General features: G+C 50.0%; 146 protein-coding genes and 7 tRNA genes (1 of these 153 cut by a window edge). 50 read left to right on the forward strand and 103 right to left on the reverse strand.

The window, feature by feature from the left end:
* Together ACYVIC_RS03480 and ggt are read right to left on the reverse strand one after the other, a co-directional pair.
* Positions 1 to 638 carry the 5' portion of a lysostaphin resistance A-like protein gene (locus ACYVIC_RS03480; RefSeq protein ID WP_460857314.1) on the reverse strand. Its footprint begins 241 nt before the window's first position, so only the first 638 of its 879 coding nucleotides appear in the window; its start codon is at positions 636 to 638; the stop codon falls past the left edge of the window.
* A 55-nt stretch (positions 639 to 693) separates the two neighbouring features.
* Positions 694 to 2,433 carry a gamma-glutamyltransferase gene (gene ggt / locus ACYVIC_RS03485; protein ID WP_460857316.1) on the reverse strand — a complete coding sequence of 580 codons (1,740 nt, stop codon included), beginning with the start codon at positions 2,431 to 2,433 and terminating at the stop codon, positions 694 to 696.
* 142 nt (positions 2,434 to 2,575) lie between these two features.
* On the opposite strand from ggt, the gene ACYVIC_RS03490 reads away from it, so the two are divergent.
* The 3 genes from ACYVIC_RS03490 to ACYVIC_RS03500 all read left to right on the forward strand — a co-directional run bounded on the left by ACYVIC_RS03490 (position 2,576) and on the right by ACYVIC_RS03500 (position 4,238).
* Entirely contained in the window at positions 2,576 to 3,409 is an 834-nt protein-coding gene (locus ACYVIC_RS03490; protein ID WP_460857318.1) for an AraC family transcriptional regulator, read from the forward strand.
* 355 nt (positions 3,410 to 3,764) lie between these two features.
* Positions 3,765 to 3,935 (forward strand): hypothetical protein, encoded by a 171-nt coding sequence (locus ACYVIC_RS03495; RefSeq protein ID WP_460857320.1) that lies wholly within the window; start codon positions 3,765 to 3,767, stop codon positions 3,933 to 3,935.
* A gap of 90 nt (positions 3,936 to 4,025) precedes the next feature.
* Entirely contained in the window at positions 4,026 to 4,238 is a 213-nt protein-coding gene (locus tag ACYVIC_RS03500) for a hypothetical protein (RefSeq protein WP_460857322.1), read from the forward strand.
* 27 nt (positions 4,239 to 4,265) lie between these two features.
* Here ACYVIC_RS03500 and ACYVIC_RS03505 read toward each other — a convergent pair whose 3' ends face one another.
* Entirely contained in the window at positions 4,266 to 4,835 is a 570-nt protein-coding gene (locus ACYVIC_RS03505) for a dienelactone hydrolase family protein (RefSeq protein ID WP_460857324.1), read from the reverse strand.
* A 105-nt stretch (positions 4,836 to 4,940) separates the two neighbouring features.
* Positions 4,941 to 5,471 (reverse strand): hypothetical protein, encoded by a 531-nt coding sequence (locus ACYVIC_RS03510; RefSeq protein ID WP_460857326.1) that lies wholly within the window; start codon positions 5,469 to 5,471, stop codon positions 4,941 to 4,943.
* A 201-nt stretch (positions 5,472 to 5,672) separates the two neighbouring features.
* Between ACYVIC_RS03510 and ACYVIC_RS03515 the strand changes: the two genes are divergently transcribed.
* The 3 genes from ACYVIC_RS03515 (at position 5,673) to acuI (ending at position 7,657) form a co-directional block, all read left to right on the forward strand.
* Positions 5,673 to 5,813 carry a hypothetical protein gene (locus ACYVIC_RS03515; RefSeq protein ID WP_460857327.1) on the forward strand — a complete coding sequence of 47 codons (141 nt, stop codon included), beginning with the start codon at positions 5,673 to 5,675 and terminating at the stop codon, positions 5,811 to 5,813.
* 181 nt (positions 5,814 to 5,994) lie between these two features.
* Positions 5,995 to 6,627, forward strand: a complete 633-nt coding sequence (acuR, locus tag ACYVIC_RS03520) for an acrylate utilization transcriptional regulator AcuR (protein ID WP_460857329.1) — start codon at positions 5,995 to 5,997, stop codon at positions 6,625 to 6,627.
* A gap of 43 nt (positions 6,628 to 6,670) precedes the next feature.
* Positions 6,671 to 7,657 carry an acrylyl-CoA reductase (NADPH) gene (acuI, locus tag ACYVIC_RS03525; protein ID WP_460857330.1) on the forward strand — a complete coding sequence of 329 codons (987 nt, stop codon included), beginning with the start codon at positions 6,671 to 6,673 and terminating at the stop codon, positions 7,655 to 7,657.
* A gap of 152 nt (positions 7,658 to 7,809) precedes the next feature.
* On the opposite strand, the gene ACYVIC_RS03530 is transcribed toward acuI, so the two are convergent.
* A complete protein-coding gene (locus tag ACYVIC_RS03530; protein ID WP_460857331.1) occupies positions 7,810 to 8,586 on the reverse strand; it encodes a hypothetical protein in 777 nt (258 codons plus the stop codon).
* A 318-nt stretch (positions 8,587 to 8,904) separates the two neighbouring features.
* Between ACYVIC_RS03530 and ACYVIC_RS03535 the strand changes: the two genes are divergently transcribed.
* The 3 genes from ACYVIC_RS03535 (at position 8,905) to ACYVIC_RS03545 (ending at position 10,791) form a co-directional block, all read left to right on the forward strand.
* On the forward strand, positions 8,905 to 9,090 hold the full coding sequence (locus tag ACYVIC_RS03535) for a hypothetical protein (RefSeq protein ID WP_460857333.1): 186 nt from the start codon (positions 8,905 to 8,907) through the stop codon (positions 9,088 to 9,090).
* Between the two features lie 340 nt (positions 9,091 to 9,430).
* Positions 9,431 to 10,036 carry a type 1 glutamine amidotransferase domain-containing protein gene (locus ACYVIC_RS03540; RefSeq protein WP_460857566.1) on the forward strand — a complete coding sequence of 202 codons (606 nt, stop codon included), beginning with the start codon at positions 9,431 to 9,433 and terminating at the stop codon, positions 10,034 to 10,036.
* A gap of 104 nt (positions 10,037 to 10,140) precedes the next feature.
* On the forward strand, positions 10,141 to 10,791 hold the full coding sequence (locus tag ACYVIC_RS03545; protein WP_460857334.1) for a cupin domain-containing protein: 651 nt from the start codon (positions 10,141 to 10,143) through the stop codon (positions 10,789 to 10,791).
* A 139-nt stretch (positions 10,792 to 10,930) separates the two neighbouring features.
* Here the strand turns inward: ACYVIC_RS03545 and ACYVIC_RS03550 are convergent, their stop codons facing one another.
* Positions 10,931 to 11,485, reverse strand: coding sequence for a TetR/AcrR family transcriptional regulator (locus tag ACYVIC_RS03550; RefSeq protein ID WP_460857335.1), 555 nt, complete (start codon positions 11,483 to 11,485; stop codon positions 10,931 to 10,933).
* 177 nt (positions 11,486 to 11,662) lie between these two features.
* Here ACYVIC_RS03550 and ACYVIC_RS03555 point away from each other — a divergent pair, with 177 nt between their 5' ends.
* The 4 genes from ACYVIC_RS03555 to ACYVIC_RS03570 all read left to right on the forward strand — a co-directional run bounded on the left by ACYVIC_RS03555 (position 11,663) and on the right by ACYVIC_RS03570 (position 16,099).
* Entirely contained in the window at positions 11,663 to 12,073 is a 411-nt protein-coding gene (locus ACYVIC_RS03555; RefSeq protein WP_460857337.1) for a TDT family transporter, read from the forward strand.
* Between the two features lie 299 nt (positions 12,074 to 12,372).
* The gene (locus ACYVIC_RS03560) at positions 12,373 to 13,095 is read left to right on the forward strand and encodes a substrate-binding periplasmic protein (RefSeq protein WP_460857339.1); all 723 of its coding nucleotides are present in this window, start codon (positions 12,373 to 12,375) and stop codon (positions 13,093 to 13,095) included.
* A 139-nt stretch (positions 13,096 to 13,234) separates the two neighbouring features.
* On the forward strand, positions 13,235 to 15,334 hold the full coding sequence (locus ACYVIC_RS03565; RefSeq protein WP_460857341.1) for a TonB-dependent receptor family protein: 2,100 nt from the start codon (positions 13,235 to 13,237) through the stop codon (positions 15,332 to 15,334).
* 204 nt (positions 15,335 to 15,538) lie between these two features.
* Positions 15,539 to 16,099, forward strand: coding sequence for a lipocalin family protein (locus tag ACYVIC_RS03570; RefSeq protein ID WP_460857343.1), 561 nt, complete (start codon positions 15,539 to 15,541; stop codon positions 16,097 to 16,099).
* Between the two features lie 50 nt (positions 16,100 to 16,149).
* Here ACYVIC_RS03570 and ACYVIC_RS03575 read toward each other — a convergent pair whose 3' ends face one another.
* The 4 genes from ACYVIC_RS03575 to ACYVIC_RS03590 form a co-directional block, all read right to left on the reverse strand.
* Positions 16,150 to 18,510 carry a PKD domain-containing protein gene (locus ACYVIC_RS03575; RefSeq protein ID WP_460857345.1) on the reverse strand — a complete coding sequence of 787 codons (2,361 nt, stop codon included), beginning with the start codon at positions 18,508 to 18,510 and terminating at the stop codon, positions 16,150 to 16,152.
* A gap of 134 nt (positions 18,511 to 18,644) precedes the next feature.
* Positions 18,645 to 20,981, reverse strand: coding sequence for a TonB-dependent siderophore receptor (locus ACYVIC_RS03580; protein WP_460857347.1), 2,337 nt, complete (start codon positions 20,979 to 20,981; stop codon positions 18,645 to 18,647).
* A 62-nt stretch (positions 20,982 to 21,043) separates the two neighbouring features.
* Positions 21,044 to 22,015: a FecR family protein gene (locus ACYVIC_RS03585; RefSeq protein ID WP_460857348.1), complete on the reverse strand. Its 972-nt coding sequence runs from the start codon at positions 22,013 to 22,015 to the stop codon at positions 21,044 to 21,046.
* Entirely contained in the window at positions 22,008 to 22,514 is a 507-nt protein-coding gene (locus ACYVIC_RS03590) for a sigma-70 family RNA polymerase sigma factor (RefSeq protein WP_460857568.1), read from the reverse strand. The genes ACYVIC_RS03585 and ACYVIC_RS03590 overlap by 8 nt, the downstream gene beginning before the upstream one ends.
* Positions 22,515 to 23,054: 540 nt before the next feature.
* On the opposite strand from ACYVIC_RS03590, the gene putA reads away from it, so the two are divergent.
* A complete protein-coding gene (putA, locus tag ACYVIC_RS03595) occupies positions 23,055 to 26,858 on the forward strand; it encodes a bifunctional proline dehydrogenase/L-glutamate gamma-semialdehyde dehydrogenase PutA (RefSeq protein ID WP_460857351.1) in 3,804 nt (1,267 codons plus the stop codon).
* A 197-nt stretch (positions 26,859 to 27,055) separates the two neighbouring features.
* The gene (locus tag ACYVIC_RS03600) at positions 27,056 to 28,459 is read left to right on the forward strand and encodes a YfcC family protein (protein ID WP_460857353.1); all 1,404 of its coding nucleotides are present in this window, start codon (positions 27,056 to 27,058) and stop codon (positions 28,457 to 28,459) included.
* Positions 28,460 to 28,494: 35 nt separating this feature from the next.
* Here ACYVIC_RS03600 and ACYVIC_RS03605 read toward each other — a convergent pair whose 3' ends face one another.
* Together ACYVIC_RS03605 and ACYVIC_RS03610 are read right to left on the reverse strand one after the other, a co-directional pair.
* Positions 28,495 to 28,905 (reverse strand): type 2 periplasmic-binding domain-containing protein, encoded by a 411-nt coding sequence (locus ACYVIC_RS03605; protein WP_460857355.1) that lies wholly within the window; start codon positions 28,903 to 28,905, stop codon positions 28,495 to 28,497.
* A gap of 8 nt (positions 28,906 to 28,913) precedes the next feature.
* Complete coding sequence (locus ACYVIC_RS03610; RefSeq protein WP_460857357.1) at positions 28,914 to 30,002, reverse strand: porin; 1,089 nt, start codon at positions 30,000 to 30,002, stop codon at positions 28,914 to 28,916.
* Between the two features lie 193 nt (positions 30,003 to 30,195).
* Here ACYVIC_RS03610 and aceK point away from each other — a divergent pair, with 193 nt between their 5' ends.
* From aceK to ACYVIC_RS03625, 3 genes are all read left to right on the forward strand, one after another.
* A complete protein-coding gene (aceK, locus tag ACYVIC_RS03615) occupies positions 30,196 to 31,935 on the forward strand; it encodes a bifunctional isocitrate dehydrogenase kinase/phosphatase (protein ID WP_460857358.1) in 1,740 nt (579 codons plus the stop codon).
* Entirely contained in the window at positions 31,932 to 32,393 is a 462-nt protein-coding gene (locus ACYVIC_RS03620) for a YaiI/YqxD family protein (RefSeq protein WP_460857360.1), read from the forward strand. Before aceK ends, ACYVIC_RS03620 begins: the two co-directional genes overlap by 4 nt.
* 70 nt (positions 32,394 to 32,463) lie before the next feature.
* Positions 32,464 to 33,333, forward strand: coding sequence for a hypothetical protein (locus tag ACYVIC_RS03625; RefSeq protein WP_460857362.1), 870 nt, complete (start codon positions 32,464 to 32,466; stop codon positions 33,331 to 33,333).
* On the opposite strand, the gene ACYVIC_RS03630 is transcribed toward ACYVIC_RS03625, so the two are convergent.
* Complete coding sequence (locus ACYVIC_RS03630; RefSeq protein ID WP_460857364.1) at positions 33,302 to 34,216, reverse strand: pseudouridine synthase; 915 nt, start codon at positions 34,214 to 34,216, stop codon at positions 33,302 to 33,304. The genes ACYVIC_RS03625 and ACYVIC_RS03630 overlap by 32 nt on opposite strands.
* A 91-nt stretch (positions 34,217 to 34,307) precedes the next feature.
* Between ACYVIC_RS03630 and ACYVIC_RS03635 the strand changes: the two genes are divergently transcribed.
* Positions 34,308 to 35,006 carry a tRNA-uridine aminocarboxypropyltransferase gene (locus ACYVIC_RS03635; RefSeq protein ID WP_460857366.1) on the forward strand — a complete coding sequence of 233 codons (699 nt, stop codon included), beginning with the start codon at positions 34,308 to 34,310 and terminating at the stop codon, positions 35,004 to 35,006.
* A 17-nt stretch (positions 35,007 to 35,023) separates the two neighbouring features.
* Entirely contained in the window at positions 35,024 to 35,236 is a 213-nt protein-coding gene (locus tag ACYVIC_RS03640; protein ID WP_460857368.1) for an RNA-binding S4 domain-containing protein, read from the forward strand.
* A 7-nt stretch (positions 35,237 to 35,243) separates the two neighbouring features.
* Here the strand turns inward: ACYVIC_RS03640 and ACYVIC_RS03645 are convergent, their stop codons facing one another.
* The 8 genes from ACYVIC_RS03645 to hemA all read right to left on the reverse strand — a co-directional run bounded on the left by ACYVIC_RS03645 (position 35,244) and on the right by hemA (position 43,294).
* The gene (locus tag ACYVIC_RS03645; protein ID WP_460857370.1) at positions 35,244 to 36,002 is read right to left on the reverse strand and encodes an alpha/beta fold hydrolase; all 759 of its coding nucleotides are present in this window, start codon (positions 36,000 to 36,002) and stop codon (positions 35,244 to 35,246) included.
* The gene (locus ACYVIC_RS03650; protein WP_460857372.1) at positions 35,993 to 37,000 is read right to left on the reverse strand and encodes a M14 family zinc carboxypeptidase; all 1,008 of its coding nucleotides are present in this window, start codon (positions 36,998 to 37,000) and stop codon (positions 35,993 to 35,995) included. Before ACYVIC_RS03650 ends, ACYVIC_RS03645 begins: the two co-directional genes overlap by 10 nt.
* 128 nt (positions 37,001 to 37,128) lie before the next feature.
* Complete coding sequence (gene kdsA, locus ACYVIC_RS03655; protein ID WP_460857374.1) at positions 37,129 to 37,977, reverse strand: 3-deoxy-8-phosphooctulonate synthase; 849 nt, start codon at positions 37,975 to 37,977, stop codon at positions 37,129 to 37,131.
* A 27-nt stretch (positions 37,978 to 38,004) separates the two neighbouring features.
* Entirely contained in the window at positions 38,005 to 38,385 is a 381-nt protein-coding gene (locus ACYVIC_RS03660; protein WP_460857376.1) for a SirB2 family protein, read from the reverse strand.
* Between the two features lie 50 nt (positions 38,386 to 38,435).
* Positions 38,436 to 39,995, reverse strand: coding sequence for a DUF3369 domain-containing protein (locus ACYVIC_RS03665; protein ID WP_460857378.1), 1,560 nt, complete (start codon positions 39,993 to 39,995; stop codon positions 38,436 to 38,438).
* 95 nt (positions 39,996 to 40,090) lie between these two features.
* A complete protein-coding gene (prmC, locus tag ACYVIC_RS03670) occupies positions 40,091 to 40,933 on the reverse strand; it encodes a peptide chain release factor N(5)-glutamine methyltransferase (RefSeq protein WP_460857380.1) in 843 nt (280 codons plus the stop codon).
* Positions 40,934 to 42,025, reverse strand: coding sequence for a peptide chain release factor 1 (gene prfA / locus ACYVIC_RS03675; RefSeq protein WP_460857382.1), 1,092 nt, complete (start codon positions 42,023 to 42,025; stop codon positions 40,934 to 40,936). It abuts the gene before it with no gap.
* An 18-nt stretch (positions 42,026 to 42,043) separates the two neighbouring features.
* On the reverse strand, positions 42,044 to 43,294 hold the full coding sequence (gene hemA, locus ACYVIC_RS03680; RefSeq protein ID WP_460857383.1) for a glutamyl-tRNA reductase: 1,251 nt from the start codon (positions 43,292 to 43,294) through the stop codon (positions 42,044 to 42,046).
* A 70-nt stretch (positions 43,295 to 43,364) separates the two neighbouring features.
* On the opposite strand from hemA, the gene lolB reads away from it, so the two are divergent.
* From lolB to ACYVIC_RS03735, 11 genes are all read left to right on the forward strand, one after another.
* Complete coding sequence (gene lolB, locus ACYVIC_RS03685) at positions 43,365 to 43,991, forward strand: lipoprotein insertase outer membrane protein LolB (protein WP_460857385.1); 627 nt, start codon at positions 43,365 to 43,367, stop codon at positions 43,989 to 43,991.
* Positions 43,988 to 44,833, forward strand: a complete 846-nt coding sequence (gene ispE, locus ACYVIC_RS03690; RefSeq protein WP_460857570.1) for a 4-(cytidine 5'-diphospho)-2-C-methyl-D-erythritol kinase — start codon at positions 43,988 to 43,990, stop codon at positions 44,831 to 44,833. The genes lolB and ispE overlap by 4 nt, the downstream gene beginning before the upstream one ends.
* A 79-nt stretch (positions 44,834 to 44,912) precedes the next feature.
* Positions 44,913 to 45,848: a ribose-phosphate pyrophosphokinase gene (locus ACYVIC_RS03695; protein ID WP_460857387.1), complete on the forward strand. Its 936-nt coding sequence runs from the start codon at positions 44,913 to 44,915 to the stop codon at positions 45,846 to 45,848.
* 225 nt (positions 45,849 to 46,073) lie between these two features.
* A complete protein-coding gene (locus ACYVIC_RS03700) occupies positions 46,074 to 46,802 on the forward strand; it encodes a PEP-CTERM sorting domain-containing protein (protein WP_460857389.1) in 729 nt (242 codons plus the stop codon).
* Between the two features lie 207 nt (positions 46,803 to 47,009).
* Positions 47,010 to 47,615, forward strand: a complete 606-nt coding sequence (locus tag ACYVIC_RS03705; protein WP_460857391.1) for a 50S ribosomal protein L25/general stress protein Ctc — start codon at positions 47,010 to 47,012, stop codon at positions 47,613 to 47,615.
* Positions 47,615 to 48,217, forward strand: a complete 603-nt coding sequence (pth, locus tag ACYVIC_RS03710; RefSeq protein ID WP_460857393.1) for an aminoacyl-tRNA hydrolase — start codon at positions 47,615 to 47,617, stop codon at positions 48,215 to 48,217. The genes ACYVIC_RS03705 and pth overlap by 1 nt, the downstream gene beginning before the upstream one ends.
* 43 nt (positions 48,218 to 48,260) lie before the next feature.
* The gene (gene ychF, locus ACYVIC_RS03715; RefSeq protein ID WP_460857395.1) at positions 48,261 to 49,352 is read left to right on the forward strand and encodes a redox-regulated ATPase YchF; all 1,092 of its coding nucleotides are present in this window, start codon (positions 48,261 to 48,263) and stop codon (positions 49,350 to 49,352) included.
* A 185-nt stretch (positions 49,353 to 49,537) separates the two neighbouring features.
* Positions 49,538 to 49,614: transfer RNA gene (locus ACYVIC_RS03720), tRNA-Met, on the forward strand.
* 20 nt (positions 49,615 to 49,634) lie between these two features.
* Positions 49,635 to 49,719, forward strand: a tRNA-Leu gene (locus ACYVIC_RS03725).
* Positions 49,720 to 49,753: 34 nt separating this feature from the next.
* A tRNA-Gln gene (locus ACYVIC_RS03730) sits at positions 49,754 to 49,828 on the forward strand.
* 63 nt (positions 49,829 to 49,891) lie between these two features.
* Positions 49,892 to 49,966: transfer RNA gene (locus ACYVIC_RS03735), tRNA-Gln, on the forward strand.
* Positions 49,967 to 50,286: 320 nt separating this feature from the next.
* Here ACYVIC_RS03735 and ACYVIC_RS03740 read toward each other — a convergent pair.
* Positions 50,287 to 51,471, reverse strand: a complete 1,185-nt coding sequence (locus ACYVIC_RS03740; protein ID WP_460857397.1) for an FAD-dependent oxidoreductase — start codon at positions 51,469 to 51,471, stop codon at positions 50,287 to 50,289.
* A 150-nt stretch (positions 51,472 to 51,621) separates the two neighbouring features.
* Here ACYVIC_RS03740 and ACYVIC_RS03745 point away from each other — a divergent pair, with 150 nt between their 5' ends.
* From ACYVIC_RS03745 to ppiC, 4 genes are all read left to right on the forward strand, one after another.
* Positions 51,622 to 52,254 carry a peroxiredoxin-like family protein gene (locus ACYVIC_RS03745; RefSeq protein ID WP_460857399.1) on the forward strand — a complete coding sequence of 211 codons (633 nt, stop codon included), beginning with the start codon at positions 51,622 to 51,624 and terminating at the stop codon, positions 52,252 to 52,254.
* A gap of 185 nt (positions 52,255 to 52,439) precedes the next feature.
* A complete protein-coding gene (gene aguB / locus ACYVIC_RS03750) occupies positions 52,440 to 53,336 on the forward strand; it encodes an N-carbamoylputrescine amidase (RefSeq protein WP_460857400.1) in 897 nt (298 codons plus the stop codon).
* Positions 53,337 to 54,452, forward strand: coding sequence for an agmatine deiminase (aguA, locus tag ACYVIC_RS03755; RefSeq protein WP_460857402.1), 1,116 nt, complete (start codon positions 53,337 to 53,339; stop codon positions 54,450 to 54,452).
* Positions 54,453 to 54,464: 12 nt separating this feature from the next.
* Positions 54,465 to 54,743, forward strand: coding sequence for a peptidylprolyl isomerase PpiC (ppiC, locus tag ACYVIC_RS03760; protein ID WP_092795694.1), 279 nt, complete (start codon positions 54,465 to 54,467; stop codon positions 54,741 to 54,743).
* A 12-nt stretch (positions 54,744 to 54,755) separates the two neighbouring features.
* Here the strand turns inward: ppiC and ACYVIC_RS03765 are convergent, their stop codons facing one another.
* From ACYVIC_RS03765 to ACYVIC_RS03775, 3 genes are all read right to left on the reverse strand, one after another.
* A complete protein-coding gene (locus tag ACYVIC_RS03765) occupies positions 54,756 to 55,469 on the reverse strand; it encodes an RES family NAD+ phosphorylase (RefSeq protein ID WP_460857404.1) in 714 nt (237 codons plus the stop codon).
* Positions 55,463 to 55,861, reverse strand: a complete 399-nt coding sequence (locus tag ACYVIC_RS03770) for an antitoxin Xre-like helix-turn-helix domain-containing protein (protein WP_460857406.1) — start codon at positions 55,859 to 55,861, stop codon at positions 55,463 to 55,465. Before ACYVIC_RS03770 ends, ACYVIC_RS03765 begins: the two co-directional genes overlap by 7 nt.
* 259 nt (positions 55,862 to 56,120) lie before the next feature.
* Entirely contained in the window at positions 56,121 to 57,371 is a 1,251-nt protein-coding gene (locus ACYVIC_RS03775; RefSeq protein WP_460857407.1) for a DEAD/DEAH box helicase, read from the reverse strand.
* Between the two features lie 112 nt (positions 57,372 to 57,483).
* Between ACYVIC_RS03775 and ACYVIC_RS03780 the strand changes: the two genes are divergently transcribed.
* Both ACYVIC_RS03780 and ACYVIC_RS03785 read left to right on the forward strand, forming a co-directional pair.
* Entirely contained in the window at positions 57,484 to 57,753 is a 270-nt protein-coding gene (locus ACYVIC_RS03780) for a GIY-YIG nuclease family protein (RefSeq protein WP_460857409.1), read from the forward strand.
* Entirely contained in the window at positions 57,753 to 58,655 is a 903-nt protein-coding gene (locus ACYVIC_RS03785) for an AEC family transporter (RefSeq protein ID WP_460857410.1), read from the forward strand. The genes ACYVIC_RS03780 and ACYVIC_RS03785 overlap by 1 nt, the downstream gene beginning before the upstream one ends.
* A gap of 20 nt (positions 58,656 to 58,675) precedes the next feature.
* Here the strand turns inward: ACYVIC_RS03785 and ACYVIC_RS03790 are convergent, their stop codons facing one another.
* Both ACYVIC_RS03790 and ACYVIC_RS03795 read right to left on the reverse strand, forming a co-directional pair.
* A complete protein-coding gene (locus tag ACYVIC_RS03790; protein ID WP_460857412.1) occupies positions 58,676 to 58,867 on the reverse strand; it encodes a type II toxin-antitoxin system antitoxin in 192 nt (63 codons plus the stop codon).
* 8 nt (positions 58,868 to 58,875) lie between these two features.
* Positions 58,876 to 59,733 (reverse strand): SPFH domain-containing protein, encoded by an 858-nt coding sequence (locus ACYVIC_RS03795; protein WP_460857414.1) that lies wholly within the window; start codon positions 59,731 to 59,733, stop codon positions 58,876 to 58,878.
* A 160-nt stretch (positions 59,734 to 59,893) separates the two neighbouring features.
* Here ACYVIC_RS03795 and ACYVIC_RS03800 point away from each other — a divergent pair, with 160 nt between their 5' ends.
* The gene (locus ACYVIC_RS03800; RefSeq protein ID WP_460857416.1) at positions 59,894 to 61,183 is read left to right on the forward strand and encodes a mechanosensitive ion channel family protein; all 1,290 of its coding nucleotides are present in this window, start codon (positions 59,894 to 59,896) and stop codon (positions 61,181 to 61,183) included.
* Between the two features lie 42 nt (positions 61,184 to 61,225).
* On the opposite strand, the gene acnA is transcribed toward ACYVIC_RS03800, so the two are convergent.
* Together acnA and tyrS are read right to left on the reverse strand one after the other, a co-directional pair.
* Complete coding sequence (acnA, locus tag ACYVIC_RS03805; RefSeq protein ID WP_460857418.1) at positions 61,226 to 63,940, reverse strand: aconitate hydratase AcnA; 2,715 nt, start codon at positions 63,938 to 63,940, stop codon at positions 61,226 to 61,228.
* 130 nt (positions 63,941 to 64,070) lie between these two features.
* Positions 64,071 to 65,273 carry a tyrosine--tRNA ligase gene (gene tyrS, locus ACYVIC_RS03810; protein ID WP_460857420.1) on the reverse strand — a complete coding sequence of 401 codons (1,203 nt, stop codon included), beginning with the start codon at positions 65,271 to 65,273 and terminating at the stop codon, positions 64,071 to 64,073.
* A gap of 148 nt (positions 65,274 to 65,421) precedes the next feature.
* On the opposite strand from tyrS, the gene ACYVIC_RS03815 reads away from it, so the two are divergent.
* On the forward strand, positions 65,422 to 66,771 hold the full coding sequence (locus ACYVIC_RS03815; protein WP_460857421.1) for a peptidoglycan DD-metalloendopeptidase family protein: 1,350 nt from the start codon (positions 65,422 to 65,424) through the stop codon (positions 66,769 to 66,771).
* Between the two features lie 54 nt (positions 66,772 to 66,825).
* On the opposite strand, the gene ACYVIC_RS03820 is transcribed toward ACYVIC_RS03815, so the two are convergent.
* The 7 genes from ACYVIC_RS03820 to ACYVIC_RS03850 form a co-directional block, all read right to left on the reverse strand.
* The gene (locus ACYVIC_RS03820; protein WP_460857423.1) at positions 66,826 to 67,956 is read right to left on the reverse strand and encodes a sodium ion-translocating decarboxylase subunit beta; all 1,131 of its coding nucleotides are present in this window, start codon (positions 67,954 to 67,956) and stop codon (positions 66,826 to 66,828) included.
* 21 nt (positions 67,957 to 67,977) lie between these two features.
* Positions 67,978 to 69,762 carry a sodium-extruding oxaloacetate decarboxylase subunit alpha gene (oadA, locus tag ACYVIC_RS03825; RefSeq protein ID WP_460857425.1) on the reverse strand — a complete coding sequence of 595 codons (1,785 nt, stop codon included), beginning with the start codon at positions 69,760 to 69,762 and terminating at the stop codon, positions 67,978 to 67,980.
* 12 nt (positions 69,763 to 69,774) lie between these two features.
* A complete protein-coding gene (locus ACYVIC_RS03830; RefSeq protein WP_460857426.1) occupies positions 69,775 to 70,014 on the reverse strand; it encodes an OadG family transporter subunit in 240 nt (79 codons plus the stop codon).
* 206 nt (positions 70,015 to 70,220) lie between these two features.
* The gene (locus tag ACYVIC_RS03835) at positions 70,221 to 70,781 is read right to left on the reverse strand and encodes a PqiC family protein (protein WP_460857429.1); all 561 of its coding nucleotides are present in this window, start codon (positions 70,779 to 70,781) and stop codon (positions 70,221 to 70,223) included.
* Positions 70,778 to 72,445, reverse strand: coding sequence for an intermembrane transport protein PqiB (pqiB, locus tag ACYVIC_RS03840; RefSeq protein ID WP_460857430.1), 1,668 nt, complete (start codon positions 72,443 to 72,445; stop codon positions 70,778 to 70,780). Before pqiB ends, ACYVIC_RS03835 begins: the two co-directional genes overlap by 4 nt.
* Positions 72,438 to 73,730, reverse strand: coding sequence for a PqiA/YebS family transporter subunit (locus ACYVIC_RS03845; RefSeq protein ID WP_460857432.1), 1,293 nt, complete (start codon positions 73,728 to 73,730; stop codon positions 72,438 to 72,440). The genes pqiB and ACYVIC_RS03845 overlap by 8 nt, the downstream gene beginning before the upstream one ends.
* Before the next feature lie 155 nt (positions 73,731 to 73,885).
* The gene (locus ACYVIC_RS03850) at positions 73,886 to 75,130 is read right to left on the reverse strand and encodes a glycerophosphodiester phosphodiesterase family protein (RefSeq protein ID WP_460857433.1); all 1,245 of its coding nucleotides are present in this window, start codon (positions 75,128 to 75,130) and stop codon (positions 73,886 to 73,888) included.
* 227 nt (positions 75,131 to 75,357) lie between these two features.
* Between ACYVIC_RS03850 and ACYVIC_RS03855 the strand changes: the two genes are divergently transcribed.
* The gene (locus tag ACYVIC_RS03855; RefSeq protein ID WP_460857435.1) at positions 75,358 to 77,640 is read left to right on the forward strand and encodes a TonB-dependent receptor domain-containing protein; all 2,283 of its coding nucleotides are present in this window, start codon (positions 75,358 to 75,360) and stop codon (positions 77,638 to 77,640) included.
* 346 nt (positions 77,641 to 77,986) lie between these two features.
* Here ACYVIC_RS03855 and ACYVIC_RS03860 read toward each other — a convergent pair.
* The 8 genes from ACYVIC_RS03860 to ACYVIC_RS03895 all read right to left on the reverse strand — a co-directional run bounded on the left by ACYVIC_RS03860 (position 77,987) and on the right by ACYVIC_RS03895 (position 84,880).
* Positions 77,987 to 78,063, reverse strand: a tRNA-Arg gene (locus ACYVIC_RS03860).
* 63 nt (positions 78,064 to 78,126) lie between these two features.
* Positions 78,127 to 78,203, reverse strand: a tRNA-Arg gene (locus ACYVIC_RS03865).
* 14 nt (positions 78,204 to 78,217) lie between these two features.
* Positions 78,218 to 78,307: transfer RNA gene (locus tag ACYVIC_RS03870), tRNA-Ser, on the reverse strand.
* Between the two features lie 165 nt (positions 78,308 to 78,472).
* The gene (csrA, locus tag ACYVIC_RS03875) at positions 78,473 to 78,673 is read right to left on the reverse strand and encodes a carbon storage regulator CsrA (RefSeq protein WP_460857437.1); all 201 of its coding nucleotides are present in this window, start codon (positions 78,671 to 78,673) and stop codon (positions 78,473 to 78,475) included.
* A 297-nt stretch (positions 78,674 to 78,970) separates the two neighbouring features.
* A complete protein-coding gene (gene alaS / locus ACYVIC_RS03880) occupies positions 78,971 to 81,589 on the reverse strand; it encodes an alanine--tRNA ligase (protein ID WP_460857572.1) in 2,619 nt (872 codons plus the stop codon).
* 30 nt (positions 81,590 to 81,619) lie between these two features.
* On the reverse strand, positions 81,620 to 82,069 hold the full coding sequence (locus tag ACYVIC_RS03885; RefSeq protein WP_460857439.1) for a regulatory protein RecX: 450 nt from the start codon (positions 82,067 to 82,069) through the stop codon (positions 81,620 to 81,622).
* Complete coding sequence (locus ACYVIC_RS03890; protein ID WP_460857441.1) at positions 82,069 to 82,791, reverse strand: hypothetical protein; 723 nt, start codon at positions 82,789 to 82,791, stop codon at positions 82,069 to 82,071. Before ACYVIC_RS03890 ends, ACYVIC_RS03885 begins: the two co-directional genes overlap by 1 nt.
* A gap of 112 nt (positions 82,792 to 82,903) precedes the next feature.
* Entirely contained in the window at positions 82,904 to 84,880 is a 1,977-nt protein-coding gene (locus ACYVIC_RS03895) for a S46 family peptidase (protein ID WP_460857443.1), read from the reverse strand.
* A 187-nt stretch (positions 84,881 to 85,067) separates the two neighbouring features.
* Here ACYVIC_RS03895 and ACYVIC_RS03900 point away from each other — a divergent pair, with 187 nt between their 5' ends.
* Positions 85,068 to 85,556: a TIGR00645 family protein gene (locus ACYVIC_RS03900; RefSeq protein ID WP_460857445.1), complete on the forward strand. Its 489-nt coding sequence runs from the start codon at positions 85,068 to 85,070 to the stop codon at positions 85,554 to 85,556.
* Positions 85,557 to 85,592: 36 nt separating this feature from the next.
* On the forward strand, positions 85,593 to 89,162 hold the full coding sequence (locus ACYVIC_RS03905) for a hybrid sensor histidine kinase/response regulator (RefSeq protein ID WP_460857447.1): 3,570 nt from the start codon (positions 85,593 to 85,595) through the stop codon (positions 89,160 to 89,162).
* Here the strand turns inward: ACYVIC_RS03905 and ACYVIC_RS03910 are convergent.
* From ACYVIC_RS03910 to ACYVIC_RS03925, 4 genes are all read right to left on the reverse strand, one after another.
* Positions 89,159 to 89,887 (reverse strand): substrate-binding periplasmic protein, encoded by a 729-nt coding sequence (locus ACYVIC_RS03910; RefSeq protein ID WP_460857448.1) that lies wholly within the window; start codon positions 89,885 to 89,887, stop codon positions 89,159 to 89,161. The two genes, ACYVIC_RS03905 and ACYVIC_RS03910, sit on opposite strands and share 4 nt — an antisense overlap.
* Positions 89,888 to 90,075: 188 nt before the next feature.
* Positions 90,076 to 92,697: a methionine synthase gene (metH, locus tag ACYVIC_RS03915; protein WP_460857450.1), complete on the reverse strand. Its 2,622-nt coding sequence runs from the start codon at positions 92,695 to 92,697 to the stop codon at positions 90,076 to 90,078.
* On the reverse strand, positions 92,697 to 93,761 hold the full coding sequence (locus ACYVIC_RS03920) for a homocysteine S-methyltransferase family protein (protein ID WP_460857452.1): 1,065 nt from the start codon (positions 93,759 to 93,761) through the stop codon (positions 92,697 to 92,699). The genes metH and ACYVIC_RS03920 overlap by 1 nt, the downstream gene beginning before the upstream one ends.
* A gap of 43 nt (positions 93,762 to 93,804) precedes the next feature.
* The gene (locus tag ACYVIC_RS03925) at positions 93,805 to 94,731 is read right to left on the reverse strand and encodes a homoserine O-succinyltransferase (protein WP_460857454.1); all 927 of its coding nucleotides are present in this window, start codon (positions 94,729 to 94,731) and stop codon (positions 93,805 to 93,807) included.
* Positions 94,732 to 95,102: 371 nt separating this feature from the next.
* On the opposite strand from ACYVIC_RS03925, the gene ACYVIC_RS03930 reads away from it, so the two are divergent.
* A complete protein-coding gene (locus ACYVIC_RS03930; RefSeq protein WP_460857456.1) occupies positions 95,103 to 96,221 on the forward strand; it encodes a DUF3103 family protein in 1,119 nt (372 codons plus the stop codon).
* A gap of 258 nt (positions 96,222 to 96,479) precedes the next feature.
* Here the strand turns inward: ACYVIC_RS03930 and ACYVIC_RS03935 are convergent, their stop codons facing one another.
* The 18 genes from ACYVIC_RS03935 to ACYVIC_RS04020 all read right to left on the reverse strand — a co-directional run bounded on the left by ACYVIC_RS03935 (position 96,480) and on the right by ACYVIC_RS04020 (position 120,265).
* On the reverse strand, positions 96,480 to 96,971 hold the full coding sequence (locus ACYVIC_RS03935) for a hypothetical protein (RefSeq protein WP_460857458.1): 492 nt from the start codon (positions 96,969 to 96,971) through the stop codon (positions 96,480 to 96,482).
* Between the two features lie 9 nt (positions 96,972 to 96,980).
* A complete protein-coding gene (locus ACYVIC_RS03940) occupies positions 96,981 to 99,227 on the reverse strand; it encodes an eCIS core domain-containing protein (protein WP_460857459.1) in 2,247 nt (748 codons plus the stop codon).
* 68 nt (positions 99,228 to 99,295) lie between these two features.
* The gene (locus tag ACYVIC_RS03945) at positions 99,296 to 101,305 is read right to left on the reverse strand and encodes a hypothetical protein (protein ID WP_460857461.1); all 2,010 of its coding nucleotides are present in this window, start codon (positions 101,303 to 101,305) and stop codon (positions 99,296 to 99,298) included.
* Complete coding sequence (locus ACYVIC_RS03950) at positions 101,302 to 102,672, reverse strand: ATP-binding protein (RefSeq protein WP_460857464.1); 1,371 nt, start codon at positions 102,670 to 102,672, stop codon at positions 101,302 to 101,304. Before ACYVIC_RS03950 ends, ACYVIC_RS03945 begins: the two co-directional genes overlap by 4 nt.
* The gene (locus ACYVIC_RS03955; RefSeq protein WP_460857465.1) at positions 102,653 to 105,868 is read right to left on the reverse strand and encodes a contractile injection system tape measure protein; all 3,216 of its coding nucleotides are present in this window, start codon (positions 105,866 to 105,868) and stop codon (positions 102,653 to 102,655) included. The genes ACYVIC_RS03950 and ACYVIC_RS03955 overlap by 20 nt, the downstream gene beginning before the upstream one ends.
* Positions 105,852 to 108,254, reverse strand: coding sequence for a hypothetical protein (locus ACYVIC_RS03960; RefSeq protein ID WP_460857467.1), 2,403 nt, complete (start codon positions 108,252 to 108,254; stop codon positions 105,852 to 105,854). The genes ACYVIC_RS03955 and ACYVIC_RS03960 overlap by 17 nt, the downstream gene beginning before the upstream one ends.
* A complete protein-coding gene (locus ACYVIC_RS03965; RefSeq protein ID WP_460857469.1) occupies positions 108,247 to 109,056 on the reverse strand; it encodes a hypothetical protein in 810 nt (269 codons plus the stop codon). Before ACYVIC_RS03965 ends, ACYVIC_RS03960 begins: the two co-directional genes overlap by 8 nt.
* A complete protein-coding gene (locus ACYVIC_RS03970; RefSeq protein ID WP_460857471.1) occupies positions 109,049 to 112,828 on the reverse strand; it encodes a hypothetical protein in 3,780 nt (1,259 codons plus the stop codon). Before ACYVIC_RS03970 ends, ACYVIC_RS03965 begins: the two co-directional genes overlap by 8 nt.
* On the reverse strand, positions 112,825 to 113,250 hold the full coding sequence (locus tag ACYVIC_RS03975) for a GPW/gp25 family protein (RefSeq protein ID WP_460857473.1): 426 nt from the start codon (positions 113,248 to 113,250) through the stop codon (positions 112,825 to 112,827). The genes ACYVIC_RS03970 and ACYVIC_RS03975 overlap by 4 nt, the downstream gene beginning before the upstream one ends.
* Positions 113,251 to 113,550 (reverse strand): PAAR domain-containing protein, encoded by a 300-nt coding sequence (locus ACYVIC_RS03980; RefSeq protein WP_460857475.1) that lies wholly within the window; start codon positions 113,548 to 113,550, stop codon positions 113,251 to 113,253.
* Between the two features lie 22 nt (positions 113,551 to 113,572).
* Positions 113,573 to 115,360 carry a type VI secretion system tip protein VgrG gene (vgrG, locus tag ACYVIC_RS03985; RefSeq protein WP_460857477.1) on the reverse strand — a complete coding sequence of 596 codons (1,788 nt, stop codon included), beginning with the start codon at positions 115,358 to 115,360 and terminating at the stop codon, positions 113,573 to 113,575.
* A 2-nt stretch (positions 115,361 to 115,362) separates the two neighbouring features.
* Positions 115,363 to 116,040, reverse strand: coding sequence for a CIS tube protein (locus tag ACYVIC_RS03990; protein WP_460857478.1), 678 nt, complete (start codon positions 116,038 to 116,040; stop codon positions 115,363 to 115,365).
* Complete coding sequence (locus ACYVIC_RS03995; protein ID WP_460857480.1) at positions 116,040 to 116,213, reverse strand: DUF5908 family protein; 174 nt, start codon at positions 116,211 to 116,213, stop codon at positions 116,040 to 116,042. The genes ACYVIC_RS03990 and ACYVIC_RS03995 overlap by 1 nt, the downstream gene beginning before the upstream one ends.
* Before the next feature lie 4 nt (positions 116,214 to 116,217).
* Positions 116,218 to 116,676, reverse strand: a complete 459-nt coding sequence (locus tag ACYVIC_RS04000; protein WP_460857482.1) for a phage tail protein — start codon at positions 116,674 to 116,676, stop codon at positions 116,218 to 116,220.
* 13 nt (positions 116,677 to 116,689) lie between these two features.
* Complete coding sequence (locus tag ACYVIC_RS04005) at positions 116,690 to 117,148, reverse strand: phage tail protein (RefSeq protein WP_068229268.1); 459 nt, start codon at positions 117,146 to 117,148, stop codon at positions 116,690 to 116,692.
* 38 nt (positions 117,149 to 117,186) lie between these two features.
* Positions 117,187 to 118,746, reverse strand: coding sequence for a phage tail sheath family protein (locus ACYVIC_RS04010; protein WP_460857485.1), 1,560 nt, complete (start codon positions 118,744 to 118,746; stop codon positions 117,187 to 117,189).
* 17 nt (positions 118,747 to 118,763) lie between these two features.
* Positions 118,764 to 119,687, reverse strand: coding sequence for a hypothetical protein (locus ACYVIC_RS04015; RefSeq protein ID WP_460857487.1), 924 nt, complete (start codon positions 119,685 to 119,687; stop codon positions 118,764 to 118,766).
* Positions 119,684 to 120,265: a Pvc16 family protein gene (locus ACYVIC_RS04020; protein WP_460857489.1), complete on the reverse strand. Its 582-nt coding sequence runs from the start codon at positions 120,263 to 120,265 to the stop codon at positions 119,684 to 119,686. The genes ACYVIC_RS04015 and ACYVIC_RS04020 overlap by 4 nt, the downstream gene beginning before the upstream one ends.
* A gap of 359 nt (positions 120,266 to 120,624) precedes the next feature.
* Here ACYVIC_RS04020 and ACYVIC_RS04025 point away from each other — a divergent pair, with 359 nt between their 5' ends.
* Both ACYVIC_RS04025 and ACYVIC_RS04030 read left to right on the forward strand, forming a co-directional pair.
* The gene (locus ACYVIC_RS04025; protein ID WP_460857490.1) at positions 120,625 to 121,599 is read left to right on the forward strand and encodes an FAD:protein FMN transferase; all 975 of its coding nucleotides are present in this window, start codon (positions 120,625 to 120,627) and stop codon (positions 121,597 to 121,599) included.
* Positions 121,600 to 121,727: 128 nt separating this feature from the next.
* On the forward strand, positions 121,728 to 122,495 hold the full coding sequence (locus ACYVIC_RS04030) for a substrate-binding periplasmic protein (protein ID WP_460857492.1): 768 nt from the start codon (positions 121,728 to 121,730) through the stop codon (positions 122,493 to 122,495).
* Positions 122,496 to 122,502: 7 nt separating this feature from the next.
* On the opposite strand, the gene ACYVIC_RS04035 is transcribed toward ACYVIC_RS04030, so the two are convergent.
* The 21 genes from ACYVIC_RS04035 to ACYVIC_RS04135 all read right to left on the reverse strand — a co-directional run bounded on the left by ACYVIC_RS04035 (position 122,503) and on the right by ACYVIC_RS04135 (position 145,016).
* Positions 122,503 to 123,303, reverse strand: a complete 801-nt coding sequence (locus ACYVIC_RS04035) for a substrate-binding periplasmic protein (protein ID WP_460857493.1) — start codon at positions 123,301 to 123,303, stop codon at positions 122,503 to 122,505.
* 99 nt (positions 123,304 to 123,402) lie between these two features.
* Positions 123,403 to 124,980, reverse strand: a complete 1,578-nt coding sequence (locus ACYVIC_RS04040; RefSeq protein ID WP_460857496.1) for a hypothetical protein — start codon at positions 124,978 to 124,980, stop codon at positions 123,403 to 123,405.
* Positions 124,981 to 124,990: 10 nt separating this feature from the next.
* Positions 124,991 to 127,417, reverse strand: coding sequence for a LamG domain-containing protein (locus tag ACYVIC_RS04045; protein WP_460857497.1), 2,427 nt, complete (start codon positions 127,415 to 127,417; stop codon positions 124,991 to 124,993).
* Positions 127,418 to 127,419: 2 nt separating this feature from the next.
* On the reverse strand, positions 127,420 to 128,610 hold the full coding sequence (locus tag ACYVIC_RS04050) for a hypothetical protein (protein WP_460857498.1): 1,191 nt from the start codon (positions 128,608 to 128,610) through the stop codon (positions 127,420 to 127,422).
* A 17-nt stretch (positions 128,611 to 128,627) separates the two neighbouring features.
* Positions 128,628 to 129,578: an AgmX/PglI C-terminal domain-containing protein gene (locus tag ACYVIC_RS04055; RefSeq protein WP_460857500.1), complete on the reverse strand. Its 951-nt coding sequence runs from the start codon at positions 129,576 to 129,578 to the stop codon at positions 128,628 to 128,630.
* Complete coding sequence (locus tag ACYVIC_RS04060) at positions 129,575 to 130,105, reverse strand: ExbD/TolR family protein (protein WP_460857502.1); 531 nt, start codon at positions 130,103 to 130,105, stop codon at positions 129,575 to 129,577. The genes ACYVIC_RS04055 and ACYVIC_RS04060 overlap by 4 nt, the downstream gene beginning before the upstream one ends.
* A complete protein-coding gene (locus ACYVIC_RS04065) occupies positions 130,102 to 130,620 on the reverse strand; it encodes a biopolymer transporter ExbD (RefSeq protein ID WP_460857504.1) in 519 nt (172 codons plus the stop codon). Before ACYVIC_RS04065 ends, ACYVIC_RS04060 begins: the two co-directional genes overlap by 4 nt.
* Complete coding sequence (locus ACYVIC_RS04070; RefSeq protein WP_460857505.1) at positions 130,604 to 131,263, reverse strand: MotA/TolQ/ExbB proton channel family protein; 660 nt, start codon at positions 131,261 to 131,263, stop codon at positions 130,604 to 130,606. Before ACYVIC_RS04070 ends, ACYVIC_RS04065 begins: the two co-directional genes overlap by 17 nt.
* 13 nt (positions 131,264 to 131,276) lie before the next feature.
* Entirely contained in the window at positions 131,277 to 131,576 is a 300-nt protein-coding gene (locus ACYVIC_RS04075) for a hypothetical protein (protein WP_460857507.1), read from the reverse strand.
* Positions 131,569 to 132,246 carry a tetratricopeptide repeat protein gene (locus ACYVIC_RS04080; RefSeq protein ID WP_460857508.1) on the reverse strand — a complete coding sequence of 226 codons (678 nt, stop codon included), beginning with the start codon at positions 132,244 to 132,246 and terminating at the stop codon, positions 131,569 to 131,571. Before ACYVIC_RS04080 ends, ACYVIC_RS04075 begins: the two co-directional genes overlap by 8 nt.
* The gene (locus tag ACYVIC_RS04085) at positions 132,233 to 135,094 is read right to left on the reverse strand and encodes a tetratricopeptide repeat protein (RefSeq protein ID WP_460857510.1); all 2,862 of its coding nucleotides are present in this window, start codon (positions 135,092 to 135,094) and stop codon (positions 132,233 to 132,235) included. Before ACYVIC_RS04085 ends, ACYVIC_RS04080 begins: the two co-directional genes overlap by 14 nt.
* Positions 135,087 to 136,964, reverse strand: coding sequence for a hypothetical protein (locus ACYVIC_RS04090; RefSeq protein ID WP_460857511.1), 1,878 nt, complete (start codon positions 136,962 to 136,964; stop codon positions 135,087 to 135,089). The genes ACYVIC_RS04085 and ACYVIC_RS04090 overlap by 8 nt, the downstream gene beginning before the upstream one ends.
* The gene (locus tag ACYVIC_RS04095; RefSeq protein ID WP_460857512.1) at positions 136,961 to 137,470 is read right to left on the reverse strand and encodes an AraC family transcriptional regulator; all 510 of its coding nucleotides are present in this window, start codon (positions 137,468 to 137,470) and stop codon (positions 136,961 to 136,963) included. The genes ACYVIC_RS04090 and ACYVIC_RS04095 overlap by 4 nt, the downstream gene beginning before the upstream one ends.
* Before the next feature lie 12 nt (positions 137,471 to 137,482).
* Positions 137,483 to 138,613: a DUF3570 domain-containing protein gene (locus ACYVIC_RS04100; protein WP_460857513.1), complete on the reverse strand. Its 1,131-nt coding sequence runs from the start codon at positions 138,611 to 138,613 to the stop codon at positions 137,483 to 137,485.
* Positions 138,600 to 138,830 carry a DUF4266 domain-containing protein gene (locus ACYVIC_RS04105; RefSeq protein WP_460857515.1) on the reverse strand — a complete coding sequence of 77 codons (231 nt, stop codon included), beginning with the start codon at positions 138,828 to 138,830 and terminating at the stop codon, positions 138,600 to 138,602. The genes ACYVIC_RS04100 and ACYVIC_RS04105 overlap by 14 nt, the downstream gene beginning before the upstream one ends.
* Complete coding sequence (locus ACYVIC_RS04110) at positions 138,823 to 139,293, reverse strand: peroxiredoxin family protein (protein WP_460857517.1); 471 nt, start codon at positions 139,291 to 139,293, stop codon at positions 138,823 to 138,825. Before ACYVIC_RS04110 ends, ACYVIC_RS04105 begins: the two co-directional genes overlap by 8 nt.
* An 11-nt stretch (positions 139,294 to 139,304) precedes the next feature.
* Positions 139,305 to 139,934, reverse strand: a complete 630-nt coding sequence (locus tag ACYVIC_RS04115) for an outer membrane beta-barrel domain-containing protein (protein ID WP_460857519.1) — start codon at positions 139,932 to 139,934, stop codon at positions 139,305 to 139,307.
* On the reverse strand, positions 139,904 to 140,644 hold the full coding sequence (locus tag ACYVIC_RS04120) for an outer membrane beta-barrel protein (protein WP_460857520.1): 741 nt from the start codon (positions 140,642 to 140,644) through the stop codon (positions 139,904 to 139,906). The genes ACYVIC_RS04115 and ACYVIC_RS04120 overlap by 31 nt, the downstream gene beginning before the upstream one ends.
* Positions 140,645 to 143,251: an HzsA-related protein gene (locus tag ACYVIC_RS04125; RefSeq protein ID WP_460857522.1), complete on the reverse strand. Its 2,607-nt coding sequence runs from the start codon at positions 143,249 to 143,251 to the stop codon at positions 140,645 to 140,647.
* A 159-nt stretch (positions 143,252 to 143,410) separates the two neighbouring features.
* Positions 143,411 to 144,454, reverse strand: a complete 1,044-nt coding sequence (gene recA, locus ACYVIC_RS04130; protein ID WP_460857574.1) for a recombinase RecA — start codon at positions 144,452 to 144,454, stop codon at positions 143,411 to 143,413.
* A 61-nt stretch (positions 144,455 to 144,515) separates the two neighbouring features.
* Positions 144,516 to 145,016 carry a nicotinamide-nucleotide amidohydrolase family protein gene (locus ACYVIC_RS04135; RefSeq protein ID WP_460857524.1) on the reverse strand — a complete coding sequence of 167 codons (501 nt, stop codon included), beginning with the start codon at positions 145,014 to 145,016 and terminating at the stop codon, positions 144,516 to 144,518.
* A gap of 32 nt (positions 145,017 to 145,048) precedes the next feature.
* Between ACYVIC_RS04135 and mutS the strand changes: the two genes are divergently transcribed.
* From mutS to ACYVIC_RS04150, 3 genes are all read left to right on the forward strand, one after another.
* On the forward strand, positions 145,049 to 147,622 hold the full coding sequence (gene mutS / locus ACYVIC_RS04140) for a DNA mismatch repair protein MutS (protein ID WP_460857525.1): 2,574 nt from the start codon (positions 145,049 to 145,051) through the stop codon (positions 147,620 to 147,622).
* Positions 147,623 to 147,894: 272 nt separating this feature from the next.
* Entirely contained in the window at positions 147,895 to 149,064 is a 1,170-nt protein-coding gene (locus tag ACYVIC_RS04145) for a benzoate/H(+) symporter BenE family transporter (protein WP_460857527.1), read from the forward strand.
* Positions 149,064 to 149,705, forward strand: a complete 642-nt coding sequence (locus tag ACYVIC_RS04150) for a GntR family transcriptional regulator (protein WP_460857528.1) — start codon at positions 149,064 to 149,066, stop codon at positions 149,703 to 149,705. Before ACYVIC_RS04145 ends, ACYVIC_RS04150 begins: the two co-directional genes overlap by 1 nt.
* Positions 149,706 to 149,760: 55 nt before the next feature.
* Here ACYVIC_RS04150 and rpoS read toward each other — a convergent pair whose 3' ends face one another.
* The 11 genes from rpoS to ACYVIC_RS04205 all read right to left on the reverse strand — a co-directional run bounded on the left by rpoS (position 149,761) and on the right by ACYVIC_RS04205 (position 157,987).
* A complete protein-coding gene (gene rpoS, locus ACYVIC_RS04155) occupies positions 149,761 to 150,747 on the reverse strand; it encodes an RNA polymerase sigma factor RpoS (RefSeq protein ID WP_460857530.1) in 987 nt (328 codons plus the stop codon).
* An 80-nt stretch (positions 150,748 to 150,827) separates the two neighbouring features.
* On the reverse strand, positions 150,828 to 151,394 hold the full coding sequence (locus ACYVIC_RS04160; protein WP_460857532.1) for a peptidoglycan DD-metalloendopeptidase family protein: 567 nt from the start codon (positions 151,392 to 151,394) through the stop codon (positions 150,828 to 150,830).
* Positions 151,395 to 151,763: 369 nt separating this feature from the next.
* Positions 151,764 to 152,660: a DUF368 domain-containing protein gene (locus tag ACYVIC_RS04165; RefSeq protein ID WP_460857534.1), complete on the reverse strand. Its 897-nt coding sequence runs from the start codon at positions 152,658 to 152,660 to the stop codon at positions 151,764 to 151,766.
* Between the two features lie 23 nt (positions 152,661 to 152,683).
* Positions 152,684 to 153,322, reverse strand: a complete 639-nt coding sequence (locus ACYVIC_RS04170) for a protein-L-isoaspartate(D-aspartate) O-methyltransferase (protein WP_460857536.1) — start codon at positions 153,320 to 153,322, stop codon at positions 152,684 to 152,686.
* A 1-nt stretch (position 153,323) separates the two neighbouring features.
* Entirely contained in the window at positions 153,324 to 154,076 is a 753-nt protein-coding gene (gene surE, locus ACYVIC_RS04175; RefSeq protein WP_460857538.1) for a 5'/3'-nucleotidase SurE, read from the reverse strand.
* Positions 154,077 to 154,079: 3 nt separating this feature from the next.
* A complete protein-coding gene (gene truD, locus ACYVIC_RS04180) occupies positions 154,080 to 155,123 on the reverse strand; it encodes a tRNA pseudouridine(13) synthase TruD (RefSeq protein WP_460857540.1) in 1,044 nt (347 codons plus the stop codon).
* On the reverse strand, positions 155,120 to 155,599 hold the full coding sequence (gene ispF / locus ACYVIC_RS04185; RefSeq protein ID WP_460857542.1) for a 2-C-methyl-D-erythritol 2,4-cyclodiphosphate synthase: 480 nt from the start codon (positions 155,597 to 155,599) through the stop codon (positions 155,120 to 155,122). Before ispF ends, truD begins: the two co-directional genes overlap by 4 nt.
* Positions 155,596 to 156,291: a 2-C-methyl-D-erythritol 4-phosphate cytidylyltransferase gene (gene ispD, locus ACYVIC_RS04190; RefSeq protein ID WP_460857544.1), complete on the reverse strand. Its 696-nt coding sequence runs from the start codon at positions 156,289 to 156,291 to the stop codon at positions 155,596 to 155,598. The genes ispF and ispD overlap by 4 nt, the downstream gene beginning before the upstream one ends.
* Positions 156,284 to 156,580: a cell division protein FtsB gene (gene ftsB, locus ACYVIC_RS04195; RefSeq protein WP_460857545.1), complete on the reverse strand. Its 297-nt coding sequence runs from the start codon at positions 156,578 to 156,580 to the stop codon at positions 156,284 to 156,286. The genes ispD and ftsB overlap by 8 nt, the downstream gene beginning before the upstream one ends.
* 72 nt (positions 156,581 to 156,652) lie before the next feature.
* Positions 156,653 to 157,306: a hypothetical protein gene (locus ACYVIC_RS04200; RefSeq protein WP_460857546.1), complete on the reverse strand. Its 654-nt coding sequence runs from the start codon at positions 157,304 to 157,306 to the stop codon at positions 156,653 to 156,655.
* 63 nt (positions 157,307 to 157,369) lie between these two features.
* The gene (locus ACYVIC_RS04205; protein ID WP_460857548.1) at positions 157,370 to 157,987 is read right to left on the reverse strand and encodes a hypothetical protein; all 618 of its coding nucleotides are present in this window, start codon (positions 157,985 to 157,987) and stop codon (positions 157,370 to 157,372) included.
* A gap of 198 nt (positions 157,988 to 158,185) precedes the next feature.
* Between ACYVIC_RS04205 and ACYVIC_RS04210 the strand changes: the two genes are divergently transcribed.
* Positions 158,186 to 158,704 carry a DUF1569 domain-containing protein gene (locus tag ACYVIC_RS04210; protein ID WP_460857550.1) on the forward strand — a complete coding sequence of 173 codons (519 nt, stop codon included), beginning with the start codon at positions 158,186 to 158,188 and terminating at the stop codon, positions 158,702 to 158,704.
* Here ACYVIC_RS04210 and ACYVIC_RS04215 read toward each other — a convergent pair.
* The 4 genes from ACYVIC_RS04215 to ACYVIC_RS04230 form a co-directional block, all read right to left on the reverse strand.
* The gene (locus tag ACYVIC_RS04215; RefSeq protein WP_460857552.1) at positions 158,696 to 160,483 is read right to left on the reverse strand and encodes an EAL domain-containing protein; all 1,788 of its coding nucleotides are present in this window, start codon (positions 160,481 to 160,483) and stop codon (positions 158,696 to 158,698) included. The two genes, ACYVIC_RS04210 and ACYVIC_RS04215, sit on opposite strands and share 9 nt — an antisense overlap.
* Before the next feature lie 126 nt (positions 160,484 to 160,609).
* Positions 160,610 to 161,380, reverse strand: a complete 771-nt coding sequence (locus tag ACYVIC_RS04220) for a substrate-binding periplasmic protein (RefSeq protein ID WP_460857553.1) — start codon at positions 161,378 to 161,380, stop codon at positions 160,610 to 160,612.
* Positions 161,381 to 161,589: 209 nt separating this feature from the next.
* A complete protein-coding gene (gene eno, locus ACYVIC_RS04225; protein WP_460857555.1) occupies positions 161,590 to 162,882 on the reverse strand; it encodes a phosphopyruvate hydratase in 1,293 nt (430 codons plus the stop codon).
* Between the two features lie 57 nt (positions 162,883 to 162,939).
* Positions 162,940 to 164,577 carry a CTP synthase gene (locus ACYVIC_RS04230; RefSeq protein WP_460857556.1) on the reverse strand — a complete coding sequence of 546 codons (1,638 nt, stop codon included), beginning with the start codon at positions 164,575 to 164,577 and terminating at the stop codon, positions 162,940 to 162,942.
* A gap of 311 nt (positions 164,578 to 164,888) precedes the next feature.
* Here ACYVIC_RS04230 and ACYVIC_RS04235 point away from each other — a divergent pair, with 311 nt between their 5' ends.
* Complete coding sequence (locus ACYVIC_RS04235; RefSeq protein ID WP_460857558.1) at positions 164,889 to 165,254, forward strand: HPF/RaiA family ribosome-associated protein; 366 nt, start codon at positions 164,889 to 164,891, stop codon at positions 165,252 to 165,254.
* 70 nt (positions 165,255 to 165,324) lie between these two features.
* Here the strand turns inward: ACYVIC_RS04235 and ACYVIC_RS04240 are convergent, their stop codons facing one another.
* Positions 165,325 to 165,636, reverse strand: a complete 312-nt coding sequence (locus ACYVIC_RS04240) for a putative signal transducing protein (protein WP_460857560.1) — start codon at positions 165,634 to 165,636, stop codon at positions 165,325 to 165,327.
* Positions 165,637 to 165,942 lie beyond the last annotated feature (306 nt).

The raw sequence follows: 165,942 nt of genomic DNA on the forward strand, positions 1-165,942 counted from the left end.
GCATGATGCGCCGCGACTACCCAGACATTACGCACGTAAACATACATCACTGTCCACATTGCGCCCAGTAAGGTACCGGATATCACGGTAATAACTAACGCCTGCGCATCCATTTGGTCATTAAGATTAGCGATATGCAGCAGCGAGAAAATCAGCGATTGCAGCCATAACGCCGTTACCGTGCCCCATTGGCTTTCCAGTGCCTGAAACAGTACAGCCCGAAAAACAATTTCTTCAATTACAGCCGCCACCAGGATTACCAAGGCTATATCCAGTAACCCGCTTTGCCAGCCACGGTAAGCGGTTACTTCGTAAACCCCGCCGGCAAATAATAGCGCAGATACCAATACAATCATCGCTGCACCGGCCAATAAGCCTAGGGCTACGCCAGTAAACTTAAAGTGTAACTCGGTAACAGGCCTTTTTTCGCTGTAGCGCACATATAAACCGTAGGCCAACAGCATAACCAGCAAGATCCCCACCCGGCGCAGCAGCGCGGTAGCGGGCTCATCCAGCTGAAACAGCCATTGTAACGCCGGTAGCATTAGCCAACGGTAGGCCGCCACCGCCAGCGCTATAATAGTGATAGCCAGCAACAGCTTAACCACAACGGCTTTAATTGGATTGATAACAGGCAACCACGACTCCTTAACCCTACTGAGAAACATCGTTTAACGCATTAAGCCAGACTTTTTAGTGCGCCGCAGCGACGCCATCCCGTCTGGAGTCTGAGCCGGCAACATAGCCTTTGTCTAATTTCATGACGGCCTGGCCACCACCAAATACCAAGCCGGTGTTATTGCCATGAAAAAAGCCTTGTGCGGTGGCCATAATCGGGTTTTGCGCGGCATGCCCCAGCGCATGTAACTTATCAACGGTGCTTTGCGGGATGGCTTGCTCAAAACTGACGTTATTGTCCTCCCAGTGCCGGAACCTTGGCGCATCGATGGCTTGCTGCACATCCATATCAAACAGCACCATGTTCAGTAGCATCTGCACATGTGCTTGCGGCTGCTGCGCCCCGCCGACAATACCAAAACTTAACCAGGGTTGTTGTTTGCCCTGGGCGTCGGCTTTGGTAACAAAGCCCGGAATGATGGTATGAAACGGTCGTCTGCCCGGCGCCACGGTATTGGCCCGGTTTGGCTGCACTGACAGCCCCACGCCACGGTTTTGCAGCGCAAAGCCGGTACCCGGCACCACTATACCTGAGCCAAAAGGCCCAGCTAAGCTGTTAATAAAAGACACCATATTACCGTCTTTGTCCGCCACGCTTAAATAGGTGGTATCGCTGGTTGTCAGCGAAGGCTCAGGAGCGGTGCGTGCCATCGCCTTGTCAGCATTGATAAGCGCGCGACGCTTGGCAATCAGCTGATCTGACAATAATTGCTCTGGTGTTATGCTCATAAACTCAGGGTCACCAACAAAGTGCTCCAGATCTGCATAGGCCAGTTTTTTCGCTTCAATCAGATGATGCAGATAATCGGCCGAATTGTGCTGCATAGCAGCTAAATCATAAGGTTCTAATATTTTCAGCATTGCTAAAGCCGCAACACCCTGGCCATTGGGTGGTAATTCCCACAGGCGATACTCTTTAAACGACACCGACATTGGCTCTACCCACTGGGCACTATAGTTGGCAAAATCACTTTGTGTTAAAAACCCACCTAATTCTTGCACTCTGGCTGCAATTTTCTGCCCCAGTTCACCGCCATAAAGCAGCTGTGGGCCGTGCTGTGCAATACGCTTTAGCGTGTTGGCATAATCCGGATTGTAAAACCATTCACCGGCTTTGGGTGTGCGGGTCTGGTCAATTAAAAAGGTGGCACGTGCACCTGAATCCCAATTGATTTTGCTTTCAAATAGCCCCCATTCAGTCGCAGTGGCTTTTGATACCGGAAACCCCTGCTCTGCCAGTGCAATAGCCGGTGCCAGTGCTTGCGCTAAAGTCAGGGTGCCATGTGCTTCTAACAGCCGGGCCCAGCCTGATAGTGCGCCTGGCAAGGTAATAGATTGCGGGCCGTCATCCGGCACCCGCCTGCGGTCCTTCATTGTGTCGAATGTCATCAAGGCACCTGCATGTCCGCTGCCATTAATACCAACCAGCCGCTGTTCTTGCTCCAACCACAACATGGCGAACATGTCACCGCCAATACCGGTCATATAGGGCTCAACCACACTCAGCACCGCAGCCGCAGTAACCGCTGCATCAACCGCATTACCACCATTTTTAAGTACGGTTAAACCGGCCTGACTGGCTAAAGGCTGACTAGTCGCCACCACACCATTGGGCGCATACACCGCCTTTTCCAGAAACTGTTCGACGGGTGAGCCAAGCCCGGCCCGAAATGAAAAACCTGCCACCACGGCAGATATCGCCACCAATACGATGATCGCCAGCGTCCACAGCAAAAACCGTTTGATCCCATGCATCTTATGTTGTCTTCCTCGGGTTTTAACCACACCAAATTTTTTGTCAGCATATATAAGCCACTGAGCATAGTGCGCTATAGTAGCGCAGCCAACCGACAGGTTCTTGAACGATATTGCGGTTAAATGCAGGAGTAGCGCAAGGATGGGCAACAAGCAGAGTCTGCTAAACAGTCAGCCAAAAAGTTGGGTAAAGCGCGCCGCTGGTGAAACCGAACGCATTGAAGCTTGCTTTAGCGGCCTGGCTTATGCGCCACATAGCCATGATACTTACACCCTGGCGTTAACCACACTTGGCGTGCAAAGCTTTAATTATCGTGGCGAACTGCGTCACTCTCTACCAGGCGAGGTGGTGATATTGCACCCCGACGAGACCCACGACGGCCAGGCCGGCACCGACAGCCCTTTTGCTTACCGGGCGATCAGCATCAACCCTGTTGAGGTTCAAAATATTCTGCAAGGTGCCAGCCTGCCGTTTTTGCCCGGCGGTGTAAGCCGGGATCCGCGCTTTGTGCGTATTGCCAGCCAGCTGCTATCGGAATTCAATCGCCCACTGCAAACATTAGAGCAGCAAGACCTTATTTATGCGTTTGCCAGCAGTTTACAACAGGTTAGCGGCAACAGTGTTAAACATACTCAGGCCAACTACGCGGCGATAAAACGCGTGCGCGAATATATTGACGATATCATCACTATCGATTGCGCCATGTCTCACGACATTACCTTGGATGAACTGGCTGTTATTGCACAATACAGTAAGTGGCAAGTCGCCCGCGATTTTAGATCTCTTTATGGCACAACACCTTACCGCTACATAACGCTAAAGCGGTTACAAAAAGCCAAAGCATTAATCGAGCGCGGCCAGCCATTGGCGCAAGTCGCTTTTAGCAGTGGCTTTGCTGATCAAAGCCATCTGACCCGGCATTTTAAACTGTGTTTTGGCACCACACCCAAAGTGTGGGTAAAATTAAATCAATGACACCTCATATAATACGTAGTAGCAGGGCAAAACACATAATCAACCCGACGAGCATGTGAAATGAAAACGCAGCAGCGTCTTCATCAACCGTTTCGCTATTTCTACCATTCATTGCCACGCTTATAGACAAACTACGACCCTAATCCACTCAGTATTGCTTCTGACTTTTAAGGTAAATCCCAGGGGCAAGAAAGACGTTACATTTCCAATTAGGCACGCTGTTACCTTTGCAGCGTTTAAACTGCCTATTCCATACTACCATTTCAAATGTGGCGTTTATGACTGTTGGGTAAGCGTGCTAAACCCTGTAACTACCAGCGGTCTAAATCAATTTTTATTAATTAAGGAGCACAAAATGGCAATTATCAATTGGGCTACTACTAAATACGAAGGCCTCGGCAAAGACGGCAAAGGGCATGTGTCAACGCAATCGGGCGCCCTGAAAGACCAACCTTACGGCGTTAATACCCGGTTTGAAGACCAAGCTGTTAAAGTGCGACGTTACCTTAGACATTACCTCGTTTGAGGGTAATTAACTAAGGCATAGGCTTTAACCCACAGCGCCCGTTTTTGTAAGCATGTAACGGGCCTTATTAAGCAGAATCAGAGGCACAAAATGACATCAGAGCAAACAGAAGAGTCACACAGTTTTATGCACTATGCGGCGCTGAAAACCGCCATCGTTAATGGTGAAGAACAGTTGCTGAAAGAGTTACTGGCCAACCAAAGCATGCAACCGCTGGAAAAAGGCTACCTGCTTGATTTAGCTAAGCTAAGCAACAACGGCACTATTATAGCACTGCTGGAAGCCGCGCCTGAAACGGCCTGACTGTGGGCGGTTCGTAACAATAAACATTCATGCCACAATGGCTTGTAATACCGCCAGATACTGCTGACAACCAGCCGCATTAAAAGCTTTTGATACCGGGTTCATAAAGCCATGCGCGAACCCTGTACTTATGCTCGTGACAGCAGACTTTTGTTGTAGTTGAGTGCAGATATCCGTTACATCAAAATGCGGTTCGCTATGGCCAAATATTACCTGCGTTGGCACTTTAGGGCTAAGTATAATGTGGTTATGAATTTGTCCCGGATAAAATAAAACTGCCTGCTTTACCACGCTCGCATCTACTTTCGCTAAGGCGCGCCATAGTGCTGTAGCGCCAGCGCTAAAACCGATAGCAAGATCAATTGGCTGCACATTATTTTGCAGCGCCTGCGTGGCGATAGCGGCATATGCATCATGGCCGCACTGTGCACCATAAGCCGTATACGCCTGAGCCTCATCGGCAAGCTGCATGCGTGTCCCTTGGTAAGGGTCGAGAACCTGAACAACAGCACCAGCCTGGTTTAAATCGGCCAGCAGCCGCTCAAGGCCGGCACATAAACCAAAAATATCGCTTAGTACCAGTACATGCGTTGCCACTTTTACTCCTTAAATTAATACAGTCAGGCTATCAGATCTCGCCTGATAGACCCAACGAACGACTTATTTAAGCTTCTTTGCTGTTTTCGCTCTAGCGCCAGGTATTTAGCGGTTGCTGTAGGTTTTATTTGCCTCAAAAGCTTCCAGCTCCAGCGGCGAGTTATCATAGCCGTAGTTAACTAAATCGGCAAAGTGCTGGGTAATCACCTGCTTTAAGCTGGCACGCTCTATTTGCAGCACATGCACCAGTTCGTGTGCCAGTTTAGGCGTATTGAGCGGATAGTCTTTTCTGACATAAATCGAGTAACCAAATACCTGAGCGTTGTTAATTATGCCATCGCCAATAAAACCGGTGGCTTCACCGACGAATTTCAACACAAGGTTGTCATAAGGAAATGGCACCGCATCGACATACACCAGCCTGACCTTTTCAGGGCTTTTAATGCCGATCTCTCTGGCAAGAGCCAACTGTGCTTCGTTAAGCGGCTCGCCCACTTTTACACCAGCCGCTTCAGTTTCGCTGGCCCAGTCGATATATTGCGGCAAAATAACTGATGAAATAATGTTTTGATGAAATACGATTACTGCGCCGACAAGCGCCAGCAAAAACGCCAGGGCTATGGTTATTTTTTTCATACAACTTACCGTTCGATCTGTTAATGGCGCTTATTATGCTTACCAAACTACTCACTGTCGAAGAAATCTAATACCACAGCATATTTAGCCGTGAGACATTGAAGCGCAGCTTAGCATTGTGTCATGTGTCATGTGTCATTTGCTTTAGCACGGCTATCCGCTAAGCTGCTTTACACCCTTTAAGCTAGAGCCGGATAAACCATGCGTATGCTGCTTACGCTAACAGGCTATGTGTTGGCGGGCTATTGCCTGCTGTGCGTATTATTGTATTTGCTACAGCGGCAGTTAATTTATTACCCGGTAGCAGCGCAGTTGCCGCCAACCGAGCCGCTGTTGCTATAACAAGCCGATGCCACTGTATTGGCAAGCCATCAGAACCAGCACTGGTCGTCGATGCACTATGATATGCGCAGGTGCCCACACTGAAAATCTCTGCAGGGCAGCCCTGCTAATATTCATTGGCGCTGGTGCGCATCGACCTTTGTCTAATTTGTCTTTATAGACGATCGGTCTATTATTAGCCATGACTACATTACACACCACGACTCGCAGAGGCAGACCGCCAAAATTAGCAGCACAACAGCGGGATATCCGCGCAGAGCTTATTAGAAGCGGGCTTGAGCATTTAACCGAAATCGGTTTTACCGCCTCGGGCTTAGACAAAATTCTGAAAAACGTCGGAGTGCCTAAAGGCTCGTTTTATTTTTACTTTAACAGTAAAGAAGCCTTTGGCCATGCCGTGCTTGAAAGCTACGCCAACTACTTTGCCAACAAGCTTGATAGCTGCTTGCTGGATAATCACTTTTCACCGCTGCATCGGATACGTAATTTTATTGAAGATGCCAAGCAAGGCATTGCCAGGCATCAATTTAAACGCGGCTGTTTGTTGGGCAACTTAGGCCAGGAAGTGGATGTATTACCCGAAAGTTTTCGCCCGGTGCTGATAGCCATTTTTCAAAGCTGGCAGCAGCGTATTGCCGCTTGTCTGCGCGAAGCACAACTGGCCGGTGAGTTATCAGCCGACGCAGACTGCGATGCGTTAGCGGAGTTTTTCTGGATTGGCTGGGAGGGCGCAGTAAGCCGGTCAAGGCTTGAGCAAAGCACGCAGCCGCTGGATAGGTATGCAGAACGTTTTATACAGGGCTTAGCCGGGTAATTTTTTATTAATAAATAGACAACTGGTCTATTTAGGAGGCGATATGTTTAAAGGCGTATTAATAGAGAAAAACGAGGGCGGTTATCGTGCTGCACTGAAAGATTTAGACGATGCTGTACTGATGGACGGCGATACGCTGATTAAAGTGGCTTACAGCACGCTAAATTATAAAGATGCGCTGGCGATTAGCGGTAAATCGCCGGTAGTGCGCAAATTCCCTATGATCCCTGGCATTGATTTAGCCGGCACGGTAATAAGCTGTGCCTCGGGCAAGTTTACCCCCGGTGACGAAGTACTGCTAAACGGCTTTGGTGTCGGCGAAACGCACTGTGGCGGCCTGGCGCAACAGGCACAACTTAACAGTGACTGGTTAATTGCGCTGCCCAAGGGGTTGTCGGCTAAACAGGCGATGGCGATTGGCACCGCGGGCTACACCGCTATGCTGTGTGTGATGGCATTAGAGAAACACAGTGTAGTACCGGACTCTGGCGAAATATTGGTTACCGGTGCCAATGGCGGCGTGGGCAGTTACGCTATCGCGATACTGGCCAAGCTGGGCTACCGCGTTGTCGCCGCCACCGCCAGGGTGGCAGAAGCTGAGTATTTAAACGCCCTTGGCGCCAACGAGATTATTGACCGACATACACTTTGTGAGCCGGGGCGGCCACTGGCCAAAGAGCGTTGGGCCGGTGTAATTGATTCAGTAGGCAGCCATACTTTGGTCAATGCCTGTGCCAGCACCAAATATGGCGGCATTGTTGCCGCTTGTGGCTTAGCACAAGGTATGGATTTACCAGGTACAGTAGCGCCGTTTATCTTGCGCGGTATCACCTTAGCTGGCATAGATAGCGTAATGCGTCCACTTAACGATCGCATCGAGGCATGGGATAGATTGGCTAAGGTATTAGATAGCATCACGCTGGAACAGATAGCCACCGAGATAAGTTTATCGCAGGTGTGTGATACCGCCCAGCGTTTGCTTGAAGGCAAAGTGCGCGGCCGCATAGTGGTTAATGTTAATCCGCTTTGAGATGATTATTTAAATTAAGTGGGCGCAGTTTCAACGTTGATTTAGCAGTGTATTTTAATCGTTAACAGCCGTATACGCTGAAATGCTGTTAACGACTAAGGAGCTGCCGTGAAAGTACTATTGCCCGTGTTTAACCACCCATTTTATCTAATTTAGAACCATGACTTAAACAAAGTTTTATCTGCTTCTGCTGGCCTTGCAGCTGCGGCGCTTTCTTCATTAGTTGGTTCTAACGTTGATAAATACCAGTCGGTTAGCTTTAACATTTCTTCGTATTCTTCCAGCGCTCTGTGAATTTCAGTATTGTCTAATGATTCCGCTGTGCCAGATGCTATAACGCTCTGTAAATTTTCAAGCCTATCTGCAAGGTTTTCACTTAAAACCTTCTGGTAAACTTCTTGGTTATCAGAACCTTGGTCATCTTCATGTTCGCTGAAACTTGCGTTACTCAGTCGAATCGCTGACGCTGATTCATGCAGCGCTTGCTGAATTTCTACATTGTTTAACGTTGCCGGATTGCCAGATGAAATCACACTTTTTAAAACGTCAAACCTATCTACAAGGTTTTCATTTAAAACTCTTTGGTAAGCCACTTGCCTTAAGTAATCTTGATTAACTGACTTTGCGGTCAAACTTATGTCATCGGGAGGATTAACCGGGGCTGACAAAGACACAATGCCCTGATTACCGCCTACAGCCATAGAGAATAGAATGAGTGAATTGACTATATAATAAATCACGCGCTCGATAAGTTTCATCTGCTCTGCCAGAAAGACAACTAAACCTATCAGAAAGCTTAATGCCAGAGCGGTAATAGCTGCTTTTAGCTCAAAATGCAAATTTAGCGTATTGGCAACAAGCAATATGGCGGTAGACGCAATGCCTGGTGTCATCATAGATTTTGGATTAATAAACTCTGCTGCACTCATTATTCTCTCCTTCGAATGTTATTATTTTTAGATAGTCGGCTTATTCAGTTCATTTTCGGATTTGCGCTCTGTCGTCTACTCAACAACGCGAGTGTTAATATGCCCTGCTAGTTTCCATCTTCATCTATTGCGTTAATCCGCTCGCCTTCAACTAATACAACCAAAGCAATACTGTCATTTCAGTGCAGAATAAAACCAACCAACAGCTGATTAAAAATTGATATTGACAATATCCAGTCAAACTTTGCCTATGCTTTGCACTTTTATCTGTTACAGGCCCTACAAGCCCTAAAGCTGCTAACGATTAAAGGATCTGCCGTGAGAGTAATATTGCCCGTGTTTGCCGGGTTGTTAAGTGCTGGTTGTTCGGTTTTTGGCCAGACCAATTTTGAAACCGCGCCCTATACCCTACTTAAAGCCGACAGCAGCCAGAACATTGAAGTATTTAATCTGACAGGCTATGTGCTTGTAAGGGTGAAGTTATTCTGCCAGCCAGGCTGTTGAGGTAAATAGTAATACCAAGCAGTTGATATGAGAATTTGCAGCTGATGAGACTGTGGTGAACTCATCACTGTAGCCCCCCTAGATGAGGATGCTCTAAGAGCCAAACAAAAAAAACTACCTACCGATAGGTATTGACAACCTCAAACAAGCGCTTTATAGTCTCACCTACCTTCAGATAGGTAGATTAGTGAAGGGGAAGACCTTCACGTAACAGTAATTAACACAGAGGTAATGAGCAATGAAAGCAACAGGCAATCAACAAAAACGCGTTTTATTAGTCATGTCATCAGTTGATGAAATGGGCATCAGCGGCAAGCAAACAGGCACCTAGTTTCACGAACTGGCTGCGCCGTATTACATCCTGACTGAAGCAGGCTATGAAGTGGTGTTTGCCTCACCGGCCGGCGGCGAAGCACCGATTGATTTATTGAGCATGAAAGTGCCATTTACCACCGAGTACACAGCACGTTTCTTACAAGACCCGGTAGCGTTGTTTGCCGCCAAACATACCCGCAAACTGCGCAACATCGATTACAGCACCTATGACGCGGTGTTTTTCCCAGGCGGTTACGGCCTGCTTTGGGACTTAGCGGCAGATTCATTTGCGCTGAAGTTAATCCGTGATTTCTACGAAGCGGGCCGTCCAATTGCCATGGTGTGTCATGCACCAGCAATTTTACGTGATGTGAAGAAATCAGATGGTGAATACCTGGTGAAAGGTGTCAGCCTCACCGGTTTCAAAAACGCTGAAGATATGGAAGTAGAACTGCTGCACCACCTGCTGTTCTCACTGGAAGATGAGTTAAAAGGCCGTGGCGCGAACTACATCGCCAAAGCAAACTGGGAGCCAAACGTGGTGGTAGATGGTGCATTGATGACAGGTCAAAGCCCGGCGTCAACTGAACCCTTGGCTGTAGCATTGGCTGAGCGCTTAAAGCCTAATTAAATACGAAAGGATGACCAAGCCGGCTTGGTCATCCGTAAGCTTAGAAGTCAAAGTGCGGGTCGAATGTGACTGAATGATAATGATGTGCGGTAAAAGGAGTGTTTATGTTGAATATGCAGATGGCGGAACGGGTTGTGATCAACACAGCCAGCCAACCTTGGTTGCCAAGCCCGATGCCGGGTGTGTGGCGTAAACCGTTAGCGCGCGCAGCTGCTGAATCAGGTCATGCGACCAGCCTGGTGCGTTATGATGCTGGTGCAGGATTTCCATCCCATCTGCATACCGGGGGGGAAGAAATCTATGTGCTGGATGGTGTCTTCAGTGACGAAACGGGTAATTATCCTGCTGGCAGCTACTTAAGAAACCCACCGGGCAGTCGCCATCAGCCTTACAGCGGACAAGGCTGTACTATTTTTGTTAAGCTGCATCAGTTTGCGGCGAACGATAGTGCCACAGTACGTATCCAAAGTGAGAACGCGTTATGGTCGCTGGGTCAGGGCCGCTTGCAAGTGTTGCCCTTGCATGCGTTTGGCTCGGAACATACGGCGTTAGTGCGCTGGCCTGCCGGTGAACGCTTTGTGCCACATCGACATCTTGGTGGTGAAGAAATTCTGGTGATATCCGGCACGTTTCACGACGAACATGGCGTGTATCCAGCTGGAACTTGGTTGCGAAATCCGCATTTGAGTGTACACCACCCCTATGTTGAGGAAGAGACACTCATTCTGGTCAAAGTGGGGCATTTAGAGGCGTAACCGCTACAAGTGGCAACGCTTAAGTACCGCCGATGCAGTAACGCAGATACTACATCGGCGATGACATGAAGGTTTGAAATCTCCAGCCACGTTTGATACTTTTCAATCTGTTACTACCAGCTACTGCTGTTCTGGAAATCTAAGCGAGGAATGCTGTCAGATTTGCATTCACTTCCTCAAATACCGCATTGTCGTTTAATACTTTGGCCATCAATAACGCCCCTTCCAAGCTCGCCAGTAAACCCGCAGCGCGTTGCCCTGCTACTTGCGGCGTCAAGCCTGCTACTTCAAACACATGTAGGCGTAACCACTGTAAATTCTGTACAAAAAATTGCTCGGTCGCGGCACGGATCGGCTCAGGTAACACTTCCGATTCACTGGCCAGTTGGCCGCATAAACACATTTTTTGATCACAAAGTAACGATTGTCGGAACAAATCGATGTAAGCATCGAGTCGGGCAGCCGCATTGTCATGCTCGACGAGGACTTGCGCCAATCTTTGCACAAAACGTTCGGTATACCGCGCGGCCACCGCCACCCCTAAATCTGCTTTGGTTGGGAAATGGTAGTGAATACTGGCACTTTTGATACCGATCTCTTTGGAGATCTCGCGAAAACTAAAGGAGTTATAGCCACCGGCGCGCACTTGCAGTTCTGCAAGGTCAAGAATTTTGTCCACTGTTGAGTTGGTCATGATGTGGTCCCGTCGAAAAAATTCAGCAAAAGGCCAGCATATCATTGCTGGCTGACATGGCAACATTGTACGCCGACTATCTACCTAAAGATAGGCATTGAAAAAAGGATCGTCTCACCACATTTATTATCTACAGGTAGGTATACGTTTGTCCGCAAGGGTCGAAGGCGGTATGCAATGCAACCCCAAGAACACTACGCCAGCATTTACCTTCCTGGCGTTGCACAAAATTTGCAAGGTATTCAAATTGCGCCGGCGGTAGTCAGTGGTTTGGCATATCTGATGCTGGAGCCCGACTCTGCCAATTTACTGATAAAAATGCTGCCAGGCTATGGCTGCTATCAAATATTGATCGCTTTCAGATTACTGCCATGGACGTTCAACTCTGGTTTGCATATGGGGTACTGGGCCTTTAGTTTTGGCGTTATTGCTTGTGCACAGATCGCTGTATTGTTGGCTCTTATTGCGCCTGCAAAGCATCTCTGGCAGTTTTTATCGGTATTGATGTTTGCTCTGGCGAATGTCGTGGTAGTCATGCTGCTGGGGCTATCTTTACTCCTGACATTGCGCGGGAAATTAATCGGTTAGCACTTCAGAGGGCAAAACCTTCAACCCATTTCAAACGTTTAAATTGGGTGTAGTAGCATGGCCTGTTTGAATAGAATCGGCGACATTGCCAGCTGATAGAAGCAGGCTTCAACGGCCCGCTTACCTTGCCAATGCTCAGGCGCAATGATGCGTTAATTGAAATAGAATACCCATTGTAGAAAATCGCCACACCCAGCGGAAAAATTAAGTATGCTTTATGGATGTCAGAATGAGAGCCGCATTGGTTTATGAGAACCACACACCCGGCAACCATTTGTTGTTAGTACTTTGGCGGCTCTATGCGTAAAGCGTTGATATTAATTGCCAGCTTGCTGTGGCCTTGTGCAGCTGCTGCCGAAACCGGATCAGCCGTTTCTCTGCGCCTTTACACTGAAGAATATCCACCCTGGAACTTCACTCACGATGGGGAAGTAACCGGGCTTAACACTGAACTCATTCAGCTACTATTGAATAAACTTGGCTTTTACGGACAATTTGAAATTGTCCCCTGGGGTAGAGCTCAGCTTTTTACGCAAACTCAAGCAGATAGCTGCTTCTTTTCTGCCGTTAGAACGCTAGAACGCGAAACGCTATATCAGTGGGTTGGCCCGTTAAGCACAGAGTATGTCCAGCTATTTTCAATCAATCCGACACAGCCCAAATTTAATCAATTGTCAGACGCGGCAAAACTGCGCATCGGCGGGCAAACCGCTGACGCCTTCACCGACTATGGCGTCAGTAAGGGCTTGAAGGTCCAACGTATAGCCGAGATCCCGGTGAATTTATCAATGTTGCAGTTACAGCGCATTGACCTTTGGCTTGCCGGCTCAATCGGTGGCCCCTACATTGCAGCAGAAAAAGGCATTCTTATATACCCTGTGGCAACCAGTGCCGATGCGTTTGAATTGTGGCTAGCCTGTAGCCTGGAACTGCCAGAACAAGTAGTGCATCAACTGAATAACGCACTGCAACTTAGCAAACAGGACGGCACTTTAGACGAGATACTGCAACGCTATCGTTAATCTGCATATAGCGTTTAACTGCATTAATGAACATAAGATTAAAAACACATTAAAAGAATCTTGAGAGCTGAACTGCAGATATAAGTTAATGGTAATATGAATGAATCTCATCTTCATTAACTAATAAAGGTTGTTCTCGATGCAAAAAAATAAAGTCGCCGCTGCAGTTTCCTTGGTCTTTTTTTCAATAACAGCTCATGCTACTGGCAATAATTCAGAGCGGGTAGAAGTGTTAGAAGTTCGCGGCGAAGTACAAGCGCCAGTAACCTCCTTACCCGATGTAAAAGAAGGTTTCATTCTTGCAGGGAAAAAAACGTCCGTTGTGGATTTAACTGAACAGCCTACTTTCGTTGAGCCTAACCTACGTCAAATGTTTACAACCTTGCCGGGTTTATTTGTTTCAGAGCAAAAAATCCCTAGCATTTTTAACGTGAACTATCGTGGTCTGGGCAACCCGCATGAGTCTGAGTTTGTCGCTTTTTACCAGGACAATGTACCACTGGGTGCCAATATGTTTGGTTATCCAACGATGTATTATATGCCAGGTGCACAGCGTATTGAGCGCGTTGAATTTATTCGCGGTGGTTCAGGTTTACTGTACGGACCGCAAATTGGCCCTGTGGTCAATTTCGTTACACGTGCTCCTTCTGCACAAGCAGGAAACAGTTTTGTCACCGAGCACGCCGTTGGCAGCGACTCCATGTACAGCACCTATAATGAAGCACGTTGGTCACAAGGCAACACCGGTTTTATGGCATCCTTTGATCATCGTCGTGCTGATGGCCCGCGCCACAACGAAGACTTTGATGTGAGTTCAGGCTACTTCGGCTTGAGTTATGAAGGCTTTGAAGATATCAAAATTGGCGCCAATCTGGATTTATACAGCTCCGACTCGGGTGAGGCAGGTCGATTAACCTCTGCCGAATTTGCCGACAATCGAGATCTGGTTAAAACCCCTTTTAACCGCGTTAAAATCGACCAAACCCTGGCAAGCTTAACCTACGAGCAGCAGTTGGATGCCGCCTCTAGTCTGAATGGTAAGATTTGGTATCTTGCGATGGATCGTTTTAGCCGTCGCTCGGGCGCCTTTGTTCCCCCCTCTGCCCCACCCGCTTTAACAACGGTTGACGAACAGCAATTTCGTAACCTGGGCTATGATCTGCGCTATAGTCTGGCATGGGGTAGTAACAGCATTTTCACCGCTGGGAGTTCAGGATTCCGTGGCGACAGTCCGCGCACTCAGCACCGTAACAGCGACCTGATGTCTGATGCTCAAAATGCAGCGGACTTGCGCTTTGAGCAAGATCGCTTAACCACCTATACCGCGCTGTTTGTCGAAAATCTGTTTCGTTTTGGTAATGTCACACTTTCGCCGGCTATACGTTATGAGCGGCTGAATTATGATATGGTTGAACTGGTGAAGACCGCTAGCCTAAACCGTGATGCAATTGATTTAGATCGCACTTACAACGAGTTGCTCTTTGGTCTGGGTGCAGGTTATAAGCTCTCAGACACAGCTGAAGTCTATGCCAATATTTCAGAATCGTACCGACCACAACGGTTTGACGATTTAATCAACCCAACGTCTGAGTTGGCTGGCAGTAATGATCCTACCGTATCGAAAGCGATGAACTACGAACTGGGATATCGCAGTCAGGTAACAGAGCAATTTTCTCTTGATATCAGTGTTTTCCGTATTGATTTCAACGACAAAATTGAGCAGATCCAGGTGAATATCACCGATATAGAGCGGGTAAACAGCGGTGATTCACGTCATCAGGGGGTTGAACTTAGCCTGCAATATGCCTTTGAATTATCACCGGGTCATGACTTCACTGCTTTTGCAAACGGTTCTTGGCTAGATGCAGAAATCACCAGAAGTGTGAACAGCAGCTTGGTGGGCAATACGGTATCTTTTGCACCGGATTATCTGTTGCGTAGTGGTTTGATGTACACCGGTAATGCTTTAACGGCTTCGTTAAGTCTGACCATGGTCAGTGATCAATACTGGCAGGATTCTAATTTACCGCGTGGCAGCGGTGCAGCGATCATCGATGCCAGGATCCCGTCTTATCAAGTAGTCGATTTAAGCGGTGAGTACGCGTTGTCGACTAATTGGGCACTGTATGCCGGCATCAACAATCTGTTGAACGAAGACTATTACAGCCGTGTCAGAACGGATGGTATTGAGCCAGCTCCTGAGCGTACAGCATACTTTGGCGTAAGATTTACTCTTTAGACGCAAGTTGTTAACACATACGTTAGCTAAAGCAAGCTATTGAACAACACCCCCGGTTTAGCCGGGGGTGTTTTTTCCAAACAGGTTTCTGTACAAATCTTAATTGAACTAACACTATAAAACTGAGACCAAAACATGGGTTTATAAGATAACCACCTGATTGAAGACAAATTTTGTGATACAAACTGGAGCTCGCGGCGTACTATGCGTGTTCAATCACCCGCTAAAAAGGTTGCTATGAAAATGCTGCGCAAAATTACCCTGTTTGCCACTGCTGTCTTGCTACTTGGCTGCACCGGTACGCCAGAGGGCGTAACACCGGTAACACCATTTGAACTTAAGCGCTACCTTGGGGAGTGGCATGAAATTGCCAGGCTGGATCACCGCTTTGAACGCGGTTTAACCGAAGTAACTGCTAACTACGTCATGCGTGCAGACGGTGGCGTAAAAGTGATTAACCGTGGTTTTAATGCCGAAGAAAATGAATGGAGCGAGGCTGAAGGCAAAGCCTACTTTGTTGGCGACAGCAACACCGGTGCACTTAAAGTGTCGTTTTTTGGCCCGTTTTACGGCGGCTATAATATTGCCAAATTAAGCAATGATTACAGCATGGCGTTAGTGATTGGGCCGTCAACAGATTACGCCTGGTTGCTGGCACGCAGTAAAACCCCGGCCAAGGCAAAGTGTGATGACTATATGGTATTTGCGAACCAGATTGGTATTGCTGCTGAGCAATGGATCTGGTTGCAGTCATGTGCTGAGTGACAGCTTATGTCAGGCCGGCTATTTTACCCGCCTGACATAAGCAGAAGGTTTTACGGGTTACACAAATCAACTACTACGGTTTGCACCTGCTCCGGCGTATAAGCTAAGGCAAACTGGCTATCTGCGTTAACACTGGCCTGGTTGCTGCGCAGCAGAAAAGTTGCCGGCGCTGGCAATAAGGTTTCAAGCTCTGGCGAATCTTTGCTAAACGACAACAAGGGTGAGGCTACAAGGTCTAGCTGAGTGTGTTCCGTGCGCTGACCGACGATTGTAAACCTGATATTAGTATCAGCCAGGTTGTTGCAAAAACGTGATTCAAAACGAACCTTTAGCAGATCAGCTATCGTAGCCTGGCCCAAATCCAGTTCATTTTCGTCGGTTAAGATAAGCTCCTGTGACTGATAACCATAACGCAAGCTATAGCCTACTTTGATACCGGGCTGCCAGCTGTCTGGCTGTGGACGTTCAAAGCTGAATGTAAACTGGCCGGCGGTGTCGGTATAGGCTTCATAAACGCCGACATAGCCAGGACGAAACTTTATATGGTTAGTCGTCACCTTTATACCTGCAACAGGTTGGCCCAGCACGTTAACGTAACTGCCGCTTAGTTGCAGCTGCACTGGCAGCTCGTCGGCCACCACTAGCAATACATTTCTTTCTGCCTGTTTTACTCCGTCACTCACCTGCAGTTTAACCCGGTAGTTAGCGGCAAATTGCGGCTCAACAGTAAATAGTGTACCGCCGTTCTGGCTGGCTAGCAGAGTTGCGCTATTTTCATCGAACAACTGCCAGCTGTAACTTATCGCCTCGCCTTGCGGATCAAAACTTATCGCTGCATCAAATGTTTGCTTAATACCCACCAGACCGAAACGCCGGGTTTGGCCGGCAATTCTGGCAACCGGCGGTAAATTACTATCGGCAGACAGCAGCACCGTTGCCACCTGTGGCGCTATTGCCAGCCCGCTTACTGCAACCTGCAGCAAATAGTCACCGCTGAGGTCGGCTTTAAACATCGCGTCAGCCTGGTTGCCTGGTTGGAATTCGCCATTAGCACCTTGCGGCTGGCTTAACACTGTCCAGTTGAACTGCACATCGTCACTTTCAACGCTCAGCACGGCTTGCAGCCTGCTCCAGTGACCCACGGTAATCAGCCGTTCGGCACTGATGCTTAGCTGCGGTTGAGGTGCGGCCTGCAACTGCAACGGCAATACAAAGGGCTCTGATTGTTGCCAGGCGTCTGACACCTCTAGCTGGATCTGGTAATCACCGGCTTTGTCTGCCTGAAACATGGGGTGTTGTTCGTCGCTAAGATCAAGTGTTGCATGGCTACCCTCGGGTGCGCTGACAATGCGCCAGCTGAAGCTCAGCGTATCGCCATCCGGATCGCTCGCCTGACTGGTAAGCCGGATCGCTGTGTGTGGCGCCAGCGTTGTTGTATCCGCGCTAAATCGGGCAACAGGCTGACGGTTGGTATCTGTGACGTCTATTTCTGTACAGTCCTGATCCTGATGTTTGCCATCATGTACCAACAAACAAATAGTATAAGTCGCCAATGCTGAAGGCTCGAATAGAAACTCCGCCTGCTGATGCGGATGGGCAATATAAGCGCCACCTTGCACAGTCCATTGGTAGCTCAGCTCGTCGTCGTCGTTGTCGCTACTAATGCTAGTCAGCAACAAGCGCTCATTTAGCCACAGCTGACGGTTGTGGCTGGCATCAATTTTTGCCTGCGGAGGAACATCACCAGCCTGATATACACTGATGCCATGTTGCACAGTCAACTTAATAAACTGCCCAAGTTGCATAGTTACTTCGAGGGTATAGTCGCCTTTCTTATCAGCGATAAAGCCAGCGCGGCTTTGCGAAGAATTCTCCAACAGCGCCTCACTGTCAGCCGGTTTGGCAACCAGTTGCCACAGATAATTGGGTGTCACTTTGTCGCTTATCATATGGCTGAATATAGCCTGTAGCTGCAGATAATCGCCCAGAGCGGCGGTTTCGGGCGCTTCAATTTTCAGGCTGTGCTGCGCCGTGTCAGTTACACTAAGCGGCATTTCTACACTGTGGCTTGCGCCCTGGCTATCGGTTACTGTTAATACAATAATATAGCTGCCGACATGCTGCGGGTAATAATGCAGAACTTTGGCCGTATTGTCTGTTGGTGTAATCAGCTCACCGCCAGCGTCTTTGATCTGCCAGCGGTAACTTAGTACCGACTGTTCAGGATCAATACTACTGCTGGCATCAACACTGACACGCTCCCCCACAGCAACCTGATTCTGGCTTAAAGTGAACTGTGCAACGGGGGCCTTATTTGGTTGCACAACAACTTGTGGTGCATTGTTGCTGCCACCGCAACCGGAGAGCAAAAGCAACAGCGATGCTGCGAAATTATTAAACTTAGTTTTCAATGGAATTTCCTTATTATCTTAGGTGCGCTAGCGACGCACTGCCCAACAGGCGCTCTGTACATAAGCGCCAATACCAACAACACTGTTGCTATTAATAAGGAAACGTTTAACGATACTAAAACAGCTAAACTTTTTTAAAACTGCTGCTCAAAGCTAAAGGCAAAATGCCGCGGTGCGCCATATGCTGCCCAGCCACGGTTAATATCTACGCCATCGAAATAGGCTTTATCTAACAGGTTTTTGATACTTAGGGTAAAAACGCGGCCATTACCAGTGGCAATCCGATAGTAGCTGTTAAGGCGCCAGCTGGCAGGTTGGCTTACCGCTACCGGCTGTCGGCGGCTAAATGCTGGCAGCTCAAAGCGCTGGCGGGTTTCACCTTCCACCCCTATCCCTAATGTGCTGCCTGCTATTACCCTGTCTAACGAGCCAGACAGCATCAGGCGATACAAGGTGTCAGGGAACTGAAATTGCCGGGCAGCTATTGTATCTGGCTGCGTTGCAGTAAAATTTCGGCTATAGCTGGCGTTAAGCTGTAGCCATGTTCCTTGATACGCAAAGCCGGCCTCCCAGCCAGATTGTACCGGAAAACTCTCAGGCACAAGCTGAGCGTAGTTGCGTTGACTGCTGCGGTAAGCACTAACATTGAAGCGGCCACGTTGTTGCCAGAAATCTACTTTTATGCCGGTTTCCCAGGACGTAAACCGCACCGGACTAACGATTAGGTCAAGCATCGACAGATACCCCTGGCGAAAATCTACCGTGTTGGCATAACTGGCATACCATTGCGCTGCGCCAATGGCCTGGCTCAGGCCAAGATAGAGGTTAGTGTACTGCGTGCGCTCTGTGTCAGCGGCAAAACTGCCTTTATTGCTGTAGCGGCTGTGGTTACGGCGTACCGATGCCGACAGCAGCGTTGAGTCTGTCAACGCTATCCTGCCGGCCAGTTTTAGGCCGCTGACCCGGTAATGTGAATCGTTAACAAAGGTGTCCGCAACAGCTGTTGGCCTGGTCTGGTTGCGGTAAAGCGCGGCAAAACTGTTAGGGTTAAGCACGGTAGTGGCCTGATAATCCATCAGTTGCAGCAGCTGATAGTTTTGGTGCCAGGCGCTGCTTGCTGTGATACTGACATCAACCGGAAAGTCCGACATCAAAAAAGCGCCATTGAGTGTCAATGCAACTTTATCAGCCGAAAACTCAAAGTGGTTATCAAGCGCGCCAAATGACAGCGACAGTGTCTGCCGATCTGGGTAACCGGTGACATCAGGCACCAGCGCGGTTTGTTGTTGACTGGCACGGCTAATATGCAAACTACTTTGCCATTGGCTGGCCAGTTGTTGACGGGCGATCAGGCGCGAGAACGACATACTTTGCTGGGCGCCAGACCAAACTGGCCAGAAGTTGGTAGATAAGGGGCCGTCAAAGTGCGTTAAATCGGCATACAACAAAGGCCGGATTTTTGAACGCTGTTGCTGCCGGTCATGTTGCGCAATATGATATAGGTCTAGCTTGGTATTCGTATCCAGGTCCCAACTCAATCGGGCCAGGGCACCGTAACGTAAATTGTCAGAGTAGTCGGCCGCATCCTGTTGTTGCTGTGCTACCACTATCGCCCTGCCGCTCAGGTCCTGCCGATTTAATACAGCGCCGGTTATGTCGGCACTAATTCGGTATTTCAATTGATCGCCAAGACTGATGCCGCCCTGTCTTGCCACTGTTTTGTCTGCTTCTTTCGGCCTTAAATTTACCGATGCCGAATTACTGCCATTGTCTTGCACTATGCCATTGGTGCCGCGATTGATCTCCAGCAAATCAAAATACACAATATCTAAATCTGATACGGCAAAGTTGGCATCGGCAAACGGCTGATTGTCTATCATAAAGGGATTTAATAGCTGGCCGCGGGCTCTGAATTCACGGTTACCGGTAAAGGAATTAGCTGTGCTGTATATCCCTGCACTGGATCGCAGCACCTCGCCCAAATCGGTTTGATTAAATGGCTGATAGGCCGCGGTATTTAGTATTGAAACAGCTTGCGGTGTTTGTTTTACCGTCTGGCGGATACCCGATGACTCACTGGTAGTTTGTTGCCAGTCGGGCTCGGGCATTGACGATATTGCCGCCATAGAGGGTAAAGAAAAACTAACCACTATCTCTGTTGGGCCTTTTGCAGTTGCAGTCAATTCTGCCAGCGGTTTTAACACATAGTGTTGCGCACCAATCTGCTGATAGCGCAGCCCGCTGCCAATTAGCAGCCTGGAGAGTGCCTGTTCTGTTGTTAATTCATCTGACAACGGCTGACAACGCTTACCTGCGGTTAGGCTGGCGTCGGCTGCAACAAAAATACTTGCAGTACGCGCAAGTGCATTTAAACATTCGCCCAACCGCCCTTCGGCTATATCGTATTGCCGTAATGCCCCAAGCTGATCCGAGCCGGCATAAGCCTTTATTACCAGCAAATTCATCAGCATGATGGCACACATAACAACGTAAAAAAAATGAGATATCATTACTACCCGGCTAATTCAGCGCGTTACGCCAGAGACACTTGCACCCACCATGGGCCAAAATGGTTAATTTTTACGGGTAAGGTGTTTACCAGCATATCAAGCGCTGTGTCTGGCGCAAAAGCCGGAAATACACCGTCAATAAGTAAACTTTCTGCGTCGGTATTCACACTGATAATGCCACGGCGGTAGCGGTTAAGTTCGGCGCAAAATTGCGATAGCGTCATGGCGTTGGCAACCAGTTTGCCTTCGCGCCAATCAGGCAGCGACGTCACTGGCTTGTAGTCAATGTCACCGCTGCTTTTCAGATTGATTTGTTGTCCAGCAGTCAAGGACAAAGGTTGCTGAGCAACCGTGACAACGGCATCCCCTTGATAAAGCGACACGGTGCAGCCATCGCCATAGTTATACAGATTTAACTGACAGCCGCTACTTGCAATCATTATTTGTTGCTGCGCCACCTTGCTGGTCAGTAACAAATCAGCCTGCATGCTGCTGCCCTGAAGATGAACAAACATTTCGCCCTGCAGCAAATTAACCAGAGTTTGAGTAGCAGAAACTGTGCTATCTATTGCAGAGTTGGTATTCAGCCAAACTTGTAACTGGTCTGTTAGCCGCACAGTTTGCGACTGACCAACTGCTGCTGCATGATCTGCCGCAAGGGCGTACCACTGTGATTTGCTCCAGGGGGTTCTTGCGGCCATATAGGTGAAAAACGAGGTACCAAAAACTGCCAGGCATTTAAGTGCAGTCCGCCTGGACATTGCAGGTTGCTGTAAAAGTTTCTCTATATCAGGATTTTGCTGCTGATGTTGTTGAAACTGTTCAAAGGTTTGATGCATTTGCAACACTTTATCCCACGCGGCCCTGTGTTGTGGTTGTTGCAACCATTCTTCAAACTGTTGGCGCGTTTGCAAACTAACATGCTGCTCCTGCAATTCAACAAACCAGTAAGCTGCGCTTTTCAGGCTAACGGCGTCGGCAGCAGCTTTAGTCAAGATCGTAGGCTTCCCTGAACATGGTCATCCGCAATATGGCCTGGGCTAAATAGTTTTTTACACTGGCAACGGAAATATTGTCACGTTCAGCTACCTGATTGTAGGTTAAGCCTTCTATTTGCACGGCAATAAAAGTACGCTTTATTTTGCGTGGTAAACGGCACAACATGCCATCCACTTTTACAATAATGTCGATAATAATCTGATGCTCTGTTAAATCGGCGGAATAGGGCTCGCTAAGCTGTTGCAAACTTTCCAGATACGCCTGTTCTATTTTACGTCTACGCCAGAAATCAATGCATAACGCATGCGCGATACGGCTCAGATAATGCCGCCCACCAGCCAGACTATCGAAACTGAGATCTTTTTTCAGCAATCGTAAGAAAGCATCTTGCGCCAGATCTGCGGCATCATCGACAGAGTGTAATTTGTTGGCTAACACACTTTTCATCCAGTGATGATGAGCACAATAGAGTTTTTGAACGTCCTGTTGATTCATTGCTTGCAGTACTGTCAAATGATGCGCGGGATTTCATCATCTCGTTTTCACATTGTCAACAAACAGTTTCGTCAACGTTAGCCGGGCTAATAACTTAATTTATAGTGTTTACCTGCCAGAACAATGGCCAGGCAGCAGTTAAGTGATCCAGCATAAACTGGCCGATACTCTGGCACTGCGGCTAAAGCATTAAGCATTAAGCATTAAGCATTAAGCATTAAGCATTAAGCATTAAGCATTAAGCATTAAGCATTAAGCATTAAGCATTAAGCATTAAGCATTAAGCATTAAGCATTAAGCATTAAGCATTAAGCATAATTAGTTTGGAAAAAAGTGGCAAAGCCAGAAATAGTGACTGAGAAAAAACCTAAAAAGCAGAATTTTATGCTAAAAAAATCAAAATAAACCATTAAAACTAGGGTTTTATAAACAAAATAAACCAGCCTATTTTGTGGCATTTTCTTTAGTATGCGAAGTAGAGATTATTGCTAACCCTGCGCTTGCTTATTAAAACGCAACGCCACTGTTATAGGCTGACTTATGTTATTTAATGCTGATTTAACCACCCAGTGCCCGCTGCGGCAAAAGATCCGTAACTATTACCGTATCGACGAAAACACAGCGATTGATTACTTACTGCCGCTGGCTGAAGTGGGCGTTAAAGCGCGTAGTCGCGCCTGGGAGCGGGCCCGGCAAATTGTGCATACCATTCGTAAAGATCAGGATGGGCAGGGTGGTATTGATGCACTGTTAAATGAATTCTCCTTATCCAGCGAAGAAGGCGTGGTGCTGATGTGCCTGGCCGAAGCTTTGCTTAGGGTGCCGGATAAAAGTACCCAGGAAGCGCTTATCCGCGACAAGTTAGCCAAAGGTGACTGGAGCTCACATTTGGGCAGCAGCGACTCGCTGTTTGTTAATGCCTCGTCCTGGGGCCTGTTGGTTACCGGTAAAATGGTGAACTACAACGATAAAACCAAAGCCCAGCAATTTGGCGTACTGAAAAAAACCCTGGGCCGCTTAGGCGAGCCGGTGATCCGTAAGTCGGTTAACTTTGCCATGAAAATTATGGGCAAACAGTTTGTTATGGGCACCAACATTGACGATGCGATAGAACGTGCCTTTGATACCGAGAAAAAAGGCTATGTCTATTCCTACGATATGCTGGGCGAAGGTGCCCGCACTATGGCCGATGCCGAACGTTACTACCAAAGCTACTTAACCGCTATTCATGCTATTGGTAAAGCCGCTAACGGCAAGGGGCCAATCAAAAGCCCCGGCATTTCAGTTAAGTTATCGGCTATTCATCCGCGCTATGAATTCAGCCACCGCGAACGGGTGATGAGCGAGCTGCTGCCAAAACTTAAAGCGCTGGTATTAGTCGCAAAAAGTTACGATATCGGCTTTACCGTCGATGCCGAAGAAGCCGACCGCTTAGATATTTCGCTGGATATTATCGAAGCGATTTTATCCGACGACGAGCTCGGCGATTGGGCCGGCTTTGGCCTGGCAGTACAGGCGTATCAAAAGCGCGCTATCTTCGTTATTGAGTGGCTGACTGAACTCGCCCGCAAGGTAAACCGCAAACTGATGGTGCGGCTGGTAAAAGGTGCCTATTGGGACACCGAAATTAAAACTACTCAGCAAAAGGGTTTGGATCACTACCCGGTGTTTACCCGCAAGGCCTCGACTGACGTATCGTACAAAGCCTGCGCCATTAAACTGCTCGAAGCTCGTGATGTATTGTACCCGCAGTTTGCCACTCACAATGCTTATACCGCCGCCACCATTTTAGAGGTGGCCAAAGGCAATAACAGCGGCTTTGAGTTTCAGCGCTTACACGGTATGGGCGAGTCGTTATTTGACCAGATTGTCAGCAGTGAAAAAATTCAGTGCCGCGTCTATGCCCCGGTGGGCGAGCATGAAAACCTGCTGGCGTATTTAGTGCGGCGCCTACTGGAAAACGGCGCTAACTCGTCTTTTGTTAATGCTATTGTTGATACCAGCCAACCGGTTGAAGCCTTATTGCCTGACCCGGTAGAAACCCTGCAAAGCCTGCGCAATAAATACAATACGCAAATAAAGATGCCAGTCGATTTATACGGCAGCGAACGCGCCAACTCCAAAGGCCTGGATTTAACCGACGTGGATAGCCTGACTACGTTTAAAGCTAACCTGGATAACTGGTTTAGCACTCATTTGCTAACAGCTGAGCAAGTGCCGGATGGCGCCATCGCAGTAAAAAACCCGGCTAATCATACCGAGATCATCGGCCATGTGCGGCTGCACAGCACAGAGCAGATGCAGCAACTGCTGGAAAATGCCGACAACGCCTTTGCCAGCTGGTCGCAAACGCCGGTTGTGGATCGCGCCAACTTACTGCGCCGCATCGGTGATATTATCGAGCGCCACCATGATGAGTTAGTCGCCATTTGTATTAAAGAAGCCGGTAAAGTAGCGCAAGATGGCATTGATGAAGTGCGCGAAGCGGTCGATTTTTGCCGTTATTACGCGGCCCGCGCCGAAGAGCTGGCCAAAGATGAGCGCTTTGAACCACGCGGCGTTATTTTGTGTATCAGCCCGTGGAATTTCCCGCTGGCAATTTTTTTAGGCCAGGTGGCCGCTGCCATTGTGACTGGCAATAGCGTTATTGCCAAACCGGCCGAGCAAACCAGCCTGATTGCGCTGCGCGCCATTGAGCTAATGCACGCCGTCGGCTTACCGGAGCATGTGGTGCAGGCCGTAATTGCCCGCGGCAGCGAGGTGGGTAAAACTATAGTGCCAGACAGCCGCATTCAGGCAGTGATGTTTACCGGCTCCACCGAAACCGGCAGCCTGATTTCACGCACTCTGGCACAGCGTAACGATATTCAGGTACCGCTGATTGCCGAAACCGGCGGCCAAAACTGCATGATAGTTGACTCCACCGCCCTGCCGGAGCAAGTGGTAGATGATGTGATAAGCTCAGGCTTTCAAAGTGCCGGCCAGCGCTGCTCGGCGCTTCGGGTATTGTTTATTCAGCAGGATGTTGCCGATGGCATTATCGACATGCTGAAGGGCGCATTGGAGCAACTGCATGTGGGCGACCCGGCCTGGCTTAGCACCGACATTGGTCCGGTTATAGATGATAAAGCACTGAAAAACCTGCAACAGCATGTGGAATACTTAAAAGATAAAGCCACCTTGCATTATCAATGCGATATTCCGGATAACGCCGCACAGGGCGCTTATTTCTTTGCGCCACGCTTGTACGAAATCAGTGATTTATCACTGCTGAAACGCGAAGTATTTGGCCCCTGCGTGCATGTTATCCGCTTTAAAGCCAGCGAGCTGGATCAGGTTATCGACCAAATTAACGCTACCGGCTATGGCCTGACCATGGGCATTCATTCGCGTATTGAAGACCGCTGCAACTACCTGGCAAAAATGTCGCGCGCCGGTAATGTCTATATAAACCGCAATATGATTGGTGCCATTGTCGGTGCCCAACCGTTTGGCGGCCGCGGGTTGTCCGGTACCGGGCCTAAAGCCGGCGGGCCGAACTACTTACTGCGGCTGGTAAAAGAGAAAGCCTCGCCGGACAACGTGCAAATGACCAATTTAAGCCCAGATCAGCTGAGCCTGCACCATAACCCTGATGCCGATGCCCAGGTGCAACAGCTGATGGCTAACTCGCTTAGGGATGAAAAAATCTGGCGCGCCACGCCGCTGAATGACCGTGTATCAGCGGTGCGGCAATTGCTGGCGAAAATTGCCACGGTAGATATTATCGACGAGCTGGCAGACGATTTAGCGTTAACCCTGGCCGACGCCCGCGCTCAGCTGAACCGGCTGGAAAAACATATGCGCAAATGCACCACGCTGCCAGGCCCAACCGGCGAGTCGAATACGCTGCATATAGAGCCGCGCGGCTGCGTAGTGTGTTACGCCGATAAAAGCACCTCGTTTAACTTTTGGGCCATATCCATTATCACCGCGCTGGCGGCCGGTAATACCGTTATTACCGTAGCGTCAGAGTTGTTCTATGCAGAGGCGCTGGCATTTAAAGACAAGTTTATCTCTACCGGCGTCGCCGCAGGCGTATTTCAGGTAGCCAAGCCGGATCAGCTGCAAGCTATTTTAGCGCACCCGCATCTGGCCGGTGCTGTGGTTGCCGCACGCTCGTCAAGGCTGGGCTACTTTAGCCAGCAATTGGCACAGCGCGATGGCGCTATCTTGCCGGTTATCAGCGCGGAGTACTACGATACGTTGATCAAACGCCTGGTTACCGAGAAAACTATCAGCATAGATACCACGGCATCAGGCGGTAATACCTCGCTGATGACGATGGTGGAGGACGATGAGTAACACGCAGCCTTAATGACAATTTGGCTATACAAAAGGCACTAAACAATCAGGCCGGGCTTGCTGCAAGCACATCAGAGCAGTCACGTCCGGTTTGTGCCGCTGCTGTGCTTAATGTAGACTCGCTGACTTTTAAGCATAATAACGTTGCGTAAAGCACACCTTTGGTAGCAAAGTGATATTTATGGGAAGCGTAAAGCATGACGAAATTTAAAGTACCTCATACCCTGACCCTGCTATTTAGCATGATGGTGCTGGCGATGATAGCCACCTGGATAGTACCGCAGGGCTTTTTTGAAACCCAAACGCTGGCCAATGGCCGCAGTGCAGTTATTCCTGGTACCTTTACCCTGGTTGATGAGCGGCAGTATTTAACGCCGTGGCAATTACTAACTGCGATACCGCGCGCCTTTGCCAGTGCGCAGGACGTGATCTTTTTTGTGATGATCTTAGGTGGTGTTTTATCTATTGCCCGCGCTACCGGCACGGTAGATGCACTGATTGGCCGCCTGCTCGAACGTTACGGCAATAAACCGCAGATGCTTATTTTTATGGTGATATTTTGCTTTGCTATGGCATCAAGCTTTATAGGTACCGCCGGCGAATATATCCCCTTTGTATTAATTCTGGTGGCGCTATGTAAAGCGATGCGGCTGGACGCCATGACCGCAGTCGGTATGACAGTAGCCGGTTATGGCATCGGCTATGGTATATCAGCAGTTAACCCCTTTACCCTGGTCATAGCACAGCAAATTGCTGATATTCCTATCTTATCTGGCTGGCCGCTACGCGCAGCAATATTTTTACCTTTTGTGTTAATAGGCTTCCACCACGTTTGGAGCTACTCGAAAAAGGTACTGGCCGATCCCAACAACTCGATGGTAAAAGACTTGCCCTGCCCGCTGGGTGATAAAGAAGCTACCTCTTATCCAACGCTTACCTGGGCCCACCGGCTGATTTTAGCCAGCTTTGTGCTAACCATCGGCGTAGTGGCATACAATATCCGCGTTAATGGCTGGTACCTATATGAATTGGGTGCCGCTTTTATTGCCTGGGGCTTGTTTATTACCGTTATTGGCAAGGTATCGGCCGATGTTGCAGCGAATAAATTTATTGCCGGCGCGATGGAGCTTACCACCACAGCGATGCTGATTGGTGTGGCACGCGGTATTTCGTTAATTATGGAAGATGGCCAGATTTTGCATAGCCTGGTGCATGGTATGTCTACGCCGTTGTCTTATGTGGGTGCGGAAGCCGCCGCTGTCGGCATGTTAGTTATTCAGACCCTACTGAACTTTTTTATTCCATCAGGTAGCGGCCAGGCCTATGTCACGATGCCTTTGATGGTGCCAGTTGCTGACCTGCTTGAGATCCCGCGGCAGGTTGCCGTACTGGCTTATCAGTTCGGTGATGGTTTCTCTAATATGATTATCCCTACCAATGCCATTTTAATGGGCATTATTGGTATTGCCGGTATTCCTTATGGCCATTGGTTCCGCTTTTGTTTACCACTAATTGTAAAGCTGATGCTGGCCTCTTCAGTGGTGCTGGTGCTGGCGGTAATGTTTGGCTACGGCTTAGATTTACAGCCGGCAGTTGCCTAAAAACAGACAGGCCGGCATTGCCGGCCTGTTTTTTATCACTCTAGAGTAAATAACACCTTAACCTTGTCAGACACGGCTGTGGCACTGACATATCCGATAATATTGGGATTATTTGCCACCAGTGTCAGCACCTCACTATCTGATGCCACTTCTTTGGGTGGTGTGCCTTTACCGGTAAACACCAGCTTCGACCAAAATGCTTTTACCTGGCTGGATGAGCGGCCAAGCGCCTTTTGATCAAACTCTGAGCGTAGCGGCACTGAATCTGCCAGATTAACAGGTACCGCCGATGACCCATCGCTAAAAGCACTCATTTTGCCGGTATACAACCGCGCCAGTTCTTCCTGAGTAATGCTGGTTTGGTTAGACGGATGCACTACCACGGCAATCGCAGCGTTGACCGTTAAAGGCAGCAATAAGCTGCCAACAACTAATAATGTTTTCATACCGCCTCCTAAAACACCAAATCTACGCCAAAAGTGACAGACTTGCTGTCACCCGCCACCATTAGGCCATCAGTGCCTTTGTCTTCGACATCGTCGTACTGCAGTTTAAAAGCGGCTGAATTGTGAAAGTCATAGCGAAAGCCTATGCTAGTGGTGTTATGCACTTCTCCATCACTGTCAAAATCGGCATAAGAGATATAGGGTGTAACGGTATTAAAGCGATAGCCCAGCGATACCATGTAGGTATCAAATTTACCGCCATCCAGATCCAGCTGATTGAGCTCCGACAGCAATACCAGATTGTTGTAGTCAATATTGACGGAAATACCGGCAAACTTGCCGCGCCGCTCCAATTCACCGCCCCAATCTACCCGCTCTGTGACTCCATTTACCGTGCGATAGCGCTCGTTAATATAGGTCATGTAAGTTAAACGAATATCTAACCAGTCGCGGTTAAAGCTCACCACGCCACCGACAATATCTTTCCAGATCTCCCGTACCGGATTAGTACCAAAAAACTGCGATAACAATTTATTTTCTTTGTCATCCTCGCGGCCGGTATAGATATTGCCGCTAATATCCCAACTGCCTAACTGAGTATTAAACAACGCGTTTATTCCGGTGTAGTTAAAAATTTGCCAGGTGTAGTTATCTGCCGGTGGCCGCAGCCACAAGTAAGCAAAACCAACGTCAAAAAAGTCTGAGTAATAATACAGGGGTAAGCGTTTTTTACCGGCCTGGATTGTCCAGGTGTCATTAAGCTGGTACGAAATATAAGCCCATTCAAAACTGGCATCAAAATCATCTGCGCCACGGGCAACAATTTGTCCGGTTACAGATAAACCGTCCATTAAATCGGCCGACAACTGCAAACCGATACGGCTATCCGGTTTAAATGACCATTCTTCCTCGTAAACACCAACCTGTGGGTAGTTGGCTAAAAAAGTAGGGGGTAAACCAAACGCCTCCACCCCGCTACCACTAAGTACCTTGCCCCCTGCAACTGTCGCAAAACCGGAGATATTCACCTCGGCTGCCGCGCTCAGTGGTAGCAACAACATCATGCTATTTATGCTAAGTAACGTTGTCTTTCTCATACAAGCTCCTTGTTTTAACCCAAAAGGTGCTTAAACCTTTTGCTAAACATAGTTCAGTAAAATCTGAATTGCAGAGAAAGTCATAAAAAATACGCGAATATACCCAAATCAGGTGCAAGCAACAAAAAACCGGCTTTTGTCACTGCGTTACTGCTGTTAGCATAACAATACGCCCAAAACAGAAGCAGCTCCCATGCAGCAAGCACGACAAATCGCTGACATTATTTTAAAAGGTTTTCGCCGCCACTTTAGTTTGTTTCAGGCGATTACCACCAAAGCCAAACAACGCTTTGAGCTGGCAGACTGGCGCGCCTTTCAGCAGGATAGCTCGGCACGAATTTCTTACTATGATTTGCGGGTAAATGAAACCATTGCACTGGTACAACAGCAACTGCCAGAGCAATGTCTGAATGGACCTTTGTGGCAACAAGTAAAACAACAATACCTCGAGTTTCTGGCCTTTCATCCGCAGGCTGAACTGGCAGAAACATTCTATAATTCTGTGTTTTGCCGCTTGTTCGAACGTAAGTACTTCCACAACCAAAATATTTTTGTCGAATCAACACTGAGTAAGCAGCATTTACCGGCACCGGTTGCCTCGGTGTACGACAGCTACTTCCCAGCGCAGGATGGCCTAAAACAATGTATCCGCAATATCATTGCCAGCTTTGCATTTGTTACGCCGTTTATTGATATGGAGCGGGATATCCGGCTGATTGTAAGAAGCTTTATGCAGCACAGCAGCCATAGCCACCACCCCGTTTACCAAATTAGGTTTGATATTTTAAAGCCGGCGTTCTTTCGCAATAAAGCCGCCTATATTGTCGGCCGGGTAGTGACACCAGACGGTCAGCAACCCTTTATTATTCCGCTATTGCACAAAGAAGGTGAAGGCCTCTATATCGACACCCTGGTCACTGACACCAAGCAAATGACGATCATTTTTGGCTTTTCCCGCGCCTATTTTATGGTAGAAACGCAGGTGCCTTCAGCGCTGGTGCATTTTTTACGTGAACTGCTACCACATAAAACCCTGGCCGAACTGTATGCCAGCATTGGTTTGCACAAACAGGGTAAAACTGAATTTTATCGCGAGCTGCTAAACCATCTGGCTAATAGCAAGGATCTGTTTGTGGCCGCGCCGGGTATTCGCGGCATGGTTATGATGGTATTTACCCTGCCCTCTTTCCCTTATGTGTTTAAAGTGATCCGCGATAAATTTGCGCCCAGCAAAGAATTTGGCCGTGACACGGTAAAAGCGCGTTATCAGTTGGTTAAACAGCATGACCGCGTTGGCCGTATGGCCGATACGTTGGAATACTCAGATGTCGCCCTGCCGGTAAGCCGCTTCACTGCCGATTTACTGCAAGAATTGCAAACCTCTATTGCCGGTTCAATGCGGGTTGAAGATGGCATGGTGATTATTCGCCATTTGTATATCGAGCGGCGGATGATCCCGCTGAATTTATATCTGGAACAAGCCAACGACGACGAAAAAGCCAGTATTATGGATGATTACGGCCAGGCCATTAAGCAAATGATTGCCGCTAATATTTTCCCGGGCGATATGCTACTGAAAAACTTCGGTGTAACCCGGCATAAACGTGTGGTGTTTTACGATTACGATGAAGTGCAGTATATGCTGGATGTGAATTTCAGAAGCTTTCCGAAAACCGACAACTATGAAGACGCCATGTTTGCCGAAGGCACAGTTTGTGCGGCGCCTGGCGACGTATTTCCGGAACAAATGGCCACCTTTGTGACACCGCAAGCGCAAATTCGTCAGTTGTTGTTTAGCAAGCACGGCGAATTGCTCGATGCCGCCTACTGGCGGCAGAAACAGCAAAATATCCGTAATGGCATTATCGAAGACATTTTTCCTTATCCGGACGACATCCGTTTTTATCACCAATACGAGACTGCTGCACCATGAAAATATATGTCGACGCCGACGCCTGCCCGGTGGTAATTAAAGATATTATTTTTCGCGCCGCCGAGCGCAAACAAATCACTACCTTACTGGTTGCCAACCAACTGATACGGGTACCGCCGTCAAAGTTTATCTCGGCTATTACGGTATCCAGCGGTTTTGATGAAGCCGACAACGAAATTGTCCGCCGCTGTGAAGCCGGCGATTTGGTGATCACCGCAGATATTCCGTTGGCAGCCGATGTGCTGGCCAAAGGTGGCCATGCATTAAACCCCCGTGGCGAGCTATACAGTAACGACACCATTAAACAAAAACTGACCATGCGTGATTTTATGGACACCCTGCGCGGCAGCGGCGTGCATACCGGCGGCCCTCCACCGCTAAACCAAAGCGACCGTCAGGCCTTTGCCAATCAGCTCGATAAGCTGTTACAGCAATTTTCAAGGGGTCAGAACACTTGAAAATGGAAAATGTGCCAGTATTGGCCGGTTTAGCTACACTGTTTACATCTGTCTGCTCAAACGTGTGCTTATGCCAAAACTATTGTTGTGCTGTTTATACGTTTTTACCTTGGAAGCAGAAACACTAAAAACGCTGATCACCGTTGATCGTGATGTCTATCAGGATACGCAGCGCTTTCTTGCTGGCAGGTCAATTTATGATGTTACAGATTTTAGTACTGAATTTGCCCGGCGTGATGTGGTTGATTTTGTGCTGATCCAACAAGCTATCGCCCTGGGCGGCATAAAACTGCAACTGCGTTTTGAAACCGGTAATTATGATGCCCGCAATATCCGTTCTATCAGTTCAGGCATCTTACTCGTTGGACTGGACAGTTTTTGGCGATCTGAATTAGACATGGTCAAAGACAGCGTTTATATCAGCGAGCCTTTAATTCACCATGGCGAATATATCGTTGGCGTTTATACGTCACCAACCAACAGCAAGGCATTAGCGGTATCCAACTTAGCCCAGCTTAAAGCACTTACAGCGGTATCCAGTTCACACTGGCGGGCTGATTGGCAAACCTGGCAACATATTGCTCCGGCGCAGCTCACTGATGAAAAGTCCTGGGCGGCGCAAGCGCGCATGGTCAGTAAAGCCTGGGTTGATGTAATGCTGGCACCATTTTTACCGCAATTACCGTTTCGTATCAGCACTGAAAATTACCAACTGGTTGCTATACCCGGTATTAAAGTAGCATTGTACGATAGCCGACATGTTGCCGTAGCACGCAATCATCCCGACGGTGAGCGGGTATTTGCTGCTTTGCAGGCTGGTTTGGTTCAGCTACGTGCTGAAGGCCGAATTATTAAAGCCTACACCGAAGCCGGCTTTTTTCACCCAGAGGTTGCTAACTGGACGCTACTTAATCCGTTACAAAACCAGACCAGGCACTAAGGCCTAGTGTGCTATTAAACTGGCGCTCAGTTCCTGTTTTCGGATCTGTAAACGACAGTGTTTTTGCCAACAGCTGCATTGGTTTATTAAACTGCGGCGCTTGTTTAGCTTTAAGCTCGGGGTAATAGTTATCGTGCATAATCGGCATGCCCAGACCAAGCATATGCAAGCGCAGCTGGTGAGTTTTACCCGTATGTGGGGTTAGCTCAAATAGCCCTAAGTCGCCATTTTTACCTACCAGACTGATGCAAGAGCTGGCATTGGCTGCACCAGCAACAATAGCATTTATAAAACGCGGCGTGCTTTTTGCAATACGGTTTTCAACATGCCAATGCTGCGGTAACTCAGCTGCAGCGACATCCGCAGTTAACGTCGCCACCGCCTGATACTGTTTATTTATACTACCTGTACTAAACAGCTGATAATACGCGGCCCGGCTGTGCGGATTTAGCGAAAACAGCACCAGGCCAGCGGTGTCGCGATCTAAACGATGCACCGGTACCAGATCGGCGATGCCGGTTTCACGCTGCAAGCGCGCCAGTAAGCACTCGTTAACGTATTCACCACCGGGTGTTACCGGTAAAAAATGCGGTTTATCCGCCACTAAAATATGCTGATCCTGGTACAGGATCTGATGCGCAAACGGAATTTGCGGCTCGGCAACAACTTCACGGTAGTAACACAGCCTTTTGCTGGGTGAAAATAGCGTATGTTCGGTAATCGTCTCACCATTAAACCAGTACACTTTGCCTGTTGCTATGCGCTCTCGCCAGGTGTCTTCAGTAATAAACGGAAACTGACTGCAAAGAAACTGCAGCACAGTATTCCAGCCCTGATTGACAGCAGGCAGGGTAATTTCAGAGGCTTTGCGGGCTATAGACACTGTATATTCCGGCAGAAAAATCTGCGCGCAGTGTAGCATAAAAACCGCTACAATAGCCGCCCCTTAACGCCCGGTTGTCAGCATAAACAAGATGTCGCATACAAATTCAGTGCTGCGTTTACGCACACAAGAACTGGCTAAAGCCACCCGGGTGTTTAACGCACGCGGCAGCAAAGTAAAACGCTGTGAGCAGTGCCTGTTGCCGCGTACAGAATGTATTTGTGCAGCTAAACCCAGTGTCACCAGCACAAGTGCGTTTTGCTTTATAATGTACACCGGCGAGTGCTATAAACCCAGCAACACCGGCCGGATTATTGCCGATGTAATAACAGATAATCATGCCTTTGTCTGGGACAGAACCCAACCCGACCTTACTATGCTGGCATTGCTGAATGATACGCGCTATGCACCGATAGTGGTTTTTCCGCAGCAATATGCTGAGGCAGAGCGTTGCATAAACAGCCCGCTTGAGCTGACTGCAGTGCAAAGCGGTAAAATACCGCTGTTTATTATGCTGGACGGCACCTGGCGCGAAGCAAAAAAAATGTTTAAAAGCTTCTATCTTGCCAATTTGCCGGTGCTGGGTATTCAACCAGAGCAAAGCTCAGCTTATCAGCTGCGCGAAGCGGCACACCTGCACCAGCTATGCACGGCTGAAGTGGCAGTTGAAGTACTGAAACTGGCTAACGACACGGTTGCTGCAGCAGCTCTGGCCGAATATTTTTCGGTATTTCGCCGCGCTTATATCGTTGGCAAACCCCACCTTAATTTTACTGAATCAGCAGAGTAATCTGCCAAGGATATGACATGCGTAATGTAATACTGAGTAAACCGGCGGTAGAATTGTATAAAATCCTCAAATTTGAGGGTCTGCTAGGTAGTGGTGGTGAGGCTAAAGCGGCAATAGACGCCGGTTTAGTTAAAGTAAACGGCGAAGTAGAAACCCGAAAACGCCGGCAAATTAATAGCGGCGATATTATTGAATTTGGCAGCGAACAGCTACAAATGCAGCTGCTTTAAGGCTTAACTAGCCGGTAGTTATAAAACTGGCTAGCTGCGTACAAAGCCACTCAGGATCATCTAACGCCAAATCATGGCCAGCCCAGGAGTGCTGAATATGTGGCACCTGCCAATAGTTTGCTAACGCTGCAGAACACTGCGGGCTCACCAGTTTATCGCCCAGGCTGCTAATTAATAACGTTGGGCACCGCGGTGCTGCAGGGACGTTAAACCGACTGGCTGCCCACAGTTGACGCAGTGCATTTAATTTAGCCACCGGCCGTTGTTGTTGCCATAACTGCCAATTAGCCAGACTAGCCTGATGCTGCGCCGGAGCGGCGCTGGTTAAGCGTAAAATAACCTGCTCGCGCTGAGTTGCTGACATAAGCAGGCTACGTAAAATCAGCGGGTAATTACGCCAGTGCAGGCGCTGATAAAATGGTGATAACGGTCTGGCACTACTATTGATCAGTGTTACTGATGCCACTTCTTGCGGATAATGACTGGCCCAATCTGCTGCTAACATGCCGCCCAACGATATTGCAACCAGATGCAGCCTGCCATTAAACTCTGGCGCCTGTTGTACTTGCAAGCGTACCGATTGGCTCAGCGCTTTGATGCTGCAAGGCGATCGCTGCTGATAAAGCTGGCCGCAGCCGGCAAAGTCAAAACTTAGCACCGGGTTACTCAGCCTCGCTGCCAGTAATGGACGAAACGTGCCCCAATGCCGTTGCTCGCGGCTCAAGCCACGGATCAACAATACCGGAACCGTTGCAGCTAGTACCATAAGCGCTCAGCCTCTGCTTGTAAATTTGCTCTGTGAGCCAACGGCAACCAATTTTGATGCGACATGGTCGCATTAATTAAAAAGTTAATTAAAATCAGGTGGCTGCGTAGCACGCGTTTAATTCGATGTGGCTTAACCGGATGAAACATACCCAAGCTGGATAACAGTTGAAACGGATTTTTCCGCACCCAGTTCCACGACCCCATCTCTAATGTCAGCGGCAGCATGGTGCAATCATGATCCAGCGCCAAATCGTACAAATAGTCCCACAAATCGCCGTGACATAAATAATGTTGTGATTGCGGTTCAAAAATATAATTTTGGTGTGGGTAGGTTTGAAAAAATAGCTGGCGCAAGCGATACATCTCAGCCAAATGGACAATCGGCTGACGCCGGCTTTTGGCATAAGGAAACCACAGCCTGTCGGTGCTGCCAAAGCCTGAATGACAGTCCAACACCAGCGAAAACGGCCTTTTAAACAAGGACGTTGAAACAAAGTCTACCAAAGCCTGGCTTTCAATCTCCATTTTGTCACTGCGCCCACGGTGCCAGGGAATGGCGTGGCTAATGCGTTGCCCCCCCACCAGCCAGGCTGCACCTTCAACACAGTCTACCGGCGCATTACGCATTAAGTCGACACTGTTACCATTGGCACGCCAACCATTAGCCATGCCGGCCGGGTTTAATAGCGGAATAACATAAATACAGCAGTTTTCAAGCGTGTGCTGCAAACAACTGTCCCAGGGCAAACGCTGTATCAGCGTTTGCAGATAAGCCAGCACTACCTGGGTACCAATACGCTCCAGCCCATGTACGCCACCAAGCAATACCACTGCCGGTTTATCTGCGGCGGTATTGCCCAATGATAATGCGTACAGAGGCAGTTGCTGCATCATATGCGGCACCTTTGCCAGCACCTGGACGCGCAGTTCAACCGGCGCCTGAGCAATTAGTTGCTCCAGTTGCGCCAACTCCGGCAATAAATCGTGCTGATGCAACCAAACCCCGGCAAAAATAATTGTGACAATGCTATAACAGCATAACCTGAGGTAAGCAGATAAACATGGCAGTTTTATGAAGATTAAACGAAACGCTGCCCGTAGGCAGCGTATAAAATATCGCGTAGTTAATTGGCAGCAGTGTCCAGTGGCGCAAAACTTTTCACCAAATCATCTACAGCTTTCATCTGCTGCAGATAGGCTTCCAGTTTAGCCAATGGCAAAGCACAGGGCCCGTCGCATTTTGCCTGATTAGGGTCCGGATGTGCCTCAATAAATAAACCGGCTAAACCCAGTGCCATACCAGAGCGAGCCAGCTGTGCAGCCTGTGCCCGGCGGCCATCAGCCGAACTTTCACGACCACCTGGTTTTTGCAACGCGTGGGTAGCATCAAAAATCACCGGCCCGTATTGCTTCATCTCATCCATGCCCAACATGTCTACTACCAGATTGTTATAACCAAAGCAGCTACCACGCTCACAAAGCAACACTTGCTCGTTGCCTGCCTCTTTAAACTTGTTGATAATATGCCGCATTTCGTGTGGTGCTAAAAACTGCGGTTTTTTTACATTAATCACAGCGCCGGTTTTAGCCATCGCCACAACTAAATCTGTTTGGCGGGCTAAAAACGCCGGCAATTGGATCACATCGACTACCTCTGCCACCGGCGCCGCCTGATGCGGCTCGTGTACGTCAGTAATTAGCGGCACGTTAAAAGTACGCTTAATCTCTGCAAAAATTTTTAAACCTTCATCCAAGCCCGGGCCGCGGTATGAATGCACCGACGAGCGATTTGCCTTATCAAATGAGGCCTTAAATACAAAGGGAATACCCAGCTTGGTGGTTACTTCTGCGTAGTGCTCGGCAATACGCATTGCCAAATCGCGGGATTCCAGCACATTCATGCCGCCAAACAACACAAAGGGTAAATGGTTGGCTACCGGTATGCCGGCAACCGTAATGGTATGAGCGTTCATGTCAGTTCCTGAAAAAAACAGCTGTTATCATAATGCCGGCAAAAATACCGGTTGTTTGGTTATCGCAACCCGTATTGCCAGCCCCAGCCAGCCCAGTGAACCGAGGAAACATAACCCGCGGATAAAAGTTGTGCGACCACGAAATGCCATTACAGCCAATGCAATATAAGCCAGTACAGCGATAAATTTCTCGGTAAGCCAGGCGTGGACAAAAGGATACTGTTGGATCGCCAGCATCAACAACACCGCACTTATCAGTAATAATGTATCAATAATATGCGGTGTAATTTTAAAGAATTTGTGTTGTAACATTGCCGCAGGTTTTAAACTCATGGCGTATCGCACCAACAGAAAACTGACACTGAGCACGACCATAAGCAGGTGAAAATGCTTGTAAGCCATATACATAGGGTTAATCCTTAATGATTAAAAAAACAGCCAGCGTAAGCTGGCTGCGGTTACTCTTCGCTGTCTGGGTATTTTTGCAGTATTGCTTCTAGTTTGTCGACCCGCAGTTTAAATATTTCTACCAATTTCGGGTCAAACTGTTTACCGGCCTCTGTTTCAATATGCGCCAGTACCTGCTCCAGACTCCAGGCTGACTTATAGCAGCGCCGATGGCGCAGCGCATCATACACATCCGCCAATGCTGCAATACGGCCATAAATATGGATTTGCTCGCCTTTCTTACCCGCAGGGTAACCAGTGCCATCCCACTTTTCATGATGATCCTGTGCGATTACCGCACCCGCCTGGATAATAGCGCGTTTCGAGTTTTTCAGAATCTCATAACCGATGCTGGCATGGGTTTTCATTACTTCCCACTCCTGGCCTTGCAATTTCGCCGGTTTATTTAAGATGCCATCGGGGATACCTACTTTACCGACATCATGCAGTGGCGCAGCAAACATCAGCTGTTCGGCTTCTTCATCAGGCATGCCATAGGCTTTGGCCAGATCGTAGCAAATAAATGCCATCCGTTTTACGTGGTTGCCAGTTTCAATCGAGCGGTGCTCTACCGCTTCGCTTAAGCGGTAAACTATTTCGCGCTGGGTATCTTCGATTTCATGCTGCAATTGCACATTTTCGTAAGCTATCTGCACATTCTGTGAGAACAGCTCAATGAGCTTTTTCTCATTTTCATTAATCACGCCGGGCAAGCCTGAGATATAAAGTAAAGAGCCATGAGTAAACTTGCTGGTACAATAGGCCACCAGATAATTGTCCCGATAGACTATACCTTTTGAATGTAAGGCAGTTTCAAAAGCTTCCAGTAGCTCTGGTGCCAGCACGTCCTGCACCGGTTTACCTTCCTGACGCTCAAATTCGCCCAGGCCAGCAAACACCACCAGTTTATGCGGATCAGAGACATCACCGCTGATGTTACCGGCTACCAGCGACGAGCTGACAAGCAGAGCGTTTTCATTGCAGCCCAGAATAGACGTAAGCTGCTGCAGCACACCGTCGATAAATTGTTCCATCGAGTGTGAGGAAAATAAGTCAGCAGAAGCATTAATGATTTTTTCTAAACCTTGCCGGCTTTGTTCCAGCGACATAATATCGCGATACGAGCGCAGGCTGGACATAATAACGGTAAACAGTTTCTGCGCTGTCAGTTCAGTCTTGGACTTATAATCGTTAATATCATAATTAATAATTACCTGACGTTCAGGTGCCTGACCGGGCTGGCCGGTACGCAAAATAATACGTACATGTTCATTATGCAGTGTTTCACGTATGTAGCTGGCAACCAACAAACCGGCGTCATCGGTTTCCATCACGACATCAAGCAACATCACCGCAGTATCGGGGTGCTGCTCAATTAGCTTTTTCGCTTCTGTACCGGAATAGGCGCTGATAAACGTCAGATTTTTGCCCTGAAACGTAAAGTCACTCAGCGCCAGCTTAGTAACCGCATGCACCTCAGGCTCGTCATCAACTATCAGGATCTTCCAGCTACCGTTTAACGTTGGTTCTGAATGTTCTGGCTCTTCGGCAAATAAGAATTCATCGTTCATCCACTTATCCTTGGCGCATTTTTGTTATGCAGCATACTGCTTTAGTTATATGCGTTAAGTTAGGCTCGGTCAAAGAAAACCTGATGTAATTCAACTTAACACAGATAACAACCGCCGCTAATGCGCCAGTTGCCGCCGTAATCGCGCTGCGACTGCACCTGGGTAAAACCGGCTTCGTGCAATAACTGCCGTACAGCGTCAGCCTGATCATAGCCATGCTCAAGATACAGCCAGCCATTAGCCTGCAAATACTGTGGCGCATGCTGCACCAGGTGGCGGATATCGGCCAGCCCTTGCTCTGGTGCGGTTAGTGCTGATATTGGTTCATAACGCAGCGCCACTAAATGGCCGTCGTCAGGGTCGATATAGGGTGGGTTGGATACGATAAGATCAAAGCGCTGCCCTGCTAACGCAGCAAACCAGTTGCTCTGCAGCACAGTGCAATTACTAATGTGTAACCGCTGCCGGTTGCGCTCTGCCAGCAGCACGGCATCACTGATGTAATCGACGGCTGTAAGCTGCCACTGCGGTTTATTGTGCGCCAGCGCCAGGGCGATAGCGCCGGTGCCGGTGCCTAAATCCAGCACCCTGGCGTTTGTGGCAAGCGGCAAACTCAGCGCCTGCTCAACTAACAGTTCAGTATCGGGCCGCGGAATAAGCGTGCAGGGGCTAACTTCAAGCGTCAAATCAAAAAAATGCCAATAGCCAAATAAATAGGCCAGCGGTTGGCCCTGTAAGCGCGCGCTTAACAGCTGGCTAAGCTGTGTCTGCTCAGTAACCGTCAATTCACGCTCCGGGTAGCTGTACAAATAGCTGCTACTAACATTAAGCACATGGCACAGACACAATCTGGCTTCAATATCTGCTGTCGGGCTGACGTTAGCCAGCTGCAACTGCGCCTGCTTTTGCCATTGTGCTAATGTTACTGCTTGCTGCACTTAGCGGTTCTCGTCGGCCAGTGCGGCTAACAAGTCGGCCTGATGTTCATGTTTTAGTGGCTCTAATACTTGATCTAAATCACCTTCCATTACCTCGTTTAAGCGGTAAATAGTCAGGTTAATGCGATGATCAGTTAAACGGCCCTGCGGGAAGTTATAGGTGCGAATGCGCTCAGAACGATCGCCACTGCCCACCAATGAGCGGCGGGTAGATTCTTCCACTAAGCGGCGTTTTTCGTCTTCTGCCGCCTGAATACGTGATTGCAGCACACTCATGGCGCGGGCGCGGTTTTTATGCTGCGAGCGCTCATCCTGGCACTCCACTACTATACCGGTAGGTAAGTGAGTAATACGAATGGCAGAGTCGGTGCGGTTAACGTGCTGACCACCGGCACCTGAAGCACGATACGTATCCACTTTTAAATCGGCCGGGTTAATTTCTATCGCTTCACTTTCCGGAATTTCCGGCATTATCGCTACTGTACAGGCGGAGGTATGCACCCGCCCCTGTGATTCAGTAGCTGGTACCCGCTGTACCCTATGCCCGCCTGATTCAAACTTCAACGTACCGTAAGCGCCCTCGCCTTGCACGCTGGCGATAATCTCTTTGTAGCCGCCATGTTCACCGTCGCTGGCACTGACCACTTCGAGTTTCCAGCGGCGCTTTTCGGCAAACCGGCTATACATACGAAACACATCGCCGGCAAAAATGGCGGCTTCATCACCACCGGCACCAGCGCGGATCTCCAAAAAGCAGCTGTTGTTGTCGTTTGGATCTTTTGGCAGCAATAATATTTGCAGTTCTTGATCCAACTGCTCAATGCGTTCTTTTGCGGCTTTGTATTCTTCTTGCGCCATTTCACGCATATCCGGATCGCTGTCTTTTTGCATCTCTTCAGCCGAGGCTAAATCTTGCTGCGCTTGCTGATAATCAGCAAAGGCTTTGCTGATGTCTTCCAGTTGGCTGTACTCTTTGGACAGTTCGCGAAATTTAGTCTGATCGCTAATAACAGAGGCGTCGCTTAGCAGCGCCTGAACCTCTTCGTAGCGCTCAGCCAGGCCTTCCAGCTTACGGTATACCGATTCTTTCATGATGTTGTATTTGCCTGATTACAGATCTAACAAGGTGTTGATCATATTTTGTTTATTAAGCTCATCGTCCTGCACCAGCTGACGAATGGCTTTAGTGGGGCTGTGCATCAGCCGGTTAGTTAGTTTAACCGAAAACTCTGCCAGTACTTTTTCGGCATCCTGGCCAGCCGATAACTGATTTACCGCCTTGGCCAGCAATTCGTTGCGCACTGCATCGCAGCGCTGCCGATAATCGCGCACCCAGTCGGCATTACCCTGTAGGGTTTGCCACTGGGCAAATTCAGCAACACCGACGCTGATCATTTGCTTTGCCTGTTCAGCGGCTTGCTGCCGGTTAGTTAAGTTTTGCGTCACAATAGACTGCAAATCATCTACTGTATACAGATAGGCATCTTCAAGATCGGCCACTTGCTGCTCTATGTCGCGCGGTACAGCTAAATCGACCAGAAACATCGGCTTATGCTTGCGCTGCTTTAACGCTTGCTCCACCATGCCTTTGCCTACTATCGGCAGCGTACTGGCGGTAGAGCTTATCACAATATCAGCTTCGGCAAGTTGTTGTGGAACCTGTGACAGCGTAATCGCTGCTGCCGAAAACTGTTCAGCCAGCTGTACGGCCCGCTCATAGGTGCGGTTGGCCACGGTAAGCTGCGCCGCACCTTGCTCTTGTAAGTGCCGCGCTACCAGCTCAATAGTTTCACCGGCACCAATTAGCAATACCCGTACTTTTGTCAGGTTGCCAAATATTTGCTTCGCCAGACTCACTGCAGCAAAAGCCACCGACACCGCATTAGCACCAATCTCAGTATCAGTGCGTACCTGCTTGGCTACGGCAAAGGTTTTCTGAAATAACCGTTCAAACTGCGGGTTAATAGTACCGGCATTGCGCGCCTGATTATAGGCTTGCTTTACCTGGCCAAGAATTTGCGGCTCGCCAAGTACTAATGAATCCAGCCCGGCAGCCACTTGCATCAAATGCTCGGCGGCAGCAGTGTCCTGATGTAAATACAGATGCGGCTGCAGTTCAGTGCTGTTAAGTGCATGAAATTGCGCCAACCAGCTAATTACCTGTTCCGCCTGGCTTGGGCTACCGTTAAAATACAGTTCAGTGCGATTACAGGTAGACAGGATAACCGCATCGGTTATGCTGGTCAGCGTGGTCAGCTCGCGCAAGGCCTGCGACACTTGCTCTGGCGCAAAAGCGACTTGCTCGCGCAGGGCAACCGGTGCCGTTTTATGATTTATGCCGAGTGCGAAAATGGCTTTCACCTGTGTATTGAAAGTTATCAGGGGCGAATTGTACGAAAAAGCCCATATTAAGAAAAGCTAAGAAAGCTCTGTGAAGGACTTTAGTGTGCGTTATCCGTTTTATCAGCCCGCTCTGATGCTATTATTTTGTCTGTTGCTAAATGGCTGTAGCCTTTGGCAACGCCCCGTTACACCAGAGCAACCGCTCGTCGCCAATGAACGCGAGCAGCGCATTATGGCGCTACAACAGTTTGAATTGCAGGCCACTTTGGGTATAAAAGCACCTAATGATAGCATTAGCGGCAATTTACATTGGCGCCAGCTTAGCAGTTCAGAGTATCGGGCACAGCTGCGTAATACTGTTCTTGGTATCAGTCTGTTTGAACTTAGCCACAGCAGTGCCGGCAGCTCAATTAAGATAAGAGGCGAAACTTATACCGCTGTTGACACCAGTTCATTACTGTTGCAATTAACCGGCTGGTCAGTTCCTCTACATGACATGCCATTATGGTTACGCGGCCTGCCAGGTACTACAGGACGTGACATAGTGCGCGATGAATTTGGCCGTGTTACCGGTTTTACCTTAACCGACAGCACTGGCATTGTCTGGCAGTTGCAATATCGAAGTTTTTTCCCCGACGCTCTGTCGCTACCTAAACTTTTGCTGCTAACCAGCAGCGATACACAAATAAAACTGGTAATACGAAATTGGCAATAACAACCCTTACCCTGCCCGCGGTGGCAAAACTAAATTTATTTTTACATATTACCGGCCGCCGCGATGACGGCTATCACAACCTTGAGACGCTGTTTCAGTTGTTAGATGCTGGCGATGAGCTAAGGTTTAGCTTACGCCAGGATGGCGCCATCGAGCTTGATTGCAACAACAGCGCGCTGATAAACGAGCAGAATTTAGTGCTGCGCGCGGCCCGTCTGTTACAGCAATACAGCGGCTGTAGCTTAGGTTGTGATATTTATCTCGATAAACGCCTGCCAATGGGTGGCGGTTTAGGTGGCGGTTCTTCCGATGCAGCCACTACGCTGCTGGGTTTAAATAAACTCTGGCAACTGAACTTACCGCTGGATGTTCTGGCTGAGCTTGGATTAAAGCTTGGTGCCGATGTGCCACTGTTTGTCCGCGGTTTTACCGCCTTTGCCCAAGGCATCGGCGAAAAATTACAACCGGTTAAACTGGATGAAAAAGTGTACCTGGTGGTAACACCGAACTGCCATATCAGCACAGCAGAAGTATTCCAGCATCCTGATTTAATTCGTAATTCTATGCCAATACCGGCCGATGCGCTACTAATAACAACCTGGCGCAATGACTGTCAGCCACTGGTCGAACGCCTCTACCCAATTGTTGCAATAACCTTACAGTGGTTGGTAGAATACGCGCCGTGTCAAATGACGGGTACTGGCGCCAGTGTGTTCGCCGCATTCCCGGACCAGACCAGTGCTCAGCATGCTCTGGCAAAATTACCGGCTAACTGCCGCGGTTTTATTGCCAGAGGGGTCAACCAGTCGCCAGTGTGGGCTGCGTTGGCAGATACCGAATAAGTAACTGTAGCGGTGTATTACCGCTGCGTATTGATAATACCGGACTCACCACCGCCCTGAGGATCCTACCGTGCCTGACATGAAGGTTTTCGCTGGTAACGCCATACCAGAACTCGCAAGTAAAATCGCCAGCCGCCTGTATATTAAACTTGGAGATGCCGAAGTCGGCCGTTTCAGTGATGGGGAAGTTAGTGTCCAAATCAATGAAAATGTGCGTGGTTCTGATGTATTTATTATCCAATCTACCTGCGCGCCAACCAACGATAACCTGATGGAACTGATCGTGATGGTAGACGCGCTGCGTCGCGCCTCTGCCGGTCGTATCACTGCCGTAATGCCATACTTTGGCTATGCCCGTCAGGACCGCCGGGTACGCTCAGCCCGTGTGCCCATCACCGCTAAAGTAGTGGCTGACTTTTTATCAAGCGTCGGTGTCGATCGGGTATTAACGGTAGACTTGCACGCCGAGCAAATTCAGGGTTTCTTCGATGTACCGGTAGATAACGTGTTTGCCAGCCCGGTGTTGCTGGAAGATATGCGCAAAAAAGATCTGCAATCTCCGGTAGTGGTATCGCCTGATATCGGTGGTGTAGTGCGCGCCCGCGCTATCGCTAAATTGCTGAACGATGCCGATTTAGCCATTATCGACAAACGCCGGCCAAAAGCCAATGTCTCTCAGGTAATGCATATTATTGGTGATGTAAAAGACCGTGATTGTATTATCGTCGATGACATGATCGACACCGGCGGTACTTTATGCAAAGCCGCAGAAGCCTTAAAAGAGCAAGGCGCCAAGCGGGTGTTTGCCTATGCCACCCACCCTGTATTCTCTGGCAGCGCGCCACAGAATATAGCCAATTCAGTTATCGACGAGTTAATTATAACTGACACTATCCCGCTAACTGCAGAAATGAAAGCCGTAGCCAAAGTGCGCCAGTTAACGTTAAGCGAAATGCTGGCCGAGTGTATCCGCCGCATCAGCAACGAAGAGTCCATCTCGTCTATGTTCGACTAAGCAAAAGCTGTGTTTTGCACAATTTGCACAAAAAAGCGCCTTATGGCGCTTTTTTTTCACATCAACGTCCCCTTTTTAAATACAACATCGTCACAATTATTTACAATAACCTGACTGCCAGCGGAAAATAAAAAATAAGTCCTTGTTTATTATGAAATTTAATATTTGGCACAAAACATGCTTATGCACGCCGGATTTAAAAAACACAAAAAAGGAAGATCAGCAATGAAAGTTACTCTTTTAGCTGCGGCAACTTTGTTGTTTACAGCAAGTGCCAACGCAACCATTATCACCGTATTTGATAGTATTCCAAACGGCAGTTCAGCTTTTGACACTACCGTACTGGGGGCTGGCGGCACTGTATATAACGATGTGTGGGCAACACTGCTTAATGGTAGCTCACTGACACGCCCGGGTTATACCGTGACCCGTAACAATGGTGGCAACATCTCACAAGCTAGTTATGGCACCATGTCTGGCCGCGCAATTGATATAAGCCCCAACGGCAGCTACGGCGGCACAAATGGCACTATCGCCAGCGGTATTACCTTTACCTTTGATAATGCTATTAACTCTTTTGGCTTTGAAGTAGGCGACTGGGCCACTTGCTGCTTTTTCCCGACAACAGATTTATTCATCTCCTTTGATGACGGTGCGCCAATACAGGTTGCATCTGCCAGCCAAAACAGTGACGGCCGCTTTTTAAATCAGTTTGGAAGCAGCGTTTATGAGATCTTTGTAGCTGCGTTTGATGACACCGGCTTTTTTAACAAAGTACAGTTTTGGGGCAACGGCTCAGGTGAGTATCTGGTTGTTGGCGGCCAGGTAAAATATGGCTTGGTTAATGTGGGCAGCTTACCCCCTTCACAAGTTTCAGCTCCGGCATCTGTAGCCATGTTAATGCTTGGCTTGTTTGGCATCGGTTTAAGCCGCCGCAAAAAAACACAAGCATAAGCTGTAAGTTTTTAGCTTGATTTGCCAACAGCTCTCTTCGGAGAGCTTTTTTGTCGGTACAAAAGCTCTATGTATTCACGGCTGGCCAAGCTGAGTTTTAGTTTGCAGCTTGTGTTAGCCGGTGGTAATATGTCGCGCCCTTGAAACTGGGGGTCCAGCCTGAGACTGGTCGCAAGTCTTGGGAAACTTAAATTTTTGGAGTACATCATGTCTGATGCAATCTTTACATTAAGCGCAGAAGTCCGTACTGATGCAGGGAAAGGTGCGAGCCGCCGCCTGCGTCACGAAGACAAAGTGCCAGCTATCATCTACGGTGGCAGCAAGCCAGCACAATCTATCACTTTAGAGCACTCTAAACTGATTAAAGCACAAAGCTTCGAAGCCTTTTACTCTCACATCCTGACAATTAACGTTGGCGGTGAAGAAGTAAAAGCTATCGTTAAAGCCATGCAACGCCACCCGTTCAAACCAAAAGTGATGCACGTTGACTTCCAACGCGTAGAAGCTGGCCATGAACTGCACACTACTGTTCCTGTTCACTTCGTTAACGAAGAAGCAGCAGTTAAAAAAGGTGGTGTAGTAGTACACGCTGCTAACGAAGTCGAAATCTCTTGTCTGCCAACAGACTTACCAGAGTTTATCGAAGTTGACATGAGCAACGTTGAAGTAGGCGCTCACCTGCACTTATCTGATCTGAAAGCGCCAAAAGGTGTTACTTTCGTTCAGTTAGCGAAAGGTCACGACTTAGCCGTTGTTTCTGTTAACAAACCAGCTGGTAAAGCAGCTGACGCTGAAGAAACTGCCGCTGAGTAATGTCTGACACTACTCAATCAGCCATTCAGTTGATTGTGGGCCTGGGTAATCCGGGCCCGGAATACAGCCAAACCCGGCACAATGCCGGTGTTTGGTTTGTTCAACAGCTGGCTCATGCCTTCAATGTCAGCTTAAAAAACGAGCCGAAATTTTTCGGTTACACCGGCAAGTTTGTCTGCGCCGGCCAAGAGTTCAAGCTCCTTATTCCCTCTACTTATATGAATTTAAGCGGTAAAGCCGTGCTGGCAATGGCACAGTTTTACAAGCTGACAGCTGAGCAAATTCTGGTGGCGCATGATGAAATGGCGCTGGAACCGGGTGTGGCAAAATTTAAACTGGGCGGGGGCCATGCCGGCCATAACGGCCTGCGTGATATTATCTCCCGCCTGGGTAATAACCAGAACTTCTATCGCCTGCGCTTAGGTATTGGCCATCCGGGCCATAAAGATCAGGTAACAGGTTATGTACTGGGCAAAGCCCCGGCCAATGAACAGAACCTGATTGAACAAAGTATTGATGAAGCAACGCGCTGCTTTGACATTCTGGCCCGTGATGGCCTGGTGAAAGCGCAAAGCCGCCTGCACAGTTTTAAAGCCTGCTGACACAGCCGGTACAACTTTTTACAGCACGTAAAGGATACTAATTATGGGTTTCAAATGTGGCATCGTTGGCTTACCAAACGTAGGCAAATCCACCCTGTTTAACGCATTAACTAAAGCAGGCATTGAAGCGGCAAACTTTCCGTTCTGTACTATCGAACCCAATACCGGCGTCGTACCGGTACCGGATCTACGGTTGGATAAGCTGGCGAAAATTGTTAACCCGCAACGTGTACTGCCTACTACGATGGAGTTTGTTGATATCGCCGGTTTGGTAAAAGGCGCCTCGAAAGGCGAGGGCCTTGGCAATAAATTTTTAGCAAATATCCGCGAAACTGACGCTATCGGCCACGTTGTGCGCTGTTTTGACGATGAAAATATTATTCACGTAGCAGGCAAAATTGACCCGGCTGACGATATCGACACCATCAATATGGAGCTGGTATTGTCTGATATGGACAGCGCTGAGCGCGCCATTTTCCGTGTCAGCAAAAAAGCCAAAGGCGGCGATAAAGACGCTAAAGCCGAAATGGCGGTGCTGGAAAAAGTAAAAGCGCATTTAGAACAAGGACATACACTACGGCAGCTCGAGCTGGATAAAGAAGAAAAGGCGTTAATTGCCTATATGAACTTCTTAACCATCAAGCCAACCATGTATATCGCTAACGTAATGGACGACGGCTTTGAGAATAACCCTTACTTAGACATAGTACAGGCTATTGCTGACAAAGAAGGCGCTATAGTAGTGCCGGTATGCGCTGCTATTGAATCAGAAATTGCTGAGCTGGACGACGACGAGAAAGCCGAGTTTATGGCCGACATGGGCTTAGAAGAGCCAGGCTTAAACCGCGTGATCCGTGGCGGTTACTCACTGCTTAACCTGCACACCTACTTCACCGCTGGCGTAAAAGAAGTCCGCGCCTGGACAGTAGCCGTAGGTGCCACTGCGCCACAAGCAGCCGGCGTTATTCACACCGACTTTGAAAAAGGCTTTATCCGCGCGGAAGTGATCGCTTATAACGACTTTGTGCAATTTAATGGTGAAGCCGGTGCCAAAGAAGCGGGTAAATGGCGCTTAGAAGGTAAAGATTACATCGTAAAAGATGGCGATGTAATGCATTTTCGCTTTAACGTCTAACCACGTTTTAGCAATAAAAAAGCCGTTGTTTGCCGACAACGGCTTTTTTATTGCTTGTGAAACCAGCATTTTGCGTATTAATTCGGCAAACGAACCAACATTGAATTTTAAACGCAAAAAAACGGTTGACGCTATAGGGGCAGTTCTGGATAATACGCGCCACTTGCTTAGGTCAAGTAAATAGTGGCTACATAGCTCAGCTGGTTAGAGCACAGCACTCATAATGCTGGGGTCGCAGGTTCGATTCCCGCTGTAGCCACCACTTTTACTTTACCTGTGCATGCGGGGATGGCGGAATTGGTAGACGCACTGGATTTAGGTTCCAGCGCCGCGAGGTGTGAGAGTTCGAGTCTCTCTCTCCGCACCACTTTTAAACAAAGTGGATGCACACAAGTTTTTGCAGGGGCGTAGCCAAGCGGTAAGGCAGCGGGTTTTGATCCCGCCATGCGTTGGTTCGAATCCAGCCGCCCCTGCCATTAATTCAGTGAACGTAGTTTTAGTAAAATCCTGCCAAACGACGATCACACATAAGTTTCAGTAGGGGCGTAGCCAAGCGGTAAGGCAGCGGGTTTTGATCCCGCCATGCGTTGGTTCGAATCCAGCCGCCCCTGCCATTAAACAGAAAAACCCAGCTTAGGCTGGTTTTTTTGCTTTTCTGGAATACATCAATTCAAAAACATTTCCAGTTTTAGTTAACTTTTGCCGATTACAACATCTTTTGTGCTCACCGCAGCAACTCACAAATGCTAACGCATTTGCTCAAACACTCTGCGGCTGCGCCAAAAGAGTTCTAATCTGCTATCGAGAGAAGGTTGGAACCCTGCAGCGCACAGCCACAGAGTGTCTGAGTCCTGCCGTAGGCATAAGGACGAGTTGCTGTGGCGAGCACTGTAGGTGTTGCAACCGTATTGCTTAGCTAAGCATTTTGGCCTGCCTATTCAGAACCCACAGCATAACGAGCGACCAGCGTTTTTAGCATAGTACTGCGCGCCGCCACACTTAATGCCAACTGGCGTAGCTTACGCAGCGGCGTGTTGTCGTTACCAAAGGTGTGGTAAAAACCATCCATCGCGCTCATCATTAATAAGTTGGCTGGCTTGCGCTTGCGCTGATAGCTTTGTAGCAGCGATACACTGCCGATATCACTGTTATGCCGGCTGGCTCCAATAATCAGCTCTGTCAGCAGTTTAGCATCAGAAAAACCCAGGTTAACGCCCTGCCCCGCCAAAGGGTTAATAGTATGGGCGGCATCGCCTGCCAATACCACACGGCCAGCGTAATAGCGGTTAGCATCCATCCGCGCCAGCGGAAACCAGGAACTGGCCACGACTTCAACCTCGCCCAATTGCGCCGGGAAGGCTTTAAGCAACTGCTGCGTTAATTGCGCCGGAGCCAGTGCCGCCAGTTGCTTCACCTTCGCAGCTTCTTCATACCACACCACTGAGCCTTGCTGGCCGCTCAGTGGTAAAAAGGCTTTTGGCCCGGTTGGGGTAAATTGCTGCCAGGTTACATCCTGCTGCGGGTAAGCTGTATTAATCAGCGCCACCAGACATGCTTGCTGGTATTGCCAGCCATTAGTGCCAATACCGGCTAACTGCCGCAGTTGTGAGTTACCGCCATCGGCGGCTACCACCAGCTTGCTGCTAAGCTGCTCGCCGCTATCCAGCGTCAGGGTAGCGCTATCAGCGCTTTGCTGTAACGCCGTTACCGACGACGGGCAAAACAATCGCACATTAGCACCGAACTGTTGCCACAGCGCCAGCTGCAGCAGATTATTCTCGACAATATGGCCCAGGTGGCTGCGTTTAATATCCGCCGCATTAAAGGTGACAATGCTGTGCGACTGCTCAAACGCCTGCAGACGCTGATACGGGCATAACCGCATTTGTTCTAAAGCTGGCCAGGCGCCAAGCTGTGTTAACCAGGCTTCGCTGGCCAGATTAATTGATGATACGCGCAAATCCGGTGCGCTATGTGGCTCAAACTCCGCCGGCGCTTGTTTTTCTATTAACGCTACCTGCAACCCCGCCTGGCTTAGTGCCAGCGCAATAGCCGCGCCGACCATGCCGCCACCGACGATACTGATATCAAACTGTTGTACTGTTTTCTCGTTGGTCATAGATAAGAGTCTTATTAACTGATAAAGCATTGTACGCCAGGCGGCAATAAAAACGAAAACGGGCTTTTTTACTGTTTGCTGAAAGTAAAACCATCTTAAGTCTGTCTTTGTTGGTCGGACAATAACGCAGATATCCAACCAGGAACCACTATGAAAATTTACCTTATTACGCTGACTGTTTTTTTGTTCAGCATCAAACTTATGGCCGCACCTGTTATTGCAACAAGTCCTGAGAAGGTTACCCCACTGCTAAACGGCTTAACCATTCCGGCAGTTAGCTTAACTACTGCCGATAACCAGACCATAGCACTTAAGCAGCTGGTACAGCAAAAACCCAGCGTATTGGTGTTTTACCGCGGTGGCTGGTGCCCGTATTGTAATGCCCAATTAGCAGCACTACGTGATATCACACCGCAGCTAACTAAACTGGGTTACCAGTTAATTGCTATAACGCCGGATAGTGTGGTCTCGATCAGTAAAAGCTTACAAGATACCGGCGGCCAAAAGCTGAACTACACCCTGTTGTCTGATGCCTACTTTGCCGCCAGCAGCGCCTTTGGTCTGGCCTATTATCTGGATGATAAAACCGCAGCAGCTTACAAAGGTAAGCTTGGCAGCCTGATCAGCACCGAAGCCGGCACTGAGAAAGTGGTGCTACCGGTACCGGCGGTGTATATCCTGAACACTAAAGGCGAAGCGCTGTTTAACTATGTACACATCAACTTTAAAACCCGGTTAGAGAGCGAATTACTGCTAAAAGCGGCGGAGTTGGCACTGCAATAAGGCCTGCTGTTTTCAAGCTGCCTCTCAGCTGTTTACCACAGCGGACATCCTTGTGTTTTCCGCTGCTGTTTTTTTAGCAAAAAGCGTTGACGACAGGGCAAAAATGCGGCATTTTTCGCGCCCTGTTTGGCAAGTGTCTGAAGGGATGCTAGCCTGTTGGTTTTACCCTCTGTCGGAGATAACTGATGCGTAATGTAACCGTTGCTGCAACCCAAATGATTGGCGGCTGGAATGTGGATGAAAACATTGCCCGTGGCGAGCGTTTAGTGCGCGATGCGGCAGCCAAAGGGGCACAGGTCATCCTGCTGCAAGAGCTGTTTGAGCGCAATTATTTCTGCCAGAAACAAAAACCGGATTATTTAGCCTTTGCTACCACAGTGGCAGAGAACAAAGCCGTAGCGCATTTTACTAAGATTGCCAAAGAGCTGAACGTGGTACTGCCCATCAGTATTTACGAGCGCGCCGGTAACTGCCTGTACAACAGCGTAGTGATTATTGATGCCGACGGTGAGAACCTGGGTACTTACCGTAAAAGCCATATTCCGGATGGCCCGGGTTACAGCGAGAAGTACTACTTCACGCCAGGCGATACCGGCTTTAAAGTGTTCGCTACCAAGTACACCAAAATCGGCGTGGGCATATGCTGGGATCAATGGTTCCCTGAGTGCGCGCGCAGCATGGCATTAATGGGTGCTGAGCTACTGTTCTACCCTACCGCTATTGGCAGCGAGCCACACGATGCGACTATCAGCTCACGCGATCACTGGCAGCGCACGCAGCAAGGCCATGCCGCAGCTAACCTGATGCCGTTAATTGCCTCTAACCGTATTGGTACCGAGACTGAAGGCGACTACCATATTACCTTCTACGGCAGCTCTTTTATTGCCGACGAAACCGGTGCCAAGGTACAGGAAGCCGGCGAGACAGAAGAAGCCGTGCTAGTGCATACGTTTGACTTAGACGCCGTTGCCGCAACCCGCCGCGCCTGGGGTATTTTCCGTGATCGTCGTATCGATATCTACGGCACAGTTATGACCAAAGATGGCGAAACCAAGCAACCTGTTAAACAAGGTGGTAACTAAGTGGCCTTTACAACACTACAAAGTACGCCACGCGCCGATGGCTTTAGCATGCCTGCCGAGTGGGCAGCGCATAAGCAAACCTGGATGGTATGGCCGGAGCGTACCGACAGCTGGCGTTTAGGCGCCAAGCCGGCACAGCAGGCTTTTGTTACGGTAATAAAAGCTATTGCCGGCTTTGAGCCGGTAACGGTAGGTGTATCAGCCAATCAATATGCGAATGCGTTAGTACAGCTGTCTGACGCTGGCACGAAATTCCCTATCCGGGTGGTAGAGATTTCCAATAACGACGCCTGGTGTCGTGATACCGGTCCTACATTCGTTACCAATGCACAGGGAGAAGTACGTGGTATCGACTGGACCTTTAACGCCTGGGGCGGTTTAAACGGTGGTTTGTACTTCCCGTGGGATAAAGATGATCAGGTGGCCAGCAAAGTGCTGGGCATAGAGCAGCTGCCACGTTACCGCACTGAAGGTTTTGTGCTCGAAGGCGGCGCTATTCATGTTGATGGCGAAGGCACGCTGTTAACTACAGAAGAGTGCTTATTAAACAGCAACCGTAACCCGCATTTAAGCCGTGAGCAGATTGAACAGCAAATGCGCGATTATCTCGGTATCGACAAAGTATTGTGGTTAGAAGACGGTATCTTTAACGACGAAACCGATGGCCACATTGATAATATGGCCTGTTTTGTTAAACCCGGCGAAGTAGTACTGGCCTGGACTGACGATACAACCGATCCGCAGTATGCCCGCAGTAAAGCGGCTTTGGATTACCTGGAAGCAGCCACCGATGCCAAAGGCCGTAAAATAAAGGTGCATAAGCTACCGGTACCGGCACCTATTATCGCCAAAGCCGAAGAGTATGCCACAGTAGATGCCACCATGAGCGCCATTCCACGCGAGGCTAATGCCCGTTTGGCAGGCTCTTACATTAACTTCTATTTGTGCAACGGCGGCTTAATACTGCCTACTTTTGACGACCCTAACGATAAGGTGGCCGCAGACATTCTGCAGAGCCTGTATCCAGAGCACAAAGTAGTAACAGTGCCCGGCCGCGAGATCTTGCTGGGCGGCGGTAATATTCACTGTATTACCCAGCAACAGCCATTAGCTTAAGCGAGCAATACGATGTCCAAAGCCTGCGCCTTACATATACTGGTTAAAACCAGAGAACAAGCAGACAAGTTAAAGCAACAACTGCAAAAAGGCGCCGACTTTGGCAAGCTTGCCAAGCAGCATTCGCTATGTCCGTCGGGTAAAAAAGGCGGCGATTTAGGCGAGTTCCGTAAAGGCCAGATGGTAAAAGCCTTTGATGATGTTGTATTTAAAGGCCCGCTATTAGAAGTGCAGGGCCCGGTAAAAACCCAGTTTGGCTTCCACCTGATTAAAACCCTGTATCGCAGCTAGCGGATACAGAGGCTAGCTTAAACTGACAATCTGGTTAATGGCACTGATACTGCCAGTTTGCCAGATCATCTCATAATGCGCGCTTTGCACCATCTGTGTCACATATTGCGGGCTGAACAGGCCCCAGCACAGCGCCCCGTTGTTACGTACCGAGCCATATTGCACCCCGGCACTGCCCTGTTCACGTAAGCTGATACCCAATGCACGCGCTGCACTGTAGTCCTCTGAGTGGTAAATAGCATGTTGTGGCGCTAAGCCGGTTAGATCGGTCAGGCTAACGTCGCTGAACTCACAACTTAAGGCTTTAAAGACAAAACGCTCATACGCCAGAGCGGGCACCCTGCTCCAATACCGGCCCTGATGATAGGCCACTTCACTGATAGCAGTTTGCACGCTATCGGCCAGATACAGCACACCAAAGCGGCCATCAGAAAAACGGCTGCCCGCCGGGTTAACATGAGTAAAAGGCGCTACAGCATAGGAGCAACCGGCAATACCAAACGGAATGCTACTGCGGGGCAATAAAGTTAAATTCCCCGCCTGCGCGCGTAACCTGGGGTTGGTTAACGCCTGCAGCTCAAATAAGGCATCAAATTCATCGGCATCGGCCACATCATCAAACACTGATACCGGCGGGTATTTGGAATTAATCAAGCGATAGCTGCGCTGCTGCTGCAGTTGAACCTGTGGCAACTCGTCCGGCTTTGCAGTTGCCTTTATTACCACATGCCACCACGCAGCGCATCGATATGTTTAAAGGTTTCGTACAGCGCAGCAAACTGGCCGCTGCTGATAATATCCAGCGGGCTGCTACCGTTAAAATACGGGTTATGGTTCGGCAGCGCCATAAAGCCATACAGGTTTTGCGGGTTATCAAACAGCAACCGCAAGCAGCTGTGGATATTCAGCAGATAGCTGATGCGCTCTATCTGGTCTTGCGTTAAGCTGGCACAGTAAGGATCGTTACGGTACTTGTAATACGCTGCCTTGGAGATTTGCAGCATACGCTGGATTTGCTCGGGCGAGCATTGCCATTTATCCAGAATAGTAAACACCGCTTTAAGCCCTGTTGCGGCGACTTGCCGCTGGCTTTGTCTGTCGAGCTGTACTGCCTGCATAACAACCTCGTGCCTGACCAAATAACTCTCAATATAGACCAACAATAAAAATATGTCCACATAGAGAATTCAATACGCCTGAAAAAGCAGACATAGTGACTCAAACTAAACACTTAAACGAGAATCGGCTTGCCCTAAGCCAACCGTTGAACGCATGGATGCGTGAATCGAGCCCCCAGGGAGGGGTTTACGGCGCGTTGGCGTGGGCAAACCGGTTCGATGGCAATACGCATCGACCGGCTTTGATCAACAAAACTTTTTAAGCTCTACCCAGAGCCTTAGCGCGCAACTTGGCTTTAAGCATACCTTTCTTTGCCGGCTTTTTCGGCCCGTCACCATGGCGCGCCTGTGCTTGCTCCGGCGAAACATAGGTAGGGTCGTGCTCATAACCCGGCAGTATTTGAGCCGTAATCACCTGCTGAATAAGCCGCTCTATATCCTGCAGTGCTTTAATTTCTTCCGGTGTGATCAATGTTAACGCCACGCCACTGTTACCGGCACGGCCAGTGCGGCCGATACGGTGTACATAGTCCTCTGACACCTGCGGCAAATCGTAATTCACCACATAAGGCAGCTCGTTTATATCCAGACCGCGGGCGGCGATATCAGTAGCCACCAGAATTCGTACGGCGCCGGCTTTAAAATCAGCCAGGGCTTTGGTGCGGGCGCCCTGGCTTTTATCGCCATGAATAGCCGCGCTTTTTAAACCGTCTTTCGCCAATTGCTTGGCCAGCCGATCAGCGCCATGTTTGGTGCGGACAAACACCAACACCTGCGGCCAATTATTTTTACCAATCACATGCGATAACAGCTCGCGCTTACGGTGCTTATCTACCAGATAAGCCAGTTGCTCTACCCGCTCGGCAGTAGCATTGGTTGCCGCCACTTCAATCAATTGCGGGCTGTTAAGCAACTCATCCGCCAGTTGCTTGATCTCATTGGAATAGGTTGCCGAAAACAGCAACGTTTGCCGTTTGGCCGGCAGCTTAGCCATAATGCGTTTAATATCGACAATAAAGCCCATATCCAGCATGCGGTCGGCTTCATCCAGCACCAGCACCTCAAGCGCAGATAAATCCACGGTTTTCTGATGCAGGTGATCAATCAGCCGGCCAGGGGTGGCTACCAATATATCCAACCCCTGCTCTGCATCATCATATTGCGGCCGTATCGATACGCCGCCATAAAACACCGCTGAACGCGTGTTAAGGTACTGGCTATACTTGCGCACATTGTCATACACTTGCTGCGCCAGCTCGCGGGTGGGTGTTAATACCAGTACCCGCACCTGATTTGGCGCTACGACCTTAGGCGCATTGAGCATCTGCTGCAGCAGCGGTAAAGTAAAGGCAGCCGTTTTACCGGTACCGGTTTGCGCACCCGCTAACACGTCTTTACCGGCCAGAATCACCGGGATGCTTTGCAGTTGCACCGGTGTGGCCGCGTCATAGCCTTGCTCTGACAGAACACGTAAAATGGGCGCCGCCAGGGCGAGAGATTGAAATGACATTAAAATTCCTGTTTTGCCAAAGCTTAACTACTGTCGCCGTTATTGCGTTTAAGTGCAGCGCACGGCTTAAAGCGCGCAGTATAGCAGAACAGCGCTGCACGGAGTTAACCCCGTGAGCAGCTGGTATCTGTATATGGTGCAAACCGGCAACGGCATGCTGTATACCGGCATCAGCACCGACCCGGCCAGGCGGTTGCGCCAACATAGCGGCGAGCTGGCCGGCGGTGCTAAGGCACTGCGAGGCAAAGGGCCGTTAACCCTGGTGTACCAGCGCCCTGTTGCCGATAAAAGCGCTGCTGCCAAAGCCGAATATCAACTGAAACAGCTATCCAGAAGCGCCAAACTGGCACTGGTAGAGCGCTACAACCCAAGTGAGATGTGATGGATAACTTTGTTTTGATCCTAGCGTATTTAATGATAGGCGTGCTGCTGCGCCGCCTACCCACGATGCCGGAAAACAGCGGCATAGCGCTGAACATGTATGTATTGTATGTAGCACTGCCGGCACTGATTTTAAAAAATGTACCGCAACTACAGTTTTCTGCTGAGTTGCTTATTCCGGCTATTACGCCGTGGTTTTTGCTGTTAGCGGTGGTGGCCTCTGTGTTGTTGCTAAGCAAACTGCTGCACTGGTCGCGCGAAGTCACCGGCGCCTTGTTAATCGTGCTCCCACTGGGCAATACCTCGTTTTTAGGCTTTCCGATGACGGAAGCTTTATTTGGCAGTGCAGCTATGCCTTACGCCGTGGTGTACGACCAGGTCGGTTCCTTTATTGCGCTGGCAACTTACGTCACTATTATTGCTGCCCTGTATAGCCCCACTGCCGCCAAACCGACAGTGAAAGGCATCACGCTGAAAATTGTCACCTTTCCCTCTTTTATTGCGCTGGCGCTGGGCTTGTTGCTGCGCGGCACTGAGTATCCTGCGCTGGCAACGCAACTGATTAACAACCTCGCCGCCACCTTAGTACCGGTCGTGATGGTAGCGGTCGGTTTTGCCTTAACGGTAAAATTTAGCAAAGCAGAAATTTCGCCTTTATTAAGTGCGCTGGGTATTAAACTGGTAATGATGCCGGCGCTGGCGGCGCTGTTATGGTTTAGCCTGGGTTACAGTGGCACAGCGGTGAATATCAGTGTGTTTCAGGCGGCGATGCCACCGATGATCTCGGCCGGTGCTATCGCGATAATGGCGGGGCTGGCGCCCCGCCTAGTTAGCGGCATTATAGGTTTAGGTATTTTAGCCGGCCTGCTTACCCTACCGCTGGTATCCTGGCTACTGCATTAACCGTTACATTCGCGCTTAAATTAGCTGCCGGCTTCATTGTCTGATTCAGCGTTAGCCTTTTTCGTCACGGGCAAACGGCCGGCCTTTTTCAGTGCCTCATGTAGCAGGTATTCAATCTGGCCGTTTATGCTACGAAACTCATCATCTGCCCAGTGCTGCAAAGCACTGAGCATTTTTTCATCCAGACGTAACGCAAAGGCTTTTTTTGCCACAACAACTCCTACTGGTGCAAGCTGCCGGCATTAATCACCGGCTGCACATGATGATCACCACACAACACCACCAGCAAATTACTTACCATGGCCGCTTTACGCTCATCATCCAGCTCTATCACATTACGCTCTGACAAACGTTGCAGTGCGGTTTCCACCATGCCGACAGCGCCTTCGACTATTTGCTGGCGCGCGGCAACTATTGCGGCCGCCTGCTGACGCTGTAACATAGCGCTGGCAATTTCCGGCGCATACGCCAGGTGGCTGATACGCGCTTCCAGCACCTGCACCCCGGCTTTATTTAACCTGGCCTGAATTTCCTGCTTTAGCAGCTCTGTAACTTCATCGGTACTGCTGCGCAGGCTTATGGCTTCGTCATTACCGGCATCATAAGCATAACTTGAGGCTAAATGCCGGATAGCTGACTCGCTTTGGATATTGACAAAGTTTTCATAGTTGTCTACCTCAAACACCGCTTCAGCACTGTCGACCACTTTCCACACCACAACAGCAGCAATTTCTACCGGGTTACCGGCATTGTCGTTGACCTTCATCTTGCTGCTTTCAAAGTTACGTACTCTAAGTGAAACTTTCTGCTTGCTATACAATGGGTTAGACCATCTCAAGCCGTTATTTAAATCAGTACCTACGTAACGGCCAAACAGCTGTAGCACAGCGGATTGATTAGGATGCACCATATAAAAACCAAACCAACAGATAAACACCACTATCGCCAGCAACAAGGCGATTAGCTTTACTGCTCCGGGTAACACAGCAATACCGGCGAGCGCCGCAAGCTGCAATAACAGCAAAACGCCAATCATGCCAAAACCACCTTTGCTGTTAATCATGCGTTCCTGCAACATTATCAAACCCTCTCAATGTGATATTACTTTGATATCACTTTAGCGCAACTGCAGACAATTGCAACTGTTACACTAAAAATACTGAAAACCACAATCAGCAATGGGCGCAATCGTGCTTTTCTGCTAAGGTAAAACAACAACTTAGTTAATTGAAAAACGTATGCTGGAAAAATTTTTAGCCTGGTCGCAGCAACTTCTCATCCAGTTACAGCAAACCTCACTCTGGTATCAACTGGCGGCTATTGCCGGTTGTGTATTAATGGCAATGTTGATCAACCGCATACTCGGCCAGCGCTTGCGCGATAGTGGTGGGCAGGGCTTGCGCCATGTGGCACTGCGCAGCTCAGACCGTATTTTGCTGCCGTTTAGTCTGGCTGCTTTACTAACAGTCAGCAGCGAATTATTCAGCCTTTATCAGCTTAGCCATAACCTGCTACAGCTATTAATTCCTATTACCCTGGCGCTGGGAGTTATTCGTCTGCTGGTGTATATCCTGCGCAAAGCGTTTTTATCCAGCCCGCTGGTAAAATCGGCAGAGCCGGTTATTGCCGGTACTATCTGGCTGTTAGTGGTATTGCATCTGGCGGGCTGGTTAACACCGCTAATGCAATTGATGGATGCATTGGCGTTTACACTTGGCGACAGCCGCATATCCCTGCTGGGTGCAGTAAAGCTAACACTGGTGATTATTTTGGCCTTTACCCTGGCGCTATGGCTGGCAGAGCTGCTAAACCAGCAATTAAAAAAAGCCAAACATGTCAGCCCCAGCATGCAGGTGGGCTTTAGTAAATTCAGTAAGTTTTTGCTGATTACCATCGCATTTCTAATTGCCTTAAATGCTGTGGGCATTAACCTTAGCTCGTTGGCGGTGTTTGGCGGTGCGCTGGGCGTTGGCCTGGGGTTTGGCTTGCAGCGTATTGCGTCGAATTTTATCAGCGGCTTTATTCTGGTGTTGGATCGCAGTGTTAAACCCGGCGACGTTATTTCCGTGGGTGAAAACTTTGGCTGGGTGCACGAGCTTAAAGCGCGCTATGTGGTGGTGCGTAACCGCGAAGGGGTTGATACACTAATCCCGAACGAAAACCTTATTACCTCAGAAGTAATAAACTGGAGCTATGAAGACCGCAATGTACGGGTAAAAGTGGCTGTGCAAGTAAGCTACGAAGATGACCCGGAACAAGCCATGGCATTGATACTGCAATGCGCCAATAAATCCTCACGGGTACTCAATGAACCGGCGCCAACAGTGATGCTAAAAAGCTTTGCCGACAGCGGCATTGAACTGGAACTGCGGGTATGGATAGCCGACCCGGAATACGGTGCTGACTCGGTAAAATCAGATATTAATGTTGCCATTTGGCGCGCCTTTAAGCAGGCCGGTATTACCATACCTTACCCACAACGCGACCTGCATATTAAATCTGGCACGCTGCCGCCCACATCAGAGTAACGATACAGCAACGCGCCAGCCTTGGCGGTGCGTTGCTGCAGGTTAGGCTTCGCCTATCATCCGGCGCAGCACATAATGCAAAATACCGCCGTGCTGGTAATACGCCAGCTCATTGCCGGTATCTATGCGGCAATGCACATCTACCTCCTGCTTACCGCCATCAGCATAAGTGATAATCAGCTGCAGCTTTTGCCGTGGCTGAATATTATTTAAACCGCGCAGCGTAAAGCTCTCTTCGCCGCTGAGCTGCAGCGTTTTCCTGTCTGTACCCGGCACAAATTGCAATGGTAGCACGCCCATACCAATTAAATTGGAGCGGTGAATACGTTCAAAAGACTCGGCTAACACCGCACGTACCCCCAGCATTAAGGTGCCCTTAGCCGCCCAATCACGCGATGAGCCGGTGCCATACTCTTTACCTGCTACCACGATTAATGGCAGCTCTTGCTGTTGATAGCGCATAGCAGCATCAAAAATCGACATTGTCTCACCAGACGGATAGTGTTGTGTAACACCGCCTTCGCTGCCGGGCAGCATTTCATTGCGAATACGCACATTGGCAAAAGTACCACGCACCATGACTTCATGGTTGCCGCGCCTTGAGCCATATGAATTAAAATCGGCCTTGTCGATACCATGGTCCATCAGATACTGACCAGCAGGGCTGCTTGGCTTAATAGCACCTGCCGGTGAGATATGATCAGTAGTGACTGAATCGCCCAAAATAGCCAGCACCCGGGCATTAATCATATCGCGCACCGGCTTAGGCTTACGGGCAAGACCGCGAAAAAAATCTGGCTGGCGAATATAAGTAGATTCGGGCCAGGCATAGGTTTTTGCCCGCGGCACCTCGATAGCCTGCCAGCTGGCATCACCAACAAATACCTCTGCATATTCGCGGTTAAACATACTGCTTTGTACCTTAGCAACCTCTGCCGCCACCGTTTTGTTATCTGGCCAGATATCTTTCAGGTACACATCGTTGCCTTGCTGATCCTGCCCTATAGGCTCTTTGGTTAAATCGATATCTACTGTGCCAGCCAACGCATAAGCCACCACCAATGGTGGCGATGCCAGCCAGTTGGATTTTACCAGCGGGTGAATACGGCCTTCGAAATTTCGATTGCCCGATAGCACGGCCGATACATTCAAATCAGCTTTGTTTATCGCGTTTTCTACCGGTTTGGCTAACGGGCCGGAGTTACCAATGCAGGTGGTACAACCATAACCTACCAGATGAAAACCCAGCTGTTCCAATGACTGCATCAACCCGGCCTGTTTCAGGTAGCGGGTAACGACTTTAGAGCCCGGCGCCAGCGAGGTTTTTACCCAGGGCTGTCGCTTCAGGCCTTTAGCCACAGCATTTTTTGCCAGTAAGCCGGCAGCCATTAACACACTGGGGTTAGAGGTATTGGTACAAGAGGTAATAGCGGCAATTACAACAGCATGGTTAGACAGTTTTATCCGTGTCCCATTCAGCGTAAAGCCGTTATCAGTGATGGGGGCTTCTGTCTGACCACCACCTTCGTTGAGCAACTCGGCTTCGCGTACCTGCGTTTTCAAGTCCAGCGCTTTAGCATTATCACAGTGCTGTTTTAGTTCAGCCAGGCTTACTCTGTCTTGTGGCCGTTTCGGCCCCGCCAATGAAGGCACCACTGTATTCAGATCTAAGTGCAATGTGTCGGTAAAAATTGGCGTTTCGCCATCTTTTCGCCATAGCCCCTGAGCCTGGCAATAAGCTTTTACTCTGGTGACCAGCGCGTCATCGCGGCCAGTTAGCTTAAGATAATCCAGTGTTACCTGATCCACCGGAAAAAAGCCACAGGTTGCGCCATACTCCGGCGCCATATTGGCAATGGTGGCACGGTCAGCCAACGCCAGTTGATCCAGGCCATCACCGAAGAACTCGACAAATTTACCCACTACGCCATGTTTTCGCAGTATTTGCGTCACGGTCAATACCAAATCAGTGGCAGTGATACCGGCTTGGAGTGCGCCGGTAAACTCAAAGCCGATGACCTCAGGAATAATCATCGAAACCGGTTGGCCCAGCATAGCAGCCTCGGCCTCAATACCTCCAACACCCCAGCCCAAAATACCCAGGGCATTGATCATGGTAGTGTGCGAGTCAGTGCCAACCAGCGTATCCGGATAAGCAAACCAGCCATCGTCTGTTTGCTTAGCCCATACGCTTTGACCTAAATATTCCAGATTTACCTGATGGCAAATGCCAGTACCCGGTGGTACTACGCGAAAATTAGCAAAGGCTTTGGCGCCCCAACGTAAAAATGCATAGCGCTCATGGTTGCGCTGCATTTCAATCTCTACGTTTTCAGTAAAAGCCTGTTCTGTGGCGTAATGATCAACCATTACCGAGTGATCTATCACCAGATCTACCGGTGACAGCGGGTTTACTTTATCCGGATCTTCACCCAGTGCAGCTACTGCTGCACGCATAGCGGCTAAATCAACCACCGCTGGCACGCCGGTAAAATCCTGCATCAGCACCCGCGCTGGCCGAAAGGCAATTTCGCGCTCAGAGCAGCCGGTTTTTTGCCAGTCGACTAATGCCTGAATATCGGCTTCAGTTACGGTGTCACCATCCAGATTGCGTAGCAGATTTTCCAGCAACACTTTTAATGATAACGGTAAGCGACTGATATCACCGAATTGCGCTTGCGCCTTGTTAAGGCTAAAAATACCGTACTGCTGCTTATCGACTGTCAGATTGTCGTCATAAGGATTGGGCGTGGTCATAATATACCTCGTAAAGAATGCTGCGCGTGGCTAGAGTGTAGTTCATAAGCGCAGTGATACGAGGCGTAAGCGGTGAGCGGGGTGACAAAGAAGGTACGCAGCAAGTTGCCACTTACTGCGCTAACACCAATTAAACTAGTGTAATTTTTGCAAACTTACGTTTACCTACCTGATAAATGTCGCTGCTGCCTTTGGCAACTTCCAACCGGGTGTCTTCAACTTTTGTTTCACCATTCAGCTTTACCGCACCTTGTTTAATCATACGGATAGCCTCTGAGGTACTGTCTACCAGGCCGGCTTCCTTCAACAGATTTGCAATCGGCATTGTATCTGCGTCAGCGGTAATCGTCACAACAGAAATATCGTCCGGTAACGCATTTTTGCTAAAGCGCTGGGTAAAATCCTGATGTGCGGCTTCTGCTGCAGCTTCATCATGGAACCTTGCAATAATTTCTTTTGCCAGCAAAATTTTTATATCGCGAGGGTTAGCACCGGCTGCCACTTGCTGTTTTAAACCATTGATTTCTTCAATCGGTTTAAAGCTGAGCAAATCGTAGTAACGCCACATCAGCTCGTCAGAAATCGACATTATCTTGCCGAACATATCGTTTGGTGCGTCAGTAATGCCGACATAGTTGCCCAGCGACTTTGACATCTTCTGCACACCGTCCAGGCCTTCGAGCAATGGCACCATCATGACCGTTTGCGGGCGCTGGCCTTCGTCTTTTTGTAACTCGCGGCCCATTAACAGATTAAAGCGCTGATCGGTGCCGCCCATTTCAACATCCGCTTCCAGCGCGACGGAGTCCCAGCCTTGCACCAGCGGATACAAGAATTCATGAATAGCAATCGACTGATTGTTGGCATAACGCTTTTTAAAGTCGTCACGCTCCAGCATCCGCGCTACCGTCTGACGGGCTGCCAGTTTAATCATACCGGCAGCACCTAACTCATTCATCCACTCAGAGTTAAACGCAACCCGGGTTTTAGCCGGGTCAAGAATTTTAAATACCTGCTCTTTGTAGGTCTCAGCATTGGCCAGCAATTCTTCACGAGTCAGCGGTTTTCGGGTTACGTTTTTCCCCGTTGGGTCACCAATTAAACCGGTAAAATCACCAATGAGAAAAATAACCTCATGGCCTAACTGTTGAAAAGTGCGCAACTTATTAATCAGAACGGTATGGCCTAAATGCAAATCAGGTGCAGTTGGATCAAAGCCGGCCTTTATTTTTAATGGCTTGCCTTGCTTTAGTTTGGTAATAAGCTCTTCTTCTAGCAGAATTTCTTCACAGCCGCGTTTTAATTCAGCTAATGCCTGCTCCCAATCTGCCATTTTTGTCTCCTGATGTGATACCTGATCGTGCAAAGTTTCCGCATTCTATAGCATGTTCAGGCTGGGGGAAACGCACAAAAGTCTGGTATCGGGTAAAAAAACGGTATATGCTCGGATTTTGTGCGTTTGTTGAGCCAAGAGCTGTATTATGCATCAATTCGTCAGAAGAATTCCCAAACAACATAAGGTGCTGATTGCCGCCACCTCAGTTTTGTTAGCTGTTATTTTGCTACTCCCCTCAGAGCAAGCTGCCGCATCTAAAAGTAGCAAAAGTGACAGCCTGGAAATAGGCAAACGCTACAGCCTGGATATTCCGCAGCAAGCAGATGTTTTTACTGAAGCAGAGCAAGCTGTAGCTCAATTGGCCGAGTTACCCGAAGAAGATCTATCGTTAAACTGGCAGGTATTGCAGGTTAAAAAAGGCGATGCGTTATCTGCGCTGTTTAGTCAAGCGGGTGTCAGCCAGCAAACCATGTTGGATATTTTAGCGCTGGGCAAGCAAGCCAAGACACTGACCCGATTATTTCCGGGAGAACAACTGGAGTTTGGCTTAACTGCCGACGGCCAGTTGCAAGAACTGCGCTATGCGCTTAATCATTTAACAACCTTACGTATCAACCGTGATGAAACGGGTAAATTTGTTGCGCAAGAGCTGAAAAAAGAAGTTGAATTGCGCAGCCAGTTTGCCAGCGCTGAAATCCGTAGCAACTTTTGGAGTGCCGGTATCGCCGCAGGTTTAAGCGAAGCACAAATTATGAGCCTGGCAGGCATTTTTGGCTGGGATATCGATTTTGGTTTAGATATTCGTGCCGGTGACAGCTTCAGCGTGCTTTACGAAACCCAATATGTTGACGGCGAATTTATTAGCAATGGTAATATTGTTGCTGCGCAGTTTCAAAATCAAGGCTACCTGTATCAGGCCGTACGCCACAAAGATGGCAACTATTACAAGCCTGATGGTGCCAGTATGCGCCAGGCTTTTTTACGTGCTCCGGTCAGTTTTCAGTATGTTAGTTCAAACTTTAACCCGCGGCGGTTACACCCGGTATTAAAAACAGTGCGGCCACATAATGGCGTTGACTATGCTGCACCTGTCGGTACGCCGATAATGGCAGCGGGCGATGGCCGCGTTATAGCTTCTGCCTATAACAACTTAAACGGCCATTATGTGTTTATTCAGCACGCCAACAACATTGTCACTAAATATTTGCACCTGTCTAAACGCATGGTTGCCAAAGGTGATAAAGTACGGCAGAGCGATGTTATTGGTCGCCTTGGTGGCACGGGCCGTGTTACCGGGCCGCATTTGCACTATGAATTTGTGGTAGATGGCGTACACCGCAATCCAAGAACGGTAAAACTTCCTCAGGCAAACCCGTTAACCGGAGCAGAGCAGCAAGCTTTTGTTGCGCAAGCTGCCCAAACTCTGGCGCAACTACAAACTAAAGAACGGGTGCTGCTAGCAAAAGCATCGGCGGCAGCAACTGCAGCCCCCTAATACTTAAACATAAAAAAACCGCTGAGCTCAGCGGTTTTTTTGCTTAATAACCTATCAGCCAACCAGCGCCAGTAAAATCCCGGCAGCCACTGCCGAGCCTATCACCCCAGCCACATTTGGCCCCATCGCATGCATTAACAGAAAATTATGCGGATTGGCTTCCAGCCCCACTTTGTTAACCACCCGCGCTGCCATCGGTACTGCAGAGACACCAGCCGCACCAATTAACGGGTTAATCGGCTGCTTAGAGAACTTCGACATAATTTTCGCCATAATAATGCCTGATGCAGTGCCTATCGCAAAAGCCACAGCCCCTAACACCAGAATACCCAGCGTTTGCATAGTCAGGAATTTGTCTGCGCTTAAGCGCGAACCTACCGCTAAGCCAAGCATAATGGTAACAATATTGATTAGTTCGTTCTGGGCAGTTTTGCTTAAGCGTTCAACCACACCCGACTCACGCATCAAATTGCCCAGACAAAACATGCCTATAAGCGGCGCCGCGCTCGGTAACAATAAAATTGTCAGCGACAGCACGGCCAGCGGAAAAATAATTTTCTCCTTTTTGCTAACCACCCGCAATTGTACCATTTGGATATTACGTTCAGCTTTAGTGGTTAGTGCGCGCATAATCGGCGGCTGAATAATAGGCACCAACGCCATATAAGAATAGGCCGCTACCGCAATGGCACCAAGTAAGTCCGGCGCCAGCTTAGAGGCGAGAAAAATCGCCGTTGGCCCATCAGCGCCACCAATAATGGCAATAGCCGATGCTTCTTTGAGGGTAAAACTAAGCCCGGGCACCGCGTTTAGTGCAATGGCACCGAGTAAAGTAGCAAAAATACCAAACTGCGCAGCCGCCCCTAAAAACAGCATGCGCGGGTTAGCAATGAGGGCGCCAAAATCAGTCATGGCGCCCACCCCCATAAAAATCAGCAATGGAAAGATACCCGTGCTAATACCTACTTCATAAATCATATATAGCAGGCCACCTGGCTCGCCCATGCCGGCTAGCGGAATATTGGTTAAAATAGCCCCAAAGCCGATGGGCAACAGCAACAACGGCTCAAAGCCGCGCGCTATTGCCAGGTACAAGAGTGAAAAACCAACCAACATCATCACTACCTGGCCAACGCTGAAATTCATCAGTCCGGTAGAGGCTATTAACGTTGTTACTGCGTCCATGAAAATTCCTCAGCGCACGGGCTAGTCAAAGCTAATTAACACATCGCCGGTGCTTACCGCGTCACCGGCTGCCACGTGAATATTGACTACGGTACCATCTGACACTGCCCGTATTTCTGTCTCCATTTTCATCGCTTCCATAATAATCACCACATCCCCCCGCTTCACATCTGCGCCAACTTTAGTGACTATTTTCCAGATATTACCCGCCAGCGGCGCATTTAACGTACCGCTACCGGTAACCGAGGCGCTACCGGGGATATTTTCTGACACGACCGGTTTAACCGAGCTAAGCTCGCCGGTTGGCGCCACTTCCACGTCATATACCTTGCCATCAACCCGCACGCTGTAGCTTGCAGGACCGCTTGGTGCTGGTGTAGCTTTGGCAGGAGCAGCCTTTTTATCATCGCTGCGGATACTCAGTGGCGCAGGTTCAAATGCGGCCGGATTATCGCGGTTTTTCAGGAATTTTAAGCCAACCTGCGGAAACAGCGCATAGGTTAATACATCGTCAAGCTCGGCCTCTGCTAAGCGAATAGCTTCGCTACCAGCAAGGCTGTTAAGCTCGGCCTGCAACTTGTCGAGCTCCGGCTCCAACAAATCTGCCGGGCGGCAGGTAATAGCCTGAGCACCGGCCAACACCCTGGTTTGCAACTCTACATTCATTGGTGCCGGCGTCGCGCCATATTCGCCTTTTAGTACGCCTGCCGTTTCTTTGGTGATACTTTTGTAGCGCTCGCCGGTCAGTACGTTTAATACCGCCTGCGTACCAACAATTTGCGATGTCGGTGTTACCAATGGTAAAAAACCCAAATCTTCGCGCACATGCGGGATTTCTTTTAGTACCGCGTCCAGTTTATCCAGTGCGCCTTGCTCTTTTAACTGGCTTTCCATATTGGTAAGCATGCCACCTGGCACCTGGGCTAACAAAATGCGGGCATCAACGCCCTTTAGTGAACCTTCAAACTGAGCGTATTTTTTTCGTACGTCACGAAAATAAGCTGCAATATCGGCCAGTAACTCCAGATTAAGCCCGGTGTCACGTTCTGTGCCTTCTGCAATAGCTACCATCGTTTCGGTGGCACTGTGGCCATAGGTCATACTCATTGACGAAATAGCGCTGTCAAGCATATCAATGCCGGCGTCTATCGCTTTTTGGTAAGAGGCCACGCTCAAGCCTGTTGTGGCATGACAATGCAATGCTAACGGAATTTTGGTCGCTTCTTTAATACGGGTTACCAACTCTTCGCAAACATAAGGCTTAAGCAGACCGGCCATGTCTTTAATGCAGATAGAATGACAGCCCATATCCTCGAGCTGACGCGCCATATCTACCCACATATCTATGGTATGCACCGGACTTACGGTATAAGAAATAGTGCCCTGGGCATGTGCGCCCACTCTTATTGCCGCCTGCACTGCTGTTTGCAAATTGCGAATATCATTCATTGCATCAAAAATACGGAATACATCTACACCGTTTTTGTGAGCCCGCTCGACAAAGGCTTCTACCACATCGTCGGCATAATGGCGGTAGCCCAGTAAATTCTGACCACGTAGCAGCATTTGCTGTTTGGTGTTTGGCATCGCTTTTTTCAGCTCACGAATGCGATGCCAGGGGTCTTCACCTAAATAGCGGATACAGGCATCAAAAGTGGCGCCCCCCCATGACTCCACAGACCAATAGCCAACCTTGTCAAGCTTGGCTGCTATAGGTAGCATGTCTTCCAATCGCAGCCGGGTGGCCAGCAGCGACTGATGTGCATCACGCAGCACAAGTTCAGTAAGTAATAGTGGCTTGCTCATGCCTGAGTCCTCTTATTGTTGTTGACGGTATTGATGTACTGCCGCGCTAATAGCGGCAATAACTGCCGGCCCCGGACCTGAAACGGAGGTCTCAGTCAGAGCTGGTTTATCTGTCGGTTTTTGTGGGAAATACCGCAGCATTAGCACACTGATAAACTGCACTACCAGCACTAGCAACAGCAAAAAGGCAAATACGGCAATCATACCGATCACCATCAGATTCAGTGCTTCGAATAACAGCTCTGCGACCATAGTTAAAGCTCCTTTAACAACAGACCGGACAACCACCGGTTTACCGTCAGCATAGTTTATGCCACACCTGAATGTATGGATTTAGCATGCTGACTCTGCATTATGCGTAGTTAAAGCAGTTGCTCTAAATAAAACTCAGTGATAACTGATATTAGTATGAACAATTTGCGTACAGCGACACATTACACGTAAAGACATTAAAATGTCTAGCCATCTGTACGTTTTGTATTATCTGGATTTAACAGCTCAGTTGCTATCTGTTGACTTAATAGCTCTATACCGGCCGCTAAAGCCGTTACCAGAGCCGGATAGCCATCAGCACTCAGTGCTACCGCAATATTAAAAGGCTGGCTGTGCTTTTTATTGCTCAACTGATAGCGTCCGCTTAGCACGGCATTGCCTTGCACCGTGCCATAAAAGCGCTCAAGCTGCACCGTTAATACGACTGCGTCAGGCTGAGCACTCAGCTCTGCTTCGTAGGCTGTGGTATTACTAAGAAGATCACGTAACTGACGCTGAACCTGCGCAGCCAGCGGTTCTGCCCACAAATGTTGCCGCGCAATATTCAGTTCAACATCCGACAATTGTAATACCAGCCCCCGGCCATTCAGATAGCTGGCAACTTGAACCGGGGCGACATATAGCACCAACGATTCAGCTGCGGGCTGGCGGCTGTTGTTCACCGCGGGTAGTTGGTAATAATTTAGCCCTGCCGGGCTCGAGCATGCCGCCAACCAACATACCGCCGCCAACATGACACATCTCATTGCTTCGCCCTCTTCGGTTGCGGATCTGCTGGCACTTCAGCATCAAATATCAGTGCATTACTTTGCTGGTTCAGGGTTTGCAGCACCGGTTGCAACTCTCGCATAACTTGATCTAATGCCTGCAGATTATCGTTCATCCGCTCATACACCGGCGCCCCCGGGCTTAACCCTGCTAACATCTGCTGCAACTGCTGTAAGCTTTGTTGCAACTCTGCAGGTAATGTTTGTACCTGTTCGCTTCCGAGCAATGCATTAAACTGCGTTACCATACCACTGAGCTGCACCATGGTTTGCTGCGCGCTAAGCATCGTTTGTTCGCCTTGTTGCAGTAACTGCTCCACTGGTAAATTGTTAATTTTATCCAGCGCCAACAGCACTTTTTGTTCGATATTGCTCAGGCCGCTACGTGAGGTGGGTAACATGGGATAGCCGGCACTCTGACTCAATGCCCGTTGCTGAGCTTGTAATACTGCGCGCTCTATATCGGCACTATACTCCTGCAGCAGGTCTAAATCGATGTACAGCGCACCGGTTAGCAGGTTGCCGGTCTTTAATGACGCGTGCATGCCTTTGGCAACAGCCGTTTCCAGCTCTTGCTGCAGTTGGTTCAGGCTAAGGTTTTCATACAAACGGCCGGTTTCAATCCGGATTAGCACCGGAATACCTTGCTGCAATGACACTTCAAACGGTTTATCTATGGCAAAGAAAAACGGGACGCTGGCGACAGTACCTACCCGTACACCACGATATTCCACCGGCGCTCCGGCTTTCAGACCACGTACAGACTCATCAAAAAACAGCAGATACTCAACAAACTCGCTGTACATGCCGTCCTGAATGCTTTGCTGATCAGGAAATAACTGAAATTCAGTTCCGTCTGCCACGGGCTTGCCAGCAGGCCAACCTTGCATCAGATCAAAACTGACGCCACCTGTCAGCAAGGTCGCAGCAGAGCCAACATCCACTTTCAGGCCCTCAGCAGACAGATTAACGGCAAAACCACTGCTGCGCCAAAAGCGCACGTTTTCAGTCACCATCACATCAAAAGGCTCGCGAATATACAATTGATAATGGGTACGGCGTTGCGACAAGTCAAATTCACTATGCTCGACACTGCCAACATCATAGCCGCGATATAGTACCGGGTCACCGATAGCCAAACCCGCACTATCGTTGGTGCTTAACATCACGCGGATCCCCGGTGCATCGGCAGGCGCCACCGGCGGCGTATCCAGCAGACGAAATTCTAGCTGCTGTTGTTTATCATCACCCGGTTGCAACTCAATATACACGCCCGACAGCAGAGTATTAAGCCCGGTAATACCGCCACGGCCAATTTGCGGTTTTACAATCCAAAACTGTGAGTCAGTGTTTAACAGCGGCGCAGCGCTGGGCTTCATTCGTACTTTAATGATCACATGCTGCAAGTTGTCACTCAACTCGACAGATACCACCTGACCTACATCGACACTGCGGTTTTTGATGGCGGTTTTACCGGCCACTATGCCTTCAGCATCACTGGCCAGTAAGGTAAGTAAGGCGCCCTGTTGCTGATAATGGTTGTACAGCATCCACATACCAATCAATACTGCCGCCAATGGTACCACCCAGATCGGTGACCATTGCCGGATCGGACGCACCTTTGCACTTGCTTGTTCAGCCAACTTGGTTTTCCTTCTCAGATAATGGGTCCCACAGTAACCGCGGGTCGAAACTCAATGCGGCCAACATTGTTAAAATTACCACTATGGCAAACACCAGCGCACCTACGCCGGGGTAGACGCTCATTAGTAAATCAAACCTCACCAGCGCAGCCATTATGGCTACAACCAAGACATCGACCATCGACCAGCGCCCAACCCAGTCTACCAAACGGAAAATTTGGGTAGACGATTGCCGCCGCTGCGACAATGGCAAGCGGGTCAAATAACACAGCCAAAACATAATAAAAATTTTCACTACCGGCACGATGACACTGGCCAGCAAGATAATAAGTGCGACCGGATAAGCGCCATCTTGCCACATCAAAATAAGGCCACTGACAATGGTTGAATCTATTACCTCGCCAAAAGATACCGTGCGCATAATTGGCATCAGGTTGGCCGGGATATACAACACAGTAGCAGCCAGCAGCAATGCCAGCGTATTTTGTACGCTGCCTTTCTGGCGCAAATACACTTTTGTATGACAACGGCTGCAATGAGTTTGCGTAACCGGCACCAAAGCCGTACAGACTTTGCACAGTTTTAAGTTTTGCGCCAACCCGGTTTTGCCGGCATGCGCTGCCACCTGAGGCACCGGACACGGTGCAATACGCGACCACAGTTCACGTCGGTCGATCACCTGAAACGCACGCAAATGTAACAGACAAAATAAACAAAACGCCCAAAAACTCGGACCCAGCGAAATATCAGCATCGGCCACCAGTTTGACAAAACTGATGATCAGCCCCATCAGGAAAATATCTACCATGCTCCAGGGCTTTAACATATACAGCACCCGCGCTACCCACACCCGGGCGGGCAATTTGTACAACATGCCCAGTTTCAGGTAGATAATCGCCAGCATACAAGCGGCAGGCACAGCCTGAATAAACAGCCAAACCAACAGCGCCAGCCATTGCTGATGTTGGGCAAATAGTACCGAAGAGGTGTCAAAAAAACTCATCTGGTTACTATTACCAGCAGCATACATACTGACAAACGGAAACAGATTGGCCAACAGCAACATAAACAACGCCGAACCGGCAAACAGCACCGGGCGCACTACCGCGTCGGGATGGCGGGCGTCGAGATAATTACCACACCGCAAGCAGCCGGCTTCCTCACCAGGCGCTAACTCAGGTAAGTGCTGCACCAGATCACAATGCCGGCATAGCACCAATTCTGTTGGTAAAACCCGGGCATGTGATGCCGGTACTATAGCGGATGTGGTCTGCAGGGTTGTCACGATTCAGGCTTACCTGTATTCGCCGAGACCATTAACCTTAGTAAGGTTCAATGAACACAGGCTGATTGGAAACACGGTGTTTGCAGTGCCAATTTATAGCATAATCACAGCCACTTAGCGAAGCAGCCTTAACCGCTTTCTTCACTTGCCCTATGTCAGGGAGAAAGATGTCTATCCGGACGCAGCATACAATTGGCATAAAAGGTGGTAGTTGCCGGCCAATCAGAAAATACGCCGATAACACCAATATCACGCGCCAACACGTCAAGTAATTGCAACACTGCTGCGTCATCTTTTGCCAGTGTGGGCAATGACTGATAGTACCAATCTGTGCCGTTTGCCAGCGGCGCTGAGCGCTCCAGACTCCAGGCAATAATATTAAGCCCGGCACGGCGCGCAGCCATGGCATAGGCTGACGGCACTATGGCGCCATCTTGTTCGGTCACCAAAACCCACAAGGGTGGAGCAATAATATTCAGCCCGGCCGCTTTAAGCTCTGCCATCGACGGCTGCCAACTGTCTGGCTGCATCGCGTCAAACTCCGCTTGTTCATAGCGGCCATCAAGCCACACGGCCTGCCGCCCATACTCGCTCTCGTGTTTCAGCCAATATATTATGTCCTGCCAATTGAAAGACTGCAGATAGACTTGAGACGGCGCCACGCCAGCGGCTTTATAGTCGTCTACCAGCTGCTGCGCATAGTGTTGCTGGGTATAATTGCCCTGATATGGCATGGCCACCTCGGGCTGCTTTAACTCTGGCGTCATCTTTAGCCCAGCCCCGGCAAACAGCTGTATCGACTGACGATGTGTCATCGGCGTCGCGCACTGGTTATATAAGTTAGTGCGCCAGTCTGGCGTGCCTTGCACATATTGCTCTGCTGTCTGAGCCGCGCTATTTACGCCATCCATACGGGCACACAGGCTATTGAACTCTGCCAGACTAATATCACTGGTGCAGCATTGTGCACTGGCTTCAGCTTCTGCGGTGGCAGAACGAAACGGTTGGCGACATTTGGCCGCCAACTCCGGACGTAACAAAATGTCAGTAGTCTGGTGCAAATCGCACTGCGCATGGCGGCACACCAGTTGTTTGTCAGCCGTGAAGGTTACATCGCACTCGGCAATACCCGCACCCATGCCAATAGCAGCCTGGTAAGACTGCATGCTGTGCTCAGGAAACATCAACGGTGCTCCGCGATGCGCAATAGAAAAATCGCTGCGGTAAAAGGGGCCGTTAGCACAACTTTGTAGTTGCTGCTTTAATGCCCCCTCAGGTAATGCCTGCACCAAATACAATGGCCTTGGCCCAAGCTGAACAGCACTATCGGCCAAAACCGGCGCCGCCAGTAATACCGTTAATACAACAACAGCCCTTCGCATCATGTTGCATACCATCATCTTCATTATCCTGCCTGAAAACCCAAGCCTCAGCGTGACAGCTAATTATGACAACACCATGAATGTCATAAAACCAACATCAAAAACGCATAAAACTTAAATCTAAATTACACATTAATTAAACATTTGTTGCGCAAAATAAGCCGCCGTCGGGACTGCTCCGACCATAACAACGACAACATAACAACAACGATATCTACGACACGTATATTGTCAGGAGAATTAAAGTGCCTAAGCTAAAAATAAATGCCATTACCCTAGCGATTACCGCCTTTGCCAGCAGCATGCTGCATGCTGAAGAAATGCAGCAAATAGCAGAGCAAGAAGTGGAAGTGCTGTCAGTTGTCGGTAAGAGAGTAAGTTATGCCAACAACACGACAGACAACAACATGCAGCATCTGAATGCGCCTATCGCTAACGTGCTGGATTTAGTTAATAACCTGCCAGGTGTCAATGTTGGTCAGGGCGATGCCTTTGGCAGTGATGACTACACCACCACTATCAGTATGCGCGGCTTTGTGATTGACCGTGCCGACCAGCAGCTGGGCATAACTATAGACGGCGTGCCAAACGGCGGTTCAGCCTATGCCGGTGGCAGCAAAGCCAACCGTTATATGGACAGTGAAAATACCCGTTATGTTGAAGTGGGTCAGGGCGCATCTGATATCGCCTCCGCTTCTTTAGACGCTTTAGGTGGTACGCTAAACTTTGTTTCCGCCAACCCGGATATGCAACGCGGCGCCAAAGTAGGTATATCTAACGGCAGCCATAACGCCCGGCGTTATTTCGCCCGTTACGATACCGGTGAAGTGTTAGGCAACACTACAGCCTATTTCAGCTTGTCTGACAGCTATAACAGCCGCTGGATTGGCAGTGGCAGCAATGGCTATAGCGACCGCATTCACTTTGAAGCAAAAAGCATTACAGAACTGGATAGCGCCCGTATTACCGCACGTTTGTCTTACGATGATGCGCATGAAGACAACTATGACTACCGCTCACTTGAGCAGTTTAAACAAAACCCACGCTGGGATGGCTTAACAAACGCCTGGACCGGGAACCCGGATATCGATCAGAATTTTGCCGAAGCCTGGTCAACGTTACGGGAAAACACCCTGCTATATGTCAAAGCAGAGTTTGACCTGAGTGACAGTATTGAGATGGATGTTACGCCTTATCTGCATCTGCAAAATGGCCGTGGCGACTGGTTACCGCCATATCAGGTTTATGCCACTGACGCGGCAGGCAATCTGATCAGCAAAGGTAATGGCACAACTCGCACTACTTATAATTATGTCGACGCCAACGGCCAGCCAATCCTGGACAGCAATGCTGACATCTCAGGTGCCACCCGCGTAGCATCTTATCGCCATACCCACTATGACAAACAACGCTTTGGTGTAACAGCCAACCTTAACTGGACGTTAGACAATCAGTTAATCCGTGCAGGTATCTGGCTGGAGCAACAAGATCGCAGCCAGATCCGTGACTGGCACAAAGTATTGGATCCTAAGGTATATCACTACTTCGATGAAACGCCATACTGGGTACAGTTTGATGATGATTACAAACACGATGTTATCAAGTTTTACCTACAGGACACCTTAACCTTTGGTGATCTGCAGCTGGTGTTAGGTGTACAACAATATTTGATTGATATCGAACGTACAGACAACTTCAACCCAACAAACAATGGCAAACTCGATAGTGATTCAGACTTACTGCCAAGCCTTGGTCTGGTGTACCGTCTGAACGAAAAGCTAGAGTTGTTTGCCGGTTATGCAGAGAACTTTAAGGCTATCCCAGACACCATTTTGAACACAGCGGGTCAGGAATTTGCTGAGTTAGAGGCAGAAACAGCAGACAACTTTGATCTCGGTGTACGTTACTTTGGTGACAGTGTTAATCTGTCTGCTACCTATTACAAAGTTAAGTTCAATAACCGTATTACGCTGTTGGCCTATTCTGAGATTGATGATTTGCCCGACTACCTTACTGAGTTAGATGGTACCTTTGTAAACGTTGGCGGTGTGAAATCTGATGGTCTGGAAACCAGCCTGGAATGGCGTTTTTCACCTAATTTTAGCCTGACATCATCACTCACACTAAACAACGCTGAGTACAGCGAAACCATCAATGGCTATCGAGCCGGCGACAAAGTGGCGGCTATACCAGAACAAATGCTGGTTGCAGCACTAAACTATAACGACGGCAGCTACCGTGCCGGTATTAGTGGTAAATATACAGCTAATTACTATGGTGCGGCGAAACGCACCGAGGTCAATGGCACTAATGTTTGGAACCGTGACAGCATTCCTTCTTCTACTATCTGGAATGCCTATTTCGGCTATCGCCATGAGATGTCTAACAGTGATATGTTCCGCTCTGTTGATTTGGCGCTGACTATAAATAATGTTACAGACCAAACCTATATTACCGGCGGTCAGGAAGGTGCGTATTTATTAGGCGCAGGCCGCACTGCAAGCTTTACCGTTAGTTTGGGCTTCTAAACCCTCCAAAGCTAAGTCAGGGGCGCTATACAGCGCCCTTTTTATTTGGTCCCAGCAAATTGGTCGAACCTACGGAGCTTCTCACCCGCCTGCGTCAGTTTACGTCAAATCAGAATGAAAAAACCCGCTATGGCGTTAGCCGTAGCGGGTTCTTCGTATATGGTGGACGCAGGAGGATTGCAGGCGGCTATCCTGCCGCCTGCCCTTCGGGCCAGCTAACGCTGTGCCAATTTGCTCCCGGCAAATTGGTCGAACCTGCGGAGCTTCTCACCCGCCTGCGTCAGTTTACGTCAAATCAGAATGAAAAAACCCGCTATGGCGTTAGCCGTAGCGGGTTCTTCGAACATGGTGGACGCAGGAGGATTCGAACCTCCGACCGCTCGGTTCGTAGCCGAGTACTCTATCCAGCTGAGCTATGCGTCCGTTGTGTTGCAAATTGTAGCACACTTTATTTAATGCACCGTGCTAAGTGCAGCCCAAATCAGGTGGTGGACGCAGGAGGATTCGAACCTCCGACCGCTCGGTTCGTAGCCGAGTACTCTATCCAGCTGAGCTATGCGTCCGCTCTGATTTAAAATGGCGGAGAAAGAGGGATTCGAACCCTCGATAGAGTTTCCCCTATACACCCTTAGCAGGGGTGCGCCTTCAGCCACTCGGCCATTTCTCCGCTCTGTGTTGCGGCGTGTATATTAATGTCTCAGGAAAATAAGTCAAACAATTTTTGGAACTTGGCCAACTGTTTGCTGACCTTTTAAGCAACTCAGTGTGATTTAGTCATAAAACGTACAAAAATGGCATATATCGTCGACTAACCACAGCAATAACAAGCAAATTAGTCGTCTTCACCATAGGTTGGGCCAGTAGTGCCTTTTTCTGCCTGTATACGCATATAAATTTCTTCACGGTGAACAGACACATCTTTTGGTGCGTTTACACCAATACGCACCTGATTACCCTTTACGCCTAGCACCGTTACAGTAACTTCATCACCGATCATCAGTGTCTCACCAACACGACGAGTAAGTATTAGCATTCGTTTGCTCCTTGTTCCTTTTTCCCAGCGCGACTTACACCGGTATACACTAAAACGCCGTATCATAACCCAGCAGACTTGCCGATTAAAAGTAAGGCACTTAAATAAATGACATTTTATCACAGCAGTTTTGCTGTCTTAACGTTGTATTGTAACAATCTGTATGTCGTTGCCAGCAAATATTCGATACTTCACCGCGGCAATAAGGCAAACAGCCGTTTAAAACGCCAGCGTACCTGTTTTACCAGACAACAAAAAAGGGCGCATGCGCCCTCTTCTGACAACATAGAAAGCAGTTTAGCTCAATTTTTCACTGATATAGCTTTTCGCTTCGCTAACTACCTGAGTAAGTGCAGCAATATCATTACCACCGGCCTGAGCCATATCCGGCCGGCCACCACCTTTCCCACCCAGCTTCTCTGCTGCCCAACCTACCAGGTGCCCTGCGTGCACCTTGCTGGTTAAATCGCTACTGACACCGGCAATCAGGCTTATCTTATCGTCATTTACAGTAGCTAGCAGGATCACGGCCGGGCTTAACTGATTTTTCAGCTCATCCAACATGGTACGCAGCGCCTTGGGGTCAGTTGCGGGCAGTTGTGTTACTAATACCTTAGCACCGGCAACCTGCTCGGCTTGCTGCAATAAGGATGCGCCTGCCTGACTAGCCATTTTAGCTTTTAGCTGTTCAATGTCTTTTTCCAGTTGGCGGCTGCGCTCCAATGCTTGTTGCACCCGCTCTGCAATGCTGAACACATCACCTTTAAGCGCACCAGCAACGGCTTGCGCCTGTTGCTCTAACTGCTGTACAAAAGCGACAGCACCAGCACCGCTAACAGCCTCTATCCTGCGCACTCCTGAAGCAATACCTGCCTCTGAAACAATTTTGATCAAGCCAATATCGCCTGTGCGCGTCACATGAGTGCCACCGCACAGTTCAACAGAGAACTCACCCATGCTCAGTACGCGAACTTCGTCATCATACTTTTCGCCAAATAGCGCCATAGCACCGGCTGCTTTTGCCTGTTCAATAGGCATCAGACGGGTTTGCAGCTCTAAATTCAGCTGTACCTGCTCATTAACCATGGTTTCAATAGTGCGCAGCTCTTCTGCTTTTACCGCTTCAAAGTGACTAAAATCAAAGCGCAATCTGTCAGGGCCAACTAATGAGCCTTTTTGCGTAACGTGCTCGCCCAATACCTGGCGCAGTGCTGCATGTAATAAATGGGTGGCAGAATGGTTTTGCTTTATTGCACTGCGGCGCGCACTGTCTATTTGTACGTCCACTTTGTCGCCCACCGTTAACGCACCGCTAATGCGGCCTTTATGCGCAAAGGCTTTGGCTACCTTAATGGTATCTTCTACCTTGAACACCGCACCGTTGCTCAGCGTCAACGTGCCGCTATCGCCCATCTGACCACCCGACTCGGCATAAAACGGTGTGTTATCCAGAATAACCAAGGCCTGGTCACCATCGTTCAGGCTATTTACTGCCTGGCCGTTATGCAGTATTTCTACTACCTGTGCATTGCCAAATTCATGCTCATAGCCGGTAAAGTGAGTTTGCTGGGTTGATGTCAGGGTGGCATTGTAATCAGCACCAAAATTAGATGCTTGCTGTGCACGTTTACGTTGCTCTGCCATTGCAGCTTCAAAACCAGCCTGATCGATAGTCAGATTGCGCTCGCGCGCGACATCGTTGGTTAAATCAACCGGAAAACCATAGGTGTCGTACAATTTAAAAACCAGCTCGCCCGACAGCTCAGTGCCGGTTAAGCCGGCCAGCGCGTCTTCCAGGATCACCAGGCCGCGCTCCAGCGTTTTACCAAACTGCTCTTCTTCCAGTTTAAGCACTTTTTCTACCACAGCTTGCTTTGCTGCCAAATCGGGATAGGCCTCGCCCATCTGAGCCACTAAGGCGACAACCAGCTTGTAGAAAAACGCACCCTTGGCACCCAACTTATTACCATGGCGCACCGCACGGCGCACAATACGGCGCAGCACATAGCCACGGCCTTCATTAGATGGCTGTACGCCGTCAACAATTAAAAAAGCACAACTGCGGATGTGGTCGGCAACCACGCGCAGCGATTTGTCGGCTAAATCTGTGGCACCGGTAACCTCTGCTGCCGCTTTGATCAACGCAACAAAGGTATCAATTTCGTAGTTACTGTGCACGTGTTGCAAAATAGCGGCTATGCGCTCTAACCCCATGCCGGTGTCTACGCTGGGTTTAGGCAGTGGCTCCATCCGGCCATCACTGTGGCGGTTAAACTGCATAAACACGATGTTCCAAATCTCAATGTAACGATCGCCATCTTCTTCAGCTGAACCCGGTGGCCCGCCCCAGATATGCTCGCCGTGATCATAAAAAATCTCGGTACAAGGACCGCAAGGGCCAGTATCACCCATGGCCCAGAAGTTATCCGACGCATAAGCAGCGCCTTTGTTATCGCCGATACGGATAATCCGCTCTGCCGGTACGCCGACATCGTTTAACCAGATGTTGTAGGCTTCATCATCGGTTTCGTAGACAGTTACCCATAACTTTTCTTTGGGCAGCTTAACCACTTCAGTTAAAAACTCCCATGCGTAAGCAATGGCATCTTGTTTAAAGTAATCGCCGAAGCTAAAGTTACCCAGCATTTCAAAAAAAGTGTGATGGCGGGCGGTGTAGCCGACGTTTTCAAGGTCATTATGCTTACCACCGGCACGCACACAGCGCTGAGCAGACACTGCCCGGTTGTAACTGCGCGGATCCTGCCCCAGAAAAACATCTTTAAATTGCACCATACCGGCATTGGTAAACAATAAGGTGGCATCGTTGCCTGGGATAAGCGAGCTGCTTGCCACTATCTGGTGCTGTTTGCTGGCAAAATAATCTAAAAAAGCGTGCCTGATAGCGGCAGATGTCATAGTCATGAAAAAATCCTGTTCACTTTGGTTTTACGTTGTCTGCTCAAGGGCAAATTGAATTTGTTCGTTGCTAAAGCCACGGCGCTGTAAATATGCCATACGTTTTTGTCGTTCACGATAATCCGCTATATCATTGTCAGCATATTTTTTTCGATAAACCTGCAATGCCAAATGAAACCAGTCGGTTTGCACCGCAGCCTCACTTTGCAGCACGTGTTGTCGTGATATTTGTTGTGCCCGGCATTCCTGTACTATGTAGTTCAGGCCATAGCCTTTATTGATCCGGCTTCGTAGCAGCATATCAATAAAACGTTGCTGATCCAGATAACCCTGTGCTTTGCACCAGAGCATCACCTGCTCAATATCTGCTGAATCACCGCCCTGGCGCAGCAGACGCTGTCGCAGTTGTGCCTCACTGTAATCACGCCGGCTAAGCCAGGCCAAAGCACGCTGTTGCAATGTAGCCAACTCAGTATGCATTATACTTCCAGCACACCTTCATCCTGTGTTTTTACCTGAAGGGCAAAAAACTCGTTAAAAGATAAAAAGAAAGCTATGTTAAGCACCGGCACCACGACCAGCAAGCCGAGAAACATTGTCGGCATGGTAAGCATAATCAACCCCATACTCAATAGCGCAAACAACACCAAGGGTACAATATTACGCCAGCACGCGGTGAAGCTGGCCTGCACAACGGCAAACAGACGATGCTCCTGTAAAAAATAAGCAATGGCCACGGCATAGGCAAAAATCATCCAAACCAGTACCGACGCACTTACAAAAGCCAGCACAGTAAGGCTATCAATAAGCTCTTGCTGGTGTTGTTGCATCAATGTCGACGCCAGCATGCTTACCGGAATAGAAGCTAACAGATTCAAGGCGGCCAACCGCACAAAGACAGCCCGGCACGCGCTTTCCTGCAACGGCGTAAACAGCATACTAAAGTCGATGGTTTGCTTTTGTTGTACCGCAACAATAGCTTTATAAACACCCGCCGTTAAAAACGGGTTTAACATTATTGCGGCTATCGCTAACACCGGATGAAGCTGACTTAACAGCGCCATAGCGGCCAGCGTAACGAACATCAGCACCCATACCAGTGGCGCCTGCACAAAAATATGCCAACTCTGTTTTAGCCAGCCCAATGCAGCAAGCGCTGGCGCGCGCCGTATAACAAGTTTAATTTTAAACTGCTTTTCCACCTGAACTCCGCAATATTTGCCTGCAGCACTGTATGCGCTTACCGCTAATGATACTGCAAAACAGCGTAAAATAAGAGAGGCTGGCGCTATTGCTGATAAATGAAGATAGCGCCTAGTTGCTCACTGACAGCAGTTGCTGCAACAAACTACGCCCGGTGTCGCTTTGTTGCAAATGCCACAAGATAAACCGATTGTCGACATGTACTGCTCTACTGCGTTCAGCGTCATAGTGCCAGTTAGCAAGCAGACGTTGCCCAGCCCCAGTGTACATAATACCTACCACCTGACCATTCAGGTCAAAAGTAGGTGCGCCTGTGACGTCGCCACAACTGTCAACACTTGACAAAAAATTGGCATAGACGCGGCTTTCCTGACCATCAGCACTATCACTATGTTGCAAACGACTGAAGGGCAAATACCACACCGCATCTCTTGGCTGGTAGCCACTAATTTTACCAATACTAAACCGTAAATCACCGTTTGCTTCAGCATAAGTGGGTTTATTCTGCGCATCGTTGTAGGCCATGATGACCTCCATTAATGCTGATCTGGCAAGTTCCAGCTCAGCAGCCAGCTGCTGCCGCTGCTGTGCCAGTTGTTGCGACGTATGCTGCATTGCGACCGCAAAATTGATCAATGGGTCATCGCTGCTGGCAAACGCAGTACTATCAGCATCAAGCCAGGCCAGACGGCTCGTGTTACGGGTCAGCCCGGTTAAACGATATATCGCAGATAATTTATGCCGGACAATTTCGCGGTTAAAGCCGTCACTCAACGCAAAGTATTGGTCCAACGCTGGCAAACGTAATGCTTGAGGTAATTCTGAGTACAACTCGAGAAAATGCAATGCCAACGCCTGATCAGTTCTGACATCAAGCTGTGTTTCAAGCTGCTCAAGCTGCTGCTGTAGGCTTACTCGGCGTGCATGACGCCCTTTAGTGTCTTCAGACAATGCATGCGAATACAACTGCACCGCAAGAGCTGGCAACCTGGCATAGTGCAGGTTTTCCAGCACCTGGTCACGTAACCTTAGCTGTTGCTGCTGTTGTTGCAACTGACGAAAGCGCTGCAATGCTGCACCATAAAGTTGCTGGCGCACCGGGCTGGCGTTTATCCAGTCACGGATCCGCTGCTGAGTTTGTTGTCGCCTGGCAATCATTCGCCCTTGCTGATACTCAGACAGCATGGCTTGACGACGCTGGTACTGCTGACTTAAAGCTGTTTGCAATGCAATGGTATCTGATTGCACGCTACCTAACTCCTGTAACAGGTCGATAGTCCGTTTTAGCTGTGCCTGCATTTGCGGATATAACTGTTCAAATAAAAATTGCAGCTCTTCCACTGAACTATAGCGCTGGCTTTGCGGCACGAAATCAGGCACCAGCACCTTTTGCTGTTCCGTTACGCCTTCAAACGTCATCTTACTGTAGGGTAAAGACACTGCCTTGCCGTCGGCTTGATATACCCTTAGCAGCGTAAAGTCGGCATCATAGCGCGGCCAGTGTGTATCATCCTGCTGTAGCGGTTTTTGCTGTGGTAAATACACCAGCCTGACATCTGAAAATGGCTGATAATATTGCAAATAAAACTGCAAACCATAGTGCAGCTTGTGTAAGCGACAATAGCGGCCTTGTTGCTGGCAGCGGCTAAGAAGCTCCTGCTCCAGCTGCAACAGGCGCGCAGAGCGTGCAATTTCGTTGCTGGTTTCGTTTAATTGGCGGTTAATCGATACCGTCACATCCTGCAGCTCTACCGGCTGATATACAGTTAGTCCGGACAGCCGTATTTCTTCCAGTTGTTGCGCTGTAGCAAAGCCTGCAGAGGTTTCTGCTGTCAGATAGGGTGCTATGCAGCGGGCACTGGTAAGCAAAAGACCATTGGCAGTAACAAACACCGCGCTGCATTCACCCAGCTTCACTACCGAATGGTTAATAGTGTTTAATGCCGCAGCATTGTTTGCCAGATTAAACTGGCCGTCAGGCACGACGTTGTAACCAGACAACTGCCGTGGCAACCAAAAACCCTCGCCAGCCTGAGCGCAAAAACCACTCAATAAACACAACAGCACTAAAACAGCTAATAATTTCATACACTGATATTGATAAATATTCTCCAGCGCACGCTACCACAACAGCGCAGCAGGCTTATATTGCTTGCGGTAAAGCACCGGATTTTGCGACCACTGCCACTGACAGCGCTGACAAAAATCAGCAGCAGTGCTTGATATCTGCCTTGTTGCCCGCATAATACGGCGATTGCTCTATACGGATAATGTTATGGAAAATTTTATTGAAAAGCTGATGTACTCGTCGCGCTGGATCATGGCGCCAATTTATTTGGGTTTAAGCCTTGCACTGCTGGCATTGGGGATTAAGTTTTTCCAAGAGGTGTTTCACATATTACCCATCATCCTGAGCATGAAAGAGGTAGAGCTTATTCTGGTTGTGCTGGCGTTAATTGATATTGCGCTGGTTGGCGGCCTGATCGTCATGGTAATGTTCTCTGGTTACGAAAATTTTGTCTCACGGCTGGATTTAGAGGGTAACGACGACAAACTCAGTTGGTTAGGTAAACTTGACTCGGGTTCACTAAAAAACAAAGTTGCCGCGTCAATTGTTGCTATTTCGTCTATTCATCTGTTGAAAGTATTTATGAATACCGAAAACATCGCTAATGACAAAATTATGTGGTACCTGCTAATACACATTACCTTTGTATTATCAGCGTTTGCTATGGGTTATCTGGACAAAGTACTTCGAAAATAGCCTGATATCTGCCATCCGACCTACAGGAGCCTGGCTTTGACAATTCAGCGGCTTGCACCAACATTAACATGGCTAAGTATAACGCTGCTGGTTTGCTTTTTTGCCTGCCAGGTTGTTGCTGCACAATATGGCACCCCGCTGCTTAGCAACTTTAAGCCGAAAGACTACAATGGTGGCACGCAAAACTGGGCTGTAGTGCAAGACAAGCGTGGCTTGCTCTATGTCGGTAATAATGTCGGCGTTATGGAATTCGATGGTGCACAATGGCGGATGATACCGACACGCAATAAAGCCGTTGTACGCTCTCTGGCATTAGCCGACAGCGGCCGCATTTATGTCGGTTCTAAAGGCGAAATTGGCTATATCGACCCAACATTACCGCAAAATCAGCAATATATTTCGCTACTCTCTGCAGTGCCTTCACAGTACCGACAATTTCAGGATGTCAGACAAACCTTTGCCACCGCAGACGGGGTTTACTTTTTTAGCCGTGACTATATTTTCCGCTACGACGAGCAACAAGGTAGCCAGATGAAGGTATGGCACAGCAGCAGTACCTTCCTCAAAGCATTTAAGTTAAACAATAGGTTAATAGTAAAAGAAGCGGATACTGGCCTGCTTGAGCTACACAAAGATGATTTTAAATTGCTACCGGGTTCTGAGGCCTTTAGCCGCCTTAATTTGTTTATGTTGGAACAGTTTGACCAGAACACCCTGCTCGCCGCCAGCAGAGAAGGTAAATTATATCTTTTTGCCGGGCAAAAGCTGACTGCCTGGCAAACTAATATCGATGACAAACTACAGCAAGCGCGTATTTACACTGGCCTGCGGCTGGAAAACGGTGATTATGCGCTGGGTAGCAGCCAGGACGGACTTTTTATTGTCGGTGCCGATGGCCAGCTAAAAAGCCATATTAATAAAGTCTTTGGCTTAGTTGATCAGAATATCAGAGCCATGTTTCAAGACCACCAACAAGGCCTGTGGTTGGCAATGGACCATGGCTTAAGCCGTATTGATCTGGCAGCAGCGATTTCACAATACAACAGTGCGCATGGGCTGCAAGGCAATGTACTGGCATTACATCAACATAAAAACACCCTATTTGCCGGCACCAGCCTTGGCTTATTCAAAAAAAGCCAACACAACAGTTTTGAACAGATACCGGGGCTACAAAAGCAAACCTGGGACTTTGCCAGCCTGAACGACAGTTTGCTTATCGCAAACAGTACCGGCGTATACCGCTATGACGGACAGCAAGCAACGCTGGTGCGCAGTTCCGCTCAGGCATCTAAAGTATTGTATCCGTCGCCACAGCAACCCGAGCGGGTTTTTGTTGGCTTACAAGATGGCCTGGCCAGTATTTTGCGCCAGCCTGATGGCAGCTGGAAGGATGAAGGCGTTATCGCCGGTATTCAGGGTAACCTCAATAGCATACTGCAAACTGAAAACGGCGATATCTGGCTAGGCACCTTAGCACACGGCTTATACTTGTTGACTTTGCCCAACGGCTGGCCCGACAGCAACGCACCGGTAGTGGTGAAACAGTTTAACAAAACTGCCGGCTTACCCAGCACTAACCGAAACTCTGTACATTGGTATAAAAATCAGTTGCTTTTCGCTACCGTCGCCGGTTTCTATCGGTTTGACACCCAACAGCAACGTTTTAATCTTGACCCTGAACTAGGCTCGGCGTTTAGTAACAGCCAACCCTGGGTGCGTTATCCGCAAACCGATAAAAACAACAACATCTGGCTATTAACCTGGGACAACGACACCGGCAGCCGACAGGCAGGTATGTTGCTTGCCGACGGTAAAGGCCAGTATCAGTGGCAATCATCGGCACTGCAACCGCTGCTTGATATCCCGCTGGATACTTTATTGATCGACGAAGAAAACGTGGTGTGGTTTGGTGGTGCTGAAGGCATTTTCCGCTTTGCTATAAGCGAGCACCGTAATCTGCCACCTAAACAGCCGCTGTTACGTCAGGTTCGTGCCCTGGCAGGTGAGGTGTTCTATCATGGTGGTGATTTACCGTCGAAGCTGGCACTTAGTGCAGGGCAAAACCAACTGCGTTTTGATTATGCCAGCCCAAACTACAGCCACCTGTTTTTGCCACAGTTTCAGGTGAAGTTACACGGACATGACGACGACTGGTCAGCCTGGAACGACGAGTTATACCGCGATTATACTAACCTGCCCGCCGGTGATTATCAGTTTATGTTACGCAGCAGGGATCATTTAGGTAACCTGGTGTTATCTGCCCCACTCGCGGTGCAGATCCCTGCGCCCTGGTATCTGTCTGCTGCAATGATACTGCTGTATATTGCCCTGCTGCTACTGGCCATTTATCTGTTATTGAAGTGGCGCACCTGGCAGCTAGAGCAGGAACAACGGCGCCTTACGCTATTGGTGCAGCAACACACTGCACATCTAAAGCATGCTATGCAGCAACTGCAGCAGGCAAAACAAACCGCTGAATCCGCGGCCCAGGCCAAGAGCGAATTTCTGGCTAACATGAGTCATGAACTGCGTACGCCGTTAAATGCCGTGCTGGGCTTTGCCGAACTGGCCCAGCAGAGCCATAACCCGCAGCAGCAAAACAGCTACGTGGCCAAAATTCACGCCTCTGGAAAAATTTTATTGAGCATTATTAATGACATACTCGATTTCTCTAAAATAGAGGCAGGTAAACTGGAGCTGGAATGCCAGCCTTTCAGCTTGCGCAGCATGCTAACTCAGATCAGCGATATGTTTAGCGCCCAACTGGCCGAAAAACAACTGCATTTCTCATTACAACTAGACGCCACGGTTCCGGATTCATTTAGCGGTGATAGTCTGCGGCTCAGTCAAATACTCATTAACCTGCTGAGCAACGCTATCAAATTTACCGAGCGCGGTACGATAACGCTGAGCGTCAGTGCGACAACTACCACACAGCATAGTTTGCTAAATTTTGCCGTAACCGATACCGGTATTGGCATTAGCGAGCAGCAACAAAAGCGCTTATTTATCGCTTTTAATCAGGGTGACAGTTCGGTAAGCCGCAAATACGGCGGTACAGGGCTGGGCTTGACTATATGTCAGCGATTACTCAGTCTGATGCATAGTCAGCTTAGTGTTGTCAGCAACAGCGGGCAAGGCAGCACTTTTAGTTTTAACATTACCTTAGCGCGTGTCGACACCGTGCCGTCACCTGCAACAGCCATAGAAGCGGCGACAAATCGTGCTGACCTGGCATCCAAATATACAGTGTTACTGGTAGAGGACAATTACTTTAATCAGGCACTGGCACAGATCATTTTACAAAAGCTCGGATATCAGGTTTTAACCGCCACCAATGGCCAGGCAGCGCTGGATTTATTACAGCAAAAAAAGATAGATTTAGTATTGATGGATATTGAAATGCCAGGCATTAATGGCTACGAAACCACACAGCAGCTGCGAAAATCGGCCAATATGACCAGTATACCGGTTATTGCAATGACAGCGCATCACGGCAGCGATACAAAAAACGCCTGTATAGCAGCAGGAATGAACGATTTGCTGGTAAAACCCATTGAAGCAGAGAGCCTGGCAAAACGCTTACAACAGTGGTTACAGCCTTAATCATTGCAGTAAAAACGATTTGGCAGCAGCTGATTTTGTTGCATAAAATAACTCAGCTGCAGTTGCTGATACCAGTTATCCATCAATACACTGAGTAGAGCTCTGTCAAAGTCACGTTGTAAGTCAGGGTCTTTAAAAGCAGCGCGGTAGAGGCTGGAACCAAATAGCTCATGCACTTTTACTGCCATGGGCGAACTGCTGGTTTGCTGATGATGCATGAAGATATTGCGGTCGAGCACTATGGCCTGAGCCCTGCCACTGAACAGCATTTCCACTTGCGCTTTTTGATCTACAGTTTCAAGGTAGCCAGGATTATGCACAACCGCATCACGATAATCGGCTCCTAACACCTTGCTAGCACCCTGAAAAGCTACCAATAGTTTATCGGATAGATCAGCAGGATGCGTGATAGGTAGCTCATCTCTGGCAGGAGTGATCAATACATTTTGATAACGAATATAGGGCTGGGAAAAATACACTTCAGCGTCTATTGCATCATTTGGCTGTAAAGTCGCAATATCACCGTTACCACTGTCCAGCAAGGTACGGATACGAGAATTGGGAACAAACACAAACACCGCCTCATGCCCCATGCGCCGCACGACTTCACGTAGCAATTCAATCTCATATCCGCTAACGGTTTCCAGCCGGATATAAGGCGGTTTATTTTGCCCAACCAACACATTAAGTGCAGCAGCCTGAGCACTGGATGCAAATGCTGACATAACCAGGCTGCATACTATCAGTACGAACCAATAAACAAATTTTAGCATCAGGTGCTCCTGACGTTATTTTGCCTAAGTTTAGCTGGTTTTACCTAACTACAACGAATAAATGTAAGCTAATTGCTTAACCACCATAGCAATTAGCTTAAGCTATAACAAACACTTAACTGAGGCTGTACTCTGTGTTACTAACGCAAATTCGGTGCCAGCCAGCTTTGTGCTACATCCGTGCTCCAGCCTTTTTTCGCCGCATAGTCATTTAGCTGATCATCAGCAATTTTACTCACGGCAAAATACTTGCTGTCAGGGTGGCCAAAATACCAACCACTTACCGCTGCCCCCGGCCACATGGCATAGCTTTCGGTCAAGGTAATACCGGTTTGCGCTTCCACATCCAGCAGCTGCCATAGTGTGCCTTTTTCGGTATGCTCCGGGCAGGCCGGATAACCGGGTGCCGGCCGGATGCCCTGGTACAACTCGCGAATAAGCTGCTCGTTATCAAGCGTTTCATCGGCGGCATAACCCCAATATTCGCGCCGTACTTTTAAGTGCAGGTATTCGGCCAAGGCCTCGGCTAAACGGTCGGCCAGCGCCTTTACCATTATGCTGTTGTAATCATCATGCTCGGCAGCAAATTTGGCGGCAAATTCATCGGCGCCAAAACCGGTGCTCACGGCAAAGCCGCCGATATAATCTTTTACGCCGCTATCAACCGGGGCGATAAAATCGGCCAGACTACAATTGGGTGCATTGTTTCGCAGCTGTAACTGTTGGCGCAGGTTATACAAACGCACTTTTTCGGTGGTGCGGCTCTCGTCGGTGTAAACGATAATATCTTCACCGTCGCTGTTAGCCGGAAATAAGCCAAACACCGCCTTGCCTTTAACATGACCGTCGTTAATCATGGTATCCAAAATGGCATTGGCGTCTTTAAACACCCGGCGGGCCTCCATGCCAACTTCAGCATGGTTTAAAATGGCCGGGTATTTGCCGGATAACTGCCAGGTTAAAAAGAATGGCGTCCAGTCTATATAGTCACGCAAAATATTGAGATCAACATCCTGCCATAGATGCACCCCGGGCTGTTTCGGTGCGGGTGCCACTTTTGTTAAATCGAGCTGGAATTTATTCGCTTTGGCCTCAGCAAAACTAAGCAGCTTTTCGCCAGGGCGACTACGGGCATGTTGCTCGCGCGCCACCACATACTCGTTTTTAATCCGGCTTAAATAATCGTCTTTGCTATCGGGCGTAATTAACGACTGCACCACCGACACACTGCGCGAGGCGTTAGGCACATACACCACGCCGTTGGGATAATTGGGCTCAATTTTAACCGCGGTGTGCGCTTTAGACGTAGTGGCACCGCCAATCAGCAGCGGTTGGGTAAAGCCTAAGCGGGTCATTTCTTTGGCGACATGCACCATTTCATCCAACGATGGCGTAATCAGGCCGGATAAGCCTATTACATCGACATCGCGCTCTTTCGCTACGCGCAAAAGCTCAGCGCAGGGCACCATTACGCCAAGATCTATCACTTCAAAGTTATTACATTGCAGTACAACGCCAACAATGTTTTTGCCGATATCGTGCACATCGCCTTTTACCGTGGCCAACAGCACCTTGCCCTGGGCGCGGCCGCCTTCTTTTTCTTGCTCAATAAAAGGCTGTAAATAGGCCACCGCCTTTTTCATTACCCTGGCCGATTTCACTACCTGCGGCAAAAACATTTTACCTTCGCCGAATAAATCCCCGACTACGTTCATGCCGTCCATTAACGGCCCTTCGATGACATGCAGCGGTTTTTCGGCTTGCTGGCGGGCCTCTTCGGTGTCGATATCAATAAAATCAGTAATGCCTTTAACCAGCGCATGTTCCAGCCGCTTATTCACCGGCAGGCTGCGCCAGGCATCGTCGATTTTTTCTGCTACACTGCCATCGCCTTTAAACTGGGCGGCAATGTCCAGTAAACGCTCGGTAGCATCGTCACGGCGATTGAGGATCACATCCTCTACCCGCTCTTTTAACAGCTCCGGAATATCGTCATACACGGTAAGCTGACCGGCATTAACAATGCCCATGTCCATACCAGCGCCAATAGCGTGGTATAAAAATACCGAGTGAATGGCTTCACGCACCGCGTCATTGCCGCGAAACGAGAACGACACATTGGATACGCCGCCGGAAATTTTCGCATGCGGGCATAAGCGCTTTATCTCGCGGGTGGCTTCAATAAAGTCGACCGCGTAGTTATTGTGCTCTTCAATACCGGTGGCCACAGCAAAGATATTCGGGTCAAAAATAATGTCTTGTGGCGGAAAGCCTATTTGCTCCGTAAGAATTTGATAAGCGCGCTGGCAAATTTCGACCTTGCGTACTTTGGTGTCGGCCTGGCCTTTTTCGTCAAACGCCATTACCACCACGGCCGCACCATAGCGGCGCAGTAACCTTGCCTGGTGTAAAAACGGCGCTTCGCCTTCTTTTAGCGAAACAGAGTTAACCACTGCCTTGCCCTGAATGCATTTTAGCGCGGCTTCTATTACCTCCCATTTCGACGAGTCGACCATAATAGGCACCCGCGAAATATCAGGCTCTGATGCCAGCAGTTGCAGGTAACGCACCATAGCGGCCTTGCTGTCGAGCATCGCCTCATCCATGTTGATATCGATAATTTGCGCGCCGTTTTCTACCTGCTGGCGCGCAACATCCAGCGCCGCTTCATAGTCGCCGTTTAAAATCAGCTTTTTAAATTTCGCCGAGCCGGTAACGTTTGTCCGCTCGCCAACGTTGATAAATCGGGCCTGTTGTCGCATTACCACTCCAGAGAAAAGGCTTCAAGGCCGGCTAAATTAAAACTATGGTTGGGCGCTTTCGGTTGGCGCGGCGGCGCATCTTTCACGGCATCAGCTATCGCTTTGATATGCTCCGGCGTGGTGCCACAGCAGCCACCAACAATATTGAGAAAACCCTGCTTAGCCCAATCGGCAATTTCTGCTGCCATCTCGGTGGCGCCTAAATCATATTCGCCGAACTCGTTTGGCAAACCGGCATTGGGATGCACCGAGACATAAGCTTCTGATACGCCAGACAACGTTTCAACATAAGGCCGCAGTAAATCCGGGCCTAAAGCGCAGTTAAGGCCAAAACACACCGGCTCTACATGGGCCAGGCTGTGGTAAAAGGCTTCGGTGGTCTGGCCGGATAAAGTACGGCCGGAGGCATCGGTAATGGTGCCGGAGATCATCACCGGCAGTTTAAAACCCACTTCATCAAATACTTTAAGCACGGCAAAAGCGGCCGCCTTGGCATTTAGCGTATCAAAGATAGTTTCCAGCATAATAATGTCCGCACCACCTTCGATTAAGGCGTGGGTTGATTCAGTGTACGCATCCACTAACTCATCAAAGCTGACGTTGCGAAAGCCGGGGTCATTTACATCAGGCGATATCGACGCAGTACGGTTAGTGGGCCCCAACACGCCGGCAACAAAGCGCGGTTTATGCGGTTCAAGCTTGGTGACCTCATCACAGACTTTACGCGCAAGTGCAGCAGCTTCACGGTTAATGCGTGCCGATAGCCCTTCCATCTGGTAGTCGGCCATCGCAATAGTCGTCGCGTTAAAGCTGTTGGTTTCAACAATATCGGCGCCGGCCAGCAGGTATTGGCGGTGAATATCGGCAATGAGTTCAGGCTGCGTTAGCACCAACAAATCGTTATTGCCTTTTACATCGCTTGGCCAGTCGGCAAATTCGCTACCGCGGTAATCGGCCTCTTCCAGCCGATGCTGCTGGATCATGGTGCCCATGGCGCCATCGAGAATAAAAATACGCTTTGAAAGTAACTGACGAAAATGCTCAGGCGTTAGTCTTGCTGTCATAAAATGCTCGTTGTAATTCTTAGTCGTTTAAGCGTGCAGTAGCTTAAATGTTACGGCCAATCTGGCTTAGCTCAAACGGCGTGGCCTGATACACATAATAGTTCAGCCAGTTGCTAAACAGTAAAAAGGCATGACTTTGCCACAGCTTTTGCGGCCCCTGCAATGGGTCGTTGTTGCGATAATAATTTTCTGGCAACTTAGCGCCAACACCAGCTGCGAGATCACGCTGATATTCTTCATCCAGCGTGGTTAAGTCATACTCCGGGTGACCGGTAACAAATACCCGGCTGCCGCTGCTGTTTTGCAATAAATAAGCACCGGTAACATCGGCTTCGGCCAGTATATGTAAATCATCGTGCTGCTGGTACTTTTGCTTTGGCACCTGGGCATAGCGCGAGTGCGGCACTAAAAACGCATCATCAAAACCACGTACCAATGGGCACAGCGGCTGGCTTACCTGTTGCCAGTAGACGCCGGACAGTTTTTCACCGCGGATTTCGCGCTGCAAGCCATAGTATTGGTAAAGCGCCGCATGCGCAGCCCAACACAAAAATAAGGTTGAAGTAACATTGTTGTCAGCCCAGCGCAAAATATCGCCAAACTGCGCCCAGTAGGTTACGTCTTCATAATCCACCAGCCCCAGAGGCGCACCGGTAATAATTAAGCCATCATATTTTTGCTGCTGTACTTCAGAGAAATAACGGTAAAAGCAATTTAAATGGCTTGGTGGCGTATTTTTACTAACATGATCATCAATGCGCAGCAAATCCACATCCACCTGCAGCGGGCTGTTAGCCAGTAAACGCAGTAGCTGAATTTCAGTGGCTATTTTATTTGGCATTAAATTTAAAATAGCAATTCTTAAAGGCCGGATATCCTGCGACTGCGCCCGGCTTTCGGTCATTACAAACACATTTTCTGCCGACAACGCTTCCACCGCCGGCAACTGATCGATCACTTTAATAGGCATAGCCATACCCGGTTAACTGACATAAACGCTACTTTGCGCAAAACCGGCCACAAAGTCAACTTCTATACGTTTAGATGGCTAAAATGAAAAGCGATAATGTCAGCTTTGCTATACAACAAACTTTACTAGTAAGCCGGCATAACAACGTTAATCCGTAGCCGTAGTGAATAAGCTGCCTGTTTTTATTTTATACAGCAGATCAGAAGCTTAGGCTGGCACAAAGCTAATACAGGTACAATGCAGCATAAAATCGCACTTTTTTTAACAAAAATTAGTGTCATTACACTAAAAATACTGATACTGTCAGACCAGACTCAACTGGTAAGACCTGTTTAAGTCGCGTGCCGTTTTAAGTCGTAGCGGAGTATTTTATGAAAAATTTATTGTTATTCTGTATGTTATTCAGCGGCTTATCGCACGCTGATGACGCCAAAATCTATCTGCAGGAAAAACGTCAGGCCCTGGCGTTAAGCCAGGTGTTCACTGAGCTGGAACCGTTGTTGCGCCAACAGATTAATACCTATCAGCTTGCCGTAGGGGTAGATACGCTGTATCAGGCTGCGCCACAACTGGCGGTAACACGTCAACTACGCAGCAATGATATACAATTGCGTCAGCAAATGGCTGTAACGGCTGTTAGTGATCAGTTATTGCAATTAAGGTTGGCGCATCCTGATATGTTAGCGCGCTGGCAAGCTGGCCAAAGTCCGCTATTTGCAGTTAAACCTGCCGGCCCTAAGGCACAATGGCAATATGTTGAAGCCTTTGATGTTAGTGGCCGCATACATCAACTCGATCCTTATAACGTGCCGGAGCAACCGGTATTGGTAGTAGATACCGATAATAAAAAAGCGTTGCAGGCTGCTTTGCAAACCCTACGTAACGAGCTAACAAAACACAAGGTGCAACGGCAAGCATTAACCCAGCAGGCATTGGCCACAACTGAGCCTGTGCAGCCTGCATCATTGTCTTCTACCGTGCTGAAAAAGATTGCTTTGGATGATAATCACGAGCCCTGGATCTTAGGACAGTCAGAGATTTATGCCATCGTCACCGGGGTAAGCCCTGAGCGACATGAAGCCGTGATTGATATTGTTGATATGCCGTATCTGGACTATGCGCAGCGCGATTACTACCCTAATCAGGTACTTATTCATTGGCACAGGTACCGTTGGGGCGCTGCCGATATTATCTTGATGGAGCAGGACAGCAACACCAACTACAAAGAACTGGCGCAAATTTTGTTAAACGCCGCGGCCGATGTTATGCAAATGATCCCGGAGCCACAGGTACAGGGTTATGCATTGATCCCACAGATCACTGCCCGTATTTTGCAAGCCATCCCCGACCGCTGGATGACCAACAGTGATGATTTTGTTGATGTGTTTTATACCATTTTGCAGGATCAGCACTATACAGACCACTATGCGGCCGGTGCCAATGCCATCGCAACACTGGAGCCTTTAACCATACCGCTGACCAGACCTTAACCAAACCACCAGGCAGCCTGGCTGCCTGGATTTCCCTTTCTATAACAGACCACTGACAACTTCACCCGCTACAGCACGCTGGCGTTTAATGGCTTTTCCATCATGTCGGTTATCGGCACTATTTCAGCGCTGTTTTTTGTAGGGCTTTTATCGCACGTTAATACCCGCACTAAGTTTCCGGCGCAAGGTATTGTTTATATGGAGCATTCTTATCTGCTGCTGGCGATGATAACAATAAGAAAACCATACCAAATAACGTCATAGATTTTCAATTGAAACCTTAGCCGGCCCAACAAAACGCATGACATATTCAATATTAGCAATATAGCCAGCATCATTCCCCTTTATTTCTCTCATCGTCTTTATGAATCTCTGACCACAAAAAAATAATGCTTTCAACAATTCAACCTTAGGAAAAGTAGCCGTGCCAGTTAAGTTTCCGGTGATTTTTAGCTGCTCTCCAATAGGCTTAATCTCAAGGGTCCCTGAACGACTAAAGTAATTGACAGACACTGGTACATCACATGAAAGATCAGGTATAGCGCGCAAACACAAATTTTGAATCCATGGAATCAACTCATCCACAATGCTCACGACTTGCGTATCATCGCTACCATTTATTTTTATACAACCATCAATGGAAGTTTTTTTCGCTATTTCTTCTAAAAGCGCTTGAGAGGCATTAGCAATCTCAAATTCTGTGTAAAATTTAATGTAATCAAAAGTAATACTGTATGTTACGTTAATCATACCACCACCTTATATAACTTTTAATATAGCGCGCATTGTTGAAGCTGGATGATCATAATGATTGTTGGCGGGACTATTTTCTGGGAAGAATTGTCCTATATTCAGTGTGTTTGGTGCAACACCAGCAAGCCCTGCTATTTGGGCAGAGCCTCCTCCAGGCACAGCTTGATTTGGAATTGGTATACCAGGTAAAAGCCAATTTTCAGCAGCCGCCAGACCTCCGATTACTCCCGCGAGTTGCGCAAGTACCTGGACCCCAGCCCCAGCTCCCCATGTAACATCCCATTGTGTATTGTCAGGCTTTATCTCACCAAAATTAAAATGATTAGCAGTATGTCTGGTTAGAAAATGAGCCCAGTTCACCCCGGCAAGCATAGGTGCCGCTGCTGCATTGGTTAAGCTAGTATTAGCAATATTAATAGCTCCAACAGCTGTTATAAAATTCCCCCAATCTACTGCAAGCAGGGGCGAAGGAACACCTCCTATTGCTGCAGTTACTTGATTATTTAAAGGCGTTGCTATCATTCCTCTCAATGCGTTAGCGTTTGCTATCTGTGGGGCAGTTGGTGCAGCAGGACCTGCTGCAATTCCCTGAAGGGCGATAATGCCATTTACCGGGTTGTTCATTATATTATTCAATAAGCCAAGATTAATTCCGCCACCGCCATGTATGGCTGCTCGCAAGTTTGTTGCCGCTGTGTGTGCTGCATCAGCTTGATTAACTAATGCCGCAAAATTAGCCAATGGCGCAGCTGCCAAGGTATTATTGTATGCTGCGATTACCAATGCTAATCCAGCGGGTACAGCTCCAGCCGGAGCTTGAGAAAATGCAGGAATTTCACCGGCAAGTCGATTGAATGTTCCGGCAGCACCAGCAGCTTCTTTCGTGAGGTCATGAGCCAAATCGCCCTGACCTGGGTGGCGATTGACAACAGTATATAAATTACCTAATTGTGCCACCCCACCACATTTAGAGATCATATCTGTCAAAACATTCATGCTACCTGCACCCATTGAACCTAGTAATAATATTAGGTTAGGATCAGCTATGTTCGCTGGGCCGACCTCATTAATAATTGCAGGTATTTGTGTAGCAGCTGCTCCTGGAACTGCCAACGCAAGTTGACGGAGATTATTAAAAGGGACTGCATTTGTTTGTAGAATAAGTCCGTCTACCAGAAATGCATGGGCATCTCCCATTGCAACCAAAAGGTCCCGCTCATTCTGAACTCTTGTAAGAAGGTTAGTAGCTACTACAATTCGACCCGCATGATGATTTCCACCAATATAGCCATTAAGAGTATTTATTAAAGCATTAGCATTGGCTGCGGTACGAGCACCAATATAGGCACTCAAGGCGATATCAATTTGTTGGATTCCTCCTTGTGTTCTCGGATTGAACATACTTTTAGGAGTGGCAGCTTGGAATTCAGCTAAGCTCATTACCCTTTGAATGGGATACTGATCATTAGAAAAAGAAATTGCTTCTCTTTGAATGGAATTTTTACCATTTGCACTTCCGTTACTTTTAGCGAGTTCGCCCATGATATCGGCTTCTTGTTCCAAACCGGCGTCATCGTTAATATTTACTTTGCCTTTTAATTGCCGGGTTGGTTTTACCCTGCCCTGCTTTTGCTGCACTACATGCCAGGCTTCGTGGGGTAAATGCTTTTCCTGCCCCGGTGCGATGTGGATATCTGTGCCCTGGGCATAAGCATGGGCTTGCATAGTGGCCGGTTTGGCCGAGTTGTAATGCACTTTTACATCGTCCATCGCGTAGCCGGACAAAGATTCAATGCCGCTTTTTAGCTGATCCGGCATGCCGGTGTTATTAATGCTGGTATCTGCCTGACGCTGACTAACAACGGCAGGCTCAAACTTTCCCTGCAAGGGCTCTTCTTCCAGCCCGGCTTGCTGCACTACCGCAAATTTACCCTGCAATGGCTCTTCTTCCTCCAGCCCGGCTTGCTGCACTACCGCAAATTTACCTTGCATTGGCTCTTCTTCCTCCAGCCCGGCTTGCTGCACTACCGCAAATTTACCTTGCATTGGCTCTTCTTCCAGGCTTATTTGCTGGCTAACCAGGCCTTGCAGTTGTTTGCGCTGCAGCTGCTGCTGCGGGCTGTGCTGAATTGCCGTTACTTGTTCTGTTTGCTGTTGCAATAACTGGCTTTGCTGCAAGCTAGCGCTGGCGACACCGGCCTGCACCTGCTGCGCTACTGAACTGTCTTGAGTACGGCCTTTAGCAAATCTCATAATAAGTATCCTTTTGCTGTGCCAAAACTGCGGCGAAATTATATAAAGTGTAGACGCTGTTGTGGCGCCTACGGATAGTGCTCGCGCCTTTGCTGCAAGCGGCGGTAGAGTATAAAACCCAGTACCACTGCGGCTAGCACCGCCACTAAAATCAGCGACTGAAACTGATGCCAGTATGGGTCGCAGGACAAAATCAGTAATAAACCAATGGCAAAAACCAGCGGTACGCCATACAGCAGAGCGGGATGCTCCAACCAGCGCTGTAGCGGGTAATAAAATAGTGTTGCCAGCAGGTACAGAAGCAGCACCGACAATAGCAACATCGCCAGTACTAAACGCCAAAACCAGCGCTTGGGGCATACCTGGTCGCACAGCTGCTGTAACACTTGCTGATAGCCATAATTTGCCGGCACGCTAAACGCCTGATGCACCACGTCGTACTGCGTTTGGCTTAGCGGTAAGGTCCAAAACGCCGCACCGCTAAAATTCCAGTTGGCATAGGTTAGGTCATTACGAAAATCAGCCTCAGATAGCTGGCCAGTTTGTGCTAACTGCTTCATCTCAAACAGTGGCAGAATTTTTTCCAGCAGTAAGGTGGCGTCATCGGCGTTGGCCATGGTATCGATGGCGGTTTTTAAAAACTTCATCTCGCGGCGAAATTGATAGGGATCCTTCGCAGCGTTTGAGGTGGGGTTAAGCGCCGTCTCAACACTATGATCAAACCTTACCAATAGCAGGTTTACCAGAGGCGCCAGCTCGGCCAGTTTTTCCGGCGCGTACAGGGTGTGGGCCATATTAGCCGGCATTGCGGCTTTACTGTGCAATGTCATTAATTGCGGTAAGGCCGCGTTTAATACCGCGCTGGCCGGTACTTTTATATTAATAAAATAACTATCGGCATTAGTCGCCTGCACCGGTAACTTTAGATCAGCGCGTAATTCACGCAAAAAGGTGGCAAAGTTTAGCTGCTCCGCCGCGCTAAGCGCCGTTAAATCCAGATTAAAGGTAATACCATCGGCCCGGGTACGACGGGAGCTTAAGCCAAAGCTGAGCCAGGGTTGCAGATTATTCAGCGCAAAACCGGCCATAGGAGTCGTCACTTCAGCCACCAGTTGCTGACGCAAACGCTGTAAGTCAGCCGCCTGATAGCTGATTCGATCGAATGCTGTTACCACTATATCCAGGTAAGTATTGTGCGCCTGCGCCGTGTTAATAAACGCATTAAATTGGCGGTTATTACGCCAGTTGGGCGGACTATTCAGCTGATTATGCTCACCCAGTGTAAATGAATATAAGCCTATGCGATTAAAAGCGTTAAAAGCAATCTCGCTGCTGCCCTGTTGCCAATAAGGCACAAAACCATAACTGAAGTTAGTAAAGCGCTCCCGTTTTACGATTTCTGCGGCGCAGCCGCAATCTGGCGTGGGCTTTAAGCTTAACGGGGTTGGCGCTTGTTCTGGCCAGCGCCCGGCTTTAAAGGCATTGCTATACACCAGTTGCCGCAAGCGGCTTTGTTCAGCGCTGTGCAGCGGCGCAGTTGCACTGGTATCAAGCGTTGCAACTCCAATAGTGTCCAGCGCCACTGCCATCAGTGCTTCGGTACGAAAGAGCTGGTCTTGTAATAACGTCAGCAGCTTAAGTTCAGCGTCAGGTATACTGGCCACTTCCGGGCGTTGTTGCCACTGTAGTACCCCCTCAGAGCTGAGGGTATAAGCCTTTGTCGCTGTTGAGACGTTCCCTGCGCTGGCGTCATCAGTATCGTCAGGCAGGATAACTGTTGCGATTAACTGCGCCAGATAATCATCGGTTTGGCGCGTAATCGGCCGCAATAGCGGTTGCAGTGCATTGATCAGTTGGTAACGTTCACTAAACAGCTGGCCCTCCAGCGCCGCTACCGCATCAATAATAGCCTGACGCTGTGCCAGCTGCTCTAAGTCCTGAGCGGTAAGTTGGTAGTAGCCGATCACAGTAACCGCGTTAGCATCAGCAACGGTATTGCTGTCCGCCTGCAGCGGCAGCAACATAGCCGCCAACACCATACTCAGTAAAATAATGCCCTGACGTAGCCTTGGCGTCATACCATCATTCCTTCTTTGCGGCGCTCGCGGTTGATACCCTGCAATAAATCGGCCTGCGTTAGCGCCTTGTCATTGCGCAACAAGGCCGCGATAGCAGCATAACGCACCACATTGGTGATGGCCCCGCCGGATAGATCAAATTCATGTGCCAGGTAGGTTAAATCGACATCTGCGGCCAGCTCAACTGCCGTGCCAAGAATATGCCGCCACAGCCGCAGCCGCTCAGACACATCCGGCAACGGAAAATACAGCATCGCCTGAAAGCGGCGGGCAAAGGCTTCATCAATATTGGCTTTAAGGTTAGTGGCCAACAGCACCACGCCGGGGAAATCTTCAATGCGCTGTAGCAAGTAAGACACTTCCTGATTGGCGTATCTGTCGTTACTGCTGCTGGTTTGGGTGCGTTTACCAAATAGTGCATCGGCCTCGTCAAAGAATAAAATCCACTGCCGGGCCTGCGCCTGATCAAACACCGCCGCCAGATTTTTTTCCGTCTCGCCGATGTATTTCGACACCACGGCCGACAAGTCGATGCGATAGACATCAGCACCGGTTTGCTGACCTATTAAGGTGGCGGTCAGGGTTTTACCGGTACCTGGCGGGCCATAAAAAAGCGCGCGGTAACCAGGTTTAATGCTGCGGCCCAGCTGCCATTGCTGCATAACCGTATGCTGATGTTGGATCCAACCGGTGATATGGGCAATATCGGCTATCACCGCAGCGGGCAGCACCAAATCTTGCCAACTCAGCGCCGTAGTTAATAACTTAGCCGGAAAGTGACTGTTGTAATCCGGCTTTTGCCGGGTGCCGGTTAAAAACAACTGCAAATACTCTGCACTAAGGCTTATTCTGGCACTTAAAAACGGTTCATCGCCGCTGTCATGCTGCAGCTGGATAATATTTAACCGCCGCAGCCGTTGCTCGGGTTGTAATAATTGCATCAGCTGTAAGCGGCTGGTCAGGTCATTGCCAGCCAGTAAAAAGGCGGCGGTTTCAGCGCTGGGTAAAAAACCACTGTGCTGCTTAGTGCTACAGCCGCCAAATTCAGTAAAACTGCGGCCAAGATTGTCATTACGGACAAAAAAACTGTCCAGCAATTGTGGCTGCAGATGCGGTGCCAGGGCTAACAGCACAATAAGCCGCTCTGTTGCACTAAGCTGCTGCCTGAGCACAAAATCCGCATAGCAGCCCTGTGCCGCCGACAGCAGCGGTGGCGTAGCTTGCTGCAGTAAGTTAACGCTCTGCTGCTGAAAATAACTGTGCAACCTAAGCTCAATGCAACGTGCCAGCCAGTTAAGCTCCTGCTGCAAACACAAAGCATTATCATCAACCGCGACCGGGCTTAACTTAACCGCGCCAGTGGACATAAAGCTCCCCCTGCATCCATGGATGACAGATTAATGAAAATGACCAGGGCAAGCCATCCAGTAACATATCGTAAGGGCCGCTATCGAGCTGCAGCTGCCAGCCACTGCCGTTACCCACGCTACTCAAGCCACCACCGCGCTGCAAAAAACACTGCCGCAACGTATCAATCGAGCTGTTGGCCAGTTTCGGCCACTGCGCCAGAATGCCGGCCAGTAAGCTATCCGCCAGCTCGAGCTGCGCAGTGCTCAATGTTATATCGACACCGGCCGGGTAAGGCGGTTGCAGCCCACAGAGCAACATACCCAGCCGCCACTGCTGCCAGTAATCAGCGCTAATTAACTCCGTGCTTTCACCTGTCGCCATATAGTGCAGCAGCGCACAGGCTTGCCAGGCATGCTGCACACGACTAAAACGCTGCGCCTCAAGCCAGCCCAGCCGTTGCCATAACATCGGCAAATAAGGCGCTGCCAGCACCAGGCCAGCATTGCTGACCCATTGTATCGATGCCGCCGCCTGCATATCATCCTCTGTGCTATCGCTGTGCTGCTGTGCCCAGGATGGCGCAGTGCGCTTTGCCTGACCGGGCAAGTTAGCCTGATGCGATACCGTGTTTTGCCCCACCGCTTCGCCAGCCATCTGTTGTTGCGCGCCGCTAAGCCGGTCCGCTGCGGCATTAGCGGTGGCTGTGTCGGCGGACAATGGCGCGCTTTGCCATTCGGGGGAATTGCTCACCAGACCAGACACCATAGCCGGTGCTAAAACCTGTGCTGTGCCCGGTTTTGTCGCCTGTTCAATGCCATGTTTTATGCCGTGCTTAGCGCCTTGCTTAGTGCCAGGCTCACGCTGATGTTGCAGCTGTGCCGGGGCAAGGTATTGCAGCAAACGCTGCAGCTGCATGAGCAGCAGCTTACGTGCCGCCCCCGCTACCCCCTGTTGCAACGTACGCTGCAACTGGCGGTAAAATACCGCTGTGCAGGCCGGTGCCAGAGCCCCAGCCACAGTCGTTAACAAGGCTGTCGTTAACACACGGCTGTCTGACAAGGTGCCGCTCCATGCCTCTGTCGTTCTGGTTTGCCCTGCACTCGCAGCCTCTGCTGCACCGACCGCGCTCTGACCAGACGCCATGCCTGGCGCCGTTTGCCAGGCGGAAGTCTCCGCCACGCCAACATGGCAACTAAGGCTGGCGTTGTTTTGTGCAGCGATATCGGCCGCCCCCAGAGCAACAGCCTTGGATGTTAATGCTGCGGCCTTTACCGTTGCTGGCAGGCACTGCATCACAAGCTGCTGACACAATTGCTGCGCCTGTTGGCGTGCAGATACTGGCAGCGCCTGCACTAACAGCGAAACCAGTTGCTGCCAAAGCGCCAGTGTCGGGGTATCTGCCCGCTGGCGTGATTGACAGGCCCGCTTTAGCCATGGCGTGGCCTTTGGTGCTGCCGGCGCCGCGTCTGCTGCGGCCAACTTAACCCCGTTAAGGGCCAACGCTTTAGACCCAGCCTGCTTTTTACTGCCTGCGCTTACACCTGCAGGCTTAATTAATGCGGTTGTTACTGCAGCGCGCAGCGTTACAGCCTCAGCCGCCAACAGCGGCCGCACAGCCGTCGCCCAAGGTGCCGTTACCGCCAATTGCCATTGCAGCTGCTGCCACAGCTTTGCCACCTGGCTTTGCGCGCTTGTGCTATTAACCGTAGTGCTAAGCACGACGTTGTCCGCGTAGTACTGCAATTGCGCCGCCAGCTGCTGCAACGTCTGCCGGCCTGCCACCGCGCCCTGCTGCGCCTGTAACCAGAGCTGCAGTTGCAGCAATAACAGCTTTAGCGTCAACGGCTGACGCTGCAGCGCACATTGCAACAACGGTAGCCATCGGGCTTGCTGTTGTAGCGGCAACGGCAAGTTTATCGCCGCCAGCGCCCAGTGCAATAAACGGATATAGGGTGTAATAGCCGCAACACTGGCTGGCTGCAATTGCTGAAATAACCGCTGTAACAACTCGGGCTCTGCATACTGCACCAGCGAGGGCAACAGACCAGCCAGCTGTAACTGCTGGCGTAATTGATCCAGCCACAAGCTGCTGTTTTGTTGTAAGAGTTGCGCCAGTAAGGTATTAAACTGCCGCTGCTGTGCGAGCGTAAGTCTGTTTTGCCGCAACAAAAACTGCCACTGCTGCCAACGTCCAAACGACTTACGCGGATCTCCCTGCGATGCCTGCCTCGACACAGCCTGGCGTTTGATGGCGGGCAAAGCGGCATTGGCAACTAGCCGCCGCTGGCTAAAATACGCCACAGCACTTGTCGGCGCAGCCGTTACCCGGTCAGACTGCTGTCTTGGCAATAGCGGTTGCAACAGCTCTGTTAACTGCAACAATAATGGACTGTGAGCAGCAAAATAACGTTGGCTTTGCACTAACGTCAGCAGCATATGCTGTACCAAAGCCTGTAGTGACACATTGTCATGCGCGGCCATGCGCTGTAGCAAATAATGCAGATAACTTTGCCGGTTAAAACGGCTGCCGCGTTCAACCAGCAAAAAGCTCAGGCTTAACTGCCATAAATGGCGTTGACGCTGACGCAATGCCGGTGCCGGTAACTGCACCTGTTGCCTCGCTGCACCGGATAGCCGGCTTGGCGTAATAGCAAACAGCTGAGGCTGCGCCATCAGCTGCAATACAAAACGCTGTTCGGTCGGGGCCAGCAATTGCACCAGTTCGGCCAGCATATCGCTGCTTAAACCAAATGCCAGCACGCTGCAAATATCGCCACTGGCAGCCAGCTGTCTTAACAGCAACACCAGCTCATTCGCAAACCGGCGGTACAGTGGCCAGTGCAGCGTTAAGGCGGCGGTGTCGGCGCTTTTTAACGCGGCGATTAAATCGTTGCGCTGGGCCGCTGTTAGCTGCTGTTGTTGCCCGGTAGCTACCGACGTAGCCTGTGGCAACAACAGCCATAACTGGCTGCGCAGCGCCTGACGAAAACTATGCTGCAGAAGGTAGCGATCTGCCGGCAGACACAACGGCGGTAATTGCAGGCATATCTCGTCCAGCTGCACCTTTGCGGCAATATCAAACTCGTCCAGCACCTGTTGCGCCACTGGCAACAATTCTTGCTGCCACAGCTGTTCAGCCGAGGCATTAAACCACTGTGCCCTGTCCAGGGTTTGGCAGTTAAAATCCAACTCAATGTCAGTCAGCCGGTGCATTGACGCCCTCCGCTGCCGCCTCTTTGATCAACGCATACAGATACTGCGTCAACGCCACCGTTTCTGTGACAGCCGCCCCAGGTGCTGCTTTAATCGCGCTACGCCAATATTTAAACAAACGCTCAAAACGGTGCATGCGCTCAAAACTGATAAACAGCACCTGACAGCTGATATGCGCCGGACAGTTTAGTTGCAGGCTTTCGCATACCAGCTGCTGAAAGCCTTTGTCGGCAAAGCGCGCTGTCCAGTTCGGGCACAACACCGTTATACGGCCATCGTAGAATTCGGCCGGCACTCTGGCTTGGGCTTTGGCACTGAGCAACAATATGTGCTCTATCAAATGCAGCCCCTCACAGATATAACTGATATGACACAAAAACCGGCTTAACGCATTGGCCAGAATAAGCGCACTGCGATAATGACGGTAACTGCCACATAACCACCATTCGTCGCGCTGGCTGTTGGGTACCTTTAATAGCAGCTGATAGCGCTGTTGCGTCAACGTGATGCGGTAATTAGCCAGCGCTACGCCACTTTGTAGCAACTGCTGCGGCAAGGTATCGCCCTGAAAACATACCGCAGCAGCCAGACGCCGGCGTAACCTGGGGCTATCGGCGGCAAACGGTAGCCGGATGGCCGGTACAGCCTGAAGCAAAGCTTCGGCACGGGTTTCATCCAGATACAGGCTTTGCAATTGCCGCTTACTGCTAAGCCTGAGCTTATACTGCAATACTGCGGTAGTAAGCGATTGAGCCGTCTGGCCCAAATCCAGCACCAATGCCTGCTTTTGCACAAAGCCGCCCACCGCGTCGCGCCACAGCGGCGCATAATGATCCGGCGCCGCCACCCGGTCACGCGTCATGGTGACAATCTGCTTTAGGTAACGCACTTTTTGCGCCAAACGCCGCGCTGCGCCGCTGTGCGCGCTGTGATAATAGTCAAAGTGCTGCAAACTGTGCTGATACAGGCTTTCGCCATACAGCGCCAGCAAATAGTCCAGTAAGCGGTGTTTGCGCGACAGCACATCGTCAAACTGTTGATACAACTGGCGTAACTGCTGTGGCATATCAGAGGGGTACAACTGGCTGATGCCATCGATATGTTGCTCGGTTAAGGTTTGCCAAAAATAGCTTTGGTCGCTATGCGCCGGGCAAAACAGTGTCGGCAACTGCTGTAACTGGGCAAGAAAATTAGCCAACAGCTGTTCAAACAGTAACAAATAGCCTTTTAGTTGCCACTGCGGCGGTTGTAATGTCTGGCTGCTTTGGGTCAGGCCATAAGTCACTGGCAAAAGACGCTGTAATGAGTGGTATTGTGCCACGGCGCGGTAACGGCCTTGCGGCATAGCGCACAGCCCGGCTAAATCAGCCTGCCAGCGACTGTGCTGACGAAACCGTTTTTGCTGGTAGCGCTGTAACACTGCGGCGACATCGACACTGATAACCTTATCGCCGACTTTCAGCTGTACGCTTAGCGATGCCGTACTATCGGGCAATTGCAGTGCGTATAACGCCAGGCCCTGCTGTAATGGCAAACTGTCATAATAGTGCCCGCTGTTGCAGCGCAGCGAAAACGCCGTCAGTTGCACCACACCGTCAATGGCTTGCAGCGGCTGAAAAAAATCATGCAACTGTACGCTGGCACTCGACTCACTGTGCACTAAGATGCCACCCGGTGTTAACGGGCCGTCAAACAACTGCGCGTAGCTTTGCCCCTGTGCCAGTAAATCGGCATAACTTTGGCGTTCACTGCTTTGTTGCAACAGTTGCTGACAACGAAAATAAAACTCGGCTAACACTTCAACGGCGTCGGCTGAGGCGCGGATCTCAAGTTCTGCCACGGGCTGACACTGAAGCGGTGTCAGCAAACTAATGTCGCCCAGTTGCTCACCCAGATTGCGCTGAGCGCTATAGCAACGGCGAATATCGGCGTCCAGTTGTCCTACATCGGCATCACTGTCGGCCGCCACCGCCAGTGCCCGGTACAAGCCAGTAACACCGTCGGGTAGCAGGTTAATATCTGCCAGTTGCGGTAACTGATCCAACAGGTAACGGCGGTAATCTGCGGCGGTAACCGGCCGGCTGCTTAAAATATGCTGCGGCGCCACCAGGCCGAGCGCATCATAATCAATTTCGCCATCTGCGTTACTTAGCAGCTCATTGATGGCAAAGTCGCAGCGATACTGCAACTCGGTCAGGCTAAAACACAAATGCTCAAGCAAGGTAATGCCGGGGTCATGCAGGTTGTAGTCGGTCCAGCGCTTACCGGCCAGACGAATGATATCGGCCAGGCCCTGCTGTTTTAGCTGGTTAAAGCTATCTGGCTGCTGCGTTTGTCGCCGCTTGATGCTGGGACCCGCTTGCAGCGGTGCGTCAGGCTCAGCCATTATTGCCTCCGCCAGATGCACCGGATTGATCTATCGCCTGCCAGCATTGGCTCATCAGCTCATCAAACCAAAGCTGCGTTAAAAAATAACTGATGCGGATGTCCGGCCCCAAATCACTGCGCGAGCGCAGCTGCAGGCAATATTTGTTCTCTGGCAGCGTTTGCCAGCGCAGCTCCAGTTTACTGCTGCGTGCCAGATAATAGGCTTGCTGCACCCGGATGCGCTTTTTGTGATTAAGAAAATTAAACCACCAGCCCACTGGATTAAAGGTATTGAGCGCCGTTGCCTTAAGCAGAGCGTACTTACCCGTGCCCTTATTGCCGGTACCAGCCATCACGTCAAAAGCATGACAGCCATGCAAGGGCCCGCTGATATCATGCCATTGGCCATCAGCAGCCACCTGCGCTTTGCCGGTGGGCTGATAGCCACGCTGGCCCTGCATACTTACCACACCCGCCACATCCAGCGTGCTGGCCGGCGTTGTGGTTGCAATACCGACCCGCTGCTGCGGCGTCACGCTAAGCACCGGTTCACCGCTTAATGGTTTAAACTGCAGCGCATTAGTTTTTTCATCAAACCGCAGCTGCCACAACGGTTGCTCGGTTAAGTTGTCGCGAAAAAAACTCAGTAATTCAGTGTGTTTACCCAGCACGGTAATTTCAAAACCATTGCTGGCTGATTTGTCAAAACCATCTTCCAGCGTATTGAGCGACGAGTCGATAAGATCGGCAAACTCACGCGCCGTAGGCATGGCGCCATCGCGAAAGAAATTTTTCAGCGTATTGCGGTTTCGTTTAGCCATCGCCTGCATCCTGCGAAATAATAAAAGTCTGGCCAATTTCCAGCTCGCTGACACCCGTTGGCTGTGCCTTTATTGGCTGGCTTTGGTTAATCAATTGCAGTGCATGCTGCCTGGCAGGCTCCAGCAAGTGCCAGGGCCGCATCGGTCGCAATACCGGCTGCTGAGCGGCACTGAAACAAGCACTGTCCAACATGCGGTATTGCCGGCTACCGAACTCACTGATATGCAGCACGGAGAAATCGGTAACGTAATCAATGTAGGGCCGTTGCTGAATAAACGACTGCAGCAGCTGTGGCCTGAGCTCCCAGCCAAAACGGGCACTATGCCTATCGTTAGTCCAGGGACAGAGATAGTCCGACAGCTCCTGTTGCAACAACTGCAAGCCATCACCACTTTGGCGCAGGCTATTGAGCTTCACTGCGCAGCGCACCTGCAGCTGTTCAAAGCCGGGGTTGGCCACTTCAACCGCGGCAAAGGGCGATGCCAGCTGCGATACATAGTGCTTAATTTGCCGCAGCAACTCGCCACTGACTAACGCCTGGCCGCAGCGCTGATGTTGACACTGCGGTACTTTTGCCAGCACCACTAACAACAAACGGCCCGCCGTCAACTGCGCCCGGTGCAAGTTAGCATTGGCAAAACATTTTACTTTGGCCAGCTGAGGAAAAGCCTGCAACACCAGACGTTCATAATCATAGGGCGTGCAGGCCCGTTGTTTATGGCTTAAGCGCTCGGCAATGCGCTGTACCCGCGCACTGTCGCTTTCTTGTTGCCCGGCATTTTGCAACGGCAGCAGGTAGTCCAGCTGGGCTAAGCCGGGCAATTTGCGCTGACACTGCCATTGCAGCGGCACAGCACCCGCGAGTTGCTGTGCGCTCAGTTGCCGCTGCGGGTCTAGTGCCTCTACCGGCACCGCATTGGTTAAAATGCGACGCACCCGACCATAACGACGGCTCTGGGCCGGGCAACATAACCGAAGCCAGCCCAGACCTGAGGGCATCAGCTGGTGCTGCTGCTGTAACGCGTGCGGCAGCTGTAACAGCACCACGCCACTGCAGGTAAGGCCAAAACTGCTATCTGACAACAGCGCCTGGCGCGGTAAGTCCTGCCACTGATCATTGTGCAGATATTGCCACTGCAGCGCATTATCCGGCACGGTGTCACTACTACCCTGTGCAGGTTCAATATCAAACAGTAAGCTAAGCTGGCCGCTTATGTCGTCACCGCTTAGCCCCAGACACACATAAGCCTGATGCGCAAAATACGGTAGCAAACGCACCGCACTGCGCTCAGCCGATGGATAGCTTTGGCGCTGGCCAAAAGGGTAAAGCTGTATCAGTCGGTCCTGGCTGCCTGGTGTCGGGTCTTGCCGGGTATAAATATCAGCGCGGGCGCGATAATTCAGGCTAAACCGTTGCAATTGTGGCGCATAGGGCGCTAATGGCAACGGTTGGGGTTTCTTATGCCGGGCGTTATACAACAAGGTACTGCTTAATGCTGTGGCATAACGGCTGTGGCCAAATGCCATTGCCGGCTGGCACAGCATCAGGCGAAAAAAGCCCTCAGTAGCACTATTTTGATACGGCGCCCCCGCCTGGTCACGCCGTAAACGAAACGCCCGCACATCGTTATATACCAGCTGCTGGCGCTGAGCTAAACGCTCGCTGCCGGCCTGGTTGGCAAACAGAGCGCACTCGCTGCGATGCTGAGCTTGCTCAGTTAATGTCTGCCACTGGCCGTTATCGAGCAAATCCAGTTGTGCGGTAAAACTTTGGTTGCTGATAGCTGGTTGAGAAGGGTTGCCCGGCTCGTTGTAGCCGGCATAGTGGCCAGCAAAACCGTTGCAATGATCCGGCAATTGGGCCCAGTGCAACTCCAGCTCCAGCGCCAGCAGCTGCTTGTGCTGCCAGTCAGCATGATTAAATAACAGATAACTACCACGCCCCGGCACCGGGCCAAACGGCCAGAAGGACTTACTGCCATCGAGCGGCCCCTGTTGATTAGCTAAATTAAGCTGACCGGCGCCGCGGACACTGACATCCAACCGGCAGCGCACTAAATCAAACTGGCTACACAAGGTATAGCCACACAACTTAGCGCCGGGATTAAGCAGCAACTGCATACTGGCCAGCCCTTGTGCATTGGCAATTAGCGGCGCAACGCTTCTGCTCAGCTGACAGCTGAGTAACAACCCGGGCTCTGTGCCTCCCAGCGGCTGCAAACTGTATTCGCTTACCTCGATGTAGCCTTCTGCCGTCGACAGCCGCAGCAGAAATAAATTGCTGCAGTAGCGGTAAAACACCGTCATTCTGTCGTCCTGCAATAACTGCTCGATACAGCTATAACTTTGCGCATCGCCGTGCGCCAGACACAGCGTTTTCGCTTTCTGCTGCAGCCGGGCTTTGTCCGCATCACTGAGCCAGTGTTCCGGGCCAAACAGGTAGTAGCTAAATAACAGGCCAAACAAAGCATAAAACCGGCTTAACTGCTGGCACTGCAGTAATAACGGCAGCAGTTGGTTAAAATCAGCGCGTAGTTCTTCAGCCACCGCCAGTGTCAGTTGCACGTTGATACTGCGCTCACCTTCACTCAGGGCCAGGACTGCAGATTCAATGGCAAAGCCAGGTAAACGAGCCACGTTGTCATCAGCGATAAACAGCGGTCGGGGGCTATCGGGCGCGGCGTTATGCGCACTGCTGTACATGCGGCTGACAAAGCCCAGTTCATATTCGGGCGAGATGCGCCGGCTGCTGAGTAAACTGACACTGCACAATTGCTGCACCTGCACCTTATTCAGCCACTGCGGTTGCAAATTTTGAAACAACAACGCTTTGCCGTCGCTGTCTTTGCCGGCGCTAAACAAGGTATTGGCAGCAAGCGACATCGGCTTAGCCTGTGCCTGCAGCGGTAAACTCAGCCACAAACGCTGCCGCACCGCCTGCTGCAGCGGCATTTTTAAACAATCATCGTAATAAAATGCCAGATGCCGCGCCGTTAGCTGATTTAGCTGCTGCTGTCTGGTCTGATACAGCTTTAAAAACGCCAGCAGCAATGCCAGCGCCGGCTCTGTCTGCCCGGATTGCCATAACGGCGCCAGCCGGGCCTCAGATTCCTGCTGTAAATAACGCCCCAACTGCAGTGCAGCCCCCCAGCAGTGCGCCAGGGTATCGCTGGGAGCCTGCAGCGGTTTAGCCTGCGCCGGTGCCAGGGTAAATAAACTGTTCGGCTGCGAGAGCGCCGCGTCCGGTAGCGGCGGCAATACCGCCGCCAGATGTAACTGCCAGCTGGTACTGAGTTTGTCGGCCAGCAACAGCGCAGCATCAGAACCCGCGTCGAGTAATTGCTGATACCAGTGGTTAAACTGCAGTAGCAAACGCTGTACAAATTGCAGTTGCCGCCGCTTAGGCTGCCCTGATAATGCTTGCCAATCACGTTGCAAACTGGCCAGATCCAGTGCGGCGATTTGTGCCAGCGTCACCAGTTCGCTCTGGTGAAACAATAGCTGCCAATTACGCGGCGAAGTATCGCCACTGTCGAGGTTTGCACTGCTGTGGGTTTTCTCCGCTGCGCTCTGATTAACCTCGTTGCTGGTGCTGACAAAACGGATTTGCTGCGCCAGCGCCGCAGTTAAGCTGATCAGCTGATTGATATTCAGCTCATCCATCTGAAAATATCCGGGCTGCAACGGCGCATAGCGCTCGGCACTTTGCACCGTGCCATCAGTATAAAACTGCGCTGGCCAGTTGGGCGTCGCGTCAGACTTATTGCTCACAACGACACCTCACTGCCTTCGAGCAGATAAAACGGATACACCATATTGTGCCGGCTGTTGCTGCTGCGGATCTGATAGCTCACCTGCAGTAACAACACCCCATCGTACAACTGCTGTAGGTCGGGTTTAACGTGCAGTAAACGGATCCGCGGTTCATAAAACAATACCGCATGCTCAATAGCGGCAATAATATTGGCCAGCACATGTTCATCCAGTGCACTAAACACATAAGGCTGTAAGGCACAGCCGTAGTCCGGCTGCATTACACGCTCACCCGGTCGGGTAGCAAACAATATCCGCAGGCTTTGCTCGATTTCCTGCTCATCGGTTACCATAGCGGCCTGGCGGTTGCTGTGGCTAAACGTTGGCGGAAAAGCCCAGCCAATACCGATAAAAGCGTTATCCGGCTGCTCACGACTCATTTAGCCTCCTATCATCACCGTTGCAGCGCCCATTACCACATTACCGCCATGGGCACAGTTATCACCCAGCCGCGCGGCGGGTTTGCCGCCTATCAGCACTGTGGCAGAGCCTTTAATGATGCTGTCGGGTGGCCCGACACAAATACAGTTGTCACCCAGCACTGCTGCTGGTAGCTTTTCAATCAGCACTGTTGGTATGCCAGGCCCAACTACAGGGCCGCCGACATGTGGGATCGGCGGCAAGCCCGGCGTTTGCATCGGGCACAGATGCATATCAGTTAAACGTGCAGCCGGTGGCATAGTGCCTCCTGTGGTATAAACCTTAGTTAATCATCACCATGGCGCCTTTCACCGTGGTCTGGCCGCTGGCGGACAACTCAGCGCTGGCATTGCCCTTAGCGGTAAAGCCCACTTGGGCTTGCTGGCTGATATTGAGTCCTTCGGCTTTTACATCAGCTTTGGCGGCAAGCTCTATATTACCCACTGCCTGCAGGCTGATTTTGCCTTTGGCGTTTAAGCTGATGTCTTTGGGACTATCAAGCAAAATGCCACTGTCTGACAGCTGTACTTTATTACCATGTTGATCTTCCAGCAGGATGGTTTTGCTGTCGTCATCCAGCACAGCTTTATTACCGGCCGGGGTGAAAATACTGATTTTTTTCTTCTCTTCGTCATATTCCAGCGTCAGCTTGCTGCGGCTGACAAAGGCCTTAAGATTGTTTTCTGCGGTGTGCTCATACGCCGGTTTTTGCTTGCTGCTGTAGACGCTGCCAAGGATCACCGGATAACAGGGGTCGTTGTTCAGATAGCCTAAAATCACTTCATCGCCCACTTCCGGCACACAGTACTGGCCAAAACCATTTGAGGCATAAAAGCTTAGCAAGCGAGCCCAAACGCCCTCGGTTTGCGCCTCCAATACCGGTACATTAACCTGAATGCGGTGCTCACCGCCCGGATCGGCATCCAGTTTCAGTACCACACCAATTTGTAGGCCATTAACCCCGGGTAACAGGCCACCGGCAGGCGGGGCGCTGATATCGCTATTTTCAGCAAACCACTGCGCCGACATGCCAAAACTGACCTGGCTGACCCAGTCGCCTTGTGTCACGCTGTGCCGCACCTGACTAACAAACACCTTGCCGTTAAAGCGCTCACCAACGCCGTCTACCTGTAACAACACCCCCGGCTTTAGCAGCGCCGAGCCCTGGCAGCGCAGCTCACCGCGAATACGCGCTAAGGCGGCTTTCAACTGCTGCGCTTTAGCCCAGCTGGTTAAACTGTCGCTGCTAAGCGGTACTGTGGTTTGCAGGCGGAATTCAGCAATATCTGCCACCTTGGCCAGCGTATCAGCCGCCAAATTACCTTGCGCCGTTAACGCAGTGCTGGGTGCTTCGTCGTTTTGTAGCTGTTGGCTGGCTGGGTCCCAACTGACACTTTTAACAGAGCTAAACTGCGTTCTGGCATCAACGCTGGCATTAAAACTAAGTAAATCATCACCATAAGTAACTTTAAGCACCGGCTCGCTGCTAATTTCTGGCGGCGCTACCTGCAATTTGCCATCATCCAGGCACAGCAGCATGCCGTTTACTTCGGCCCGCAGCAGCATAAAGTCCCAGTCACTGCTGTAGTACTGTACCAATTCAGCATGGCTTTCGCTGGTTGCCGTGGCGTCACAACTGACACCGTATTTGCTGGCCAGCTGTTGCCAGATATCACTGTCGGTCATGTCGACAAAGTTAGCGTTATTGCGCGCCAGTGTGGCGGCAAATAACGGGTCGCGACACTCCACCACCAGCTCAGCCTGATTACTGCCACGGATACTGATACTGTGTTTTACCACCACACCACTAAATACTTGTTGCTCGTCATCGTCGTAGCCAAGCTTCACCACTAATTTAGCACCGGGTGCCAGCTGGCTCTGGTTTGATAAAGGAAAGTCTTTGTTTGGCATATCGCCATCGCTAAAGGTTAATATCGCCTGAGGAATGCGGTTTAGCGCCTTAGTGATTTCAATACTGACCACACTGATACTGTCAGCCAGTGTTGCACCATCGCTGCTGATAGTCAGCCGTACCGGGCCTTCGGCGCCTTGCAACGGAGAATTAGCCATGGTTACCTCAACGGCGGAAAATACAGCACAGTGCCAGGCGTAAGCACACTGATACTGTCGAGCTGGTTAAACTCGGCCACAGCCAGATAGTAGCTGCTGTCGCTATACTGGCGGTAACACAACAGCGGCAGCGTATCACCGGCTTTAACCCGATACTGGTGGGTTAAATCCGGTGACTGCCGATCGGCTTTTAATGCCTCCTGTTTATTCGACATATAGCTGCCAAAATTCAGTTTTATTTTCGCCCTAAGCGGGTCACCGCCGGGTTTAAACAAGGTGTAGTCCAGCGTCATGCTGCTTAACCGGCCAACAAAACTAAAGCTCTGGCCCCATTGCAACTTAACGATACTGGGTTCGTGCTTTTCACCAACATAGTGATACACCACGTTTTTTAGCTGCTTGACCTGCTCACTCACCTCGGTTGCTGCAGCTTGCGGTACCACACCGGTGCCATCGAGCACCAGCTCAAAACTGAGTTTTTCCTGCTGATACTGGTTAAGCTTGCTTTCTACCGCCGATTTGCCAATCGGCAAATTAGTGCTGCTATCGCTGTTGTAACTTATGCCCAATTGATGATTCAGGTTGGCCGGGTTGATCATGGCCTGAAATTGGCCTTCACCACTGGGCTGACCGTTTTGATCACAGCAACTGATGCTAAGTAGTGTTTTGCTGCCACTCATCAGCGCGGCCTCTGCTCAAAGCGGGCTTGTTCTACCAGACGCTGACATTCCTGCAGGATGTCTTCTTTTAACTGGCGCAAGGCTTCGGCATGCAGCGCCTGCACCTGTTGTTGCTCAGGCTCAGGTTCCAGCAGGGTAGACTTAATAATCAGTCGGCTCACTTCTATCGGCATGGTCTTAGCTCTCCCGGCTCAGGTATTGATAACTGAATTCAAGCTTTTCAATGGCTACTTCATTCTTACTGGCATTAAAGGCCTCTACCTGCCAACTCACCGGCCAGGCATTAACAAAACCCCAGCTGCGTGCTGGTTGGCCTTTGCTGTCCAGCAGCGCCACGCTAATGGTCATGGGGGTAATGGTACTGTCCAGCCCATGTTCAAACACCTTAAGACACCACTTTATCAACGGTGAATTCACATCAGCGATCCCACGTTTTAGTACCAAATTGCTGTGTTTAACCGCTTTGGGCAACCGGTGCACAAAGCGGTTTTCGCCGCCCTCAACCACTTCTTCAGTATCCATTTGCACGCCGATGCCCGACACCTCCTGAAAGGCGGTGTCGGTGCTGTCACCGCTGGCGGCAAATTTCACCCGGAAGTAAAACGCCGGTAGCGGATATTCTGCCTGCTCAGTCATCGGGCGTTACCTGTCACGGGTTATCAATGGTGATGCCTTCGTGCACAATTTCGATGGTTTCAATTGCCACCTCATTGCCATCAGACTTCAGATCGGTGCCGGTGATCTTGGTGGGCCAGGCATTGGTTAATGTCCAAACCATAGTGGTACCGCCGGCTTCATCCAACAAACTGATGGTGATAGGCAGGCGTTTTATCGTGTTCATCTTGATCTGGCTAAACCAGGCCCAGAACTTGTTATCCGACTTATACACGCCTTTTTTCATCGTCACGTTGCCAGACTTTTTCAGCCCCGGCATCTTGGTGGCAGAAAACACCGGGTTGTCGCCGGCGCGGTATTCTATAATTTGCGCCTCGACATCCAGGCCAGACACCTCCTGAAACGACATTACTTCTGAATCCCATTTCACCTGGAAATAAAACTTCGGTAAGGGCCATACCGAAGTGGATTGGGTTGAACCGTCATCAGCCATTTTTTAGCTCCTTTGTATGCCTATTCGTGGTCAGTTAATCAGGATTTCTGCATCTGCTGCTGGAAGGTAATTTCAATAAACTCGGCCGGCCGGATCAGCGCCACCAATACCGTTACCCGCAAAATGCCTTCGAGAATATCTTCTGAGGTCATGGTTTCACCCAGACCAACACTTACACTGAAAGCGTCTTCCGGTGAAGCGCCGGCTAAGCCACCGCGTTTCCAAATGCCGGTAAGAAAATTACGGATCATGCTTTTGATGGTGACCCAGGTGCTGGCGGTGTTATTTTCAAACACATAAGCTTTAGTACCCAGCCGGATAGATTCTTCCAGCATAATCATGGTGCGCCGCACACTGATATAGCGCCAGTCTAAGCTGTTACCATCCAGCGTACGGGCGCCCCATACCAGCGTGCCTTCGCCAATAAAGGTGCGAATAGCATTAACTGATTTGCCCTGAGTGCTGACGTTTAAATCTTCCTGTTCGTCGTGGCTGATATTCACCGCCGGCGACACCACCGCACTGAGGCTGACATTGGCTGGCGCTTTCCATACGCCCTTGGTGTTATCTACCATGGTATAAATCCCGGCCATCGCCGCTGCCGGCGGCAGTAGATTCAACATAGCGCGCATTTGGCCAATCAGTTGGCTGTACAGCGGGCTGATGGCTTTTAAACTTTTATGCAACAGCATTTGTTTGGCCATGCGCTCTGCGCTGTCCAGCGTGCTCCAGTCGGCACTGATATCAGCGATAGCATCGAGCTGTTGCTGCAGTTTTAGTTGCGCCGCTTTATCAGCCGCCGTAGCGGTGTCTGGCAGTTTTGGCAGCTCATCGGGCAGGTTGCGTTCTTGTTTTAACAGTTGCTGCAATAGCGCCGCCGGTGCCAGATTCTGATAACTCAAATCGCGCTCCTGCACTATGCTGGTGTTAAGCCACGGGTAATAGGCCGTCGCAAAATCCAGATAATTAATACCCAACTTGCCGCGGAAATTATCAATGCAATCACCATCGGGATGCTGGCGTGGTTTATAACCCTGCCAGACATCTAAAATGGCCACCCGGTTGCGCATCTTGCCACCGCAGTGTGCCAGTGCCGCCTGTTGCACGGCAATACAGTCGTCTTCGCTTAACAATACCGCCTCAGGGATCACCAGCATGGTTGGCTCTTGCTCTTTAATCAGCTGGTCGATACCCGCCATTAATTTTGCGCCTTCAATATCATCGCTGTAACTGCCAACAGAGACGATATAGCAAGGGCCACCACCGTTCTGATAAAACAGCATCATGGCGTAGTACAGCTGGTTTTTACCGCTATCATGACTTAGCAAATAGGACTTACCGGCAACGCTGAAGGTATTGTCAGCCGGTGCGGTAGCATCGGCTAAACCAAACATCGGTGTCGGTGCAAAGCCAAAATAATTATGAAATTCTGACATTGAGCTGATACGCATCGGCTGGTTAGTCAGTGATTTAGTGCCATTTAAAGCCCTTTCGGTATAGCCGATAAAAGCCGGCACTGCTGTTGCCACTTCCACTACTGAATTGGGAAAGGCATTTTTTTCTACGATATAAACGCCAGGCGTTTTCATCTGCCCCATGATCAGATCCTTTCTGGTTAATAGTTAAGGTATATTTCTGCTACGTTGCTTGGTACTCCGTTTACTACTGCCATGCCGCACTGCCCGGCTGCCGCCACCGGCAACCGTTTAATGAGGATTTTTTCGCTGCCACCGCTCTGGCTTACCAACGCAAAGCGATACGGGCTTTGCTGCGCCAGCGCCAACGGTCTTGTGGAATCAAAAACTTTGGCACTGCGGCCATTTGCCAGGGTGACATCGGCCTGTTGCACAAAGGGCGCAATCGCCTGTGCAGTTGCCTGCTCTGTTGCCTGTGCTGCGCTGCCCGACGTCAGATCGCGAATGCCCAGTGCTACGGCAAAATTGTCACCACAGAGGTAATAACGCCAGATACTGCGCCGGCTGCCAAACCTAAGCAGATAATGCTTAGCTGAGCTGGCATCTAACTGAGTGATATCTTGTGCCGTGATGCTAAGTGCCAACACCAGTACCGGCAGAGGTCGCTGCTGTAGTTCAGCCAGAGCGATAACTTTGCTGTCTGTACTGCTGATAATTTCAGCTGTACCAAGCTCTGCAGCCTGATGCAGGCGCTGCATCCCTTGCTGTACCCCTTGCAGCACCCCTTGCTGCATCCCTTGCTGCATCACAGTGGCCGCGCCAGTGTCGCAATACAGCAGCTGGCCTTGTTGTAATAACGGCTCGCTGTAGTTGCCAAACTGCGCATCGCGGCTGTACAACAAAAAATGCAGTTTGACCGGGCTAGCAAAACAGGCGGCAGCGATATCGCGCCGGCTGCTATCGAGCAGCAGCACGGCGCCTTGTTTTGTGGCTTTGAGTATCAGCTGGGCATTATGCAGCTGGCGGGCGCAGTCGGCATCCGGCACCAGGCTAGCCTGTTGCAGATAACCGCTACTGAAGTAATTATGCTGCAGCTGCAGATAGCATAAAGGCAGATAACTCATAGTCTGCTGCCTATATCACTAACCGGCTTACTCAGCAGGCTGCTCTGGCTGTAAATGTCAGCACCGTCAAAACTGACCATCCGTACCTTGTACAGCACCGACGGCAGGTACTTACCGCTTAACATGCCCCATAAATTGCTGGCATCCTGAATATTGAGGTTTTCCATATCCAGCACCAGGCGCTCAATTGCCGGGTCGATCTCGGGTAAGTTTTGCTGGGTAAAAAGCGGGTTACGCTGAAAAAAACTGATACTGGCCGACAATAATGTCAGGGCATCAGTGTAATTGGCCCCGTTAAAGTTTGCCGCCAGCATGACATATAAATTCAGATGCAGCGCCGGTGCGCTGTTAGCACTGCGGCTAAAGCCGGTGTCGAGCAGGCTGGGGTTTTGCCGCGACGCCGACTCTTTTTCTATACCCACCAAAAACAACGCCAGTTTATTATTGGCGTGAGTACAGGCACTGCCGTCGGCTTCATTTAAGTTCGACACCAGCACGATATCTTCAGCTAGCTTAAAATTCTGTCGCAAGAAACGGTTTAGTTGCCCCGCCAGTTGCGCCAACGTCTTCGCTATCATATTGTTTTTCCAGCCAAACGAACACCACACAGCCTTCATGGCTGTGAACGATACATCTTTAATCTACTAACAACTGACTGCTAAACAGCATGATGTTGATGCTGTCGATGTAGTCCTGATCTGCAACGGCGGTAAAAACAAATAACAAAAACAAACTGCGGTTATTTATACAAGCAGGGGTTATGACGCATTTAAAGATAGTGTCTGCGCAGGACAATGCAAACATATCGTAAATTTATCATCTGAAAATCGATCTTATTAAAATTTAGCATTATGGCAGGCAAACAAAGCCAGCCTGCCATTGAGTAAAGTTGCCAGCTCTGTAACAATGGCAGCAGTTTATTTACAGAGTTATTGTTATGCGTTTTTTCAGTTTGGCTCGCATCAGCCTGTATCTGGCGTTAGCTTTATTTGCTCACAGTGCCACGGCGCAGTGGCATCGCCAGGCGTTTCAAACACTGGGCACTCAGGCCTATATCGAATTGTGGACCGAAGATAAGGTGCAAGCCGAACAACTGTTCCTTAACGTTCAAGCTGAATTTGAGCGCATTAATCAGCTAATGAGCCCTTATATCAGCAGCAGTGAACTCAGCATACTTAATCGCAACGCTGACACTGCAGAAGTACAGGTGTCTGATGAGTTGTACCAGTTATTGCGTCAGGCACGGCAGGTGTCAGAGCTAAGCAACGGTGCTTTTGATATTACCTTTGCATCAGTTGGCTTTTATTACGACTATCGTGCCGGCAAAAAGCCCGATGCTACCCAGCTGATCCATCAACGTCAGTACGTCAATTATCAAAGTGTGCAACTGCTGGCTGATAACAAGGTACGCTTTGCTCAACCTGGGGTAAAAATTGATCTAGGCGGTATCGCCAAAGGGTATGCTGTTGAGCGCGCAATGAGGATCATTGCCAGCCAGAATATTAAACATGCCCAACTTACTGCGGGCGGCGACAGCCGGTTACTGGGTGACAAACGCGGCAAACCCTGGCTGGTAGGTATTAAACATCCACGCCAGGATGCTAAATACGCCGCAACCTTGCCGCTGCAAGATACCGCCATTAGCACCTCCGGCGATTACGAACGTTACTTTATTGAAGATGGCGTGCGTTACCACCATATTCTCGACCCCAAAACAGGCCAAAGTGCTACCGGCTTGCTCAGTGTTAGTGTTATTGGCGCCGACACCGGTCGCACAGATGCACTGTCTACTACGCTATTCGTATTGGGCTTACAACAAGGTATGCAACTGATAGAGCAAATAGCCGGTTATGAAGCGGTTTTTATCAGTGCCGACAACACCCTACACTTCTCTAGCGGTCTGGCGCAGTAAGGCATAAACCTAGCCAATAAAACACTGGGCAACAGCGCAACTTTGCAGTAAATTCTGTGTAAGGTAATTCAGTTCGGGTAAATAGCACTTCTATGCACTGGCGTTGTTGTCTGATATTGCTGTTATTAATGGCACCCGCTCTGCAGGCCGAGCCAGCTGCGCCCTGTAAGCTGCGTATGTCAGCAGAAACAGATTTCCCGCCACACTTAATTAAGCAAGACCAGCATTGGACCGGTCTCAGTGTTGAACTGATGCAAAAGCTGGCGGCAAAAGTAGGCTGTCAGCTCGAATTTATTAACAGCCCCTGGCTGCGGGCGATACAGCAAATTGAAACTGGCGAACTGGACGTATTAAGCCATTTGTCATTTACTGCGCAAAGACAGCAGCATTTTGCTTTTATCGGCCCGCATCATATTGAAGCCATTTATCTGATTGGCGAAGCGCAAAGCCTGCCGCAACTGCATGAATTAACCGAGCTTACTGAAAACATTGATCTGGGCCGCATTGCCACCTTACATGGCGCCTACTATGGCGAAGAGTTTTCCCGGCTGATGCAGGCGCCTAACTTTGCCCGCCAGTTAGTTATCATCAGCAGCATTCAGGATAAACTAGCGCTGCTTAGAGCGCATAGGGTGAATGCCATACTGGAAGATATTTCCGTACTGCGCTACTGGCAGCAACACCAGTATCCGCAGGCGACTAAGTACGAGCCACTGCTAAAAGTGTTTGAAAGTCCTGTATATTTTGGTTTTAGTAAGGCAGCATTGTCACCACAGCAAATAACGCAGTTGGTTAATGCCTGGCAGCAGTTACATGATGAAGGCGAGCTGACGCCGATATATCAGAAGTATCAAATAATCAATGCTGACAAGCTTACCCCGGCGCCGAAACTGTAGCGCTGGCTTAGCGCGTTAATAACGGTGCCGGCTCAGGTAAACTAATACGAAATTCTTCCAGCTGGTAGCGGCTAACAATAGACGCCAGACTGCCGTCATCATACAAACTTTGCCAGGCGTCGGCTATTTGCTGTAATTGCTCGGCGTTGAAGCTGGCGCGGCTAAAACCAAAATACACTGTGCTGCGGTGTACCTCAAATAACGGCAGGTAACCAGCTGTCGGTAATTCACTGCGGGTTTTCCAATAGTGGTAAGCGGTAATGTCTTCCAGCACACCATGAACCCGGCCATTCAGTAGTAGCGCCTGTTTATCTTCGTTACCACGGATAAAAACAAAACGGGTGCGGTTTTTCGCGTCATCTAAAATGCTGGCCAGCTCATCGCCGTAATAAGCGCCGTTTAATAACGCAACAATGCCAGAAGTGCCACGCTGCTTTAACTGACGGATATCGGTTAGGCCGCTAAACGCCTGCGGCACGCCAACCAGATAGATAATTTCCAGCTGATGCGGGCCGATAAAGGCAAAATGGCTGATGCGCTCCTGGTTGTAGCTTAAATGACTAAGTACATCCAGCTCACCTTGTTCAATCAGCTTTAGCGATCGCAGCCAGGGGCTATGAATAAACTCAAGTGAGCAGCCGAGCTCCTGCGCCAACCTCGCCAGTAAATCGACGTTCAGGCCACGCCAGCTGTCGCCGCTTTGCATAATATAAGGTGCAAAACTGGTCTCAATACCCATACGCCAATTGCACGCTGCTGCAGGTAAGCTCAGACCAGCCAGCACAATTAAAGCAAACAGCCGCTGCATAGTGCCTTTACCCGTTTTGCTGTATTGCGTTAACTATACACACCAGGCGGTAAAGTTGCCTGCCACAACGACAATATTTCTGCGGCTCGGGTAAGGCTGTCAGATTATCGGCGCAAAGGCAGTGATACGATCCTGACTGGCAGCATTACCCAGGCCATGAAATGGCGCTACCTCTGCCAGACGCCCCTGCTCGCCGTGCAGCGCCAGGTAATTCAGTAATACGGTTTGTACCAACAAATTCACGTTGTTTGCCGCTGCAGATGAGCCCGTTTCAACCGAGGCATCAGCGCGCATAAAGCCAATTTGCTGATGTCGCGCTTGCTCTGCCGGCGTTCCGCCCAGCAATGCAGGCCTGCCATTGGGGCTGTACACCAACATAAAAGAGGCGGCAGTTGACGAATTATCACCGGTCCATTCGCCTTTCCCCCGGCCAGACTCTGAGTCGTCAATGCGGCCATTACTGGCCACCGAGCCATCGCTATAGACATAGATCATTAGCGGCTGATTCATGCGTGCAGCGTATTCCAGACAGGCGCCGATACAACGGCCGGCACGTAGGTCACGCAACTCGCCGGTGCCGCGCTCACCCGTGTGATAATCGTAGCCACCAATAGTAATAGAACCGGCACCGGCAAAGCCATTGACGACCAGCTTCATCACTGAAGCCGTTTTACGAAACTCGGCATCCGCATTAAACTCAGCCACACTAAAAATGCCCGCGGCACCAACAATATCCGGATCCGCTGCCGGATCCAACGTGGCCGGGTTGCCAAAGCGATCAGCCAAATCAGCACTTTTTACATAACCACACCGCAGCAGCTCTTTAATTACCGCGTCCCGGCTGATATTGGTATTCACCCTGGCCAGTTTACTGTCGCTGATACGCTGCACCGACTCCATCACGGCCACGGCATCATTTTGGTTTAATAGGCCAAATAAATCGCCAACGTCGACTAAACCGGTCACATCGCTGGGCCGGTCGATTTTCGTTGGCCTAAGCTCCGGATTATAAAACTCCATCGGAGCCATAGAGTTGGCACCCGAGTCTGAGTTACGTGAACCGATAAGCGGCATTAATGAACCGCTGGCGCCGGCTTTGGCAATGGCATACATCGGGTTATGCGGATTATTGCCGGTATCGTTTTCTGAACGTGATGGCATTACCGCGCCGTTGGTCATCGCCTGAGTAGCCATGCTGGTTCTTTCTAAAATACCGGCCAGCATTTGGGAATCACTATGAAACGCCAGCCCAAGCTGGCTGTTAACAAAGCCAGCTGCCGGATCGGCACTATTTACCGCCTGCGGCACCATATCGGCGGGTAAGCCCAGCTTGCTGTAGCCTTGCACAGATAAAAAATCCAGCTGGCCTCCGGCACCGCCTACCAGCACATTAGAACCGGCAATATTGGCGCCGCCGGCTAAATCAAAACAGATAAACGGGATCTTACCGGCCCCCTGCACATTAATGCCGCACAGCTGTTTTAATGCTTCTAAGTCCGGCGATAAATCGGCATAGGCGTTACCTGGGTTGGCAAATAAGCCAAGCACCGAGCCACTGGTCAATACTGCGGCGCCGTAACTCATGCCACAGGCAATAAAATCACGCCGGCTTACCGGCTTGCTATGGCAAGCATGTAACAGCGGGCTGTCGGGGTGCAAAGCAGTTTTGCGTGTCATGTTATCTCTCCTACTGCAGCAGCAGTTCTGCGCTGGCCAATACTGCCGTACAAGCTGCTTTAGCTATTGTCCGGCTACGGTCGCTACTACAACCGCCGGCACAATTGCTTAGCCTGTGTATTAACGCGTCAAGCTCGGTTTCAACCTCAGCACGTGCCGCCGAAGTTGCGGGTGACAGTGGCATCAGCCGATCAAGTAAAGGTGTGGTAAAAGCACTGCGGTTAGCATCACTATATGCAATCGCCGGTTCGGCAGTAAAATCAACCTGCGGGAACCAGCTCTGGCGCAATGCTGTATCTTCAATCGCCGCATTGCAATACGCGATGCCTAACTGGGTAATCCCCATCTGCTGTGCCGAGACAAAGGTGTCAATACTGTCGCCGGCAGGCAACTGACGTTGTATGGTTTGATACACCGCCGCCACATTACTTTGCTGCTGCGCAACGCCGGTGAGGGCGCTCATACTGGCATGTATTTCAGCAAAGGTTTTAAGGCCAATATCACTGTTTTGCTGATTCTGGGCAATAATTTGCTGCAGCGGTGCCGTTGCTGTTGTACGCACATTTTCACGGTTGCCGATGCGCGCAAACGACAGAAAAAACTCGTCACTGGCAATGCCCTGTTCAGCGGCGATAATAGTGCCAAGTCGCGACAATGGCTGTGCTTCGTCCAGCGCAGTGCCGCCAGCCAGGCTAAATTGTTGCTTAAGCCAGGCTTGGCCGGTAACCACTTCTTTGCCGTTCAGCCCAAGTGCCATACCCGCTATTTCCAGGTTGTCATTCAGGCTTCTCCCTTGCAGATTAATCAGATAAGGCGCATTGAACAGGTACGAATAACTATCAAACTGCGCCACTTCGAATACGATGTAGCTGTCGGCAACATCGATCAGCTCGCCAACGCCAAATAACAGATAAAACTTTTGCCCTACACCAACACTGTAGTTTTGCCGGATCTGCGCCGCTGTCAGCGCCTTATTATGTATTGCCAGCAACCGCATAGTGCCCTGCCACTGCCGATTGCCGTTGGCTTCGTTGCCAATGATCAGCGCATAAGTGTCATCCCAGTTGCGCACCGCTGCGGCGCTGTCACGTGCGCCTGTATCTTCACCGTTAACATAAATACGCCGGCCATTGACCGGATCTTGCGTTAACACCACATGCTGTAAGGTTGCCTGCAGCACTTCGTCTGCATCTGCCGTACTGAGCGCCGGTATGCCGGCAAAATCGCTGCTTGCCGTGCGCAGCAAAAAATTGTAGTTGTACTGGCTCTGCCCCAGCGTTACATTGCGTTCAGTGTTACTGCCAGCATAGCTGACAATGGCCGCCGGGCCCTCCTGCGTAACATTGGCCGGCACTAGCCAGGCTTCAATACTCATTTCACCGGTGGCTGTAATTAACTGAGCCAGCTTGCGGCTGTTTTGCGTACTGGCCTGCGCCCGGCCTGAATTAATTTGCAACCCCCAGCCGGTAACCCAGCTGATGTCGCCCTGCAAGCTTAAATTGGCCGCCGGTTCAACCCCAGAGGTATCATAAGCAATAACGCCTTCGCCCGTCTTAAACTGATAAAACGCTATCTGATTGGCTTCAAAACGGCCACCGCTGGAGGCGACAACACCGTCAGCCAAGCGCAACGCTTTAGAAACTACCAACGCAGGGTCCAGTTCAGTTAACTCTACACTGGCAGCAATTTGCTCAATAGCGCTTAGCATTTCACTGGCGTTGGCGGCACAATCTGACCAGCAGTTATGAAACTCACCACCTAAACGGGCAACAAAACGCGATAATTCCGGCGTATCCAGGTTAATCAGTTTTCGACTGGCCGCATAGGCTGCTGCCACATTGCTGTCGGCAAAAAATGGTGACTGGGTTTGCGCCGCATCTGGCGCATGGCAGTTAACACAGTATTGTCGCAACAAAGGGTACACTGTACTGCTAAAAAGCGTTGGCTGCTCTGGTGGCACCTTACTGGCACCGGGCTCACGTATTGGCGGCGCTACCAGCGTTACTGTGGCCGCTTCGGTATCACTGCTATTGGCCCAATTGCGCAGCCACTGGGTTAAGGTGTCGGCACAGGCCGTGCTGCTGGCCAGCCAGCAGTTGTGGCCGCCGGCAACTTTTGTCACTAATAGCGACTGCGCCGGATCAGCCAGATTAACCAATGGCGTAACCGCGGCATAAGCCTGATTAATATCGTCATTGCGGGCAAAAAACGGCGCGGTGTTAGCCTGCACATGGCAGGCACCGCAACGGCTATTTAGTGCAACGTTATCCCACAGATTAAGTTTAAATAACTGAATATCGTCGGTTTGCGGTGCCGGGCCGGTGTAATTATTGTTATCTTCCTGCACCGGTGGCGGCGCATTTTGCTCAACATCAGCACCACCGCAACCGCCCAGCAACAGGCTGCATACGAGTATGGGCATGGCATAATATTTCATTGTCAGTCTCCCATACAGTAAATGGCTGTATCGGCAAATACCTGCTTCATCCGATAGCCGCTGGCTTTAAAGCTGTCAGTGATACTATGTAGCGCCGTCACATCACTGAGGCTTTGTGGTTCGCGTAAACATACGCTGCGAAACGCTTTTTTTACCTGACACTGGGCAAAAGCCTCGCTATGCGCCAACTCCTGGCCCAGGCTTTTCGCGCCATTGCCCTGCCCCGGCAAGCTGTTGTCCCAGCCAAGAGACTGGTTCTGACCTTCACGCCAGTAGTTTTGCCAGCTGTCATCCGGTGTATTAAAACCATAAGGGAAGGTGCCGGCATTAATATGATATTTCGGTTGCACCCGGCTTTGTGTCTGGCTATTTAACGTACCCGGCGCTTGATAAAAAATACGGCCATTAGTGCCATCCTCATCGCTAAACTGGTAGTCATAGTAAGCAAACGCCTGTGCCAGAGGGTCCATACCCGCGTGACAGGCAACGCAGCGATTATTAAAAATACGGCTGTCACCGCCCGGGCTGCGGCTAACATCCTGGCGAATGCGATCGGTTGGCTGGCTGATATCCTGCAACGGCTCTAAATCAGTGCACAACTGGCTCATCAAGGTAAAACGAAACATGGCGCGGTTGGTACCCAGATAAAAAAACGCTCTGGCAGCGGCGCGGCTGGTCATAACGCCGGCAGCGGCGTCAGCAGGAATTGCATTTAAGCTGCTTTGTGCCCGAGGTTGCAGATATTGCGCTAAGTCTACCGCCTGCTGCTCCAGCGCCAGATAATGCGCGTTGTTATCACTTTGATACGGCGGCAAACCTAAGCTGTCGGCACCCACATACAGAATATCGGTTTGCAATAACTGGCGGTAATCCACCTCATCACGCACCAAGCCTATCACGGTGGCGATATAGTCATTTAGTGGCTCAAATACATCCTGCTCACGGTTTGTTGCTGCGGCGGCAAACAACTTTAACGTGGTGCGGTAAAAGTCCGGATGCTGCATTGCCAGCTCAGCGGCGCCAGTAGCATCGCCGCTATCAAGCAACGCCTGCATCTGGCTTAACGTTGCCGCATCAGCGGGCACACCGGCCAGCCTGTCATGCAGGCGTTTTGCCTGCTCCAGTGAGCCAGCCAGCGCGGCAGAGCTGCACAACATCAGCATCATACTGACCATTTTAATAACCATACGCATTGATATTTACCTCCGGTTTAGCCCGGTAAGAACTCGACTGTCCAGGTTGAACGGGTCAGTGCCACTTGCGCCGCACCAAAATTGACGCCACGCAGTCGCAATGTCAGTTGCCGTTCCAGTTTGCTGTCATTTAACTCGCTGCGCACTATGCTAACGTCAGCAAGGCTGCCATCCGGGTTAATAATCAGCTCAAAAACCACCTTACCTTTTAACAATGGGTTAGTGCGTAAAGCGCGGCTGTACAGGGTATACAAACTACTTTTATTGGCCTCTAGTACGCGGCGAATTTCGGCTTCAGACCGGCCCTGACCACCGCCACTACCCGCATTGTCGCTGCGTGGCTGTGCATCTATGCGTCCGGTGGCGGATAAGCCTTTTAGCTCAGTTTCTGCCAGTGCTGTGGTGCCGGTGTCGGCCAGCTCTGAGCGGGCAATATCACTGGCAACTGCGGCAGCTTCAGCCGTGGCAAATGTCTTACTGGCTTCATTGCGCAGCAGGTTGCGATCGAGCTGGGTAGCCTGTTGCTCACCTGTGCTTTTCACCTGCGGTGCGCTGTTATTTAACTGAAAACTCTGTCGTAACGCGGCTAAATCGTCACGCATTGCCATTAAGCCGGCTTGCTCGGCCTGCTGGCGCGCCAACTGCGGATCTGGCTTAAGCTGTTCCGGCGTAGCCTCTACCGGTTTAGGCTCAGGTTTTACCGGCTCGATAATTTGCTCAGGCTGTGGCTCTGGTTCAGGTGGCGGCGGCGCTTTGCGCTCTTCAAGCAACACCCGCGCCAATTGTGGCGGTAACTGTTCTTGTAACTGCCGGCTACGTTCGGGTACCTGAAGCGCCGGCACCACGACGGCAATCAGCAGCCATAATAGCAGGCCAGCTAACAGCAAGCGGTAGAAGGTTTTATCCTCACTTTCAGCAGTCGGCGAGCGGGTAAACTGCCATGATGCAGCCATATTTAAACTGCTCATGGTGCCTCCGCCTCTGTTGCAGTGGCAGCTGTTAGCTCTACAGCAAGCGACAAATCCCGGTATTCAGTTGTGGCGCAAATGGCCATCAACTGGCGTAGCACCAGATAAGGTGTAGCGGCATCGCCCAGTATTGTCAGCGCCCTGCCCGTTGCCTGCTGTGCTGCGGTTAATGGCACAGTGCGCGTTGCCAGATAATTCAGCTCTGCCGTTAATGCCGCTGCGAGCTGTGGCTGCCAGACGCTGGCGTCTTGCTGCCAATCACCCTGCCACACCGGCTTACCTTGCACCAGTACGCCATTGGCTGTGATGGTCAGCATTACCTGCTCGGTGGGTAACTGCTCTGACACAGAGCGCGGCAGGCTGATATCCTTGTTACTTTGCAGGACCTTTACTTCTGATTGATTTACCATCAGGAAAAACACCAAAATGGTAAAAATATCCATCAATGCCACCAGGTTCAGTTTGCTGGCCTGCGCCAGTCGCTGATTTTGCCGTGCTAAGCGCTTAGCGCGAAATGACATCTTCATGGCGTGTCCTCCGCTGGCGGCAACTGGCCTAACGCAATTTGCGGAAACAATTCGGCATCCACCAGCTGGGCGGCGACTACCGCTTTAAAAGACCGCACGGTGTCCATTGCTGTGATCAGTGTCTGATAGTCCAGCTCATCCGGCGCCAGTATGCTGATGTCCTGCTTATCTATTTGTTTTTGCTGCAGGATCAGCTTCAGATCCTGTAGATACAGGCTTAAAGCGGCAAAATCATGTTGGCCCTGTTCGTTCAGCGCAAACACCCGCAACGGTTCACCGGCAGGGTAATTTAACCGCAACCTGTCAGCATGAATTTCCAGTTCCAGTTGTTGTGGTTGTTGCTGTTCTTGTTGCAATTGCTGCTCGCTGAGCGGCGGTAACTGAATATTCAGCACGCGGATCTGGGTAAATACCAGGCTGAGCAGCAATACCGGCACCAGCACGATCATCAGGTTCATAAAGGACGTGATATCAAGCTCTGCATCGGCTATGGCAGCTTTACGCCTTCTGAACATCCGCGCCACCTTCTGCTTTTTTTGCCAGACTGTTCATCAGCTTTATGCCAACCATTTCCATTGTATCGATAATACTGGCCGTTTTACCCTGTAACAATGAGTGCACAAACACCAAAGGTATGGCGGTGATCAAACCAAAAGCAGTGGTATTCATCGCCACCGAGATACTGGAAGACAGCAGGCTGGCTTTTTCTGACGGATCGGCATTTGCCACCGCAGAGAACGCGGCGATCAGGCCCATAATGGTGCCCAGCAGACCCAGCAAGGTCGCAACATTAGCCAGGGTTGCTAAGAAAGGCGTGCGCTTTTGCAATCGCAGGCTGTATTCCAGCACGACTTCTTCCATGGCATATTCCATATCTTCGCGCCGGTGCGATAACTGCAGACGGTTTACCCCGCTGGCGAGCATTGCCAACAATGGCGCAGCACTGCTGGCTGCCAGCTCGGTGATACGCAGCGTATCGGCTTGCGCTACGGCCCCCTGAACCTGATGAAATGCACGTTGGTTAACGCCGTAAACCGAGTGCAAAAACCACCAGCGTTCAATGGCAATCACCACGCCCAGCACCAGAATAAAGGCAATTGGGTACATAAAGGCACCGCCCTCTTGTAAAAACCGAATTGTGCCGTGAAAAAAATCCATCAAATACATCCTCTTATTGTTGTTGTTCCGGGTTAACTAAACGGGTTTGCACCGAGCCTTGCTGCACGGCGATAAAACGTAAAAACTGCTGCCGATCCAGTGGCGAAACCTGCATTTGCGGCAGTGCTAAACTGGACGGCGGAATACGAATTTGTCCTACCGGTTGCTGCCAGGGCAAGACATAGATAGTCTTAGGCTGTTCCTGATTACCACTGATGGTCGACTCAAGCTGCACGCTTTGTTGCACAGTTTGCTGCGCACTTGGCGCTGCGCTAAAGCACAACATAGCGCACACCAACATAAACTTAGTCATTGCTGTTCTCCTGCTGCAACGGCTGTTGCACAGTGCTGTCTGTTGCACTGTTGTCCTGCTGCGCCAGCTCTTGCTCAAGTAACGCTAGCCACAATGTTACCTGCTCGTCTTGCGTCAGCTGATAATACTGCTGATAGTGATAGTGCGCCTGCAGCGGTGCTGCCAGGTACAGCTCGTACAAAAACGCCAGATTTTTATGCGCTGCAGCATAAGTCTTACCGCCCTGCAGTGCCTGTTGAAAGTGTCGCTCAGCTGCAAGCATTTCACCGCGCTGACGCGCCAGCACACCCAGTAAATTATGGCTGTCACTGTGCTGTGGCGCTGCACTAATAGCCTGCTGCAAGCTACGCTGCGCCGCTGCTTCGTCATTACTGTGCCATTGTGCTAAAGCCAGGTTATACCAGATCCCGGCAGCATCAGAGGCTTGCTCTGCCAGCTGCGCAAACAGTGTTAGTGCCTGCGGGTAATCTTTGGCTTGCAACATGTGTTTTGCCGCAGCAAATTGCTGCTGCAATGCAGGGTTCAGTTGCGTTTTGGCCATCGCCACTGGTTCAGCATTTGGCGGTGTTTGCACCGGCACAGTGGCTGGCTTATCAATCACCTGCGGCGGCGCCGGCAACTGCGCACAGGCGGACAACAGCAATAGGCATAAGCCACTAATACGCTTCATTGGCTACTCCGGAATACTGCTCGGTTTTGTCAAATTTGGCCGGTAACAACCTTGCCAGCTCGGCAAAGCTTTGCGCTATCCAGCTATCCCATAGCTGTTGCTGGGTTAAGCGGGTATTTTGCTGGTAAATCGCAATAGCTTGCTCTTCAAATGGATAGGCTTGTTCCTCGAGCAATAATTCGTACTCCTCCAGCGCCAGTGAGTCCAGACCTCTGGGACGGTCAGACTGCAACAGTGCTGTGGCCATTTGCTGATACAAGCGGGCCACCTGGTATTGCGCTTCGCTGTAACTGGCGGCAATGCCATACTGCATGCTCTGCTCAAAGTGCTTGATGGCAACGGTCATATGTTGACGTTTTTTCGCCAGACTGCTGCGCAGCGGGTGGCTTAACCTAACTGCGCTAAACAACTGGCTTTCATGCCGGCCCAGCGCCAGCAAAGCGTCTGCTGCTAACTGCCGGCTACGTTCATTACCTTGCGCGGCATATTGCTGCTCAAAGCTGGCAATTTTATCCAGCCAGAAATTTTGCCGGTAAATATCTTGCTTTTGCCGGTACAACTGCACTAACTGATACCGGGCTTCCTGCGCCAGTAAGTGCGGCTGCTGATACCGGTTGGCATAGCTACGGTAGCTGTTTAACGCCGCCTCATTAGCACCGGCTTTTTGCTGATACTGCGCGGCCAGATACAATGCTTCGCGTTGCTGCTGTGCATCTGTACTGCTATTTGCCAGTGCCAGTAACTCTGTGGCAGCGTCACCCCATTGCCCGGCCTGCTCATAGCTGTCCAGCAACAAGGCCTTCGCTGCCAGATTACGTTCGCTGTCGCTATATTTGGCAATAAACGCTTGTAGCAGCGGTATCGCTGCGCTGAATTGTTGCGCCTGATGCAACAGGCTGATTTGTTGGTAGGCGGCCGCTTGATGATAGGCTGAGTCGGGTAACGTTTGCAGCAAACGCGACAGATGCGCTAACACCTGACTATCGGCTAATTGCGTCTGCTGTGCCTGCTGATAAATACTGGACGCCAACTGCTGCCTTAGTAAGGTTTGCCGCTCTGGCGCTAAACCAGTGCTTTGCAACAGCGCGCTAATGCTGGCTTCAGCACTGGCATAACGGGCAAGCGCCAGCTCGCTCTGGCTATGTAAAAAGTGCGCTTCGAGCACTAAAGCGCTATCCGACTGTGCCGGATGCGGCCAGTCAGTCACACTGTGGCTATACGCCAGCACGGCGGCGTAGTCTTGCTCGGTGTAGCGCTGTTGCAGCTGCTGCAGCGCAACTTGCTGCGCAGCAGGGTGCTGGCCGTGCAACCTGACAAAGTCGGTTTGCTGTTGCCACAATCTGGTGCCATTGTCGTTTCGTTCATCAGATAAACTGGCAGCGAGTAGCAAGGCCTTGTAAGCCGCATCCTGCGCGTTGAACAATGTTGGTTGGTCTGCTAACGGCTGATAGCCCAGCTGGCTATATAGCGCCAACGCTTGCTCTGGCATAGCCGCACCAGCATAGGTTTCAGCCAGCAAATAGCTCAGATCAGCGCTGGAATAGCGTTGTGTAATCTCATCTTGCTGCACCGTCGGCTCTGCCAGAATAGCCAGCATTTGTTGCCAAAGCGGGATTGTCCGCGCATAGGCGGTAATGCGTAAATCAGCCTGCTGTTGCTGCGCACTACGGAACTGTTTGCGGGCAAAGTAATCCAGATACTGCAGCAACAGTGGCGCTACTTCTGCCAGCTCTTGCGGGCGTGCTTGTTGCCAAAACCCGCTCCCGGGTGCGAAAAGTGCGACATAGCGTTGCTGCTCAGCCTCTGCTTGTGCCGCATCGGCATCAGATAGATAATGTTCAATCAGTAACAGCTGCATGCGGGCTGCCGATAAACTGACCGGATAGTCGGCAATAAAACGCCGGTAGCTATCCAGGCTCTCAGCAAACAGCTGTTTATCTGCTAAAAAGCCCGCCAGCGTGCGATACAACAGCTCTGTCAACGGCAACGGACGCTCACCGCTATAATAGGGCACCCGTGCCAGCAGGGCTTGTAAGCTCTGGTCTTGCTGTTGGTAACTTAACGACACACTTAGAGTATGCAATACTTCCTGCTGCAAACTTTGCTGGCTGTTTTCATCTGACAGGTAACCGCTGTAACTTTGGTCCAGTACGGCTAAAAATTGCTCATCAGCCTGTTCAAGTTGTTGTAGCTTAAAATAACTCCAGCCTGCCATGTAGCGGGCATGCAGCTGCAACTCTGGGCTTGAGCCATCCAGCACCTGCAAGTAACCCGCCAGTGCCTCAGCATAGCGGCTGCGGCTATACTGAATATCTGCCTGACGAAACCATAACTCGGCGGCAAATTCTGAACCCGGGTAACGCTGTAAAAACTGCTGCAGCTGCTCCAGACAAGCCTGCTGTTGGCCAAGCAAATCGTAGCTACGCGCCAGTTGATAGCGGATTAATTCATTGTTCGGGTCATCAGGGTACAGTTCAAGCAGCTGTAAATACTGCGCAACCAGCTGTTGTAACTCAGCCTGCTCCTGTGTGGGAGATAGCTCAGCACTGTCCAGTCTGGCGGTGTGCATTTGTGATAACCGGTAATGGATTTTTTGCCGCATTTGCGCTGCGGGTTGCAACTGCAGTATTTCATGATACAACTGCGCCAGCTGTTGTTCCGTCACCGTCAGATCCTGGTCCAGGATGCTGCGGTCAAAGGCGCTAATATCGCCAAGCCTGGGCCGGCTTTGCTCAGTGGACGGCCCACTGCAACCTGCCAGTACTCCCGTCAAAGCCAGCGCCGTAATAACGGCGTGCGACAGCCGAGCTAGATGCCAACATGGCGCCGCTACCGACAACTTAGTCATTGCCTGCTCCTGACGTCGCCGGGCCAGCTAGCAGCAATACCCGCTCCATCACCCGGGCCATAGCCTCTTTGTTAAAACGCTGCAGATCGGCCAGTGTCGCCAAATCCTGCTGCCGGCGCTGCTGTAACTGCTGGTTTAGCTGTGCCAGCAAGCGTTGTTGCTGACTTAACAGCGCCAGATTAAGTTGCTGCTGTTTGCTGTTAAGTTGGCCCAACCGCTGATTTATTTGCTCTAGCCGGGCTGCTTTAAGGCTTTGTTGCTGCAACATAGCCAGTTTGTCGTCCATGTTTTGCATGGCGCTATCCAATGCACTCAATGCGCGCTGACGGTGCAGCTTGCGTGAGGCCGCATTGTCGTAATACTGCCAGTGCAATATGCCGCGCAAATGCGTCAGCCTGCGCTGATAATCTGCGGTGTCCAGCGCTGCATTAGCATCGCTAAGTTGCGCCAGCCGCTGCTCTGCCTGATGCAATACACTTAGTTGCTGATAAAGCGCGCCATCGGCCAACAACAGTGACAATGGTTGTGCTTCGGCCTGGGTTATTTGTTGTTTAAGCTCGGTAGCTTGCTGCTGCAGTGCCTGGCGCCGCGCCTGCAATTGCGGCAATTGACGGCTAAGCAAGCTGGCCTGTTGCGTTATTTTATATGCTGTTACCTGCTCAAGCTGGTTTAGCCGCTGTTGCCGGGTGGGTGCCTGGTGCAACTGTTGCTGTACAGCCAGTATGTCCTGTTGCAGCCGGTGCAAAGCGTCGTGCTGCGACAACTGCAGCTGCTGCCAGTCTGACATGCCCTGTTCTAACTGGCTAACCTGCAGTGGTGAGGCCTGTTGCTCTATCAATTGTCGTTGCTGGCGATAATACTGATCCGCCCAGCGATACGCCGCCAGCGCATCTTTTTGCTGTAACGCCCGTTCAAGTTGCGCACCAATACGGGTCGCAGCCTGCCAGGCAATACTGCTAAAAGGCTGCAGATTAATTTGCTGTTGCAACACAGATAGCAAAGTAGGTATATGCCGCTGCTCAGTCAGAATATGGCTGTACAAGCTAAGCGCGCCGGGGCTTAGCACGCTGTTGGCGGCAAAGTCGCTGAGTATGGCATCGGCTGCGGCAAAATCCTGCTGGCCGATATGCAGTTGCGCCTGCAACAGTTGCAGATAATCGTGCAGCGCCTGATATTCATCTTCTGCATAAACAAACCCTTGTGGCCGTGACACCAGGTGCCATTGACCACTGAATAACAGCTGCCATTGGCCACTGAACAGTACCTGCCAGAAACTTTGCTGCAAGGGCAGTTGTAATTGCTGTCGCAAGCTATCAAGCCACTGCAGTGCCAGCTGCGGTTGTTGCTCTGCCATAGCCAGTGCCTGATTACTGATAATGTACGGCATTTCTGCCTGGCGTTGTAGCGCGGCAAATTCGGGCTTAGCCGGTATATTGATCTGTGGCCAGTTGAGTAACTGGGCTAATAGTTGCTGCTGGCCAAGCCAGCTTTGATCGGCGGCAATGTCCACCCGCGATAGGTATTGCTTAGCCTGGCTTTTGTTGCCCAACTCCAGTTGATAGCGGGCAAACTGCAGTAAGGCAATATTCAGCAGTGATTGTGGTAAAGGCGCGGTGTTGTTTTCGTTGACCAACGGCTGCAATACCAAAGCCGCGTGCTGGGGCATATTCAGTTGCAGGTACAAGCCGGCTTCCAGTAATTGTGTGCGCTGATCGTGCTGCGAGGCAAGTTGCAGGGCTTCCAGCGCCTGTGCCGGTTGTTGTAAATAAAACGCCCAGGCCGCCTGACGATAGTGTTTTTCCAGCGGCGCCTGCTGCGCCGCTGCAGCAACACTGCATAGCGCCAGCAAGCACGTTAAGCGCGCCTTCAATCGTTTGACCATGGCATCACGACAAATTCAGGCTGATAATCACTGCTGCGATCTTTTACTTGCAACTCCAGCAAAATGGCGTCTTCGGCTTTATCAAACGGATAGCTGACAGCCCTGCGATAATCGCGATTGTCTGGCCCTTTACCAACAAAAACGGCAGTAAGCTTATGTTGACCAGCGTTAACATTAGTTTTAAACAACGGCTGAATTGCACCACGTTTTAATGCATCCCACTGCTGCTCGGTGTAAAGGTGTGCCGCTATGGGCTTGTCGTTCAGATGCAATTCGACGCTATCAAGACGAAAGAACTGACCGGTGTCTACCGATAAAAACAGTGCCAACTGTGTTTGTGGCGGAAACAGCAGTTCTTCTTCGAGCAAAAATAATTCGCGGTTTAACTGAATTACCTGCTGCCTCAGCTGCTCCAGTTGTTCCGGCGCGGGTAACGTAGTGGCTTGCGCCAGGTTACCAGACCAGATTAACACCATCAGTACTAGCGCTCTCATGCTGTGTTCCTGTTAAAAATAAAGGCTGAAAAATGCCCGTAACACATTGGCATCTAACCGGTACAGTGGCTCCAGACCGGTTTCAGTTTCTGTTATGGTTACGTTGCGGAAGTTTTTGTAATTAAAGCGAATGTGATCCCACTGCAAATTCAATTGCGGTTTGGCGTCAGGCCAGAATGCCCAATTGGCTAGCTGGTAACTTGCGCCTAAGCCGAATGTCAGGTTAGTAAATTCACTGAGTTCTTTATCACGCGCCATAAAATTTTGCTGGCCGGCAAAGTCAAATAAATCGCGGTAAAATTCAGCCTGGCCCTGGCTATACCAGCGCAGTTTAGCTTCCAGTATCCAGCGTTCAGCTAGCGGATGTACATATTCCAGCTCAGTATCAAAGGCACGAATATCCCAGCTATCCTGATAATGGCGTAGATTCAGGCTCAGTGCCGCCCGGTAAGGTAAGTACCATTTATTTACCAGCGACAATGCCAGTGTATTGCGGCTGTTAGGATAGACTTCAGCTTGCCAGCCAAAGCCGCGTGGTAGCGTACTATCAAGGTAGCGCACACTGCGATACGGATTATTTAAAAAGCCTTCGTCCAGATCGACTTGCATATTCAGTGCGGCTATCCAGCGACTGCTTAGCACCTGCGTCAGGCCAAGTTTGTAGTTATAGCGTTTTACATTCTCCTGAAAACTTTCATCACCATTGCGCCCGACCTTATCATCCCCCAGCCCGGCTTCCAGGCTAAGGGTAGTCATGCCGCCAAAGGTGTCATGCGCTATACCAAAAGACACCGATTTGGCGTTGTAGTCGTTTTCGTCGCTTTGGGCGTAATTAAGGCTGATAATGCTGTTACCGCTCAGGTAATCAACCCCCAAACGGGTTTCTCTGCGTGTTTCACTGTAGGCCGATGCCGTGGCCTGCACATCGATAGATGCACCCGACACGGTATCAACATAATGATACGCCGACAGCGACACAGCTTGTCCGGCTTTTTTACGTAACATTACCGCAGGACCATCAATAGACACGCCGCCGCCCTGATAACTGTGGTACATCAGATCAGCCCGGTCGTCTGGTAACACAGCGGCCTGCGCCAGGCTGCTGCTAAGCAGCAGCAAGATGAACAGCCTAATTGCAGCCACAGCCACCGCCTCCACTGCCATTAGCGCCCTTGGCTGCTTCGCGCGAGTCTTGCACGTGCGCGACATGTTGCAGCGCCACCGGATGACGGCCAAATGCCATTATCGGGTCGGCCAGTTTGTCGCGCTCATAGGGCTTTACCCAGGGCTCAATACTGGCGCAACCGCTCAAACTTAGCAGCAACATCGCAGCAACCGTGCCAGTACGGTATTTATTCACGAAGTAACTGCTTAATATCGTTTTCATATTTTTTCTCATAGCCCGGCTTGTAACCGCGATGAACTGCACGAACCTTGCCGTCCTTGTCTAAAATGACCGTCGTAGGCATGGCATCAACCTGATAGGCTTTGGATACACCGTTATCCAGATCAAACAGGATAGGAAAGCTAACCTGCACTTTGCTCAGGTAGGCTTTGGCCGCAGCGCTATCGTTCTCAACATTTACGCCCCATACCTGCACGCCCAACGCCTGATACTTCTGCGCCAGTTTATCCAGCGCTGGCATTTCCTGAATACAAGGCCCGCACCAGCTGGCCCAGAAGTTAATCAGCATAATGTCACCTTTTTGTTCAGCCAGGCGCAAATTAGTACCATCGGTTGCTTTGAGGGTAAAATCCGGTGCTGTAGCCAACAACTGACCACTGGCAAGCAGTAACAACAGGCTGAAAATCCACTGTTTCATCGTTTCTCCGCTTAAAAATACACGGCTACGCCAAAGCCCAGCGCCAGATTGTGCGTGGTCTTATTGCGCGCCAGTATGGTGGTTTCAAAAATGTAATCGCTGAAACTCAGCTCTAACGCCAGCCAGTCAGTGGTATACAGCCGAAACTGACTACCAATATGCAAGGCAAATACTTTATCGCCGGCAAAATCGACGTTGCCAGCACCGGCAAACAACGACAAGCTGCTGTTCATCGCGTAATCACGGCCAAAAAATACTTCGCCGGGCAGCACGTTATACCCCAGGTGTGCACCGTAATAACGCCACTGCCGTTCACTGTCAGTCAGTAAGGGGGCAGCTCCACTTAATTCTTCAAACGACGTGCTGCCTGCCTTAGCCATGGCGTACTCGGTGCTCAGGTAGAAGCTTTCGTTAATCTGATAACTTAACTGCACTGCCACCAGTGCGCTACTGCCAAAATCTTCAATGCTCACCACGCCGGCACGCACGCCCAGCAGCCAATTTTCGCTATCAAGCATACTTTCACTTATCACCTTACGCTCAATATCGGGCGCGATAACCGGTTGCTGCGCCGTCTGTGCGCTCAGTGCCAGAGGCAACAACGCCAATGTCAGAAAAATACGCTGAATCCAAGCTTCCATGTGTCTATCTCTTCGTTGTCATTACGATCGGTTATTATTACGCTGCGCCGGTAAGCCGCCCGGGCGATAAAATTGCGGCTGATATAATAACGCAGCCCAAGCTCGGCACTGGCCAACGTATTGTTTCGGTCAGGAGTTTGTACTAACACGGTACGTGCAGTAGTGCGCAGAGCGCCGCCACCAATACCGAAGTAAGGCGATACCACCCAATGAGGCATTGGGCTGATATATAAGCTCAGCTCGGCGAAACGGTTATCGGCCTGGTCGCCATTGGCCTGGCCCAGTGCCAGCTCAGTTTGAATATAAGGGCTAAACTGATACCCCAGGGTTAGCTGATATAAACTGGAGCCACTAAAATCACCCAATAGCAGGCCGGCTTCCAGCATTCGATTTTGATAGGCATCAAGGCGCTGATCATGGAGCTCAAACACTTGTTGCTCAGCGGTAATAAGCTTAGCCAGGTCGGTACGCGCCAGCCAATATGGCTGCTGTTTAAACTCAACTTTTACCCAGTCGGTACGCCGGGTAACTAACACTAATGTTTCGCCCTTTAATGCCACCTGCACTATAGGGTAACCTTTACCCGCACCTGAGTGCAGGTTAACAAAGTCAGTGTTTACTTTGACAGTTACAGTAGCGGCCAGCAGGCATGCACTAAACACACTTAACAACAACAGTAGTAGGTTTTGCCAGCAGAGTATATTTTTCATCTACGGCTCCGGTACTACAAAAGGTGAGTTGTAATACTGCGCGCCAATATCCAGCCAGGCAGCAATGAGCATGAGTTCTGCAGCGGTCAGATAGCCTGCATGTGTACCCTCACTGCCAAAGCGGTTAAAAAACGCACTTCCCGCCCTTGCACTGTTGGCACGTAGCGCCGGTGCCACATTTACCGGCACCATAACCGGGATCGGGTTGCCGTCATCATCCAGCACCAGGTTACCGTCGGCGTCGGTGACAAACAGCGGGTTACCATTGGCATCTGTCGCCTGCACCAGCCTGTCGACCAACACCTCACCAATCAGCTCTTGTTCATTGTCATTAGAAAGTAATTCACGATAACTGCGCAGGTGCTGCGCTTGTAAATCTGATGGCTCGGCGTCTAACTCCAGCTGAGCTGCGGGTACACGGCTGTTGCCAGCGGCATCAGTTCGGCTGTGACAACTGACACAGGTATGATCAGCCACAACTTCGTTACTGGCCAGGTCGACCTGACGCCGGTCAAGTAACCAAAGCGGTTGAATGTGCGTCGGATAATCGATGCGCAAACGGCAGCTGGCCAGCCACTGCGTATAACATGCTGTGCCACCAGGGAGTTCAGTTGACAGCTGCTGCAGGCTTATAGTTTCGGTTGGATCAGGTTGGCGCAGCGCAGGATCGGTCCAAATATCCAGATAACGCAGCGCTTCGTCTAATTCGGTTTCGCCATGAATACGCGCCGCCATCTGTGCCATCGTCTCACCCGACTGAGCAATAAGCGACGGGTTAGTATTGGGGAAGTTACCACCATTAACCGCACCCAAATTAGCCGATGGCGCTTCACCACTGGTTCTGCCATGTGGCGCAGTACTTTGCACAGTGTGGCAGCCATTACAGCTTAAGGTTTCACCCGGCCGCACGCTCAGCCATTGCTGGTGTAACGGCGAAACTGCCTTGCCTTGCGCATCTAGCAGTGCCAGATTAAAGGCAACATTAGCCGGCACTTTTACCCGCACTGAGCCATCAGGTGCCACGGGTACAGCGCCCAGAATTTCGCGCATTAACTGTAAACGGCTGACACCGAAGGCAAAACCAGGTACATCGAGCACCTCTTCCGGCGGTTGCGGTACGCCACGCACTAAGCGCAGGTAACGCACCGGCCGCTGTGCCGCCGTGCTTTGCATAGGATCCGACAACTGCGCCAGATTAGCACTGGCGACACCGGCAAAATCATATACGCTGCGAATATCAACAATACCGGCATTCTCTGCCACCAGTGCGCTGTCTAACGCGGGATTGCCCGGCAAAAACGCTGGCTGTGCATAGGCCTGCAACACCGTAGGTTCACTGACCAACCAGCCTTCCCGGCCTGGACGTACAGGTACCTGAGTTTGCTGCTCTGTGTCAAACAACCACAAACCATATAAAGGTGCGGCCAGCTGCTGCTCATCGGTAGCCGCAACCTGAGCGCAGCTGTATACCGTATCGTTTTGTACCACACGACACGGCGACCAGCTCACCAAATACCGGCCACTATTATCTTTTAGTGGCGCATAGCTGTTAATCGCGCCGGCGCGCTCAGCCCGGGTGGTATTATCAAAAGCCCAGGGAAACAACGGCGTTTGCGCCGGTAAAGTCAGCACGTCGCCAAACAGTGGTTGTTCATTATCACTGGCTATATCCAGCGCAACCTGCTGCGGCCAGCTGTTGTAATAGGGCGCCTGGCTGCTGGCCAGCGCCAGCGTCACAGTGCCGTCTTGCAACAACACCGCTTTGCCAAATTCAACCGGACTTTGCTCTGCACCACTATTGTGTGAATGCCAGCCGTATACCAGCTGGTTTTCGCTGCCATCAGGGCGCATGCGATACCAGTTAAACATGGAGCGATTACCGTGATTATCCCAACGGCTATACAGAATATGGCCATCATCAAGTACTACCGGATACAGGTCATGGCTTAGATTAAATGTTAGCTGTTCGATATTACTGCCGTCGGCATTCATGACATGCAGATTAAAAGCAGGCGCAGCTAAATTTTCATCCAAAGCGGTATATTGCGGTTTAAATTCATCCAGTAAAATTTGCCGCGATGTCGTCTGACGACTAGAACTAAACACAATTCGGCCGTCAGGCAAAAATGCCGGACTAATGTCGTGACCGCGTTGCGCCTGTTGCTGATCAGCGATCAGTGGCTGCAATGTTTTAGCTGCTACATCATAGCGCCACAGGTCCCATTTGGGCTGCAACTCGTCAGGCGTATTAGCCAGCTCTGGCGCGCGCAGCGCAAACAGCAAAGTTAAACCGTCAGGGGATGTGGTTAAATCTTTTACGTCGTATAAGTCGTTTTCAGCAAACAGCCCGGCTGTCAGTGCTGTTTCAGCAGATTCGGCAAAAGCGTTTTGCTTTAATATCAGCCGGGCCCCTGGGTTAAATTCAGCGGGATTTTGTAGCAGGGTTTGAAATGGCTGCTCAGCAATAAGCAACGGTCGCTCGACAAAAGCCAGGGCTATTTCCTGCACCACCGGATCGACAGGCTCATTCTGCACGCTGATATCGGCTTTGCAAGCCATTAAAAGCAGTATTGTAACGGGCAAACTAAGCCTGGTTGTTGTTATCATTATTATATTACCGGCAGCGTTGACAACTTATCCACATTGGGAAAATCTGCTATTAATCGCAGAATCACAGCTTATCGCCGCACTGAAACCAGAGCAAGCGGAAATTTGACACAAAAAAGCCAGCATAAGCTGGCTTTATTAACCTGAGATGAACAGTGTTTATAGGTCGGCTTCAAACGCCTCTGGTACGCTCTCTTCAATTGGCTTTTCACCCGGCTTTAACAGCAAACGGGCGCGCAATTCTTTTTCAATCTCATCCGCGACAGGCTGATTATCGGCTAAAAATTTCATTGCATTGGCCTTACCCTGGCCAATCTTATTACCCTGATAGGCATACCAGGCACCGGCTTTATCTACCAGGCCCTGAGCCACGCCTAAATCAATCAATTCGCCCAACTTATTAATACCGGCACCGTATTGAATAATAAACTCAGCTTGTTTAAACGGCGGTGCTACTTTGTTCTTTACCACTTTAACGCGGGTTTCGTTACCAACGATTTCATCACCGTCTTTTACCGAGCCAATACGGCGGATATCTAAACGCACAGACGCGTAAAACTTCAACGCATTACCACCGGTGGTTGTTTCCGGGTTACCAAACATCACACCGATTTTCATCCGTATTTGGTTAATAAAAATACACAGCGTATTAGAGCGTTTAATGTTGGCGGTGAGTTTACGTAGTGCCTGCGACATTAACCGCGCTTGTAAGCCCATATGGCTGTCGCCCATATCGCCTTCTATTTCGGCTTTTGGTGTTAAGGCCGCTACCGAGTCGACAATCACCACATCTACCGCAGCAGAGCGCACTAACATGTCGCAAATTTCCAGCGCCTGCTCACCGGTATCTGGTTGCGAGACCAGCAGTTGGTCGACATTTACACCCAGCTTTTTGGCGTATACCGGGTCCAGTGCGTGTTCAGCATCGATAAAAGCACAGGTTTTACCGGCTTTTTGTGCCTCAGCAATCACCTGCAAAGTTAGCGTGGTTTTACCGGATGACTCAGGGCCATAGATCTCGACGATACGACCATACGGCAGGCCACCGATGCCAAGCGCTATATCCAAGCCTAGTGAGCCGGTTGATACCGCTGCAATATCCAGCGCTGTGCTATCGCCCAGACGCATAATAGAACCTTTACCAAACTGACGTTCAATTTGCCCTAAGGCCGCGGCGAGTGCTTTCTGCTTATTGTCGTCCATCTTAATATCCATGGTTGCGCCGGTATGAGCGGCAATTAACACTGTATGCTCGTACAGTAGTCTAGTTTAATAGTGCTGTCAACAGCTCAATGCTTTGTTTCAGTGCATAATCGATGGCTTGCTGGCGTACTTGCTGGCGGTCGCCGGCAAACAGCATATGGCTGCTGGCGATGCTGCCATCGACATAAAAGCCGAAACACACGGTGCCAACCGGCTTGTAAACCGAGCCGCCATCAGGCCCGGCAACACCGGATATGGCAACCGCTATATTAGCGCTGGCAGCTTTGGCGGCACCGGCGGCCATTTCGCGCACGGTTTCTTCACTAACGGCACCAAACTGCAATAAAGTGGCACTGCGCACGGCAAGTAGCTGTTGTTTGGCTTTGTTGCTGTAGGTAATAAAACCGCGGTCTACATAAGCAGAGCTACCCGGTACGGCTGTTAAGCTATAACCCAGGCCACCACCGGTGCAGGATTCTGCAGTGGTGATAGTCCACTTTTTCCGTAATAATAGCTGGCCTAATTCTGTCGCCAGCTGCAGGCTATCTGCTGCGACCGTCATATTTTATCCAACAGGGAATTCAGAACGCTATTATGCCGTCAGACCAGAAAACGGAGCAAGCCTTAAGCGCGCACACACCCATGATGCAGCAGTATTTAGGCTTGAAAAGTGAACATCCGGACATTTTATTGCTCTATCGCATGGGCGATTTTTACGAATTGTTTTACGACGATGCCAAACGCGCCGCCGCGTTGCTGGATATCTCACTGACAAAACGTGGCCAAAGTGCTGGCAACCCTATCCCCATGGCAGGCGTACCCTATCATGCGATAGAAGGGTATTTATCCCGGTTGGTGCAATTGGGTGAGTCGGTGGCGATTTGTGAACAAATTGGCGACCCGGCCACCAGCAAAGGTCCGGTAGAGCGCAAAGTAGTACGTATCGTTACACCTGGCACCGTTACTGATGAAGCCCTGCTAAACGAGCGGCAAGACAACCTGCTATGTGCCATAGTGCAATTACGTGGTCAGTACGGTTTGGCGCAAATAGATTTAAGCAGCGGCCGTTTTTTGCTGAATCAGGTGGATAACAGCGATGATGTAGCCGCCCTGCTGCAGCGCTTAAACCCGGCTGAGCTGTTATATCCTGAAGATTTTGCCGATACCTACTTAGTAGACAAACGCAAAGGCGCGCGCCGCCGGCCGGTGTGGGAGTTTGAGCTGGCCACGGCAAAGCGCCTGTTATGTCAGCAGTTTGGCACTAAGGATTTACTCAGTTTCGGGGTAGAGGAAGCACCGGTAGCGCTGATGGCAGCGGGCTGCGTGATGCAGTATGTTAAAGACACCCAGCGTGCTGCACTGCCGCATGTTCGCGCCATTGCCCTGGAACGCTCGCAAGACAATATCGTGCTGGATGCGGCCACCCGGCGCAATCTGGAACTGACACTAAACCTGGCGGGTAACTACGAACATACACTGGCAGCCGTGCTCGACCGCTGTCAGACAGCGATGGGCTCGCGCCTGTTAAAACGCTGGATCCACGCGCCGCTGCGCAATCAGGTAGCAGTGAATGCCCGGCTGGATGCCGTAAGCGAACTGGACAGCCACTACGACGAACTCCAGAGCCAGCTAAAACAAATTGGCGATATTGAACGTGTAATTGCCAGATTAGCACTGCGCAGCGCGCGGCCACGCGATTTTGCCCGCTTGCGCCAGGCGCTGCAACAGTTACCAGCGCTGGCTGTGCAGCTAGACACGCTTCACAGCAATTTACTTGGTCAGATAGGCCAAAACAGTCAACCCTTGCCCGAATTCTGCCAGTTGCTGGAACACGCCATCGTTGACAATCCGCCGGTGCTTATTCGTGACGGCGGCGTGATTGCACCGGGCTACAGCGCTGAGCTGGATCATTGGCGCGCACTGGCCAGCGGCGCTACCGATTATCTGGAACAGCTGGAGCTGCGTGAGCGCGAGCGCACTGGCATCGCGTCACTTAAAGTGGGCTTTAACCGTGTACACGGTTATTACATTGAAACCGGCCGCAGTGCGGATACTAAAGTACCGCCGGAGTATGTAAGACGCCAAACGCTGAAAAACAACGAGCGTTATATTATTCCTGAGCTGAAAGAATACGAAGATAAAGTGCTGGGTAGCCAGAGCAAAGCCTTAGCGCTGGAAAAGCAGTTATACGAGCAGCTGTTTGAATTAACCGTGCCTTATCTGGCACAGCTACAACAACTGGCACAGTCGCTTTGTGAACTGGACGTATTGTGTAATTTTGCCGAGCGTGCCGATAGCTTAAATTACCACCGGCCAGAGCTCAGTTCAGACTGTGGTATCAGCCTGGAACAAGCACGCCACCCGGTAGTAGAGCAGGTATTAACCGAGCCCTTTATCGCTAATCCGCTGACATTAAACAACCAGCGCCGCATGTTAATGATCACCGGGCCAAATATGGGCGGTAAATCAACCTATATGCGCCAAACTGCACTGATAGTGCTGATGGCTTACATAGGCTGCTACGTGCCGGCACAACACGCCCGGATTGGCCCGGTAGATCGTATCTTTACCCGGATTGGTGCTTCAGATGATCTGGCCTCCGGCCGCTCGACCTTTATGGTAGAAATGACCGAAACCGCGACCATTTTGCATCATGCCACCGGGCACAGCTTAGTGCTGATGGATGAAATAGGCCGCGGCACCAGCACCTATGATGGCTTAAGTTTAGCCTGGGCCTGTGCCAACTATCTGGCCAGCAACATAAAAGCATTAACACTGTTTGCTACCCATTATTTTGAGCTGACCGAACTGGCCGGGCAATTGCCCGGACTGGCCAATGTGCATTTAGACGCGGTAGAACACGGTGACGATATCGTCTTTATGCACCATGTACAGGATGGCGCCGCCAGTAAAAGCTTTGGCTTACAAGTCGCGCAGCTCGCTGGTGTGCCCAAAGCCGTTATTAACCAAGCGCGGCATAAATTACAGCAGTTAGAGCAAGGTGGCGCGGCCCAACCGGCCAAAACGGCTGCCAATACCACGACGCCACAGCTAAGCCTGCTGGAAGTTGAACACCCGGTTATCGGGCAGCTACGCGACATTAATCCGGATGATCTCAGCGCACGCCAGGCACTGGAGTTGTTGTATCAACTGAAACAGCGATTATAGTTTTTAGTCTTGCCACGAACCGGTTTACCCACGCCAACACGCCGCAAACCCTTCCCTGGGGGCTCGATGATAAACTTCATCCATGAAGTTTATCCTGCGGACCAGCTTCGCTGTTCAAATTCGTTCCTGACGAATTTGTCAGCATCCTGGCTTGCAACGGTTAGCTTAGGGTAAGCCGATTCTCGCGATGGCATCCACGACAAAGCAGCTTTAACTTGACAAAAAATGTATACATTTTAAATTAAGTATACTTTTTTGGTTTGAGTTAGCTTATGTCGATTAAAGATATCAGCCTGTCAGCTACGGTAGCGGGCTTTGTTGCTGTGCTGGTGGGTTTTGCCAGCTCGGTGGCTATTGTGCTACAGGCAGCCGCAGCGGCCGGCGCTACGCCAGACATTATGGCGTCCTGGTTATTGGCGCTTGGCATTGGCATGGCCGCCACCTGTATTGGGTTATCCTGGTACTACAAGGCACCGGTTATTACCGCCTGGTCAACGCCAGGTGCGGCCTTGCTGGCAGGTAGCTTGCAAGGTTTAACCATCAACGAGGCGGTTGGCGTGTTTATTTTTACGGCTGCATTAGGGCTGATTATTGGCATTAGTGGCTGGTTTGATAAACTAACCCGACTTGTACCACTGCCACTAGCCAGCGCTATGCTGGCGGGGATTTTACTGCAGTTTGGCTTAAGTGTTTTTACTTCGTTGCAAACTCAACTGTTGTTAGTCTCGCTTATGTGCCTTAGCTACTTGCTGGCAAAACGGCTGTCACCACGTTACGCCATTTTATGGGTGCTGCTAACCGGCGTAGCTACCGTGTTATGGCAGGGCCAGTTTGATACCAGTGTCCTAAGCTTAAGCCTGACCACGCCGGTTTGGGTAACACCAGAATGGTCAGTCAGTGCGCTGTTGGGTGTTGGCCTGCCGCTGTTGCTGGTAACGATGGCGTCGCAGAATATTCCCGGTGTTGCGGTTATTCGTACCAGTGGTTATCAAACACCGGTGTCCCCCCTTATCAGCAGCACGGCCTTATCTACCTTGTTGCTTGCGCCCTGGGGCGCGTTTTCTATCAATCTTGCTGCCATTACCGCCGCCATTTGCACCGGGCCGGAGGCGCACCCCGACAAAGACAAACGCTATATTGCCGGTATTGCAGCCGGTGTATGTTACTTATTAGCCGGCCTTGCCGGCGCCACTGTGGTCGCGTTGTTTGCCGCCTTGCCAAAAGAAATGATTGCGGCACTGGCCGGTCTGGCGCTGCTGGGCACTATAGGCGCAAATTTGGCCGTAGCCACCGCTGAAGGCGAGCATCGCGAAGCGGCAGTAGTCACCTTATTGGTTACCGCGTCTGGTATCAGCTTCTTTGGCATTGCTGCGGCATTTTGGGGCATTGTTGCCGGCGGTTTAACCTTACTGCTGGTAAACGGTGTGCGCCGGAGCCGCTGATGTTGAAAAAACAGCAATTGTATCAACAATTAAAAAAAGACATTCAACTACAGCAGTGGGCTGCTGGCCAGGTATTAACCCAGCAGCAACTGGCCCAGCATTATGCGGTCAGCCGCATTGTGGTGCGAGATGTTCAGCAAACACTGCTCAATGAAGGCTGGTTAACCGCCCATGGCAAAGCTGGGATCCGGGTTCCCGGTTTTAGTGCTGCTGAAGCAGAAGAATTAGGCATGTTGCGCCTTCAGCTCGAGCCCTTAGCACTAAAGCTCGCCGGGCCAAAGCTAAGCTTCAGCCAATTAGGTCTGGCGGAAGACTTATTGCAACAACTACACCAGCATAAGAGACTGCCGCCTTATCAGCGTGGTGAGTTAAACTGGCAATTTCATCGCTTGCTTTATCTGCCGTGTGACAAGCCACATTTGTTGCAATTGCTCGATCAGCTGCATCAGCAGGTCTCTCGCTATCTGGGCTATCAAGAGCAAGCGCTGAATTACGCCGGCACCAGTGCTGATGAACATCAGCAATTGCTGGCATTGTTGCGCAGCGGCGATACTGTAGCGGCCTGCGAGTTGCTAACTGAGCATATCAGCAACGCAGCAACACTGCTGGTTCAGTATCTTAAAAACAAACAAGACGCATGATGGCGTCTTGTTTGGATTGGCATAGAGAGGAAAACTTACCTCAGCACTGTTATTGTTATTCCTGAAACAGGGTTTCGATATTCAAGCCCTGATGGGTTACTATTTCGCGTAAACGCCGCAGTGCTTCTACCTGAATTTGCCGCACCCGCTCGCGGGTCAGGCCTATTTCATGGCCAACATCTTCCAGTGTCGATGGCTCATAACCCAACAAACCAAAACGGCGGGCCAACACTTCACGCTGCTTAGGGTTTAGCTCGTTGAGCCATACCACCAGATGTTGACGGATGTCCTCATCTTGCAGTTCAGATTCCGGCCCCAGCTCTTTTTCGTCAGCAATAACATCCAACAGCTGCTTTTCTGAAGCCCCGGCAACAGGAGTATCTACTGATGTTATTTTCTCATTTAACTTCAGCATCTTACGAACATCATCTACCGGCCTGTCTAAGGCAGCAGCTATTTCTTCCGGCGTCGGCTCATGATCAAGCTTTTGTGATAACTCGCGCGCTGCACGCAAATAGATGTTCAGTTCTTTAACCACATGAATAGGCAAGCGAATAGTGCGGGTTTGGTTCATAATAGCCCGCTCTATGGTCTGGCGGATCCACCAGGTTGCATAGGTAGAAAAACGAAAACCGCGCTCTGGGTCAAACTTTTCTACCGCACGAATGAGGCCCAGGTTGCCCTCTTCAATCAGATCAAGCAGAGCTAACCCCCGATTGATATACCGTCTGGCAATTTTCACCACCAGTCGCAGGTTACTCTCGATCATGCGCTTACGCGCAGCCTGGTCCCCTTTTAAAGCCAAGCGGGAAAAATACACTTCCTCTTCAGCTGACAACAAAGGAGAAAAACCAATTTCACCCAAATAAATCTGGGTTGCGTCCATGGTTTTCTGGCTGTCGTCACGAACAAAAATATCCTCGTTACTACTGTCTTCTGCAGCAAGAATTGCAGCTTCCGGCTCTGCATCATCCTCAAGCATCACATCTTCGTTCAGCTCGTCTTCTTTGAAATCTATATCGTCGTCACTTTTTTGTCCCATATCCTTTCTCCCACGTCTACAGGGTGCTGGGGCTGGCCAAGCGCTGTTGCATCCTTTCCTGATACTTGTGTATCTTGTTATTATTTTGGTAAGTACTTCAACGGATTAACCGAGCTACCCCTGAAGCGGATTTCAAAATGCAATCGTGCATCGGTCGCATCAGTACTTCCCAGCTCAGCAATCTGTTGCCCTGCGGTCACCATCTGCTTTTCTGTCACCAGCAATTTCCGGTTATGGGCATAAGCACTAAGATAATCATCGTTATGTTTGATAATGATCAAGTTGCCATACCCCCGCAAAGCATTACCAGCGTATACTACCTGCCCACTGGCCGCCGCTACTACTTTTCCACCTTCCTGGCCCGCGATATCAATGCCTTTATTGCCATGCTGCTGGCTGGAAAAACCAGAAATTATTTTTCCTTTAGCCGGCCACTGCCATTGCACTAAGTCCCTATTTAGGGTAGGATTCGCGGTTTTTTTATTGTTTTTTGGCTGAGTCTGAACATAACCCTTTTGATTTTGAGGTGCAACAGGTTTAACAGTTTTTACTGAACTATTTGATTTTACAGGTGTTGAATTATTCTTATTTGTGTTTTGTGTCACAGTGTTGTTGGCTTTACCTTGTGCAGGTTTGCTGGGTGGCATAGTTTTAGACGGCTTTGACGTTACGTTGCCGGACAAACGCAACGTCTGCCCGGGATAGATAGTGTAAGGACTGGCAATACCGTTTAACGCTGCAAGTTCACGCACATCTTTACCCGCCCGGAACGCAATAGCATATAGCGTGTCGCCACGCTGCACCTTGTAATGGCTACTGGCTAAACTACCGCGATTACGTTGCTGATAATAATTTTCGCGTAGCTCTAGTGTTGTCACTGGTGCCGGTGCATAACGTGACGAGCAAGCCACCAGCAGCAGTACAGGCACCAGCAGCAGTAACTGAAGGCATGGCCTTAGAAGCCGTCCAGACAAGGTTGGTGACAGTTGCTCACGACAACGGATAATCGACCCCTTCTACTCAACTACTTTATTTTGCGCTGTTGCAGGCTTAAGCCATTTTTCCATATTCAGCAGTGCCAACATAATTAAACTGCCTGCCAGAGCAAATAACATGGCCAATACAGTATCTGCTGAACCGGTTTTTGCAGCGTACTGCCAGGGCAGATATAGCTGCTGCTCCAACTGCCACGGCCAGATCCGGTAAAGGGCCCCTATCACTACGCCAATCAGCAGTGCCAGGCTGGCATCGTGGTAATGTTGCATCAACCAGTTCAGCACGCGGGAAAAACTCAGCAAGCCTATAATGCAACCGAGTAAGAATAATGACAATACGCTAAATTGTAAGCCAGTTACTGCAGCCAGTACCGGTGCATACATACCAGACATAAGTAAAATAAAACTACCGGAAATACCGGGTAATATCATTGCGCAGATAGCGATAGCGCCAGCGACAAAAAACATCCAGTTCTGCGGTTGCAGTTCACGTGGCGTTAGCATACCAACAGCAACTGCAAAGACTACGCCGATAAAGCTCAGCAGCACGCGCCAGGCATTCCAGCGCACACTGCGCAGCAAGGGAGGCAAAGCCGTAAGGATCAACGCACAAAACAATGCCCACAAGGGTATTGGCCTATGCTGCAGCATATACGTCAAAATACCGGCCAACGAAAATATACTTATCAGCACACCGCCAAACAAACAAAGCAAAAAAGTACCATCAATATGACGCCAAAATGCAGCCAGCTGCAAACGGCTTAGTAGCTTAAGCGCAGCAAAATTACAGCTGCTAATTGCACCCAGCAGTCGCTCATACACACCAAGTATAAATGCCAGCGTACCGCCGGACACTCCGGGTACTACATCGGCGGCGCCCATCGCCAAGCCTTTAATTATCCATTGCAAGTACTGCATGTTGTATCCCTTCGTTTAATAACTCAGGCTAACTCGCCCGGAACCAGCGGCACAAAGCGCACAGCTTCAATATCACGGCTGGTGTAATTATCACCATGGCGCTCATACACACGTAATGTTTGCTGATGCAAGCCAACCGGAATTACCAAACGGCCGCCATCATTCAATTGGTGTAACAGGGCGGTTGGCACTTCGCTTGGTGCTGCAGTAACGATAATACTGTCGAATGGTGCCTTGCTGGGCCAGCCCTGCCAACCATCACCGTGTTTCATTGACACATTATGCAAATCGAGTTGCTGCAAACGCCGTTTAGCCTGAAACTGCAGCGCTTTTATGCGCTCAACACTGCAAACATGATCAAACAACCGTGCCAAAATCGCCGTTTGGTAACCCGAACCGGTACCAATTTCCAGCAATTTACCCGGTGCTTTATCTTGTAACAGTAATTCGGTCATGCGGGCCACGATATAAGGCTGCGAGATGGTTTGGCCCTGGCCAATTGGTAAGGCGGTGTTTTCATAGGCTTTGTGAGCCAGCACCGCTTCAACAAATACATGCCGTGGTGTGTTAGCTATCGCCGCCAATACTTGTGGCTGCGCAATACCTTCGTGCTGTAATTTCTGTGCCAGCAGTGCGGCACTGCGTGATGTTGCGACTGCCATGTTACAAACTAATCCCCTCTAACCAATGTCGTAAAGTGTCCATGCTTTTGTAGGCTGACATATCGATCTGCAGTGGTGTAACAGAAGCAAAACCATTGGCGATAGCATAAAAATCCGTGCCCTCGCCTGCATCTAACTCAGGTCCTAACGAGCCATACCAGTATATTTTACGGCCCCAGGGGTCGGTAGCACTGGTCATGGTTTCGGCCTTATGGCGCCGGCCTAAGCGGGTTACCTGAATACCTTTTAGCTGCTCTATCGGCAAAGCCGGTACATTAATATTTAAAATTTGATCGGCCGGTAACGGGTGCGATTTTAGCTTTTTGATCACCTGCACCGTAACATAGGCCGCGGTGGCAAAATGCTCCTCATCGCCACCGGCTAACGACACGGCAATAGCCGGCAAACCAAGATGCCGCCCTTCTGTTGCGGCCGCCACGGTGCCAGAGTACAACACATCGTCGCCCAAATTTGCACCATGGTTGATGCCAGCCACAACCAGATCAGGCGTGAAATCCAGCAACTGACTGATCGCCAGGTGCACACAATCGGTAGGTGTGCCATTGACTGATAAAAAGCCGTTATCCAGTGTTTGTACCCTAAGCGGGTTAATTAAGGTTAACGAGTTGCTGGCACCGCTGCAATTACGATCCGGCCCGACAGTCGTCACCTCAGCAAACTGACTCAGCGCTTGCTGTAAAACTTGCATGCCTTTGGCATGAACACCGTCATCATTACTTAGTAAAATTCGCATCCGTTACTCCAGTACAGTGCCATCTTTACTGGCATCGTGATAATTCACCAGCTCACGCAATACGCTGGTAGCAAAGCAACCTGCCGGCAGGGCAAAGTTCACTATGGCATCCTGCTGTTGCAGTTGTATGCTCAGATCTTGCGGCATTAGCCTGATGCTGCGCCGCTCCGCGCGCAGACGATAATCAATTAGCCCCTGCACCAATGGCGAATGTTGCGCCAACACATGTTGCTCTAGATCAGCAGCCGCACCAGTAACCATTGATTCCCCCATACCGGCCAAAACGGCGGTCGGATGCACATCAGCCGCCATCAGGCGCTGCTGCAATGCTGCATCAGCCACCGGCACACGAAATACCGAGCCACTGCCGTTTAACTGCAGCACATCGCCATCGAGTACACTATTGAACTGGCCAGCGCCAATACGCGCCGTAACTTGCTGGTTAAATACATAGGAGCGGGCTGCCGACAAAGCTAAACCCCGTAACTTACGATCGGTAATGCTGCTGCCGGCAAACAGTTGCTGTGCCAGTTGTAAATTGCCACCGGCAATGCCAAAGCGCTGTTCGCCGTAATAGTTGGGCACACCTTGCTTAACTTGCCCGGCGCGTTTTAATAGTTCTGCACTGTCGGTTAGTTGCCGAAGACGGATCTGAAAGTGATTGGCCTTGAGCGCCCCCAGACGTAACTTGCGAAAATGACGCTGTACGCTAAGCACTGTGCAACCCTCAAGCTGCCAGTCTTGCCAGGCTAAATCTTGCTTTATCGGCCATTTAAAGCAGAACCACTGCCGGGTAACAGCATGACGGTCTTTTAAGCCGGCATAGCTGATATCACGCACCCGTAAGCCAGTTAACATCGCCAGCTGTTTCGCTACAAACTGGGTATTCTGGCCGCGTTTTTCAATATGTAACAGTACATGCTCACCGCTGCCACTGGGGCTAAAATTCAACTGTTCATCAACAATAAAGTCTTCCGCCTGACTGCGCAACTTCGCCTGACCTGAGGGCTCACCATACAAATAACTCAGCGTAGTGTTAATACTCATGCGCCAACCAGCAAGGCGACAGCTTCTACCGCTATGCCCTCTTTGCGGCCAACAAAACCCAGTTTTTCGGTGGTCGTTGCTTTAACATTTACCTGCGATATAGCACAGTCCAAATCAGCAGCTATACACTGACGCATGGCGTTAATATGGGGCGCCATTTTTGGTGCCTGCGCCAAAATAGTAATATCCACATTACCAATGACAAAGCCGTGGCTTTGTACATCAGCAAACACTTTTCGTAGTAAAATACGGCTATCAATGCCTTTAAAAGCGGCATCTGTATCAGGAAAGTGGTGGCCTATATCCCCCAGCGCCAGTGCACCAAGCAGGGCGTCGGCTAAAGCATGCAATACCACATCGCCGTCGGAGTGAGCCAGCAAGCCCTGATGATAATCAATGTGCACGCCCCCAAGGGTTATCGGGCCCTCGCCACCAAAGGCATGGACGTCAAAACCATGGCCGATACGTAGTTTCATGTTGTAGTCTGCTCCAGATAAAATGCGGCCAGCGCCAAATCTGCCGGCTCAGTAATCTTAATGTTGTCACTACGGCCTGCAACCAGCAATACCTTGTGACCGGCCCATTCCATGGCCGACGCTTCGTCGGTAACTTGTACGCCGGCGGCAATAGCGTCTTTAAGGGCTGCACGCAGCAGCGCGGTGGGGAAGAACTGCGGTGTCAAAGCATGCCAAAGGTGTTCACGGCTAACGGTCTCACTAATACTATTTTCACCGCGTTTCATCGTATCGCGTACCCGGCAAGCCAAAATACCGCCCTCGTCGTGCTGCAGGCACTGGCTGACAAGCAGTTGGATATCATTAAAACACACCAACGGCCGTGCAGCGTCATGCACCAGTACCCAGGGAAAACGATGAGCATCAATCAGCTGCAGGGCATTTAATACCGAATGCATGCGCTCAGCACCGCCTTTTACCCGGTTTATATCGCTGGTTGCCAATGTAGTACCGGCAAAATAAGGGTCATCCGGCGCCAGAGCCAACCAGACTTGGCTTACGAGTCCACTAGACTGCAAGCGGGCAACACTGTGTTCCAGAATGGTTTTGCCATGCAGAAGCAGATATTGTTTTGGCAGATTGCTTTGCATTCGTTTACCAATACCAGCGGCGGGTACCACTGCAGCAATTTGCATTGGCGCTTGACTACTCATTGCGGCCCTCATTGTCACGCTGGCTGAACAGACGAAAGAACACTTCATCGTCGCGGATTAACCCCAGTTCATTGCGGGCCCGCTCTTCAATGGCCTCTAAACCTTGCTGCAAATCGGTAACATCGGCTTTTAGCAAACGATTGCGTTTTTCCAGCTCCAGATTGCTGGCCTGCTGGCTACGCAGCTCTTCTTGCTGTCGAAAGTAATCAGCCACGCTGTTCTGACCAAACCAGAGCCGGTATTGCAATGCCGCCAAAAGCACAATTAGCAATATAGTAAGTAATCGCATAGTACCGCTTCAGTTAACACAGTGTGGCTATTATGAAGCCTGGCGCCACGATTGCAAAGCAGGAAAACCACATCAGTCTGACAAGGCCGGTAAAGGTCTGGCAAAGTTTTGCCAGTTTAACCGGCTGGCAAGCAACAATTCGCGTAAATTCAGTCGCCGCGGTGTTGCTCTGTTGCCATTCAGCCACTGGTGGCCGCAACAGGCCGCTGTCATAATGCTTTTGCTGGGCTTTAAAACGAATTTATCGCTGTTCTCGTTTGCCAGCGGCGTACCAGAAAAACTAAACCAACCGTGTTCATTGCAATGCAAACGCAAATTGTCATTGTCTACTTCATCAATACTATCGAGTACGATCTGCTCCTGGCTTAACTGACTAACATAGACCGCAACAATAAGGCCAGGTTTGGCATGTTTGCTATAAAACTGCGCTATCGGATCAGCCTGTTGTTTACTCGCAGGGCAACTGGCAGCCTGCTTGTAGTACCAGGAGGCATTTTGGCTATCGAGCTCCAGCTCAGACCGGCTCTGTACAATATTGCTGGCGGCTCGGCGAATGTAAAATGGTAAACTGGCCAAACGCTCGGGCATTCGCTGCAATTGCTCACGGCTCAATTGTGACAGGCGCAGCAACTCACGCTCATACAATGCATTACACAGCTCAGTATAAGTTTGGTTATCTCTGGAGAGTTGCCAGAAATGCGCTTGATTGGAGGCGGTATCAGTCATGGCCAGATGTTAGCCAACAGCGGAGATTTTGCCTAGTAAAATCTCGCACTGCCAACGCAGCTGTTAGCGTAGCTGCTGATACAAAGACGGAAACTGTTGGCGGTGACGCTGAAACAAAAAACGCCGCAGTAATTCTCGCTGTTGCTGACAACTACTAATGCGCGCCGCAATAATCGAATTATGCTGCCGTACCGGTTCAAACTTCAATTGTAATTGCTGGCCGTCAGGTAAAGTAAGCCCTAATTCTGCTTGCTGCAGTAGTTGTTCAGTTAGCTGCGGGCAATCTAACTTAAACGCCAGCCCGGTGCTGGATAACGACAACAATTGAACTTTGTCACCATAGTGGTGATCGCAAAAGCGGATATCCTGAAGTGACGCCAACCGCCAACTGCGTTCATGGCCGCTATATTCCACCACCTCTGGTATGCCTAGCACCGGGTTAGGCTGGCCAAATTCATCCAGTGTCATATCCAACGGGAACCACAATTTGTAGTGCCCCACCTCAGCGAGCAAGGTAAATTTTGCCTGCCCCAACAACGAGGCAATTAACTGCGGTACTTCAGTCGTGACCGAAATCATATGGTTGTAACCATCGGGCGATGTGGCAGCTTGTTGTTTTTGGTCAAACAACTCGGACAAATAACCCAGCTCAGAGTCGGTAAGTACAGCATTCCGTTGCATAATTCAGTACAACCTGATGTCATAAAAGTTGCACGAAACTAACATATGCCGTTTTTTTCAGCAATTATTTATTTGAAAATCTTGCATTAATACCAAACTAGTCTACGCAGACATCGTCCTATGACAATATTCCTGCTTCAATTTTCAGTTAAGTACCGTTATGCTAGTTAATATGTTAACGCCTAAGAGCAGTTGCAGATGAACCGCCGGACATTTTTAAAAACAGCAGGATGTAGCGCTTTAGCACTCGCATTGGGGGTTAAAGTCGTTGCAATGGCCCGGCACTATCCACTTGACCAACTGCTGCTGCAGTTACAACGCTTACCAGCAGATAAACTCATCAGCAGCGGCAGTTGGAACGTCAGTGAAATATTGCAACACCTGGCGCAAAGTGTGCGTTATTCCCGCCTGGGTTATCCAAAGGCTAAATCTGCGCTCTTTCAGCATACCGCCGGCAGCGCTGCATTAAACGCCTTTGCTGCCGCAGGTAGTATGACGCACCCATTGCACGAGCCAATCCCCGGCGCGCCTTTACTAGCAACCACAGTGCCAAACGACATTGCCCTGGCTGAGCTAATCAACGAAATACAGCAATTTATTGACTGGCAAGGTGAGCTAGCTCCACATTTTGCCTATGGCAGCTTAACTAAGCAGCAATACTATGGCGCGCATTATCTGCACATTCAAGATCATCTACAGCAGATTAGTTTATCCTGAGACAACAGTAGATGTTTTAGTTAGCAATCGCGCCAGATGCTCCGGCACCCGGCGTTTGTTAACAAATACCGCTGAACCGGCCGTTTTTTTTGCCTGTTGTTTGGCATCAGATGCCAGCGCTGCCACGTCATGATGATTACCACATACGCCGGTATCAGGCATGGCCAAACCAACCGACAGGCTGAGCAACGGATAAAAACACAGACTACCCAGCCGGTCTGTCGCATAAAAGCCACCTGCAGCCAGGTGCTCAGGCAAATAATAATTCACCATTCGTTTAGTAAAGTTCTGGCAAATCCGCTGCGCAGTTTCAACGGCAGCATCGCTGGCAGACAATACAATAAAGTCATCGCCGCCGATATGGCCAACAAAGTCTTCCCGGCTGACTTCTGACTGGATTATCTGCGCCAGCAACTCAATGACTAAGTCACCTTTACTGTAGCCATACACGTCGTTGTAAGGTTTAAACCCGTCAATATCGATATAGCCAATAGCAAAATCTGTTGTTTCTGCCAACAGCTGATCAATACGACGGTTAATCGGCACATTGCCAGGTAGCATGGTCAGTGGGTTAGCATAGCGCGCGAGTTGAATTTTGTGCTCACTAAGCTGACGCAACACCTTACGCACAGAGCCGAGGCCATAATAGCGACCTTGCTCTGTAACAATAAAGTACGGGCTGGCATCGTCATGAATCTCAGCTGTTAACACGCCGCTAACGGCATCCATTGTCAGGCTGCGTTCAACCACAATAGCCGGCTCCATGCATTGATGGATCGGTTTTTTCTCATACAGTGCGCGACCAAACGGATGCGAAAAACGCTCATTAATCATACTGCGGCTAACCAACCCCAGAGGCAGCTGCTCCTTATTTACTACAGCCACACATGACAGGTTTTTGTCTGCTGCAAACATAGCTGCAACTTGCTGCGCCGCAGTTTGCGCATTCACCGCGGCAACTCTGCTGACTACAGGCTCTAAAGACTCATTAAGCGACAACGCTTTATCTTCACGCAACAAAGACAGCGCTGGCAGGGGTACTTCTACGCAGTCGATGTGCGGACGCCCGAGTAAATACCCCTGGCCAATATCGGCACCTAACTCACGGCAAAACAGTAATTCTTCGCTGGTTTCAATGCCTTCAGCAACTATGAGTGAACCGGTGCTTTTTGCCAGCTCAATAATGTTTTTTACGAAGGCTTTTTTTATTGGATCGCGGTGTAGCTGGTCCACAAAATAGCGGTCTATTTTAACAATGTCAGGCTGTAGCTCTGACCAGAGTTTTAAGCCGGAAAAACCACTGCCTAAATCATCAATTGCAATTTTAAAACCAAACTCGCGATAGTGTTTAACTGCACTGACAAACAGCTCAGTATCTTCTACCTGAAACTGCTCTGACAATTCAATGACTATCCGCTCTGGTGCCAGCCCCGCCTGATGTATATAACTTTTGGTTAAGCCTGACGGATGATCAGACGTTAGCAACAGCATAGGGTTAACGTTAAGAAACAACTGCCCCGCTGCGCCGCTATCGGCAAAAGCCTGAATACTTAACTGGCGGCACAACAATTCCAGCGGCTCTAACAAATCAAAGGTTTGTGCGGTTTTAAATAGCAGCAACGGCGAATGCAGAGCACTATCGGAAGGGCCACGGATCAGTGCCTCATATCCAAGAATACTGCCGTCAGCCAAAGATACCAAAGGCTGAAATAGCGGTGTCAGCAGTCGGCCAGAGAGAATACGCTGCAGCTCATTGCGGTGAAAATCACTTAGTCCCAAAATAACTACCCGGGTAACAAATTACAGGCCTGTGCTATCCGAGGCAGAAAGTATCATCCTGATAAGCGGTACAGATAGTAAGACTTTTACATGACGCTGATATGACAGCCGGATTGACGTTTCAAACTAAGGCTGCACCGTTGCTGTTTTACGCATATGCCTGGCTAAACTGCGGTCTATCAGACCACTTCGATGCGCTTCGCGGATAAAGGCATCCAGCCTGGGTTTTAACCGGCTCCATTTGCTGTTCATTGCTAATGTTAAATCTACTTCGTCAGTAGCATACTGCTGCCGGTGCAAGCTTAAACCGGCAAAACGATTGTTGATTAACCAGTTGGCGACATGCTCATTCATATAGGCCAGCTGACAGCGTTTGTTCAACAACATATTAAACTGGTCGTATTCTGATTCAGTATCAATGCGCACCAACTCACCGCTATCTAGTGGTTGCTGCAAAGCGTTATAGATATAGTGCCGGCGCAAACAGATAGTTTTACTATTCAGGCTTTGCGCACTGCGGGTAAAGGGTTCCAGTGCGTAAAGGTAGTCCCTGTGTGCCACTATTGCCTGAGAAAACAGTAGCTCTTCTGGCTGCATAGTCCATTTTGACGCCATCACAGATGCATCATACTTGCCTTCATACAACCCCAATTCAGCCCGATAGCGGTTTTCAAATACATACTTCAGCTGGTAAGGCTGATTGGCAAAAAAAGCGTTAAGCAGTTCGGGGATCACGCCGGTAGGTACATTATCCTCAGTGGCGTACATGTAGGGCGGAACTTGCGGATAGTAAATCGCCACAGTAAAGGTTTCCTGCGCCGCCAAATCACTGCCAGACAGCAGGCAAAAATAACATAGCACTGCTCGAAGCCAACTGTTACGCGTTAAACCGGGCAATTGACACTCCATGCGTTGCACTTAGATGTACCGATATTAGCCGGTCATTGTGACAAAGCAAGTGTGAGGGCTGTTTTCGCGCTGTATTATTAACCTACTTAAGCAGATACAACGAGACTGTATTAATAACAAAAGCCACCTCGCGGTGGCTTTTGGCTTGTCTGGTCTGCCTGATGTCAGGCTAAAACACAGTGTTTATTCTGCAGTAACTACTGGCCTTTAATTTCGCTGCGGCCTTTATAAGGTGCTTTGCTACCCAGCTCCTGTTCAATCCGCAGTAACTGGTTGTACTTAGATACGCGGTCAGAGCGGCAAAGTGAGCCGGTTTTAATCTGGCCGGCAGCAGTGCCTACGGCTAAATCAGCGATAAAGGCATCTTCGGTTTCGCCACTGCGGTGTGAAATAACCGCAGTAAAGCCAGCGTCTTTCGCCATTTTAATCGCTGCCAGGGTTTCAGTTAACGAACCAATCTGGTTAAATTTGATCAGGATAGAGTTACCAATGCCCTGCTCAATACCGCGGGTTAAAATTTTGGTGTTGGTAACAAACAAATCATCACCTACCAGCTGCACTTTATCACCGATTTTATTGGTTAAGTCTTTCCAGCCATCCCAGTCGCTCTCATCCAGACCATCTTCGATAGAAACTATCGGATAACGCTGGCTTAAACCGGCAAGATAGTCGTTAAAACCATAGGAGTCAAAACTCTTGTTCTCGCCGCTTAATACGTACTTGCCATCTTTGTAGAACTCAGACGCAGCGCAGTCCAGCGCTAAGGTCACGTCTTTGTCCATTTCATAGCCGGCCGCTTTAACTGCTTCAACGATAACAGACAGTGCTTCTTCGTTTGATTTGAGATCAGGTGCAAAACCACCTTCATCACCGACAGCGGTGTTCAGACCGCGCTTTTGCAGCTCTTTTTTCAGGCTGTGGAAAATCTCCGCGCCCATGCGCAGCGCCTCAGCGAAAGTTTTGGCGCCTACCGGCTGCACCATGAACTCTTGAATATCAACGTTGTTATCAGCGTGTTCACCACCGTTGATAATATTCATCATCGGCACCGGCATACTGTACACACCTGATGTGCCGTTCAAATCGGCAATATGCTGATACAACGGGATCTTTTTATCCGCAGCAGCAGCGCGGGCAACCGCTAACGACACCGCCAAAATCGCGTTAGCACCCAGCTTACTTTTGGTTTCGGTGCCGTCTAAATCGATCATGATCTGGTCAATTTCAGCCTGGTTATACGCATTTTTGCCTTTTAATGCCGCTTGAATAGCACCGTCAATATTGGCAACTGCTTTGGTAACACCTTTACCTAAGTAGCGGCTTTTGTCGCCGTCACGCAGCTCTAATGCTTCGCGTGAACCGGTTGATGCACCTGACGGCGCACAGCCACGGCCCATAGCGCCGCTGGCTAAATACACATCGGCTTCTACCGTTGGGTTGCCGCGTGAATCCATAATTTCGCGGGCGATAATTTTTACTATTTCAGACATGCTTAGAGTTCCCTGTTAAAACGAAAAAGCCGGGTAAAATACCCGGCTTAGCACAAGTTATACGCGTTGCTGTTTTTGCATTTTGTACGCCGCAGCGACAAAAGCCTGAAACAGCGGATGACCATCGCGTGGTGTCGAGTTAAACTCCGGGTGAAATTGCCCGGCAACAAAAAACGGGTGCGACGGTATTTCTATCATCTCTACCAGTTGGTTGTCAGCCGATAAACCCGATACCACTAATCCTGCCTCTTCTAATTGCGGCCGTAAGTTGTTATTCACTTCGTAACGGTGACGATGCCGCTCCTGAATAACCGCTTTGCCATAAATTTCACGGGCTTTAGTATTATCTATAAGGTTACAGTTTTGGCTTCCCAGACGCATAGTGCCACCAAGGTCTGATTTATCAGTGCGGGTTTCGACTGAACCATCAGCATCGCGCCATTCGGTTATTAAACCCACTACCGGGTAAGGCGTGTCTTTATTAAATTCAGTGGAGTGCGCATGACTCATGCCCACCACATTACGGGCATACTCAATTAACGCCACCTGCATGCCCAAACAAATACCCAGATAAGGTATTTTGTTTTCGCGGGCATACTGCGCGGCCAAAATTTTACCTTCTACACCGCGCTCACCAAAACCACCCGGCACCAAAATACCATCGATATCCGCTAAAATGCCAGTGCCTTTACTTTCAACGTCTTGTGAGTCAACGTATTTAATGTTTACCGTAACGCGGTTTTTCAAGCCCGCATGGCCCAGTGCTTCATTTACTGACTTATAGGCATCAGGCAGCTCGACATACTTGCCCACCATCGCAATGGTGATCTCGCCAGTGGGGTTAGACTCCTGATACAGCACTTGTTCCCACTCGACTAAGTCTGCTTCTGGTGCTTCGATATAGAAACGGCGGCAGACCAAATCGTCCAGGCCTTGTGATTTTAACAGCGCCGGAATTTGGTAAATGCTGGACACGTCTTTTAATGAAATAACGGCTTTTTCTTCCACATTGGTAAACAGCGCAATTTTAGCACGCTCGTTCGATGGAATAGCCCGGTCTGAACGGCACACCAGTATATCTGGCTGAATACCGATAGAGCGCAGCTCTTTTACTGAATGCTGGGTTGGCTTGGTTTTAATCTCACCAGCCGTACCCAGGTAAGGTACCAATGTAAGGTGCATATACAGCGTGCGCTCGCGGCCCACTTCGGTGCCTAACTGGCGAATGGCTTCTAAAAACGGCAGTGATTCAATATCACCTACCGTGCCGCCAATTTCGACAATAGCAATGTCATAACCTTCAGCACCCGCGACAACACGGCTTTTAATTTCGTTGGTAATGTGCGGAATAACCTGAATGGTAGCGCCCAGGTAATCGCCACGGCGCTCACGGCGCAATACGTCGGCGTAAATACGGCCTTGGGTAAAGTTATTACGCTTGGTCATTTTGGTGCGGATAAAGCGCTCGTAGTGGCCAAGGTCTAAGTCTGTTTCAGCACCGTCCTCGGTAACGAATACTTCGCCGTGCTGAATAGGGCTCATGGTACCCGGATCAACGTTAATGTAGGGGTCAAGTTTAAGGATGGTGACCTTGAGGCCACGCGCTTCCAAAATAGCTGCCAGCGACGCTGCAGCAATGCCTTTACCTAAGGAGGAAACCACGCCACCCGTCACAAAGATATATCTTGTAGTCATGAGACCCCTGAGACAATGTTAATCAATAAATGAATACCAAAACTTACAAACACCAAGCGCCCGGTGCGTAAACACAGGGGTACAACAGTTGTTCAAGAATTGGTATCAGGACGGGATAAAATTATAGCAAAGCGTGCTGCACCACTCAACGTAAAGCTGCAAGCTAATGTGAATTAGCAAAAAGTTTTTAATTCACACTTGACTACGTCACTCACAATCTCCAGATAAGTAGTAGCAGATGGAAACTATTCGACAACGGCGGGGTCTGTACATCGTGTGCCCCGCATTAGAGTCAACCACAGGAGTAACCTATGCAAATTCAAGTTCACACAGACCGTCATATCCAGTCAGACGAGCGCTTAGCAGAATTTATCCGCGACACACTGCAAACTAAACTCAGCCGTTTTGCCGATCATCTGACACGGATTGAAGTGCATTTAAGTGACGAAAATGGCCAGCAAAAAAACGATAGCCATGACAAACGCTGCCTGCTCGAAGCCCGCTTTGAAGGTTTAGATCCGGTTGCGATAACCGAGCATGCCGCCACTGTCGGCCAGGCCATTAGCGGTGCTGCCGACAAAATGCAGCGTAAGCTGAGTTCAGTAGTGGGCAGATTGCGTGATAAACATGCACGCACCGGCCATAGCGCGCCAGTAATGGAAGCAGAAGAAAGTTAACCGTTAATCAATGCGAAGCGCGAGAGCGCTTCGCTTTACTTAAGCTGTTCAGCATGCGCTTGTGCTTAATTTAGTTACAATGATTATCGTGCTGACACTGCCAGCACATATCAAAAGATGCGGCGTTAACTTCGCCACAGTGATCACAAACCCAGTCTGCGGCTTTGCCTGCCTGCTGTGTTGCATTAACAACAGCCAGCGCCTTGTCATAGTCGCTGTCGTTTATCACCCACAACTCCGGCCAGGCATCGAAAGCCGAAACTTCACCCACAGCGCCCTGAGCAAATTCATTTTTCAGAAATACCTCGATGCCCTGTGCTTCAACCAGGTTTTTCACGTTATGCACAATAAAGGCATTGTCATGGGTATAGATTTTTTTCATAGTGCTGCTTAAATTCTTGCCAGTGTGAATACTGCAACACACCAACTTAAACACTAAACGCAACGCATAGTCAAAATTCGATGCGTTCAAGAGTAAAAGCGGTCATTGTCATTAATTAACCGGCGTGCAATTAGTTAACCTGTTAACTGCGTAACTGCACTGCCTTAGATACAGAGTCTTCTTGCTCTCAAATCTCAACACCTTTGGGTATTAAAACAGCTTAGAGAAAACGGCTGCAAGGAGCGAAAAGCAGAGATTCAGCACCTCAACACAATCCGCATGCGAATGACCGCTTTTACCGCAAAA

This window comes from Rheinheimera gaetbuli (assembly GCF_054781935.1).

What these genes read in the sequence shown, in the direction of transcription:
- ggt (WP_460857316.1), bottom strand. Translation starts at nt 2,433, where the DNA reads ATGCATGGGATCAAACGGTTTTTGCTGTGGACGCTGGCGATCATCGTA.
- ACYVIC_RS03490 (WP_460857318.1), top strand. Translation starts at nt 2,576, where the DNA reads ATGGGCAACAAGCAGAGTCTGCTAAACAGTCAGCCAAAAAGTTGGGTA.
- ACYVIC_RS03495 (WP_460857320.1), top strand. Translation starts at nt 3,765, where the DNA reads ATGGCAATTATCAATTGGGCTACTACTAAATACGAAGGCCTCGGCAAA.
- ACYVIC_RS03500 (WP_460857322.1), top strand. Translation starts at nt 4,026, where the DNA reads ATGACATCAGAGCAAACAGAAGAGTCACACAGTTTTATGCACTATGCG.
- ACYVIC_RS03510 (WP_460857326.1), bottom strand. Translation starts at nt 5,471, where the DNA reads ATGAAAAAAATAACCATAGCCCTGGCGTTTTTGCTGGCGCTTGTCGGC.
- ACYVIC_RS03515 (WP_460857327.1), top strand. Translation starts at nt 5,673, where the DNA reads ATGCGTATGCTGCTTACGCTAACAGGCTATGTGTTGGCGGGCTATTGC.
- acuR (WP_460857329.1), top strand. Translation starts at nt 5,995, where the DNA reads ATGACTACATTACACACCACGACTCGCAGAGGCAGACCGCCAAAATTA.
- acuI (WP_460857330.1), top strand. Translation starts at nt 6,671, where the DNA reads ATGTTTAAAGGCGTATTAATAGAGAAAAACGAGGGCGGTTATCGTGCT.
- ACYVIC_RS03530 (WP_460857331.1), bottom strand. Translation starts at nt 8,586, where the DNA reads ATGAGTGCAGCAGAGTTTATTAATCCAAAATCTATGATGACACCAGGC.
- ACYVIC_RS03545 (WP_460857334.1), top strand. Translation starts at nt 10,141, where the DNA reads ATGTTGAATATGCAGATGGCGGAACGGGTTGTGATCAACACAGCCAGC.
- ACYVIC_RS03550 (WP_460857335.1), bottom strand. Translation starts at nt 11,485, where the DNA reads ATGACCAACTCAACAGTGGACAAAATTCTTGACCTTGCAGAACTGCAA.
- ACYVIC_RS03555 (WP_460857337.1), top strand. Translation starts at nt 11,663, where the DNA reads ATGCAACCCCAAGAACACTACGCCAGCATTTACCTTCCTGGCGTTGCA.
- ACYVIC_RS03560 (WP_460857339.1), top strand. Translation starts at nt 12,373, where the DNA reads ATGCGTAAAGCGTTGATATTAATTGCCAGCTTGCTGTGGCCTTGTGCA.
- ACYVIC_RS03565 (WP_460857341.1), top strand. Translation starts at nt 13,235, where the DNA reads ATGCAAAAAAATAAAGTCGCCGCTGCAGTTTCCTTGGTCTTTTTTTCA.
- ACYVIC_RS03570 (WP_460857343.1), top strand. Translation starts at nt 15,539, where the DNA reads ATGCGTGTTCAATCACCCGCTAAAAAGGTTGCTATGAAAATGCTGCGC.
- ACYVIC_RS03580 (WP_460857347.1), bottom strand. Translation starts at nt 20,981, where the DNA reads ATGCTGATGAATTTGCTGGTAATAAAGGCTTATGCCGGCTCGGATCAG.
- ACYVIC_RS03590 (WP_460857568.1), bottom strand. Translation starts at nt 22,514, where the DNA reads ATGAATCAACAGGACGTTCAAAAACTCTATTGTGCTCATCATCACTGG.
- putA (WP_460857351.1), top strand. Translation starts at nt 23,055, where the DNA reads ATGTTATTTAATGCTGATTTAACCACCCAGTGCCCGCTGCGGCAAAAG.
- ACYVIC_RS03600 (WP_460857353.1), top strand. Translation starts at nt 27,056, where the DNA reads ATGACGAAATTTAAAGTACCTCATACCCTGACCCTGCTATTTAGCATG.
- ACYVIC_RS03605 (WP_460857355.1), bottom strand. Translation starts at nt 28,905, where the DNA reads ATGAAAACATTATTAGTTGTTGGCAGCTTATTGCTGCCTTTAACGGTC.
- ACYVIC_RS03610 (WP_460857357.1), bottom strand. Translation starts at nt 30,002, where the DNA reads ATGAGAAAGACAACGTTACTTAGCATAAATAGCATGATGTTGTTGCTA.
- aceK (WP_460857358.1), top strand. Translation starts at nt 30,196, where the DNA reads ATGCAGCAAGCACGACAAATCGCTGACATTATTTTAAAAGGTTTTCGC.
- ACYVIC_RS03620 (WP_460857360.1), top strand. Translation starts at nt 31,932, where the DNA reads ATGAAAATATATGTCGACGCCGACGCCTGCCCGGTGGTAATTAAAGAT.
- ACYVIC_RS03625 (WP_460857362.1), top strand. Translation starts at nt 32,464, where the DNA reads ATGCCAAAACTATTGTTGTGCTGTTTATACGTTTTTACCTTGGAAGCA.
- ACYVIC_RS03635 (WP_460857366.1), top strand. Translation starts at nt 34,308, where the DNA reads ATGTCGCATACAAATTCAGTGCTGCGTTTACGCACACAAGAACTGGCT.
- ACYVIC_RS03640 (WP_460857368.1), top strand. Translation starts at nt 35,024, where the DNA reads ATGCGTAATGTAATACTGAGTAAACCGGCGGTAGAATTGTATAAAATC.
- ACYVIC_RS03645 (WP_460857370.1), bottom strand. Translation starts at nt 36,002, where the DNA reads ATGGTACTAGCTGCAACGGTTCCGGTATTGTTGATCCGTGGCTTGAGC.
- kdsA (WP_460857374.1), bottom strand. Translation starts at nt 37,977, where the DNA reads ATGAACGCTCATACCATTACGGTTGCCGGCATACCGGTAGCCAACCAT.
- ACYVIC_RS03660 (WP_460857376.1), bottom strand. Translation starts at nt 38,385, where the DNA reads ATGTATATGGCTTACAAGCATTTTCACCTGCTTATGGTCGTGCTCAGT.
- ACYVIC_RS03665 (WP_460857378.1), bottom strand. Translation starts at nt 39,995, where the DNA reads ATGAACGATGAATTCTTATTTGCCGAAGAGCCAGAACATTCAGAACCA.
- prfA (WP_460857382.1), bottom strand. Translation starts at nt 42,025, where the DNA reads ATGAAAGAATCGGTATACCGTAAGCTGGAAGGCCTGGCTGAGCGCTAC.
- ACYVIC_RS03695 (WP_460857387.1), top strand. Translation starts at nt 44,913, where the DNA reads ATGAAGGTTTTCGCTGGTAACGCCATACCAGAACTCGCAAGTAAAATC.
- ACYVIC_RS03700 (WP_460857389.1), top strand. Translation starts at nt 46,074, where the DNA reads ATGAAAGTTACTCTTTTAGCTGCGGCAACTTTGTTGTTTACAGCAAGT.
- ACYVIC_RS03705 (WP_460857391.1), top strand. Translation starts at nt 47,010, where the DNA reads ATGTCTGATGCAATCTTTACATTAAGCGCAGAAGTCCGTACTGATGCA.
- pth (WP_460857393.1), top strand. Translation starts at nt 47,615, where the DNA reads ATGTCTGACACTACTCAATCAGCCATTCAGTTGATTGTGGGCCTGGGT.
- ychF (WP_460857395.1), top strand. Translation starts at nt 48,261, where the DNA reads ATGGGTTTCAAATGTGGCATCGTTGGCTTACCAAACGTAGGCAAATCC.
- ACYVIC_RS03740 (WP_460857397.1), bottom strand. Translation starts at nt 51,471, where the DNA reads ATGACCAACGAGAAAACAGTACAACAGTTTGATATCAGTATCGTCGGT.
- ACYVIC_RS03745 (WP_460857399.1), top strand. Translation starts at nt 51,622, where the DNA reads ATGAAAATTTACCTTATTACGCTGACTGTTTTTTTGTTCAGCATCAAA.
- aguB (WP_460857400.1), top strand. Translation starts at nt 52,440, where the DNA reads ATGCGTAATGTAACCGTTGCTGCAACCCAAATGATTGGCGGCTGGAAT.
- ppiC (WP_092795694.1), top strand. Translation starts at nt 54,465, where the DNA reads ATGTCCAAAGCCTGCGCCTTACATATACTGGTTAAAACCAGAGAACAA.
- ACYVIC_RS03770 (WP_460857406.1), bottom strand. Translation starts at nt 55,861, where the DNA reads ATGCAGGCAGTACAGCTCGACAGACAAAGCCAGCGGCAAGTCGCCGCA.
- ACYVIC_RS03775 (WP_460857407.1), bottom strand. Translation starts at nt 57,371, where the DNA reads ATGTCATTTCAATCTCTCGCCCTGGCGGCGCCCATTTTACGTGTTCTG.
- ACYVIC_RS03785 (WP_460857410.1), top strand. Translation starts at nt 57,753, where the DNA reads ATGGATAACTTTGTTTTGATCCTAGCGTATTTAATGATAGGCGTGCTG.
- ACYVIC_RS03795 (WP_460857414.1), bottom strand. Translation starts at nt 59,733, where the DNA reads ATGTTGCAGGAACGCATGATTAACAGCAAAGGTGGTTTTGGCATGATT.
- ACYVIC_RS03800 (WP_460857416.1), top strand. Translation starts at nt 59,894, where the DNA reads ATGCTGGAAAAATTTTTAGCCTGGTCGCAGCAACTTCTCATCCAGTTA.
- acnA (WP_460857418.1), bottom strand. Translation starts at nt 63,940, where the DNA reads ATGACCACGCCCAATCCTTATGACGACAATCTGACAGTCGATAAGCAG.
- tyrS (WP_460857420.1), bottom strand. Translation starts at nt 65,273, where the DNA reads ATGGCAGATTGGGAGCAGGCATTAGCTGAATTAAAACGCGGCTGTGAA.
- ACYVIC_RS03815 (WP_460857421.1), top strand. Translation starts at nt 65,422, where the DNA reads ATGCATCAATTCGTCAGAAGAATTCCCAAACAACATAAGGTGCTGATT.
- ACYVIC_RS03820 (WP_460857423.1), bottom strand. Translation starts at nt 67,956, where the DNA reads ATGGACGCAGTAACAACGTTAATAGCCTCTACCGGACTGATGAATTTC.
- oadA (WP_460857425.1), bottom strand. Translation starts at nt 69,762, where the DNA reads ATGAGCAAGCCACTATTACTTACTGAACTTGTGCTGCGTGATGCACAT.
- ACYVIC_RS03830 (WP_460857426.1), bottom strand. Translation starts at nt 70,014, where the DNA reads ATGGTCGCAGAGCTGTTATTCGAAGCACTGAATCTGATGGTGATCGGT.
- ACYVIC_RS03835 (WP_460857429.1), bottom strand. Translation starts at nt 70,781, where the DNA reads ATGAGATGTGTCATGTTGGCGGCGGTATGTTGGTTGGCGGCATGCTCG.
- ACYVIC_RS03850 (WP_460857433.1), bottom strand. Translation starts at nt 75,130, where the DNA reads ATGATGGTATGCAACATGATGCGAAGGGCTGTTGTTGTATTAACGGTA.
- csrA (WP_460857437.1), bottom strand. Translation starts at nt 78,673, where the DNA reads ATGCTAATACTTACTCGTCGTGTTGGTGAGACACTGATGATCGGTGAT.
- alaS (WP_460857572.1), bottom strand. Translation starts at nt 81,589, where the DNA reads ATGACATCTGCCGCTATCAGGCACGCTTTTTTAGATTATTTTGCCAGC.
- ACYVIC_RS03885 (WP_460857439.1), bottom strand. Translation starts at nt 82,069, where the DNA reads ATGCATACTGAGTTGGCTACATTGCAACAGCGTGCTTTGGCCTGGCTT.
- ACYVIC_RS03895 (WP_460857443.1), bottom strand. Translation starts at nt 84,880, where the DNA reads ATGAAATTATTAGCTGTTTTAGTGCTGTTGTGTTTATTGAGTGGTTTT.
- ACYVIC_RS03900 (WP_460857445.1), top strand. Translation starts at nt 85,068, where the DNA reads ATGGAAAATTTTATTGAAAAGCTGATGTACTCGTCGCGCTGGATCATG.
- ACYVIC_RS03910 (WP_460857448.1), bottom strand. Translation starts at nt 89,887, where the DNA reads ATGTCAGCATTTGCATCCAGTGCTCAGGCTGCTGCACTTAATGTGTTG.
- metH (WP_460857450.1), bottom strand. Translation starts at nt 92,697, where the DNA reads ATGCGACAACAGGCCCGATTTATCAACGTTGGCGAGCGGACAAACGTT.
- ACYVIC_RS03920 (WP_460857452.1), bottom strand. Translation starts at nt 93,761, where the DNA reads ATGACAGCAAGACTAACGCCTGAGCATTTTCGTCAGTTACTTTCAAAG.
- ACYVIC_RS03925 (WP_460857454.1), bottom strand. Translation starts at nt 94,731, where the DNA reads ATGCCTATTAAAGTGATCGATCAGTTGCCGGCGGTGGAAGCGTTGTCG.
- ACYVIC_RS03930 (WP_460857456.1), top strand. Translation starts at nt 95,103, where the DNA reads ATGAAAAATTTATTGTTATTCTGTATGTTATTCAGCGGCTTATCGCAC.
- ACYVIC_RS03935 (WP_460857458.1), bottom strand. Translation starts at nt 96,971, where the DNA reads ATGATTAACGTAACATACAGTATTACTTTTGATTACATTAAATTTTAC.
- ACYVIC_RS03940 (WP_460857459.1), bottom strand. Translation starts at nt 99,227, where the DNA reads ATGAGATTTGCTAAAGGCCGTACTCAAGACAGTTCAGTAGCGCAGCAG.
- ACYVIC_RS03945 (WP_460857461.1), bottom strand. Translation starts at nt 101,305, where the DNA reads ATGACGCCAAGGCTACGTCAGGGCATTATTTTACTGAGTATGGTGTTG.
- ACYVIC_RS03950 (WP_460857464.1), bottom strand. Translation starts at nt 102,672, where the DNA reads ATGTCCACTGGCGCGGTTAAGTTAAGCCCGGTCGCGGTTGATGATAAT.
- ACYVIC_RS03955 (WP_460857465.1), bottom strand. Translation starts at nt 105,868, where the DNA reads ATGCACCGGCTGACTGACATTGAGTTGGATTTTAACTGCCAAACCCTG.
- ACYVIC_RS03960 (WP_460857467.1), bottom strand. Translation starts at nt 108,254, where the DNA reads ATGGCTGAGCCTGACGCACCGCTGCAAGCGGGTCCCAGCATCAAGCGG.
- ACYVIC_RS03965 (WP_460857469.1), bottom strand. Translation starts at nt 109,056, where the DNA reads ATGGCTAAACGAAACCGCAATACGCTGAAAAATTTCTTTCGCGATGGC.
- ACYVIC_RS03975 (WP_460857473.1), bottom strand. Translation starts at nt 113,250, where the DNA reads ATGAGTCGTGAGCAGCCGGATAACGCTTTTATCGGTATTGGCTGGGCT.
- ACYVIC_RS03980 (WP_460857475.1), bottom strand. Translation starts at nt 113,550, where the DNA reads ATGCCACCGGCTGCACGTTTAACTGATATGCATCTGTGCCCGATGCAA.
- vgrG (WP_460857477.1), bottom strand. Translation starts at nt 115,360, where the DNA reads ATGGCTAATTCTCCGTTGCAAGGCGCCGAAGGCCCGGTACGGCTGACT.
- ACYVIC_RS03990 (WP_460857478.1), bottom strand. Translation starts at nt 116,040, where the DNA reads ATGAGTGGCAGCAAAACACTACTTAGCATCAGTTGCTGTGATCAAAAC.
- ACYVIC_RS03995 (WP_460857480.1), bottom strand. Translation starts at nt 116,213, where the DNA reads ATGCCGATAGAAGTGAGCCGACTGATTATTAAGTCTACCCTGCTGGAA.
- ACYVIC_RS04000 (WP_460857482.1), bottom strand. Translation starts at nt 116,676, where the DNA reads ATGACTGAGCAGGCAGAATATCCGCTACCGGCGTTTTACTTCCGGGTG.
- ACYVIC_RS04005 (WP_068229268.1), bottom strand. Translation starts at nt 117,148, where the DNA reads ATGGCTGATGACGGTTCAACCCAATCCACTTCGGTATGGCCCTTACCG.
- ACYVIC_RS04010 (WP_460857485.1), bottom strand. Translation starts at nt 118,746, where the DNA reads ATGGGGCAGATGAAAACGCCTGGCGTTTATATCGTAGAAAAAAATGCC.
- ACYVIC_RS04015 (WP_460857487.1), bottom strand. Translation starts at nt 119,687, where the DNA reads ATGAGTTATCTGCCTTTATGCTATCTGCAGCTGCAGCATAATTACTTC.
- ACYVIC_RS04020 (WP_460857489.1), bottom strand. Translation starts at nt 120,265, where the DNA reads ATGATAGCGAAGACGTTGGCGCAACTGGCGGGGCAACTAAACCGTTTC.
- ACYVIC_RS04025 (WP_460857490.1), top strand. Translation starts at nt 120,625, where the DNA reads ATGCGTTTTTTCAGTTTGGCTCGCATCAGCCTGTATCTGGCGTTAGCT.
- ACYVIC_RS04030 (WP_460857492.1), top strand. Translation starts at nt 121,728, where the DNA reads ATGGCACCCGCTCTGCAGGCCGAGCCAGCTGCGCCCTGTAAGCTGCGT.
- ACYVIC_RS04035 (WP_460857493.1), bottom strand. Translation starts at nt 123,303, where the DNA reads ATGCAGCGGCTGTTTGCTTTAATTGTGCTGGCTGGTCTGAGCTTACCT.
- ACYVIC_RS04040 (WP_460857496.1), bottom strand. Translation starts at nt 124,980, where the DNA reads ATGACACGCAAAACTGCTTTGCACCCCGACAGCCCGCTGTTACATGCT.
- ACYVIC_RS04045 (WP_460857497.1), bottom strand. Translation starts at nt 127,417, where the DNA reads ATGAAATATTATGCCATGCCCATACTCGTATGCAGCCTGTTGCTGGGC.
- ACYVIC_RS04050 (WP_460857498.1), bottom strand. Translation starts at nt 128,610, where the DNA reads ATGCGTATGGTTATTAAAATGGTCAGTATGATGCTGATGTTGTGCAGC.
- ACYVIC_RS04055 (WP_460857500.1), bottom strand. Translation starts at nt 129,578, where the DNA reads ATGAGCAGTTTAAATATGGCTGCATCATGGCAGTTTACCCGCTCGCCG.
- ACYVIC_RS04060 (WP_460857502.1), bottom strand. Translation starts at nt 130,105, where the DNA reads ATGAAGATGTCATTTCGCGCTAAGCGCTTAGCACGGCAAAATCAGCGA.
- ACYVIC_RS04065 (WP_460857504.1), bottom strand. Translation starts at nt 130,620, where the DNA reads ATGTTCAGAAGGCGTAAAGCTGCCATAGCCGATGCAGAGCTTGATATC.
- ACYVIC_RS04070 (WP_460857505.1), bottom strand. Translation starts at nt 131,263, where the DNA reads ATGGATTTTTTTCACGGCACAATTCGGTTTTTACAAGAGGGCGGTGCC.
- ACYVIC_RS04075 (WP_460857507.1), bottom strand. Translation starts at nt 131,576, where the DNA reads ATGACTAAGTTTATGTTGGTGTGCGCTATGTTGTGCTTTAGCGCAGCG.
- ACYVIC_RS04080 (WP_460857508.1), bottom strand. Translation starts at nt 132,246, where the DNA reads ATGAAGCGTATTAGTGGCTTATGCCTATTGCTGTTGTCCGCCTGTGCG.
- ACYVIC_RS04085 (WP_460857510.1), bottom strand. Translation starts at nt 135,094, where the DNA reads ATGACTAAGTTGTCGGTAGCGGCGCCATGTTGGCATCTAGCTCGGCTG.
- ACYVIC_RS04095 (WP_460857512.1), bottom strand. Translation starts at nt 137,470, where the DNA reads ATGAGAGCGCTAGTACTGATGGTGTTAATCTGGTCTGGTAACCTGGCG.
- ACYVIC_RS04110 (WP_460857517.1), bottom strand. Translation starts at nt 139,293, where the DNA reads ATGAAACAGTGGATTTTCAGCCTGTTGTTACTGCTTGCCAGTGGTCAG.
- ACYVIC_RS04115 (WP_460857519.1), bottom strand. Translation starts at nt 139,934, where the DNA reads ATGGAAGCTTGGATTCAGCGTATTTTTCTGACATTGGCGTTGTTGCCT.
- ACYVIC_RS04120 (WP_460857520.1), bottom strand. Translation starts at nt 140,644, where the DNA reads ATGAAAAATATACTCTGCTGGCAAAACCTACTACTGTTGTTGTTAAGT.
- ACYVIC_RS04125 (WP_460857522.1), bottom strand. Translation starts at nt 143,251, where the DNA reads ATGATAACAACAACCAGGCTTAGTTTGCCCGTTACAATACTGCTTTTA.
- recA (WP_460857574.1), bottom strand. Translation starts at nt 144,454, where the DNA reads ATGGACGACAATAAGCAGAAAGCACTCGCCGCGGCCTTAGGGCAAATT.
- ACYVIC_RS04135 (WP_460857524.1), bottom strand. Translation starts at nt 145,016, where the DNA reads ATGACGGTCGCAGCAGATAGCCTGCAGCTGGCGACAGAATTAGGCCAG.
- mutS (WP_460857525.1), top strand. Translation starts at nt 145,049, where the DNA reads ATGCCGTCAGACCAGAAAACGGAGCAAGCCTTAAGCGCGCACACACCC.
- ACYVIC_RS04145 (WP_460857527.1), top strand. Translation starts at nt 147,895, where the DNA reads ATGTCGATTAAAGATATCAGCCTGTCAGCTACGGTAGCGGGCTTTGTT.
- ACYVIC_RS04150 (WP_460857528.1), top strand. Translation starts at nt 149,064, where the DNA reads ATGTTGAAAAAACAGCAATTGTATCAACAATTAAAAAAAGACATTCAA.
- rpoS (WP_460857530.1), bottom strand. Translation starts at nt 150,747, where the DNA reads ATGGGACAAAAAAGTGACGACGATATAGATTTCAAAGAAGACGAGCTG.
- ACYVIC_RS04160 (WP_460857532.1), bottom strand. Translation starts at nt 151,394, where the DNA reads ATGCCACCCAGCAAACCTGCACAAGGTAAAGCCAACAACACTGTGACA.
- ACYVIC_RS04165 (WP_460857534.1), bottom strand. Translation starts at nt 152,660, where the DNA reads ATGCAGTACTTGCAATGGATAATTAAAGGCTTGGCGATGGGCGCCGCC.
- ACYVIC_RS04170 (WP_460857536.1), bottom strand. Translation starts at nt 153,322, where the DNA reads ATGGCAGTCGCAACATCACGCAGTGCCGCACTGCTGGCACAGAAATTA.
- surE (WP_460857538.1), bottom strand. Translation starts at nt 154,076, where the DNA reads ATGCGAATTTTACTAAGTAATGATGACGGTGTTCATGCCAAAGGCATG.
- truD (WP_460857540.1), bottom strand. Translation starts at nt 155,123, where the DNA reads ATGAGTATTAACACTACGCTGAGTTATTTGTATGGTGAGCCCTCAGGT.
- ispF (WP_460857542.1), bottom strand. Translation starts at nt 155,599, where the DNA reads ATGAAACTACGTATCGGCCATGGTTTTGACGTCCATGCCTTTGGTGGC.
- ispD (WP_460857544.1), bottom strand. Translation starts at nt 156,291, where the DNA reads ATGAGTAGTCAAGCGCCAATGCAAATTGCTGCAGTGGTACCCGCCGCT.
- ftsB (WP_460857545.1), bottom strand. Translation starts at nt 156,580, where the DNA reads ATGCGATTACTTACTATATTGCTAATTGTGCTTTTGGCGGCATTGCAA.
- ACYVIC_RS04200 (WP_460857546.1), bottom strand. Translation starts at nt 157,306, where the DNA reads ATGACTGATACCGCCTCCAATCAAGCGCATTTCTGGCAACTCTCCAGA.
- ACYVIC_RS04205 (WP_460857548.1), bottom strand. Translation starts at nt 157,987, where the DNA reads ATGCAACGGAATGCTGTACTTACCGACTCTGAGCTGGGTTATTTGTCC.
- ACYVIC_RS04210 (WP_460857550.1), top strand. Translation starts at nt 158,186, where the DNA reads ATGAACCGCCGGACATTTTTAAAAACAGCAGGATGTAGCGCTTTAGCA.
- eno (WP_460857555.1), bottom strand. Translation starts at nt 162,882, where the DNA reads ATGTCTGAAATAGTAAAAATTATCGCCCGCGAAATTATGGATTCACGC.
- ACYVIC_RS04230 (WP_460857556.1), bottom strand. Translation starts at nt 164,577, where the DNA reads ATGACTACAAGATATATCTTTGTGACGGGTGGCGTGGTTTCCTCCTTA.
- ACYVIC_RS04235 (WP_460857558.1), top strand. Translation starts at nt 164,889, where the DNA reads ATGCAAATTCAAGTTCACACAGACCGTCATATCCAGTCAGACGAGCGC.
- ACYVIC_RS04240 (WP_460857560.1), bottom strand. Translation starts at nt 165,636, where the DNA reads ATGAAAAAAATCTATACCCATGACAATGCCTTTATTGTGCATAACGTG.